The sequence below is a fragment of the Pelomonas sp. Root1444 genome, from assembly GCF_001426885.1.
Taxonomy (GTDB): domain Bacteria; phylum Pseudomonadota; class Gammaproteobacteria; order Burkholderiales; family Burkholderiaceae_C; genus Pelomonas.
In genome coordinates, this window is the sequence record NZ_LMFP01000033.1 from 263 (window position 1) to 174,752 (window position 174,490).

General features: G+C 68.8%; 148 protein-coding genes and 1 other RNA gene. 100 read left to right on the forward strand and 49 right to left on the reverse strand.

Features of this window, described 5'->3' with window-relative positions:
• Nucleotides 1-117: 117 nt before the first annotated feature.
• The 13 genes from chvE (at nucleotide 118) to ASD35_RS25605 (ending at nucleotide 14,401) form a co-directional block, all read left to right on the forward strand.
• Nucleotides 118-1,179, forward strand: coding sequence for a multiple monosaccharide ABC transporter substrate-binding protein (gene chvE / locus ASD35_RS25545; RefSeq protein ID WP_056877784.1), 1,062 nt, complete (start codon nucleotides 118-120; stop codon nucleotides 1,177-1,179).
• 219 nt (nucleotides 1,180-1,398) lie between these two features.
• Nucleotides 1,399-2,943: a multiple monosaccharide ABC transporter ATP-binding protein gene (mmsA, locus tag ASD35_RS25550; RefSeq protein ID WP_056877785.1), complete on the forward strand. Its 1,545-nt coding sequence runs from the start codon at nucleotides 1,399-1,401 to the stop codon at nucleotides 2,941-2,943.
• An 8-nt stretch (nucleotides 2,944-2,951) separates the two neighbouring features.
• Nucleotides 2,952-4,115 (forward strand): multiple monosaccharide ABC transporter permease, encoded by a 1,164-nt coding sequence (mmsB, locus tag ASD35_RS25555; RefSeq protein WP_082580462.1) that lies wholly within the window; start codon nucleotides 2,952-2,954, stop codon nucleotides 4,113-4,115.
• Between the two features lie 87 nt (nucleotides 4,116-4,202).
• Nucleotides 4,203-4,898: an ABC transporter substrate-binding protein gene (locus ASD35_RS25560; RefSeq protein WP_162254520.1), complete on the forward strand. Its 696-nt coding sequence runs from the start codon at nucleotides 4,203-4,205 to the stop codon at nucleotides 4,896-4,898.
• Nucleotides 4,899-5,050: 152 nt separating this feature from the next.
• Nucleotides 5,051-6,556: a sugar ABC transporter ATP-binding protein gene (locus ASD35_RS25565; protein WP_369819245.1), complete on the forward strand. Its 1,506-nt coding sequence runs from the start codon at nucleotides 5,051-5,053 to the stop codon at nucleotides 6,554-6,556.
• Nucleotides 6,553-7,536: an ABC transporter permease gene (locus ASD35_RS25570; RefSeq protein WP_056877789.1), complete on the forward strand. Its 984-nt coding sequence runs from the start codon at nucleotides 6,553-6,555 to the stop codon at nucleotides 7,534-7,536. Before ASD35_RS25565 ends, ASD35_RS25570 begins: the two co-directional genes overlap by 4 nt.
• A gap of 26 nt (nucleotides 7,537-7,562) precedes the next feature.
• A complete protein-coding gene (locus ASD35_RS25575; RefSeq protein ID WP_056877790.1) occupies nucleotides 7,563-8,504 on the forward strand; it encodes an ABC transporter substrate-binding protein in 942 nt (313 codons plus the stop codon).
• Nucleotides 8,505-8,524: 20 nt separating this feature from the next.
• Complete coding sequence (locus tag ASD35_RS25580) at nucleotides 8,525-9,550, forward strand: aldo/keto reductase (protein WP_056877918.1); 1,026 nt, start codon at nucleotides 8,525-8,527, stop codon at nucleotides 9,548-9,550.
• Nucleotides 9,551-10,396 (forward strand): amidohydrolase, encoded by an 846-nt coding sequence (locus tag ASD35_RS25585; protein ID WP_056877791.1) that lies wholly within the window; start codon nucleotides 9,551-9,553, stop codon nucleotides 10,394-10,396. It abuts the gene before it with no gap.
• The gene (locus ASD35_RS25590; RefSeq protein ID WP_056877792.1) at nucleotides 10,390-11,400 is read left to right on the forward strand and encodes a zinc-binding alcohol dehydrogenase family protein; all 1,011 of its coding nucleotides are present in this window, start codon (nucleotides 10,390-10,392) and stop codon (nucleotides 11,398-11,400) included. Before ASD35_RS25585 ends, ASD35_RS25590 begins: the two co-directional genes overlap by 7 nt.
• Nucleotides 11,401-11,407: 7 nt before the next feature.
• Entirely contained in the window at nucleotides 11,408-12,538 is a 1,131-nt protein-coding gene (locus ASD35_RS25595; protein WP_056877793.1) for a D-mannonate oxidoreductase, read from the forward strand.
• Between the two features lie 14 nt (nucleotides 12,539-12,552).
• The gene (locus ASD35_RS25600; RefSeq protein WP_056877794.1) at nucleotides 12,553-12,882 is read left to right on the forward strand and encodes an L-rhamnose mutarotase; all 330 of its coding nucleotides are present in this window, start codon (nucleotides 12,553-12,555) and stop codon (nucleotides 12,880-12,882) included.
• On the forward strand, nucleotides 12,872-14,401 hold the full coding sequence (locus ASD35_RS25605) for a UxaA family hydrolase (RefSeq protein ID WP_056877795.1): 1,530 nt from the start codon (nucleotides 12,872-12,874) through the stop codon (nucleotides 14,399-14,401). The genes ASD35_RS25600 and ASD35_RS25605 overlap by 11 nt, the downstream gene beginning before the upstream one ends.
• Before the next feature lie 12 nt (nucleotides 14,402-14,413).
• Here ASD35_RS25605 and ASD35_RS25610 read toward each other — a convergent pair whose 3' ends face one another.
• The 5 genes from ASD35_RS25610 to ASD35_RS25630 form a co-directional block, all read right to left on the reverse strand.
• A complete protein-coding gene (locus tag ASD35_RS25610; RefSeq protein WP_056877796.1) occupies nucleotides 14,414-15,145 on the reverse strand; it encodes a FadR/GntR family transcriptional regulator in 732 nt (243 codons plus the stop codon).
• A 200-nt stretch (nucleotides 15,146-15,345) separates the two neighbouring features.
• Nucleotides 15,346-17,166, reverse strand: coding sequence for a hypothetical protein (locus ASD35_RS25615; protein WP_056877797.1), 1,821 nt, complete (start codon nucleotides 17,164-17,166; stop codon nucleotides 15,346-15,348).
• Between the two features lie 135 nt (nucleotides 17,167-17,301).
• Nucleotides 17,302-18,774: a tryptophan halogenase family protein gene (locus tag ASD35_RS25620; RefSeq protein WP_056877798.1), complete on the reverse strand. Its 1,473-nt coding sequence runs from the start codon at nucleotides 18,772-18,774 to the stop codon at nucleotides 17,302-17,304.
• Nucleotides 18,775-18,933: 159 nt separating this feature from the next.
• On the reverse strand, nucleotides 18,934-21,978 hold the full coding sequence (locus ASD35_RS25625) for a TonB-dependent receptor (RefSeq protein ID WP_162254521.1): 3,045 nt from the start codon (nucleotides 21,976-21,978) through the stop codon (nucleotides 18,934-18,936).
• A gap of 88 nt (nucleotides 21,979-22,066) precedes the next feature.
• Nucleotides 22,067-23,686, reverse strand: coding sequence for a hypothetical protein (locus ASD35_RS25630; RefSeq protein ID WP_157275776.1), 1,620 nt, complete (start codon nucleotides 23,684-23,686; stop codon nucleotides 22,067-22,069).
• 163 nt (nucleotides 23,687-23,849) lie between these two features.
• Here ASD35_RS25630 and ASD35_RS25635 point away from each other — a divergent pair, with 163 nt between their 5' ends.
• The 17 genes from ASD35_RS25635 to ASD35_RS25715 all read left to right on the forward strand — a co-directional run bounded on the left by ASD35_RS25635 (nucleotide 23,850) and on the right by ASD35_RS25715 (nucleotide 55,478).
• Entirely contained in the window at nucleotides 23,850-25,373 is a 1,524-nt protein-coding gene (locus ASD35_RS25635; protein WP_056877801.1) for a tryptophan halogenase family protein, read from the forward strand.
• Nucleotides 25,374-25,883: 510 nt separating this feature from the next.
• The gene (locus tag ASD35_RS25640; RefSeq protein WP_235538465.1) at nucleotides 25,884-28,664 is read left to right on the forward strand and encodes a dockerin; all 2,781 of its coding nucleotides are present in this window, start codon (nucleotides 25,884-25,886) and stop codon (nucleotides 28,662-28,664) included.
• 112 nt (nucleotides 28,665-28,776) lie between these two features.
• Nucleotides 28,777-30,372, forward strand: coding sequence for a non-reducing end alpha-L-arabinofuranosidase family hydrolase (locus tag ASD35_RS26860; protein ID WP_082580465.1), 1,596 nt, complete (start codon nucleotides 28,777-28,779; stop codon nucleotides 30,370-30,372).
• A gap of 138 nt (nucleotides 30,373-30,510) precedes the next feature.
• Nucleotides 30,511-32,169, forward strand: coding sequence for a glycoside hydrolase family 5 protein (locus ASD35_RS25650; protein WP_056877802.1), 1,659 nt, complete (start codon nucleotides 30,511-30,513; stop codon nucleotides 32,167-32,169).
• An 80-nt stretch (nucleotides 32,170-32,249) separates the two neighbouring features.
• Nucleotides 32,250-34,460, forward strand: a complete 2,211-nt coding sequence (locus tag ASD35_RS25655) for a xyloglucanase (RefSeq protein ID WP_082580466.1) — start codon at nucleotides 32,250-32,252, stop codon at nucleotides 34,458-34,460.
• Nucleotides 34,461-34,503: 43 nt separating this feature from the next.
• Nucleotides 34,504-36,141, forward strand: a complete 1,638-nt coding sequence (locus ASD35_RS25660; RefSeq protein WP_056877803.1) for an alpha-L-fucosidase — start codon at nucleotides 34,504-34,506, stop codon at nucleotides 36,139-36,141.
• Entirely contained in the window at nucleotides 36,138-37,727 is a 1,590-nt protein-coding gene (locus tag ASD35_RS25665) for a glycoside hydrolase family 28 protein (RefSeq protein ID WP_056877804.1), read from the forward strand. The genes ASD35_RS25660 and ASD35_RS25665 overlap by 4 nt, the downstream gene beginning before the upstream one ends.
• 12 nt (nucleotides 37,728-37,739) lie before the next feature.
• The gene (locus tag ASD35_RS25670; protein WP_056877805.1) at nucleotides 37,740-37,919 is read left to right on the forward strand and encodes a hypothetical protein; all 180 of its coding nucleotides are present in this window, start codon (nucleotides 37,740-37,742) and stop codon (nucleotides 37,917-37,919) included.
• A gap of 155 nt (nucleotides 37,920-38,074) precedes the next feature.
• A complete protein-coding gene (locus ASD35_RS25675) occupies nucleotides 38,075-40,696 on the forward strand; it encodes a TIM-barrel domain-containing protein (RefSeq protein ID WP_056877806.1) in 2,622 nt (873 codons plus the stop codon).
• Nucleotides 40,697-40,730: 34 nt separating this feature from the next.
• On the forward strand, nucleotides 40,731-42,644 hold the full coding sequence (locus ASD35_RS25680; RefSeq protein WP_056877807.1) for a glycoside hydrolase family 97 protein: 1,914 nt from the start codon (nucleotides 40,731-40,733) through the stop codon (nucleotides 42,642-42,644).
• Between the two features lie 33 nt (nucleotides 42,645-42,677).
• The gene (locus ASD35_RS25685) at nucleotides 42,678-43,835 is read left to right on the forward strand and encodes a non-reducing end alpha-L-arabinofuranosidase family hydrolase (RefSeq protein ID WP_200956110.1); all 1,158 of its coding nucleotides are present in this window, start codon (nucleotides 42,678-42,680) and stop codon (nucleotides 43,833-43,835) included.
• A 292-nt stretch (nucleotides 43,836-44,127) separates the two neighbouring features.
• Nucleotides 44,128-46,308, forward strand: coding sequence for a hypothetical protein (locus tag ASD35_RS25690; protein ID WP_056877808.1), 2,181 nt, complete (start codon nucleotides 44,128-44,130; stop codon nucleotides 46,306-46,308).
• A 36-nt stretch (nucleotides 46,309-46,344) separates the two neighbouring features.
• On the forward strand, nucleotides 46,345-47,757 hold the full coding sequence (locus ASD35_RS25695) for a glycoside hydrolase family 27 protein (RefSeq protein WP_200956112.1): 1,413 nt from the start codon (nucleotides 46,345-46,347) through the stop codon (nucleotides 47,755-47,757).
• A gap of 109 nt (nucleotides 47,758-47,866) precedes the next feature.
• On the forward strand, nucleotides 47,867-49,927 hold the full coding sequence (locus ASD35_RS25700; protein WP_056877809.1) for a beta-galactosidase: 2,061 nt from the start codon (nucleotides 47,867-47,869) through the stop codon (nucleotides 49,925-49,927).
• A gap of 31 nt (nucleotides 49,928-49,958) precedes the next feature.
• Nucleotides 49,959-51,914 carry a sialate O-acetylesterase gene (locus ASD35_RS25705; protein ID WP_056877810.1) on the forward strand — a complete coding sequence of 652 codons (1,956 nt, stop codon included), beginning with the start codon at nucleotides 49,959-49,961 and terminating at the stop codon, nucleotides 51,912-51,914.
• A gap of 34 nt (nucleotides 51,915-51,948) precedes the next feature.
• Entirely contained in the window at nucleotides 51,949-53,160 is a 1,212-nt protein-coding gene (locus tag ASD35_RS25710) for a glycoside hydrolase family 27 protein (protein WP_056877811.1), read from the forward strand.
• Nucleotides 53,160-55,478: a PDZ domain-containing protein gene (locus tag ASD35_RS25715; RefSeq protein ID WP_056877812.1), complete on the forward strand. Its 2,319-nt coding sequence runs from the start codon at nucleotides 53,160-53,162 to the stop codon at nucleotides 55,476-55,478. The genes ASD35_RS25710 and ASD35_RS25715 overlap by 1 nt, the downstream gene beginning before the upstream one ends.
• 174 nt (nucleotides 55,479-55,652) lie before the next feature.
• On the opposite strand, the gene ssrA is transcribed toward ASD35_RS25715, so the two are convergent.
• From ssrA to ompA, 4 genes are all read right to left on the reverse strand, one after another.
• Nucleotides 55,653-56,025, reverse strand: a transfer-messenger RNA (tmRNA) gene (ssrA, locus tag ASD35_RS26870).
• 13 nt (nucleotides 56,026-56,038) lie between these two features.
• A complete protein-coding gene (locus ASD35_RS25720; protein ID WP_056877813.1) occupies nucleotides 56,039-56,677 on the reverse strand; it encodes an HAD-IA family hydrolase in 639 nt (212 codons plus the stop codon).
• Nucleotides 56,678-56,712: 35 nt separating this feature from the next.
• Nucleotides 56,713-57,417: a bifunctional 2-polyprenyl-6-hydroxyphenol methylase/3-demethylubiquinol 3-O-methyltransferase UbiG gene (gene ubiG, locus ASD35_RS25725; RefSeq protein WP_056877814.1), complete on the reverse strand. Its 705-nt coding sequence runs from the start codon at nucleotides 57,415-57,417 to the stop codon at nucleotides 56,713-56,715.
• 77 nt (nucleotides 57,418-57,494) lie between these two features.
• Nucleotides 57,495-58,154 carry an outer membrane protein OmpA gene (gene ompA / locus ASD35_RS25730; protein WP_056877815.1) on the reverse strand — a complete coding sequence of 220 codons (660 nt, stop codon included), beginning with the start codon at nucleotides 58,152-58,154 and terminating at the stop codon, nucleotides 57,495-57,497.
• A gap of 266 nt (nucleotides 58,155-58,420) precedes the next feature.
• Here ompA and gyrA point away from each other — a divergent pair, with 266 nt between their 5' ends.
• The 18 genes from gyrA to ASD35_RS25820 all read left to right on the forward strand — a co-directional run bounded on the left by gyrA (nucleotide 58,421) and on the right by ASD35_RS25820 (nucleotide 76,720).
• Nucleotides 58,421-61,075 (forward strand): DNA gyrase subunit A, encoded by a 2,655-nt coding sequence (gene gyrA / locus ASD35_RS25735; RefSeq protein ID WP_056877816.1) that lies wholly within the window; start codon nucleotides 58,421-58,423, stop codon nucleotides 61,073-61,075.
• A gap of 1 nt (nucleotide 61,076) precedes the next feature.
• On the forward strand, nucleotides 61,077-61,661 hold the full coding sequence (locus tag ASD35_RS25740) for a DUF2059 domain-containing protein (protein ID WP_056877817.1): 585 nt from the start codon (nucleotides 61,077-61,079) through the stop codon (nucleotides 61,659-61,661).
• A gap of 12 nt (nucleotides 61,662-61,673) precedes the next feature.
• Nucleotides 61,674-62,762 (forward strand): 3-phosphoserine/phosphohydroxythreonine transaminase, encoded by a 1,089-nt coding sequence (gene serC, locus ASD35_RS25745; RefSeq protein WP_056877818.1) that lies wholly within the window; start codon nucleotides 61,674-61,676, stop codon nucleotides 62,760-62,762.
• Complete coding sequence (pheA, locus tag ASD35_RS25750; protein ID WP_056877819.1) at nucleotides 62,755-63,852, forward strand: prephenate dehydratase; 1,098 nt, start codon at nucleotides 62,755-62,757, stop codon at nucleotides 63,850-63,852. The genes serC and pheA overlap by 8 nt, the downstream gene beginning before the upstream one ends.
• Before the next feature lie 4 nt (nucleotides 63,853-63,856).
• Nucleotides 63,857-64,753, forward strand: a complete 897-nt coding sequence (locus ASD35_RS25755) for a prephenate dehydrogenase/arogenate dehydrogenase family protein (protein WP_056877820.1) — start codon at nucleotides 63,857-63,859, stop codon at nucleotides 64,751-64,753.
• Nucleotides 64,753-66,753 (forward strand): bifunctional 3-phosphoshikimate 1-carboxyvinyltransferase/cytidylate kinase, encoded by a 2,001-nt coding sequence (locus ASD35_RS25760; protein WP_056877821.1) that lies wholly within the window; start codon nucleotides 64,753-64,755, stop codon nucleotides 66,751-66,753. The genes ASD35_RS25755 and ASD35_RS25760 overlap by 1 nt, the downstream gene beginning before the upstream one ends.
• 168 nt (nucleotides 66,754-66,921) lie before the next feature.
• Nucleotides 66,922-68,637 (forward strand): 30S ribosomal protein S1, encoded by a 1,716-nt coding sequence (gene rpsA, locus ASD35_RS25765; RefSeq protein ID WP_082567935.1) that lies wholly within the window; start codon nucleotides 66,922-66,924, stop codon nucleotides 68,635-68,637.
• A 110-nt stretch (nucleotides 68,638-68,747) separates the two neighbouring features.
• Nucleotides 68,748-69,041 (forward strand): integration host factor subunit beta, encoded by a 294-nt coding sequence (locus ASD35_RS25770; protein WP_056877823.1) that lies wholly within the window; start codon nucleotides 68,748-68,750, stop codon nucleotides 69,039-69,041.
• A gap of 155 nt (nucleotides 69,042-69,196) precedes the next feature.
• On the forward strand, nucleotides 69,197-69,496 hold the full coding sequence (locus tag ASD35_RS25775) for a lipopolysaccharide assembly LapA domain-containing protein (RefSeq protein WP_056877824.1): 300 nt from the start codon (nucleotides 69,197-69,199) through the stop codon (nucleotides 69,494-69,496).
• Nucleotides 69,486-70,628 (forward strand): lipopolysaccharide assembly protein LapB, encoded by a 1,143-nt coding sequence (lapB, locus tag ASD35_RS25780; RefSeq protein WP_056877825.1) that lies wholly within the window; start codon nucleotides 69,486-69,488, stop codon nucleotides 70,626-70,628. Before ASD35_RS25775 ends, lapB begins: the two co-directional genes overlap by 11 nt.
• 4 nt (nucleotides 70,629-70,632) lie before the next feature.
• Nucleotides 70,633-71,364: a hypothetical protein gene (locus tag ASD35_RS25785; protein ID WP_056877826.1), complete on the forward strand. Its 732-nt coding sequence runs from the start codon at nucleotides 70,633-70,635 to the stop codon at nucleotides 71,362-71,364.
• The gene (locus ASD35_RS25790; protein ID WP_056877827.1) at nucleotides 71,361-72,317 is read left to right on the forward strand and encodes a glycosyltransferase family 32 protein; all 957 of its coding nucleotides are present in this window, start codon (nucleotides 71,361-71,363) and stop codon (nucleotides 72,315-72,317) included. Before ASD35_RS25785 ends, ASD35_RS25790 begins: the two co-directional genes overlap by 4 nt.
• A gap of 87 nt (nucleotides 72,318-72,404) precedes the next feature.
• Nucleotides 72,405-72,977, forward strand: coding sequence for an SIS domain-containing protein (locus ASD35_RS25795; protein WP_056877828.1), 573 nt, complete (start codon nucleotides 72,405-72,407; stop codon nucleotides 72,975-72,977).
• Nucleotides 72,974-73,909: a D-glycero-beta-D-manno-heptose-7-phosphate kinase gene (gene rfaE1 / locus ASD35_RS25800; protein WP_056877829.1), complete on the forward strand. Its 936-nt coding sequence runs from the start codon at nucleotides 72,974-72,976 to the stop codon at nucleotides 73,907-73,909. The genes ASD35_RS25795 and rfaE1 overlap by 4 nt, the downstream gene beginning before the upstream one ends.
• Complete coding sequence (locus ASD35_RS25805; protein WP_056877830.1) at nucleotides 73,906-74,403, forward strand: adenylyltransferase/cytidyltransferase family protein; 498 nt, start codon at nucleotides 73,906-73,908, stop codon at nucleotides 74,401-74,403. The genes rfaE1 and ASD35_RS25805 overlap by 4 nt, the downstream gene beginning before the upstream one ends.
• Nucleotides 74,400-74,948, forward strand: a complete 549-nt coding sequence (gene gmhB, locus ASD35_RS25810) for a D-glycero-beta-D-manno-heptose 1,7-bisphosphate 7-phosphatase (protein ID WP_056877831.1) — start codon at nucleotides 74,400-74,402, stop codon at nucleotides 74,946-74,948. The genes ASD35_RS25805 and gmhB overlap by 4 nt, the downstream gene beginning before the upstream one ends.
• Entirely contained in the window at nucleotides 74,941-75,762 is an 822-nt protein-coding gene (locus ASD35_RS25815; protein WP_157275777.1) for a DUF5672 family protein, read from the forward strand. Before gmhB ends, ASD35_RS25815 begins: the two co-directional genes overlap by 8 nt.
• Nucleotides 75,763-75,922: 160 nt before the next feature.
• On the forward strand, nucleotides 75,923-76,720 hold the full coding sequence (locus ASD35_RS25820; protein WP_157275778.1) for a hypothetical protein: 798 nt from the start codon (nucleotides 75,923-75,925) through the stop codon (nucleotides 76,718-76,720).
• Between the two features lie 86 nt (nucleotides 76,721-76,806).
• Here the strand turns inward: ASD35_RS25820 and ASD35_RS25825 are convergent, their stop codons facing one another.
• Together ASD35_RS25825 and ASD35_RS25830 are read right to left on the reverse strand one after the other, a co-directional pair.
• Nucleotides 76,807-77,820, reverse strand: a complete 1,014-nt coding sequence (locus tag ASD35_RS25825) for a glycosyltransferase family 9 protein (RefSeq protein WP_056877834.1) — start codon at nucleotides 77,818-77,820, stop codon at nucleotides 76,807-76,809.
• Nucleotides 77,817-78,791, reverse strand: a complete 975-nt coding sequence (locus ASD35_RS25830; RefSeq protein WP_056877835.1) for a glycosyltransferase family 9 protein — start codon at nucleotides 78,789-78,791, stop codon at nucleotides 77,817-77,819. Before ASD35_RS25830 ends, ASD35_RS25825 begins: the two co-directional genes overlap by 4 nt.
• Before the next feature lie 146 nt (nucleotides 78,792-78,937).
• Here ASD35_RS25830 and ASD35_RS25835 point away from each other — a divergent pair, with 146 nt between their 5' ends.
• Nucleotides 78,938-80,674, forward strand: a complete 1,737-nt coding sequence (locus ASD35_RS25835; protein WP_056877836.1) for an ABC transporter transmembrane domain-containing protein — start codon at nucleotides 78,938-78,940, stop codon at nucleotides 80,672-80,674.
• Nucleotides 80,671-80,946 (forward strand): helix-hairpin-helix domain-containing protein, encoded by a 276-nt coding sequence (locus ASD35_RS25840; protein WP_056877837.1) that lies wholly within the window; start codon nucleotides 80,671-80,673, stop codon nucleotides 80,944-80,946. The genes ASD35_RS25835 and ASD35_RS25840 overlap by 4 nt, the downstream gene beginning before the upstream one ends.
• On the opposite strand, the gene ASD35_RS25845 is transcribed toward ASD35_RS25840, so the two are convergent.
• The 3 genes from ASD35_RS25845 to ASD35_RS25855 form a co-directional block, all read right to left on the reverse strand.
• Nucleotides 80,923-82,236: a patatin-like phospholipase family protein gene (locus ASD35_RS25845; protein ID WP_082580469.1), complete on the reverse strand. Its 1,314-nt coding sequence runs from the start codon at nucleotides 82,234-82,236 to the stop codon at nucleotides 80,923-80,925. The genes ASD35_RS25840 and ASD35_RS25845 overlap by 24 nt on opposite strands.
• An 82-nt stretch (nucleotides 82,237-82,318) precedes the next feature.
• Entirely contained in the window at nucleotides 82,319-85,876 is a 3,558-nt protein-coding gene (dnaE, locus tag ASD35_RS25850; RefSeq protein ID WP_056877838.1) for a DNA polymerase III subunit alpha, read from the reverse strand.
• Between the two features lie 49 nt (nucleotides 85,877-85,925).
• A complete protein-coding gene (locus tag ASD35_RS25855; protein WP_157275779.1) occupies nucleotides 85,926-86,456 on the reverse strand; it encodes a hypothetical protein in 531 nt (176 codons plus the stop codon).
• A gap of 272 nt (nucleotides 86,457-86,728) precedes the next feature.
• Between ASD35_RS25855 and ASD35_RS25860 the strand changes: the two genes are divergently transcribed.
• The 3 genes from ASD35_RS25860 to ASD35_RS25870 are packed head-to-tail and all read left to right on the forward strand — an operon-like array spanning nucleotide 86,729 to nucleotide 89,593.
• The gene (locus ASD35_RS25860; RefSeq protein WP_056877840.1) at nucleotides 86,729-87,706 is read left to right on the forward strand and encodes a glycoside hydrolase family 43 protein; all 978 of its coding nucleotides are present in this window, start codon (nucleotides 86,729-86,731) and stop codon (nucleotides 87,704-87,706) included.
• Nucleotides 87,685-88,599, forward strand: coding sequence for a hypothetical protein (locus ASD35_RS25865; protein ID WP_056877841.1), 915 nt, complete (start codon nucleotides 87,685-87,687; stop codon nucleotides 88,597-88,599). The genes ASD35_RS25860 and ASD35_RS25865 overlap by 22 nt, the downstream gene beginning before the upstream one ends.
• A gap of 49 nt (nucleotides 88,600-88,648) precedes the next feature.
• The gene (locus tag ASD35_RS25870; protein WP_056877842.1) at nucleotides 88,649-89,593 is read left to right on the forward strand and encodes a peptidylprolyl isomerase; all 945 of its coding nucleotides are present in this window, start codon (nucleotides 88,649-88,651) and stop codon (nucleotides 89,591-89,593) included.
• On the opposite strand, the gene ASD35_RS25875 is transcribed toward ASD35_RS25870, so the two are convergent.
• The 5 genes from ASD35_RS25875 to ASD35_RS27480 form a co-directional block, all read right to left on the reverse strand.
• A complete protein-coding gene (locus ASD35_RS25875; RefSeq protein WP_056877843.1) occupies nucleotides 89,578-91,449 on the reverse strand; it encodes a ferrous iron transporter B in 1,872 nt (623 codons plus the stop codon). The genes ASD35_RS25870 and ASD35_RS25875 overlap by 16 nt on opposite strands.
• The gene (locus ASD35_RS25880) at nucleotides 91,442-91,705 is read right to left on the reverse strand and encodes a FeoA family protein (protein ID WP_082580477.1); all 264 of its coding nucleotides are present in this window, start codon (nucleotides 91,703-91,705) and stop codon (nucleotides 91,442-91,444) included. Before ASD35_RS25880 ends, ASD35_RS25875 begins: the two co-directional genes overlap by 8 nt.
• Before the next feature lie 80 nt (nucleotides 91,706-91,785).
• Nucleotides 91,786-95,580: a response regulator gene (locus ASD35_RS25885; RefSeq protein WP_056877844.1), complete on the reverse strand. Its 3,795-nt coding sequence runs from the start codon at nucleotides 95,578-95,580 to the stop codon at nucleotides 91,786-91,788.
• Nucleotides 95,577-96,809 carry an urea ABC transporter substrate-binding protein gene (locus ASD35_RS25890; RefSeq protein WP_056877845.1) on the reverse strand — a complete coding sequence of 411 codons (1,233 nt, stop codon included), beginning with the start codon at nucleotides 96,807-96,809 and terminating at the stop codon, nucleotides 95,577-95,579. Before ASD35_RS25890 ends, ASD35_RS25885 begins: the two co-directional genes overlap by 4 nt.
• 11 nt (nucleotides 96,810-96,820) lie before the next feature.
• Nucleotides 96,821-97,987, reverse strand: coding sequence for a hybrid sensor histidine kinase/response regulator (locus ASD35_RS27480; protein ID WP_056877846.1), 1,167 nt, complete (start codon nucleotides 97,985-97,987; stop codon nucleotides 96,821-96,823).
• A 139-nt stretch (nucleotides 97,988-98,126) separates the two neighbouring features.
• On the opposite strand from ASD35_RS27480, the gene ASD35_RS25900 reads away from it, so the two are divergent.
• From ASD35_RS25900 to ASD35_RS25955, 12 genes are all read left to right on the forward strand, one after another.
• Complete coding sequence (locus ASD35_RS25900; RefSeq protein ID WP_056877847.1) at nucleotides 98,127-100,430, forward strand: hybrid sensor histidine kinase/response regulator; 2,304 nt, start codon at nucleotides 98,127-98,129, stop codon at nucleotides 100,428-100,430.
• Nucleotides 100,430-102,445 (forward strand): ATP-binding protein, encoded by a 2,016-nt coding sequence (locus ASD35_RS25905; RefSeq protein ID WP_056877848.1) that lies wholly within the window; start codon nucleotides 100,430-100,432, stop codon nucleotides 102,443-102,445. The genes ASD35_RS25900 and ASD35_RS25905 overlap by 1 nt, the downstream gene beginning before the upstream one ends.
• Nucleotides 102,442-103,548 carry an HD-GYP domain-containing protein gene (locus ASD35_RS25910; RefSeq protein ID WP_056877849.1) on the forward strand — a complete coding sequence of 369 codons (1,107 nt, stop codon included), beginning with the start codon at nucleotides 102,442-102,444 and terminating at the stop codon, nucleotides 103,546-103,548. Before ASD35_RS25905 ends, ASD35_RS25910 begins: the two co-directional genes overlap by 4 nt.
• 23 nt (nucleotides 103,549-103,571) lie before the next feature.
• Entirely contained in the window at nucleotides 103,572-104,312 is a 741-nt protein-coding gene (locus ASD35_RS25915) for a sulfurtransferase (protein ID WP_056877850.1), read from the forward strand.
• Nucleotides 104,309-105,262, forward strand: coding sequence for an alpha/beta fold hydrolase (locus tag ASD35_RS25920; protein ID WP_056877851.1), 954 nt, complete (start codon nucleotides 104,309-104,311; stop codon nucleotides 105,260-105,262). The genes ASD35_RS25915 and ASD35_RS25920 overlap by 4 nt, the downstream gene beginning before the upstream one ends.
• 26 nt (nucleotides 105,263-105,288) lie before the next feature.
• On the forward strand, nucleotides 105,289-106,068 hold the full coding sequence (locus tag ASD35_RS25925; protein WP_056877852.1) for an ABC transporter substrate-binding protein: 780 nt from the start codon (nucleotides 105,289-105,291) through the stop codon (nucleotides 106,066-106,068).
• Nucleotides 106,068-106,847, forward strand: coding sequence for a transporter substrate-binding domain-containing protein (locus tag ASD35_RS25930; protein WP_056877853.1), 780 nt, complete (start codon nucleotides 106,068-106,070; stop codon nucleotides 106,845-106,847). Before ASD35_RS25925 ends, ASD35_RS25930 begins: the two co-directional genes overlap by 1 nt.
• Nucleotides 106,848-107,010: 163 nt before the next feature.
• Nucleotides 107,011-107,700: an ABC transporter permease gene (locus tag ASD35_RS25935; RefSeq protein ID WP_056877854.1), complete on the forward strand. Its 690-nt coding sequence runs from the start codon at nucleotides 107,011-107,013 to the stop codon at nucleotides 107,698-107,700.
• Nucleotides 107,697-108,383, forward strand: coding sequence for an ABC transporter permease (locus ASD35_RS25940; RefSeq protein WP_235538467.1), 687 nt, complete (start codon nucleotides 107,697-107,699; stop codon nucleotides 108,381-108,383). Before ASD35_RS25935 ends, ASD35_RS25940 begins: the two co-directional genes overlap by 4 nt.
• Nucleotides 108,384-108,396: 13 nt before the next feature.
• Entirely contained in the window at nucleotides 108,397-109,533 is a 1,137-nt protein-coding gene (locus ASD35_RS25945; protein ID WP_056877855.1) for a succinylglutamate desuccinylase/aspartoacylase family protein, read from the forward strand.
• A 7-nt stretch (nucleotides 109,534-109,540) separates the two neighbouring features.
• A complete protein-coding gene (locus ASD35_RS25950; protein WP_056877925.1) occupies nucleotides 109,541-110,311 on the forward strand; it encodes an ABC transporter ATP-binding protein in 771 nt (256 codons plus the stop codon).
• Nucleotides 110,312-110,372: 61 nt separating this feature from the next.
• The gene (locus ASD35_RS25955) at nucleotides 110,373-110,741 is read left to right on the forward strand and encodes a YbaN family protein (RefSeq protein ID WP_056877856.1); all 369 of its coding nucleotides are present in this window, start codon (nucleotides 110,373-110,375) and stop codon (nucleotides 110,739-110,741) included.
• Here ASD35_RS25955 and ASD35_RS25960 read toward each other — a convergent pair.
• Together ASD35_RS25960 and ASD35_RS25965 are read right to left on the reverse strand one after the other, a co-directional pair.
• Nucleotides 110,738-112,789, reverse strand: a complete 2,052-nt coding sequence (locus tag ASD35_RS25960; RefSeq protein WP_056877857.1) for a M3 family metallopeptidase — start codon at nucleotides 112,787-112,789, stop codon at nucleotides 110,738-110,740. The two genes, ASD35_RS25955 and ASD35_RS25960, sit on opposite strands and share 4 nt — an antisense overlap.
• Nucleotides 112,790-112,874: 85 nt before the next feature.
• Nucleotides 112,875-113,537 carry a hypothetical protein gene (locus ASD35_RS25965; protein WP_157275782.1) on the reverse strand — a complete coding sequence of 221 codons (663 nt, stop codon included), beginning with the start codon at nucleotides 113,535-113,537 and terminating at the stop codon, nucleotides 112,875-112,877.
• Nucleotides 113,538-113,656: 119 nt separating this feature from the next.
• On the opposite strand from ASD35_RS25965, the gene ASD35_RS25970 reads away from it, so the two are divergent.
• The 3 genes from ASD35_RS25970 to argG are packed head-to-tail and all read left to right on the forward strand — an operon-like array spanning nucleotide 113,657 to nucleotide 115,816.
• Nucleotides 113,657-114,217 carry a YaeQ family protein gene (locus ASD35_RS25970; RefSeq protein ID WP_056877859.1) on the forward strand — a complete coding sequence of 187 codons (561 nt, stop codon included), beginning with the start codon at nucleotides 113,657-113,659 and terminating at the stop codon, nucleotides 114,215-114,217.
• Entirely contained in the window at nucleotides 114,214-114,480 is a 267-nt protein-coding gene (locus ASD35_RS25975) for a GNAT family N-acetyltransferase (protein WP_056877860.1), read from the forward strand. The genes ASD35_RS25970 and ASD35_RS25975 overlap by 4 nt, the downstream gene beginning before the upstream one ends.
• Before the next feature lie 16 nt (nucleotides 114,481-114,496).
• Nucleotides 114,497-115,816, forward strand: a complete 1,320-nt coding sequence (gene argG / locus ASD35_RS25980; RefSeq protein WP_056877861.1) for an argininosuccinate synthase — start codon at nucleotides 114,497-114,499, stop codon at nucleotides 115,814-115,816.
• Here the strand turns inward: argG and ASD35_RS25985 are convergent.
• Together ASD35_RS25985 and murB are read right to left on the reverse strand one after the other, a co-directional pair.
• On the reverse strand, nucleotides 115,813-116,085 hold the full coding sequence (locus tag ASD35_RS25985) for a hypothetical protein (protein ID WP_157275783.1): 273 nt from the start codon (nucleotides 116,083-116,085) through the stop codon (nucleotides 115,813-115,815). The two genes, argG and ASD35_RS25985, sit on opposite strands and share 4 nt — an antisense overlap.
• Nucleotides 116,086-116,134: 49 nt before the next feature.
• Nucleotides 116,135-117,220 (reverse strand): UDP-N-acetylmuramate dehydrogenase, encoded by a 1,086-nt coding sequence (murB, locus tag ASD35_RS25990; RefSeq protein WP_369819246.1) that lies wholly within the window; start codon nucleotides 117,218-117,220, stop codon nucleotides 116,135-116,137.
• A 74-nt stretch (nucleotides 117,221-117,294) separates the two neighbouring features.
• Between murB and ASD35_RS25995 the strand changes: the two genes are divergently transcribed.
• The 9 genes from ASD35_RS25995 to ileS all read left to right on the forward strand — a co-directional run bounded on the left by ASD35_RS25995 (nucleotide 117,295) and on the right by ileS (nucleotide 129,587).
• A complete protein-coding gene (locus tag ASD35_RS25995) occupies nucleotides 117,295-117,783 on the forward strand; it encodes a YajQ family cyclic di-GMP-binding protein (protein ID WP_056877863.1) in 489 nt (162 codons plus the stop codon).
• Between the two features lie 5 nt (nucleotides 117,784-117,788).
• A complete protein-coding gene (locus ASD35_RS26000; RefSeq protein WP_056877864.1) occupies nucleotides 117,789-118,442 on the forward strand; it encodes a TIGR02281 family clan AA aspartic protease in 654 nt (217 codons plus the stop codon).
• Nucleotides 118,443-118,520: 78 nt separating this feature from the next.
• Nucleotides 118,521-121,328 carry an XrtA/PEP-CTERM system TPR-repeat protein PrsT gene (gene prsT / locus ASD35_RS26005; RefSeq protein ID WP_056877865.1) on the forward strand — a complete coding sequence of 936 codons (2,808 nt, stop codon included), beginning with the start codon at nucleotides 118,521-118,523 and terminating at the stop codon, nucleotides 121,326-121,328.
• Between the two features lie 167 nt (nucleotides 121,329-121,495).
• Entirely contained in the window at nucleotides 121,496-122,407 is a 912-nt protein-coding gene (locus tag ASD35_RS26010) for a PEP-CTERM sorting domain-containing protein (RefSeq protein WP_082580473.1), read from the forward strand.
• Nucleotides 122,408-122,551: 144 nt separating this feature from the next.
• Nucleotides 122,552-123,751, forward strand: a complete 1,200-nt coding sequence (locus tag ASD35_RS26015) for an acyl-CoA dehydrogenase family protein (RefSeq protein ID WP_056877867.1) — start codon at nucleotides 122,552-122,554, stop codon at nucleotides 123,749-123,751.
• A gap of 15 nt (nucleotides 123,752-123,766) precedes the next feature.
• On the forward strand, nucleotides 123,767-124,894 hold the full coding sequence (locus ASD35_RS26020) for an acyl-CoA dehydrogenase family protein (RefSeq protein WP_056877868.1): 1,128 nt from the start codon (nucleotides 123,767-123,769) through the stop codon (nucleotides 124,892-124,894).
• Nucleotides 124,895-124,923: 29 nt separating this feature from the next.
• The gene (locus ASD35_RS26025) at nucleotides 124,924-125,667 is read left to right on the forward strand and encodes a pseudouridine synthase (protein WP_056877869.1); all 744 of its coding nucleotides are present in this window, start codon (nucleotides 124,924-124,926) and stop codon (nucleotides 125,665-125,667) included.
• A gap of 5 nt (nucleotides 125,668-125,672) precedes the next feature.
• Nucleotides 125,673-126,689: a bifunctional riboflavin kinase/FAD synthetase gene (locus ASD35_RS26030; protein ID WP_056877870.1), complete on the forward strand. Its 1,017-nt coding sequence runs from the start codon at nucleotides 125,673-125,675 to the stop codon at nucleotides 126,687-126,689.
• A 75-nt stretch (nucleotides 126,690-126,764) separates the two neighbouring features.
• Nucleotides 126,765-129,587: an isoleucine--tRNA ligase gene (ileS, locus tag ASD35_RS26035; protein ID WP_056877871.1), complete on the forward strand. Its 2,823-nt coding sequence runs from the start codon at nucleotides 126,765-126,767 to the stop codon at nucleotides 129,585-129,587.
• 149 nt (nucleotides 129,588-129,736) lie between these two features.
• Here the strand turns inward: ileS and ASD35_RS26040 are convergent, their stop codons facing one another.
• On the reverse strand, nucleotides 129,737-130,243 hold the full coding sequence (locus ASD35_RS26040; RefSeq protein ID WP_056877927.1) for a hypothetical protein: 507 nt from the start codon (nucleotides 130,241-130,243) through the stop codon (nucleotides 129,737-129,739).
• Nucleotides 130,244-130,357: 114 nt separating this feature from the next.
• On the opposite strand from ASD35_RS26040, the gene lspA reads away from it, so the two are divergent.
• Nucleotides 130,358-130,849, forward strand: coding sequence for a signal peptidase II (gene lspA / locus ASD35_RS26045; RefSeq protein ID WP_056877872.1), 492 nt, complete (start codon nucleotides 130,358-130,360; stop codon nucleotides 130,847-130,849).
• Between the two features lie 94 nt (nucleotides 130,850-130,943).
• Nucleotides 130,944-132,449: an ATP-binding protein gene (locus ASD35_RS26050; RefSeq protein ID WP_056877873.1), complete on the forward strand. Its 1,506-nt coding sequence runs from the start codon at nucleotides 130,944-130,946 to the stop codon at nucleotides 132,447-132,449.
• Nucleotides 132,450-132,503: 54 nt separating this feature from the next.
• Here ASD35_RS26050 and ASD35_RS26055 read toward each other — a convergent pair whose 3' ends face one another.
• The gene (locus tag ASD35_RS26055; protein WP_056877874.1) at nucleotides 132,504-133,493 is read right to left on the reverse strand and encodes a quinone oxidoreductase; all 990 of its coding nucleotides are present in this window, start codon (nucleotides 133,491-133,493) and stop codon (nucleotides 132,504-132,506) included.
• A gap of 62 nt (nucleotides 133,494-133,555) precedes the next feature.
• Here ASD35_RS26055 and ASD35_RS26060 point away from each other — a divergent pair, with 62 nt between their 5' ends.
• The 7 genes from ASD35_RS26060 to ASD35_RS26090 all read left to right on the forward strand — a co-directional run bounded on the left by ASD35_RS26060 (nucleotide 133,556) and on the right by ASD35_RS26090 (nucleotide 141,164).
• Nucleotides 133,556-134,458 (forward strand): DMT family transporter, encoded by a 903-nt coding sequence (locus ASD35_RS26060; RefSeq protein ID WP_056877875.1) that lies wholly within the window; start codon nucleotides 133,556-133,558, stop codon nucleotides 134,456-134,458.
• Nucleotides 134,458-135,048 carry an RluA family pseudouridine synthase gene (locus ASD35_RS26065; RefSeq protein WP_056877876.1) on the forward strand — a complete coding sequence of 197 codons (591 nt, stop codon included), beginning with the start codon at nucleotides 134,458-134,460 and terminating at the stop codon, nucleotides 135,046-135,048. The genes ASD35_RS26060 and ASD35_RS26065 overlap by 1 nt, the downstream gene beginning before the upstream one ends.
• Before the next feature lie 126 nt (nucleotides 135,049-135,174).
• Entirely contained in the window at nucleotides 135,175-136,701 is a 1,527-nt protein-coding gene (locus tag ASD35_RS26070) for a hypothetical protein (RefSeq protein WP_157275784.1), read from the forward strand.
• Nucleotides 136,702-136,751: 50 nt separating this feature from the next.
• Nucleotides 136,752-137,423: a hypothetical protein gene (locus ASD35_RS26075; protein ID WP_056877878.1), complete on the forward strand. Its 672-nt coding sequence runs from the start codon at nucleotides 136,752-136,754 to the stop codon at nucleotides 137,421-137,423.
• A 32-nt stretch (nucleotides 137,424-137,455) separates the two neighbouring features.
• Nucleotides 137,456-138,160 (forward strand): SDR family NAD(P)-dependent oxidoreductase, encoded by a 705-nt coding sequence (locus tag ASD35_RS26080; protein ID WP_056877879.1) that lies wholly within the window; start codon nucleotides 137,456-137,458, stop codon nucleotides 138,158-138,160.
• A 56-nt stretch (nucleotides 138,161-138,216) separates the two neighbouring features.
• Nucleotides 138,217-139,077, forward strand: a complete 861-nt coding sequence (locus ASD35_RS26085; protein WP_056877880.1) for a Tim44 domain-containing protein — start codon at nucleotides 138,217-138,219, stop codon at nucleotides 139,075-139,077.
• Nucleotides 139,078-139,160: 83 nt separating this feature from the next.
• Entirely contained in the window at nucleotides 139,161-141,164 is a 2,004-nt protein-coding gene (locus ASD35_RS26090; protein WP_056877881.1) for a prolyl oligopeptidase family serine peptidase, read from the forward strand.
• Here the strand turns inward: ASD35_RS26090 and ASD35_RS26095 are convergent.
• The 9 genes from ASD35_RS26095 to rpsP form a co-directional block, all read right to left on the reverse strand.
• Nucleotides 141,136-141,678, reverse strand: a complete 543-nt coding sequence (locus tag ASD35_RS26095) for a histidine phosphatase family protein (protein ID WP_056877882.1) — start codon at nucleotides 141,676-141,678, stop codon at nucleotides 141,136-141,138. The genes ASD35_RS26090 and ASD35_RS26095 overlap by 29 nt on opposite strands.
• A complete protein-coding gene (gene cobS / locus ASD35_RS26100) occupies nucleotides 141,678-142,439 on the reverse strand; it encodes an adenosylcobinamide-GDP ribazoletransferase (protein ID WP_056877883.1) in 762 nt (253 codons plus the stop codon). Before cobS ends, ASD35_RS26095 begins: the two co-directional genes overlap by 1 nt.
• Entirely contained in the window at nucleotides 142,436-143,467 is a 1,032-nt protein-coding gene (gene cobT, locus ASD35_RS26105; protein WP_056877884.1) for a nicotinate-nucleotide--dimethylbenzimidazole phosphoribosyltransferase, read from the reverse strand. The genes cobS and cobT overlap by 4 nt, the downstream gene beginning before the upstream one ends.
• A 16-nt stretch (nucleotides 143,468-143,483) precedes the next feature.
• A complete protein-coding gene (locus ASD35_RS26110; protein WP_056877885.1) occupies nucleotides 143,484-144,473 on the reverse strand; it encodes a CobD/CbiB family protein in 990 nt (329 codons plus the stop codon).
• 23 nt (nucleotides 144,474-144,496) lie between these two features.
• Complete coding sequence (locus tag ASD35_RS26115; RefSeq protein WP_056877886.1) at nucleotides 144,497-145,180, reverse strand: CoA pyrophosphatase; 684 nt, start codon at nucleotides 145,178-145,180, stop codon at nucleotides 144,497-144,499.
• Between the two features lie 67 nt (nucleotides 145,181-145,247).
• Entirely contained in the window at nucleotides 145,248-145,601 is a 354-nt protein-coding gene (gene rplS, locus ASD35_RS26120) for a 50S ribosomal protein L19 (RefSeq protein WP_056877887.1), read from the reverse strand.
• 125 nt (nucleotides 145,602-145,726) lie between these two features.
• Complete coding sequence (gene trmD / locus ASD35_RS26125; protein ID WP_056877888.1) at nucleotides 145,727-146,467, reverse strand: tRNA (guanosine(37)-N1)-methyltransferase TrmD; 741 nt, start codon at nucleotides 146,465-146,467, stop codon at nucleotides 145,727-145,729.
• 6 nt (nucleotides 146,468-146,473) lie between these two features.
• Entirely contained in the window at nucleotides 146,474-147,076 is a 603-nt protein-coding gene (gene rimM, locus ASD35_RS26130) for a ribosome maturation factor RimM (protein ID WP_056877889.1), read from the reverse strand.
• Complete coding sequence (gene rpsP, locus ASD35_RS26135; protein WP_056877890.1) at nucleotides 147,076-147,333, reverse strand: 30S ribosomal protein S16; 258 nt, start codon at nucleotides 147,331-147,333, stop codon at nucleotides 147,076-147,078. Before rpsP ends, rimM begins: the two co-directional genes overlap by 1 nt.
• Before the next feature lie 179 nt (nucleotides 147,334-147,512).
• Here rpsP and ASD35_RS26140 point away from each other — a divergent pair, with 179 nt between their 5' ends.
• Complete coding sequence (locus tag ASD35_RS26140; protein WP_056877891.1) at nucleotides 147,513-148,061, forward strand: GNAT family N-acetyltransferase; 549 nt, start codon at nucleotides 147,513-147,515, stop codon at nucleotides 148,059-148,061.
• A complete protein-coding gene (locus ASD35_RS26145) occupies nucleotides 148,058-148,486 on the forward strand; it encodes a TM2 domain-containing protein (RefSeq protein WP_056877892.1) in 429 nt (142 codons plus the stop codon). Before ASD35_RS26140 ends, ASD35_RS26145 begins: the two co-directional genes overlap by 4 nt.
• Here ASD35_RS26145 and ASD35_RS26150 read toward each other — a convergent pair.
• The 9 genes from ASD35_RS26150 to murJ all read right to left on the reverse strand — a co-directional run bounded on the left by ASD35_RS26150 (nucleotide 148,480) and on the right by murJ (nucleotide 156,481).
• Entirely contained in the window at nucleotides 148,480-149,490 is a 1,011-nt protein-coding gene (locus ASD35_RS26150) for an inorganic phosphate transporter (protein ID WP_056877893.1), read from the reverse strand. The two genes, ASD35_RS26145 and ASD35_RS26150, sit on opposite strands and share 7 nt — an antisense overlap.
• 11 nt (nucleotides 149,491-149,501) lie before the next feature.
• Nucleotides 149,502-150,149: a DUF47 domain-containing protein gene (locus ASD35_RS26155; RefSeq protein WP_056877928.1), complete on the reverse strand. Its 648-nt coding sequence runs from the start codon at nucleotides 150,147-150,149 to the stop codon at nucleotides 149,502-149,504.
• A 59-nt stretch (nucleotides 150,150-150,208) separates the two neighbouring features.
• Nucleotides 150,209-150,565: a DMT family protein gene (locus tag ASD35_RS26160; protein ID WP_056877894.1), complete on the reverse strand. Its 357-nt coding sequence runs from the start codon at nucleotides 150,563-150,565 to the stop codon at nucleotides 150,209-150,211.
• A 13-nt stretch (nucleotides 150,566-150,578) separates the two neighbouring features.
• Complete coding sequence (gene folK / locus ASD35_RS26165) at nucleotides 150,579-151,055, reverse strand: 2-amino-4-hydroxy-6-hydroxymethyldihydropteridine diphosphokinase (protein ID WP_056877895.1); 477 nt, start codon at nucleotides 151,053-151,055, stop codon at nucleotides 150,579-150,581.
• The gene (gene pcnB / locus ASD35_RS26170; protein WP_056877896.1) at nucleotides 151,052-152,599 is read right to left on the reverse strand and encodes a polynucleotide adenylyltransferase PcnB; all 1,548 of its coding nucleotides are present in this window, start codon (nucleotides 152,597-152,599) and stop codon (nucleotides 151,052-151,054) included. The genes folK and pcnB overlap by 4 nt, the downstream gene beginning before the upstream one ends.
• Nucleotides 152,596-153,264: an HAD family phosphatase gene (locus tag ASD35_RS26175; RefSeq protein ID WP_056877897.1), complete on the reverse strand. Its 669-nt coding sequence runs from the start codon at nucleotides 153,262-153,264 to the stop codon at nucleotides 152,596-152,598. Before ASD35_RS26175 ends, pcnB begins: the two co-directional genes overlap by 4 nt.
• Nucleotides 153,261-153,947: a DnaA regulatory inactivator Hda gene (gene hda / locus ASD35_RS26180; RefSeq protein WP_056877898.1), complete on the reverse strand. Its 687-nt coding sequence runs from the start codon at nucleotides 153,945-153,947 to the stop codon at nucleotides 153,261-153,263. The genes ASD35_RS26175 and hda overlap by 4 nt, the downstream gene beginning before the upstream one ends.
• A gap of 108 nt (nucleotides 153,948-154,055) precedes the next feature.
• On the reverse strand, nucleotides 154,056-154,913 hold the full coding sequence (locus ASD35_RS26185) for a SirB1 family protein (RefSeq protein WP_056877899.1): 858 nt from the start codon (nucleotides 154,911-154,913) through the stop codon (nucleotides 154,056-154,058).
• A 5-nt stretch (nucleotides 154,914-154,918) separates the two neighbouring features.
• Nucleotides 154,919-156,481 carry a murein biosynthesis integral membrane protein MurJ gene (murJ, locus tag ASD35_RS26190; protein ID WP_056877900.1) on the reverse strand — a complete coding sequence of 521 codons (1,563 nt, stop codon included), beginning with the start codon at nucleotides 156,479-156,481 and terminating at the stop codon, nucleotides 154,919-154,921.
• Nucleotides 156,482-156,601: 120 nt separating this feature from the next.
• On the opposite strand from murJ, the gene rpsT reads away from it, so the two are divergent.
• Complete coding sequence (rpsT, locus tag ASD35_RS26195; protein WP_056877901.1) at nucleotides 156,602-156,898, forward strand: 30S ribosomal protein S20; 297 nt, start codon at nucleotides 156,602-156,604, stop codon at nucleotides 156,896-156,898.
• A 141-nt stretch (nucleotides 156,899-157,039) separates the two neighbouring features.
• Here rpsT and ASD35_RS26200 read toward each other — a convergent pair whose 3' ends face one another.
• Together ASD35_RS26200 and ASD35_RS26205 are read right to left on the reverse strand one after the other, a co-directional pair.
• Nucleotides 157,040-157,918, reverse strand: coding sequence for an alpha/beta fold hydrolase (locus ASD35_RS26200; RefSeq protein WP_056877902.1), 879 nt, complete (start codon nucleotides 157,916-157,918; stop codon nucleotides 157,040-157,042).
• Nucleotides 157,919-158,000: 82 nt separating this feature from the next.
• Nucleotides 158,001-158,339 carry a DUF3579 domain-containing protein gene (locus ASD35_RS26205; protein ID WP_056877903.1) on the reverse strand — a complete coding sequence of 113 codons (339 nt, stop codon included), beginning with the start codon at nucleotides 158,337-158,339 and terminating at the stop codon, nucleotides 158,001-158,003.
• A 151-nt stretch (nucleotides 158,340-158,490) separates the two neighbouring features.
• Between ASD35_RS26205 and ASD35_RS26210 the strand changes: the two genes are divergently transcribed.
• The 8 genes from ASD35_RS26210 (at nucleotide 158,491) to ASD35_RS26245 (ending at nucleotide 164,749) form a co-directional block, all read left to right on the forward strand.
• Nucleotides 158,491-159,696, forward strand: a complete 1,206-nt coding sequence (locus ASD35_RS26210; RefSeq protein WP_056877904.1) for an aspartate aminotransferase family protein — start codon at nucleotides 158,491-158,493, stop codon at nucleotides 159,694-159,696.
• A complete protein-coding gene (argF, locus tag ASD35_RS26215) occupies nucleotides 159,693-160,655 on the forward strand; it encodes an ornithine carbamoyltransferase (RefSeq protein WP_056877905.1) in 963 nt (320 codons plus the stop codon). Before ASD35_RS26210 ends, argF begins: the two co-directional genes overlap by 4 nt.
• Nucleotides 160,656-160,831: 176 nt before the next feature.
• Nucleotides 160,832-161,608 (forward strand): metallophosphoesterase, encoded by a 777-nt coding sequence (locus tag ASD35_RS26220; RefSeq protein WP_056877906.1) that lies wholly within the window; start codon nucleotides 160,832-160,834, stop codon nucleotides 161,606-161,608.
• The gene (locus ASD35_RS26225) at nucleotides 161,605-163,053 is read left to right on the forward strand and encodes a bifunctional serine/threonine-protein kinase/universal stress protein (RefSeq protein ID WP_056877907.1); all 1,449 of its coding nucleotides are present in this window, start codon (nucleotides 161,605-161,607) and stop codon (nucleotides 163,051-163,053) included. The genes ASD35_RS26220 and ASD35_RS26225 overlap by 4 nt, the downstream gene beginning before the upstream one ends.
• A 100-nt stretch (nucleotides 163,054-163,153) precedes the next feature.
• Nucleotides 163,154-163,600 carry an Hsp20/alpha crystallin family protein gene (locus tag ASD35_RS26230; RefSeq protein ID WP_056877908.1) on the forward strand — a complete coding sequence of 149 codons (447 nt, stop codon included), beginning with the start codon at nucleotides 163,154-163,156 and terminating at the stop codon, nucleotides 163,598-163,600.
• A gap of 21 nt (nucleotides 163,601-163,621) precedes the next feature.
• Entirely contained in the window at nucleotides 163,622-164,047 is a 426-nt protein-coding gene (locus ASD35_RS26235; RefSeq protein ID WP_082580474.1) for an Hsp20/alpha crystallin family protein, read from the forward strand.
• 92 nt (nucleotides 164,048-164,139) lie between these two features.
• Nucleotides 164,140-164,379 (forward strand): F0F1 ATP synthase subunit C, encoded by a 240-nt coding sequence (atpE, locus tag ASD35_RS26240; RefSeq protein ID WP_056877910.1) that lies wholly within the window; start codon nucleotides 164,140-164,142, stop codon nucleotides 164,377-164,379.
• A gap of 43 nt (nucleotides 164,380-164,422) precedes the next feature.
• On the forward strand, nucleotides 164,423-164,749 hold the full coding sequence (locus ASD35_RS26245) for a YkgJ family cysteine cluster protein (protein ID WP_056877911.1): 327 nt from the start codon (nucleotides 164,423-164,425) through the stop codon (nucleotides 164,747-164,749).
• A 15-nt stretch (nucleotides 164,750-164,764) separates the two neighbouring features.
• On the opposite strand, the gene ASD35_RS26250 is transcribed toward ASD35_RS26245, so the two are convergent.
• Nucleotides 164,765-165,982 carry a transglutaminase domain-containing protein gene (locus ASD35_RS26250; protein WP_056877912.1) on the reverse strand — a complete coding sequence of 406 codons (1,218 nt, stop codon included), beginning with the start codon at nucleotides 165,980-165,982 and terminating at the stop codon, nucleotides 164,765-164,767.
• A gap of 183 nt (nucleotides 165,983-166,165) precedes the next feature.
• On the opposite strand from ASD35_RS26250, the gene ASD35_RS26255 reads away from it, so the two are divergent.
• Nucleotides 166,166-166,936, forward strand: coding sequence for an ABC transporter substrate-binding protein (locus ASD35_RS26255; RefSeq protein WP_056877913.1), 771 nt, complete (start codon nucleotides 166,166-166,168; stop codon nucleotides 166,934-166,936).
• Here ASD35_RS26255 and pulA read toward each other — a convergent pair.
• Nucleotides 166,933-169,629, reverse strand: coding sequence for a pullulanase-type alpha-1,6-glucosidase (pulA, locus tag ASD35_RS26260; RefSeq protein ID WP_056877914.1), 2,697 nt, complete (start codon nucleotides 169,627-169,629; stop codon nucleotides 166,933-166,935). The genes ASD35_RS26255 and pulA overlap by 4 nt on opposite strands.
• A gap of 115 nt (nucleotides 169,630-169,744) precedes the next feature.
• Here pulA and ASD35_RS26265 point away from each other — a divergent pair, with 115 nt between their 5' ends.
• Nucleotides 169,745-171,364, forward strand: a complete 1,620-nt coding sequence (locus ASD35_RS26265) for an alpha-amylase family glycosyl hydrolase (RefSeq protein ID WP_056877915.1) — start codon at nucleotides 169,745-169,747, stop codon at nucleotides 171,362-171,364.
• A gap of 32 nt (nucleotides 171,365-171,396) precedes the next feature.
• A complete protein-coding gene (locus ASD35_RS26270) occupies nucleotides 171,397-173,193 on the forward strand; it encodes a glycoside hydrolase family 13 protein (RefSeq protein ID WP_235538469.1) in 1,797 nt (598 codons plus the stop codon).
• 106 nt (nucleotides 173,194-173,299) lie between these two features.
• Here the strand turns inward: ASD35_RS26270 and ASD35_RS26275 are convergent, their stop codons facing one another.
• Both ASD35_RS26275 and ASD35_RS27485 read right to left on the reverse strand, forming a co-directional pair.
• A complete protein-coding gene (locus ASD35_RS26275; protein WP_056877917.1) occupies nucleotides 173,300-173,701 on the reverse strand; it encodes a hypothetical protein in 402 nt (133 codons plus the stop codon).
• A 57-nt stretch (nucleotides 173,702-173,758) separates the two neighbouring features.
• Nucleotides 173,759-174,172 carry a hypothetical protein gene (locus ASD35_RS27485; protein ID WP_157275785.1) on the reverse strand — a complete coding sequence of 138 codons (414 nt, stop codon included), beginning with the start codon at nucleotides 174,170-174,172 and terminating at the stop codon, nucleotides 173,759-173,761.
• Between the last annotated feature and the right edge of the window lie 318 nt (nucleotides 174,173-174,490).

Sequence of the window (174,490 nt, forward strand, 5' to 3'; positions counted from 1 at the left end):
CATCGGCGGGTGATCCCCTGAGCTCGCGATAACCTCTGCCTCTCGAACGTCCTTTATCGTCCGCGCGGCGCTCCAGGAGGAGAGCCGCCCTCACCACATCCATTTGACGGAGACAACATGCGTCGCAACCGCTTTATCGGACTCAGCCTTCTTCTTGCACTGGCACCTGCTGCGTCCGTGTGGGCGCAAGCCAAGGGCACGGTTGGCATCGCCATGCCCACCAAGAGTTCCCAGCGCTGGATCGCCGACGGGGACAACATGGTCAAGGCCTTCAAGGCCCTGGGGTACAACACCGACCTGCAGTACGCCGACGACGAAATCCCCGTCCAGCTGTCCCAGGTCGAGAACATGGTGACCAAGGGCGTGAAGGCGCTGGTCATCGCCTCCATCGACGGCAGCACGCTGTCGAACACGCTGAAGAAGGCCGCCGAGAAGGGCGTCAAGGTCGTCGCCTACGACCGCCTCATTCGCGGCTCCGCCAACGTCGACTACTACGCCACCTTCGACAACTTCCAGGTCGGCGTGCTGCAGGGCCAGTCCATCGTCGACAAGCTTGGCCTCAAGCAGGGCAAGGGCCCGTTCAACATCGAGGTCTTCGCCGGCTCGCCCGACGACAACAACTCCGGCTTCTTCTACGACGGCGCCATGAGCGTGCTCAAGCCCTACCTGGACAGCGGCAAGCTCGTCATCCGCAGCAAGCAGACCGGCGCGATGAAGGTTGGCATCCTGCGCTGGGACGGCTCCGCCGCCCAGGCCCGCATGGACAACCTGATGTCGGCCTTCTACGGCAAGGAGAAGCTGCATGCCGTGCTGGCGCCGGCCGACATCCTGTCGATCGGCATCATCTCGTCGCTGAAGGGTGTCGGCTACGGCACGGCCGGCCAGCCCATGCCGGTCATCACCGGCCAGGACGCCGACCTGTCCTCGGTCAAGGCCATCCTGCGTGGCGACCAGACCTCCACCGTGTTCAAGGACACGCGCCAGCTCGCCAAGGTGACTGCCGAACTCGTCGACGCCGCGCTCTCGGGCAAAACGCCGCAAGTCAACGATACCAAGACCTACAACAACGGCGTCAAGGTCGTGCCGTCCTACCTGCTCAAACCCGTGGCAGTCGACGCGACCAACGTGAAGTCCGTCCTGATCGACAGTGGCTACTACAAGGAAAGCCAGCTCAAATGAGTGAACCCCTCGCCCAGCCCTGCGTCGCTGAACGCGAGCAAGTCTGGTCGGTCTTGCAGACCCCGCAGCCGACGGAGCGGCTGCTCTTCGGTAGGCACGACCGAGGCCCCCGAGGGGACGGCGATGCTTGCGGCATTGCGCCGCAAGCACATCGCCAGCGCGGGACCGCTTGGGGTCGCCCCGGCGCTCGGCCCGCTCAGCGACCAATGGACAACTGACATGAGATCCGAAGGCAATCAACCGGGGGCGCTGCTGGAGATGCGCGCCATCGGCAAGAAGTTCCATGGCGTGGTGGCACTGCGCCACGTCGACCTCGCGGTGCAGCGTGGCGAGATCCATGCCGTCATCGGCGAGAACGGCGCCGGCAAGTCGACGCTGATGAAGGTGCTGTCGGGCGTCTATCCGCACCCCGACTACGAAGGTGAGATCTGGTTCGACGGCGAGCTCCAACGCTTCGCCGGCATTCGCGACAGCGAGGCCCGGGGCATCGTCATCATCCACCAGGAGCTGGCGCTGATCCCGCAGCTGTCCATCGCCGAGAACCTCTTCCTCGGCCATGAACAGGCCCGCGGCGGCATCATCGACTGGGACAAGACCCACAGTCGCGCGGTCGAGCTGCTCAAGCAGGTCGGCCTGTCCGAATCACCGCACACGCTGGTGGACGACATCGGCGTCGGCAAGCAGCAGTTGGTGGAAATCGCCAAGGCGCTGGCCAAGGACGTGCGCCTGCTCATCCTCGACGAACCCACGGCCAGCCTCAACGAGGACGACAGCGCCGCCCTGCTGGAACTGCTCAAGAAGCTGCGCAGCCGTGGCGTGTCCTGCGTGCTGATCTCGCACAAGCTCAACGAGATTGCCGCCGTGGCAGACGCCATCACGGTGCTGCGCGACGGCTCGACCGTCGCGGACATGGACTGCCGCGACGCCCCTCCAGCCGAGTCCGAGATCGTGCGCGCCATGGTCGGGCGCGAGATGCAGGACCGCTATCCCAGGCGCCAGCCCAATCCCGGCGAGGTGCTGTTCGAGCTGAAGGACTGGTGGGTCGAGCACCCGCTGCACGTCGGCCGCGAAGCCGTGAAGGGCGTGAACCTGAATGTGCGCCGCGGCGAGATCGTCGGCGTCGCGGGCCTGATGGGCGCTGGCCGCACCGAGCTGGCGATGAGCGTCTTCGGTCGCTCCTGGGGCCGGCGCATCCGCGGCTCGGCATGGATGAAAGGCCAGCAGATCGACGTCTCGACCGTCAGGCGCGCCATCCAGGCGGGGCTGGCCTATGTGACCGAGGACCGCAAGGGCCTGGGCCTGGTGCTGCAGGACACCATCGCCCGCAACACGACCTTGAGCCGGCTGGAGGGCGTCTCGCGCCTGGGCATCATCGACGACGCCAGCGAGCATGCCGTGGCCGACGACTTTCGCCGCAGGCTGGCCACGCGCTGCGCCAGCGTCGAGCAGGCCGTGGGCGACCTGTCGGGCGGCAACCAGCAGAAGGTCGTGCTGGCCAAATGGCTGTTCACCGAACCCGAGCTGCTGATCCTCGACGAGCCGACGCGCGGCATCGACGTCGGCGCCAAGTTCGAGATCTACAGCCTGATCGCCGAACTGGCCGCCCAGGGCCGGGCCATCCTGATGATCTCCTCCGAACTGCCGGAACTGCTCGGCATGTGCGACCGCCTCTACCTGATGAACGAAGGTGAATTCGTCGGCGAGATGCCGGCCGCCGGCGCGACCCAGGAAACCGTCATGCACGCCCTGCTGGGCACCCATTGAACCGAATCATGGCCTCCTCTTCTTTGCGCAATTTCATGAAACTGCACCTGCGCGACTACGGCATGCTGCTGTCGCTGGTCGCCATCATGGGCTTCTTCCAGGTACTGACCGACGGCACGCTGATGCAGCCGCTCAACCTGACCAACATCTTCCTGCAGAACAGCTACATCGTCGTCATGGCGCTGGGCATGCTGCTGGTCATCGTGGCCGGCCACATCGACCTGTCGGTCGGCTCGGTCTGCGGCTTCATCGGCGCGCTCGCCGCCGTGCTGATGGTGGAGATGGAGTGGCCGGTGCTGCCGGCCATGCTGGCCTGCCTTGCCGCGGGCGCCGTCATCGGCGCCGTGCAGGGCGCCTTCGTCGCCTGGCTCAAGATCCCGTCCTTCATCGTCACGCTGGCCGGCATGCTGGTGTTCAAGGGCCTGGCCCTGGCGCTGTTGAGCGGCCAGTCCATCGGCCCCTTCCCCGACAGTTTCCAGGCGCTGAGCAGCGGCTTCCTGCCCGAGCTGGGCAGCGGCGAGGGCCACCTCACCTCGCTGGCCCTGGGCCTGGGCGCTGTCGCGCTGCTGGCATTGCGCGAGCTGCTGGCGCGCCGCAAGGCCACGGCCCTGGGCGCGACGGCCGAACCCCTGCCCGTGTTCCTGCTGCGCGTCATCGCGCAGAGCGCCGCACTGGGCGCCCTGGTGTGGCTGCTGGCCTCCTACAAGGGCCTGCCCAATGTGCTGCTGCTGATGGCGGTGCTGATCGGCGTCTTCGTCTTCGTCACCCGGCGCACGACGCTGGGCCGGCGCATCTATGCGCTGGGCGGCAATGAGCGCGCCGCACGGCTGTCGGGCATCCCGACGGAGAGGCTGACGCTGCTGTGCTTCATCAACATGGGCGTGCTGGCGGCGCTGGCAGGCCTGGTGTTCGCGGCGCGGCTGAACACCGCCACGCCCAAGGCCGGTCTGGGCTTCGAGCTGGATGTCATTGCGGCCTGCTTCATCGGCGGCGCGTCCGCCTCCGGCGGCGTCGGCAAGGTCATCGGTGCGGTCATCGGCGCCTTCATCATGGGTGTCATGAACAACGGCATGTCCATCCTGGGCATCGGCATCGAATGGCAGCAGGTCATCAAGGGCGTCGTGCTGCTCGCCGCCGTCGTGTTCGATGTCTACAACCGCCGCAAGGGCTGAGCGGCCCTGCTGAAGGCCATGACCGACGGATTTCCGAATGGCCGGCGGACGGCCCGCCAGCGATGGGTTCGGCTGGTCTTGACTGCGGTGCTGGCCTCATGGGTGGGTGCCGCATCGGCAGAGCCGCCGGTCCTGCGCATCGTCGCGCCGGCCAACCAGTCGATGCCGATGCTTCGGCTGGACGGCCACCGCCCCGTCGACGGCGTGCTCAAGGATCTCGGCGAACTGCTCGCCCAGCGGCTGGGGCTGAGCCCGGTCTTCATCGCACTGCCCAGCAAGCGTGCTGGCCCGGCGGTGGCATCCGGCGCGGCGGACCTGCTGTGCTACGTCAAGCCCGAATGGCTGGACGTCCAGGTGCTGTGGACGCAGTCCTTCCTGTCGGGCACCGGCATCATCGCCGCCGGCCCCAACGCGCCGCCGGTGTCGCGGCTTCACGACCTGCGCGACGAGCCGCTGGGCACCGTGCTGGGCTACCGCTACCCGGTGATCGACCAGGCCTTCAACCAGGCCATCCGCCGCGAAGACGTTGCCGACGCGGAGACGAACCTGCGCCGCCTGGCCCTCGGCCGGCTGCATTTCGTCGTCACCGACCGCGCCGCCCTGGCCTACTACCTGAAGGCCAATCCGACGGCGGCGCTCCGCGAAGTCCTCGAGGTCGAGCACTACCAGCTCGGCTGCGCGCTCTCACCCGGCAAAGCCGATCTGCTGCAGCCGCTCAACAAGGCCATCGACCGCATTCAACTCGACGGCAGCGTTGCCAAGCTGCTCGCTCGCTACCGTTGAGCGCGCGAAAATCTATTTGAAACGCGATTCCGGGTATCCACTGGTAAGACCAATCGCGTCTCGTGGCAAACTGGCATGACCGAATGCCTTCCCTTCCCGTTTCCTCGATGCGCTCGCCGCCCGCCGCTCCGCGCCCCGCCCCTTTATTGAGCATGCAAGGCGTCTGCAAGCGCTTCGACAACGTCGTCGCGCTGGCAGGCGTGGCCGTGGATGTCGACCGGGGCGAGGTTCACGCCATCTGCGGCGAGAACGGTGCCGGCAAGTCGACGTTGATGAAGATCCTCAGCGGCGTCTACACGCCCGACGAGGGCGAGATCCGCATCGACGGCGAGCCGCTGCGCATCCAGGGCCTGCATCACGCGCAGGCGCTGGGCATCGTCATGATCCACCAGGAGCTGAACCTGGTGCCGCACCTGACGGTGGCCGAGAACATCTGGCTGGGCCGCGAGCCGCGGCGTGGCTGGTTCGTCGACCAGACCCGGCAGCGCGAAGGTGCCCGCGCCTGCCTGCAGCGCCTGGCCGTGGACGTGGACCCGGACGCCCAGGTCTCCACCCTGTCGCTCGCGCAGCAACAGATGGTCGAGATCGCCAAGGCCTTGTCCATGGACGCGCGGCTGCTGATCATGGACGAGCCCACCTCCTCCCTCGGCGAAACCGACAGCGCACAGCTGCTGCGTGTGGTCAAGGACCTCAAGCGCGCCGGTGTCGGCATCGTCTACATCTCGCACCGCCTGGATGAACTCGACGAGATCGTCGACCGCGTGACCATCCTGCGCGACGGCCACTACATCGCCACGCGCCGCTGGGCGGAGACGTCCATCGACGAGATCGTCGGGCTGATGGTGGGCCGCGAGCTGAACCAGCAGTTCCCGCCGCCGACACGTCAGCCTTGCGCCGACGTGCTGCTGCGCGTGCGCGGGCTGCGACGCGACGGCGCCTTCGGCCCGCTCGACTTCGAGCTGCGGCGCGGCGAGATCCTCGGCTTCGCCGGCCTGGTCGGTGCCGGCCGCACGGAAGTCGCGCGCGCCATCTTCGGCGCCGATGCCGTCAGCGGCGGCGACATCGAACTGCATGGCCAGCCAGTGCATATCCGCTCGCCGCGGGACGCCATCCGCGCCGGCATCGCCTACGTCTCGGAGGACCGCAAGGCCCACGGCCTGGCGGTGAAGATGAGCGTCGCGCACAACATCTCGCTGGCCAACCTGGGCGCGCTGGCCGACAGGCTCGGCTTCATCGACGCGGCGCGCGAACGTCAGACCGCCGAACGCTTCATCGGGCAGCTCGGCATCCGCACGCCCTCGCCCGACCAGGTCGCCCGCCTGCTGTCGGGCGGCAACCAGCAGAAGGTCGTCATCGCCAAATGGCTGTTCCGCCAGGCGCGCGTGATCCTCTTCGACGAACCGACGCGCGGCATCGACGTGGGCGCCAAATACGCGATCTACGAGCTGATGGACCAGCTTGCCGCCCAGGGCGTCGGCATCGTGCTGATCAGCTCCGACCTGCCGGAGGTGCTCGGCATGAGCGACCGCGTGGCCGTCTTCCGCCAGGGCCAGCTGGCCCAGGTGCTGGACGCACGCCACTGCAGCCAGCACGACGTCATGCACCACGCCTCGGTCGGCCCGACCGAAACCCGCGCCCTCGAACCGTCTCACTCATGACCGACCGCCAGAAAGACCTGATCCAGAAGTTCGCTGCGCTTGGCGGCCTGTTGCTGCTCGTGCTGGTGTTCTCGCTGACGAGCAACGCCTTCTTCACCGTGGGCAATGCGATGACCGTGTCGTTGCAGGTGACGACCATCGTCTACCTGGGTATCGGCGCGACCCTCGTCATCCTGACCGGCGGCATCGACCTCTCCGTGGGCTCGGTGCTGGCACTCTCGGGCGTGGTCGCCGGCATGCTGGTCAAGAGCGGCATGCCGGTGCCGCCGGCCATGGCCATCGGCGTCGTCGTCGGCGCGCTGTGCGGCGCCGTCAACGGCCTGTGCGTCACGCGGCTGAAACTGCCGCCTTTCATCGCGACGCTGGGCATGATGCTGGTGGCCCGCGGCGTCGCGCTGCAGCTCACCGACGCGCGCGCGATCTCGGGCCTGGGTGAAGCCTTCGGCGTGCTGGGCAATGGCGCGCTGTGGCGCATCGAGGAGATCGACGAACAGGGCTTCCCCAACGTCGTCTTCCCCGGCATCCCCTACCCCGTGCTGCTGATGGTGCTGCTGGCTGTCGTGGCCGGCATCCTGCTGCGCCGAACGACGCTGGGCCGGCACCTGCATGCGGTGGGCTCCAACGGCGAGGCCGCGCGGCTGTCGGGCGTGAACGTGGCGGGCGTGGCGATGTTCGCCTACATCGCGTCCGGCGCGCTGGCCGGCCTGGCCGGCTGCGTGCTCATGTCGCGCCTGGTGACCGCCCAGCCCAACGAGGGCGTGATGTACGAACTCGACGCCATCGCGGCGGCCGTCATCGGCGGCACCTCGCTGATCGGCGGGGTCGGCACGATCTCCGGCACGGTCATCGGCGCCTTCGTCATCGGCATCCTGCGCAACGGCCTGAACATGAACGGCGTGTCAGCCTTCTCGCAGCAAATCATCATCGGCCTGGTCATCCTCGTGACCGTCTGGATCGATCAACTTCGCAACCGGCGCTGAAGACCGGTTCAAACAGGAGACATCCCATGCCCCATCCCCTGCGCCACGCGCTGCTCAGCGCCTGCCTGGCCCTGCTCGGCAGCGCCGCCCATGCCGGCGAGATTGCCGTCATCGTCAAGACCACCAACTCGACCTTCTGGCAGAACGTCAACAAGGGGGCCGAGGCCGGTATCAAGGACGCCCCCGGCCACACGATGACCTTCGCCGGGCCGGCCAGCGAATCGGCCATCGCCGACCAGGTCAACCTGGTGGAGAACGCGGTGAACCGGCGCGTCGCCGGCATCGTGCTGGCCCCGTCCGACCCGGACGCCCTGGTGCCCGCGATCAAGAAGGCCTGGGAGGCGCGCATCCCGGTCGTGCTGATCGACTCCAGCGTGTCCGACGCCGGCAAGGCCTACTACCAGTCCTTCCTGACGACGGACAACCGCGCCGCCGGCGAACTGTGCGCCAAGGAGCTGATCGCCAAGATCGGCACCACGGGCAAGGTGGCCATCATGTCGTACGTGGCCGGTGCCGGCTCGGAGGTCGGCCGCGTCGGCGCCTTCAAGAGCTATCTGCAGGCCCACTCCAAGCTGGAGATCGTCGGCCCGTTCTATTCGCAGTCGCAGATGGCCACCGCGATGAACCAGACCACCGACGTGCTGGCCGCCCACCGCGACCTCAAGGCCATCTTCGGCGCCAACGAGCCGACGGCCGTCGGCATGGGCCGCGCCATCGTGCAGAGCGGCCGCGCCGGCAAGGTGGTCGCCATCGGCTTCGACGGCAACCAGGACCTGCAGAAGTTCGTGCAGGACGGCGTGCTCGCCGGCATCGCCGTGCAGGGCTCCTTCCAGATGGGCCAGCTGGGCGTGAAGACCATCCACGACGTGCTGCAGAAGAAGCCGGTGCCCAAGTTCCGCGACACCGGCGTGGTCTGGGTGCACAAGGGCAACCTGCAGTCGCCCGAAGCCAAAGCCGTGCTGTATTGATCGCCGATCGCATCAGCTCCATGGCCCCGGAACGCTTCCCCAGCCGCCGTCTCGCCAGCATCGACCTGCGCCTGAGCACCCTCGGGCTCGGCGCCGCAGCACTGGCCGGCCTCTATGAGGCCGTCGACGACGCCACCGCAACCGCCACGCTGCAAGCCGCGTGGGACCGGGGCCTGCGCTACATCGACACCGCGCCCTTCTACGGCTACACGCTCAGCGAACGCCGAGTGGGCGCTTTCCTGGCTGGCCGGCCGCGCGACAGCTTCGTGGTGTCGACCAAGGTCGGCCGCCTGATGCAGCCGGACGCGACCGTGGCACCGGGCAGCGACGGCTGGGCGGCGCCATTGCCGTTCCGCCCGGTCTTCGACTACAGCCATGCCGGCGTGATGCGCTCCTTCGAGGACAGCCTCGCGCGCCTGGGCCTCTCGCGCATCGACATCCTGCTGGTGCACGACATCGGCCGGATGACGCATGGCGACCGACACGAATTGCACTGGCGCGCCCTGACCGAAGGCGGTGGCTTCCGCGCGCTGGAGGAGTTGCGCAGCCAGGGCCTGGTGCAGGCCATCGGCCTGGGCGTGAACGAATGGGAAATCGCGCGCGACGCGCTCGCGGCCGCGCCCATCGACTGCGTGCTGCTGGCCGGCCGCTACACGCTGCTGGAGCAAGGCAGCCTCGGCTTCCTCGACCAATGCGCCGACGCGGGCGTGAGCGTGTTGGTCGGTGGCCCCTTCAACTCCGGCCTGCTCGCCGGCCAGGCGAAGTACAACTACGGCGACGTGCCGCCCGACGTGATGCGCCGTGCCGAAGCGCTCAGCGCTGCCTGCGCGGCGTTCGACGTGCCGCTGCAGGCTGCCGCGCTGCGGTTCCCGCTGGCGCACCGCGCCGTGGCCAGCGTGCTGGCCGGCATGCGTTCGCCCGAGCAAGTGGCCAGCAATGCCGCCTGGCTGCAGCAACGGGTGCCCGACGAGCTCTGGCTGGCGCTGCGTGAGCGCGGCCTGGTCGACGCCGCCGCGCCGCTGCCGACCAGTTCCAAGGAAAGCTGAATGAAGGTCGACGCGCACCAGCATTTCTGGCGCCTCGCGGACCGCGAGGGTCAATGGCCGCCTCCTGCCCTCGAAGCCATCTACCGCGACTTCGGCCCACAGGACCTGGCGCCGCATCTTCAGGCGGCCGGCATCGATGCCACCGTGCTCGTGCAGTCCATGCCCAGCGTTGCCGACACGCACTGGATGCTGTCGGTCGCCGCCGCGACGCCCTGGGTGCGCGGCGTCGTCGGCTGGGTGGACTTCAAGGCGGCGGATGCGCCCGCGCAGATCGACGCGCTGGCACGCGACCCACTGCTCAAGGGCCTGCGGCCGATGCTGCAGGACCTGCCGGACGACGACTGGATCGCCGATCCTGCCTGTGCCCCGGCCGCCGAAGCCATGCAGCGCCATGGGCTGGTGTTCGACGCCCTGGTGCTGCCCCGCCAACTGCCGGCACTGCGCCGCTTTGCCGAGCGCCACCCGGGGCTGAGCATCGTCATCGACCACGCCGCCAAGCCCGCCATCGCACGCGGCGAGATGGCGCCCTGGCGTGCCGACATCGCCACGCTGGCGGCCCTGCCGCAGGTGCATTGCAAGCTCTCCGGGCTGTTGACCGAAGCCGGCGACCGCCGCGACGCCGCCGCGCTGCAACCTTACGCGCAGGCGCTCTGGGAACTGTTCGGCCCCGGCCGCCTGCTGTGGGGCAGCGACTGGCCCGTGCTGCGCCTGGCCGCCGACTACGCGGACTGGTGGCAGCTCGCCCACGCGCTCGGCGCTCAATTCAAACCGATTCCCCAACCCGACGACCTGCGCGCGCTCTTCGGGGGCAACGCCACCCGCCTTTACCGCCTTCACCCATGCTGACCGTCATCTGCGAATCCCCCGGCTCCCTCGTCGCCCACGACCGCCCTCGCCCGGTGCGCAACCCGGGTGACGTGCTGCTGCGCGTCAAGCGCGTGGGCGTCTGCGGCACCGACCTGCACATCTTCACCGGCCACCAGCCCTATCTCGAGTACCCGCGCGTGATGGGTCATGAGATCTCCGGCGTGGTCGAAGAGGCCGACAGCGACAGCGGCCTGCTGCGCGGCGACCCGGTCTACGTGATGCCCTACCTGTCGTGCGGCGATTGCATCGCCTGCCGCCAGGGCAAGACGAACTGCTGCGTGCGCATCCAGGTGCTGGGCGTGCACCGCGACGGCGCCTTCACCGAATTCGTCAGCGTGCCGCGTCGCTTCATCGGCAAGGCCGACGGCATCACGCTGGACCAGGCCGCGATGCTGGAGTTCCTCGCCATCGGCGCGCATGCGGTGCGGCGCGGCGAGGTGGCCGCCGGCCAGCGCGTGCTGGTGGTCGGCGCCGGCCCGATCGGCCTGGGGGTGATGATCTTCGCCAAGCTGCGCGGCGCCGTCGTCACCGCGCTGGACGGCCGCCGCGACCGGCTCGATTTCGCGCTCAACCAGGTGGGTGTGGGCGCCGCGGTGAACGTCGGCGAAGGCGACGAGGCCGAGCTGTCGCGCCTCACCGAGGGCGAGTTCTTCGACGTGGTGTTCGACGCCACCGGCAACCCGAAGGCGATGGAACGGGGCTTCCGCTTCCTTGCACACGGCGGGCGCTACGTGCTGGTGTCCATCGTCCAGGGCGATATCCGCTTCTCCGACCCGGAGTTCCACAAGCGCGAGGCCACGCTGCTCAGCAGCCGCAACGCGACGATCGAGGACTTCGAAGTCGTCATGAAGGCCATCCGCGAAGGCCTGGTGCCCGACGCGGCGCTGGCCACGCACCGGCTGACGCTGGCCGAAGTCCCGGCCGGTTTCCAGCGCCTGCTGGACCCGGCCGAAGGCGTCATCAAGGCCATCGTCGAATGCTGACGCTGCGATGAGCGCTGGCCAGCCCATCCTGCAGTTCGGCACCAGCCGCTTCCTGCAGGCGCATGTCGACCTCTTCGTCAGCGAGGCCGCCGAACGCGGCGAGGCGCTCGGCGGCATCACGGTCGTGCAGACCACCGGCAACCCGGCCAGCACGCGGCGGCTGCAGGCGCTGGCGAGTGCGGAAGGTTTCGAGGTGCGGGTGCGCGGCCTGGTTGCCGGGCAGCCGGTGGAATTGCGCAAGACCTGCCGTTCGATCCGCGAAGCCTTTCATGCCGGCACCGACTGGCGCGCCGTGCGCGACCGCGCATGCGGCCCGGTGCGCGTCATCGTCTCCAACACCGGCGACAGCGGCTGGGCGCTGGCGCCCGAGGATGGCGCGGGCCTGCTGTCCGCGGCGGCCGCGGCGCCGGCCTCGTTCCCGGCCAAGCTGCTGGTGCTGCTGCACGACCGCTGGCAGGCGCAGCCCGACGCCGAACTGACGCTGCTGCCGTGCGAGCTGGTGTCGCGCAACGGCGAGCGGCTGCGCGAGATCGTCCTCACCCTGGCGCGTGAATGGCAGTGCGCGCCGGCCTTCACCAACTGGCTGCAAGCCCGGCCGGTGTGGGCGAATTCGCTGGTGGACCGCATCGTCTCGCAGCCGCTGGAACCGGCCGGCGCGGTGGCCGAGCCCTATGCGCTGTGGGCCGTCGAGGCGCAGCCCCGGCTGCAGCTGCCGTGCCGGCATGCGGCCATCGTGCTCACCAACGACCTCACGCGGCATGAGCGGCTCAAGCTCTTTCTGCTCAACCTCGGCCACACGCTTCTGGCTGACTTGTGGATGCACGGCGGGCTGCCGGCCGACATGACGGTGCTGCAGGCCATGCAGGCCCCGGCGCTGCGCGAGCCGCTGGAGCAGGCCTGGCTGCAGGAAGTGGTGCCGGTGTTCGACGCGCTCGGGCAAGGCGACGACGCGCGCCGCTACCTGGTCGACCTGCGCGACCGGCTGCTGAACCCCTTCCTCGACCATCGCCTGGCCGACATCGCGCAGAACCACGCACAGAAGAAGGCGCGGCGCCTGCAGCCGGTGGTCGACCTGGCCCAGGTGCATGTGCCGGGCCTGCCCCAGCCCCGGCTGGCAGCCGCGCTGGCGGCACACTGAACAAGGAACACGCAATGCAACGCATGGGCATGGTGATCGGCATCGCGCCGGAACACATCGCGGAATACAAGCGCCTGCACGCGGCCGTCTGGCCGGCGGTGCTGGCGCGGCTGTCCGCTTCCAACATCCGCAACTACAGCATCTTCCTGCGCGAGCCGGAGAACCTCTTGTTCGGCTACTGGGAATACCACGGCAGCGATTTCGACGCCGACATGGCGGCTATCGCCGCCGACGTCGAAACCCGCCGCTGGTGGACCTTCTGCAGCCCCTGCCAGCGCCCGCTGGACAGCCGCGCGCCCGGCGAGCACTGGGCGTCGATGGAGTGCGTCTTCCATGTCGACTGAGCACACGCAGGCCCACGCGCTGATCGTGCTGCACGCGAGCGACAACGTCGCCGTGGCGCGCGTGGCGCTGGCCGAGAACGACCGGATCGCCCGCCCGGACGCGACGCTGATCGTGCGCGATGCGATCGCCGCCGGCCACAAGATCGCGTTGCGCCCTATCGGCCCGGGCGAGCTGGTGCTGAAGTACGGCCAGCCGATCGGGGTGGCGAGTGCGCCCATCGCACCGGGCGAGCACGTGCACGGGCACAACGTCGAGATGCGCGCGGCGCTGCCGCCACAGGCGGCAGGCAGCGAAGCCGCTGCGCCGGTCGGCGTCGGCGAGCCCGCCACGTTCGAAGGTTATGTGCGCGCCGACGGCCGCGTGGGCACGCGCAACTACATCGGCGTCATCTCCTCGGTGAACTGCTCGGCCACCGTCTGCAAGGCGATCGCCCAGGGCGCGGAACGCGCGGGCTTGCCCGGCATCGACGGCGTGGTAGCGATAACACACGGCAGCGGCTGTGGCATGAGCGGGGACGGCGAAGGCCTGGAACTGCTGCGCCGCACGCTGCGCGGCTACGCGACGCATCCCAACTTCGCCGCGGTGCTGGTGGTCGGCCTGGGCTGCGAGGTGAACCAGGTCGAACCGCTGGTAGGCGCGCTGGCACCCGCGGCGCGCCAACGCGTGCGGACGTTGACCATCCAGGAGGCCGGCGGCACTCGCGAAGCCATCGCGCAGGGCGCGGCGCTGGTGGCGGAACTCGCCGCGCAAGCCGCCACCGCGCAGCGCAGCACGGTGCCGGTATCGCACCTCGTGGTCGGCCTGCAGTGCGGCGGCTCGGACGGCTACTCAGGCATCAGCGCCAACCCTGCGCTCGGCGCTGCAGTGGACCTGCTGGTGCGCCATGGCGGCACGGCCATCCTGTCCGAAACCCCCGAGATCTACGGTGCCGAACACCTGCTGCTCGCGCGCGCGGCCTCGCCCGCGGTGGCCGAGCGGCTGCTGGCGCGGCTGCGCTGGTGGGAAGACTACGCCGCCCGCAATGGCGCGGAGCTGAACAACAACCCCTCGCCGGGCAACAAGGCCGGCGGCATCACGACCATCCTGGAAAAGTCCCTGGGCGCGGTCGCAAAGGGCGGCGGCAGCACGCTGACCGACGTGGTGGAGTACGCCCAGCCGGCGAGCGGCCCAGGGCTCGTGTTCATGGACACGCCCGGCTACGACCCGGTCTCGGCCACCGGCCAGGTCGCGGGCGGCGCCAACCTGATCTGCTTCACGACCGGGCGCGGCTCGACCTACGGCTGCAAGCCCACACCCTCGCTGAAGCTGGCGACGAACACGCCCATGTTCGAGCGCATGCGCATGGACATGGACTTCAATGCCGGCGGCATCGTCGACGGCACGCTGACCGTGGCGCAAGCCGGCGAGGCGCTGTTCCGGCTGATGCTGGAGACGGCCTCCGGCCGCCGCACGCTCAGCGAGGAGCACGACCTCGGCGACAACGAGTTCGTGCCCTGGCAGCTTGGCGCCGTGATGTAGGCGCTGCGCGGCTCAGCTGAGCAGCGCAGCGTGCTGGGACGGCGAGGCCTCGGTGGGCTCGCTGATCCAGCGGCCATGCGATGCGACCAGGTGGCTGCACATGGCCGCAGCGGCGGCTTGCGGGTTGCGAGCTTCCAACGCGCGCAAGATGGCCTCGTGTTCCGCCAGCGCCGCCTGCCAGGTGTGGTCGGATTCCGCCCGCCGGCTCATGCCGGACGAGATCGGGCTGTGGCGGCCGTCGAAAAGCGTTCCCACCATGCCGGCCAGCACCGAGTTGCCGGCCATGTCCGCAATGGCGAGGTGAAAGCGCCGGTCCGCATCGACCGGTTTGCGCCCGTTGACGAACTCGCTGCGCATGGCGTCCAGCGCCTCTTCGACACGCTGCAGGCCCGGCTTGGTGACCCGGGCCGCGGCCAGCGTGATGACCGCGCTTTCCAGCACCACGCGCGCATTCATCAGCTCCGCCGGACTCTCGCCCAGCGCCGGCGTATGCTGGTCGCTCTGTTCAGGCGCCGCACAGACATAGACCCCAGACCCACCGCGGATCTCGACGCGCCCGTCGATCTCCAACGCGATGAGGGCCTCACGCAGCGAGGGCCTCGACACCCCCAGTTGCAATGCCAGCTCGCGTTCTGCGGGCAAACGGGCACCAGGTGCAATGCCGTCCGATTCGATCAGGGCGCGAATGCGGTCAGCAACCAGTTGGTATTGGCGGCGCGCTTCACCGCGAGTGTGATTGGCCATGGCTCCCTCGAATATTGGACTGACCAATCTTATCGCTACCAACCGCGTGTCTCCTGTTGGTAGCGGGAAAGCCCTGCCCCATTTCCTCAACAATTTGAGCGGTCTCGCTGACGGGAGTTCAGCGCGCAGCTGTCGTTGAAGTCCAGCCGCGGCTTCCGCGGCGGTCGACGGTACGGCAGCGACGGCCGGGTCGGGGCCGCCTACCTTTTCTGGGCGCCCGCCGCGGGATCACTGGGCTGCTGTCCAGCCTTGTTCTGTTGCCGTTGGTATTCCTTGATAAAGGCGTCCGCAGCCTCCAGACCGTAGCTTCGCTCGACCTGACGCATCACGCTTTCCTTGTCGACGGTCCACACTTTGAACGGCTTGTCGGGCGCGGGATCGCGGCGCATTTCGGCAAGGATGTCGCCACGCGTCACACCCGTCTGCAGACGCCCTTGCCACTGCCTGGCCCACTGGCCCATGGGCTCGTCGTTCACGTTCTGCACCAGCGAGCCCAGGGTTTGGTAGGCCTCGTCTGCCTTGCCGGCGTAGGCATAGGCCAGCGCCGCGGATCCGGTCAGCGCGTCGATGTCGCGCGCGGTTTGCCACACCGAGATGACGCTCTGCAGCGTCGAGTCATCCGGCGGCGCGTCCGTCACGGCCACCTCGGCCTTGAAGGCCGCGAAGGCGGCTTCCGGCGATCGGGGGTTCAAGCCGCGCGCGCGTTGAAGGTGTTGCCGCGCCGCCTGCAAATGCGCGCGACTTGCCTCGCCCTCGCTGCGCCCGGCAAGGCGCAGGTTCGCGACGCCCGCCAGATATCGGGCTTCGAAGTTGGCGTCGTCATCCCGCAGGATGACATTCAGCCGCGACAAGGCTTCCTGCGGATCGCCCCAGTCGATCTGCGCCCGGCTCAAGGTGAGGCGGGCCAGCGTGTCGTCCGGGAAGCGGGCCGCGAGCGCGGCGACCTTTTTCAGCAGCGCCTCACCGGCCCGCGGTGACGGACAGGTTTTCAATGCAGCATCCGCCAACACGAATTCGCCCGCCGCCAGCGGCAGGGTGCGGAAACTGACCCGTGCGGCGGGAAGGGACTGGGGTGCCACCCGCAAGGCCTCCATGCCACGCAGGCTGTAGCGCCACAGCACGCGGCTCAAGTCGGCGGTCTTCATGCCGAAGGCACGTTCGAACGCCGCCGTTGGCGCTGCCCCTCCGGCCACGAGCGCGAGATACCGGCTCAGGCGCTTGCGGTTGGCATCCGACGACAGCATGTAGTGCGTCAGCAGCCAGGATTTCGTCTCGAACTCCAGTTGCACGCCGGCAGCGCCGCCGTAGTTGCGCGCGTCGGCCAGGTTGTTCTGCAGCACGTCCTCGTACTCCAGGCTGTACCTCCGGCCGTCGCCGAGGAAGCGCAGGTAGCTGGCGACGGCCTTTGGCGCCCGCCCGACGACCATCTGTTGGTCCGAGAACCGCACGCTGGAAAAGTACTGTGCAAAGCCGTCGATGAACGACGCCGGGGCGCGGATGTCGGTGTGGCGAAAAAGGAAGTGGCGCGCATACGCCTCGAAGACATGCGACAGGCTGTCATTCAGCGGCGCCTTGTCGAGCTGCTGGTCGGCCAGGCTGGGGATGCGCTCGCCATGCACGCCGAACCCCTGCACGCCGGACGCGCAGCTGCTGTACATGGCGACGGCATCCACCGGCACGCTGGCGTCGACCTCGCGCAGGCCGGAGGCCCCACCGTGGTAGTAGAGGGTCAGTTTCGGCGCCTGCAGCTCCACCTGACGGACAGCCTGCGTATAGATGCGCAGCAGGTGGTCCAGCTTTTCCAGGTTGTCCAGCAGCTGGCTGACGTCTTCTTCCCTGGCGTCCGAGTACACGACGAAGCGCCGGCTCTCGGCACGGAACCACTTCGACACCTCGGTCTTCTTGCCGGCCACCTCCACGCGCTCCAGGTTCGCCGGGTCGGGTTGCTGGGCGCCGGCGGCGCCAGCCGAAAGCAGGCACAGGGCGGTTGCGAGTGCGCGAGTCCAGGGACGTGGGTGCATGGGATTCTTCGGAAGCAGGGAATGCGGTGGAGTTTGCTCGCGAGCGGCTCGGCACGCCGCGGCGATGCGACCGGCCAACCGCCGCCGCGACGAGCCACGGCCAGTGGCGATCAACGCCACCCTCAAGGGTAGCGCCTACCGCAGCACCTGGCCCAGCATCTGGTGATGCAACGGCATGCGCGCCACGGACGCAGCAATGGCATTGCGACGGCCCTGCAAGGCCTGCAGTGCCCGCTCCGGCGGGATCTCGGCGAAGACCGGATCGTCCCGCTCGGGCCAGTGCTCCATGCCGGCGTGTATGGCCAGCCAGCTGGTGGCATCGAAGCCCTCTTCGTCGTACTCGTGCAGCACGCCGTAACGCCGCCACAACTCCATCCGGAAGGCGAGCGTCTCGGGCAGTTCCATCGTCGCGACATGGCGCCAAAGCTCGCTGTCGCGGCGACGGGTCAGACAATAGTGAAGGATGATGAAGTCGCGGATGCGCGCGAAGCGCCGCACGGAGCCATCGTTGAACAGCGCGCGGTCGTTCTCGTCCAGCGGCCGTCCGGCGGTCAGCATCGTCATCAGGCGACTGATGCCGTCCTGGATCAGGTAGATGCTGGTGGACTCCAGCGGCTCAAGGAAACCCGAGGACAAGCCGATGGCGATGACGTTGTTGACCCAGAAGCGCTGACGGTGCCCGGTGGTGAAGCGCAGCAGGCGCGGCTCGGCCACGGGTTTGCCGTCGAGCCGCGCCAGCAGTTGCTCGCGTGCGCGCTCGGGGTCGATGAAGCGGCTTGCGAAGACATGGCCATGCCCCGTGCGGTTCTGCAGCGGGATGCGCCACGCCCAGCCGCCTTCAAGCGCGGTGGCCTGCGTGTAGGGAGCGAGCTCTTCACCGACGCGCTCGGTCGGGCAGGCCCACGCGCCATCGACCGGCAGCCAATGGCTGAAGTCGACGAAGGGCTCCTGCAGGGCGCCGCCCAGCAGCAGCGAACGGAAGCCCGAGCAGTCCACGAAGATGTCGCCCTCGACGCGCCGGCCATCGTCGAGCTGCACGGCCGCCACGCCGCCGTCGGCGCGGCGAACCACGTCGACGATGCGCCCCTGAGTGTGGCGGGCGCCACGCTGCATCGCCAGCTGGCGCAGAAAGGCCGCGTACCGCACGGCGTCGAAGTGATAGGCATATTTGAACTGGTCCTGCTCGCTGGGCAGCGCGAAGCGGCCCTGCATCGCCATCACCGTCGGCACGCATTGCAGGCCCAGAGGTTCCGCGAGGCGCATGCGCCGATACTGGGCCCACAACGTCTGCGAGCCGAACAGGTTGCCGAAGTGGCCGAAGGTGTGGAAGTAGTCCCTGCCGACTTCGAGCCAGTCGCAGAAGCGGATGCCGAGCTTGTAGGTGCCGTTGGTGGCACGCAGGAATTCGGTCTCGTCGATGCCGACGAGCTGGTTGTAATGGCGAATGGACGGAAAGGTGGCTTCACCGACACCGACGATGCCGATTTCCTCGGACTCGACCACCTCGACATTGACGCGACCCTTCAGGCCCGTGACCAGGGCCATGGCCGTCATCCAACCCGCGCTGCCACCACCCACGACGACGATGCGGTCAAACTTCTGTGTCATACGGACTCTGCCAGGCTCGTCGGCGCAAACGACTGCGCCAACATCAATCACTTCTTTTCGGCCCGTCAGGCCGCCAGCGGTTCTGGCCTCTGAATGGACATGCCGCCCGGACAGAGTCCGGGCGGCATGCAGTCAGTCCAGCAGCGTCAGGAGACCGCGTCAGAACTCGTAGCGTGCACTCATCGAGTAGCTGCGGCCCGGGTAGAACCACGCACGCCCCATCGTGCCGATGTGCTGTTGCTGCGTCTGCCGGACGATGACGTTGTTCAGGTTCGTCACGTTGAGCGACACACCGAGCTTGTCGCTGATCTTGTAGTTGACGCCCGCGTCCCATTGACCGAACGCCTCCTGCCAGGTCGGCAGGCCCCAGCCCACGTCCTGGGCACCCGCACGCGCCGGGTCCGCGCTCGTCGCATCTTCGCCACGCGTGCCATTGGCATCTATCGCCTGCAGGATCCGGCTGTGCCAGTTGTAGGCCAGCCGCGCCGACAGCGGGCCGCGGTCATACATAAACACCAAGTTGTACGCGTTCTTTGCCATGTAGGGCAGCGGCAGATCATTGAACGGCAGGCCGTTGGTATCGCAGCCGAACAGGTGCAGGGTGCCATTCGTCAACGCCTTGCCCGCATCGCAGTAGGGGTTGTAGATCTGCTTGTACAGGGTTTGCTTGGCATTGATGTAGGTGTAGTTGGCCGACACGCCGATGCCCTTGGCCCACTCCGGCAGCACGCCATCCAGGAACGGAAGCTTGTCCAGGTAGGTCATGCCCGCAACCTCGATGCCGCTGACCTTGGCCTTTGCCACGTTGTCGGGACCGGTGATGGGGAAAATCTGCGGATTGCCAGCCTCACTGTTGTAGGTACGGCTGTAGGCGACGTTCATGATGACGTCCTTGACATCTTTGTGGAACGCCGTGGCCGTGAGGGACTGTCCGTCACGCGGGTACCACTCCAGCGCCAGGTCATAGCTGTTGGCCGTGATCGGCTTGAGCTTGACGTTGCCGGAGTTCTCGCCACGGTACGAAACCGTCTGCTTTTCGGTGTTGTAGTCCTGCCAGAGCTTGATGTACTCGCCCAGCTGGTTGAAGCCGGGCCGGTTCATGCTCTGGGCCATTGCCAAGCGGGCCTGCAACCTGTCGGTGAAGTTCATCTTCAGGTTGAGCGACGGCAGCACCTTGACGAATTGGTTCCGCACGTCGAGTGGTTCGGTGAGGTCGAAGCGCGGCAGATGGGCAGGCGTCGTCGGGCTGTATTCCGTCTGGAAAACCGAGTAGCCGTGCGAGACGTCGCTGGTCAGCACAGCGCGCACGCCGACGTTGCCTTCGATCGGGAACTTCAGGTCGTCGAAGCCGAAGCGCAGCGTGGCGTAGACCGCATTGGTCTGTTCGCTGTGCGTGCTGGTCTTGGACGGGTCATTGTTGTAAACCAGCTCCTGGAATTTATTCTCGTAGTCTGACAACTTGCACGGCGACTTGTTGACCTTGTACAGCGCATAGCCGTCCAGGCATTGCTGGTAGCGGTAGTCGTTGTACAGCGTCTTGTACGCGTTCGGGTAGTCGCGCACGGCGCCAATCGTCGGCATGACGATGTTCGGCATCTTGCCGACTTTGCCCCCATAGAAGTTGCCGAAGTTGAACGTTTCAACCGGCACACCTTGGTAGCGCGGGTCGTTCATGTAGGCGAAGCTTCCGCGCGACTGCCATGAGCCATCGTCCGGAGGCATCACGCCAGGCGTGATGTTCGGCCTGACACTCCACGGTTCAGCAATGGACGTCCAGCCGTTGCCCGTCGCCTCGTAGTGGCGTGCCACGCGGTAGGTGGTTCTCACGCCTACACGGATGTCACGCAGGATGGGGTGATCCTCGAACCGGTAACGTGCGTCAACCTTCCAGGCGTAGAGGTCGGCATCGGCCTTGCTGGCGCCCGGCATGACCAGGTTCCAGTAATAATTCTTCGAGTCGGCCAGGTGATCCGCGCTGGTCTGGTCAAACCCGATGCGCACCGGGCTCTTTCCCTGTACGTCGATGCTCATGCTCGGCACGAAGGTGCCGAGCTGCATGTTGCGGCCGACGGAATCGTTCTTCGCATGAACCCATTGGAGGTCGTTCTGCAGCAGCCACCTGTCGTTGACGGCCCACTTGAAGTTCCACGCCAGTTCATTGGTCTGCGACTTGCTCTGATTCCAGCCGCGCGTGATTTGCAGGCCCAGGCCACCAAGAGCGGAGGTGTTTGCCCCGGCGCCGGTCAGATATTTGTAGGTGCCAGAGGTCAGTACGTTGTTGGCGTCATACGTCGCATTCTCGATCGTCGACTTGTATGCATTCTCCGTACCGGTGTAGAAGCCCTGCTCGCTGCCCGTCTCACGTGCGCCCGACATGAAATAGGTCAGCGACGAGTCCATGCCGTCCTTCTTCCACTGCAGCGCGCCGTAGAAGCCGGCGCGTTCGTTGTCGCCGGTGTTGTTGCGGAATGAAGCCGATTTCGGCGCCCACGCCGTCTTGCCAGGGATCAGGTTAGTGCGTGGGTAATAGGCATCTAGCTGGATGCTCTCGTTCTGGAAGCTGGAGTGGTTGTAGGACAGGTCGACGAGTACGCCGACGCGCCCGATGTCCGTGTTCCATTGGGTGGTGTACAGCCCCGACACGTTGGGCGAATGCTTGCCCGAGCGCTGCGTGTAGTTGTTGCCCACCGACAGATAGGCCTTGGTGCCCTTGAAATCAAAGGGCATGGCAGTACGCAGGTTCACCGTCCCGCTGACGCCGCCTTCGATGATCTCGCTGGAGGGGTTCTTGTAGACATCCACGCCGGCCATCAGTTCTGGCGGCACGTCGCCCCAGCTCAGCTCGCGGCCCGGCCAACCGGCCGAGAACGACTCGCGGCCATTCAGCAGCGACGAACCCCAACTGAGGCCGCGCACGCTGATGCCCGAGCCTTCGACGGAGAAGTGCTCCGGGTCGCCACGCGACTTGTTGCGGTCGATGATGACGCCGACGACGCGCTGCAGCACTTCCGTGATGGACTTGTCCGGCAGCTTGCCGGCCTCTTCCGCGACGACCGAGTCAACGATCTCCTCGGCGTTCTGCTTGATCTTCTGTGCCGACTGCAGCGCCGCACGCTGTCCGGTGACCACGACGGTCTCCAGGCTGGCCGGCTTGTCCGCCGCGGTCTGCGCGAAGGCAGCGCCGCCCATGGTGAGCAGCATCATGTGGACCATTCCGCGATGGATGGCGGTCGTTCTGAATTTTCTCATCGACTTGTCTCTCTCAATTGTTTGAAGTGAAGTCACGGCGTGTTCACTGCACGGTGATCTGGCCAAAGACGGTGATCTCGGTGCTGAGCGTGTAGTCGTCGTCCGTCGACTTCGGAGTCGTACCGTCTGCCCTCGGCGTTGGCTTGGTGGAGTTGATCTTGCCGGGCTCAAACACCACCGAGCGGATGCCGTGCTCCCGGATCTCGGCAAGCGCGGCCGCCTTCGATTCGGCAGACAAGCCCCAGTCGAACCTCCACCCTTCAGTCTCGGGAAGACCGGCGATCTCGCACCTGTCAGTCACCACGAAGTCCTTGAACGGAATCACATAGCTGTTAAAGCCGGCAAATTTGGGAAGCACGTGCGCCGAGGCAGTCACATAGCAGTTGTCGCCGTTGGCCTTCTTGTTGAAGTGATTGGTCTTGATACGCACGTACAAGCCACGTGAAGGTTGATCAGGACCATCGGCCTCAGTGACGAGCGCAGTGGCGTTGATGCCCACCGACACCATGATCGATTCCTCGGTCTTCACGTCGAAAGGAAGCCATTCGTAGTTGGTGTCGACCTTCTTTGTTGGGGCACCGATCTCGGCCCTGAGGAAACCCCACCAGTTGTTGGAAGTGCCGTCCCAGTCCGGATTCAGCTTCTTGTTGGCCTCCAGAGTGAAAGTCGCGCCAAACCCGGAAGCGAACGTAGTCAACTTGCAATTCGCCCCGCCCGGTCCATCAGCACACCAGGCGCGTGGAAAGCCCGCTGAGTATTTGATTTCACCGAACTGCGAAGTGCGCTTCGCTCCTGTGTCAAAGCCGCTTGCGTACGTACGCGGATCAACGATGACTTGGTAGTTCTCGGAAGTGCCTGCTGCGCTGGACAGGGTCACCGCGCAGATGCCCTTGGCGGTCAGGCGAAGCTCATTGCCTGCCACCGCACAAACCGCGGGAGTGGTGCTTGCATACGTCAGGGCGTTGCCAGCAGCGTCGGCCGACCCCAGCGCGACCGTCCGAGTCATACCCTCCAACTGAGCCACCATCGGGAAGTCTGGGGTGATTCCAACAAAGACCATCGGCGCGTCCAGGGCGGCGTATGAGTCGTTGGCAGGCGCCGTCACCCCAAGCTGGCAAAGGCCCACGCTTTTCAAAGCGGTCAGCGTCGTGCCGCTGACGGTGCAGACCTCTGGCGTTGACGACACATAGGTCGCCGGAATACCCGCGCTGGTCTTGTCTGGCAGCGTGAAGCTTGCTGTAGCAGCGCGCAGAACAATACTCAGCGGCGTCATCGGGCGTTGTGGCGCTTTCAAAACCACGAACAGCTGGCTCGAATCGTCCGCGGCGGCCCATACAGTGCCGTCCGGGCCAGTCCCACCGGGCTGGCTGGCGATGACTTGGCACTCGCCTGCGGCCACCAGCGTCACCTCCTTGTCCGCCACTGTGCAGGTAGCGGGCGTGCCGGAGCGGAAGCTGACCGGCAACCCCGACGTAGCGGCGGCGGACAACGCTGTCGGGCCGTTGAACAACGTGTTGCCGCCCGGATACTTGAAGTTGATGACCTGGAAGCGCCCGGTTGAGCCACCGCCATCACCACCGCCTCCACCGCCGCAGGCGGCGAGAAAAGCGCAAGCCGCTATGACAGTCAACTTTCCGGCGCTCGCAACCAACTTTGTCTTCACGTTTTGTCTCCTAGTTCTGCATAAAAGATGGCGAGGCACTTCCCCTTGGAGCTGGGACAGCGTTGTCGCCAACCGCTGATGCGATCGTATATTTGGTCTGACCAGCCGCGACTAGGGGCAAACTCTTGGTCTTACCAATCTGGTTGACCAGACAATTCTTCCCATGCGAAGCCAAGCTCTCAAAAAAGTCGTCATCGTTGGAGGTGGCAGCGCCGGGTGGATCACCGCAGCGCCCCTTGCGCGCCTGCTGTGCAGGCCTGGCCAGCCGGACCACTGCGAGGTGACGCTGGTTGAATCCGCGGAGATCGGCACCATCGGCGTCGGCGAAGCCACGCTGCCCACCATCAGCTTCTACAACCAGCTGCTGGGCATCGACGAAGCCGAGTTCGTCCGCAAGACGCAGGCGAGCTTCAAGCTCGGCATCGAGTTCAGTGACTGGGGGCGCGTGGGCCACCGCTTTTTCCACGGCTTTGGCGGGTTCGGTCCAGGCATCCACAACCGGCCGCTATGGGCTTACTGGCTGCGGCTGCGCGAACAGGATCCCCAGCTGCCGTCCTACGAGGAATGGTCGACCGCAACGGTGATGGCCCGCAATTTGCGCTTTACGCGACCGCAACCCGACACGCCCTCGCCCGCAGGGGCCTTCAACTACGCCTACCACTTCGACGCCACGCTCTACGGCAACTACCTGCGTGAACATGCGCAACGCCATGGCGCCCAGCGCATCGAGGGCACGATCGTCCGCGTGGAGACATCAGAGGAAAACGGACAGGTCACGACGCTGCACCTCAGTGACGGGCGCCGCGTCGACGGCGACCTCTTCATCGACTGTTCAGGGTTTCGGGCACTGCTCATCGACGGGGCGATGAAATCGCCGTACGAAGACTGGAGCAGTTGGCTGCCCTGCGACCGCGCGATGGCCGTACCCTGCCAACGCACCGACCCGATGACGCCCTACACGACGTCCACCGCGCGCAGCGCGGGTTGGCAATGGCGCATCCCGCTGCAGCACCGCACCGGCAACGGCTTGGTGTACTGCAGCAGCCACCTCAGTGACGACGAGGCTGCGGGCCTTCTTCTCGGCAACCTGGACGGCGCGGCGCTGGATAAACCGCGGCAACAACGCTTTGTCACGGGGCGGCGCAAGCAGGCGTGGGTGAAGAACGTGGTGGCCATCGGGCTGTCCTCGGGTTTCCTGGAGCCGCTGGAGTCCACCAGCATTCACCTCATCATGGAGGCGGTCGGCCGCCTCACGGCGCTGCTGCCTGACCGCAGCTTCCAGCCGACGCTGGCCGACGAGTTCAACCGCCAGATGGCCCGTCGCTACGAGTCGGTGCGCGATTTCATCATCCTGCACTACAAGCTGACCGAGCGGCGCGACAGCGAGTTCTGGCGCCATTGCGCTGACATGCCCATCCCGGACGACCTGGCCCACCAGATCACGCTGTTCCGCGAAACCGGACGCGTCGCCATCTTGGAGCCCGAGGGCTTCGGCGAGGCCTCATGGGCGTCCATCCTGCTCGGGCTGGGCGTCGTGCCGCGCCGCCACGATCCCTATGTGGACCAGGTCGACATCGATATCGTGCGCCGGCACCTGGCAAGCGTGCACAGCGCCATTCGCAATGCGGTCCGGACGATGCCGTCCCACGCGGATTTCCTCGCCAGCGCGAACGGTTCCGGACCCTGAGCCTCATCGACAACGCCGCATCAGGGTTTGGTTCATTGAGCCGTGAAAAGCGGACTGACCAAATGGTGGCGCTATCAGCAAATGATGGTCACTTGCGTTGCGTTACATCCGACTGGGGTATCCACTGGTCAGACCAAGTTTCGAAACGTGGCAAAGTGGTTTGACCGTATTGGCCTGACCAATGATGTTGATCGACGGTGGATCCAAATTGACAGCGTTGCCAGCGACGCGTGTTACGCCTGCGTCGGCCCGTGAGCACAAGTCGCGTCCCCAAGATTGTGAGAGCGCCCAACTTGCGTTGGCCGGACCAAGCCGTCCGATGTTCAGCGCAGTCTGGTGTCGCTACCAAATGCACCCTGTTAATTGATGAAGGCCACCTTTATTACCACCGTTCGCCATGCCTGGCGTCTCGTTGTCGTCGGCACGTAGCCCTTGCAGTGAGCTACGTCTTCATAACGCTCGTGTCCGGAGGAGACAACCGGCCGAGCACCTTCAACTGAAAGGTAGAACATGAGAATCTTGATACCCGGACTGCTGCTTGCCTTCGGGGCGAGCACCGCCCCGCTGGCGTTGGCGCAAAGCTGCGGCAGCGGCGGCGGTGCCACGGTGTGCCTGACGGCCACCGGCACGGCCACCAACGTCCAGCTCGGCTGGACGGTCAGCGGCAACGTCACGTCGCTGGAGATCTACCGCGACACCGACGCGGACCCCAGCGGCCGCACCCGCATCGCCGTCCCCGGCAGCACCGCCAGGAGCTACACCGACGCCGCGGGCAGCATCGGCACGCGCTACTGGTACTGGGTCAAGTTCACGACGAACGCCGGCAGCTACAACTCCGGCTCGGCCAACGCCACGCTTGGCGCCAACTGCACGCCGACCGCCATCACGCCCTACATCAACGCCAACGGCGCGTGGACGCAAACGGCCTCGGCCACCATCAAGACCGGCGCCTCGGCCATCCTCGGCCCGCAGCCGTCGTCCGGCGGCATGTGGAGCTGGAGTGGCTGCGGCACCGCCGGTGCGGCGCGCGAGCAGACCATCCAACCGCCTGCGGCCTGCACTGCCACCGCCACCTACACCAACAGCTGTGGCGCCAAGACCCAGCAGGCGTTCTCCATCAAGGTGGGCAACTGGACAAGCGCGAAATGGGGCGGCGGCGGCTACGTCACCGGCATCATCGTCCACCCGACCACCCCCAACCTGATGTACGTGCGCACCGACGTCGGCGGCGCCTACCGCTGGCACCAAGCCACGTCGACCTGGGTGCCCATCACCGACGGCGCGGGCTTCGGTGCGGCCGAGGCCACTTTCCACGGCGTGGAAAGCATCGCCGTCGATCCGAACAACGACCAGCGCGTCTACATGGGCGCCGGCATGTACACGTCCGCTGGCAACGGCCGCCTGTACATCTCCAGCAACCGGGGTGACAGCTGGACCTACGTCGGCCTGCCCTTCCCGCTGGGCGGCAACAACCCCGGCCGGGCCATTGGTGAGCGCCTGATGGTCGACCCCAACAAGCCCTCGACACTGTTCTACGGCTCGCGCACGGCCGGCCTGTGGAAGAGCGCCGACTCCGGCCTCACCTGGGCGCAAGTCACGTCGCTGTCCAGCGCCAAGCTGACCCAAGACCAGGTCAATGCCTTGGGCGGCACCAGCGCGATAGGCGTCGAGACGATCGTCTACGACACCGGCACCAAGGGCAGCGGCACGGCCACGCAGACGATCTACGCGCCCATCGCGCCGGACTATGTGCAGACGGCGGGCCTGGGCTCGAACTTGTACAAGTCGACCAATGGCGGCACGTCGTGGACCGCGATCTCGACCCCCATCTCCGGCTACCACATCCCGCACATGGTGCGCGCCGCTGACGGCATGTTCTATGTGGTCTTCACCAGGGACGCCGGTCCCGGCTCCGCCGGTCCCGCCCGTCTGTACAAGTTCGACGGCAGCAACTGGACCTTGCTCAGGAGCGACGACTCGGTCGGCTACGGCGGCGTGTCCGTCTACGGCACGGGTGCTACCACGCGCATTGCGCTGGGGGTGACCAACACCTGGGGCAACTTCCCCGGCCAGCGAATCCTCCAGCTGTCCGACGATGCCGGCCGGAACTGGCGCGAGATCGAAGCGATGACGCCGGGCGATGTCTCCTGGGGCTGGATCGACGATGTGGAGATCGATCCCTTCAACCGCGATCACATCATGCACGTCTCCGGCGGCGTCATGCAGACAAGCAACGCCTCCTCGGCCACGCCAACCTGGGCCCTGACGGTCAACGGCATCGAGGAGACCGCCGTGCTGGGCGTCGCCACGCCGCCGGCCGGCGCCACCTACACCGTGATCAACAGTTCGGGCGACGTCGGCACCTGGGTGCACACCGATCTCACGACCAAGCCGACGCTGACGCCGGGCACCGACTGGAGCAACGGCTTTGCCGCCGACATGGCGTGGTCCGATCCGCAGTACATGGCCACTATCGGCGTGTACCTGGGCAACAACACTGGCTTCGGCATGTGGTCCGGCGACGGCGGCAAGACCTGGGCGAAGTTCGCCACCTACCCGGCGGGCGTCGCGGGGAACACGGGCACGGAAGCGAGCATCGCCATCACCGGGCGCAACAAGGCGATCTGGGCGCCTGGCAACTCGGTGCCGTCCTACACCCTGGACAACGGCGCCACCTGGGTGCCGACCAACCTGCCGGCGATCAACAGCGTCTTCCCCCGCGCCTACCACCTGGTCGCGGATCGCAAGAACCCGAACAAGGTCTATGCCTATGATTCCGGTGGCCACTGGTGGGGCACGCCGGGCAAGGTCTACGTCTCCACGGACGGCGGCCGCACGTTCACGCTGAGCCAGGGTTCGGTGAACGCGGGGCTGGCGCCGAACTACTTCGGCAACACCTCGCTGGCGGTCAACCCCAACGTTGAGGGCGAGCTCTGGCTGGCCGACGGCAACGCCGTGTACCGCTCGACCGATTCCGGCGCGAGCTGGACCAAGCTCAGCCACTTCGCGTCGATCTTCACCGGCAACCCCTGGCCCCAGGTGCAGGGTGCAAGCGCCATCGCGCTGGGCAAGGCCAAGGCCGGCGCGCCGTACTCGGCGGCCGTCTACGTCGTGGGTGTGATCAGCGGCGTGTGGGGCGTGCATCGCTCCGACGACGGCGGCGCCACCTGGACGCGCTTCAACGACGACGCCCACCAGTTCGGCGGCATCGGCGTGATGGCGGCCGACCAAAGCATCTACGGCCGGATCTACATCAGCGGCACCGGCCGAGGAATGCTGTACAGCAATTGAACGAGGGCTCGGCAGGCCGGCGTCCAAAGCGTGGCGCTGGGCCTGCCTCCCCACAACGCTCGTGTCCGGAGGAGACAACCGGCCGAGCGCTTTCATCTTTGAAAGACAGAACATGAGAACTTCGATACCCGCACTGCTGCTCGCCTTCGGCGCGAGCGCGGCGCCACTCGCGCAGGCCCAAAGCTGCGGCAGTGGCGGCGGCGCCACCGTCTGCCTCACGGCCGGCGGCACGGCCAACAACGTCCAGCTCAGCTGGACAGCCACCGGCACGATCAGATCGCTGGAGATCTACCGCGACACCGATGCCAATCCGGTCGGTCGCACCCGCATCGCTGTCCCCGCGGCCAGCGCAACCAGTCATGTCGATGCCACGGCCGCCAATGGCACGCCCTACTGGTACTGGGTCAAGTTCACGACCAACGCCGGCAGCTACAACTCCGGCGCCGCCAGCGCCACGCGCGGCACCACCTGCACGCCGACGGCCATCACACCCTACATCAGCGTCAACGGCTCTTGGACGCAGACGTCTTCGGCGACAGTCACCGCTGGCAACTCGGCCATCCTCGGCCCGCAGCCGGTGACCGGCGGCTCGTGGGCCTGGAGCGGCTGCGGCACGTCGGGCTCGGCACGCGAACAGCTGATCACGCCCGCGACCAGCTGCACGGCCACCGCCACCTACACCAACGCCTGCGCCGCCAAGACGACCCAGGCGTTCGCGATCACTGTGCCGGGTTCCACGCAACCCTTTCAATGGAAAGCCAGCGAGCCGCTGATCAAGCCGCCGGCCGACCGGGCTGACATCTTTGGCGTCAAGGACCCGAGCATCGTCCATCACGACGGCCGCTACCACGTCTTCATGACCACGGCCGGGAAGAACGGCTGGGGCCTGGCCTACACGAGCTTCGCGAACTGGGCCGACGCCCCGACGGCCCCTCAGTTCATGCTCGACAAGTCCCCCATGGGGCCCGGCTACCGCGCAGCACCCCAGGTCTTCTACTTCGCGCCGCACAAGCTCTGGTACCTGATCTACCAGGGCGGCGACCCGCTGTACTCCACCAGCAGCAACATCGCCGATCCGCTCTCGTGGACGGCGCCGAAGCCCTTCTACGCAACGGTGCCGGCGAGCGTCAAGAACGCCGAGGGCAATGCGACCTGGCTGGACTTCTGGAACATCTGTGACGACAGGAAGTGCCATCTCTTCTTCACCGGCGACAACGGCAAGTTCTACCGCGGCGAGACGACCCTCGAGCGCTTCCCTCAGGGCTTCTCCGAGCCCGTCGTCGTCATGTCAGAAGCGCGCGATGACATGTTCGAGGCGAGCAACACCTACAAGATCTCCGGTACCAACCAGTACTTGACGCTGATCGAGGCACAAGGCCCCAAAGGCCGGTACTTCCGCGCCTGGACCGCGGATCGGCTGGACGGTGCCTGGCAACCCGTTGCCGGCGCCCCGATGAACCTGTTCGCGGGCACGGACAACGTCAAGTACGACGGCCGGATCTGGTCCGAAGGCGTGTCCCATGGCGAAATGATCCGCGACGGCATCGACCAGACGCTGAGCATCGACCCCTGCCAGCCGCTGCGGTTCCTGTTCCAGGGCCTGGATCTGGAACCGGGCAAGCAGTACCCATACATCGAGCTGCCCTATCGCCTGGGCCTGATCACCGCCACCGCGCCCAACGCCATCAGCGTGTTGTGCAAGAAATGAATGCCCGCTTTGCCGGGCGTGCCGCCAAGTCCATCGTTGGTCTCGGGATGCAAGCCCATTCACTGAGCTGCGTCCTTCCATAACGCTCCATCCGGCGGAGACAACCGGCCGAGCACTTTCAACCTTGAAAGGTAGAACATGAGAACCTTGATACCCGCCCTGCTGCTCGCCTTCGGCGCGAGCGCAGGTAGCCTCGCGCAGGCACAAAGCTGCGGCAGCGGCGGCGGCGCCACCGTCTGCCTGACGGCCACTGGCACCGCCAACAACAACCAGCTCAACTGGACCGTCAGCGGGAACGTCTCCCGTCTGGAGGTCTACCGCGACACGGACAGCGACCCCAACGGCCGCAGCCGCATCGCCGTGCCTGGCAGTAGCGCCAGGAGCTACGCGGACTCGACGGCCGCGGTCGGCACGCCCTACTGGTACTGGGTCAAGTTCACGACCAACGCCGGCAGCTACAACTCCGGCTCGGCCTCCGCCACGCGCGGCAGCAGCTGCGCGCCGACGGCCATCACGCCCTACATCAGCGCCAACGGGTCCTGGACGCAGACCTCGTCGGCCACGGTCACTGCCGGCAACTCGGCCATCCTCGGCCCGCAGCCGATGACTGGCGGTTCGTGGGGCTGGAGCGGCTGCGGCACGTCGGGCTCGGCCCGCGAGCAGACCATCACGCCCGCTGCCAGCTGCACCGCCACCGCCACCTACACCAACAGCTGCGGCGCCAAGACCACTCAGGCCTTTGTGATCACCGTGCCGGGTTCCATGCGCGACCTGACGAGCGTTCAACTGTCGCAGCTGATGTCGCCCGCCTGGAACGTGGGCAACTCGCTGGACGCCTCGCCTAACGAGACCAACTGGGGCAACCCGCTGATCAACCAGCAGCTGATCAACGCGGTGAAGGCCGCCGGCTTCAAGACCATCCGCCTTCCGGTCAGTTGGAACCAGTACGCCGACGCCAACGGCAACATCAACCCGACCTTCATGGCGCGCGTCACCGAAGTCGTCGGCTATGCCCGCAACGCCGGCCTGTACGTCGTGCTGAACACGCACCACGAAGGCAGCTGGCTGATCCCGACCTACGCCTACCAGGCAAGCGCCAACGCCCGCCTGGCCAAGCTGTGGACGCAGATCGCCAACAACTTCAGGAACTACGACGACTTCCTGCTGTTCGCCGGCACCAACGAGGTGATGGTCGCTGGCGACTACGGCCCGCCGACGGCCGAGTACCAGGCCGTCCAGAACGGGTTCAACCAGGTCTTCGTCGACACGGTGCGGGCCACCGGCGGCAATAACGCCAAGCGCCATCTCGTCGTGCAGGGCTTCAACACCAACATCGACTCGACCTACAACGGCTTCATCAAGCCCAACGACTCCGCCATCAACCGGATGTTCCTGGAGGTGCACTTCTACGACCCATACCACTTCGCCCTCGATGGCGGCAGCAACATCTGGCAGTGGGGCGCGACCGCGACCAACCCGGCCGTGACCGAGACCTGGGCCAACGAAGCCCACGTCGACGCGCAGTTCCAGAAGCTGAAGACCCGCTTCGTCGACGCCGGCTTGCCCGTGCTGATGGGTGAATACGGCGCGATCCTGAAGTCCGAGTACGACCCGGCCGGCGCCTACCGCACCGCCTGGACCAAGTACGTGACCAAGTCGGCCTTCCAGCACGGCCTCGTGCCGACGTGGTGGGACAACGGCTATGACGCCAACCACCAGTTCGGGCTGTTCAACCGCTACACCGGTGCGCAGTACTTCCCTGAACTGATCAAGGCCATCGTCGACAACGCCAAGTGATGTGACGACGCAGGCCGGGTCGTGATTTCACGACCCGGTCTTTCCTGTTTGAAGGCGCGCGCGTGATGGCGTCGGTCCAAATGAAACTGATACGAACCAAGACTTTCTGGCGCCCGCTGCTGGCAACAGCGCTGGCGCTTTTGGCCTCTCTGAGCCAGGCCGAGCCCTACCGCTGGGACAGCCTGGCCATCGGCGGCGGCGGCTACGTGGCGGCCATCGTGCCCAGCCAGACCGAGCGCGGCCTCATCTACGCCCGCACCGACGTGGGCGGTGCCTACCGCTGGGACGCCGCGAAGGCGAGTTGGACCTCGCTGCTCGACGGCGTGTCCGAGGCCGACGTCGGCCTGCTGAGCGTGGACGCCCTGGCGCTGGACCCCAAGGACAGCGCCGTCGTCTACCTGCTGGCCGGGGTGCCCTATTTCAGCGGCGGCAAGACCGCCGTCATGCGCTCCACCGACCGCGGCGCCACCTTCAGCCGCATCACCGACGTGAGCCACCTCTTCCGCGCCAACGGCAACAGCCTGGGCCGCAGCAACGGCGAGAAGATGCAGGTCGACCCGGGTGACAGCAAGGTGCTCTACGTCGGCTCGCGCGCCAACGGCCTGTTCAAGAGCCTTGACGCCGGCGCCAGCTTCAAGCGGGTCGACTCGCTACCCGTGACCACCACGCCCAATGAGACCGGCATCAGCTTCGTGCTGCTGGATCCGACCAGCGTGGTCAATGGCGTGGCGCAGCGCGTCTTTGTGGGCGTGTCCCGCTTTGGCTCGGTCGGCCCCAACCTCTACCGCAGCGACGACGCCGGCGCCAGCTTCAAGCCGGTGGCCCAGGCGCCGTCGGCCTACATCCCGCAGCGTGCGACGCTCGCCGCGGACGGCCATCTCTACATCGCCTATGGCGACGGGTCGGGCCCGCATGGCGACTGGAAGAAGCTGAACCCACCGGAGCCGCTGACGGCCGGCCAGGTCTGGAAGTACCAAGTCGCCAGCGGCGGTTGGACCAATGTCACGCCCAAGGGCATCAACCGGGCGTTCTCGGGCGTGTCGGTCGACCCGCGCAACGCCAAGCGGCTGGTCATCTCGACGATCAACACCTGGATGCCGCAAGGCGGCAAGAACGCCGGCGACCGCTTCTACGTGACCCACGATGGGGGCCGCAGCTGGACCGACGTGGTGGAGCGCGGATTCGCCATGGACACCAGCGGTGTCAGCTGGATTTCGGCCTACGCCATCCACTGGACGGGCTCCATTGAATTCGACCCCTTCGACACCCGCGCCGTCTGGGTCACCTCCGGCAACGGCGTGTTTCGCACCGCCGACATCGATGCCAAGCCGGCCACCTGGACTTTCACCGTCAAGGGCCTGGAGGAGACCGTGCCCAACGTGGCCGTCAGCGTGCCCGGCGGCCCGCTGCTGTCGGTGATCGCCGACTACGACGGCTTTCGCCATCAAAAGCTGGACGCCTTTGCGCCTATCCACGAACCCCGCCTGGGCTCGACCACCGGCCTTGCGGTCGCGGGCAGCAACAGCGCGGTCGTCGTGCGCGTGGGCGGCAAGAAGATGTACCGCTCCGCCGACACCGGTGCCACCTGGACCGAAGTGGCCGGCATGCAGGGCGACTACGGCACGCTGGCGCTGTCGGCTGACGGAGCCGTGCTGCTGCACAGCTTCCGCCAGGCCGACGGCAGCAACCGCACTGTCCGCGCCGCCAACTTCACCGAGGCCAAGCCCGTCTGGACCGCCGTGCGCGGCCTGGAAGGCGCGCCGATGCGGCCGGTGGGCGACCCAGTGAACCCCGCCAAGTTCTACGCCTACGACCGCGGCACCGTGCGCGTCAGCACCGATGGCGGCGCAAGCTTCGCCGCTACCGCCAAGCTGGCCGCTGAGGGCTCATCGCTGGTGCGCGTTGCGCCGGGGCGCGAAGGTGATGTCTGGGTGGCGCTCAAGGCCGGCGGGCTGGCGCGTTCGACCGACTCCGGCCGTGCGTTCACGACCTTCGCCAACATCGCCCACTGCGGCGCCGTGGGCTTCGGCAAGGCCATGGCCGGTGCGCCCTACCCCACCGTCTTCATCTGGGGCGCGCCCCAGGGCAAGCCGCTAGGCGTGTATCGCTCCACCGATGCAGGCGCCAACTGGCTGCGCATCAACGACGACGCCCACCAGTTCGGTGGCCCCGGCAACGGCGAGTTCGTCATGGGCGACATGAACGTCGAAGGCTTGGTCTACATGAGCACGGTGGGTCGCGGCATCGTCTACGGCATGCCGTCCGGCGACGCGAAACCACGCACGCCGTGACCCCGGCGGTTCACGACGGCAATCCCTTCACCGCAAGCAAGCCATGACCCAGCAACTCTCCCGCCGCTCGGTGCTTCAGGCGACGGCCGCCACCATGGGCGCCGCCGGCCTGCCCGCCTCCCACGCAGCGCCCACCCCCTTCAAGCCGACCTGGGATTCCCTCGTCGGCGGCTACCGCACGCCCGACTGGTTCCGCGATGCCAAGTTCGGCATCTGGGCGCACTGGAGCGCGCAATGCGTGCCCGAGATGGGCGACTGGTATGCCCGCAACATGTACCTGCAGGGCCATTGGCAGTACGACCACCACGTCAAGACCTACGGCCACCCGACCCAGGTCGGCTTCATGGAGATGCAGAACCGCTGGAAGGGGGAGAACTGGGATCCCGAGGCGCTGATGGACCTTTACGTGAAGGCGGGCGCGAAGTACTTCGTCTCGCTGGCCAACCACCACGACAACTTCGACGCCTACGACTCGAAGTACCACCCCTGGAACTCGGTGCGCGTCGGTCCCAAGAAGGACATCGTCGGCACCTGGGCCAAGCTGGCTCGCGCCAAGGGGCTGCGCTTCGGCGTCAGCAACCACTCGTCGCGTGCCTGGCACTGGCTGGCGCCTGCCTATGGCTACGACCCCGAAGGCCCGCTGGCCGGCCAGCGCTACGACGCCTTCAACCTGACCAAGGCCGACGGCAAGGGCAAATGGTGGGAAGGCCTGGACCCGCAGGACCTCTACACGGGGCCCAACAGAGTGATGCCCGACGGCATCAGCACCGTGGCCGCCGTCACCGAATGGCATAAGCGCAGTTACTACACCTGGAAAGACGCGGAGCCACCGAACAACCCGGCGTTCATTCGCCAGTGGTTCCTGCGCTGCCGCGACCTGATCGACAGCTACCGGCCTGACCTCGTCTACTTCGACAACGCTCACCTGCCGCTCGGCCAGGCCGGCCTGGACATCGCGGCGCACTACTACAACGCCAGCATGGCCTGGCACGGCAAGGTGGAGGCAGTCATCAACGCCAAGGAGCTCTCACCCGAAATGCGTGGCGGCGTGGTGGAGGACCTCGAGCGGGGCCAGCGCGCCGGCATCGAGCCGCTGCCCTGGCAGACCTGCACCTGCATCGGCGACTGGCACTACAACCGCGGCATCTTCGACAGCCACGGCTACAAGTCGGCCGCCAGCGTGATCCACCGCCTGGCGGACATCGTCTCCAAGAATGGCAACCTGTTGCTGTCCATCCCGCTGCGCGGCGACGGCAGCATCGACGCCGACGAACGCAAGATCCTGGAAGACATCGCCGCCTGGATGGGCCGCAACGGCGAGGCCATCCACGGCACACGGCCGTGGCGCATCTTCGGCGAAGGGCCGACGCAGGTCGGGGGTGGCATGTTCAGTGAAGGCCAGCTCAAGAACTTCACCACCCAGGACATCCGCTTCACGACCAAGGCCGGCGCGCTCTACGCCATTGGGCTGGCTTGGCCGACGGACGGCGTCATGCGCATCGCCGCGCTGGCGCAGGACTCGGGGCTGGCGCCCGGCGTGATCGAGCGCGTCGAAGCGGTGGGCTCTACCGACAGCCTGCCCTTCAAGCGCACGCCGCAAGGGCTGGAGGTGCGGCTACCTGAAGGCCTGGCTGGTTCGCCGGCCGTGGCGTTGAAAGTTTCAGGCGGTGGACTCGCATGACACTACCTATCCGCAGACATTTCCTGGCACGGGCCGTTGCGCTCGTTGCTGCGGTGCCGGCTTACTCGCTGGCGGCGCCGCCCATACCCACGAGTTCGCTGTTCGACGTCAGGCGTTTCGGTGCCAAGGGCGATGGCCGCACGCTCGACTCGCCGGCGATCAACGCGGCCATTGCTGCCGCGGCGACAGCGGGCGGGGGTACTGTCTATTTCCCGCCGGGGCGCTACTTGTCCGCGTCGATCAGGCTCAAGAGCAATATCACGCTCTACCTGGAAGCGGGCGCGGTGATCGAAGCCGTTGAGGCAAGCGTGGCGCGCTACGACCTGCCGGAGCCGAACGAGGCCGGCGGCAACTATCAGGACTACGGCCACAGCCACTGGCAAAACAGCCTGATCTGGGGTATTGGCCTCCACAACGTGGCCATCGTGGGCGGCGGCTTGATTCACGGCAAAGGCTTGATCAGCGGCCACGACAAATACACCGGCTACTACACCGACAAACCAGACCAGCCCGGCGAAGCCGACAAGGCGATTGCGCTGCGCGAATGCAGCAACGTGACCTTGCAGGATTTCTCGATCCTGCATGGCGGCCATTTCGGCATCTTGGCAACCGGCTGCGGCAATGTGCTGATCGACCACCTGACTATCGACACCAATCGCGACGGCATGGATATCGACGGGTGCAACAACGTGCGCGTCACGAATTGCAGCCTGAACACGCCCTGGGACGATGCGATCTGCCTCAAGGCCAGCTACGGCCTGGGCCGCATCCAGCACTGCGAAAACATCACAATTTCCGATTGCCTGGTATCGGGTAATTTCGACGAGGGCAGTGTCATTGACGGCACCTTCAAGCGCAGTGCGCCGGAATACCGGTCGGGGCGATACGGCCGCATCAAGATGGGCACCGAATCGAATGGCGACTTCAAGAACATCGCCATCACGAACTGCATTTTTGACGAGTGCCGCGGCTTGGCGATCGAGAGCGTGGACGGTTCGCACATCGAGGACCTGACGATTTCCAACATCACCATGCGCAACGTGGTGAACGATCCGATCTTCATACGCTTGGGCGCGCGCCTGCGCGGACCGAATCAGCCGCCGATAGGCACCATCAAGCGCATCAATATCAGCAACATTGTGGTGTCCGGTGCGCACGTCAATCACGCCAGCACCATCGCCGGGCTGGAAGGGCATCTGATCGAGGATATTCGTATCAGCAATGTGCGGATAGAGACGCAGGGCGGCGGCGACGCGGCGTGGAGCAAGGTGGTTCCGCCCGAAAACGCAAACGGCTATCCGGAGCCCGGCATGTTCGGCAAGGCGCCGGCGTATGCGTTCTACATGCGCCATGTGAAGGCCATCGAGGTTCATCACGTCAAGGTTGGCTACGTCAAGCCGGAGGGGCGACCTGCGGTCATGCTGGACGATGTCAGCGACGCCAGCTTCCATGCCGTCAATCTGCGGCGCGGGCACGGCGGGGCGGCGCTGTTCGGGTTGCGCGGGGTCAGCGATTTCTCGGCCAAGGATGTGCGCGGCATGCCGGACCGCGAGATCCCGGGGCGTGTGGATGCGCTGAGCTTGTAGACACGCAAAGCCATGGCCAACGCGCCCTATCCCACCTTCATCTGGAGCTCGCCCCAGGGCAAGCCGCTGGACATGTACCGCTCCACCGATGCCTTCAAGCGCACGCCGCAAGGGCTGGATGTGCGGCTGCCCGAGGGCCTGGCCGGCACCCCCGCCGTGGCGCTGAAGATCCGCGGGAGCGGCCTGACTTAAACCACGATTGCGCGGCACCGACTCGCGCGGCCTGCCCCTCATAACCAGAGCGATGCATGAAATACATCAAACACAGCCTCTCCCGGCGTGAGGCATTGCAGGCCGCCCTCGCCGCTGCCGCCACACCACTGGGCGCTGCGACAGCAACGACCGCGATGGCTTCCTCCAGTGTGGCGAACGCCGCCACCGGCAACCTGGCGCCTGAGGGCGCCGCGGCCCGCCGCGCGCAGCCATCGCTAGCCCCGGAATGGGTGCTGACGACGCCCCAGGGCACGCTGCGGATCAGCGCGCTCTGCGACCGGGCGCTGCGCGTGCGCTTCCTGCCGCCTCAGGCCGCAACGCAGGCGCCGCCGCCAAGCCTCGCGCTGCTGCCCGGCCGTGCCAAGCCCCTCATGAAGCAGACGTCGAGCGCGGACGCGAACCGCCTGGAACTGCCGGGCATCCGCTGCGAAGTGGACAACGGCACCGGCGCGCTGCGCTTTTTCGACCGCAAAGGCGCCTTGCTGCTCAGTGAAGCGCCCGGCACCCGGCGGCTGACGCCGTCGCGGCTGGGTGACGAGCCCGTGTTCATCGCCGAGCAGGTGTTCGAGTCACCCGCCGGAGAGCGGCTCTACGGCACCGGCTGCTTCCAGGACGGGGCCATGGACCTGCGCGGCCACCCGCGCCGCCTGACGCAGGTGAACACGCAGATCAGCCTGCCGTTCATGCTGTCCAGCCGCGGCTATGGCCTGCTCTGGCACAACAACGGCATGGCCGAGCTGAACACGCCCGAGCAGTCGGTGGTGCTGAGTCGTGCCAAATCGGAGAGCAAGGCCGAAGTCGTGGATGTGACGACGACCACGGGCAATGCGCAGGTCGTGCGAAACCTGACGCGCTTTGAAGGCACGTTCAAGACGGAGGCGGCCGGCCGTTTCGCCTTCCTCCTCGACGTCGGCCGCGCGATGGGTTCGCGCCACTCGGTGGAGATCGACGGCAAGTCCTGCGTCGAGATCGCGAACCACTGGCTGCCGCCGACGGTCGGCTTTGTCGTCGAACTGCCGGCGGGCGAGCATCAGGTGCGCGTCAACGCCGACAAGGACGACTCTCCCTCACTGCGCTTTGGCGCCGTGCGCGCCAGCACGACATGGCGCTCACCGGTGGCCGACGCCATCGACTACGTCGTCATCGCCGGCCCCAGCGCGGACGAGGTGTTCGAGGGCTACCGCGAGATCTCCGGCGCCACGCCCGTGATGCCGCGCTGGGCCTATGGCTACATCCACTGCCGCGAGCGCTTCCATTCGTCGGCGGAGATCGTCGACACGCTGCGCGAATTCCGCCGCCGCAAGCTGCCCGTCGACGTGATGGTGCAGGACTGGCAATACTGGGGCCGCCACGGCTGGAACGCGATGCGCTTCGACGAGGCCCACTACCCCGACCCCGCCGCGCTGGTGCGCGAGGTGCACGGCCTGAACGGGCGGCTCATGCTGTCGGTGTGGGCCAAGATCGCGCGCGACACCGAGCTCGGCCGCGCCACCGCAGCCGCCGGCCACTACATCGACCAGACCGACTGGGTCGACTTCTTCGACCCCAAGGCCGCCGCCTTCTACTGGAACAACCAGCGCGAACGCCTGCTCAAGCTCGGCATCGACGCCTGGTGGCAGGACGCGACGGAGCCCGAGAACGACGACCTGGTGGGCCGGCGTACGGCCGCGGGCCGTGGTGAGCGGGTGCGCCTGGCCTATCCGTGGTACGTCACGCGCACCGTCTACGAGGGTCAGCGCCAGGCGGCCCCTGACCGGCGCGTGATGATCATGACGCGCTCGGCCTTCCCTGGGCAGCAGCGCCATGCCGCGGCCACCTGGTCGGGCGACATCGGCAACGACTGGGACACGCTCAAGCGGCAGATTCCAGCAGGCCTGAACATGGCCGCTGCGGGCTATGCCTACTGGACGGTCGACGCCGGCGGCTTCTTCCGCCCGGGCGACGGCCAGTACACCGACAAGGCCTACCACGAGCGCCTGATCCGCTGGTTCCAGTACGCGACCTTCCTGCCGCTGCAGCGCGTGCATGGCTACATGACCAACACCGAGTTCTGGCGCTATGGCGACACGGTGGAGACGGTCTCGCGCCAGTACCTGGAGCTGCGCTATCAGCTGCTGCCCTACCTCTACAGCCTGGCCCACGAGGTACATGCCAAAGGCGCGCCGATCATGCGGCCGCTCGTGTTCGATTTCCCGCAGGACGAGCAGGCCCTCGACCAGGCGCACAGCTACATGTTCGGCCGCGCGCTGCATGTGGCGCCGGTCCTGGCGCCCGACGTGTCGAGCTGGCCGGTGTACCTGCCGCAGGCTGCCGGCGGCTGGGTCGATTTCTGGACAGGGGAACGGCGCGCGGGCGGCCGCACGCATGACGTGGCGTCGCCGCTGGAGCGCATGCCCCTGCACCTGCGCGCCGGCAGCATCCTGCCGCTCGGGCCGGTGCTGCAGTCCACCGCCGAAGCCACCGGTGAGGTGCTCGACCTCTACGTCGTGCCCGGCGCCAACGGCGCCTTCAACCTTTACGAGGACGGCGGCCTGGACTACGCCTACGAGAAGGGCGGGCTCAGCGTGATCCGCATGACCTGGGACGACAAGCGCGGCGTGCTGCGCCTGGCGGCGCGCAACGGGCGCTTCGCGGGCATGCGCACGACCAAGCGCTTGCGCATCCACCGCATCGGCAACAGCGGGCCGACGCTGCAATCCACACCGCTGCGCGAGGTGCTCTACACCGGCCGCGCCGTCGAAGTACGCCTTGGATGAACGCTCTCCAACACCAACACAGCCACACATCCCCATGAAGACCACCACCATCCACCTCGCCGTCGCCGCGCTTGCCCTGGCTGCCTCGGGCGCCCACGCGGCCGACGCCGTCATCACCTCGCCCGATGGCCGCGTCGCGCTGCGCATCGCCGACAACGGCAGCCAGTTCAGCATCAGCCGCCACGGCGAAGCCGTCATCGCGCCCTCCCCCCTAGGGCTGGAGCTCGACGGCCAAGCTCTCGGCGCGTTGACGCTGGAGTCGCGCCATGACGAGGTCGAGGACCGCGTCATCTCACTCGTCGCGACGAAGGCGGCGAGCGCGCGCGACCACTACCGCGGCGCAACGCTGGCCTTCCGCGAGGCCGGCGGCGGCCGCCGCCTCTTCGTCGACGTGCGCGCCTACGACGACGGCATCGCCTTCCGCTACCGGCTGGACGGCACCGCGCCGGTCAGCCTGCGTGGGGAGCGCACGGCCTTCGTGCCGGCCGGCGATCCGTCATGCCTGGTCACGCCGGCTGACGGTTCGCACGAGCAGGCGTTCGCGCGCCTGAAGGTCTCGCAGCTGAAGCCAGGCGTCGCCTACGACGTGCCGGTGGTCTGCGCCACGCCCTCGGGCCGCACGCACTACGCCATCACACAGGCCAACCTGAAGGGCTACACCGGTGCGTCGCTGTGGCGCGACGGCGCCGCGCTGCAAGTGCGCCTGTCTGCCGTGCCCGGCCGGCAAGGCCCCGCCTTCACCTCCACGGGCGGCCTGACGACCGCCTGGCGCGCCGTGATGATGGCCGACCAGGCCGGCAAGCTGATCGAGTCCCATCTCGTCGGCAACCTGAACCCGGCACCGACCGGCGACTTCAGCTGGGTCAAGCCCGGCAAGGCGGCGTGGGACTGGTGGTCCGGCCCGCTGGTCGGCATGAAGCCCGACATGGGCTCGTACAAGCGCTTCATCGACTTCGCCGCCGAGTCCGGCTTCCCCTACTACCTGATCGACGCCAACTGGGCCTGGGGTTCCGGCGGCTGCTGCGACGCCAGCCCCGAGACCGACATCACCCGCCCAGCCAAAGGCATCGACATGCCCGAACTCGTGCGCTACGCCGAAGCCAAGGGCGTGGGCCTGATGCTGTGGGCCCACTGGGTGCATGTGGACGCGCGCATGGACGAGGTGCTGGACACCTACGCACGCTGGGGCATCAAGGGCGTCAAGGTCGACTTCATGAACCGTGACGACCAGCAGGTGGTGGACTTCTACGAACGCATCGCCGCCGCCACCGCCAAGCGCAAGCTGCTGCTGGACCTGCACGGCGCCTACGTGCCCGCCGGCCTGCAGCGCACCTTCCCCAACTACATCACGCAGGAGGGTGTGCTGGGCGCGGAGTGGAGCAAGATGACCACGCGCACCACCCCCAGCCACAACGTGACCCTGCCGTACACGCGCATGCTGGTCGGCCCGATGGACTACACGCCCGGCGGCTTCCGCAACGCGACGCCGGCCACCTTCGAGGTGCGCGCAGAGATGCCGCTGGTGCAGAACACGCGCGGCCAGGCGCTGGCGATGTACGTCGTCTACGACAGCCCGCTGCAGATGGTGTCCGACGACCCTACCAGCTACCGCGGCGAGCCCGGCTTCGACTTCATCAAGCGCGTGCCCACGGCCTGGGACGAGACCCGCTTCATCTCCGGCGAGCCGGGGCAGGACATCGTGCTGGCGCGCCGCCAGGGCAAGACCTGGTACATCGGCGCCATGACGGGCGACCAGGCCCGCACCGAGAAGGTGTCGCTGGGCTTCCTGCCCGCTGGCAACTGGCGCGCCACGATCTGGCAGGACGGCGAGGTCGTGCGCGAGGTGCGCCGCACCGAACGCAAGGTGACCCGCAAGGACGTGTTGAGCCTGTCGCTGGCCGCGGCGGGCGGCGCCGCCGTGGTGCTGGAGCCATGGCCTGCCAAGTGATCGGTGCCGCCGCGCGCTGACATCAACGATTCCATGCTGTTTTCCTTCATGAGCAAGTGCAGTCAACGACTCATCGTCATTTCGACCTTCGCGGCCGGCCTCGCAGCCGTCCTCTTGGCAGGTTGCGGTGGCGGAGGCGGAGGCAGCAGCGCGGGCGGCGACACGACGCCCGCGCCCACCGCAGGCACTCCAGCCCCCGGCGGCACGGCGCCAGCAACGGCCCAAGCTTTTGAATGGAAATCCAGCGAGCCCCTGGTCAAGCCGCCGGCCGATCGGACGGACATCTTCGGCGTCAAGGACCCGACCGTCGTCCACCACGACGGCCGCTACCACGTCTTCATGACCACGGCCGGAAAGAACGGCTGGGGCCTGGCCTATACGAGCTTTGCCAGCTGGGCCGAGGCGCCCACGGCCCCTCAGTTCATGCTCGACAAGTCCCCCATGGGGCCCGGCTACCGCGCCGCACCCCAGGTCTTCTACTTCGCGCCGCACAAGCTCTGGTACCTGATCTACCAGGGCGGCGACCCGCTGTATTCCACCAGCAGCAACATCGCCGACCCACTGTCGTGGACGGCGCCGAAGCCCTTCTACGCAACGGTGCCGGCAAGCGTCAAGAACGCTGAGGGCAATGCGACGTGGCTGGACTTCTGGAACATCTGCGACGACAGGAAGTGCCATCTCTTCTTCACCGGCGACAACGGCAGCTTCTACCGCGGCGAGACGACGATCGAAAGCTTCCCTCGGGGCTTCGCCGAGCCGGTCGTCGTCATGAAGGAAAAGCTTGAGGACCTGTTCGAGGCGAGCAACACCTACAAGATCACCGGCACCAACCAGTACCTGACGCTGATCGAGGCGATGGGGCCCAAGGGCCGGTATTTCCGGGCGTGGACGGCCGATCGCCTGGACGGCACCTGGCAGCCCGTCGCCGGCGCCCCGATGAACCTGTTCGCCGGCACGGACAACGTCAAGTTCGACGGCCGGATCTGGTCTGAAGGCGTCTCCCACGGGGAGTTGATCCGTGACGGCGTCCACCAGACGCTGAGCATCGACCCCTGCCAGCCGCTGAAGTTCCTCTACCAAGGCCTGGATCTGGAACCTGGCAAGACGTACGAGTACATCGAGCTGCCCTATCGGTTGGGCCTGATCACCGCCACCGCCCCCAACGCCATCAGCGTGTTGTGCAAGAAATGAACGCCCGCCCTGCCTCGTGATCAGCGTCGCCGCGCCGAGCCATCAATCACCCGAACACCGTTTTCCCATGAGATACAGCAAACAACTCACCGTTCTCTCCCTCGTCACCGCGACCCTGGTGGCGGGCTGCGGCGGCGGCGGTGGCGCCGCGCCGACAGCCGCACCGGCGCCCGCGGCCACGCCGGCACCCGCTCCCGCTCCCGCTCCCGCTCCGGCTCCGGCTCCGGCTCCGGCTCCCGCTCCCGCTCCGGCTCCGGCTCCCTCACCGTCCGAGGCCACCACCTGGGCGAGCGTGAAGTGGGGCGGAGGCGGCTACGTCACCGGCCTCGTCTTCCACCCGACCACCGCCAACCTGCTGTACGCGCGCACCGACATCGGGGGCGCCTACCGCTGGAATCAGGGCACGTCGGCCTGGACGCCCATCACCGATGGCCTGGGTTTCGGTGCCGCGGAGGCCCGGTACCACGGGGTCGAAAGCATGGCCGTCGATCCGAACAACGACCAGCTCGTCTACATGGCCACCGGCATGTACGTGTCTGAAGGCAACGGCCGCCTGTACGTCTCCAGCGACCGTGGCGACCACTGGACCTACGTCGGCCTGCCTTTCCCACTGGGAGGCAACAACCCCGGCCGGGCCATCGGCGAACGCCTGATGGTGGACCCCAACAAGCCGTCGACGCTGTTCTACGGCTCGCGCACGGCCGGCCTGTGGAAGAGCACGGACTCGGGCCTCACCTGGGCCCAGGTCGCGTCGCTGTCGTCCCTCAAGATGACGCAGGACCAGATCAACGCCAACGGCGGCACGGCGATGGGCGTCGAGACGGTCGTCTACGACACCGGCACCAAGGGCACCGGCACTGCCACGCAGACGATCTATGCGCCCATCGCGCCGGACTACGTCACCGCGGCGGGGCTGGCCTCGAACCTGTACAAGTCGACGGACGGCGGCGCATCGTGGACCGCGGTGGCGACCCCGGTCTCCGGCTACCACATCCCGCACATGGTGCGCGCTGCCGACGGCGTGTTCTATGTCGTGTTCACCAAGGACCCCGGTCCAGGCGCAGGCGGGCCCGCGCGGCTCTACAAGTTCGACGGCAGCAACTGGACCCTGCTGAAGGACCCGAACAGCGGCGGCACAGGGACGGGCCTCGGGCTGGGTGGCCTGTCCGTCTCCGGCGCCGGCGCGACCACGCGCATTGCGCTGGGCGTGACCAACACCTGGGGCAACTACAGCGGTCAGCAGGCCATTCAGTGGTCAGGCGACGGCGGCAAGACCTGGCGCGAGATCGCCGCCACCATGCCGCGTACGCCGGCCGACGGCTCCTTCTGGGGCTGGCCCGACGATGTCGAGATCGATCCGGCCAACCCCGACCGCGTGCTGCACGTCCATGGCGGCGGCGTTTGGGAAACCCGCAACGCCTCCTCGGCCACGCCGAGCTGGAACGAGGCGGTCGACGGCCTGGAAGAGACCGCCGTGCTGGGCCTGGCCACGCCGCCCGCCGGCGCGACGTACACGGTGATCAACAGCTCGGGCGACGTCGGCACCTGGGTGCACACCAACCTCGCGACCAAGCCGACGCTGACGCCGGGCACCACCTGGAGCAACGGCTTCGCCGCCGACATGGCGTGGGCCGATCCGCAGTACATGGCCACCATCGGCGTCGTCCTCGGTACCAGCACCGGCTTCGGCATGTGGTCCGGCGACGGCGGCAAGACCTGGGCGAAGTTCGCCACCTACCCGACGGGCGTCGCGGACAACAAGGGTGGCGAAGCGAGCATCGCCATCACCGCGCGCAACAAGGCGGTCTGGGCCCCCGGCAATTCGGTGCCGTCGTACACCATGGACAACGGCGCCACCTGGGTGCCGACCAACCTCCCGGCGGTCAACACCGTCTTCCCCCGCGCCTATCACCTGGCCGCAGATCGGAAGAACCCGAACAAGGTCTATGCCTACGATTCCGGTGGCCACTGGTGGGGCACGCCGGGCAAGGTCTACGTGTCGACGGATGGCGGCCACACGTTCACACTGAGCGCCGGCTCGGTGGCCGCAGGGCTCGCCCCCAACTATTTCGGCAACAACTCGTTGGCGGTGAACCCCAATGCCGAAGGGGACCTCTGGCTGGCCGACGGTAACGCCGTCTACCACTCGACGGACTCGGGCGCGACCTGGACCAAGCTGAGCAACTTCGCCTCGATCTTCGCCGGCAACCAGTGGGCCCAGGTGCAGGGCGCCAGCGCCATCGCGTTGGGCAAGGCGAAAGCCGGCGCCCCGTACTCGGCTGCGGTCTACGTCGTGGGTGTGGTGGGCGGCGTGTGGGGCGTGCATCGCTCCGACGACGGCGGCGCCACCTGGACGCGCTTCAACGACGACGCCCACCAGTACGGCGGCATCGGCGTGATCGCGGCCGACCAGAACGTGTATGGCCGGATCTACTTCAGCGGCACCGGCCGCGGCCTGCTGTACAGCAACTGATCCTCATTGCCTCATCCCCTCGTTTCCGTATCGCTGATGACCAAGACAACATCGACGGGCGCCCTGCCCGATGAACCCGCCCGCCGCAGCTTCGTGCGCACCGTCGCCGGCGCCGGGTTGGCTGCCGTGGCCGGTGGGTCGGCGGCTGCTGCCGCCGCCCCTGCCGCCAACACCGCCGTCGCCAGCACCCCCGAGCCCGGCCTGCCCTTCCACGCCTGGGCCCCCACGCCGCCCATGGGCTGGAACAGCTGGGACGCCTTCGGCGCGAGCGTCACCGAAGCCGAGTACCTCGACAACGCGCGCATCCTGGCCGAGCGCTTCCTGCCCTTCGGCTACGACACCGCCACCGTCGACATCCAGTGGTACGAGCCGGGCGCTACGTCGGGGTGGTACCGGAACTTCGCGCCGCTGGTGCTGGACGGCAACGGCCGCCCGCAGCCGGCGCCCAACCGCTTCCCCAGCGCGGCCGGCGGCCGCGGCTTCGCACCGCTCGCCGCCCAGGTGCACGCCATGGGGCTGCGCTTCGGCGTGCACATCATGCGCGGCATCCCGCGCCAGGCGGTCGGCTTGGAGCTGCCCATCGCCGGCAGCAAGTACCGCTGCAACGAGGTGGCCAACGCCAGCTCCACCTGTTCATGGAACACCGACATGTGCGGCGTCAACCCTGAGCATGCCGGCGCCTTCGACTGGTACCGCGCCTGGTTCGCCCAGCTGGCCGAATGGGGCGTGGACTTCGTCAAGGTCGACGACATCGCCGCCCCCAACTACCACGCAAAGGAAGTGGAGCTCATCCGCCGCGCCATCGACGCCACCGGCCGGCGCATGGTGCTGAGCCTGTCGCCGGGCCCGTCTTATCTGGAGCAGGCGGCTCACCTGCAGTCCCACGCCAACCAATGGCGGGTCTGCAATGACTTCTGGGACACCTGGCCCCAACTGCGCGACAACCTGGTGAACCTCGTGAAGTGGGCGCCCCACGCCCGCTCGGGCGCCTGGCCCGATGCCGACATGCTGCCCGTCGGCAAGATCGGCCTGCGCAACTACGACGAGAAAGGCCGTGGCGAGCGCGATAGCGGCTTCACGCGTGACGAGCAGCTGATGCTGCTCACCGCCTGGACCTGCGCACGCAGCCCGCTGATCCTCGGCAACGACCTCCGCAAGCTCGACGACTGGACGCTGCGCCTGGTCACCAACCCCGAGGTGCTGGCGCTGCTGCGCGTGCCCGGTGCGCGTGAATGGCACAGCGTTGCGCAAGGCCACCGCTTCGTCTGCAACGGCCCGCAAGGCACCTGGGCTGCGTGGCTGAACACCGGCGACGCGCCGTGGCAGGTCTCGCTGCCCGCCTGGCTGCCCGACGCCAAGCGCGACTGCTGGGCGCGTGCCGACTTGCCCGCGCGCACCCGCATGCTGACCGTGCCGCCACACGGTGCGCGCCTGGTGCGTTGCGCCTGATGGATATCGCTGAGGCGGCCACGCTGCGCGTGATCGCAATCACGCGCACCGGAAGCCCTCGTCCTCCAATATCAACGTCTCTCTCGCCAGCAGGCCCGACACCCCGACCATGAAACTGAAAAAGACCCTGCTGGCCTGCGCCCTCGCGCTGGCCACCCTCCAACCCACCCTGGCCCAGGACGCCAAGAGCCCGCAAGGCCGCCCAGACTGGCCCGGGGCCGGCCAGCTGTTCGCGGGCGTGAACTACCAGCCCGTGGACCGCACGCTGGCGCAGGTGAAGTACGACGTTGCGCTGATGAAGCAATCCGGCTTCAAGGTCGTCCGCATGGGCGACCTGGCCTGGGACTATTTCGAGCCCGAGGACGGCAGGTTCGACTTCAAGCATTTCGACGCCGTGATGGCCGAGGTGCACGCCGCCGGCATCAAGGTCATCCTCGACATCCCCGGTGCGCCGGCGCCGATGTGGCTGCACCACAAGTACCCCGGTGTGGACATCGTCAACCAGGCCGGCACGCGCCTGGCGCCGGCCGAGCGCTACATGGACAACACCGCCGACCCGGACTACCGGCGCCTGGCCACCCGCATGGCCGACACGCTGGTCAAGCGCTATGCCAAGCACCCCGCCGTGCTCGCCCTGGGCTATGACAACGAGATCGGCAACGGCTTCATGTCCTATTCCGAGGCTGACCGCAAGCGCTTCGTCGAATGGCTGAAGAAGCGCTACGGCAGCATCGAGACGCTGAACAAGGCCTGGGCCACACAGCGTTGGTCGCGCCGCATCGGCCGGTGGGACGAGGTGCGCCTGCCCCTGGCCGACGGCCCCGGGCCCGCCGAGCGCTACCTGGACCTGCGGCGCTTCTGGTCCGACATGACCCTCGCCACGCTGGCCGACCGGGAGGCGGTGCGACGCAAGCACACGCCGGACAAGCCGGTGCTGTCCAACTACTGGGACTGGTCCGGCCGCAAGGGCTTCGATTACCTGGGCAGCTACCGCGATCACACCACCTTCGGCGCGATGGGCTATTACGCCGGCGACGCCGTCAGCGGCGGCTGGCAGGCGGCGCTGATCAAGGGCGGCATGACGGTGCCCACCTGGTTCAACGAGTTCACGGCGGGCGGCCCCGGCTCCTACGGCAGCAAGGGCTGGTCACGCATGTGGTCGCACTTCGTGCTCCTGATGGGCGGCCAGGCCGCGCTCGCCTGGACCTTCAACAGCCACCTCGGCGGCGAGGAGCAGGCGCTGTGGGGCCTGATCGACCATGACGACCGACCCTCGTGGCGGCTCGCCGAATGGGCCCGCATTGCCGGCGACTACGCCAAGCTGGAGAAGCTCGGCTTCCCGCGCAAGGTCGAGCCGAAGGTGGCCATCGCCTATTCCTTCGACAACGTGCATGCCACGAGCCCCAACGGCCCGAGCAACACGGTGCGCCAGTACATCAAGGCGCCCTACATCAATCAGGCGCACGGCGCCTTCGAGCCGCTGCTGAAGGACAACATCGACGTAGCCGTCATCAAGCTCACGTACGAGGACCTGAGCCGCTATCGGCTGATCATCCTGCCGGGCATGTACCTGCTGGACAAGGCCGCCACCGAGGCGGTGCGCAAGTTCGTCGCCGAAGGCGGCACGGTCGTCATGACGGCGCAGTCGGCCAAGGTGGACGACAACAACCAGTGGCACGCCACGCCCAAACCCGCCGGCCTGACCGACGTCTTCGGCCTGCGCACCAACGAGTTCTACGACTGGATCGGCACGGTCAAGCTGGGCGACGAGGAGATCAAGAGCACGGTCAACCACTTCGAGGTGCTCGAGCCTTCCACCGCCCAGGTGCTGGCGCGCTTCAGCAACTTCGACCGCCAGCCTCCGGCGATCACCGTCAACAGCTTCGGCAAGGGCCGGGCCATCTACGTCGCCACCACGGCGCAGGCGCCGATCATGAAGCCGCTGCTGCGCCAGCTCTACGCCGAGCTGGGCATAGCGCCCGGCCCCAAGACGCCCGACGGCGTGTATGCCCGCGCCGTCGACGGCCGCGTGCTCTACGTCAACACCAACTGGACGCCGGTGGACGTGCCGATCAGCGGCGCGATGCAGGGCGTGCTGGGCGGCCAGCGTTGGGACAAGACGCTGAAGCTGGAGGCGCTGGGCGTGGAACTGCTGGAACCCCTGAATTGAAGATGGCCCCCGAGAGACGAGGACGAACCCGATGAAGAAGAAGACCTCCCTGCCTCTGCTGCTGGCCCTGCTGGCCGCCACCGCCCAAGCCGAAGTGCGCCTGGCCGAGGTGTTCGGCGAGCACATGGTCCTGCAGCGCGACCGACCGCTGCGCGTGTGGGGCCAGGCCACGCCTGGCAAGACCCTGACCGTCGATCTCGGCGGTCACACCGGCACGGCGCGTGTCGGTGCGGACGGCCGCTGGCGCGTTCAGCTGGCCCCGCTGCCGGCGGGTGGCCCGCACCGCCTCGTCGTCACGGGCGACAAGACCGCCGTACTGAACGACGTGCTGATCGGTGACGTCTGGCTGCTCGGCGGCCAATCCAACATGGAGTGGCCACTCGCGCAGACCGACACCGGCCCGCAGGAAGTCGCCTCGCCGCAGAACGCGCAGCTGCGCCATCTGCGCGTGCCGCTGCGTGCCAGCGTGCAACCCGAAGCCGACATCGCGCCCGCGCCGTGGGTCGTTGCGGAGCCTGGCCGCGTGGCCGAGTTCAGCGCCGTCGGCTACCACTTCGCACGCCAGATGCAGGCCGCGCAGGGCGTGCCCATCGGCCTGATCAACACCGCCTGGGGCGGCTCCATGCTGGAGACCTGGATGAGCCGCGATGCGGCGCTGCGCGACCCCGACCTCGCACCCGCGGTGCGCGCCCTGCCGGCCGACAACGCGGCCTTCACCGCGGCACTGGGCCAACGCATGCTGCCCCGCATCGCCGCCTGGCAGAAGGGCCTGCCGCTGGAAGCCGTGGACGCCTCGGGCTGGTCTGCCGCTGCCGACATCGACGCCGACTGGCCCGCGCTGCAGGTACCCGGCAACTGGGAAGGCCAGGGCCTGGCCGATGTTGACGGCGTCGTCTGGATGCGCAAGCGCATTGAGCTGAAGCCTGCCCAGGCCGCAGGAGCCGCGGAGCTGCATCTGGCCAAGGTGGACGACTGCGACGAGGTCTGGGTCAACGGCCAGAAGGTCGGCGGCCAGTGCGGCTGGGAGCAGGCGCGCCGCTACGCACTGCCGGCCGGCCTGCTGCGCCCGGGCGCCAACTGGATCGCCGTGCGGGTGACCGACACCGGCGGCGGCGGCGGCATCAGCGGCGAGGCCTCCGACTTGCGCCTGGACACGGCGGCCGGCACCGTGTCGCTCGTCGGCCCCTGGCGGGCACGCGTCGAGAAGCTCGTGGCGGCCGGCGGCCCGGTGGCGAACAACGCCCCGGCCCTGGGCCACAACGGCCTCGTCGCACCGCTGCAAGGCCTGTCCGTACGCGGCGTGCTCTGGTACCAAGGCGAGGAAAACTCCGGGCGCGCGGCGGCCTATGCCGACGGCTTCAAGCGCCTCATCCAGGACTGGCGTGCCCAGTTCGCCGACCCCGCCCTGCCCTTCTTCTTCGTGCAACTGGCCTCGTGGCGGCCCATGGCCGAGAACCGGCCCGACGGCAACGGCTGGGCCGAACTGCGCGCCAGCCAGGCGGCAGCCCTGGCCTTGCCTCACACCGGCATGGCCACGGCCATCGACGTGGGCGATGCGGTCGACATCCACCCCCGCAACAAGCGCACCGTGGGCCAGCGCCTGGCCGCGCTGGCGATGCACGAGCTGGGCCTGCGCGCAGCAGCAGCCACGGGCCCGCGCCTGACCGGCCATCAGCCCAAAGGCGGCGAATTCGAGCTTCGCTTCGACACCACCGCCGGCGGCCTGCGCACTGCACGCGCCGGTGAGCCACTGCGCGGCTTCTTCCTGGCTGGCGCCGACCACCGCTGGGAGCCTGCCGAAGCCCGCATCGACGGCGACCGCATCGTGCTGCGCAGCGCTGTTGTGCCGTCGCCTGTGGCCGCGCGCTATGCCTGGGTCAACAACGCCAGCGAAGCCAATGTGGTCGGCGGCGACGGCCTGCCTCTGCCGCCGCTGCGCACAGACGACTGGCCGCTGGCATCGGCCAGCCGCCGCTACGGCCAATGAGTTTTCCTCCTCCCATCACTTTGAAAGAGTCCCCATGCATCTCCTGATCCAACGCGTCGCACACACGCTGGCCCTGCTCGGCGCCCTGGCCGCCCTGCCGGCTCACGCGCACGACACCCTCAAGCTCGAGGCTCCCAAGCCCAATCTCGCGCCCACGCCTCCCATGGGTTGGAGCTCCTGGAACAAGTACGGCTGCAACGTCAACGAAAAGATGATCCGCGACCAGGCCGACGCGATGGCGGCCTCCGGCATGAAGGACGCCGGCTACCAGTACATCAACGTCGACGACTGCTGGCAGGCGAAGAGCCGTGATGCCGACGGCAACATCCAGGCAGACCCCGAGCACTTCCCGTCGGGCATCAAGGCGCTGGCCGACTATGTGCACAGCAAGGGCCTGAAGTTCGGCCTCTACTCCGATGCCGGCGCCTTGACCTGCTGGGGCCGCCCGGGCAGCGCGGGCCGTGAGTTCCAGGACGCGCTCCAGTACGCCAAATGGGGGGTCGACTATTTCAAGTACGACTGGTGCTACACCGGCACCCGCAACGCCGAGGCGGCCTACACCATCATGGCCAAGGCCCTGCGCGAAACGGGCCGCGACATCGTGTTTTCCCTCTGCGATTGGGGCGGCAGCAAGCCTGGCCGCTGGGCCAAACCCGTCGGTCATCTGTGGCGCACCACGGGCGACATCTACGACGCCTGGGAGGGCAAGAAGGGCTGGTCGCATGGCATGACCAACATCCTCGACATGAACGCCGAGCTGTCGGGCGAGTCCGGCCCCAACGGCTGGAACGACCCCGACATGCTGGAAGTGGGCAACGGCGGCATGACGACGACCGAATATGAGTCGCACTTCTCACTGTGGGCCATGCTGGCCGCGCCGCTGATCGCCGGCAACGACCTGTCCAAGATGGACGCCGACACGCTGCGCATCCTCACCAACAAGGACGTCATCGCCGTCGACCAGGATCCGCTGGGCAGGCAGGGCAGCCGCGCCTTGAGGGAAGGCGACCTCGAGGTCTGGGTGCGTCCGCTCGCAGGCGGTGAACACGCGGTGGTGCTGTTCAACCGTGGCAAGACGCCGGCCAACATGAAGGCGACTTGGGACCTGCTCGGGTTGCCCAACGACCAGAAGGCCGACGTGAAGGACCTGTGGAGCAAGAAGGTCGCGAAGGGCGTGAGCGGCAGCTACGGCGCCAAGGTCGCGCCGCATGGCGTGGTCATGGTTCGCATCAAGCCCGCGACGTGATGGGCAAGGCTGTGCTGGTCGCGATGGCGGTGCTGGTCGGCGGCGCGCAGGCCGAGACACTGACCGTCACGGACGCCAGGTCGCTCGAGGCCGCCCTGCAGCGGGCACGTGCCGACAAGCGCATCACGCGCGTGGAACTGGCCACCGGCCGCTACGAGCTTGCGGCGCCCATCGTCATCGACGAGGCGTTGTCGGGCACAGCAGACGAGCCCTTCGTGCTGGCTGCGGCGCCAGGCGCGCAGCCGGTGCTGAGCGGCGCAACCTCGTTGCCCGCACTGCGCTGGGAGCGTTGGAAGGACGGCCTCTGGCGGGCCCGGTTCGCCGGCGCGTCGTTCCAGCGTCTGTGGCTCGGACAGCAGTTGCTCGTGCGCGCTCGATACCCCAACTTCGACCCCGCCCAGCCGGGCTTCGGCGGCGCGGCGGATGCCACGTCACCCGAGCGCGTCGCGCGCTGGCGTGACCCGCAGGGCGCCGTGCTCCACGCGCTGCACGGTTACGGTTGGGGCGGCCTGCAGGTCGCGATCCTTGGCAAGAAACCCGATGGCAGCCTGGACTACGGTCCGCAACTGGCCAACAACCGCGTGATGCCGCCGAGCGACAAGGACCGCTACGTCGAGAACGTACTGGAGGAACTGGACGCGCCTGGCGAATGGTTCCACGACCGCAAGCAGGGCTGGCTCTACGTCAAGCCGCTGGCCGGCGAACGGCCGCCGGCACGCGGCTTTCGCGGCACCGCGCAGGAAGCCCTGATCCGTATCGAAGGCCGCCGGGCGCAGGTGCAGCATGTACAAGTTCGCAACCTCGTGCTTCGGGAGACCGAGCCCACCTTCCTGAAGGCCACCGAGCCGCTGCTGCGCTCGGACTGGAAGTTCCATCGCGTCGGCGCCGTGACCATCGAGAACGCAGGCGACGTGCGCGTCGAGGGCTCCGAGTTCGTCGACCTCGGCGGCCATGCCGTCGTCGTCAGCGGCCGCGCGCAGCGGGTGGCCGTCTCGGGCAATCACATCCATGACATCGGCGGCACGGCGGTGGCCTTCGTCGGCCGCCCGGAGGCCGTGCGCTCGCCGCTGTTCGAGTACCACGAGCGGCTGGAGGTGGCGGCCATAGACCGCACGCCAGGCCCGAAGTCCGACGCCTATCCCAGGAACTCCGAGGCCAGCGACAACCTCATCCACGACATCGGCCAGATCGACCGGCAAGCCACCGGCGTGCAGATCGCGATGGCCGCGCGCATCACGGTCGACCACAACAGCATCTACCGCATGCCGCGCGCCGGCATCAACATCGGCGACGGCAACTGGGGCGGCCATCGCATCACCCACAACGACGTCTTCGACACCGTGCGCCTGACCGGCGACCACGGCTCCTTCAACAGCTGGGGCCGCGACCGCTTCTGGCACCCCGACCGCGCCGAGATGGACCGCCGCGCTGCGGCTCACCCCGAGCTGGCGCTGCTGGACGCCGTCGAGCCCATCGTCATGCGACGCAACCGCTGGCGCTGCGACCACGGCTGGGACGTGGACCTGGACGACGGCGCCTCCAACTACGTCATCGAAGAGAACCTGATGCTGGCCGGCGGGCTGAAGCTGCGCGAGGGCTTCCAGCGCATCGTGCGCAACAACATACTCGTCAACGGCAGCTTCCATCCGCATGTGTGGTTCGACAACGGCGGCGACGTCTTCGACTCCAACCTCGTCATGGGCGCGCACCAGCCGGTTGAGATCAGGCGCTGGGGGCGCAGCGTCAACCGCAATTTCTTCGTGGCGGAGGCCGACCTGCAAGCCGCCCAGGCACGTGGGACCGACGCCGACTCCGTGGCCGGAGACCCGCGCTTTGCCGCGCCGGCCCGGGGCGACTACACGGTCACGAACGCCGCGCTGGCCGAGCGCATCGGTTTCGTCAACTTCCCCATGGACGATTTCGGCGTGCGCCCGGCGCGGTTGAAGGCGATGGCCCTGCAGCCTGCATTCCCGGTACCCAAGCGAGAGGTCAACCAAGCCGTGCCGCCGCAGGCCGCACAACAGCTGCATGGGCTGACCCTCAAACCAGTCGAAACCCTGGGAGAGCAGTCCGCCGCGGGGCTGGGCGACAAGACCGGCCTCATCGTGCTGGCCATCGAAGCCGGTAGCCCGGGTGCTGCCGCCGGACTACAGGCCCGCGACGTCATCGTCGGCGCGGCGCAGCGATTGATCAACGACGTGGCGACCTTGCAGTCGATGCTGGCCACGGGCCCGAGCGTCGAACTCACCGTCGTGCGTAATCAGGCACGCCTGTCCCTGCAATGGCCACGCGCTGCGGCCTCCGATGCAAACCATTGACTTCAAGGAATGGAGCATCGACCCGGTGTCACTCGGATCAGCCGAATTACCCGGGACCATCAGGGCAAATGTCGGAAAGTCACCCACATACCGAGGCCCGCATAAATAAAAAGGCCTAAGTCATTGATTGACTTAGGCCTTTCGGACTTCGGCGAACTGTGCCGAACTATGAGATGGTGGAGCCGGGGGGAATTGAACCCCCGTCCGCAAGCCATCACCGGGCAGATCTACATGTTTAGCCGGCTGATTTGAATCTCACGGTCAACTCGCGCAGTGGCACGCTAGTTTTCCCGCCAGTCACTTGATCTCGCGCCGTACCGAGTGACCCGGTGCGACGCCAGCCGATGTGAGTGACTTCTCAGCCTTGCCCCTTGCGGAACTCAGCCCGGCCCATCGGCCTGCCGTTGAGAAGCTCATCCGCAATTAAGCGGCGAGTGCGAACGTAGAGTCGTTTGCAGTTACTTTGTTTCCAGTGGTTTTACGAGCGGACTGGTGCTCGACATGCCCTACTCCGGATCCGCACCCACGTCGAAACCAGGTCGGCCCCAGAGCTTGCTATTTTAGGCCAGCCCCAGCACTTTCAAGAGTTCGCCCGGCGAGATCAGTTCAATATCTGCGCCCCACTGGCGGTGGTCCGCCTGCGGGCCGAGGTAGCCCCAAGCCGCCACGGCCGTCGCCATGCCGGCCGCGCGCCCGGCGATGACATCGCGCTCGTCGTCGCCCACGTAGAGGCAGGCTTGCGGTGGGACGCCGAGGCGACGCGCAGCTTCGAGCAAGGGCGCGGGATGGGGCTTGGCATGGCCGGTGGTGTCGCCGCCAATGACGGTGCTTGCGCCCAGTCGCAAAGCCGCCGTCAACGGCAGGGCGAAGCGCTCGGCCTTGTTCGTGACGATGCCCCAGACCAGACCGGCTGCGGTGAGCCCGGCCAGCTCCGCCACGATGCCGGCAAATGGTTGCGTGCTGTCGTACATCAGGCCTTCGTAGCGGTCGAGGAATTCGCGCTTCAGTTCTTCATAGTCGGCATGCCCCGGGGCAACGGCGAAGGCTTGGCCCAGCATGCCGCGCGCGCCGGAGCCGCCATGCGGTCGGTACTGGCCATGTGGCAGCGGCGGCAGCCCTCGGGCCGTTCGCATCGCGTTGGCAGCTCGCGCCAAGTCCCGGGCACTGTCGATAAGCGTGCCATCCAGGTCGAACAGCACCGCCCGCAGATGCGCCCAGCGCGCCGGGGTTGGCCTCACAGCGGCCGCCGGCAAGCCATCAGGTAGTTGACGTCGGTGTCAGTGCCAAGGCTGTAGCGCTGCGTCAACGGGTTGTAGGTCAGCCCCCGGCTGGCTTGTGTTTCAAGGCCGGCGTCGCGGCAGAACTGGGCCAGCTCTGAGGGTCGCAGGAAACGCGCGTACTCATGGGTGCCCTTGGGCAGCATGTTCAACACGTACTCCGCGCCAACGATCGCCAGCAGAAACGCCTTGGCATTGCGATTCAGCGTCGATAGGAACACCCAGCCGCCGGGCCTCACCAGGGTCGCGCAGGCCTGCACGACCGAAGCCGGATCAGGAACATGCTCGAGCATTTCCATGCAGGTCACGACGTCGAAACCCGCCGGCTGCTCGAGCGCCAGCGCCTCGACGGCGACTTCCCGGTACTCCACGCCCTCGGTCCCAGCTTCCATCGCATGCAGTTCGGCCACGCGCAAGGGTTTCGTCGACAGGTCGATGCCCAGCACGTTGGCACCAACGCGCGCCATGGAGTCGCTCAATATGCCGCCACCGCAGCCGACATCCAGCACGCGTTTGCCGGCCAGGGGACAGAGCTGTTGAATCCAGCCCAGTCGCAGCGGATTGATCTGGTGAAGCGGTTTGAAATCGCTCTCAGGGTCCCACCAGTGGTGGGCCAACTCGCCGAATTTGGCGAGCTCTTGAGGATCGGCATTGATGGTCATGGCGTATTGAAAAAGAAAAGCCCCGACGGACGGGCCGTTCGGGGCTTTTTGCATCAAGCGCCCGAGGGCGCCAGAGCTTACTTGTTGCGCGTACCGACGACTTCGATCTCGGTGCGGCGGTTCTTGGCGCGGCCTTCGGCGGTCTTGTTGTCGGCGACAGGCTGCTTCTCGCCCTTGCCTTCGGTGTAGACGCGGTTCGGCTCGACGCCCTTGCTCACCAGGTAGGCCTTGACGGCTTCCGAGCGGCGGATCGACAGCTTCTGGTTGTACGCATCGCTGCCCACCGAGTCGGTGTGGCCGACGGCGATGATGACTTCCAGGTTGATGCCCTTGGTCTTGCTGACCAGGTCATCCAGCTTGGCCTTGGCTTCGGGCTTCAGCGTCGACTTGTCGAAGTCGAAGAACGCGTCGGCGGCGAAGGTGACCTTCTCGCTGACCGGAGCGGGCGGCGGCGTGACGGGCTTGGGCGGCACCGGAGCGGGAGCCGGAGGTGGCGGAGCGACCGGAGCAGGCGCCTCGACCTTGGGCGCCGGCTTGATTTCGCCGTCGCAACCCTTGGCGGCCGTGGCCGGCGTCCAGAAGTTGTTGCGCCAGCAGTATTCGTTGGTGCCGTTCTTCCAAACGGTGCCGTCAGTTGCGCGCCAGTTGTCGATGGTTTGCGCAGACGCGCCAGACGATGCCGCAACGGCGACCGCAGCCACCGCAAACAGCGACGCCACGCGATTCAATTTCTTCATGATTCTCCTCTCAAGGAATGCCGCAGTTGCCCTGCGAGAGTCAGTACTCGAACCTCTAACCTTAGGAGACTTTAGGGTTTCTCCTAGGGACTCGACGATTGTGCCATGGGGCCAACGAGACGGACGCATTGTGGCGGCCTACGTTCATAGGCATGGTGACGATGTTGCGCTGCTGCTACATGGGGCGCGCCGCGTAGAATTTGCGCCTTTCACCTACATCCTGACGACGCCGCGCCCGTGTAGTGCGCCAGCGAGATCGAGCCCGCATGACCCAGTTCGCCAAGGAAACCCTGCCGATCAGCCTCGAGGAGGAGATGCGCCGCTCCTACCTCGATTACGCGATGAGCGTGATCGTCGGACGTGCGCTGCCCGATGCGCGCGACGGCCTCAAGCCGGTGCACCGCCGCGTGCTCTTCGCGATGCACGAACTCAACAACGATTGGAACCGGCCGTACAAGAAATCGGCCCGTATCGTCGGCGACGTCATCGGTAAATACCACCCGCACGGCGATACCGCCGTCTACGACACCATCGTGCGCATGGCCCAGGATTTCTCCCTGCGCCACATGCTGGTGGACGGTCAGGGCAATTTTGGTTCCGTCGACGGCGACAACGCCGCGGCGATGCGATACACCGAAATTCGCCTGGACAAGATCGCCCACGAAATGCTGGCGGATATCGACAAGGAAACCGTCGATTTCGGACCGAATTACGACGGCAGCGAAAAAGAACCGCTGGTTTTGCCGACCCGGCTGCCGAATCTGCTGGTCAATGGCGCCTCCGGTATCGCGGTCGGCATGGCCACCAACATCCCGCCGCACAACCTGAACGAGGTGGTTGATGCCTGCCTGTTCGCGCTGAAGAACCCGGCGTGCACGGTCGACGAGCTGATGGAGATCATTCCGGCGCCGGACTTCCCGACCGCCGGCATCATCTACGGCCTGGCCGGCGTGCGCGACGGCTATCGCACCGGCCGCGGCCGCGTGGTGATGCGCGCCAAGGTGCACTTCGAGGACATCGACAAGGGCTCGCGCCAGTCGATCATCGTTGACGAGATCCCCTACCAGGTCAACAAGAAGACGCTGCTCGAACGCATCGCCGAGCTGGTGCACGAGAAGAAGATCGAGGGCATCAGCCACATTCAGGACGAATCCGACAAATCGGGCATGCGCGTCGTCATCGAGCTCAAGCGCGGTGAAGTGCCCGAGGTCGTCCTGAACAACCTCTACAAGCAGACGCAGCTGCAGGACAGCTTCGGCATGAACATGGTGGCCCTCATCGACGGCCAGCCCAAGCTCTGCAATCTGCGCGACATGGTGATCGTGTTCCTGGAGCACCGCCGCGAGGTGGTGACCCGCCGCACGATCTATGAACTGCGCAAGGCCCGCGAGCGCGGCCACGTGCTGGAAGGCCTGGCGGTGGCGTTGGCCAACATCGACGAGTTCATCGAGACCATCAAGACCTCGCCGACGCCGCCGGTCGCGAAGGCGGCGCTGATGGCCAAGAGCTGGGATTCGTCGCTGGTGCGCGAGATGCTGACCCGCGCCGAAGGCCAGACACCCGGCGGCCGCGCCGCCTTCCGCCCGGAAGGCCTGGAGCCCGAGTACGGCATGCAGGAAGACGGCCTCTACCGCCTGTCCGACTCGCAGGCCAGCGAAATCCTGCAGATGCGCCTGCAACGCCTGACCGGGCTGGAGCAGGACAAGATCGTCGGCGAGTACAAGGACGTGATGTCGCAGATCGCCGACCTGCTCGACATCCTGGCGACGCCGGCACGTGTGACGACCATCATCAGCGACGAACTGGTCCAGCTGAAGACCGAGTTCGGCCAGACCAAGATTGGCGCTCGCCGCAGCGTCATCGAGCACAACGCTCAGGAGCTGGGCACCGAAGACCTGATCACGCCGACCGATATGGTCGTGACGCTCTCGCACACCGGCTACATCAAGAGCCAGGCGCTGAGCGAATACCGTGCCCAGCGCCGCGGCGGCCGGGGCAAGCAGGCCACGGCGACGAAGGAAGACGACTGGATCGACCAGCTCTTCATCGCCAACACGCACGACTGGATCCTGTGCTTCTCCGACCGCGGCCGCGTCTACTGGCTCAAGGTCTGGGAGGTGCCTCAGGGTTCGCGCAACTCGCGCGGCAAGCCCATCGTCAACATGTTCCCGCTGCAGGCTGGTGAGAAGATCACCGTCGTGCTGGCACTGACCGGCGAATTCCGCAGCTTCCCTGAAGATCACTTCATCTTCATGGCCACCGCGATGGGCACGGTCAAGAAGACGTCGCTGAAGGACTTCAGCAACCCGCGCAAGGCCGGCATCATCGCCGTCGACCTTGACGAAGGCGATCACCTGATCGGCGCCGCGCTGACCGACGGCCACCACGACGTGATGCTGTTCAGCGATGGCGGCAAGGCCGTGCGCTTCGACGAGGACGACGTGCGCCCGATGGGCCGCACCGCCCGCGGCGTGCGCGGCATGATGCTCGAGCCGGACCAGCGTCTGATCGCGATGCTGGTGGCCGAGGACGAGACGCAGAGCGTGCTGACCGCGACCGCCAACGGCTACGGCAAGCGCACCAGCATCATCGAGTACACCCGCCACGGGCGGGGAACGAAGGGCATGATCGCCATCCAGCAGAGCGAGCGCAACGGCCGTGTCGTCGCCGCGACGCTGGTGCGTCCGGAGGACGAGATCATGCTGATCACCGACAAGGGCGTGCTCGTTCGCACCCGCGTCAGCGAGATCCGCGAGCTCGGCCGCGCGACGCAAGGCGTCACGCTGATCGCGCTGGACGACGGCAGCAAGCTGTCCGGCCTGCAGCGTATCGTCGAGAACGACGCCAACGAGGCGGACGCCTCCGCCGACCCCGGTGAAGCCGCCCCGACCAACGACACCCCCGAAGCCCCCAAGGATTGACATGACTTCTCGCAAGCTGGGCCTGGCCCTCGCACTGGCCTTCGCGGCCGGCACCGCCCTGGCCCAACCGTCGCCCGCCAAGAAGGCGCTGATCGACAAGATCGTGGCGCTCCAACAGCAGGCTCTGGCCGAAAACCTCGCCGCCAACATCGTCCAAGGCCCGCTGCCCCAACTGATGCAGGCTGGCCGCGGTGCGTTGCAACAGGTGCCCGCCGAGAAGCGCGAAGCCACCGCCAAGGCGATGGACGCCGACCTGAAGAAGTTCGTCGAGGAAAACGTGCCCTACCTGAAGGACAAGATCTCCAAGGCCGTGCCGGCGACGGCTTCGGCGCTGCTGGACGAACGCTTCAGCGAGGACGAACTGAAGCAGATCGTGGCCTGGGCAGAATCGCCGGTCAGCCAGAAGTTCGGCCTGGCCAGCGTCGAACTGCAAAAAGCCGTCGCGCAGAAGGTCATGGCCGAGGTCGGCCCGACGCTCGAAGGCCGCCTCAAGACGCTGCAGGCCTCGCTGGCCAAGCAGCTTGGCATCCAGCCCCCGCCCGCCGCTGCATCCAAGGCCGCAGCGCCCGCCGCACCGAAGAAATAGCCTCCGATCTCAATGACCTCAGCCCGCCCGTTCAACTTCTCCGCCGGCCCGGCCACCCTGCCCGAACCTGTACTGTGCCAGGTGGCCGCCGAGATGCTGGACTGGGGCGGCAGCGGGATGAGCGTCATGGAAATGAGCCACCGCGGCAAGGAGTTCGGGGCCATCCTGGAGCGCGCCGAAGCCGACCTTCGCGAGTTGCTGGCCGTGCCGGCCAACTTCCGCATCCTGTTCATGCAGGGCGGCGGCCTGGGCGAGAACGCCATCGTGCCGTTGAACCTGAGCCGCGGCGGCAAGGTCGACGTCGTCGTCACCGGCTCCTGGTCGCGCAAGAGCGCGGCCGAGGCGCGCCGCTATGCCGACGTGCATGTCGCCGCCGAGGGCAACGGTCGCGAGATCCCGGTCGGCTGGACGCTGCGCGATGACGCCAGCTATGTGCACGTCTGCACCAACGAGACCATCGACGGCGTCGAGTTCCACGACCTGCCCCGGCTGACCAACGGCGTGCCGCTGGTCATCGACTGCTCGTCCCACCTGCTGTCCCGCCCCATCGACTGGCAACGCGTCGGCCTGGCCTTTGGCGGCGCGCAGAAGAACATCGGCCCGGCCGGCTTGACGCTGGTCTTCGTGCGCGAGGACCTGCTCGGCCATGCGATGGACATCTGCCCCACGGCCTTCAACTACGAGACGGTGGCAGCCAACCATTCCATGTACAACACGCCGCCGACGTTCGCGATCTACGTCGCGGGCCTGGTGTTCCAGTGGGTCAAACAGCTGGACTACGCCGGCAAGCGGGGCCTGGCCGCCATCGAGCAGCGCAACATCGACAAGGCCGCGCTGCTCTACACGGCGCTGGACGCATCGGCCTTCTACGAGAACCGCGTCGCCGCCAACTGCCGTTCGCGCATGAACGTGCCCTTCTTCTTGAAGGACGAGCAGCTCAACGAAACCTTCCTGGCCGAAGCCAAGGCGGCCGGCCTGCTGCAGCTCAAGGGCCACAAGTCGGTCGGCGGCATGCGCGCTTCCATCTACAACGCGATGCCGCTGGAAGGCGTGCAGGCGCTGGTGTCCTTCCTGCAGGACTTCGAGGCCCGCCATGGCTGAACCCGTCGCCTCCCAGGCGCTGTTGGCGCTGCGCGACCAGATCGACGGCCTGGATAAGCAGCTGCTGGAGCTGCTGAACCAGCGCGCCCGCGTGGCCGAGCAGGTCGGCGAGATCAAGCGCGCCGAGGGCACGCCCTTCTTCCGCCCCGACCGCGTCGCGCAGGTCATCGACAAGATCCGCGCCGCTAACCCCGGCCCGCTGAAGGCCGAACACGTGGCCGCCATCTGGCGCGAGATCATGTCCGCCTGCCTGGCGCTGGAGTCGCCGCAGCGCGTCGCCGTGCTGGGGCCGGTGGGCACCTTCTGCGAGCAGGCCGCCATCGAGTACTTCGGCGGCGCCGCCGACCTCGTCTATTGCGCCAACTTCGACGAGGTCTTCCACGCCACTGCCAGCGGCAGCGCGCAGTTCGGCGTCGTCGGTGTGGAAAACATGACCGAGGGCGTCGTCACGCGCTCGCTGGACCTGTTCCTGCACACGCCCTGCCATGTGGTCGGCGAGGTCAGCCTGCTGATCCGCCACAACCTGATGCGCAAGGAGCCGTCCATGAACGGCATCGAGGCCGTGTTGGCGCATCCGCAGGCGCTGGCCCAGTGCCAGAACTGGTTGAACAAGCACCTGCCCGATGTCGAGCGCCGCGCGGTGTCCAGCAATGCTGAAGGCTCGCGCTTCGCCGCCGAGAACCCGGCGCTGGCGGCGCTAGGCAGCGAGCGCGCCTCCACGCTGTTCGGCCTGCACATCACCGCCCACGCCATACAGGACGAGGCCTACAACCGCACCCGCTTCGCCGTCATCTGTCTGCCGCAGACGATGGCCACGCCGCCAGCCACTGGCCGGGACTGCACCAGCCTGGTCGTCTCCGTGCCCAACCGCCCGGGCGCTATGCACGACCTGCTGGTGCCGCTGAAGACCCACGGCGTGTCCATGACCCGCCTGGAGTCCCGCCCGGCCCGCACCGGCCAGTGGGACTACCACTTCTACATCGACCTCGACGGCCACCCCAGCCAGCCGCACGTCGCGGCGGCGCTGGTGGAATTGCGCGAGCTGTGCGCCTTCTTCAAGATCCTGGGCGCCTACCCGGTGAAGGCCTGAGCCGATGTTCAACCAACTCGGCGTGATCGGGTGCGGCCTGATGGGTGGCAGTTTCGCGCTGGCGATGAAGCGCGCCGGCCTCGTGCGTCGCGTCATCGGCTACAGCAAGTCGCCGTCGACGACCGAGCAGGCCAAGAAGCTGGGTGTCATCGACGTCGCCGCCGAATCGGCCCTGCTCGCGGTCTCGGGCTCAGACATCGTGCTGATCGCCGTGCCGGTGTCCGCCACCGAAAGCACGCTCAAGGCGATCCGCCACCTGGTCAACCCGGGCGTGCTCTTCATGGACGTCGGCTCGACCAAGTGCGACGTCATCGAAGCCGCGCGCCGCGCGCTGGGCGAGCGGGCTGCCAGCTTCGTGCCCTGCCACCCGATCGCCGGCAAGGAGTCGGGCGGCGTCCAGCATGCCGAGGCGACGCTCTACGAAGGCCGCCAGGTCATCCTGACGCCGCAGCCTTTCACGAACCCGCAGCTCGTGCAGCGCGCCACCGACGTCTGGTCCGCGCTCGGCGCCACGGTGCTGAAGATGCGGCCGCACAACCACGACGCCGCGTTCGCCGCAGTCAGCCACCTGCCGCATCTGCTGGCCTTCGCGTTTTTCCAGGCGATTGCCGAACAGCCGGCCGCGCGGGACTACCTCAGCCTCGCCGGTCCGGGCTTCCGCGATTTCACGCGCATCGCCGCCGGCGAGCCGGCCGTCTGGCGCGACATCCTGCTGACCAACAAGCGCGATGTGCTGGCCCAGTCCAAGCGATTCCGGGCGGCGCTCGACGCGCTGGAGGCGTTGATCGAGTCCGGCGACGCCGCCGCCCTCGAGGCCGCACTGCGCCCCATCTCCGAAGGCCGTGCGGCCTGGAGCTTGTCCACCCCTGCTGTCCCTCCCGGCCGCCCTACGGCTAAGTGATGTTCAAGATTCCCTTCCTCGACCTGCCGCCGCTGCGCGGCGCTGCAGGCACCGTGCGCCTGCCCGGCTCCAAGAGCATTTCCAACCGCGTGCTGCTGCTGGCCGCGCTGAGCGAAGGGCGCACCGTCGTGCGCGACCTGCTCGCCTCCGACGACACGGCTGTCATGCTCGATGCGCTGCGCGCCTTGGGCTGCGGCGTGGCGCAGGATGGCGACACGGTCAGCATCGTGGGCCTGGGCGGGAAGCTGCTCGCCAAGCAGGCCAAGCTCTTCCTGGGCAATGCGGGCACGGCCATGCGTCCGCTGACCGCAGCACTCGCGCTGCTGGCGGCAACGCAAGGCGGCGACTTCGAGGTCTCCGGCGTCGCACGCATGCACGAGCGCCCGATCGGCGACCTGGTCGATGCGCTGCGCGGCCTGGGCTGCGCCATCGACGACCTCGGCAACCCCGGCTATCCGCCCCTGCGCCTGCGTGGACCGTCGACGCTGGCACTCGACGCGCCGGTGCGCGTCCGCGGCGACGTGTCCAGCCAGTTCCTGACCGCCCTGCTGCTGGCGCTGCCGCTCGTGGCCGAGCGCGACATCCGTATCGAGGTCATCGGCGAGCTCATCTCCAAGCCTTACATCGAGATCACGCTGGCGCTGCTGGCGCGTTTCGGCATCGATGTGCAGCGCGACGGCTGGGAGGCCTTCACCATCCCGGCCGGCAGCCGCTACCGCTCGCCCGGCGAGGTCTTCGTCGAAGGCGATGCGTCGTCGGCGTCCTATTTCGTCGCGCTGGGCGCCATCGCGGCGACCGACGCACCCGTGCGCATCGAGGGCGTCGGCAACGAGTCGCTGCAGGGCGACGTGCGCTTCATCGAGGCTGCGGCCGCCATGGGCGCGAATGTCCAGGCCGGGCCGAACTGGCTGGAGGTGCGTCGCGCCGCCTGGCCGCTCAAGGGCCTCAGCCTTGACTGCAACCACATCCCCGACGCGGCGATGACCCTGGCCGTCATGGCGCTCTATGCCGACGGGCCGACCACACTGAGCAACATCGCCAGCTGGCGCGTCAAGGAGACCGACCGCATCGCCGCCATGGCGACCGAACTGCGCAAGCTGGGCGCCGCAGTCGAGGAAGGCCCCGACTGGATCCGGGTGCATCCGCTGCACGACTGGAAGGCGGCCGCCATTCACACGTATGACGACCACCGCGTGGCGATGTGTTTCTCGTTGGCGGCTTTCAACGGCCTGGTCACCGACAAACCTGTGCCGGTGCGCATCCTGGAGCCGCACTGCGTCGCCAAGACCTTCCCGGACTATTTCGAGACGCTGTTCGGCGTCGTCAGCGTCAATGCCGCCGACGTGCCGGTCATCACCATCGACGGCCCGACCGCCTCCGGCAAGGGCACGCTGGCCGACGAGGTCGGCAAGGCGCTGGGTTTCGGCGTGCTGGATTCCGGCGCGCTCTACCGTGTCACCGGGCTGGCCGCGCGCCGCGCCGGCCTGGACCTGGACGACGGCGAAGCCGTCGCCGCGATCGTGCCCACATTGGCGCTGCGCTTCAGCGACGGCCATGTCTTCCTCGGCGACGAGGATGTGAGCGCCCGGCTGCGCGCGGAGGCGACCGGCCTGCTGGCCTCGCAGGTGGCGGTCCACCCGGCCGTGCGGCAGGCACTGCACCAGCTGCAGCTCGGCTTCCGGCGCCTGCCTGGCCTTGTCGCTGACGGACGCGACATGGGCACGGCCATCTTCCCTGACGCCGACCTCAAGGTTTTCCTGACCGCCAGCGCCGCCACGCGCGCCGAGCGGCGGTATAAGCAATTGATTTCCAAAGGGATTTCGGCTAATATCAAAGGCTTGCGCGAAGATTTGGAGGCGCGGGACGAACGGGACAAGAACCGCTCGGCCTCACCTCTGGCCCCCGCGCAGGACGCGCAGCTGCTCGACAACTCGGCGCTGACCATCGAAGCCTCGGTGGATCAGGTATTGAGCTGGTGGCAGCAGCGCCGGCCCTTCTGACGCGCCTTGTTACTCACGGGGCGCCCAAAAGAGTCCAGGCTTGAGAAGCCACGGCCCGCGGCCCTTCCCTCCGAACGTCTGTTCACTGAGGGCTGCGATGTCAACAACTTAACCCGCAGCTCGTCTGCACGCCGCGTCGGGGCTCCTCGACGCATCAAGGTCCAACACATGTCCCAAACCCAAACCGCCCAAGCCTCCGGCATGGAATCCTTTGCCGCCATGTTCGAGGAGTCGCTGCAGCGCTCCGACATGCGCGCTGGCGAAGTGATCTCGGCCGAAGTCGTTCGTGTCGAACACAACTTCGTCGTCGTCAACGCAGGCCTCAAGTCCGAAGCCTACGTGCCCATCGAGGAGTTCAAGAACGACCAGGGCGAACTGGAAGTCCAGGTCGGCGACTTCGTCTCCGTCGCCATCGACGCCATCGAAAACGGCTACGGCGACACCATCCTGTCGCGCGACAAGGCCAAGCGCCTGGCCTCGTGGCTGAGCCTGGAAACGGCCCTGGAGTCCGGCGACTTCGTGACCGGCACCGTCTCCGGCAAGGTCAAGGGCGGCCTGACCGTCCTGGTCAACGGCATCCGCGCCTTCCTGCCCGGGTCGCTGCTGGACACCCGCCCGGTGAAGGACATGAGCCCCTACGAGGGCAAGACCATGGAATTCAAGGTCATCAAGCTCGACCGCAAGCGCAACAACGTGGTGCTGTCGCGTCGTGCCGTGGTCGAAGCCTCCATGGGTGAAGAGCGCGCCAAGCTGCTCGAGACGCTGTCCGAAGGCGCCATCGTCAACGGCGTGGTCAAGAACATCACCGAATACGGTGCGTTCGTGGACCTCGGCGGCATCGACGGCCTGCTGCACATCACCGACATGGCCTGGCGCCGTGTCCGTCACCCGAGCGAAGTGGTGACGGTCGGCCAGGAACTGACCGCCAAGGTCCTGAAGTTCGACGCCGAGAAGAACCGCGTCTCGCTGGGCATCAAGCAACTGGGCGACGACCCGTGGTTCGGCGTGGCCCGCCGCTACCCGACCGGCACCCGCCTGTTCGGCAAGGTCACGAACATCGCCGACTACGGCGCGTTCGTCGAGATCGAGCCGGGCATCGAAGGCCTGGTGCACGTCTCCGAAATGGACTGGACCAACAAGAACATCGCCCCCAGCAAGCTGGTCTCGCTGGGCGACGAAGTCGAAGTCATGGTCCTGGAGATCGACGAAGACAAGCGCCGCATCAGCCTGGGCATGAAGCAGTGCAAGGCCAACCCGTGGGAAGAGTTCGCCGAGAACGTCAAGCGCGGCGACAAGGTCAAGGGCCCGGTCAAGTCGATCACCGACTTCGGCGTGTTCGTGGGCCTGGCGCAAGGCATCGACGGCCTGGTGCACCTGTCCGACCTTTCTTGGGACGAGACCGGCGAGACCGCCGTTCGCAACTTCAAGAAGGGCCAGGAAGTCGAAGCCGTGGTTCTGGCCGTGGACGTCGAGCGCGAGCGCATCTCGCTGGGCATCAAGCAACTGGACAGCGACCCGTTCACCGCCTACACCACGATCAATGACCGTGGCGCCTCGGTGACCGGCAAGGTCAAGACCGTCGACCCGCGCGGCGCCGAGATCGAGCTGGCTGACGGCGTGATGGCCTACCTGCGCGCTTCGGAAATCTCCCGCGACCGCGTGGAAGACGCCCGCAACGTGCTGAAGGAAGGCGACGAAGTCACCGCCGTGGTCGTCAACATCGACCGCAAGACCCGCAACATCCAGCTGTCCATCAAGGCCAAGGACAACGCCGACAACCAGGAAGCCATGCAGCGCCTGAGCCAGTCGAGCGAGCGTGAGAACGCTGGCACCACCAGCCTGGGCGCCCTGCTGCGCGCCAAGCTGGACAACCAGGGCAACTAAGCCCTCGGTTGACTGCCCGGTCTCCACGGAGGCCGGGTATGCTCCCCACAGGCTCGCCGGCCTCGCCAGCGGGCCTGTTTCAATTTGACGACTGACAAAGCCGCTTTGCCATGACCCGCTCCGACCTCGTCGCCGTGCTCGCCGAACGATTTGGCCAACTGACCCAGCGCGACACCGAGTTCGCGGTCAAGACCATCCTCGACGCGATGAGCGACGCACTCGCCCGCGGCCACCGCATCGAGATCCGCGGCTTCGGCAGCTTCTCCATCAGCCGGCGCCCGCCCCGCGTGGGCCGCAACCCGCGCAGCGGCGAGCAGGTCATGATCCCGGAGAAGCTGGCCCCTCATTTCAAGCCCGGCAAGGCGCTGCGCGAAGCCGTGGACAAGCATCTCCCCGTGGAATGATGCCCCTCGTCCAAGGAGTACCTTGGCCGGTCCCCCGGGGGGACGGCGATGCTTGCCGGATTGACCGACAAGCACATCGCCATGGCGGGCCGGCTCGGGAGCGGCCCAGCGCTCGGCCCGGAAAACAGAACGCCGCCTGAGCCAAAATCCCGCGCATGCGCACCCTCGTCTGGCTCCTGCGGGCCCTGCTCTTCTTCACGCTGTTCGCCTTCGCCTTGAACAACAGCCACGACGCGGTCGTGCGCTGGTTCTTCGGCCACGAATGGCGCGCGCCGCAGGTCATCATCGTGCTGCTGGCCTTCGGCCTGGGCGCCGCCTTTGGCGTGCTCGCCATGGTGCCGGCCTGGTGGCGCCACCGCCGCGCCGCCCAGCGCGCCGAGCCGCTGCCCGGCACGCCCATCCCCGCGCCTGACGCGCCCGCCGTTCCCTACGCCGCCCACCAAGATGGAGTTTGATCCGCGCTGGCTGCTCTTCGTCCTGCCCGTCGTCTTCGTCCTCGGCTGGCTGGCCTCCAAACTCGATTCCAAGCAGTGGAAGCTCGAACAGCGTGAATCGCCCAAGGCCTATTTCAAAGGCCTGAACCTGCTGCTGAACGAGCAGCAGGACAAGGCCATCGACGCCTTCATCGAAGCCGTCCAGAACGACCCCGACACGTCCGAGCTGCATTTCGCACTGGGCAGCCTGTTCCGCCGCCGCGGCGAGACCGAGCGCGCCGTGCGCGTGCACGAGCACCTGCTGCGCCGCGGCGACTTGGCGCAGGCCGACCGCGACCGCGCGCAGCACGAACTGGCGCAGGACTTCTTCAAGGCCGGCCTGTTCGACCGCGCCGAGGCCGCCTACGCCGAGTTGCGCGGCACCGCCTTCGAGCGTGAGGCGCGGCTGGCCCTGCTGTCGCTGTACGAGCGCTCGCGCGACTGGAGCAAGGCCGCGGAAGTCGCCGCCGAGCTGGAGGCCGCTGGCAGCGGTTCGTTCTCCGGCCGCATCGCGCACTACCTTTGCGAGCAGGCGCTGGTCGCGCAGTCGCAAGGCCATGCGGATCTCGCACAGGAGCTGATCGGCCAGGCCCAGCGCCGCGAACCCGAAGCCGCGCGTGCCTACGTGCTGCAGGGCCAGTTGCTGCTGAAGGCCGGCCAGGCCGAGGCTGCGTTCACGGCCTTCACCAAACTGCTGGCCGCCAACCCGCCGGCATTCAACCTGGTCGCCGCCGACTGTGCGGCAGCAGCCCAAAGCCTGGGCCAGCCCGAGCGCGCCATCGCGATGCTGGCCGAGCAATACCAGCGCGCACCCAGCATGCATTTGCTGCGCGCGCTCGCCACGCTGCAGCCCGCTCCGCAGCGCGAGCGTCTTGCGGCACACCTGCGCGAGCAACCGGCGCTGTCCGCGGCGACCGAACTGCTCAAGCTCAACGCCGCCGCGCTGCCCGCCAACGAAGCCGCGCCCATGGTGCAAGCGCTGGAGAAGGCCACCAAGCCGCTGCTGCGCTACCGCTGCGCCGCCTGCGGCTTCGAAGCCGCGCACTACTTCTGGCAGTGCCCCGGTTGTCTGAACTGGGACACCTACCCCCCACGCCACGTGGAAGAGCTGTAAGCCGATGCGCCACATCATCTGCATGAAGTGGGGCAGCAAATACGGCCCCGAGTACGTCAACCGCCTCTATGCGATGGTGCGTCGGCATCTGAAGGGCGACTTCAGCTTCGTCTGCCTGACCGACCGCACCGAGGGCATTCGCGCCGAGGTGCGGTGCTTTCCCATTCCCGAGCTCACGCTCCCTAACGGCGAACCCGAGCGGGGCTGGAAGAAGCTGACCACCTTCAGCCCGGTGCTCGTCAACGAGTACGGCCTCAGCGGCACCGCGCTCTTCCTCGACCTCGACGTCGTCATCGTCGACGGCATCACGCCCTTCTTCGAGGTGCCGGGCGAGTTCCTCGTCATCCACGACTGGAAGCGGCCGTGGCGCATCACCGGCAACTCCTCCGTCTACCGCTGGGAGCTGGGGGCCCATCAGGACGTGCTCACCGAGTTCGTCGCCGACCAGGCCAAGGCCAAGGCCGAGTTCCGCAACGAGCAGGCCTTCCTGTCCGCCGTGCTGCACCGCCAGGGCAAGCTCAAGTACTGGGATGACGCCTGGTGCGCCAGCTACAAGTACCACTGCATCCCGGCCTGGCCGACGAGCTACTGGCGCGACCCCTTCATTCCCGAGGGTGCGCGCATCCTCATCTTCCACGGCGTCATGAACCCGCCCGACGCGTTGGCCGGCCGCAGCAACGGCAACTGGCGGCATGCGCGGCCGGCGCGCTGGATCGCCGACCACTGGCGCGAATGAGCGTCGCCCAGCTCTGCCTGCTCGGCCTGCTGGTCATCGTCGCGGGCCTGCTGCTGCGTGAACTGGCCACGGTGCTGCGCGCCAAGGTGCCGGCGCAGACGCGCGTCGTCGTGGTGGGCGAGGACGGGCCGCTCTGCCACGACGAGATTCCCAAGGTCATCTGGACCTATTGGCAGGCCACGCCGCCGCCCGCCTTCATCGCGGCCTGCCTGGCCAACTGGCGCCGCTTCGCGCCCGACCACGAGTTGCGCGTGCTGGGCCGCAACAACATCGTCGAATGGCTGCCCGAACTTCGCGCCGACTTCGACGCCCTGCCCGCCCACCGTCAGGCCGACTGGCTGCGAGTGCAGTTGCTGGCGCGGCATGGCGGCGTGTGGATGGACACGTCCACGCTGCTGAGCCGCGACCTCGGCTGGCTGCACGAGACGCGCCGCCGCCGCGGTGCCGACCATGTCGGCTTCTACATCGACCGCGACACGACACGGCCCGAGCTGCCCGTCATCGAACCCTGCCTGATGGCCTCGGTGCCAGGCGGTCGCTTCGCCGTCGCGCTGGCCGACGCCTTCGACCGCGCGCTGGCCGAAGGCGCCGCGACGCTGCTGCAGCGGCTGCGCGACGAGGGACGGCATCTGCGCGTGATGCAGGCATTGCCCGAGGATCTGGAGCGCTTTGCGCTGCTGCAGGCCGCCGCCAGCGAGCTGCTGGACCGAGCCCCCCAGGCCGCGCGCGTCGTGCTGCTGCGCGCCGAGGACGGCCCGCTCGCCTGGCTCGCGGCCGTGGGCTGGCGCCAGCGCCCCTTCTACGTGCGCCTGGCGCTGACAAGCTGCCCGCGCGTGCTGCCCGCGGTGCTGAAGCTGCGCGCCGCCGAGCGTGCCGTGGTGGAGCGCCACTGGCTGCGCGGTCGCTTCCTGAAGATCAGCGCCCTCGCGCAGCTGATCGACCGTGCGCCGTGACACGTCGGCCCGTCCCGGGGCCCGACCATCCCATCGCCGATACTTGAAACGTCAGTCTGCAGAGGGGTGAAAGCCCCGGTCATCTCCATGAATTCCCTGTTCCTGCGCAACCTCGACGAACACCTGCAGCTCATGCAGGTCCTGGACGCCCTCGACCCGCAGGTGTCGGCCGCGGGCAAGCGCCTGGCCGCCGTGCTGACCGCCGGCGGCAAGCTGATGTTCTGCGGCAACGGCGGCTCCGCGGCCGACTGCCAGCACCTGGCTTCCGAGCTGACCGGCCGCTTCATCAAGGACCGCCGCCCGCTGGCCGGCCTGGCGCTGACCACCGACAGCTCGGCGCTGACCTGCATCGCCAACGACTACAGCTTCGAGGACGTCTTCACGCGCCAGGTGCAAGGCCTGGGCCGTGCCGGTGACGGCCTGGTCGCCATCTCCACGTCGGGCAATTCCGGCAACGTGCTGAAGGCCGTCGAGACCGCCAAGGCCATGGGCATCTACACGCTGGGCCTGCTGGGCCGCGACGGCGGCAAGCTGGGCGCGCTGTGCGACGACAGCATCGTCGTGCCGCACGCCATCACCGCGCGCATCCAGGAGGCGCACCTGCTGATCGGCCACACGCTGTGCGGGCTGATCGAGGCGGAAATGGGCCTCGGCCAATGAGCGCACTCCCCGCCCGCGAACTGCTCGCTGCACGGCGCGTGCTCGTCGTCGGCGACGTGATGCTGGACCGCTACTGGCACGGCGCCGTCGAGCGCATTTCGCCCGAGGCGCCGGTGCCGGTCGTGCGCATCGAGCGCGAGGAAGAGCGCCTTGGTGGCGCGGCCAACGTGGCACTCAACATCCGCACCCTCGGCGCGCGGGCCACGCTGCTGACCGTCGTGGGCCAGGACGAGCCGGCCCGGCGCCTGCGCGAGCTGCTGCACGAACGCGACATCCAGACCGTGCTGCGCGAGGACAAGCAGCTCTACACCATCGTCAAGCTGCGCATCATCGGCCGCGCCCAGCAGCTGCTGCGCGTGGACTTCGAGAATGAGCCCGACCACGAGGCGCTGGGCGAAATGCTGGAGGCCTTCGCCGAGCAGCTGCCCCAGCACGATGTCGTGCTGTTCTCCGACTACGGCAAGGGCGGCCTCACGCACATCCCGCGCATGATCGACATGGCCCGCGCCGCGGGCAAGCCCGTGCTGGTCGACCCCAAGGGCAGCGACTACCGGCGCTATGCCGGCGCCAGCGTCATCACGCCCAACCGCGGCGAGCTGGCCCAGGTGGCCGGCGCGTGGAAGGGCGAAGCAGAGCTGCGTGCCAAGGTCGACGCGCTGCGCGCCGACATTGACGTCGGCGCGGTGCTGCTGACGCGCTCCGAGGACGGCATGACGCTGTTCGACGACAGCGGCGTCACGCACGAACCCGCACGGGCGCGCGAGGTCTTCGACGTGACCGGCGCGGGCGACACCGTTATCGCCACGCTGGCCGTGCTCATCGGCGCCGGCGTGCCGCTGCCCGACGCCATGCGCCTGGCCAACAAGGCCGGCGGCATCGTCGTCGGCAAGTTCGGCACGGCGACGGTGAACTACGACGAGCTGGCCGCATGAGCACGCTGGAGGACAAACTCATCGACGCCGCGGCGCTGGACGACGCGGCCCTTGCCGCGCGGCTGGCCCCGCTCGGGCGCCCCATGGTGTTCACCAACGGCGTGTTCGACGTGCTGCACCGCGGCCACGTCGGCTACCTGCACGCGGCGCGCGAGCAAGGCGCGAGCCTCGTCGTCGCCGTCAACTCCGACGCCTCCGCGCGCGGCCTCGGCAAGGGGCCGGACCGGCCGCTGAACCGCGACGTCGACCGCGCGCTCGTGCTGGCCGGCCTGGCGGCGGTCGACGCCGTGCTGTTCTTCGACGAGCCCACGCCCTGCGAGCTGCTCCAGCGCGTGAAGCCGCAGCTGTACGTGAAGGGCGGCGACTACGACATGGAGGCGCTGGAAGAAACGCGCCTGGTGCGGTCCTGGGGCGGCGACGCGCTCGCCATCCCCTTCGTCGACGGCTATTCGACGACCGCCCTCGTCAACCGCATCCGCGCCCAGGGCCGATGACCCGCCCTGCCGCCTTCCTCGACCGCGACGGCGTCATCAACATCGACCACGGCTATGTCTCCCGTTGGGAGGACTTCGAGTACGTCCCCGGCGCGGTCGATGCGCTGCGGCGCCTGCAGGCCGCCGGGTATGCCCTCGTCATCGTGACCAACCAGTCGGGTGTCGCGCGCGGCTACTACGACGAGCCGGCGGTGCACGCGCTGCACGACGCGCTGCGCCAGGACCTGGCCGAGCAGGGCGTGACGCTGGCCGCCATCGAGCACTGTCCCCACCTGCCGGATGCGCTGGTGGCCCGCTATGCATGCGACTGCGACTGCCGCAAGCCGGCGCCCGGCATGATCCTGCGCAGCGCGCAGGCCCTGGGCATCGACCTCGCCGGCTCGCTGATGTTCGGCGACAAGGCCTCGGACGTCGAAGCCGGCTGCGCGGCCGGCGTCGGCCGCTCGGTGCTGCTGGCCACCAATGCAGACCCCGCCACCGCCAAGGGCGAGGCCCCCGAGTTCACCAGCCTGGCCGATGCCGTCGGCGCCCTGCTCGATGTCTAAGCCCCTCATCGCAGACCTGCGTGGCCGCGTCGCCCTCGTCTGCCTGGAGACCCGCCATCTCGGGTTGGCCTTGAACGCCATCCACCGCAGCACCGCGCAGCTGCGCTTCGACGAGATCCTGCTGTTCACCGATCAGGACTGGGTCGTGGACGGCGTGACAGTCGTGCGCTGCGAGTCCATTCGCTCCGCCGAGGAATACTCGAAGTTCATGTTGGGCGACTTCCACCGGCACATCCGCGCGCCGCATTTCCTGGTCGTGCAGTGGGACGGCTTCGTCATGCATCCCGAGAAGTGGCGCGACGACTTCCTCGACTGGGACTACATCGGCGCCCCATGGCCGCACCGGGACTATGCGGTCGGCAATGGCGGCTTCTCGCTGCGGTCGGTGCGACTGCACCAGGCCGTGGACACGCTGCCCAAGCCCGAATGCCACCCCGAGGATTCCTTCATCTGCCTATGGAACCGCCCGCAGTTGGAGGCGCTGGGCATGCGCTTCGCGCCCCTGGCAGTGGCACGTGAGTTCTCGGCAGAGACCGACGGCTACGAACACCAGCCCCTGGGCTTCCATCGCTTCGGCAACTTCAACGAGGCCTATGAAGAAGCCGCCCTCGTGGACTTCCTGCGCGCCGCGCCGGACGAGGTGGTTCGCTCCACGGAGGGCCGCGTGCTGCTGAAGAACTCGCTGCTGCTGGGCCGCAAGGCCGTCACGCGGGAACTCATCTCGCGCCGACTGTGCGGGCCGCTGCGCATGCGCATCGACACGCTGTCGATCGTGCTGCGCTACAGCCTGCGCCGAGGCGTCAGGCCAGCGTGAAATGCAGGCCACCGCCGAGCCATTGCAGTCCCTCACGCCGCCGTCCGGGGCTAGCTTGACCGCCATGCCGCCACCGAACGAGCCCGCGTCGTCCCCCGCCATTGCTGGCCTGGTTCGCAACTGGCCCTTTCAGCCGTCGCCCGTGCGCTTGACGGGCCGCTTGCGCACGATCAACCGGGTGCTGCGGTACGCAAGGCCCGCGCCGGCGTCGGCCGTGCTGAAGCCCGCGTCACGCCAGCCGCGCTGGGTGGCCTACTTCGTCTACGCGCCCCACGGCCATCTGTCACCCAGCCAGCGCTTCACGCTGGACCGCCTGAAGGCATCGGTGCTGCCGCTGCTGGTCGTGTGCGCCTGCCCACGCGGTGCCGCCGTGCTCCAGGCGCTGGGTGGATGTTGCGACGCGCTGTTGTGGAAAGACCCTCCAGGCTACGACTTCTCGGCCTATCGGCTCGTGCTGTCGCATCTGGCTGACTGTTCACCGGGTGCGGACGTGCTGGTCATGAACGACTCGGTCTACGGCCCGTTCGCCGACCTTCGCGAGGTGTTCGACACCGCCCCATGGGCGCTGACCGGCTTCACTGCGTCCAACCTGCGCGAGGCTCACATCCAGTCCTATGCCTTCCTGCTGCGCAACCTGCGGCCATCGACGCTGGTGCGGCTCGCGCCGGTGCTGCCACCCGGCATTGCGTTCAACCAGTTCCGGCACATCGTCGACCTGCAGGAAACCCGCTTCGCTCGCGTTGCCGCGCGGTCGATGTCGGTCGGGGCGCTGTGGTTCGGCAACGTGCGCGACGTGAGCGACGCCACGCTTGTTCGTCCGATGGAACTGCTCGACAACGGCTTTCCCTTCCTCAAGCGCTCGTTGCTCGGCAAGCATGAAGGCGTCATTGAGCGCGATGCGGTCCTCGCCCGCCTGCAGGCCCTCGGACATCCGGTACCGTTTGGCATCGGCACTTGACCGAAACGTCCCGGCGGCAGCGCTACAAACGCCAACCACTCCACGCGTGCCGCTGCTGACACTGGCGACTTGCCCATCCAGCACGTTCAGTGCAGTGATGCCAGCACGCGGGCCTCGACATCCGCGGCGCTGATGTCGGCCAGCTGCGCGGCTTGCAGCATGTGCACATGCTCGGGGTCGTGCTCCAACGGCGGCCGGGGCCCCAGCACGACGAAGGCATGCGTGCCCACCGCCGCGGCGAACTGGACGGCACCGGTGTCGTTGCCGATGCAGGCCTGCACCAGCGACAAGGCCGCCACGCTCTCGGCGACGCTGCTGTCGGTCATCGTCGTGACCCGATGGCGCAACGCCGGCTCGACGCGTGCCTGAATGGCCTCGGCCAGCGCTGCTTCCGCCGGCCCGCCCACCAGCAGCACGCCATGGCCGCGCGCGGCCAGCCGGTTGGCCAGGTCGACGAAATTGTCCTCGCCCCATTGCTTGTACGGTTCCGACGCGCCGATGGCCAGCGCATGCAGCGGGCGCGGCAGCCCGGCCAGGCGTTCGCGCATGCGCGCCAGTGCATCGGGCCGCACGCTGATGCGCGGCACGATGGGCGCGCTGCAGAAGCCCTGGGCGATGGAGAAAGCCGTTGCGTCCTTGTAGCCGGCCACGGCCGGGCCCCGATAGCGACTGATCCACGGAGACTTGGTCAACAGCAGCCGTTGCAGCCAGGTCTCGCCGAAGCCGAGGATGGTGCGGATGCCGGCCCGCCAGCAGACCATGATGGCGCGACCGGGATGGTCGGAGAACAGCACCATGCGGTCGAAGCGCTTGGGCGCCAGCTCCGCGCCGAAGCGCCACAACCCGTCCAGGCCGCTGTGCCGGCCGCGGCGGCGCTCGCTCTTGCGCGGGCGGCGGTCGAAGTCGATGACCTCACGCACCCAGGGCTCATGGCCGATCAGCTCGCGCGCCATGGTCGTCGGCGCCGCGATGACGGAGACCTGGCCGCCCTGGCTCTGCTCGGCCACGCAGCGGAAGTACTGCGCATGCCAGACCAGGTCGCCCATGCCGTTGAGCTGCAGCTGCACGGCCGTGCGTGGGCGGGTGTCTGCCTGGGTCATGCCGTCAGCGCGATGCGGGCGACATCACCCGGCTTGATGTCGGCCAGGCTCGCGGCCGTCAGGTTGTGCAGCGTCTCGGGGTCGTGCGCCAGCAGCGGGCGCGGGCCCAGCATGACCCAGGTCGGCGTGCCCACGGCCGCGGCGATCTGCACGCCACCAGTGTCGTTACCCAGGCAGGTGCGCACCAGCGACATCGCGGCCACGGTGTCCGCCACCGAGCCGTCGGTGGCGTCGAGGACGCGCGCGCGCAGTGTTGGCTCGACGCGCTGCAGGATGGCCTGCGCCATCTCGTGCTCCGCGGGGCCGGCGACCAGCAGCACGCCATGGCCCGCGCGCGCCAGCTCGGTGGCCAGCGCGGCGAAGTTGTCGGTGCCCCACTGCTTGTAGGGCTCCGACGAGCCGATGCACAGCGCATGCATGGGCTGCGGCAGGCCTTGCACGCGCGCCTTCACGCGCGCCAGCGCCTCGGGGCGCACGACCAGGCTGGGCACGATGGGCGCGTCGCACCAGCCGTGCGCCATGGCGAAGCGCGTCGCGTCCTCGTAGGTGCCCACGGCCGGGCCGGTGTAGCGCTCGATCCACGGCCCATGCGACAGCAGCCGGCGCTGCAGCCAGGTCGTGCCATAGCCCAGGCGCTCGGCGATGCGCGCCGTCAGCGCAACCAGCGACCGGTTGGTGTAGTTGGTGAACAGCACGATGCGGTCGAACTGCTTCTCGCGCAGCTCCAGGCCCATGCGGAACAGGCCCAGCACGCCGCGATGGCGGCCGCGCCGGCCCTCGTGGCGGCGCGGGTGGCGGTCGAAGTCGATGATCTCCCGCACCCAGGGTTCATGGCCCACCAGCTGCGGCGCGAACACCGTCGGCGACGCGATCAGCGCCACCTGCCCGCCGTGGCTGGCGGCAGCCACACGACGGAAGTACGGCACATGCCAGACCAGGTCGCCCATGCCGACCCACTGCAGCAGCACCACGGTGCGGGGTCTTGAGTCGGGGGCGGCGGGCGATGAGGGACGCGACGGCATCAGGCAGGGGGGGCGGAAAGCGGGCGGATTCTATGAGCCTGACCACTCGCCTCGGCAGGCGGCGGCGCCAGCAAACGCCGCGACAATCCGGCCCCATGTCCGCCGCCAATGCCTCCATCGCCCGACGCCTGGGCCAATACGTCTACCCGTATCGGTGGGGCGCGCTGCTGACCATCGTGGCCTACCTGTGTCTGGCCGGTACGGAATGGCTGCTGCCCCAGTTGATCAGCTATGCCTTCGACGACAAGGGCTTCACGCAGGATGCATACCCGTTGTGGATGGTGCCGGTGGTCCTCATCGGGCTGTACATCGTGCGCGGTGCATCGAGCTTTGCCGGGCAATACCTTTTCCACTGGACACAGACGCGCAGCGTGCTGGACTTCCGCACCGCACTGGTCAACTCGCTGCTGCGGCTGGACGCCCAGGTCTACACCCGCATGCAGCCGGGCACGGCGGTCACCAAGGTCGTCAACGACCCGCAGCAGATCCTGCAGCTGACCGGTGACGTGGGCATCGCGCTGCTGCGCGACGGCCTGGCCGCCATGGGTTTCGTGGTCTTGCTGTTCTACCTGAACTGGCAGCTCACGCTGATGGCGCTGGTCATCACGCCGGTGATGGCGCTGGTGATGAAGAAGCTCAACCAGCGCATGCGGCAGATGTCCACGCGCTCCTACGACTCGCAGCTGGTGCTGGTGAACAAGGTGGACGACATCACCCGCGCTTGGCGCGCGGTGCGCCAGTTCGGCGCGGCGGACTTCGAGCGCCAGCGCTTCACGGCCGCGGCGCTGGAGGTGCGGCGCTACAACCTCAAGGCCGCCGCAGCGGGCGCGCTGGCCCAGCCCGTGTCGCAACTGGTCGCCAGCGTGGGCTTGTCTCTGATCATCTGCATGGCTTTGTGGCAGGCACGCACGGAAGGCACCGGCGTGCAGGACTTCGCCAAGTACGTGGCCGCCTTGCTGTTGCTGCTCTCCAAGCTGCGCCACCTGTCCGACTTGGCCTCGCCGCTGACGCGCGCCAGCGTCATCGCCAAGGGCTGCTTCGAGCTGATGGACGCGCCCAAGGAGGTCGACACCGGCACGCGCGAACTGTCGGGCGCCGCGCACGGCGACATCGTGATGCAGGACGTGCGCCTGACCTACCCCGGCGCCACCCAGCCGGCGCTGGACGGCCTGAGTCTGACCTTCGGCGCTGGCAAGACAACGGCCCTCGTGGGCGCCTCGGGCGCTGGCAAGAGTTCCATCATCCACCTGCTGCTGGGTTTCGGCCGGCCCGACGGCGGCCGCATCCTGCTGGACGGCGAGGACATCGAGACACTGACGCGACTGTCGCTGCGCCGCCAGTTCGCCGTCGTGTCGCAGGACATCGTGCTGTTCGACGACTCGGTGGCCAACAACATCGCCTACGCCCAGCCGCGCGACGAGGCCAGGCTCGAAGCCGCGCTGCGTGCCGCCCACCTGTGGGATTTCGTGCAGACGCTGCCCGAGGGCGTGGAAACGGCCGTGGGCGCCAACGGCAGCAAGCTGTCCGGCGGCCAGCGCCAGCGCCTGGCCATCGCGCGGGCGCTGTACAAGGACGCGCCGATCTGGATCTTCGACGAAGCCACGTCGGCGCTGGACACCGAGAGCGAGCGCGCCGTGCAGCAGGCGCTGGCCGCCTGGTCGGGCCGCAAGACGCTGATCGTCATCGCGCACCGCCTGTCCACCATCCGCGACGCCGACGCCATCCACGTGATGGGCGCCGGCAAGCTCATCGAGACCGGCACGCATGCCGAGCTGCTGGCGCGCGAAGGCGCCTATGCGGCCATGGTGCGGGCCCAGGCCGGCGAAGCGTGAAACGTCGCGGCCTGCTGCTGTGGGCGGCGCTGCCGGCATGGGCGCAGGCCGAGGTCGAAATCAACACGGCGACACGTGCCGAACTCGAATCGCTGCCCGGCCTGGGCCCCGCGCTGGCGCAGCGCCTGCTGGCAGCGCGGCCGTTCAAGGACTGGGCGGACCTCATGCAGCGGGTGCCGGGCGTCAAGCATGCCGCGGCGCGCAAGCTGTCCGCAGCAGGGTTGCGCGTGGGCGGTGCGCCCCTGCCGTCAGCGGGCGGCAGCGTCGGCTGAGTCGGCCAGCGCAGCGGCGAAGCCGGCCGAGCGGCTGCGGCGCAGCGAGGCCGGGTCGATCTGCGGCGCACGCGTGGGCCAGCCGAAGAAGCGCTGCACGTCGGCGCGCTTGGCCAGCGTGTCGCTCATGCCCAGGTTGATCAGCTCGCCGACGAAGCTGGGCTCGAACAGCAGGTAGCTGATGAGCGCCGAGCCGCTGGTCGTCTTGCCCTTGCCGCTGACGCCGAAGGCCCGCAGCATCGCGCGCACGGACTTCGGCAGGCTGGCCTGGTGCTCGCCGGCCAGGTCGTCCAGCCGCCGGCTGGGGGCGATGACCAGCAGCTCGATGGGCCGCAGTGCCGTCGCGGCGCGGGTCTCGCGCGGCAGCAAGGCCAGCGTGCGGTTGATGCGGCGCAGGCGCTCCACGTCCACCGCCAGCGCGTCCAGGAAGATGTTGGACAGCGCATGCCCGGCGATCTGCGCCATGCTGGGATGCTCGCCGCTCGCCTGGTGGCGCCGGCCCTCGGGCTCCTTCATGCGGCCCGCGCCGATGACCAGGATGCGCTCGGCGCCCAGGTGCACGGCCGGCGAGATCGGCGCGCTCTGGCGCATGCTGCCGTCGCCGAACCACTCGGGCTCGCCCTCGAAGTCCAGCGGCTCGGCCGGGAAGATGAAGGGGATGGCCGACGAGGCCATCAGGTGCGCCAGCGTCAGCCGCGCCTGCACGGCCATGCGCTGCTCGCGCAGCCAGGGCACGACATGGTGGTGGGTCTGGAAAAAGGTGACGTGCTGGCCCGAGGTGTAGCTGGAGCCGGTCAGCGCCAGCGCGCGCAAGTGGCCGCCAGCCAGCATGGCTTCGACGCGCTCCATGTCCAGGTAGCGGCCCAGCAGCTCGCGCAGCGGCTTGTTGTCCAGCAGGCTGCGCGGGCGGCTGCGCGTCCAGCGCGCGATGGCCCAGCCCAGGCTCAGCATGCTCAGCCAGCGGGCGCCGCTCTTGACGGCCTCGAAAGCGTCGGCGCGGTAGATGTGCTCGACGTGCAGGCCCTGCCACAGGTGCAGCAGGCCGTCGACCGCGCCGTCGAAGTCATCGGCATGGCAGGCCAGCGTGGACGCGTTGATGGCGCCGGCCGAGGTGCCGCTGATGATGGGAAAGGGGTTGGCCGTCACGCCCGCGTCGCGCCGCAACTGCGCGATGGCGGCCAGCACGCCCACCTGGTAGGCCGCGCGCGCGCCACCACCGGTCAGGATCAGTCCGGTGACCGAATGCGGACGGGTGAGACCCGCGAGGGGCTTTGGCACGCTTTGTTGCATCGAGGGCCCTGTTGGCGCTGCGGCATGGGTCCGTTGCCGTAGCGTCAACAGGCCCTCTGGAAATCATCGCCGATGGCAGGCCTCATCCGGCCTCGTAGATCACCTCAGCTGCCGTGCCCAATTTCGCTAAAGCTTCATCTGCGGGCCAGAAACGGCTGGCCTCACCCAGTTCCACCAGCCAGCGCGCGCCGACCTTGTCGCCGTCCGGCTCGGCCTTGACCGCCACGCGCACCGGCAGGCCGACCTTCCTCGTGCCGCCCTCCTCCGTTTCGATGTCGCGTGGCGGGAAGCGCTGAACGAGCTCATGCAGCAGGCCGGCCGCCCCCGCATTGCCCAGCAGCAGGTGGCGGCCGAAGCGCGCCCGCGCCGCGGCCAGGCTCCACACCGCCTGCACGTTCATGCGCAGGCCGCCGGAGAAGCGGTCGTTCTGCACCTTGCCCTGGGCAATGATGAGTTCGTCCTCGGCCAGCAGTTCCTTGTTGGCGTTCAGCAGCTCCTCGTTGGCGACGGCCTCGATGGCGTCGCTCTTGTCGTCGATCTTGAAAATGGCCACGCGGCCACGTTGGCCGTTGATGACGCGCATGCCGCTGACGATGCCGGCCACCAGCGTGGGCTCGCGGCTGTCCTGCAGGTCGGCGATCTGGCGCTTGACGATGCGCCGCACCTCGGCGCCGCTCTGGTCGAACAGGTGGCCCGACAGGTAGAAGCCGATGGCCGTCTTCTCCAGCGACAGGCGCTCCTTGATGCTCCACTGCGGCGCGTCGACGAGATCGGGCTCGGCGGTGCTGGAGGCGTGCGAGTCGCCGAAGTCGAACAGGCCGCCCTGGTCGGCATTGGCCTCGGTCGTCTCGGCATGCGTGTAGCCGCGCGCGACGCTGGCCAGCAGCTTGGAGCGCTCCGGGTTGATGCTGTCGAAGGCGCCGGCCTTGATGAGCGCCTCCACCACGCGCTTGTTGACCGACTTGCGGTCCACCCGCAGGCAGAAGTCGTAGAAGCTCAGGAACGGCCCGCCGGCCTCGCGCGCCGCGATGATGGCCTCGATGGCGCCGCGGCCCGTGCCCTTGATGGCGCCCAGGCCGTAGTTCACGCTGCGATTCGTCAGCGGCTCGAAACGGTAGACACCCTTGTTGACGCAGGGCGGCTGGAACTCGATGCCGAAGATCTTGGCATCGTTGAGCAACACCTTGAGCTTGTCGGTGTCGTCCATTTCGATGGTCATGTTCGCGGCGTAGAACTCGGCCGTGTAATGCGCCTTCAGCCAGGCCGTGTGGTAGCTCAGCAGCGCATACGCGGCGGCATGCGACTTGTTGAAGCCGTAGCCCGCGAACTTCTCCATCAGGTCGAAGACCTCGTCGGCCTTCGCCTGGTCGATGCCCTTCTCCGCGGCGCCCTTGCGGAAGATCTCGCGGTGCATGGCCATCTCCTCGGCCTTCTTCTTGCCCATCGCGCGGCGCAGCATGTCGGCGCCGCCCAAGCTGTAGCCGCCCAGCACCTGGGCCGCCTGCATCACCTGCTCCTGGTAGACGAAGACGCCATAGGTCTCCTCCAGCACCTGGCCCAGCAGCGGATGCGGGTACTCGATGACCTCCTTGCCGTGCTTGCGCGCCACGAATGACGGGATCAGATCCATCGGCCCCGGCCGGTACAGCGACACCAGCGCGATCAGGTCCTCGAAGCGCGAGGGCTTGGCGTCCTTCAACAGTCGCTGCATGCCGGGCGATTCGAACTGGAACACGCTCTCCGAGTAGCCGTCGCCGAAGAGCTTGAACACCTTGCGGTCGTCCAGCGGCACGTTGGCCCAGTCGAAGTCCTTGCGCTCCGGGTAGCGGGCGACGATGAAGTCCTTGGCCAGCTCCAGGATGGTCAGCGTGGCCAGGCCCAGGAAGTCGAACTTCACGAGGCCGATGGCCTCCACGTCGTCCTTGTCGAACTGGCTCACCGCCGAGGTCGAGCCGGGCTGCTGGTACTGCGGGCAGAAGTCGGTGATCTTGCCGGGCGCGATCAGCACGCCGCCGGCGTGCATGCCGATGTTGCGCACCATGCCCTCGACGCGCGCGGCCAGCTTCAGCAGCTCGGCCACCTCCTCGTCGCTCTTCTCGCGCTCCTCCAGCTCCGGCGCCTCGTGGCGGGCGTAGATGACCTTGGCCTTGTCGGGGTCGAAATTGGGCGGCAGCCTGGCCAGCGTCACCGTCTTGCCCGGCGGCGCGGGGATGAGCTTGGCGATGCTGTCCACATGGCCGAAGCCCATGCCCAGCACGCGGCCGATGTCGCGCAGCGCCGCCTTGGCGGCCATCGTGCCGAACGTCGCGATCTGGCTGACCGCCGGGCGGCCGTACTTGTCCTTGACGTAGTCGATGACGCGGTCGCGGTTGCCCTGGCAGAAGTCGATGTCGAAGTCGGGCATGGAGACCCGCTCCGGGTTCAGGAAGCGCTCGAACAGCAGGTTGTACTTGAGCGGGTCCAGGTCGGTGATGAGCAGCGCGTAGGCGACCAGCGAGCCCGCGCCCGAGCCCCGGCCCGGGCCGACCGGGCAGCCGTTCTCCTTGGCCCAGCGGATGAAGTCCGACACGATGAGGAAGTAGCCCGGGAAGCCCATCTTGATGATGGTGTTCAGCTCGAACTCCAGCCGCTCGACGTAGCGCGGGCGTTCCTTCTCTCGCTCCACCTCGTTGGGGAACAGGTGCTTCAGCCGTCCGACCAGGCCCTCGTGGCTCAGCTCGCGGAAGTACTGCTCCATCGGCATGGGCGTGCCGTCGGCCAGCAGCGGCGTCGGGAAGTTGGGCAGTTGCGGCTTGCCCAGCACCAGCGTCAGCGAGCAGCGGCGGGCGATCTCGGTGGTGTTCTGGATCGCGCTCGGGATGTCCTTGAACAGCTCCCGCATCTGCGCCTGCGTCTTGAAATACTGGCTGGGCAGGAAACGCTTGATGCGCTTGGGGTTGGCCAGCGTCTCGCCCTCGGCCACGCAGACGCGCGCCTCGTGGGCCTCGAAGTCCTCTTCGCCGAGGAACTGGATCGGATGGGTCGCGACGACCGGCAGGCCCAATTCCGCAGCCAGCGGCACGCTGGCCTGCACCAGCGCTTCCTGCCCCGGCAGGCCGGCGCGTTGCAGCTCGATGTAGAAGCGGCCGGGGAAGACGGCCGACAGGCGCTCGGCCCATTCCCTGGCGCGCACCTTGTCGCCCTGCATCAGCGCCTGCCCGAGGCCGCCGTGCTGCGCGCCCGACAGGCAGATCAAACCGCCGCCCAGTTCCTGCAGCCACTCCCACTTCAGGCAGGCCTGGTTGCGCTGCACGTTGTCGATCCAGGCACGCGACAGCAGTTCGCTCAGGTTGAGATAACCCTGCTTGTCCTGCACCAGCAGCAGCAGCCGCGTGGGCGGCTTGTCGGTGGCATCGGTCTCCAGCCAGCAGTCCGCGCCAAGGATGGGCTGCACGCCCTTCTTGCGCATCGCGCTGTAGAACTTGATGCCGCCGAACAGGTTGGCCAGGTCGGTGATGGCCGCGGCCACCTGGCCGTCGGCGGCGGCGGCGTCCGCCGCGTCATCGGTGCGCAGCGTGCCGTCGACCACCGAGAACTCGGTGTGCATGCGCAGGTGGACGAAGGGCAGGTCTGGCGAACTCGTAACAGCGGTCTCGGGCATCGCGGCATTGTAGGAAGCCGCCATGCCCGCCCGGGAGCTCAGCGCCGGTTCACAGCGACCGCAGCACGTGGCCGCCGCCCAGGGTCAGCAGGTCCTGGGTCACGTCGGCCTCGTGCGCGGAGACGGGGTGTGTGACGACCGACCACTGGCCGTGCTCGCTGGCCTCACGCACTTGGGCGGTCACACGGGCGCGGTCCGGCCGCAGCGTCAGCAGGCCGGCCGCCAGCATGCCGACGAACACGCCGTACACACCGCCCAGCGCCACCGTCGCCCGCGGCGAGGCGAGCGCCGCCGGCCATCCTGCGGCAAGTACCAGCGCCGCCAGTGCGAGGCCGCCGAGGGCGCCGGCCAGCCCCAGCCACGCATGGGAACGAAGCAGCGTGTGCCAGATGCCGTTGGACTCCGGCTCCATCTTGCGGCCCAGGCGCGGGTCGCTCGGCGTGATCAGCGCGATGCCCAGCTTGCGCGGCGAAACCGTCCGCAACGCATGGAAGGCCCGCGTGGCGCTGCCCCGGTCTGGGAAGGTGGCGGCAACGAGCGTCAGTGACCGCTCGCCAAACAGATGCAATGCGGAATTCATGATGACCTCTGCCGGCAGTTCCTGGGCTTTCATTGAATCCCGACGCGGCAAATATGGGCAGCCCTCCGGCGCCTCGACCTGCCGTCAGCACCGGCCTACGCGACCGATAACGTATGACTTTTGAGCGATACGAATTCCAGGATCGGCGTTAGCGCGGGGATACCACGCCGAAATAGTCATGTTTAATGGATTCGACCGGGGCCAACGGTGGCGCCGGTCGCGATCGACGAAGCCCGCCCGCACGAGGCGGCCCGCCACACGGAGACAAACCCATGTTCCTGCCCCTGAAGCGCCTGGCGCGCTTGATCGCCGGCTGCGCGCTCGCTGCCGCCTTGGTTCCTGCGCAAGCCGCGCCATGGACGCTGACGGGCGCCATCGGCACCCACGATCCGCACATCTACAAGACCAGTTCCACCTGGTGGCTGTTCGAGACCACCGACAACGGCGGCATCGGCGTCAAGTACTCCAGCAACGGCACGGCCTGGACGCAGGGCGGGCCGATCTTCAGCGGCGGCCTGGCCTGGTGGAAGACCTACCTGCCCACTGACAAGACCGCCATGGTCTGGGCGCCGGGCTGCGGCGAGTACAACGGCCTGGGCTACTGCTACTACGCGATCTCCAGCTTCGGCTCGCAGAAGTCGGCCATCGGCCTCACCACCTCCGCCGGCGGCATCGCGGCCGGCCAGTGGGTGGACCAGGGCGCCATCCTGACTTCCAAGTCCGGCGACGGCTACAACGCCATCGATCCGGCCTTCGTGCTCGCCGCCAACGGCGACCCCTATCTCGTGTTCGGCTCGTTCTGGAACGGCATCCACATCACCCGCGTCAGCAAGGTGAACCTCAAGCCGCCGACAGGTGGCATCGTCAACATCGCGCGCGATACGGTCAACGGCATCGAGAACGGCTTCGTCGTCAAGAAGGCCATCAACGGCACGACCTGGTACTACCTGTTCGCGTCCAAGGGCGCCTGCTGCAAGGGCGCGAACAGCACCTACCGCATCGTCGTCGGCCGCTCGACGTCCATCACGGGCCCGTACAGCGACAAGGCCAGCGTGGCCATGATGTCCGGCGGCGGCACGGTGCTCGCGTCCAGCGGCTCGCGCTTCAAGGGGCCGGGCGGGCAGTCGCTGCTGGCCGACGGCTCCGTGATGGCCTGGCACGCCTACGACGCGCAGAACAACGGCGCACCCGTCCTCTTCATCGGCAACGTGACCTGGGGCGCAGACGGATGGCCGCAAGCGGTCTGGTGATCGCACCGCCGACGGCCCTGGTGCTCGGGATCGTCGGGGTCGTCGGGGTCGCGCTGCTGGCCTGGGCTTGGTGGGGCCCGCCAGCGGGGGATGCCGTGGCGCCCCGCCGGGCCGCCGTGGTGGCGGCCGTGGTGACGGCCGCGCCGCAGCGCGTCGCGCCGGAGCCGCCGCCACGGCAGGCACCTGCCCCGCGCGTGATGCCGGCAGCCCCCTCGGCAGTCAGCCTGAACGACCTGCTCGCCGCGCCCGAGTCGCAGCTGCGCACCAGCCTGCATGCCGCGCTGGCCGCGCGCGCCCAAGGCGGGCGGCTCTATGCCCGCGCGCTGGCACGGCGCTGCGCCGACCTGGCCGGGCTGCAGATGGCCGCGCAGCCCGACGTCAACGACGCCCGCCACCAGCGCGCCGCCACCCGCCAGGCGGCGCTGGCGGCGGGCTGCGGGCAGTTCGCGAACGCCGAATGGCTGGGCTTCGTCAATGTGGCCGCGGACGAGCCCGGCGGCGACCCGCTGCTGGCGGTGCAGCAGTCGGACCTGGACGACGCCGCTCTGCTTCAGGCGGTGTTCGCACGGCCCGACGCGCTGCTGCTCGACGAACTCGGCGAGCGCCTGCTGCGCCGGCGCATCGGCGGCGAGGCCGTCCTCTACTTCGATGGCCAGCGCTTCGACAGCGAGACCGACGCCGCCCTCGCCCAGGCTGCGCTGCGCCTGCTGCCCTGCCAGTTCGGCCTCGCGTGCGACGAGCGCGACCCGGAGGTCTGGCTGGCCTGCCTGCGTGGCGATGGCTGCGCGGGCTCGCGCGCCGAGCAGCAGCCCGCCGCGGCGCAGGCGCTGGCCGCGCGCCTTGCGGCCGCCCTGCGCGGGCGCGAGCTGGGCCGCTTCCTGCCGCCATCCTGAGGGTTGTGCGGGCTTGTGGCTGCAGTGCCGGCCGGTAAGCTCGGCGCCCATGAAAACCACCCTCCTCCCGCTGGCGCTGGTCGGCGTGCTGTCCACCGCCATCGCCGCGCCGCCCAAGCCCGCCGTCAAGCCTGCGCCCGCCAAGACCGCCCAGCAGATCCTGGCCGCCTCGCCCGCCAGCGACTGGCGCGACCTCGACGCCCAGAACACGCTGCTGATGGAACTTGCTGCGGGCCAGGTCGTCATCGAGCTGGCCCCGCGCTTCGCCCCCGCCCACGCGGCCAACATCCGCGCGCTGGCCCGCGGCGGCTACTGGGACGGCCTGGCCGTCCTGCGCGTGCAGGACAACTTCGTGACGCAATGGGGCGACCCCGACAGCGAGGACGCAGCCAAGGCGCGCCCGCTGCCCGCCGGCGCGCTGCCCAAGCTGCCGGCGGAGTTCTCCGTCCCCATCGACAACATCGGCAAGGCCGCCGGCTTCAACAAGCTGCCCGACGTGGAAGGCTGGGCACCGCGCACCGGCTTCGCCCAGGGCTTCGCGGTGGCGGCCGACCCGAAGCTGGGCAAGGCCTGGCTGGCGCATTGCTACGGCACGGTGGGCGCGGGCCGCAGCGACGCGGTCGACTCCAGCAACGGCACCGAGCTCTACGTCGTCATCGGCCAGGCGCCCCGCGGGCTGGACCTGAACATCACGCCGGTCGGCCGCGTGCTCAAGGGCATGGAACTGCTGTCCGCCCTGCCCCGCGGCGCGGCGGCGATGGGCTTCTACGACAAGCCCGAGCAGCGCACCGCCATCCAGCGCGTGCGCCTGCTGGCCGACGTGCCGCCGGCCGAGCGGCCCGCGCTGCAGGTGCTGCGCACCGAGTCCAGCACCTGGAACCAACTGCTCGACGCGCGCCGCTACCGCGGCGGCTGGTTCGTGCACAGCCCCGGCTACATCGACATCTGCAGCGCGACCGTGCCGACGCGCCCCACCCCTCAAGCGCCCAAGTAGAGCGCCACGCGGTAGGTGATGAACGATGCCAGGTAGGCCAGGCCGAACAGGTAGGCCATCATGATCGCGGGCAGCTTGTAGCCGCCGGTCTCGCGCTTCACGGCGGCCAGCGTCGCGATGCACTGCGGCGCGAAGACGTACCAGGCCAGCAGCGACAGCGCGGTGGCCAGGCTCCAGGTCTGGGCGATCAGCGGCGCGAGCGCCTGGGCGGTGTCGTCGCCGGTGGCCGACAGCGCATAGACGGTGCCCAGCGCACTGACCGCGACTTCGCGCGCCGCCAGGCCCGGCACCAGCGCCAGGCTGATCTGCCAGTTGAAGCCGATGGGCTCGAAGATCTTGGCCAGGCCGGCGCCCAGGTAGCCGGCGATGCTGTACTGGATGGGCGCTCCCGTGGCGCCTGCCGGCGGCGCCGGGAAGCTGGACAGCAGCCACAACGCCAGCGTCAACAGCAGGATGATGCCGCCCACGCGCTGGATGAAGATCATGGCGCGCTGCCACAGCCCGATGGCGATGGAGCGCGGGTGCGGCCAGTGGTAGCTGGGCAGCTCCATCATCAGCGGCCGCACCAGCCTGCCGGTGCTGGTGAAGCGCTTGAGCACCCAGGCCACCGCCATCGCGCCGAGGATGCCGGCGACATACAGGCCGAACAACACCAGGCCCTGCAGTTCGAAACCGCCGATATCGCGGTTGGGAATGAAGGCGCCGATCAGCAGCGCGTACACCGGCAGCCGCGCCGAGCAGGTCATCAGCGGCGCGATCATGATGGTGACGAGCCGGTCGCGCGGGTTGGCGATGGAGCGCGTGGCCATGATGCCGGGGATGGCGCAGGCGAAGCTCGACAGCAGCGGGATGAAGCTGCGCCCCGACAGGCCCACGCTGCCCATCAGCCGGTCCAGCAGCAGCGCCGCGCGCGGCAGGTAGCCCGACTCCTCCAGCACCAGGATGAAGAAGAACAGGATCAGGATCTGCGGCAGGAACACCAGCACGCCGCCGGCACCCGCAATGACGCCGTCGACGATGAGGCTGTGGAACCAGCCTTCGGGCAGCACCTTGCCGACCTGCTGGCCCAGCCAGGCCATGCCGCCCTCAATGAGCTGCATGGGCGCCTCGGCCCACGAGAACACCGCCTGGAACAGCAGGAACAGCAGCACCGCCAGGATGACCGAACCCGCCACCGGGTGCAGCAGCACGCGGTCGACGCGGTCGCTGGGCAGCGTGGGCAGCTCCTGGTCGAGGCGCAGCGCGCGCAGCCAGGTCTTGACGGTGACGTGGTCGTCGACCTGCTGCTCCCCCGACATGGCCGGCGGCGCAGCCTCCCAGACCTCGGGCCTGTCCAGCATCGCGCGCAGTTCGTCCAGGCCTTCGCGGTGGATGGCCACGGTGCGCACGACCGGCAGGCCCAGCTGGGCGCTCAACGCCGCGGGGTCGACGACGAGGCCGCGGCGGGCGGCCAGGTCGGCCATGTTGAGCGCCACCACCACCGGCAGGCCCAGCCGGCGCACCGCCAGCAGCAGGCGCAGGTTGCGGCGCAGGTTGGTGGCGTCCAGCACGCAGACGACCAGGTCGGGCCGCTTCTCACCCTTGGCACGGCCGGCCAGCACGTCGCAGGTGACGCGCTCGTCCGGCGAGCGCGGATGCAGGCTGTAGGTGCCCGGCAGGTCCAGCAGGCGCAGTGTCTTGCCGGCGGCTGAAATGAGGCGCCCCTCCTTGCGCTCGACGGTGACGCCGGCGTAGTTGGCGACCTTCTGGTGGCTGCCCGTCAGGCCGTTGAAGAGGGCCGTCTTGCCGCAGTTGGGATTGCCGACGAGCGCAACCAGCTTGCCGCCGCGGTGGACGTGGACGACCGACTCAGCCATGGGCACGCGGCGTCACGGCGATGCATTCCGCCTCGGCATGGCGCAGCGCGAACGTCGACTGCCCGACGCGCACGACCAGGTTGCCCGTGCGCTCGGCGCCACGGCGCAGCACGCGCACCGCCTCGCCCGGCAGGAAGCCGAGGTCGGACAGCCAGGACGCCCACTCCGGCGAGTGCGCGGGCGCGCTGACCTGCTGGACGGTCAGCGCCTGCCCGGCGGGGGCGGCGGCGAGGCTGGAAGGCAGCGGCTCGGACATGGGTGCGGGCTCGGCAGGCAAGCGCATTGATGAGAATGATTCTCATTGTAAGCGAGCCCAACCCGTCGCTGCGCGAGCGGTCAGCGGGGATTGAGTGCGTCCAGCAGCTGATCGCAGGCCTTGAGCGCCTTGGCAAAGTCCAGCCGGGCGATGGCGGCCGACAACGCGGCGAAGTCGGGCCCGAGGGCGGCGCCGTGGCCGGCCAGTTGCTCGCAGGCCGCCACGGAGCGCATGTTGCGCTCCACCAGCAGTTGGCGCAGCCGCCGCAGCGCCTGCAGCGGGTCGACGTCCTCCCTGGCCGCCGCCTGCGCCGATGGCGGCACCAGTGCGGCCAGCGTGTCGTCCAGCAGCCGCTGCAGCGTATCGACTTGCGCCGCCTGCACGCCGCCCTCGCCCCGCACGGCCTGCTCCTGCGCACCGGCCAGCGCCGCCAGCGCGTCCGCGCCGACAGCTCCGGCCAGGCCGCGCAGCGTGTGCAGCACGCGCACGGCGTCCGGCACCGAGCCCTGGCGCAGGTGCCGGCGCAGCGCCAGCATCTCCGCGGGCACGTCCCGGGCGAACGACGTGATCAGCCGGTCGTACAAGGCCTGGCGGCCACCCAGCCGACCCAGCGCGGCGTCCCGGTCCAGCAGCTGCGGCGCTGCGGTCGCGGCAGGCGTGGCGGGCGCGACATCGGCCCGCCCGACATGGCGGCGCAGGCAGGCGACGAGCTGCTCCAGCTCCACCGGCTTGGCGACGTGGTCGCGCATGCCGGCGGCCAGGCAGGCCTGGCGGTCGGCGTCCATCGCGTTGGCCGTCATGGCGATGATGCGGCTGCCCGGGCGCTTCTTGAGGATGCGCTGCGTCGCCTCGAAGCCGTCGATGTCGGGCATCTGCAGGTCCATCAGGATGGCGTCGAACGGCGGCTCGGTGACGAGCGCGAGATGCACGCCCTCCACGCCGCCGCCGGCCAGCGTGACGATGGCGCCCTCGTCCTCCAGCAGCTCCTGCGCGACCTGCTGGTTGAAGCCGTTGTCCTCCACCACCAGCAGTCGCATGCCGGTCAGGCGCTGCACCCCGCCCTCGGCGCGCGCACGCGGCTCGCCCTGGGTGGCCTCGGCGACGGCGTCCTGCAGCATCGAGGCCGTCACCGGCTTGACGAGATAGCCGCCCAGGCTCTGCACCTCCTGCTCGCTGCGCTCGGCGAGCAGCTCGCGACCGTGGGCGGTCACCATGATGATGACCGGCGCGTCGGACTCGTGGCTGTCGCGGATGCGCTTCGAGGTCTCCCAGCCGTCCAGCCCCGGCATGCGCCAGTCCATCAGGATGAGGTCGTAAGTCCTCGACGGACCGCCCCGAGAGGACTGTGCCCCCTCGGGGGGTGGGTTGGGCGCAGCCCTGCCTTCGGCGGCCAGGTGCACGAGCGCCAGCGCCTGCTCGCCGCTGGAGGCCAGGTCGCAGTCCCAGCCCAGGCTCGCGGCGATGCCGTACAACACCTCGCGCGCCATCGGGTTGTCGTCGACGACCAGCACCTTCAGGCCCGGCCGTGCCGGCGTCCGGCCGCGTTCGGCCGGGGCCTCCGACAGCGTCAGCTCGAAGTGGAAGCGGCTGCCCTCGCCGACCCGGCTGTCCACGCGCAGCTCGCCGCCCATCAGTGCCACGAGGCGTCGGCTGATCGCCAGGCCCAGGCCGGTGCCGCCGTAGCGTCGCGACGTCGACTGCTCGGCCTGGCTGAAGCCGACGAAGATCTGCTCGAGCTTGTCGGGCGCGATGCCGATGCCGGTGTCGCTGACCTCGAAGCGGATGCGCGCCTGCCCGGCCGTCTCCTCCAGCAGCGTCAGCGTCAGCACCACCTCGCCGTGCTCGGTGAACTTGAGCGCGTTGCCGGCCAGGTTCAGCAGCACCTGGCGCAGCCGCGTGGTGTCGCCAACCAGCGCTGCCGGCAGCCGCGGGTCGAGGCGGAACAACAACTCAATGTCCTTGGCGCCGACATTGGCAGAGAGGATCACGGCCAGCTCGCGCATGAAGTCGCTGAGTTCGAAGTGGTGCGGGTCCAGCACCATCATGCCGGCCTCGACCTTGGAGAAGTCCAGCACGTCGTTGATGACGGCCAGCAGCGCCTGCGCCGCCGTGCGCGCCTTGCTCGCATAGTCGTGCTGGCGCGGGCTCAGCTCGGTGCGCAGCAGCAGGTTGAGCATGCCCAGGGCGCCGCTCATCGGCGTGCGGATCTCGTGGCTCATGTTGGCCAGGAAGTCGCTCTTGGCCTGGCTGGCCGCCTCGGCGGCGACACGGGCGCGCACCAGCTCGGTCTCGGCGCGGTGGCGCTCGGTCACGTCGACCAGCATCTGCACGAGGTTGACCAGCCGGCCGCGACGGTCGCGGATGGCGCTGGCGCTGCCGTCGACGAACAGCTCGCCGCCGCCGGGCAGTGCAAAGCCACGCTCGAAGCGCACGTGCGCCAGCCGCGCGGCGGCCAGGCGGTCCAGCTCGCCGCCCGGCAGGTGGTTGGCGCGGAAGTCCGGCAGGTCGGCCAGCCGGGCGCCGCGCAGCTCGTCGGCGGTGCGGCAGAGCATCGCCGTCAACGCCTGGTTCACGTCGAGGATGACGCCCTGCGCATCGCACAGCGCGATCCCTACCTGGGCGCGCTCGAACACGCCGCGAAAGCGCTGCTCGCTGTCGTTCAGCGCCCGGGTGCGCTGCTCCACGCGGGCCTCCAGCAGCTGCTTCTCGACCACCAGCTGCTCGGTCATGCGGTTGAAGTTGCGGGCCAGCTCGCGGAACTCGCTGAAGCCGCAGATGGGCGCCCGCTCCTCCAGGCTGCCGCCGGCAATGCGCGCCACGGCGCGGTTGAGCATCTGCACGGGCTCCACCAGCCGGCGACCCAGCAGCAGCGCCAGGCCGAGGGCCAGCAGCAGTGCGAGGCCAAGCGCGGCCAGCAGGCGGTTGCGCAGCGCGCGGGCCGGCGCAAAGGCCTCGTCGGCATCGATGTTGACGGCGATGCCCCAGTCCAGCGCCGGCAGGTGGCGCCAGGACGAAATGATCTCCACGCCGGCGTAGTTGCGCGTCAGCCCGCTGCCGCTTTCGCCGCGCAGGCCGCGCAGCGCGGGGATGGCGTCGGTCGCGTGCAAGTCCAGCGGCCGGCTCGCCACCTCCGGTGGCATGCGCGGCAGTTCGTTGACGAAGAGCGCCTGGTCGCCGCTGCGCTGCACCAGCACGGTCTCGCCCGTCAGCGCCAGGCCGGCGCGGTCGGTTGCCACACGCAGCAGGCGGTCGAGGTCGAGCTGCAGCACGATGCTGCCGAGCACCCGGTCGCCGTCGATGACCGGCTGGACGTGGAACAGCGTCAGCGGCCCGCCACCGCGCAGCCGCATGAGGGGCGTGAGCTGGCCGTCCAGCCGGCCGATGGCGCGGCGGTGCGCGGCGAGCAGCTCGCTGCCCTCGAACGCGCCGCCGTCCAGCCGGGCCAGCCCGGGGCTGGAGCCCGCCGGCGGCTTCATCGCGAAGCCGATGCGGCCGTCCGGTTGAACCAGCAGCAGGTTGCCGTACTTGCCGGTGTCGTCCAGCCGGGCATAGAAGGCCCGACTGGCCGCCGGCACGCGCGTGGCGGCGGCGTCGCGCCCCTGGCTGAGCAGGTCGCGCGTGTCGCTCGCCTGGGCGGCGAGCAGCGCGTCGGTCTGCACCTCGTTGAGGTACTCGTTGATCTCGGCGACCTTCTTGCGCGCGATCGCCACCAACCCCTCGGTGACGGTCTCGCGCAGGCTGCGCTCGAAGCTGGCGAGCTGCCAGAGCCCCATCAGGCCCAGCGGCAGCATGGACAGCAGCAGGAAGCCCAGCAGCAGCGCCGGGCCGATGCGCCAGGCGCGCCGCGTCGATTCGGCAGCAGGCGGCGAGATCACGGCGGGCCTCCCGGGCGCGCGACGATGGCGGCCCAGTGTGCGGTCGACCGGAACGCCGGCCAGACGGCAGGCTTGACGGGGCGCGAGGCCTGCCAGACTTCGCCAAGCTGGCCATCGGGCTTCACGTGGGCGATGCGCAGCTGGCGCCACAGGTGGCGCGTCTGCGCATCCACCGCCGCGTAGCCGTGCGGCGCGTCGACGCTCTGCTGCACGACGTTGGCGTTGACCACGTCAGTCTGCACGCTGCCCACCTCCCGCACCGCCGCCGCCCACAGCCGCACCGCCACGTAGGCCGACACGGCCGGGTCGCTGGCCTGGGCGGCCTCGCCCTGGCTGGCGCGCAGCCGCGCGAGAAAGGCCGCGTTGGCCGCGCCGGGCAGCGACTGCAGATAGCTCCAGGCCGTGAAGTGACGCCCCAGCCGGCCGCCGCCATAGGCGCGCATCTCGGGCTCGGCCGCCGTGAAGGACAGCAGCGGCAGATCGGCCAGCCCGGCGGCGACCAAGGCATCGAACAAGGCGCCGTTGCTGTCGCCGCTGACGGTGCTGAGGACGAGGTCGGGCCGCAGTGCCTGCAGGTCGGCGATGGCGGCACCCACGTCGAGCGAGTCCAGCGGCAGGTAGCGCTCGCCCAGCACACGGCCGCCGCCCAGCTGGATGAACTCTCGCAGCATGGCGTTGACGCGGCGCGGGAACGGGCCGTCCGAGCCGATGAGGTAGACATGCCGGCCGAAGCCGCTCATGGCCCAGTCGGTCGCCGGCAGCACGTGCTGGTTGGGGATGGGGCCGGTGTAGATGACGTTCGGGGAGCGCTCCATGCCCTCGTGGGCGAGCGGGTAGAACAGCAGGTGGCGCCGCGCCTCGACGACCGGCCGCACCGCCTGGCGGCAGGCCGACGTCCAGCAGCCGAACAGCGCGACGGCGCCGTGTTCGTCGATCAACCGCGCGGCCGCCGCGGCGGCCACCGCGGGGTCGGAGCGCGTGTCCTCGATGCGCAGCTCGACGCGCCGGCCCAGCAGCCCACCGGCACTGTTGATCTCCTCGACGGCCAGCTGGACGGCCGCCACCAGCGCGCGCCCGCTTGTCCCCATCGGGCCGGTCAATGCCTGCAGCTGGCCGATGACGATGGGACCATGTTCCGCGCCGGAGGCCGGCTTGCGCCACAGGTAGGCGCCCAGCGCGAGCGCGGACAGCAGGATCAGCCCACCGAGCAGCGCGAGCCGGGCACGCATCTGGGCCTGCCTCAAGCCGTCGCGCGCCGCGCCTCGGGCGAGATCAGCGGCAGCGTCAGCCGCACCGTCGTGCCCACGCCCGGCGTGGACTCGACCTGGAGCTGGCCACCGAGCGCGAACGTGACGAGGTTGCGCACGATGTAGAGACCCGGCTCGCCGCGGTTGGGGCCGAAGCGCGTCGAGAAGAACGGGTCGAAGACCCGGCCCAGCATGCCCGGCGGGATGCCGACGCCGTGGTCCTGCACGGCGATGGTGAGCTGGTCGGTGCCCAGCGGCCGCACACGGATGTGGACCTCGCCGCCGCTCTCGCGGTAGGCATGCTTGACGGCGTTCTGCATCAGGGTCGACAGCACCTTGGCGAGCGCGCCGCGGAAGCTCAGCAGGTGCAGGTCGTCGCCGGCGTCCAGCTCGCAGTGCACCTGGTGCGCCGCGAGCGCGCCTGCCAGCCCGGCCACCACCTCGTGGATCAGCTCCAGCAGCGAGAAGCTGCGGCGCTGGTCGCCGAAGTTGTCGGCCGTGGACTGCAGGAAGGAGTCGACCACCGACAGCGTGCGCTGCAGGTTGGACAGCACCAGGCCGACGCCCTCCTCGCTGACGCGCAGGTGCCGGTCCAGGTCGCTGCGCTTGAGGCTGCCGGCCTGCACCAGCGCGCGCAGCTGGGCCAGGTCGTCCTGCAGCGTGCAGGCCGAGATCAGCGCGTTGCCCAGCGGCGAGGACAGCTCCTGTGCGATGCCTGAAATGGTGCGGCCGACCGAGGCCAGCTTGTCGCGCTGGAAGAGTTCGATCTGCGAGCGCGCGAAGCTCTCGGAAGCCAGCTTGAGCGCCAGCTGCGTGCGCACCCGCGCCTTGACGACGACGTCGACGAAGGGCTTGGGGATGTAGTCCACCGCGCCATGGCCGAAGCCCTGCGCCTCGTCGGCGGCGCTGCCCTGCACGGTCACGAAGATGACGGGAATGCCGCGCGTGCGCGGATCGGCCTTGAGCCGGTCGCAGACTTCATAGCCGCTCATCTCGGGCATCAGCACGTCGAGCAGGATGAGGTCGGGCAGCTGCTGGCTGCAAAAGGCCAGCGCCTCGGCGCCGCTGGTGGCCATCGAGACTTCGCATTCGTCCACCAGCAGTTGGTAGAGCGCATGGATGTTGCTCGGCTGGTCGTCGACAACGAGGATGAGCGGCATGGCGGACCAGAATAACCCGCGGTCCCCGCTGACGCGCAGGCGCCCGGCCCGGGGCTTTCCCCAGGCCTCGAACGTGCATTCCGTCGCACATTTGATGCCTGGCGGCCACCCATAATCGGCCGGCTTCATGCGACCGCCCATGCCCCCGCGCACGCTCACGCTCGCACTCCTCTGGCTGGCCATGGCGGCGCTGTCGGCGCTGCTGGCCCTGCTCCTGAGCCTGCGCGCCGGCGCCGGCGGCGCAATCGACGCCGCGCTGGCCCTCAACCTGCTGCTGCTGCCCCTGCCGGCGCTGTGCGCGCTCGCGCTGCGCCGCCGCACGAAGTCGGCCCACCAGGCCGCCACCGAAGCCAAGACGCGCTTCCTGGCGCAGATCAGCCACGAGATCCGCACGCCCATGAACGCCATCATGGGCATGACCCAGCTGGCCCTGCAGACGCCGCTGACGACCGAGCAGCGCGACCTGCTGACCAAGGCCGACGCCGCGTCACGCACGCTGCTGGGGCTCATCGACGACGCGCTGGATGTCGCCAAGATCGAGGCCGGCCACATGCAGATGGCGTCGCAGCCGCTGCAGTTGGAGGAGGTCGTCGCGCATGCCGTCGAGCGGGTGCGGCCGCTGCATGCCAACCCGGCCGTCGCGCTGGTCTGCGACTGGGCCGACGCCAGCCTGCTCGACGGGCGCGGCAGGCTGCTGGGCGATGCGCTGCGCCTGCAGCAGGTGCTCGTCAACCTGCTGTCCAACGCCCTCAAGTTCACGCCCGCCGGCCAGGTGCTGCTGCGCCTGGCGGCCGCGCCGACCGACACGCAGGGCCGCGTGCCGCTGCTGCTCACCGTGCAGGACAGCGGCGTCGGCATGGGCGCCGAGCAACTGGCCGGGCTGTTTCGCGAGTTCACGCCGGGCGACGCCACCATCCCGCGCCGCCATGGCGACCCGGGCCTGGGGCTGGCCATCACGCGCCGCCTCGTCGAGCTGATGGGCGGCAGCCTGGAGGTGCAGAGCCAGCCCGGGCACGGCACCAGCTTCGAGATCCGGCTTGCGCTGCCCGTCGATGCCGCCGCGGCCCCGGCCCCGGCCGCGCTGAAGCCCCGGCCGCTGCTGCTCGCCGACGCCCACCCCGCCAGCCGCGAAGCGACGCTGGCGCTGCTGCGCCACCTGGGCCTGGGCGAGCACCTGGCCGCCAGCGCCGATGTCGCGAGCATGCTGGGCGCGCTGGCCACCGCGCGCGAGGCCGGCCGCCCTTTCGACTGGCTGCTGCTCGACTGGCATCTCCCCGGCCCCGGCCCGACGGGCGCGGAGCTGCTGGCCCGGCTGCGCCGCGACCACCCCGCGCTGCGCGTCGCCGTGCTGGGCCCGTCGGGGCAGGACGACGGCTCGGCCCAGGCGCGGGCCTTCGGCGCGCGCGCCGTCTGCCCCCGGCCGCCGCTGCCGGGCGAGCTGCGCCGCCTGCTCGGCGAATCGGCCGGCGGGCGGGCCGCGACCGTCGACACCCAGTCGCTGGCCGGCCTGCGCGTGCTGCTGGTGGAGGACCATCCCATCAACCAGGAGATCGCCCTGCGCCTGCTGAGCAGCCGGGGTGCCGTCGTCGACGTGGCCGGCAACGGCCAGGAAGGGCTGGACAAGCTGCTGGCCGCCGGTCCCGGCGCCTACGACCTGGTGCTGATGGACCTGCAGATGCCGGTGCTGGACGGCTTGAGTGCCACGCGGCGCCTGCGCGAGCTGCCGGGCTTCGAGACCTTGCCCGTGCTGGCCATGACGGCCCACGCGCTGGCCGAGGAGCGCGCCCAATGCCTGGCTGCGGGCATGCAGGGCCACATTCCCAAGCCTCTGGACGTCGCGCGCCTGGTGCGCGAACTGCAGCACTACCGCCCGCCACCGGCGCCCGCCCCGGCCCAACCGGTGCTGGACATCGGCGCCGGGCTGCGCCAGTTCGACGGCCAGGCGGCGCTGTACCGCCGTACGCTGCAGGGCTTCGCCGATCAGTACGCCGGCGGGCTGGCGGCCTGGCCGGGCTGGCTGGCGAACGGCGAATGGGCCGAGCTGCGCCGCGCCGCGCACACATTGCAAGGCCTGGCCGCGACGCTGGGCGCGCGGTCGCTGCACCGCATGGCGCTGGCGCTGGAGCACAGCGCCGCCGCCAGCGACGCCGCCGCGGCGGGCGGTCAGCTGGCCCGTGTCGACGCGGCGCTGGCGACGCTGCTGAGTGAGATCCGCGAGGCGCTGTCCCGGCCCGCCACCGACGAGGCGCCCACGGCGCAGGGCGCTGGCGACCTCGCCGACCTGCGCCAGCTGCTGAGCCAGAGCGACAGCCGGGCGCTGGACTGGTGGCAGGCCCATGGCCGGCACGCCGCGCTGGATGCGGCGACGCGGCAGCGCGTCGAGCAGGCGCTGGCGGCGCTGGATTTCGACGCCGCCGTCCTCGCGCTGAAGGGCGGTGACTGATGACCCGGCCCACCATCGTCATGCTCGGGCCGGTCGGCACGCGCTGGCTGTTCGCCCTCATCGTCGCGTCGGCGCTGCTCGCCTGGGGCAGCGAAACGGCGCTGGGCGTCATCGACCCCAACGACCGCGTCGCCTATCCCTGCATCGCCGTGGCCTTCTCGGTGCTGGGGGTGCTGACCTGGCGCCAGCCGCAGCGGCTGCGGCGCTGGCAGCGCTGGGGCGTCACGCTGCTGGCGTTGTATTTCAGCCTGGGCATGCTGGCCTTCACGCTGCGCCCGGACCCCGGGCCCAGCCTGTACACGCTCGGCAGCTTCGCGCCATGGACGCTGGGCGGCAGCCTGCTGCTGTTCACGACCTGGCGCGCCGGCCAGGCGCTGCAGATTTCGCTCGGCCTGCTGGCGCTGATGCTGGCGCCGCCCACGCTGCTGCGCTTTGCCGGCCAGCCGCCGGACTGGCTGGTCGGCGCCTGGCCGCTGCTGGCCAACCTGGCGCTGTGCCAGACGATGTTCTGCCTGGCGCTGTGGGGCCTGTCGCGCCAGCTCGCGCGGCTCACCCAGCTGGCGCCAACGCCCAGCGGCCTGGCCACCGCGGCCGACCTCGTCAACGCCCGCCTGGCCGAGCTGGAGCGCTCGCGCGCCGCGGCCGAGGCGGCGTCGCGCGCCAAGTCCGACTTCCTCGCCAACATCGGCCACGAGATCCGCACGCCGATGAACACCGTGCTGGGCCAGGCCCGGCTGCTGTTGACCGACCGGCTGACCGCCAGCCAGCGTGGCCAGCTGCATGAGGTGGTGCGCGCCGGCGAAGCGCTGGTCAAGCTCATCGACGGCCTGCTGGACTACGCCGACCTCGATGCCGGCCGCCTGCAGCTGGCCGCGGAACCGCTGCGCCTGGAGCTGCTGCTGGGCAGCGCCTTCGACGCCGTGCGGCCCTCCGCGCAGGCCAAGCAGCTGGAGCTGCTGTGCGACATCGCCTCGCCCGCGCTGCTCGGCCCCGCCGGCGTGCGCCGCGGCGATGCCGCCCGGCTGGCCCAGCTCATCACCGAGCTGCTCGTCAACGCCGTCAAGTTCACGCCCGCGGGGCAGGTGAAGCTGACCGCCGCGCTGGACGCGGAGGGCGCCTGGCGGCTGTGCGTGCGTGACAGCGGCCTGGGCTTGTCCGCCGAGCAGCTGTCGCGGCTGTTCACCCCTTTTGCCCAGGCCGAGGCGGGTGCCACGCGGCGCTTTGGCGGCACGGGCCTGGGCCTGGCCATCTGCCGCGCGCTGGCCGAGCGCATGGGCGGCTCGCTGACCGCCCGCAGCACGCCGGGCCGCGGCAGCGAGTTCGAGCTGGTGCTGCCGTTGCCGCCCTGCCCCGAGCTGCCGCTGCCGCCGCTGGCCCAGCCGCGCAGCGTCCTGCTGGTGCAGGCACCGCACAGCGCCGGCCATGAGGGCCTGATCGGCCTCGTCAAGGCGCTGGCGCCGACGGCCGGTGTCGAGGTGCTGACCCAGGGCAGCCAGGCGCTGGAGCGCCTGCGCCGCACGCCGGCCAGTCAACCGCACGACCTGCTCATCGTCGACTGGGTGCTGCCCGACATGGAGGGCAGCCAGCTGCTTGCCCGGCTCGTCGACGCGGGGCCGCCGCGGGCGCAGCGCATCGTGCTGCTGAGCGCCTTCGACACGCCGGTGCTGCGCGAGCGCGCGCTGCGCCAGGGCGCGCAGGCCTTGTGCGCCAAGCCGCTGCTGCCGCACACGCTACGCCGCCTGCTGGACCTGGAGCGCCCACTGCCCGCCGAGGCGCCGCCCCCCGCGCCGCTGGACACCGGCGCGCCCGCCACCGACCCGGCCGCGCTGATCACCGAGCTGGACAGCCTGCTCAGCGACGCCGACAGTGATGCGCTCTCGCTGTGGGAGCAGCACGAGTCTGCCTTCATCGACATGCTGCCGGCGCGGCGCGCCAAGGCGCTGGCCGGGGCGATGCAGCGCTTCGATTTCGACGAGGCCCAGGCCGCACTGCGCGGGGAGAGCAAGAAACCATGACGCCACCCGAAATCTTCGCCGTGTCACCCCAGGCCACCGTCCTCGTCGTCGACGACACGCCGGCCAACCTCACGCTGCTGGCCCAGGTGCTCAAGCCCCACTACCGGGTGCAGCTGGCTGTCAGCGGCGCCAAGGCGCTGGAGATCTGCCGCCGCCAGCCGCCCGACCTGATCGTGCTCGACGTGATGATGCCGGAGCTGGACGGCTACGAGGTCTGCCGCCAGCTCAAGGCCGCCCCGGCGACGCGCCGCGTGCCGGTGATTTTCCTGACCGCGCTGACGCGCACCGAGGACGAGAGCGCCGGCTTCGAGGTCGGCGGCGCCGATTTCATCCACAAGCCGTTCAACCCCGCCACCGTGCTGGCGCGCGTGCAAACCCACCTGCAGCTCAAGCTGGCCGAGGACCACCTGCTGCGCCACAACGCGCAGCTCAGCGGCGAGCTGGAGGCGCGTCGGCGCGAAGTGGAACGCCTGCGCGACACGACGCTGTTCGTGATGGTGAGCCTGGCCGAGTTCCGCGACGCCGACACCGGCAACCACATCCAGCGCACGCAGGAGTACGTGCGCACGCTGGCGCGCTGGATCGCCGCCCAGCCTGACGGCCCCGTCGAGCTGACCGAGGCGGCCATCGACGAGCTGGCCAAGGCGGCGCCGCTGCACGACATCGGCAAGGTGGCCATCCCCGACGGCATCCTGCTCAAGCCGGGCAAGCTGACGCAGGAGGAGTGGATCATCATGAAGACGCATGCCGAGCAGGGCGGCGACCTGCTGCAGCGCGCCATCGACAAGCTCGGCGACGACGCCGGCCTGATGCTGACCTACGGCAAGCAGATCGCCCGCCACCACCACGAGAAGTGGGACGGCAGCGGCTATCCCGACGGCCTGACGGGCCACGCCATCCCGCTGTCGGCCCGGCTGATGGCTGTCGCCGATGTCTATGACGCGCTGATCAGCGTGCGGCCCTACAAGACGGCCATGAGCCACGACGAGGCGCTGGCCTTCATCCGCAACGGCAGCGGCAGCCACTTCGACCCGCGCGTGGTCGAGGCGCTGGACGCCTGCCTGGACGAGGTGCGCGGCATCGCCTCCCGCTGGGCAGATTGAGGCGCCGATAATCCGCCGCTGCTATGCAGACCGGCCCCATCCTCAACATCTCCTGCTACCTGTTCGTCTCGCTGCCCGACGCGGCGGCCCTGCGTGACCGCCTGCACGCCCGTGCCGATGCGCTGGGCTTGAAAGGCACCGTGCTGATCGCCGAGGAAGGCATCAACCTCTTCCTGGCCGGCCTGCCCGAGGCGGTGCGCACCTGGGTGGACGAGCTTCGCGCCGATACGCGGCTCAAGGCGCTGACGCCCAAGGAGAGCTGGAGCGAGACCCAACCCTTCCAGCGCCTGAAGGTCAAGGTCAAGCCCGAGATCATCCGCATGAACCTTCCCACCGTCCGCCCCGACAAGGCGCCGCGCGCACCCGCGCTGGCCCCTGCGACGCTGGCGCGCTGGCTGGACCAGGGGCATGACGACGCCGGCCGCGAGATCGTCATGCTGGACACGCGCAACGGCTTCGAGGTCGACCATGGCGCGTTCGACGGCGCCGTCGACTGGCGGCTGCACAAGTTCAGTGACTTTCCCGCTGCGCTGGCCGCGCACAGGGGCGAACTGGCCGGCAAGACCGTGGTGAGCTACTGCACCGGCGGCATCCGCTGCGAGAAGGCCGCGATGGTGCTGGAGGCCCAGGGCCTGACGGCCTGGCAGCTGGATGGCGGCATCCTGAAGTACTTCGAGGACACCGGCGGCAAGCATTACCACGGCAGCTGCTTCGTCTTCGACGAGCGCGAGGCCTTGCAGGCCGACCTCAGTCCCGCGCGATGAACCGTTTCGGCGACTGGGCCCTGAAGGTCGTTGGCATCCTGCTGATGCTGGCCACGCTCGGCTTTGCGGTCAGCAAGGCGCCGGACCGCTCGCTGGAAAGCCTGGTGCCGCGCTGGGCGCCGCCGCCGTCGGACTTCGTCGAGCTGGACGGCATGCTCGTCCACGTGCGCGACCAGGGCCAGGCCAGCGACCCGCTGCCGCTGGTGCTCATCCACGGCACCAGCGCCAGCCTGCACACCTGGGAGGGCTGGGCCGCGCAGCTCGGCGCCACGCGCCGCGTCATCAGCTTCGACCTGCCGGGCTTCGGCCTGACGGGACCCAACGCGGAGGGCGACTACAGCGACGCCCGCTACGTGGCTTTCGTGCGCGCCCTGCTGGCCCGCCTGGGCGTGGGCCGCGCCATCGTGGTGGGCAATTCGCTGGGCGGCGAGATCGCCTGGCAGCTCGCACTGGCCGAGCCAGGGCGGGTGGCCGGCCTCGTCCTCGTCGATGCGGCGGGTTATGACTTCGTGCCCGAGGACCTGCCGCTGGGCTTTCGCGTCGCCCGCATCCCGATGCTGCGCGAGGGCATGCGCTGGGTGCTGCCGCGCCGCGCCATCGAGGACAGCGTCGTCAGCGTCTACGGCGACCCGGGCCGCATCACCGCCGAGGTGGTGGACCGCTACTACGAATTGACGCTGCGCGAAGGCAACCGTGTCGCGCTGATGCAGCGCATGGACCAGCTGGCACCCGGCCCGGTCGAGCGGCTGGCGGAGATCAAGGTGCCCACGCTCATCCTCTGGGGCGGCAAGGACCGGCTGATCCCGCCACGCTGGGGCGAGGCCTTCCACAAAGCCATCCCCGGCAGCCGGCTGGTGGTTTTCCCGAAGCTGGGCCATGTGCCGCAGGAGGAAGACCCGGCTGCTACCCTTGCGGCCTTGCGCGACTGGCTACCCGAGGTCGCACGCTGAATACCGTCCCACCCATGAGGTCTGACATGAAGAAAACCGCCCTGCTCACCCTCGCGCTGGCCGCGTCGCTCGCCCAGGCGCAAGCCCCCGAATGGAAGAAGCTGCGCATCGGCGTCGAAGGCGCCTATCCGCCCTTCTCCGAGATCGGCCCCGACGGCAAGTTGAAGGGATTCGAGATCGAGCTGGTGCAGGCGTACTGCGCCGAGATGAAGGCCCAGTGCACGCTGGTGCAGCAGGACTTCGACGGCCTGATCCCGGCGCTGCAGTCGCGCAAGGTGGACGCCATCTTCGCCAGCGTCTCCATCACCGAGGAGCGCCAGAAGGTGATCGCCTTCTCCAAGCCGTACTACAACACCCCGGCACGCCTGATCGCCAAGACCGGCGCGAAGCTGGAGCCGACGGCCGCGGGCCTGAAAGGCAAGAAGATCGGCGTGCAGCGCGGCACGACGCACGAGACCTATGCCGCCAAGACCTTCACGCAGAGCGAGATCGTGCGCTACGGCAGCCAGGACCAGGTCTTCCTAGACCTGAAGAGCGGCCGCATCGACGCGACGCTGATGGACTCGCCGGCCGGCGACTTCGGCTTCCTGAAGAAGCCCGAGGGCAAGGGCTTCGCCTTCTCCGGCGGCCCCATCAACGACGACAAGATCTTCGGCGTCGGCACCGGCGTCGGCATGCGCAAGGCCGACGAGGCCACACTGGGCAAGAAGTTCAACGCCGCCATCGACGCGCTGCAGGCCAACGGCACGTTCAAGAAGCTGGCGGACAGGTACTTCGACTACGACATCGCACCGCGCACGAAGTGATGCGACGCCGCACCGCCCTGGCAGCCGGCCTCGCCTGGGCGGCTGCCGCTGGCGCCCAGGCGCCACAGCGCCTGCGCATCGGCTTCGCGGTCGGCTACGCGCCCTTCAGCGAAGTCGGCAGCGACGGCCAGTTGAAGGGCTTCGAGGTCGACGTCGCCCAGGCGCTGAGCAGGCGCATGGGCCTGCCGTTCACCCAGGTCATCCTGGATTTCGACGGCCTGATCCCGGCGCTGCAGACGCGCAAGATCGACGCCATCATGGCCTCGATGTCGATCACGCCGGAGCGCCAGCAGCTCATCGCCTTCTCGGCGCCCTACTACTTCTCGCCGGCCCGCATGGTCATGCGCAGCGACGCCAAGCTCGACGTGAGCCCTGCCGGCATGAAGGGCCGGCGCATCGGCGTGGAGCGCGGGACCATCCATGAGCGCTTCCTGGCCGAGCAGTTCAAGGGCAGCCAGGTGCTGCGTTACGCGACGCAGGACCAGGCCTTCCTGGATCTCAAGTCAGGCCGCCTGGATGCGACGCTGGTGGACGCCGTCATCGCACAGTTCGGCTTCCTCAACCATGCCGACGGCCGCGGCTTCGCCTTTGCGGGCCCCGACTTCGGCCGCGATGCGCGCTACTACGGCAAGGGCATCGGCGTGGGCCTGCGCCAGGCGGATGCCGCGACGCTGGGCCGTCGCTTCGACGAGGCGCTCGCAGCACTGCGCAGCAGCGGCGACCTCAAGGCGCTGAACGACCGCTATTTCAGTTTCGACCTCGTCAGCCCGCCGCGCTGAGATGACACCACCCCTCGCCCAACCTCGCTTCGCTGAACGCGAGCGAATCCGGTCGGTCCCCCGTGGGGACGGCGATGCGCGCCGGATCGACCGGCCCGCACATCGCCTGACGGGCCGGCTTGGGAGCGGCCCGGCGCTCGGCCCGGAACCCTTGGACCACTGAATGCTGCACGGATTCCTTCCCAGCCTGCTCGAAGGCGCCGCCGTCACGCTGGGCGTGGCGCTGTCGTCGCTCGCCGTGGCCGCGACGCTCGGCCTGGCCGGCGCCCTCGCCAAGCTCTCCCGGTCGCGCATCGCGCGCGCCATCGCGGGCACCTACACGACGCTGATCCGCGGCGTGCCCGACCTGGTGCTGATGCTGCTCGTCTTCTACGGCGGCCAGGTCGCCGTCAACACCGTGGCGCCCATGCTTGGCCATGAGGACTACATCGACATCGACCCCTTCGTGGCCGGCGTGCTGACCATCGGTTTCATCTTCGGCGCCTACCTGACCGAGGCCTTCCGTGGCGCCTTCTTGGCCGTGCCGCCGGGGCAGCGCGAGGCCGGCCTGGCCTACGGCATGAGCCGGCCACAGGTGCTGTGGCGCATCACGCTGCCGCAGATGCTGCGCCATGCGCTGCCGGGGCTGTCCAACAACTGGCTGGTGCTCATCAAGAGCACGGCCATCGTGTCGGTCATCGGCCTGTCAGACCTGATGACGCGCGGCCAGCAGGCGGCGGGCAACACGCGCGAGCCGTTCAGCTTCTATCTCGCCGTGGCGCTGATCTATCTGGTCTTCACCAGCGTGTCGGAACTCGCGTTCAGCTGGGCGAACAAGCGCCTGGCCATCGGGGTCAGGGAGGGCCGGCTGTGAACTTCGAGGCTATCGTCGAGAACTTCCCGATGTACCTGTCGGGCCTGGCCGTCACGCTCAAGCTGCTGGCGTTGTCGCTGGCCTGCGGCCTGCTGGCGGCCGTGCCGCTGGCGCTGGTGCGCACCGTCTCCAGGGGCTGGCCGTCGCGCGCGGTCTGGGCCTACACCTATGTGTTCCGCGGCACGCCGATGCTGGTGCAGCTGTTCCTCTGCTACTACGGCCTGGCACAGTTCGACGCCGTGCGCGACAGCTGGGCCTGGCCGTGGCTGTCGTCGGCCACCTTCTGCGCCTGGCTGACCTTCACGCTCAACACCGCCGCCTACACGACCGAGATCATCGCGGGCAGCATCCGCGCACTGCCGGCCGGCGAGATCGAGGCCGCCAAGGCGCTGGGCATGGGCCGCGGCCTGCTGCTGCGCCGCATCGTGCTGCCGGCGGCGCTGCGCCGCGCGCTGCCGGCCTATGGCAACGAAGCCATCTTCATGTTGCACGGCACCTCGCTGGCCAGCGTCGTCACGCTGCTGGACCTCACCGGCGCCGCCCGCGCCGTCAATGCCAAGTACTACCTGCCCTTCGAAGCCTTCATCACCGCTGGCGCCTTCTACTTCGTCCTCACGCTGGGCCTCGTCGGCCTGTTCCGCTGGGCCGAGGCACGCTGGCTGAAACCCATGATGAGCCGCTAGAGCGGTCAAGACCATGCACACCGTCCGTCATCCTCTCCTCTCGCCCGCCCCCGGCACGCAGCGTGAACTGGTCTCGCTGCACTACGGCCCCGATGCCCAGTCCAGCGGCGGGCAGAAGGCCTACATCCAGGCCTCGCTGCATGCCGACGAACTGCCCGGCATGCTGGTCGCCCACCATCTGCGCCGCCTGCTCGATGAGCTGGACGCGGCGGGCCAGATCAGCGGCGAGATCATCCTCGTGCCCATGGCCAACCCCATTGGCCTGAGCCAGTTCGTCATGCACGGCCACCAGGGCCGCTTCGAGCTGACGACGGGGGAGAACTTCAACCGCCACTACCCCGACCAGATCGCCAACGTGGCGCAGGCCGTCGAGTCCGAGCTCGGACTGGATGCCGCCGCCAACGTCGCCGTGCTGCGGCGTGCGCTGAAGTCGGCGGTGCTGTCGTCGCCGGTCGAGACCGAGCTGCAATCGCAGCGCCGCACGCTGCTGGGCCTGTCCTGCGACGCCGACATCGTGCTGGACCTGCACTGCGACGCCCAGGCGCTGATGCACCTCTACACCGAGACGCCCTGCTGGCCCGACTGCGAACCGCTGGCGCGCTTCCTGCGCTCGCGCGTGGCGCTGCTGGCGCAGGACTCGGGCGACAACCCGTTCGACGAGGCCTGCTCGCAGGTCTGGTGGAAGTGGGACCGGCACTTCAACGCCCAGGGCCTGCGCTTCCCCATCCCGCAGGCCTGCCTGTCCGTGACGGTGGAGCTGCGCGGCGCGGTCGACGTGACGCACGAGCTGGCCGCGGCCGATGCGCAGCACATCGTCGACTTCCTGCGCTGGCGGGGGCTCATCGCCGGTGACAAGCCCGCGCTGCCCGACCCCGTCGGCGACGCCCGGCCGCTGGCCGGCAGCATGCCCATCAAGGCACCGGTGGCCGGCGTGCTGACGTTTTTGAAAGAGGTGGGGGCCGAGGTGCAGGCCGGTGAAGTGCTGGCGCAGGTCATCGACCCCGTCACGGCCGAGGTCACCGAGTTGAAGAGCCCCGTCGAGGGCCTGTTCTTCGCGCGCGACTTCGTGCGCTTCGCGAGCGCCGGCATGCGCATTGCCAAGGTCGCGGGGCGCGAAGCGCTGCGCACCGGCAAGCTGCTGGGGGCCTGACCCGATGATGAATGACATCCAGCTTCAAGCCACCAACATCCACAAGCGCTTCGGCGACCGCGAGGTGCTCAAGGGCATCAGCTTCGCGGCCAAGGCGGGCGACGTCGTCACGCTGATCGGCTCGTCGGGCTCGGGCAAGAGCACCTTCCTGCGCTGCCTGAACCTGCTGGAGCAGCCGCACGAGGGCGAGATGAGCCTGGGCGGCGAGGCACTCAAGCTGGTGCGCGACCGCGACGGCAGCCTGAAGGCGGCGGACACCCAGCAGCTGCAGCGCTGGCGCGCCCGGCTGGCGATGGTGTTCCAGAACTTCAACCTGTGGGCGCACATGACGGTGCTGGAGAACGTCATCGAGGCGCCCATCCACGTGCTCGGCAAGCCCAAGGCCGAGGCCGTCGAGCGCGCGCAGGCGCTGCTGGCGCGCGTCGGCGTGTCGCACCGCGCCCATGTCTACCCGGCGCAGCTGTCGGGCGGCGAGCAGCAGCGCGTGGCCATCGCCCGCGCGCTGGCCGTCGACCCCGAGGTCATGCTGTTCGACGAGCCCACCTCGGCGCTGGATCCGGAGCTGGTCGGCGAGGTGCTCAAGGTGATGCGCGACCTCGCGGGCGAGGGCCGCACGATGGTGGTCGTCACGCACGAGATGGGTTTTGCGCGCGAGGTGTCCAACCACTGCCTGTTCCTCCACCAGGGCAAGGTCGAGGAAGAGGGCAACCCCAAGGAGATGCTGCTGCGCCCGCAGTGCGAGCGGCTGCAGCAGTTCCTCAGCGGCGGATTGAAATGAAGCCCGCCGTCCGGTCTCGGCCCGCGAAATCCGGCCGGCTCCGCCGCCAGCGGAGTTAGCCATGCACCGCGCGCTGATCCAGCTGCTGTGGCGCGCTCTGGCGGTGCTGAGCCTGGTGCTGGCGGTGATCGGCGCGGTGCTGCCGGTGATGCCGACAGTGCCCTTCCTGCTCGTGGCCGCCTGGGCGGCCGGCAAGGGCTGGCCGCGGCTGGAGACCTGGCTGCTCAATCACGCGCACTTCGGCCCCCACATCCGCGCCTGGCGCGAACGCGGCGCCGTGCCGCGCCGGGCCAAGTGGATCGCCACGGTCATGATGTGCGGCAGCGCGCTGATGATGCAGTTCACGCCGCTGCCGCTATTCATCAGGATCGGCGTGCCGGCCGTGATGGCGGCCGTGGCGATCTGGCTGTGGCGGCGGCCTGAATCCTAGGCCAGCAGGCCGCGGTCCTTGAGCATCGGCTCCACGACCGGGTCGCGGCCCCGGAAGGCCCTGAACGCCTCGCCCGGCTCGCGGCTGTTGCCGCTCGAATAGATGCACTCGCGCAGCCGCGCGGCCACGCCGGCGTCGAAGACGTCGCCGGCCTCGACGAACGCGTCGAAGGCATCGCAGTCCAGCACCTCGGCCCACAGGTAGACGTAGTAGCCCGCGGCATAGCCGGCACTGCTGAACAGGTGCTGGAAGTGTGTCAGCCGGTGGTTCACGCCAACTTCGGGCGGCAGCTTCCAGCGCGCCAGCGTCTCGGCCTCGAAGGCAACGACGTCCGCCGGCGCCTCGGGCAGCGCATGCGCCGCCATGTCCACGAGGGCGCTGGCGGTGTAGCGCAGCGTCTCGTAGCCCTGTCCGAACTGGCGCGCGGCCTGCACCTTGGCCAGCAGCGCGTCGGGCAGCGGCTCGTCGGTCTGCCAGTGGCGCGCGAAGGTCTTGAGCACCTGCGGTTCGGCCATCCAGTGTTCGTAGAGTTGGGACGGCAGCTCGACGAAATCGCGCAGCACCTGCGTGCCGGACAGGCGCTCATGCTCGACGTCGCTCAGCAAGCCGTGCAGGCCATGGCCGAATTCGTGGAACAGCGTGCGCACGTCATCGAAGCTGAGCAGCGTCGGTTCGCCGGCCGCCCCGCGCGCGAAGTTGTTGTTGTTCAGGATGACGGGCGTGGTGCCGAGCGCGCGGCTCTGGTTGCGCAGCGCGTTCATCCACGCACCGCTGCGTTTGGTCGGCCGGGCGAAGTTGTCCTGCAGGAAGAGGCCGCTCAAGCGACCGGCCGCATCCAACACCTCGTAGGCGCGCACGTCGGGGTGATAGCCCGCGATGTCGGGCCGCGCCTTGAACTGCAGGCCGAACAGGCGGCTGGCGCAGTCGAACATCGCCGCCACCATGCGGTCCAGCGAGAAATAGGGTTTGACCTCAGCCTCGTCCAGCTCGAAGCGGGCGCGCTTGGCCTGCTCGGCGTAGAAGCGCCAATCCCAGGGCGCCAGCGCATGCGTGGCGCCGGCCGCGGCCATGGCGCCCTGCACGGCCTCGCGCTCGCGCGCCTGCGCAGCCAGGGCCGGTTGCCAGACGCGCTCCAGCAGGCCCATGACGGCACCCTGGCTGCGCGCCATCGTGTCTTCCAGCGCGTAGTCGGCGTAGCAGGCGTGGCCGTGCAGCCGGGCCTGCTCGGCACGAAGCGCCAGGATCTCGCGGCAGATGGCGCGGTTGTCGGTCGCGCCGGTGTCGTCACCGCGGCCCACCCAGGCGCGCCAGGCCTGCTCACGCAGGTCGCGGCGCGCGCTGAACGACAGGAAGGGCACGATCAGCGAGCGCGACAGCGTGATGACATGGACGCTCCCGCCGTCCACCTCGCCCAGCCCGCGGTCCACGGCCGCCTGGCGCGCCGCCGCTCGCAAGAAATCCGGCAGGCCGGCCAACTCGTCCTCGGTGGCCAGGCGCAGCTGGTAGCCGTTCTCCGCCGCCAGCACGTTCTGCGCGAAGCGCGTGTTCAGCTCGGCCAGGCGTGACATGACGGCGGCATAGCGCGCCTTGGCCTCGGGCGCCAGACGGGCGCCGGCGCGCAAGAAGTCCAGGTGCACGCGCTCCAGCAACCGGCGTTGCTCGGCGCCGAGGCCCAGGCGTTCACGCTGCTCGAACAGCGCCTCGATGCGCGCAAACAGGCCGGCGTGCATGTAGACGGCGCTGTTGTGGGCGGCCAGTGGCGCGGCCAGCGCGCGCTGCACGGCCTGCAGCTCGGGCGACGTGGCCGACGCCGCCAGCGTGTAGAAGAGGTGCTCCAGCCGCGTGAGCCGGCGGCCGCTGGCATCGAAGGCGGCCACGGTGTTGGCAAAGCTCGGCGCCTCGGCCTGGGCCGCGATCGCGTCAATCTCGGCGCGGTGCTCGGCGAGGGCGGTGTCGAAGGCGGGCTGGAAATGCGCCGGATGGATGTCGGCGAAGGGCGGCAGGCCGTGTGGGCCGGCCCAGTCCTGCAGCAGCGGGTTGGTGCTCATGCGAGGGCCTTTCGATGGCGGAAAAGAAAAAGGGCCGCGTCCTGCCGGAGCGGCCCGTCGTCAGCGGTTCAGCGGCTGGCGGCGATCACTTCGCGGCAGCAGCCTTTTCCTTGCGGATGGCCTTCTCGTCGTTTTCGTCGTAGGCCTTGTTCTGGCACTCGGCCTTCCACTTGTCGTTGGCGTCGAAGTGCTTCTCGGTGCGGTCCTCGATGGCCTTGAACTGGGCGTCCAGCGCGTCGACCTTGTCGCCGAAGGCCTTGCGCTTGGCGCCCTGCTCGGCGTCGGCAGCCTTCACGGCCTCGAACATCGAGTTGAAGGCGGTCGTGCGAGCCTGGTAGGCCTCGTTGCGGGCCTTGAGCTCAGCCTTCTCCAGCTTGGGCGCCTCGGCCGTCAACGCGGCGTGGGCGGCCAGGATGCCTTCCTTTTCGGCCTTCACGTCGGCAATCTGCTTGGCCAGCGCGGCTTCGCCGGCTTCGACGGTGGCTTTCTCGGCCTTGAGCTGGTCGGCGCTCGCCTTGTAGGCGGCCTGCTCGGTCTTGATGGCCGCCGCCTCCTTGCTGTTGGCCTCCTGCTGGTCGATGCAGGAGCGCAGCTGCTCGCGCGTCATCAGCTTGGGCTTGGGCTTCTCGACGACCGGATTGGCGACCTTGTTGTTCTTCGGGTCGACCTTGGCATTGGGATTGTTCGTGACCTGTGCCTGCGCGGAGAAGGAGAAGACCAAGGCCAGTGGAAGAAGAATGCGTTTCATGACGAGGGCGCAACCCGGGGTTGCGAAGGTTCGGAACGGAGGGCGGCAATGATGCCATGAGGCTTCACCGCGATAATCGCCGGCTGCTCTTCGTTACAGGGGGTCTCCGCCCTCCCCGCATGGCGCTCAAAGCCACCATCCACAAAGCCCAGCTCCAGATCGCCGACATGGACCGCCATGTCTACGGCGACCATGCCCTGACGATCGCCCGCCACCCGAGCGAGACCGACGAGCGCATGATGATCCGCGTGCTGGCCTACGCCCTCAACGTGACGGCCGACGACCACAACGGCCGGCTCGAATTCACCAAGGGGCTGTCCGACGTGGACGAGCCCGACCTCTGGCAGCTCGACCTCACGGGCGAGGTACAGCACTGGATCGACCTCGGCCAGCCCGACGAGCGCCGGCTGATGAAGGCCCATGGCCGCGCCCGCTGTGTCAGCGTCTACAGCTTCGCGTCCAGCACGCCGGTGTGGTGGGCCGGCATCGAGAACAAGCTGACCCGCGCACCGCGCCTGGCGGTCTGGCAGATCCCGGCCGAGCAGTCCCAGGCGCTGGCGGCGCTGGCCGAGCGCAGCATGCAGCTGCAGATCAGCATCCAGGACGGCAGCATCTACGTGTCGACGGCAAGCGCCTCGGTCGAGATCCATCCCGTCGCATTGAAGGCGGCCGCGGAATGACCCCTTTCCACGAACCCGAGCATCAGCGCTTCACGCTGCCCACGACGCCCGTCAGCGTGCTGGACTACGACCTGAGCGGCGATCAGGTTGTTTTCACGCACACCGGCGTGCCGCCCGCCTACCAAGGCCAGGGGCTGGCCGGGCAGCTCGTCGAGGCCGGCCTGCGGTGGGCGCAGGCTCAGGGCCTGCGGGTCGTGCCCGCCTGCACCTACGCCCAGTCTTACATCCAGCGCCACCCCGAGTGGCAACACCTCGTCGCCTGAAGAAGAGACCGTCAACATGTCCACGATCCTGCAATCCGTTCCCGTCGGCCAGAAGGTCGGCATCGCCTTCTCCGGCGGCCTCGACACCTCGGCCGCGCTGCACTGGATGAAGCTCAAGGGCGCCCTGCCCTATGCCTACACGGCCAACCTCGGCCAGCCCGACGAGCCCGACTACGACGAGATCCCGCGCAAGGCCATGCTCTACGGCGCCGAGAAGGCCGTGCTGGTGGACTGCCGCGCCCAACTCGTGGCCGAAGGCATCGCCGCCCTGCAGGCCGGCGCCTTCCACATCAGCACCGCCGGGGTCACCTACTTCAACACCACGCCCATCGGCCGCGCCGTGACCGGCACCATGCTGGTGGCCGCGATGAAGGCCGACGGCGTCAACATCTGGGGCGACGGCAGCACCTTCAAGGGCAACGACATCGAGCGCTTCTACCGCTACGGCCTGCTGACCAACCCGGCGCTGAAGATCTACAAGCCCTGGCTGGACCAGACCTTCATCGACGAACTGGGCGGCCGCGCCGAGATGTCGGCCTTCATGACCGAGAAGGGCTTCGCCTACAAGATGAGCGCCGAGAAGGCGTACTCCACCGACTCCAACATGCTGGGCGCCACGCACGAGGCCAAGGACCTGGAGCACCTGAACAGCGGCATCCGCATCGTCAACCCCATCATGGGCGTGGCGTTCTGGCGCGAGGACGTCGTGGTCAAGGCCGAGGAGGTGTCGGTGCGCTTCGAGGAAGGCGTGCCCGTGGCTCTGAACGGCGTCGAGTACCGCGATCCGGTGGCCCTGCTTGCCGAGGCCAACAAGATCGGTGGCCGCCATGGCCTGGGCATGAGCGACCAGATCGAGAACCGCATCATCGAGGCCAAGAGCCGCGGCATCTACGAGGCGCCGGGCCTGGCGCTGCTGCACATTGCCTACGAGCGCCTGGTCACCGGCATCCACAACGAAGACACCATCGAGCAGTACCGCGACAACGGCCGCAAGCTGGGCCGCCTGCTCTACCAGGGCCGCTGGTTCGACCCGCAGGCCATCATGCTGCGCGAAGCCGCGCAGCGCTGGATCGCCCGCGCCGTCACCGGCGAGGTGGCGATCGAGCTGCGCCGTGGCAACGACTACTCGCTGCTCGACACCCAGAGCCCCAACCTGACCTATGCGCCCGAGCGCCTGTCGATGGAAAAGGTCGAGGACGCGCCCTTCAGCCCCGCCGACCGCATCGGCCAGCTGACCATGCGCAACCTGGACATCACCGACACCCGCGGCAAGCTGGGCATCTACACCGACACCGGCCTGCTGGCCGGCGGCGGGCTGCCGAAGCTGGAAGGCTAGTCCAAAGTCTGCTCCGCTTCCTTGCAAAGGCCGCGGATCGTCTGGACGGCAACAAACCACATGGCCGCCGCGCTGCCGATGGCCATAACGCCCCAGAAGCCGGCCACCGCGAGGTTGATGCACAGGAAACCGCATTCCCCGTGGCGTGCTATGGGTGTGTAAGCGTCAAGCGCTTGGACTGCCGGCACCCAGGCAACGGCGACGCCGATCAGCGCCCCAATGACGTGGCGCATGGCGAACAACAGAGCCAACGCAGATTTTTGTTTCATGGCTCTCCTCGCCTGGATCCCTCGCGCGACCGATTCCGACGGACGGGGCTTAAACCACCACCGGCTCCGGCTCCAGCCGGATGCCAAAACGTCCATACACGCTCTCCTGAATCGCCCGCGCCAGCGTGACGACCTCGGCGCCACGAGCCTCGCCCTTGTTGACGAGCACCAGCGCCTGCTTCTCGTAGACCGCCGCGCCGCCCACGGCCTTCCCCTTCCAGCCGCAGGCGTCGATCATCCAGCCGGCGGCCAGCTTCACGCTGCCGTCGGGCATCGGGTAGTGCACGATGCCGGGGTCGCGGCCGATGATGTCCTTGCACTGCTCGGCCGTGACGACGGGGTTCTTGAAGAAGCTGCCGGCATTGCCGATGACGGCCGGGTCGGGCAGCTTGGCGCGGCGCACGGCGACGATCCAGTCGTAGATCTGCCGCGCATCCGGCGCCGTGATGCCGGTCTCGGCCATCTTGCGCTCGATCTCCAGGTAACCCAGCACCGGTTGCCAGGGCTTGGGCAGGCGAAAGCGCACCTTCGTGATGACGCTCTTGCCCGCCAGCCCGCCGAAGTCGCTGTGCTTGAACACGCTGTCCCGGTAGCCGAAGCGGCAGACCTCGGCCGGCAGCAGCGCCGGCCGGCCGGTGACGAGGTCCATCACCTCCACCGCCTCCAGCCGGTCCTTGACCTCGATGCCATAGGCGCCGATGTTCTGCACCGGCGCCGCGCCCACCGTGCCCGGGATCAGCGCCATGTTCTCCAGGCCTGGGAAGCCGTGGTCCAGTGTCCAGGTCACCAGCTCATGCCAGACCACGCCAGCGCCGGCCTCGACGATCCAGGCGTCGTCGCGCTCCTCCAGCAGTCGGATGCCAGCAATCTCCACCTTCAGCACGACGGCCTCGACGTCCTTGGTCAGCACCAGGTTGCTGCCGCCCCCCAGCACGAACTTGGGCGCCCGGCCCAGCTCCGGGTGGTCGACGACACGGCGCACGTCCGCCGCCTCGCGGATGCGCACCAGGCGCTTGGCCACGGCAGGCAGCGCGAAGGTGTTGTAGGGCTTGAGATTGACGTCCGTCTCGATGGAAAGGGGAATCGGCACCGCTTGGGGCACTCCGTTCGAGGGGGGCTGTGAAGGCATGGACATGGGACAATTTTTGGACGTCTTGCGCGGAGCGCAAACGGCAAAATTTTCGCAGACCCTTTACCCCCCGACTGCAAATGCCCAGCTTCGACACCGTTCTCGAGCCCGACCACGTCAAGATCCGCAACGGCGTGGACAACGCCATCAAGGAAATCGGCACCCGCTTCGACTTCAAGGGCACCAGCGCCAAGGTCGAATTGAAAGACAAGGAAATCCACGCCACCGGCGACAGCGAGTTCCAGCTGGAGCAGATCGAGGCCGTGCTGTACGGCAAGCTGACCAAGCAGGACGTCGTCATCAGCTTCCTCGACAAGGCCGAAAAGATCGAGAAGCTCGGCGGCGACAAGGTGCGCCAGGTCTACAAGATCAAGGAAGGCATCGAAGCCGCCCTCGCCAAGAAGATCGTCACGTCGCTAAAGGACAGCAAGCTCAAGGTCCAGGCCAGCATCCAGGGCGACGCCGTGCGCGTGACGGGCAAGAACCGCGACGACCTGCAGACGGCCATCGCGCATCTGAAGAAGAGCTTCAGCGACACGCCGCTGACCTACAACAACTTCCGCGACTGAACGGGATGCGCCGCTTCGCGCCCCTGCTCCTGCTGCTGGGCTTCGGCCTCGCCGGGGCGCAGCCGCTGCCCGCCGCGCCGCCCCAGGTGCAGCTCAACGGCATGCTGGGCGCGCGCGTGGCCTTGCTGGTCATCGACGGCGAGGCGCGCACCGTGGAGGTGGGCGCGTCCGTCAAGGGCGTCAGGCTGTTGGCACTGGAGGACGGCCGGGCCGTCGTCGAGGTTGGCGGCCGCCGCCAGACGCTGGCGCTGGGCGCCGCCCCCGGGCGCATCGTGGCGCCTGCCGTGGCGCCGCGCCAGATCACGCTGCCCATGGGCGCGGGTGGCCACTACACGACCATCGGCACGATCAACGGCCAGGTCACGAGCTTCCTGGTCGACACCGGCGCCACCGCCATCGCCATCAGCCAGATCGAAGCCGAGAAGCTTGGCCTGCGCTATCTCTACGGCAAGCGCATCGTCACGCACACCGCCAACGGCACCGTGCCGGCCTACCTGATCGATCTCGCGGTCGTTCAGATCGGCAACGTCCAGGTCCGCAATGTCGAGGCCATCGTCATCCCCGGCCAGATGAGCCACGTGCTGCTGGGCAACAGCTTTCTGAACCGCTTCCAGATGCGCCGCGAGAACGATGTCATGACCTTGGAGCTGCGGTACTGAGCGGAAGGGGCCTGATCGGGCGCGCTTCTGCAAGAATCCGCCGCCCCTCTCCGCCGTCCTCGTCCGCCGGCCCCTTCGATGACCCGACACCCCGCCTCGCTATCCGGCCTGCTGGCCGCCCTGCTGATTGCCGTCGCGCCGGTTGCCGAAGCCCAGGACGCTGCCAAGGCGGCGCGTTTCTACGAGGACGCGCTGCAACGCTACGAGAAGCGCGACATTCCCGGCGCCATCGTGCAGCTGAAGAATGCGTTGCAGGCCGACAAGAGCCAGTTGCCGGTGCATGTGCTGCTCGGCAAGGCCCTGCTGGCCAACAGCCAGCCGACCGCGGCCGAGTTCCAGCTCGGCGAGGCCATCCGCCTGGGCGTCAACCGCGCGGAGGTCGCCGTCGCGCTGGCCATGGCGATGAACAACCAGGGCAAGCAGCCGCAGATGCTGGAAGACCCGCGCCTGCAGCCCGCCGGCCTGCCGCCCGGCATCCAGCAACCGCTGTTGCTGGAGCGCGCGCTGGCGCAGTCCGATCTCGGCGACATCAAGTCGGCGCTCGCCACCGTCCTGCAGGCCCGCGGGCTCAACGCGGCCGAACCCAACACCTGGATCGCCGAAGTGCCGCTGCGCGTGCGCAACCGGCAGTTCACCGAGGCGCTGGCTGCTGCTGACCAGGCCCTCAAGCTCGCCCCCGACAACGCCGAAGCCCTGTACCAGAAGGGCGCCGCATTCCATGCGATGAACCAGGTGACGCAGGCGCTCTCGGCCTATGAACGTGCCATCCAGGTCCAGCCCACGCATGCCGAGACCCGCCTGGCCCGCGCCGGCCTGCTGATCGACCTCAACCGTGACGCCGAAGCGCTGGCCGAGGTCGACGAGCTGCAGCGCATCAAGCCCAACGACCCGCGCGGCACCTACCTGCGCGCCCTGCTGGCCGACCGCGCCGGCAACGCCGCGGCGGCCAAGACCGCGTTGAAGAAGATCACCGAGCTACTGGACCCCGTCCCCATCGAGTACATCCGCTACCGGCCGCAGTTGCTGATGCTCAATGGCCTGGCCCACTACAGCCTCGGCGAGCTGGAGAAGGCCAAGCCCTTCCTGGAACTCGCCACCCGGCAGCAGGCCGGCAACCCGCTGGTCAAGCTGCTGGCCCATGTGGCGATCGCCGAGTCCAACGCGAACCGCGCCGGCGAGCTGCTCGAAGGCTACGTCAAGGCGCACCCGGGCGATGGCCAGGCCCTGCTGATGCTGGCTTCGGTGCACATGAACCAGGGCAAGCATGCCCGCGCCGTCGCGCTGATGCAGGAGGCGCTCAAGGCCAAGGACTCCGCCGACTACCGCACCGCGCTGGGCCTCTCGCTGCTGCAGAGCGGCAAGGCGGCGCTGGGCGCCGATGAACTTGCCAAGGCCTACCAGGCCGATCCCAAGCAGACCTACGCGGGCCTCGCGCTGGCCACCGTGCATCTGCGCGAAGGCCGGGTCGCCAAGGCCCTCGCCGTGGCCGATGGCCTCGTCCGCGCCAATCCGGACAACGCCACCGTGCTGATGGTGCAGGCCTTTGCGAAGGCACAGGCCGATGACCCTGCCGGCGCCCGGGCCGGCTACGAGAAGGCCCTCCAGCTCGACCCCAACCTGATCGACGCCAAGCTCGGCCTCGCGCGGCTCGACGGCAAGACGGGTCATTTCGACGCCGCCAACCGCCGCCTGCGCGACCTGCTGAAGACGCAGGAACGCAACGTCAACGTGCTGTTGGAGCTGGCGCTGCTGCACGAACTCTGGGGCAAGCCCGATGAGGCGCTCAAGTGGCTGGAAAGCGCTGCCGCCGCCAGCGGCGCGCGTGAAACCCGTGCCGATTTCGCCCTCGTTGCCTGGCACCTGCGCACCCGTCAGCCGGGCCGAGCGGTCGAGGCCGCCAAGATCCTGCTGGGCAAGCTCCCGGAGGACGTCGAGGCCCTGCTGGCCTATGCCGGGGCCCAGGCCGCCAATGGCGATCCTGCCGGCGCCAAGACGACCCTGACGAACGCCGGCCGTCGCGCAGCCTTCGACGCGCCGCGCCTCGTCGAAGTGGCGCGCCAGCAGATCGCCGTGAAAGACCTCTCCGGCGCGGCCTACAACCTCGACAAGGCATTGACCGCCGCGCCCGACGCCGTCCCGGCGCTGGCCATGATGTCCAGCGTGAACCTCGCCCAGGGCGATGCAGCGGCGGCAGAACGTCGCGCCCGGCAGGTCATCCAGGCCAGCCCCAAGTCGGCCATGGGCTACAACCTGCTGGCCGAGGTCGCGCATTTCCGCGGCCAATCCGATGTCGCGCTGGAGGCCCTGCGCAAGGCGCACGAGGCGGACAAGTCGCAGGCCAGCCTGTCCAAGCTGATGCGCGCGACCTTCAACCAGCATGGCGCCAAGCCGGCGCTGGAGCTGGGCGATACCTGGCTCAAGCGCAACCCGAACGACCTGGCCGTGCGCAGCGTCATGGCCGAGATCCAATTGCGCGGCAGCGACTTTGCGTCGGCGCGCAGGCAGTACGAAGCCATCCTGAAGCAACGGCCCAACCACGCGGAAACCCTGAACAACCTGGCCAACGTGCTGATGGAGACGCGCGATCCCGGCGCGGTGGCCATGGCCGAACGGGCCCTCAAGGCCGACAGTCAGAACCCGTTGCTGATGGACACCGCGGGCTGGGCCAACCACCTGGCCGGCAACAACGACCGCGCCCTCCAACTGCTGCGCGAAGCACGCCTGCGCGCGCCGGACGTTGCAGACATCCGCTATCACCTTGGCGCGGTGCTGGCGAAGGTCGGTCGCGGTGCCGAGGCGCGCGAGGAATTGCAAGCCGCCTTGCGAGTCAATGTGAAGTTCTCGTCGGTCGAGGCGGCCCGCAAACTGCTGGCCACCCTCAACTGAGGGGGAAAAGCCGCCGCGATCCGTGTCGGTCGTTCTTACAATCCGCAACGTTTTAGATCTGTACTTTTAGTAAATCGTTGATCTGGAATGAATTTTCCTCCTGGCATCAGGTTTGCTTCAGCGTTACAGACCCTTTCAGCAACTCGAAGAACCAAAGAGGAAACCCAATGAAGACTCAACTCGCGAATTGGCTCGCATTGGCTACCCTGATGACCGGCCTGGGACTGAGCGGCAACGCCCACGCGGTCTGGACCTTCGACAATGCCGGTGCCAGCGGCATTGGCAACTACACCAACTGCAGCCGCAGCACGACGCTCAATTGCGATACGGCACTTGAGTCCGGCGCCAAGATCAACGACACCACGGTGGCGCTGAGCGGGTTCTACGCCAACAACACGAACGGCGTCGTGACGGGCACCTGGACGGCCAACGGCCTGTCCTATTTCGCCGGCAACGGCCAGGGCATGTACAGCGGCGGCGACTCCGGCTCGCCCTACCACGCGCTGGACAACAACGCCACCACGGAAGCCGTGCTGCTGAGTTTTTCCAGCGCGACCATGCTGACCAGCATCGGCCTGGGCTACACGTCGAACACGCCCGGCGCCGCCAACGTGGAGCTCGGTTGCCGCAACGCCAGCGGCGTCGTGGTCGGCACGACGACCACCGGCACTTGCGCCTCGGGAACGACTGCCGGCGCAACGGTCGACATCTCGCTGTTCCGCTGGACGGGTGCCGCAGCCCCGACGGTGGCGGGCAAAGCCGGCGCGCTGGGCGGCAGTTGGGAATTGGTCGGCAACTACGGCGACATGATCACCGACACCACCAACCCCTACAACCTGGTCAACAGTGCCGGCAAGACGTCCAGCTGGTGGCTGATTTCGGCCTACAACTCCGGCTTCACGCAGAGCGCCGGCCGCGAGACCCGCGGCACGCTGGACAACAGCAACGACTACTTCAAGCTATATGCCGTTGCCGGCACCACCGTCAAGCTGCCCGAGCCGGCCACGCTGGCCCTCACCAGCGTGGCGCTGGTCGGTGTCGCCGGCCTGCGCCGTCGTCAGTCCAAGACGGCTGCCTGAGCAGCCTCCGCTCCCCGTCGAAAGGCACTCTTCGGAGTGCCTTTCTGCTTTTGAAGTCTTGCCCCGCCGCTGTCCCAGGCCGGACAGCCAGGATGCGAACGACCGTGCTAAAAAGCCCGCCATTCACATCACAACAGGCGAGACATGGACCTCAACTTCACCGATGCGGAACTGGCCTTCCGCGCCGAGGTGCGCGAGTGGGTGCGCGCGAATCTGCCGGCCGACATCGCGCACAAGGTGCGCCATGCGCTGCGCCTGAACAAGGACGACCTCCAACGCTGGGCCAGGATCCTCGGCGCCAAGGGCTGGCACGGCTGGGCGTGGCCGAAGCAGTTCGGCGGCCCCGGATGGAACGCCGTGCAACGCCACCTGTTCGAAGAGGAATGTGCCCTCGCCTGCGCGCCTCGCATCGTGCCCTTTGGCCCGGTGATGGTCGCGCCGGTCATCATGGCCTTCGGCACGCCGGAGCAGCAGCAGCGCTTCCTGCCCGGCATCATGAGCGGCGAGGTCTGGTGGAGCCAGGGCTACAGCGAGCCGGGATCGGGTTCCGATCTCGCGTCGCTGAAGTGCCGCGCCGAGCGGCAGGGCGACAAGTACATCGTCAACGGCCAGAAAACCTGGACGACGCTGGGCCAGTACGGCGACTGGATCTTCTGCCTGGTGCGCACGTCGAGCGAAGGCAAGCCGCAGACCGGCATCAGCTTCCTGCTGATCGACATGAAGACACCCGGCGTCAGCGTCAAGCCGATCATCATGCTCGACGGCGAGCACGAGGTGAACGAGGTCTGGTTCGACAACGTCGAGGTGCCGGCGGAAAACCTCATCGGCGAGGAGAACAAGGGCTGGACCTACGCCAAGCACCTGCTCTCGCATGAGCGAACCAACATTGCCGACGTGAACCGCGCGAAGCGCGAGCTGGAACGGCTCAAGCGCATCGCCAAGGCGGAAGGCCTCATGGACGACCAGCGTTTCCGCGACCAGATCGCACTGTGCGAGGTGGACGTCGTCGCGCTGGAGATGATGGTGCTGCGCGTGCTGTCCGGCGAGCGCACCGGCAAGCAACCGCTGGACGTTGCCGGCCTGCTCAAGATCCGCGGCAGCGAGCTGCAGCAGCGCTACACCGAGCTGATGATGCTGGCCGGCGGCCCGCTCGCGCTGCCGCACATCCACGAGGCGATGGAGGCCGGCTGGCAGGGCGACCAGTGGCTCGGTGGCGCCTGGATAGCCGGCGCATCGCACGCCATCCCGCTGACCGGCAACTACCTCAACGTCCGCAAGACGACGATCTACGGCGGCTCCAACGAAGTGCAACGCAACATCGTCGCGCAGACGGTGCTTGGATAAACAGGGAGACAAGACATGGATTTCGATTTCTCTGAAGACCAGGAAGCCCTGCGCGACGCCGTGCGCCGCTTCGTTGACAAGGACTACACGTTCGACCGCAGGACGAAGATCCAACGCGCCGGCGGCTTCGACCGCGGCGTCTGGGACGGCCTCGCAGGCCTGGGGCTGACGGCGCTGGCCGTGCCGGAAGCCCATGGCGGTCTGGGCTTCGGCGCCGTCGAGGCCATGGTGGTCATGGAAGAACTGGGGCGCGGGCTGGTCATGGAGCCGCTGGCGCAGGGCGCGCTGATTGCACCGGCTGTACTCCGCCATGCACCGGATGAGCTGCAGGCGGCCTGGCTGCCGCGCATTGCCGGCGGCGAAGCGCTGGTCGCGCTGGCTCACCAGGAAGGCAGGTCGCGCTACCGCCTCAATCAGGTCGCCACGCGCGCCGTCGACGCCAAGCTGACCGGCGTGAAGAGCCTGGTGCCCGCCGGCGACATGGCCGACGCCTTCATCGTGCCCGCCCGCGTCGCGGGCACGGACGACGCGCCGCACGGTGTCGCGCTCTATCTCGTCGAACGCGAAGCCGCCGGCGTGCACACGCGGCCGTATGCGCTTTACGACGGCTCGCGCGCTGCCGAGGTCCATTTCGACAACACGCCCGCTCAGCTCATCGCCGGCCCCGACCAGGGCCTGATGCTGCTGGAGCTGGCGGCCGACATCGGCATCGCCGCGCAGGCCGCCGAGGCGGTGGGCGTCATGGAGAAGTACCTCGCGCTGACCGTCGAGTACATGAACACACGCAAGCAGTTCGGCGTGGCGATCAGCAGCTTCCAGGCGCTGCGTCACCGCGCGGCCGACGTGAAGATGCAGCTCGAACTGGCCCGCTCGATGAGCTACTACGCCACGCTGCGCCTGGGCGACGTGCCAGCCGTGCGGCGCCGGGCGCTGTCGCAGGCCAAGGTGCAGCTCGGCCAGGCGATGCGCTTCGTCGGTCAGCAATGCACCCAGCTGCACGGCGGCATCGGCGTGACCGACGAGTATGCCGGCAGCCATTACTTCAAGCGCCTGACCGTCATGGAGATGCAGTGGGGCGACACGCTGCACCACCTCGGCGAGGTCAGCCAGCGCATGCAGGACACGGCGGGCGTCTTCGCCTGAGGCCTGCGGCGAGCCGCGACAATCCGGGCATGCCCAAGCCCCAGCGACTCGACCAGATCCTCTTCTCCCAAGGTTTCGGCACCCGGCGCCTGTGCGCCGGGCTGATCGCCCATGGCGAAGTGAAGGTCGGCGGCGAGGTCGTCGACGAGCCCTGGGCCGAATTCGACACCGCGGGCCTGACCTTCGAGGTCGCCGGCCAGGTCTGGCCGTATGTCGACAAGGCGCTCGTGCTGCTGCACAAGCCGGCCGGCTACGAGTGCTCGCAGAAGCCCAAGCACCACCCCAGCGTCATGAGCCTGCTGCCGGCGCCGTTGCGCGAGCGCGGCGTGCAGCCGATCGGACGGCTGGACGAGGACACGACCGGCCTGCTGCTTATGACCGACGACGGCACGCTCATCCACCAGCTCACGTCGCCCAAGCACCATGTGCCCAAGGTCTACGAGGCGCGCTGCAAGCATCCGCTGACAGGGGCGATGGTCGAGCAATTGCTGGCCGGCGTGGAGCTGAAGGAGCCTGAAAGCAAGACGCCGGGCAAGTTCCAGCGCCCCCCCGAGGTCAGCAAGGCCGAAGGCGCCGAGATCGTCGACGAGACGCTGCTGCGCCTGACGCTGATCGAAGGCAAGTACCACCAGGTCAAACGCATGGTGGCGGCCGTCGGCAACCGGGTCGAGGCCCTGCACCGGCCGCAGTTCGGCGCGCTGACGCTGCCGGCGGACCTGGCGCCCGGGCAATGGCGCTGGGTCGCCAGCCCGGCCGACGTCTGGGGACAATGAGGGTCATGCGAGTTTTCAGAGGCTTTCACCACCCTGGCATCGCGCCGGCCTGCGCGCTGACCATCGGCAACTTCGACGGCGTGCACCGCGGCCACCAGGCCATGCTGGCGCTGCTGCAGTCCGAGGCGCGGCACAGGAACCTGCCGACCTGCGTGCTGACTTTCGAGCCGCATCCGCGCGACTTCTTTGCCGCCAGGGCCGGCAAGCCAGAACTCGCGCCGGCGCGCATCGCCACGCTGCGCGACAAGCTGGGCGAGCTGGAGCGTTGCGGCGTCGACCAGGTCGTCATCCTGCGCTTCGACGAGGCGCTGGCCTCGCTGCCGGCCCAGGACTTCATCCGCCAGGTACTCGTCGAAGGGCTGGGCGCGCGCTACGTGCTGGTCGGCGACGACTTCCGCTTCGGCGCCAAGCGCCAGGGCGACTACGCGACGCTGGACGCCGCCGGCCAGGCGCGCGGCTTCGACGTGGCCCGCATGATGAGCTACGAGGTGCACGGCCTGCGCGTCAGCAGCTCGGCTGTGCGCGAGGCATTGGCGGTGGGCGACATGGCGGCCGCGGCAGCGCTGCTGGGCCGGCCGTACGCGATCTCGGGTCATGTCACGCATGGCCGCAAGCTGGGCCGCCAGCTGGGCGAAAGCGCCCCGGGCGCGGCGGACGGCTTCCGCACGCTGAACCTGCGCTTTGGGCACGACAAACCCGCGGCTCACGGCATCTTCGCCGTCCTTGTCGATGGCCTGGCGCCGCAGCCGCTGCCCGGCGTCGCCAGCCTCGGCAACCGGCCCACCGTCGAGGACGCCGGCCGGGTGCTGCTGGAAGTCCACTGCCTGGACTGGCCCCTGGGTCTGGAGGGGGGCTACGGTAAACTCGCCCGCGTGGAACTGCTGCACAAACTTCGCGACGAAGCCAGGTACGACGGGCTCGAAGCGCTCACGGCCGCGATTGCCGCCGACACCGAGGCAGCACGCGCCTTCCTGGCCACCCACGCGGCTCAGCGTCGCCAGACCACGCGCGACCGAATTTGAAGCGGCTCCCCGCCGCTCTTCGCTGTCGCCCTCCCCGCTTTCTGACCGCCAGGCTTCGCCGCCTGGCCGCACGCCATGACCACCCCGGACTACCGCTCCACGCTCAACCTGCCCGACACGCCCTTCCCGATGCGCGGCGACCTGCCCAAGCGCGAGCCGGGCTGGGTGAAGGCCTGGGACGAGCAAGGCCTGTACAAGCGCCTGCGCGACGCCCGCTGCGGCAAGCCGAAGTTCGTGCTGCACGACGGCCCGCCCTACGCCAACGGCCAGATCCACATCGGCCACGCCGCCAACAAGATCCTGAAGGACATGATCGTCAAGGCGCGCCAGCTGGCCGGCTTTGACGCGGCCTACATCCCCGGCTGGGACTGCCACGGTCTGCCCATCGAGAACCAGATCGAGAAGACCTTCGGCCGCGGCCTGCCGCGCGACGAGGTGCAGGCCAAGAGCCGTGCCTACGCCACCGAGCAGATAGCCGGGCAGCGGGCGGACTTCAAGCGCCTGGGCGTGCTGGGCGAATGGGACCACCCGTACCAGACGATGAACTGCGCCAACGAGGCCGGCGAGATCCGCGTGCTCAAGCGCATGTTCGAGCGCGGCTTCGTCTACCGCGGCCTGAAGCCCGTGTACTGGTGCTTCGACTGCGGCTCCTCATTGGCCGAGTTCGAGATCGAGTACGCCGACAAGCAGTCGCCCGCCGTCGATGTGGCCTTCCTGTCGGCCGAACCCGAGAAGCTCGCTGCCGCCTTCGGCGTGGCACCGCTGGCCAAGGACGCCTTCACCGTCATCTGGACGACGACGCCCTGGACCATCCCCGCCAACCAGGCGCTCAACCTGAACCCCGAGCTGCCCTACGCGCTGGTCGACACGCCAAAGGGCTACTTCGTCGTCGCCGAGGCGCTGGTGGAGAAGTGCCTGGCACGCTGGCAGCTGGAGGGCAGCGTCGTCGCCGTCGTACCCGGCCGCCAACTGGAGCTGCTGAAGTTCAAGCATCCGCTGGCCCACGTGCACCCCGGCTATGACCGCGAAAGCCCGGTCTACCTGGCGGACTACGCGACCGCCGAGGACGGCACCGGCGTCGTCCACTCCGCGCCCGCGTATGGCCTGGACGACTTCAACTCCTGCGTCGCCCACGGCCTGGCCTTCGACGACATCCTGAACCCGGTGCAGGGCAACGGCGCCTACGCCGCCGACCTGCCGCTGTTCGGCGGCCAGCACATCTGGAAGGCCAACCCCGTCATCGCGCAGGCGCTGCAGGATGCCGGCCGGCTGATGGCGCAGTCCAAGCTGACCCACAGCTACCCGCACTGCTGGCGCCACAAGACGCCGGTCATCTACCGCGCAGCCGCCCAGTGGTTTGTGCGCATGGATGAAGGCGACGGCCTGTTCACGACCGACAAGGCGCCCGACAGCCTGCGCAAGACCGCGCTGGCCGCCATCGAGGCGACGAGCTTCTACCCCGAGAACGGCCGCGCCCGCCTGCACGACATGATCGCCGGCCGGCCGGACTGGTGCATCTCGCGCCAGCGCTCCTGGGGCGTGCCGCTGCCCATCTTCCTGCACAAGGACACGGGCGAGGCGCATCCCAACACGCTCGAGTTCATCGAGCGCGCCGCGCAGCTCGTCGAGCAGAACGGCATCGAGGCCTGGTCCAAGCTCGACGCCGCCGAGTGGCTGGGCGACGAAGCCGCGCAGTACACCAAGGGCAACGACATCCTGGACGTCTGGTTCGACTCCGGCTCCACCTTCGAGCACGTGCTCAAGGGCAGCCACCAGGGCGCCGCGCACGAGGCCGGCCCCGAGGCGGACCTGTACCTGGAAGGCCACGACCAGCACCGCGGCTGGTTCCACTCGTCACTGCTGATCGCCTGCGCCCTCTACGGCCGCGCGCCCTACAAAGGCCTGCTGACCCACGGCTTCGTCGTCGATGGCCAGGGGCGCAAGATGAGCAAGTCCATGGGCAACGTCGTCGCGCCGCAGGCCGTGTCGGACAAGTACGGCGCCGAGATCCTGCGCCTGTGGACGGCGGCGACCGACTACTCCGGCGATCTCGGCCTGGACGACAAGATCCTCGCACGCGTGGTCGACAGCTACCGCCGCATCCGCAACACGCTGCGCTTCCTGCTCGCCAACGTCAGCGACTTCGACCCGGCGACGGACACGGTGGCACCGGAACAGCTGCTGGAAGTCGACCGCTACGCGCTGGCCCGCGCGGCCGAGCTGCAGACGGACATCCTGGCGCACTTCGAACGCTACGAGTTCCATCCCGTCGTCTCCAAGCTGCAGGTCTACTGCTCCGAGGACCTGGGCGCCTTCTACCTGGACGTGTTGAAGGACCGTCTCTACACGACAGCACCCAAGAGCCTGGCGCGCCGCTCGGCGCAGACCGCGCTGTGGCAGATCACGCACGCCATGCTGCGCTGGATGGCGCCCTTCCTCAGCTTCACGGCCGAGGAGGCCTGGGCCATCTTCGGCAAGGGCGAGTCCATCTTCACCGAGACCTACTGGGCCTTCGGCAACACCGACACCGGGCTGCTCGCCAAATGGCAACGCATCCACGAGATCCGCGACGAGGTCAACAAGGCCATCGAGGCGGTGCGCACGACCGGTGCGGTCGGCGCGTCACTGCAGGCCGAGCTGGTGCTCAAGGTCAACGAACAGGACCAGATGCTGCTGGCCAGCCTCGGCGACGACCTGCGGTTCGTGTTCATCACGTCCGCGGTGCGTCTGGCTTCGGCGGGCGAACTGGGCGTTGTCGTCACGCCCAGCACGCATGTCAAATGCGAGCGCTGCTGGCACTACCGCGCCGACGTGGGCAGCAATGCCGAACATCCGACGCTGTGCGGGCGCTGCGACAGCAACCTGTACGGCACCGGCGAGACCCGCACCGTCGCCTGAAGGCTGTTTACGAACCGCGGCCCGTGCCGGGCCGCCCCAAGCCGGCCCGCGGGCGATGTGGTCACGGCTCGATGCCGGGAGCATCGCCGTCCCCTCGGGGACCGGCTGGCCTCACCGGCGTTCAGCCAGAGTGAGGTCAGACGAGGGGCTCACGGGAACGCTGGAACGTTCGGTTCCATGCCTTCGAAGTGCGCTTCGGGGTGGGTGCGCGTCAGCAGCCGCTCGATCTCCGTGACCCGCGTGCGCGGCACATCGACGATGAGCAGGTACTGCCCGCCCTCGATGGCCTGCTCGAAGCGTCTCAGGCGCCGGCTCGGTGTGGAGCTGCCGATCATGCTGGACGACCACGTACCCAGCATCGCACCCACCGCCGCAAGACCGATGACGACCGCTGCCGGCGACGCCGCGCTGATGGCCAGGGCCGCCGCCACGCCACCCGCCGCGCCGACGCCCGAACCGATCAACGCGCCCGACTGGGCCGCCTCGACGAGGTCCGACGTCTGCAGCACATTGGCCGCGTGCAGGCCGTCCATGGGCGAACTCTCCTTCGCCACGAAATGGATGTGATGCTCGGTGATGCGGGCGAGCAGCAACTCGTCCATCGTGCGCCGCGCGCTGTCCAGGTCGGGCAGCAGCCAGTAGATGCGTTTGCGCATGAGGTCCTCCAACGGGAAGGTAAGTTCTGCTTCTACGCCCGTTCGAGCGCATCGACAAGTCCCGGCCCGGGTACATTGGCGCCCCTGCCCGACCCCACGCTACGGCCCTAGAACATGCCCTCCCGCTCCTCTGCTGCGCCCGGTCTCACCCAGTGGCTGCTCGTCGCCGCCCTCATCATCGTTGCCGACCAGCTCACCAAGATCCTCGTCATCGGCGCCTTTCAGCTCGGTGACGTGCGCCCCATCACCAGCTTCTTCAACCTCGTGCGCGCCCACAACTACGGCGCCGCCTTCAGCTTCCTGCACGGCGCCTCGGGCTGGCAGCGCTGGTTCTTTCTCGGCCTCGGGCTCGCCGCAGCCGCCTTCATCACCTGGATGCTGCGCCGCCATGGCCACCAGAAGCTGTTCGCCTGGGCGCTGACGCTGATCCTCGGCGGCGCGCTGGGCAATGTCATCGATCGCGCCATCCACGGCTACGTGGTCGATTTCATACAGGTGCATGCCGGCGGCTGGTACTTCCCGGCCTTCAACATCGCCGACAGCGCCATCACCATCGGCGCGGTCATGTTGATCGTGGACGAGTTGCGCCGCGTTCGGCGGGGCTGACCGGCCCCGGGTTACTCCCCGGCCGCGCGTGCATTAGTTCACGCGGCGAAGGTGTGACGAAAGGTGACAATCGCGCGCCTTCCGCCACCCCCGCATGCTTCTCGACTTCGCCAGCCTGAGCCACTACGACTGGCTCGACGTCCCCCTCTGGGTCTTCGACCCCGAGCAACAGCGCAACCTCTGGGCCAATGCCGCGGCCCTGCGCTTCTGGCATGCCGACAGCGCCGAGGAATTCCTGTCGCGCGACTTCACCGAGCATGGTGACGCCGTCAGCGAGCGCCTGGCCGTCACCGCCGCCGACCACGCCCAGGGCAAGATCGTCCGCGAGCAGTGGACGCTCTACCCCAAGGGCGAGCCGACGACGGTGATGCTGGTCTCGCGCGGCATGCGCACACCGGATCGCCGCCAGGTCATGCTGTTCGCCGCCGACTCGCTCGGCGGCGGCGCCGACCTGGCCGCGCTGCGCGGCGTGGAGGCGCTGCAGCACACCTCCGTGCGCATCGCCGTCTTTGCCCTGGAGCGCGGCGAACTGCTGATGCGCAACCCGGCCGCGGCGCTGACCTTCGGCGACACGCCGCCGCCCGCCGGCGGGAACGAATTCAGCCGCCTGTTTGCCCATCGGCACGATGCCGACGGCATCCTCGGGCGCGTGCAGCGCGGCGAGACCTGCCGCCAGGACGTCGAACTGCAGACGCTGGCCGGCCCGCGCTGGCATGCACTGGACGCCCGGCCCATGCGCGACCCGGTCACCGGCGACACGGTCATGCTTTTCAATGCCCGCGACATCGCCGACCTGAAGGCCAGCCAGGCCGCGCTCGTGGCGGCACGCGAAGCCGCCGAGGCCGCCAGCCAGGCCAAGAGCTCCTTCCTGGCCAACATGAGCCACGAGATCCGCACGCCCATGAACGGCGTGCTGGGCCTGACCGAACTGGTGCTGCAGACCGACCTGGACGAACGCCAGCGCCGCTTCATCGCCATGGCCCATGACTCGGCCAAGGGCCTGATGACCATCATCAACGACCTGCTGGACGTCGCCAAGATCGAAGCCGGCCGCATCGTGATGGACGAGCAGCCCTTCAACCTGCACGACTGCCTGACCGAATCGCTGCAGCCCCTGCTGCTGCAGGCGCATGCCAAGGGCATCCAGCTGCATGCGCGGGTGCAGCCCAGCGTGCCGCAGCAGCTCGTCGGCGACGCGCTGCGGCTGCGCCAGGTGCTGATCAACCTGATCGGCAACGCGCTGAAGTTCACCGAGCGCGGCGAGGTGCGCATCGAGATCGCGCTGGCCGACACGCAGGAGGGCGACAGCCCCCACCGGCTGCGGCTGCGCATCGCCGTGACCGACACCGGCATCGGCATGACGCGCGACCAGATCGGCCAGATCTTCGACCCCTTCACGCAGGCCGACGGCAGCATCACGCGCCGCTACGGTGGCACGGGCCTGGGGCTGACCATCGTGCAGCGCCTCGTGAGCCTGATGGGCGGCGCGGTGCACGTGGAGAGCGAGCCGGGCGTCGGCTCCAGCTTCAGCTTCGAAGTGGCGCTCGGCTGGGTGGCCGAGCGGCAGCGGGCACCGCGGGCCGAGGCACGCGCCGCATAGGCCCCGCACACGGTGGCCGGGCCGCTTGGCCGCTGCCGCGCCGGCCGCGTCTTCTCAGGGCAGCAGCACGGCGCTGCCGGTCAGCACGCGTGCTTCCAGGTCGCGATGCGCCTGGGTCGCGTCGGCCAGCGCATAGCGCTTGTCGATGCGCACCTTGACCTGCCCGCTGGCCACCATGCCGAAAAGGTCGTCGCCCATCGCCTGGGTCGCCTCGCGCGTCGCGATGTGGGTGAACAGCGTCGGCCGTGTCACGTAGAGCGAGCCCTTGGCCGCCAGCGCGCCGATGTTCAACGGCGGCACGGCGCCCGACGCGGCGCCGAAGCTGACCATCAGGCCGAACGGCGCCAGGCAGTTCAACGACCCCTCCCAGGTGTCGGCGCCGACCGAGTCGTAGACCACCTTCACGCCGCGGCCGCCGGTGATGTCGCGAACCCGAGCCGCGAAGTCGGCCTCGCGGCGGTAGTTGATGGCATGGGCCGCGCCATGCGCCAGCGCGAGCGCGCATTTCTCGTCGCTGCCGGCCGTCGCGATCAACTGCAAGCCCAGCGCCCTCGCCCACTGGCAGGCGATCAGGCCGACGCCGCCGGCCGCCGCGTGGAAGACGACGAAGTCGCCCGGCTTGAGCCCCTCCTGCGGCAGCGTGCGCCGCAGCAGATACTGCACCGTCAGGCCCTTGAGCATCATGGCCGCGCCGGTCTCGAAATCGATCGAGTCGGGCAGCTTCAGCACCGCCCTGGCCGGCATCACGCGTGCCGTCGCATAGGCCCCCGGCGGCTGGCTGGCATAGGCCGCACGGTCGCCGGGCTGCAGGTGCGTGACGCCCTCGCCCACCGCCTCGACCACACCCGCGCCCTCCATGCCGAGGCGGGCCGGCAGCGGCAGTGCATAGGCGCCGTTGCGGTGGTACACGTCGATGTAGTTCAGCCCGCAGGCGTGGTGGCGGATGCGGATCTCGCCCGGGCCGGGCGACCCCACTTCCACGTCCACCAGCTTCAGTTGTTCGGCCCCGCCGGGGGTTTCGATGACCACGGCTTTTTCGTTCATGCGACGTCTCCGGTTGCGAGGTCCGGTATCGTGCCAGCCCTTTGCCCAGCCCGTCACCGCGGATGAAACTGACCCCACGCCTTGCCCTGCTGCTGACCTTGCCGCCCCTGCTGTGGGCCGGCAACGCCGTCGTCGGCCGGCTGGTGCGCCATGACATCCCCCCGATGGCGCTGAATGCGCTGCGCTGGGCGCTGGCCCTGCTGCTGCTGGCGCCGCTGGCACACCGGCTGCTGGCCCATCCACGCGAGGCGCTGGTGCGCTGGCGCAGCCTGGCCTGGCTGGGCTTCCTCGGCATGGGCTGCTACAACGCGCTGCAATACCTGGCGCTGCACACTTCGTCGCCGCTGAACGTGACGCTGATCACCGCCAGCATGCCGGTGTGGATGCTGGGCGTCGGCGCGGTGTTCTACGGCGTCAAGCCGGCGCGCCGCCAGTTGGTGGGCGCCGCACTGTCGCTGCTGGGCGTGGCCCTGGTCATTGCGCGAGGCGACCCGGCCGCACTGCTCGCCGTGCACTTCGTGCCGGGCGACCTGCTGATGCTGCTGGCCATCTTCACCTGGGCCGTCTACTCGTGGATGTTGTCGCGGCCGATGAAGGGTCTGCGGCCCGGCGAGAAGCCGGACTGGAACTGGGCCGAGTCGCTGATGTCGCAGCTGATGTTCGGCGTGGTCTTCTCGGGCATCGCAGCGGGCGCGGAGCAGGTCGTCGCACCCGCGGCCATCCACTGGAGCCCGACGCTGGTCGCCGTACTGGTCTATGTCGCCATCGGCCCTTCGCTGATCGCCTATCGCTGCTGGGGCATGGGCGTGGCCGAAGCAGGCCCGGCGCTGGCCGGCTTCTTCGTCAACCTGACGCCCGTGTTCGCCGCCATCATCTCGGCCGCGCTGCTGGGCATCGCACCGGCCTGGTACCACGGCGTGGCGTTCGCGCTGATTGCAGCGGGCATCTTCGTGTCGTCGCGCTGATGCTCGTGGTGCATGTGGACGACCGCTTGGTCGTCGTCGACAAGCCGGCCGGCATGCTCAGCGTACCGGGGCGTACCGAGCCCGACTGCGCGAGCGCCCGCGTGCAGGCGCTGTACCCGGATGCACTCGTCGTGCACCGGCTGGACCAGGCCACCTCCGGCCTGCTGATGTTCGCGCGCGGCGCCGCGGCCCAGCGCGAGCTGAGCGCGGACTTTGCCGAGCGGCGTGTCGGCAAGGTCTATGTCGCGGTGGTGGCCGGGCGGCTGGACGGCGAAGGCCTGATCGACCTGCCCTTGGGCGCCGACTGGCCCAACCGGCCGCGCAAGCAGGTGGACCTGGTTCGCGGCAAGCCGTCGCAGACGCGCTGGCGCGTCCTGGCCCACGAAGGCCCCCACACGCGTGTTCAGCTGGAGCCGCTGACCGGCCGCAGCCACCAGCTGCGCGTGCACATGGCGGCGCTGGGCCATGCCATCCTGGGCGACACGCTGTACGCGGCGCCAGACATCGCTGCCGCCAGCCCGCGCCTGCTGCTGCACGCCAGCGAACTGCGCATAAGCGGCAAATACTTCACTAGCGCTGCCGAGTTCTGAGGCGGACCGACGCGGCCCTCTTTCTAAGATACCCCCTGTTACTAACGCGTTATGTCGCACCCGGCCCCTCAGAGCCGGGGCGCACTGAGGACACGGGGCGAAGCAATGAAGAACGGTGCGAGGAGCTTGTGGGCCGCGCTTGGCATGGCGTGGTGCCTGTTGCCGCTGAGTGCCCACGCGCAGCAGGCTGACCCGGCGGTCTGGGGCGTCTATGCCCGTCTGATCGGCGCCACGATGGCCTACGAGCGGCATGCGGCGCTGACTTTCAGCTGGTACTGGAACGGCGACAAGACGGCCATCGTCGAGGACCAGGGCAAACACCTGGACACCGGCGAGATCAAGTCGCTGGGCGGCGGCAGGCTGGCCCGCTTCGTGAAGGGCGATCTGATCTGGAGCGGCACCATCCAGCCCGATGGTGCGGTCGTCTGGGATGCCGAAGGCAACTTCTTCACCAAACGCGCCGGCGGTCCCTTCCGGATCCGCCTGGATGGCGACTCGGCACTGATCGAAGAAAGTGTGGAGTTGGAGAAGGGCAAGGTCACCTGGACCTCGCCGCGCAGGCGCTGGGTCGGCAGCCTGCCCGCGCCTGCTCCGGTGGCGGCGGCGGCCTCCGCGCCCGAGGCTGCCGGCAGCGCCCCATCGGCCGTGGCTGAGGCGAAGGCCGTTGAAGAGAAGACCGGCCCTCGTGAACTGTCCGAGCAGGATCTGGCCAAGCTGCGCGCCAGCATGGCCCGTGACAAGGTGCAGCGCGCGGAGTTGCTGAAACGCCAGCAGGAAGAGGCGCGGCGCCAGGAAGAGGCCCGCCGGCAGCAGGCCGAATACGACGCACGCATGGCTGCACAGCGAGCTGCAGAGGAGCGCGCGGAGCGCGCCGAGGCGCGGGCCGCCGACGACGCGTTCGCTGGCGCGCTGATGAACGGCCTCAACGTCTTCAAGGGCGAGATGGCCAAGAACCAGGCCCAGCAGGCGCAGCAGCAAGCCTTCCTCGCCAACCTGCAGCGGCAACAGCAGCAGGCCGCGGACGCGCGCCAGCGTGAGCAGGACCGCCAACGCCAGGCAGCGGCGCAGGAGCAGCTCGCCCGTCAGCAGGCTGCAGCCGCACAGGCACAACCACAGCGGCAGGCGGGCAATGGCGGCGGCACCGCCACTCGACCCACGCAGGCCCAAGCCAACCAAACCGCCCAAACCGCCCAAACCGCGCAGGCGGCACAAGCGGCACAAGCGGCCCAGGCCGAAGCGGTCGAGCGCCAGCTGCGCGAACGCGCGGCCGCGGAGCGCCAGCGCCAGCAACAGCTGCGCGAACAGCGGCAAGCCGAGGAGCGGGTGGCCGCGGCCGCGCCAGCGCCCCGGCCGGCCGATCCGCCGCAGCGCGCCTCGACCCTGGACGACCCCAGCCGCTGCGTGTCCCAGCCCTCGCAGGTGCGCAACCCCAACTGCAAGGAGGGCACCGCCTTCACCGTCACCAACAGCTGCGCGCAGCCGGTGGACGTGAGGCTGTGCATCAAGACACGGCAAGGCGGCTGGGACTGCGGCGCAAGCTGGGGCGTCGGTCCCGGTGCGGACTGGTCCTACCCGTCCTGCCGCGGCACCTCGACGGCCTTCATGGACGTGCGCTCTGCCGGCAGCAACCGCCGCTTTGCCGACCCGCCGTGACAGCGCGACCCCGGCGCCAAGACAGTCATCTCGATCCCGACGGAGAAGCAATGAAGAACAAGCGATGGACAACCATGCTCTGCGCGCTCGGCGCCACCCTGTTGGCCGCGACCGCGCAGGCCCAGCAGGCGGCGCAGACCGCCGAAGGCGCACAGCGGTTCCTGTCCACCCTGGTGAAGAAGGGCAACGGCTACGCCTGGTTCGTCGACGCCCAGGGCCGGACGAACTACGTGCGCGGCAAGGCGACCACGACGACCACCCGCGTCGGCGTGCTGCTGGGCAACGACGAGGAGAAGTCGGAACGGCTGGTCGACAAGCAGCTGACGGCCTTCAGCCTCACCCAGATCGACACCGAAGGCGCCGACGGCAAGCCGGACGCCTGCATGACCCGCATCGCCAAGTGGGGCGTGAGGGAGCCGCTGACGGAGAACAAGACCTGGCAGACGACGGACGAAGGCATCCTCATCGACACGCCCATCGTGCATGTCGAGAACAGCATCTACGAGCTGCCGCAGGAGCTGGCATCCCCGCACTGGATCGACTGGCGCAACGTCAAGCTCAGCCGCAGCGCCAATGGCGGCCAGATGACCGCGTCGTTCAAGGAAAAGAACTACACCGCTCACCTGTCCTTCACCGGTGAATCGGAACTGGTCGACCGCATTGAGTACGCGATGAAGTTCCTGAAGCTGAGCTGCGACGACACCACCGCGACCGGCTTCTGACGCACGCAACGGCGGGCCGCTAGAGTCGGCCCATGCACCTCTACATCGTCACCGGCAGTTCCCGCGGCCTCGGCGCCGCCCTTGTCGAACAACTCGCACAGCCCGGCAACGCCGTCATCGGCATGGCCCGCCGCCTGAACCCGGCGCTGAAGGCCGAGCAATGGACGCTGGACTTGGCCGACCCGCTGCCCGCCGCCGAGCGCCTGCAGGCCTGGCTGCGGGCCAACACCGGCTGGGCCAGCGCCACGCTGGTCAACAACGCCGCGCTGCTGAGCGCGCCCGGCCCGCTGGCCGCCAGCGGGCTGGCCGAGCTGTCCGCCGCGCTGCGCGTGGGCCTGGAAGCGCCAACGCTGCTGAGCCGCGTCTTCCTGGCCGAAACCGTGGGCGTGGCGCAGCGACGCATCCTCAACATCTCGTCCGGGCTCGGTCGGCGAGCGATGGCTGGCAGCGCCGCCTACTGTGCCGTCAAGGCGGGGCTGGACCACCTCAGCCGCGCGCTGGCGCTGGAGGCGCCGGACGTCGGCGTCGTGTCGCTGGCCCCGGGCGTCATCGACACCGACATGCAGGTGCAGCTGCGCGGCGCCGACCCGGCGCGTTTCCCCGAGCAGGCGCGCTTCCAGGGCCTGAAGGAAGGCGGCCAGCTGCAGACCGCCCAGGCCACCGCCGGGGCGGTGCTGCGTTACCTGAACAAACCCGATTTCGGCCAGAACGTCGTCGCGGACATCCGCGAGGCTTGAAAATCGGCCCGGCTGCCCCCAGCTGCCCTTCGTTTCGTCCTCTCTGGAGATCCACCTTGAACCGCATCCTCGCCGTGAGCCTGGCCGCCCTGCTGGCCTTCGCCCTGCCTGCCCACGACGCCGAGGCCAAGCGCCTGGGCGGCGGTGGCATCAAGCGCAGCGTCCCCACGCAGACCACGCCGCAAACGCCGCCGGCGCAGACACCCCAACAGGCGGCGCCGGCCAAGCAGGCCGCCGCAAACCCGGCCGCGCCTGCCGCAGCGGCGCCCAAGCGCTCCTGGCTCGGCCCGATCGCCGGCCTGGCCGCCGGCCTGGGCCTGGCAGCACTGGCCAGCCACTTCGGCTTCGGCGCCGAGCTGGCCAACATCATGACCATGGTGCTGCTGGGCTTGGTGGCGGTGTTCGTCATCCGCTTCCTGATGCGCCGCTTCGCCACGCCAAAGCCGCAGCTGGCCGGTGCCCACGGCGCCAACTTCGAGGCCCAGCCCCAGCAGCCGGCGTGGGGCGCCCAGCCCGCTGCGGGCACCGCCGCAGCCAGCACGCTGGCCGCTGCACCGGCCGGTTTCGACACCGCCGGCTTCGAGAAGATCGCCAAGCAGGTCTTCATCCGCCTGCAGGCCGCCAACGACGCCGGTGACCAAACCGACCTGCGCCGCTTCACGACGCCGCAGATGTACGCCAGCATCCAGCACGACCTGCTGGAGCGCGGTGGCAAGCCGCAGCGCACCGAGGTGCTGCAGCTGGACGCCAACGTCGTCGACGTCGCCACCGAGAACGGCGAGCAGATCGTCTCCGTGCGCTTCTGGGGCCTGGTGCGCGAAACCAGCGAGCAGGCGGCCGAAGACTTCGACGAGATCTGGCACCTGGTCAAGTCCGGCGACGGCTGGCTGATCGCCGGCATCCAGCAGACCGCATGACCAACGACATGGCGGGTTAGACCCGATCCGGACTCGCATAAGAATGGGCGCTTCGAGCGCCCATTCGCTTTTTTGAGGCCCCCATGTTTCCTCTGCGTCTTTCCCTCTGCGCCCTCGGCACCGTGCTGCTGGCCGCCTGCGCCTCCACGCCAGTGCCCACCGCCGTCGTCGTGCCCAATGCCAACCTGGTCGCGCAAGGCATTCCGCCGGTGCCGCAAAGCCTGGCCGACGCCATCGGCCGCTACAACGATTTCCGCGGCCATGCCTTTGCCGACTGGCACCCCACCCAGCGCGAGATGCTGGTGCTGCACCGCAAGGCCGGCGCCAACACGGTCCAGCTCTTCCGCGTCGCATCCCCGCTGGCCGAGGGGGAGCAGTTGACCGACGGCGCCGACCCGGTCGGCCGCGCCAGCTACGAGCCGCGCAACGGCCGCTATGCCGTCTTCGAACGCGCCAGCGGCGGCAACGAGGTGGCGCAGCTCTATCGCCTGCCGCTCGGCCAGCCCGGCGCCCAACCGGTGCTGCTGACCAGCCCTGATGAGCGCCATGCGATGAACACCTGGCTGCGCAAGAGCGGCCAGCTGGTCTACACCGCTGTGCCTATCGACCGCACGGCCCAGGGCGGCACGCGCAGCAAGATCACGACGACGCTGTGGCTGATGGACCCCGAGAAGCCCGAGGGCCGCCGCAAGCTGGCTGAACTGGACGGCGGCGGCTGGACGGCCAGCCGACCGTCCCCTGACGAGCGCCTCGTCACGCTGACGCGCTACCTGTCGGCCAATGAATCGCAGATCTGGCTGCTGGACCTCGCCAGCGGCGCCACCCGGCAGCTGGCCCCCGCCGCCGGCAGCCAGGAGGCCAAGGCCACCTATGCGGCGGCGGGCTGGTCGCCCGACGGCCGCGCGTTGTGGATCACCAGCGACCGCGCGGGCGAATTCCGCGAGCTGATGAAGCTCGACCTCGCCAGCGGTCGCATCGACCGCGTCAGCAGCCACATCCCCTGGGACGTCAGCGGCGTCACGCTGACCGAGGACGGCAGCCGGCTCGCTGCCCAGTTCAACGTCGATGGCCGCGACGAGCTGCATTTCTTCGATACCGCCACCGGCAAGGAAGCACCCGCGCCGGCCGCGCTGCCCGCCGGCAACGTCGGCAGCGCCAGCTATCACCGCGCCCGCGGCGACCTGGCCTTCTCGGTCAGCAACGCCCAGGGGCCGGGCCAGATCTACTCGCTGGACAACGACGGCAAGGTGCAGCAATGGACGCGCGCGGCCGCACCCGCGGGCGTGGACACCTCCGGCTTCAGCGAGCAGAAGATCGTGCGCTGGAAGAGCTTCGACGGCACGACCATCTCCGGCCTGCTGACCCCGCCGCCGAAAAAGTTCAGCGGCAAGCGCCCGGTGCTGATCGCCATCCACGGCGGGCCGGAGAGCCAGGCCAGCGTCGGCTTCCTCGGCCGCAACGCCTACTTCGTGCAGGAACTGGGCATGGCGCTGATCCAGCCCAACGTGCGCGGCTCCAGCGGCTACGGCAAGAGCTTCCTGGCCATGGACAACGGCTTCAAGCGCGAGGACTCGGTCAAGGACATCGGCGCCCTGCTCGACTGGATCGCGACGCAGCCAGACCTGGACGCATCGCGCGTGCTGGTCACCGGCGGCAGCTACGGCGGCTACATGACGCTGGCGGTGTCAACCACCTATGCCGATCGCATCGCCGGCGCCATCGACGTGGTCGGCATCTCGCACTTCGTGACCTTCCTGAACAACACCGAGAGCTACCGCCGCGACCTGCGCCGCGTCGAGTACGGCGACGAGCGGGACGCGGCAATGAAGGCCCACCTCGACAAGATCTCGCCGCTGACCAACGCCGCGCGGATCAAGAAGCCGCTGTTCGTCATCCAGGGCAAGAACGACCCGCGCGTGCCCTACACCGAGGCCGAGCAGATCGTCGCCAAGGTCCGCGAGGGGGGCACGCCGGTCTGGTACCTGCGCGCCGAGAACGAAGGCCATGGCTTCCAGAAGAAGGAGAACCAGGACTTCCAGTTCTACGCGACGGTGCTGTTCATGCAGCAGACGGTGCTGAAGAAGTAGGCCGGCCGTAGGCCGGCGCGGCAGGCCAGGCGTCCGGTGACGGCGCCTGGCCTTTTCTTTCCAGGCACCAGCGCCGCGCGGTGATCCAGCCGCCATGGCCGACGGCCAGCGCGCACGGCGGCTGCCAGGCGGCTGCGCGCGCCATCAGCGCTTGCAAGGACTCGCCGCCGTCGAAGCCGAAGCCGTTGAAGTCCGCCATCCAGCGCTCGAACGCCGCGGGCGGGATGTCCGCCCAGGCGCGGCCGTCCCAGGCGCCGAAGTCCATCTCCGCCAGCGCGGTGTCGGTGTGCCAATGGAAGCCCCAGCGCTTCAGCCACCGCCCGACGGCAGCCGCGCGCTGCAGCGGCGAGGTGACCACCTCGCGTGGCAGGCGGTGGCGGCGCGCATGGGCGCGGATGCGGTGGGCCAGGCGCTTGGCCTTGCGCGCGTCGACGGGCAGGTCGGTGCGTCCGCCGATGCAGCGCCCCTGTGCGCCCCGCGGCTTGGGGTGTCGCCAGATGGTGAACGCCGGCATCAGACCGCGGCCGTGAAGGCCAGCAGCACGGCGATCTCGGCGAACTGCTCGGTGGCTCCCAGGCCGTCGCCGGTGTAGCCGCCGAGGCGGCGCTTCAACCATTGCCGCATCAGCAGCGCTGCCAGGCCTGCCGCCGCCATGGCCGCCAGCAGTCGCGGCAGGTGGACACCGCAGGCCACCAGCGCGAGGGCCAGCAACGCACACCAGCCCAGCGCCACGCCGAAGTTGCGCGGCGCGACGGCCAGCGCCAGCGGCTTGGCCTTGGCATGCTCCGCGTCGCCGCCGTAGGGCAGGCTCACCATCACGCCCACCGCCGCGGCGCGGGCGAACGCATGGCTGGCCAGCAGCGCCGCCGCGGCGCCCAGCATCGGCCGCGTCGCCAGCACCGCCAGCAGCGCGGCGCGCAGCAACAGGCTCAGCCCCAGCGCCAGCGCGCCGTAGCTGCCGATGCGCGAGTCCTTCATGATGGCCAGCGCCTTCTCGCGTGGCACGACGCCGCCGAGGGCGTCGAAGGTGTCGGCCAGGCCGTCCTCGTGGAAGCCGCCGGTCAGCGCGACGTTCGCCGCCAACGCCAGCAGCGCCGCGACCCAGGCCGGCCAGAACTGCACGGCCGCCGCCATCACGGCTGCCCCCACTCCCCCGACCAACGCCCCCACCAGTGGAAAGTGGCGCACGCAGTCGTTCAGCCAGCCGGGCTCGAAGCGGTCCAGGCGCACCGGCAGCCGGGTCAGGAACTGCAGCGCGACCAGGACCAGCTTCACGGCGGGTCGCGGTGGCTGACGCCGGCGCTCTCGAAGCTGGCCATGTCGGCCAGCAACGCGCAGGCCGCCGTCAGCAGCGGCCAGGCCAGCGCCGCACCGCTGCCTTCGCCGAGGCGCAGGTCCAGGTCCAGCAGCGGGCGCACGGCCAGCTGCCGCAGCCACGCCGCATGCGGCCCCTCGGCGGAGCGATGGGCGAACACGCAGGCCGCCAGCACGCCGGGCCGCAGCGCTTCGGCCAGCGCCACCGCGGCCGTGGTGATGAAGCCGTCCACGACGACGACACGGCGCTGCGCCGCAGCGGCAATGACGCTGCCTGCCATCGTGACGATCTCGAAGCCGCCCAGCGCCGCGGCGATCTCCTGCGGCATCTGCGCGCCGGTGTTCGCGGCCAGCGCTTCTTGCAGCACGGCCAGCTTGCGCGCCAGGCCGGCGTCGTCCAGGCCCGTGCCGCGGCCCACGCAGTCGCGCAGCGGCAGGCCGGTCAAGCGCTGCATCAAAAGGCTGGCCGACGAGGTGTTGCCAATGCCCATCTCGCCCAGCAGCAGCGCATTGCCCGGCAGCCGCTCGACCAGCGCCATGCCGTTGTGCAGCGCGCGTTCGGCCTGCGCCAGCGACATCGCCGGGCCGGCGCTCGCATCGGCGGTGCCCGCGGCGATGCGCAGGTCCACGGCACCCTCGGCCAGCGGGGCATCGACGCCGCAGTCCGCGATGCTCAATGCCAGCCCCTGGTGGCGTGCCAGCACCGACACGGCGGCGCCGCCGGCCAGCATGTTGGCCACCATCTGCGGCGTGACTTCGCGCGGATAGGCCGACACGCCGCGCCGCGACAGGCCATGGTCGGCGGCGTACACGACCAGTTGCGGCTGGCGCAATGCGGGCCGCTCGCTGCCCTGGATCAGCGCCAGCTGCAGCGCCAGCGCCTCAATGCGCCCGAGGGCGCCGAGCGGCTTGGTCTTGTGGTCCAGCGCATGCTGCACGCGCGCAGCAAGGCCGGGCTCGGCCAGGGCCGGCAGTTGGGGCAGATTCATTGCAGGGGGCGTCGGGTCAGCCGACGAGGTTCGCGAGAGTCAACAGGGCGAGCAAGAGCATCCACAGCACGACCGAGCGCCAGACCAGGCCGACGACGCTTTGCAGATGGCCCAGCTGCGGCAGTGCGCCGGACGTGGAGCCCGCGGCACCGGTGGCGTCGGGCTCGGAGCCGGCATCGAAAGTCTTGCTGCGGTCCGGCGTGATGCCGGGCGCCGCCGCGCCGCCGAGCTGCAGGCCCACCGCGCCGGCCGCGGACGCGAGGATGATGCCCTCGTTGGGATGCAGCCAGAGCTTGGCGTCGCGACGCCAGGCGTTCACGGCCTCCTCGAAGTTGCCGACGATGGCAAAGCCGGTGGCCGTCAGCCGCGCCGGCAGATGGTCGATGACCGTGAAGGCCTGGCGCGACAGTGCGAGCAGGCGCGTGTTGGTCGGCGCATCCAGCGTGCGGCTCTTGAAGGCCCAGTAGCGGCTCGCGAACTCGGCCATGCGGTAGAGCACCGCACCGGCCGGCCCCAGGCCGAGCGTCGAGCAGACGATGAACCAGAAGAAGACGCCGAAGACATGCCGGTGCGCCGCGAGCAGCGAATGCTCGATGACGTGACGGATCAGTTCGGTGCGCGGCAGCTCGCTCGCGTCCAGGTGGCGCCATTCGGCCAGCAGCTGGCGCGCGGTCGCATCGTCACCGCGCTCGAGCGCATCGCGGATGTCGGTGAAGTAGTGGCTGAACTGCCGGAAGCCCAGCGTCAGGTAGAGGATGAGGACGTTCAGCGCCAGCGCCAGCAGCACGCTGAAGTGATGCAGCACCCAGTACAGCAGCGCCACGGCCAGACCCGGCACAAGGACCGTGATGGCCCAGACGATGATGGCATGGTGCTCGCGGCCGGCGTCGAAGTTGCGGCCGGTCCAGCGCACCCAGCCGATCACCGACTCGTGCACGCGGTTGCCATGCCTCAGGGGCTTGAGTTGCTCACACAACAGGGCCAGCAGCACCGCGAAGAAATTCATGGGCCGGGATGATAGTGGCGCGATCAGGCGCCGCTGAGCAGTCGGTAGAGGTTGCGCAACATCGCGGCGGTCGCGCCCCAGATGAAGTACTCGCGCTCGGGACCTTGCCAGGGCATGGACAGGAAGCGCCGCTCGGCGCCGGCGAATTCGAAACGATGGTGGCGGTGGTTCGCCGGATTCATCAGAAAGGCCAGCGGCACCTCGAAGGCCTCGGCGACCTCGATGCTGTCGAGGGTCAGCGTGAAGCCCGGCTCGACCAGCGCGACGACCGGCGTCACCTGGAAGGCCGTCACGGTCGAATAGACCGGCAGCTGGCCGATGACGTCGATGTGACCGCGCGGCAGGCCGATCTCCTCTTCCGTCTCGCGCAGCGCAGTGGCGACGGGGCCGTCGTCCTCGGGCTCGACGCGGCCGCCGGGGAAGCTGATCTGCCCGGCGTGGTCGCGCAGGTGGTCGGTGCGGCGGGTCAGCAGCAACGTCAGGCCTTCGTCGCGCCGCACCAACGGCACGAGGACGGCGGCGCCTGCCGGCTCACGGTCGGCGAAGCGGCCGCCGTCGCCGGCGAACTCGGGCGTCCATGCGGACAGCGCCGCGAGCCGCGCACGGATGGCATCGGCCGTCAGCGCGGCTGCCGGCACCGGGGGCAGGTGATCGTCGACGCCGGTGACCGGAGCGAGTTGGGGTTGGGTGATGGCGGGACGGGTCATGCGAGCGGAAAAACAAAAGCCGCCGAGAGCGTATGCCCTGGCGGCTTCGGCGGTGAGAACCGGCTGATTAAGCCAGCTTCTCCTTGATGCGTGCCGACTTGCCCGAGCGCTGGCGCAGGTAGTACAGCTTGGCACGGCGGACATCGCCGCGGCGCTTGACTTCGATCGAGGCGATCAGCGGGCTGTACAGCTGGAACGTGCGCTCGACGCCTTCGCCGCTGGAGATCTTGCGGACGATGAAGCTGCTGTTCAGGCCACGGTTGCGCTTGGCGATGACGACGCCTTCGTAGGCCTGCACGCGCTTGCGGCTGCCTTCAACGACGTTGACGCTGACGATCACGGTGTCGCCAGGGGCGAAGGCCGGAATGGTCTTGTTCAGCCGAGCAATTTCTTCTTGCTCAAGGGTTTGGATCAGGTTCATCTGTACTCCTGGGATCTTGGCGGGACGCTATTTATGGGGATGTTTGCAGCCGGATGGGTTCCAGCCACTCGACCCGCCAGAGGATCGGACAGCCCGCTAGTGTAGCGGAAGTGTGCGGGTTTTGCCTAGAGCCGGGCCAGGAAGGCCTCGTCGGCCTTGCTGAGCCGCCCGGCCGCCCGGGCCGCGGCAATCAATTCGGGCCGGCGCGCCGCGGTCAGCGCGAGTGAGCGTTCACGGCGCCAGCGCTTGATGTCGGCGTGGTGGCCGGACAGCAGCACGGCCGGCACCTCGCGGCCATCCGGCAGCACCTCGGGGCGGCTGTAGTGGGGGCAGTCCAGCAGGCCGTCCGAGAAGCTGTCCTGCTGGTGGGACTGTGCGTCACCCAGCACGCCGTCCTGCAGCCGGGCCACCGCATCCAGCAGCGCCAGCGCGGGCAGCTCGCCGCCCGACAACACGAAGTCGCCCAGGCTCAGCTCCAGCGTCACATGCCGGTCCAACACGCGCTGGTCTATGCCTTCGTAGCGACCGCAGAGCAGGATGGCACCCGAGCCTGCGGCCAACGCTTGCACGCGTGCCTGGTCGATGCGGGCGCCGGTGGGCGTGAAATGGATGACGGCGGGCGCCGCCTCGCCACGGTCGGCCTGGACGGCGGCCAGCGCCCGCTCCAGCGGCTCGGCCAGCATGACCATGCCGGGGCCGCCGCCATAGGGCCGGTCGTCGACGCGGCGGTAGTTGTCCTCGGCGAAATCGCGCAGCGGCCACAGCCGCACGTCGACCTGGCCGCTCTCGAAGGCGCGCCGGGTGACGCCATGCGTCAAATGCGGCGCGAACAGCTCCGGGAAGATCGTCAGGACGTCGAAGCGCATGCCGCGTCAGTAGTCCAGGCCCCAGTCGACGCGGATCTGCCTGGCTTCCAGGCTCACGTCGTCGACGAAGGCGCCGACGAAGGGAATGAGCTTCTCCTGGTCGGGCTTGGCCGGCTCCTCGATGCCCGGCGGCAGGATGCGCAGCACCGCGTGCGGCCCGGTATCGATGAGGCCTATGACCCGGCCCAGCGCCTGGCCCTCGCGGTTGACGACGTCCAGGCCGATCAGGTCGACCCAGTAGTACTCGCCGTCGCCGGCGCGCGGGAAATCGGCGCGCGAGATCCACAGCTCGAAACCGCGCAGCGCCTCCGCGCCATTGCGGTCATCGATGCCGTCGGCGCTGGCCACGAGGCCCTCGCCGTGCTCGCGCAACGCCAGGATCTTCAGCTCGCGCTGGCCCGCCTTGGGGCCGACGCCCTTCAGGAACCAGCGCTTGGCGGAGAACAGCGCGTCGCCCTGGTTGGAGTAGGCCTGGACCTTGAACCAGCCCTTGACGCCCCAGGCGTCCAGGATGTGGCCGACCTGCACCAGGTCGTCGGGCCAGGCGCTGTCAGAAGCGAAAAACGGCGCCGAAGCGCCGTCTTGCTGAGGCTTGTTGCCGGCGGCCATCAGGCTGCGACGGCGGCCTTCTTGGCATCGCCGACCAGGCGTTCGACCGTGGGCGACAGCTGGGCGCCGACGCCGAGCCAGTAGCTCACACGGTCCTGCTCGACGCGCAGCTTCTCGGCAGCGCCCGAAGCGACGGGGTTGTAGAAGCCGACGCGCTCGATGAAGCGGCCGTCACGGCGCTGGCGGCTGTTGGCCACGACGATGTTGAAGAAGGGACGCTTCTTGGAGCCGCCGCGGGCCAGACGAATCACAACCATGATGTTTCCTAAAAATTGGGCGACCACCGCACGAGGAGACACTCAAGTAGCGAGCAAGTCGAAAGCAGGAACCCCTGCCGGGGACGACACTGTAGATACGCCGCAGCCATCTGCGACCAGCGCCAAACCCAGCATTATAAACTCGGTCGAACCGCCTTGAGTTGCTTCCGAACCGACAGATGTCACAGCCCTCCCCCACCACCCAGCCGTTGACGATCCGCCCGAGCACCGACGCCGACCTGCCCGCCATCCAGGCCATCTATGCCCATGCCGTCACGTACGGCACCGGCACGTTCGAGACCGAAGTGCCCGCCGTCGAGGAGATGGGCCGGCGGCGCCAGGAGGTGCTGGGTCGCCAGCTGCCATGGCTGGTCGCCGAGCGTGGCGGCGAGGTGCTGGGCTACGCCTATGCCAACCACTTCCGCCCCCGCCTCGCCTACCGCTTCTGTGTCGAGGATTCCATCTACCTCGCCCCTGCGGCCCAGGGCCAGGGCGTGGGCCGGCTGCTGCTGGCGGAGCTGATCGCCCGTTGCGAAGCCGCTGGCGCGCGCCAAATGTTGGCCGTCATCGGCGATGCGGCCAACGCGGGCTCGGTGGGCGTGCACACGGCGCTGGGTTTCACGCACACCGGCGTGCTGAAGAGCGCTGGCTGGAAGTTCGGGCGCTGGCTGGATGTCGTGCTGATGCAGCGCACGCTGGGGCTGGGCGACAGCGTCGGCGCGCAATGAGCGCGGGCGCCAAGCACAAGGCCGTCGCGACCTGGCTGGCGCTTCTCCTCGGCGTCTTCGGCCTGCACCGCTTCTACCTGCATGGCTTCAAGGACGGCTGGGCCTGGGCCTTCCCGCTGCCGACGCTGCTGGGCCTGCTGGGCGTGCAGCGCATGGGCCAGCTCGGCCAGGACGACCGCCTGGCCTGGGTGCTGATCCCGCTGCTGGGCATCAGCCTGGTGGCGGCGCTGCTCGGCGGCATCGTTTACGGACTGATGCCCGACGAGCGCTGGAACGACCGCTTCAACGCCGGCCGCCCTGTGTCGGCCGGCGGCTGGCTCGCGGTCATCGGTGTCGTGCTCTGCCTGTTGTTCGGCGGCACGGCGCTGATGGCGACGATCGCCTTCAGCGCGCAACGCTACTTCGAATCGCAGGCGGGTCAGTAGAGGATGAAGCTGACCCAGTAGCAGATGCCGGCCATCAGGGCGGCCGCGGGGATGGTGAAGATCCATGCCCACACGATGCTGCCGGCCACGCCCCAGCGCACGGCCGAGGCGCGCTGCACCGAGCCCACGCCGACGATGGCACCCGTGATGGTGTGCGTCGTCGAGACCGGGATGCCCAGCGCGGTGGCCAGGAAGAGCGTGATGGCGCCGCCGGTCTCGGCACAGAAGCCGCCGACGGGCTTGAGCTTGGTGATGCGCTGACCCATGGTCTGCACGATGCGCCAGCCGCCGAACATCGTGCCCAGGCCGATGGCCACATAGCAGGCGACGATGACCCAGGTAGGCGGCGCATGGTCGCCGACGCTGACCATGCCGGCGGCGATCAGCAGCATCCAGATCAGGCCGATGGTCTTCTGCGCATCGTTGCCACCATGGCCCAGGCTGTACAGCCCTGCCGAGACGAGCTGCAGCCGCCGGAACCAGCGGTCGATGCGAAGCGGCGACTTGTGCCTGCATACCCAGGACACGATGACCATCATCAGCGAGCCCAGCAGGTAGCCGAGCAGCGGCGAGATGACGATGAAGGCGACGGTCTTCCAGATGCCAGCCGCGACCAGCGCGTCAGGGCCGGCCTTGGCGACCACGGCTCCGGCGATGCCGCCGATCAGCGCATGCGAGGAGCTCGAGGGGATGCCCCACCACCAGGTGATGAAGTTCCATGTGATGGCGCCGCACAGCGCGCCGAAGACGACATGGTGGTCGACGATGCCGGGCTCGACGATGCCCTTGCCGATGGTTGCGGCCACCTTGAGCTGGAAGAACGCGATGGCCAGCACGTTGAAGAAGGCGGCGAACAGCACGGCCTGCTGGGGCTTGAGCACGCCGGTGGAGACGACGGTGGCGATGGAGTTGGCCGCGTCATGGAAGCCGTTCATGAAGTCGAACAGCAGGGCCAGCACGACGAGCAAGGCCACCACCCAGAAGGCGATCTCTGCGGTTGCCATGTCAGCGGCGATCAGGAGTTCTCGAGGACGATGCCCTCGATCAGATTGGCCACGTCCTCGCAGCGGTCGGAGATGGATTCCAGCTGTTCGTAGATCGCCTTGAGCTTGATCAGCTCGCGCACGTCCGCCTCCTCGCGGAACAGGCGCGACATCGCCGAGCGCATGACGCGGTCGGCGTCGGACTCCAGGCGGTCGATCTCCTCGCAGGTCTTGATCGCGGCCTCGGTCGTCGCGGGCTTGCTGAGGTTGGGCAGCAGCGTGACGGCATGCTGCACGCGCTCGCAGCAGCGCACCGACAGCGTGGCCAGTTGCAGCACCTGCTCGGGCACGGCGCGCACGTCGTAAAGGGACAGCGTCTCCGACGAGTCCTGCAACAGGTCGAGGATGTCGTCCATCGCGTTGATCAGGCTGTGGATCTGCTCGCGATCGATGGGCGTGATGAAGGTGCGGTGCAGCAGCCGGTTCACTTCGGCGGTGACGCGGTCGGCAGCATGCTCGGCCTTGTCCACGGCGTCGGCGTACTGTTGGCGCAGCGCCGGGTCGTTGTAGTTCTCGATCATCTTGAGGAACGCGCGCGCGCCTTCCGCGATGAAGCCCCCGTGCTCATTGAACAGCTCAAAAAAATTGCCCTCACGGGGCAGCAGCTTGCCAAACAGCATGGCCATCCTTGGATTTCTTGAAGGCGCGGAGTTTAGCGGGGGCGGTCACACGGCCATCATCAAGCCGACCTGAAGATGAAGTAGACGGCGCCCATCAGGCACAGGCCGGCCCACAGGAAATCCAGCTTCAGCGGCTCGCCCATGTAGTACAGGCTGAAGGGCACGAACACCGCCAGCGTGATGACCTCCTGCGTGATCTTGAGCTGCGCCAGCGAGAAGCCTGCCCCGTGGCCGATGCGGTTGGCCGGCACCTGCAGCAGGTACTCGAACAGCGCGATGCCCCAGCTGATGAGCGCGGCGATCCACCACGGCTTGCTCGCCAGGCCCTTGAGATGGCCGTACCAGGCGAAGGTCATGAAGACGTTGGACAGCAGCAGCAGGCCCACGGTCTGCCAACCGGCGAGGGTCGAAAACATCGTTGAAGCTCCGTTAAAGAGACAGCGGCCCGAGGCGCTCGATGCGCTGGGCCTGCCAGCCGTCGGCCGCCGCCAGATGGGACAGCTCGGGCGCGATCTCCAGCAGCGGCCGCAGCACGAAGGCGCGCTCGCCGAGCCGGGGGTGGGGCAGCGTCAGCCGCGGGGTGTCCAGCGTCAGCTCGCCGTACAGCAGCAGGTCCAGGTCCAGCGTGCGCGGCGCATGCCTGTAGGGACGCTCGCGCCCCTGCGCCAGCTCGATGGCTTGCAGCGCGTCCAGCAGGTCAAGGGGCGCGAGGGCCGTGTCCAGCGCCGCGACGGCGTTCAGGAAGTCCGGCCCGTCAGCGTCCACCGGCGCACTGCGCCAGGCGCTGGACAGCGCGGCCATGCGCGTGTCCGGCAGCGCCGCCAGGCTCAGTGCCGCCTGCGTGAGAGCGGCCCAAAGGTCAGCGCCGAGGTTGGCGCCCAGGCCGATGTAGGCGCGCGAACTCACTCGGCACTGGGTGCCGCCGGCGCGGCGCCTTCACCGCCCGCGGCGGGCTTGCGGCGCCGGCGGCGGCGCTTCTTGGCCGGCGCGTCAGCGGCGGCGGAGGCCTCGTCGGCTTCCTCGCCGGCCGGTGGCGCGTCCGGGCGGGGCGCGCGCACCACGCGCGGCTGCTTCTGCTGGCTGGCGCGGGCGTCGGCCAGCAGGGCCTGGCGGTCGTCGTCGCTGCCGAGGGCGAAGTCCTCCCACCAGTCGGCCAGCGCCGGGTCGATCTCGCCGACGTCGGCGCGCAGGCGCAGGAAGTCGAAGCCGGCGCGGTAGCGGGGCTGCTCGATGAGCGTGAAGACGCCGGAGCCGGTGCGGCGCTCGAAGCGGGTCTGCATCATCCAGATCTCGCGCATGTCGGCAGCCAGCTTGCCGCGGCCGGAGATGTCGCCGATGCGGGCGTCGAAGACGGCGTCGATGGCCTGGGCCAGCGCCGGCACGGCCGGCTCGCCGCCGTCGCGGATCTTGGTCCAGCGGTCCAGCACCTCATACCAGAGCATGCAGGCCAGCATGAAGCTGGGGCTGACGCCGCGGCCTTCCTGCACACGGCGGTCGGTGTCCTCGAAGGCCATGCGCACGAAGTTGCCGCGGACGCCTTCGTGCAGATCGCCGGTCTCGGTCAGCATCGCGTCCAGCACGGCGAACACGCCGCGGGCGAGGCCGAGCTTCTTCAACTGCGCGATGCTGGCCAGCGAATGGCCGGTCTGCAGCAGCTTGATCATCTCGTCGAACAGGCGCGAGGCCGGCACGTTGGCCAGCAGCGCCGACGAGGCCTTGACCGGGGCGAGCGTCTTGGGCTCCAGCTCGAAGCCGAGCTTGGCTGCGAAGCGCACGGCGCGGATGATGCGGACCGGGTCCTCGCGGTAGCGGGTCCCGGGGTCGCCGATCATGCGCAGCACCTTGGCCTTGGCGTCGGCCAGGCCGCCGTGATAGTCGACGACGAGGCGGCGCACCGGGTCGTAGTACATCGCGTTGACCGTGAAGTCGCGGCGCGCGGCATCCTCGATCTGCGGGCCCCAGACGTTGTCGCGCAGCACGCGGCCGCTGGCGTCCACGGCGTGCGACTTGCCTTCCAGTTCGCTCTTGGCCGTCTTCTCGTTGCCACCGACGGCTTCCGATTCGGTCGGCAGCGCGCGGAAGGTCGAGACCTCGATGACCTCGTGCTCCCGGCCGCGGCCGTAGACGACGTGGACGATGCGAAAGCGCCGGCCGATGATGAAGGCGCGGCGGAACAGGCCCTTGACCTGCTCGGGCGTCGCGTTGGTGGCGACGTCGAAGTCCTTGGGCCGCATGCCCAGCAGCAGGTCGCGCACCGCGCCGCCGACGATGTAGGCCTCGAAACCGGCGTCGGTCAGCGTCTTGACGACCTTGACGGCTCGCTCATCGAGCAGGTCGGGGTTGATACCGTGGACCTCCGCCGGCACCTCCACGCGCTTGCCCAACGGCGTCGTCTTGGGCGCCGCAGGCGTGGACTTGCTGAACAGTTTGTCGATGAACTTCTTGATCATGCGAAGAGTTGGAGCTGGGGCCAGCCGCGTTCGGCGGCGATCAGCGCGAGCGACGGGCTGGGATTCGTCGCCACCGGATGGCTGACGCGTTCGAGCAGGGGCAAATCGTTGGTCGAGTCGCTGTAGAAGGTCACGCGCCCGAAATCGCGCCATTGTGCCCCCAGGCCCTGCAGCCAGCCCTCGACGCGCGCGATCTTGCCATCACGGAAGCTCGGCACGCCATGGATGGCGCCGGTGTATCGGCCCTGCGCATCGCGCGCCAGTTGCACGGCAATGAGGTGCTCGATGCCGAAGGCCGTGGCGATGGGCGCGGTGACGAATTCGTTGGTGGCGGTGACGAGCGCGATCAGGTCGCCCGCCGCGCGGTGCTGCTCGACCAAGGCGACCGCCTCGGGCCGCAGCGCGGGTTTCATGACCTCGGCCATGAAGCGCTCGCGCATCGCCAGCGCCTCGGCCAGCGGCCGGCTGCGCCAGGCCGACGTGGCGAACTCGACATAGGCCGGCAGGTCCAGGGTGCCGGCGTTGTACTGGGCGAAGAATTCGTCATTCCTCGCCCCCCAGACCGCGCCGTCGACCCATCCGACGTCGACCATGAAGCTGCCGAAGGCGTGATCCGAATCCACCGGGATCAGCGTCCCGTCCAAGTCAAACAGCGTCAGATTCATAAAGTGGGGTTAGAGTCGATTTTCTCGTCGGCCAACATGGCCTTGAGCAGCGGCAGCGTCAGCGCCCGTTTGCTGGCCAGCGCGAATTCATCCAGGCGTTCGAGCAGCGCCATCAAGCCCTTGAGATTGCGCTCGAAGCGCGTCAGCAGGTAGCCCAGCACCTCGTCCCCCAGCAGCAGGCCACGGCGGTCGGCCTCGCGGCGCAGCACCGCGCGCATCTCGGCCTCGCGCAGCGGCGCCAGCGCGAAGCTCGGCCCCCAGCCCAGGCGCGTGCGCAGGTCCTCGCGCACGGGCAGATCGACGGCGGGCATATCGGCCGTCGCGACGACGGTGTAACCCTGCCCTGCCGATGCGACGAAAAGCGCGAAGGCGGCGTGCTGCTGGCCGGCGTCGAAACGCTGGCAGTCGTCCAGCAGCAGCAGGCTCTCGTGTGCCGGGAGCTCCCACGGCAAGGCGGTGTCGGCGTCGTACCAGGCGACGCGCTGGCCGGCCGCCTGCCAGCGCTCGGCGAGCGCCTGCAGCAGATGGGTCTTGCCCGAGCCGGTCGGCCCCCACAGCAGCACCGGCGGGTCGCCAGGCATCAGGCCAGACAGGTAGGCCAGCGCCTCGGCGTTGTCGCCGGGCAGGAAGTTGTCGAAGCTGCGCGCCGGCGGCGCCAGCAGGGCAAGCGGGATCTGCCTCATCAACGGAACGGCGAACCAGCGCGGCGGGCACGGCGCAGGACGCTGGCGATGCGTGGGTGCGGCGTGGCGGGGTTCATCATGAGTGGGCGGGCGCGAGGGCGCGGATTGTCACTGAAGCGGCGGCGAGCGCTGCCCCAGCAGCACGGAGAGGCGGGCACGCAGTTCAGCGGCGTCCGGCGCGTTGCCGCACTCGGCAAGGTAGAAGGCCAGATCCTCGGCCGCTGCTGCGCCAGCACCGAGCGCGTCCAGCACCAGGCCGCGGTCGCGCCGCTCGACGGCATCGCCGGGCAGCAGCACGACCAGGCGCTGCTGCACGGCCAGCAGGCGCGGCCAGTCGCGCGCGGCGCGGTGCACTTCCTTCAGGTTGCGCAGCATGCGGGCCAGGATCTGGCGCTTCGTGGCGGCGCGCAGGAAAAACTCCAGCGGCAGCTCCAGGTCGGCGGGCAGTTCGCTGCCATGGCGGTAGACAGACAGGCGCTCGTCGAGCCGCGCGGCGGACAGCGCCTCGCCGGTGAAAGGATCGATGACGACCTCACCCAGGCCAATGCGGCACTTGACGAGGAAGTGCCCCGGGAACGCCACGCCCGCGGCGCGCAGGCCGGCTTGCTCGGCCAGCTCCAGCAGCAGCACCGCCAGCGTGATGGGGATGCCGCGGCGCGTCTCCAGCACGCGGTGGACGTAGCTGTTGTCCGCGGCGTAGTAGTTGTTCAGGTTGCCGGCGAAACCCAGCTCGCCATGGAAGAAACGCGTCAGCAGGCGCAGCCGCTCGGCCGGCGCCATCTCGGGCGTGATGCGCTCGCGCAGCCGATGCGCCAGGCCATCCACCTCCGCCAGCACCGCCTGCACATCCAGCCGCGGATGTTCGTCCTGGGCGAGGCTGATGGCGGCCTCGATCAGATTGAGGCTGTCCTCCTCCGCCACCAGCGTGGCGAAGTGGTCGATCGGGGTCGGCAGCGCGTACTTCATCGACCTCAACTCGGCCGGCCCAATGCCCGTGGCCGCATGCCAACCAGCAGCAGCACGCCGAAATAGACGATCGCGCTGGCGCCCAGGCTGGCCGCCATGACCAGGGCGCGCTGGAGCTCATGCACGCCGAGGGCGATCCAGTCCAGCCGCGTCGCGAGCTGCCACTGCAGCAGCCCCATGGCGGCGCAGCCCAGTGCCACGCGCAGCCCGAAGGACAGCCAGCCCGGCTCGGCGCGGTAGCTGCCAAGCTTCTTCAGCCCCCACAGCAGCCAGCTGGCATTGACCAGCGCGCCCAGGCCGATGGACAGCGCCAAGCCGGCCACGCCGATCCACGGCACGAAGACGAGGTTGAAGCACTGCGTCAGCACCAGCACGGCGACGGCGATCTTGGCCGGCGTGCCGGTGTCCTGGCGCGCATAGAAGCCCGGCGCCAGCACCTTGATGGCGATCAGGCCCAGCAAACCGATGCCCCACCCCATCACGGACTGCGCGGTGTGGGCGACGTCGGAAGGCAGGAACTTGCCGCGGTGGTAGAGCACCGCCGTCAACGGCTCCGCGAAGACCAGCAACGCCACTGCGCACGGCAGCGCCAGCAGCGTCACCATGCGCAGGCCCCAGTCCAGCAGGCGGCTGTAGCGCTCGCTTTCTCCCGACGCCTGGGCGGCCGACAGCTGCGGCGTCAGCACAGCGGACAGCGCCACGCCGAGCAGGCCGATCGGGAATTCCATCAGCCGGTCCGCATAGTTGAGCCATGAGGTCGCGCCTTCGGCGAGGTGGCTGGAAATCTGCGTGTTGATCATCAGCGACAGCTGGGACACGCCGACGCCCAGCAGCGCCGGGCCCATCTGCGTCAGCACGCGGCCGACGCCGGGGTGAGCCTGGGATTCGCGCAAGCCGCGCCAGCTCAGGCGCATGCGCGGCACCGCGCCGATGGCCCGCAACGCCGGCCACTGCACCAGCAGCTGCAGCACGCCACCCAGCATGACGCCGAAGGCCATCGCGTAAATGCCGGGATAGCCGGCGCGTTCCAGCGGGCCGGCCAGCGCCCAGCCGACGGCGATGACGCTCAGATTCAGCAGCACCGGCGTGGCCGCCGGCACGACGAAGCGCCGCCAGGTGTTCAGGATGCCGGCGGACAGCGCCACCAGCGACATGCAGCCGATGTAGGGGAACATGTAGCGCGTCATGACGACCGAGGCGTCGAAGGCCTCATCCGGCAGGCCGGAGCCCAGCAGCCAGACCAGCAGCGGTGCCGCGACGATGCCGATCAGCGAGGTCGCGACCAATGCCCACAGCAGCACGGTGGCAACGGCGTCGATGAGGCGCCGCGTAGCCGCCTCGCCCTCGGTGGCCCGGGTGGCCGCCAGCAGCGGCACGAAGGCCTGGGAAAACGCGCCCTCGGCAAACAGCCGGCGCAACAGGTTCGGTATCCGGAAAGCGACCAGGAAGGCATCCGTCATCGCCGTGGCACCGAAAAGCCCGGCCACCATGGTTTCGCGGACGAGGCCGGTGATGCGCGAGGTCAGGGTCAGCAGGGATATGGTCGACGCAGCGCGCAGCAGATTCATGGGGGCGGATTATCTGTGTCGCGCGCAGCAGCTCCTGGATATTGAATGTCAAGCGCTTGGCTTTGACCTGGTTTTCGGGCTATACTCGCTGTCTTTGCACCAACTGGGTATAGATACAGCATGGCAACCAGCTCCAAAGCCAAGAAGAAGACGGTTCGCCTGGCATCGGGCCGCAAACGCGCCCGCCAGGACGTCAAGCTCAACGCCGCCAACACGGCACTGCGCTCCAAATTCCGTACGGTCATCAAGAACGTGCAAAAGGCCGTGGTCGCGGGCGACAAGTCCAAGGCTGCCGACCTGTTCAAGACGGCCCAGGCTGTCATCGACTCGGTCGCTGACAAGGGCATCTTCCACAAGAACAAGGCCGCTCGCCACAAGAGCCGCCTGTCCGCCAAGATCAAGGCGCTCGCCGCCTGATTAAGAACCCAGCTCTGGTGCAAGGCAGAAGGCCCGCGAAAGCGGGCCTTCTGCTTTTCGGCGGCGCATTGCGCGCCGAGCGTCGGGCCGCCCCACTCGGCCGCCGCGTTCAGCGCCGCGGGCACGAGCGGGCGGCAACGCTCAATGCCACTCCCCCGGCTCCACACCCTGGATGCTGCGGTCCCGCAACCACTCCGCCACGGCGCGCGCCACCCATTGCGGATCATCCAGCGGCAGGTCGTGCCCCGCCTTGGTATGCAGGCGCAGCGGCGCGCCCCAGGCGCGGCTGATGGCCTGCGAACAGCGCCAGTCGACGAGGCCGTCAGCCTTGCTGCACAGCAGCAGCATCGGCGCGGCCGGGCGGGTGCGACTGGCGCGGTAGCGCACGCTGGCCAGCAGCTGGCGCGCGGTGTTGCGCACGCCCAGCGGGTGCTGGCGCTGCAGTTCCACCCAACGATCGATGACGGCCTGGGGTGGCGTCAGACGGGTCGTCAGGCTCAGCACACGCTCCTCGCGCATGCGGGCACTGAAGCGACTCAGCGACAACAGCAGCAAGCCCAGGTAATTCAGCGGCCGCGGCTTGCGAAAGAGCTCGCTGAAGGGGCGCAGGCTGGGATTGATCAGCACGCCCGCCTCGACTTCGTTGGGATGCCGGTTGGCCCAGTCGGCCAGCACCGCGGCGCCCAGCGACATGCCTACCAGCGACACGGCGCCTGTGACGCCGCGGCGCCGCAATTCGGCGCGACAAGCGTCGACGATGGCCGACACCTGGGTCGGGCTCGATTCGCGGCGCAACGCGCCAGTGCCCGGCAGGTCCAGCAGCAGCAGTTGTGAGCCTGGCTGCTGCAGCCGCAACTCGCGCAACAGATGCTCGGGAAAGACGCCCCAATGGCCGCTTTCGCGCGACAGGCCGCGCAGCAGCACCCACACCGACCCATGGCCGGCCGGGCGCTCCGCCTGCCCCACGGCAGACGCAGCGCGGAACGGATCGGCGGCGGTTGAAGCGGCGCTGAGGCTCATCGGCATTGTTTCCAAACGTTGCCGCGAGGATAACGGTGCCCCGTCAGGGCGTCGCTCGGGAATGTCGCTAAGACGGCGGACGTCAAGCGCCCGGTTTGGCACCGGGGTCGTCGGGCAGCAAGCACGCTTCCGCGACCTGCAGGTTGTTGTCACGCGCGAAATTCATGACGAAGTCCCAGGCCATCGGCTCGAGGCGCCTGAGCTCCTCGTTGACGACCACGCACTTCACCCCGTTGATGACGGTGGGCACGCAAAGCGGTGAATAGCCGATGTAGGCGCCGATGCCGCCACGCGCGCCGCCGGGGCGAAAGCAGGACATCGCACCGGCCAGCCGCTCGGCCCAATCGCTCGGCCGGAAGGTTTTGCCATCCAGGGTGAGACCTTGGATGAAGACTTCGCGCGGCGGAGGGGCAACGGTCATGGACTAACGGGCTTCGCGGGTACAGCGGGGCGCCGCTGTCAAAGACCGCTATTGTGCCTCGGCGACCGCGCATCTGCTGCGCCGCAGCAAACGTCTTGCCGTGGACTCTAGAATCAAAAGTCCACTTTTCCTCCATCCAATCGGAGACCCGATGAACGCTGATCCGCTCCCGTCCGACGCCCATGTGATGCCGACCTACGGCCGCCTGCCCGTTGCGCTTTCGCACGGCCAGGGCTGCTGGGTCTGGGACACGCAGGGCCGACGACTGCTGGACGGGCTGGGCGGCATCGCGGTCAACACGCTGGGGCACAACCATCCGCGCCTGGTGCCGGCGCTGCAGGAGCAGATCGCCAAGCTGATCCACACGAGCAACTACTACCAGTCGCCGCTGCAGGCGCAACTGGCCACCAAGCTCTGTGAGATTTCGGGCTTGGCGAATGTCTTCTTCTGCAACAGCGGACTCGAGGCCAACGAGGCGGCGCTGAAGATCGCCCGCAAGTTCGGCCATGACCGCGGCAACACCGCGCCGGAGATCCTGGTCTTCGAGGGCGCCTTCCACGGCCGCTCCATCGCCACGCTGTCGGCCACGGCCAACCCCAAGATCCAGGCCGGCTTCGGACCGCTGGTGCCCGGCTTCGTGCGCGTGCCACTGAACGACATCGCCGCCGTTGAGGCCGCCGTGGCCGCCCATCCCAACCTCACGGCCATCTTCCTGGAGACCATCCAGGGCGAAGGCGGCATCAACCCGACGCGCATCGAGTTCCTGCAGGCGCTGCGCCGCATCTGCGACGAACGCGACCTGCTGCTGATGCTGGACGAAGTGCAGTGCGGCGTCGGCCGCACTGGCAAATGGTTCGCGCACCAGTGGGCCGGCATCAAGCCCGACGTCATGCCGCTGGCCAAGGGCCTGGGCTCCGGCGTGCCCATCGGCGCCGTCGTCTGCGGCCCGCGCGCGGCCGGCGTGCTGAAGGCCGGCAACCACGGCACCACCTTCGGCGGCAACCCGCTGGCGATGCGCGCCGGCATCGAGACGCTCACCATCATGGAAGAGGATGGCCTGCTGGCCAATGCCGAGGCGGTCGGCGCAACGCTGCGCGGCGCGCTGGCCGACGGCCTGGCCGGCGAGCAAGGCGTCGTCGAGATCCGCGGCCAGGGCCTGATGCTGGGCATCGAACTCGATCGCCCCGCCGGCGTGCTGCTGACGCAGAGCCTGGATGCCGGCCTCTTGATCAGCGTGACGGCAGACCGCGTCGTGCGCCTGCTGCCGCCGCTGATCCTCACGCACGACGAGGCGCGCGAGATCGCGGCGCGCCTCGTGCCGCTGATCAAGGCGCTGCTCGCGCAGCCCAAGCCATGAAGCCGGGGAACGGACTGATGCGCCACTATCTCCAGTTCAAAGACCTGCGCGCCGAGGAATACGCCCACCTGTTCGACCGCGCCGCCACCATCAAGCGCCGCTTCAAGAACTACGAGAAATACCAGCCGCTGCAGGACCGCACGCTGGCCATGATCTTCGAGAAGGCCAGCACGCGCACGCGTGTCAGCTTCGAGGCGGGCATGTACCAGATGGGCGGGTCGGTCGTGCACCTGACCACCGGCGACAGCCAACTGGGCCGCGCCGAACCGGTCGAGGACTCCGCGCGCGTCATCAGCCGCATGGTCGACATCGTCATGATCCGCACCTACGAGCAGAGCAAGCTCGAGCGCTTCGCGGCGCATTCGCGCGTGCCGGTGATCAACGGCCTGACCAACGAGTACCACCCCTGCCAGATCCTGGCCGACCTGTTCACCTTCATCGAGAACCGCGGCATGGACCGCCGTGGCGCCATCGACATGGACTGCCTCAAGGGCCGTGTGGTGGCCTGGGTCGGTGACGGCAACAACATGGCCAACACCTGGCTGCAGGCGGCGGAGATCCTCGGCTTCACGGTGCACGTCAGCACGCCCAGCGGATACGAGGTGGACCCCGTCGTGGCCGGCGTGAAGAACGCCGGCTGCTACAAGGTCTTCAAGGACCCGCGGGAGGCCTGCGTCGCCGCCGACCTCGTCACCACCGACGTCTGGACCAGCATGGGCTATGAGGCCGAGAACGAGGCCCGCAAGGCGGCGTTCACGGACTGGTGCGTGGACCGCGACATGATGGCCCGCGCCAAGCCCGACGCGCTGTTCATGCACTGCCTGCCCGCGCACCGCGGCGAGGAGGTAGCGGCGGACGTCATCGACGGGCCGCAGTCGGTGGTCTGGGACGAGGCTGAAAACAGAATGCACGTGCAGAAGGCACTCATGGAGTACCTTCTGCTCGGCCGGATCGGCTGAAAGCCGGCACCGGTGGCCCGTGAGGGCCAGCATGCGATCGCGGGAGAGCCGCACGGCTGACGCTTCACTTCACCAGCACGGGCCGGCCGCTTGCAGCCGGCCTTTTTCTTGGCGCCATGCGATGGACCGAGCGTCGTGTCGGCCCGGCGTCAGCGCTTCATGGCAAGCTGCGACCCATGCGCTGGGCCTTCATCACCGACATTCATGCCAACCGACAGGCCTTCGAGGCCGTGCTGGCCCACGCCCGCGCCCAGGGCGCCACGCGCTTTGCGCTGCTGGGTGACTTCGTCGGCTACGGCGCCGACCCCGCTTGGGTGGCCGAGCAAGTCATGGCCCTCGTGGCTGACGGTGCCATCGCCGTGCAGGGCAACCATGACGAGGCCGTGGCCCAAGGCAGCATGCCGGGCATGCACCCGGACGCGCGCGCCGTGGTCGACTGGACGCGTTCGCGGCTGAACGAGGACCAGCTGCGCTTCCTGGCCCGGCTGCCGCTGCAGGCCCATGGCGAGCCGGGCCATGTGCTCTTCGTGCATGCCAATGCCTACGAACCCAACGGCTGGGAGTACGTGCAAGGGCGAGCCGAGGCAGTGAAAAGCCTGCACGCCAGCCACGCGCGCATCCAGGTCTGCGGGCACATGCACGAACCCATGCTCTACCACCTGTCGGGCACCGGCAAGGCGGGCGACTTCCGGCCCGTGGCCGGCGTGCCCATGCCCTTGCCGGGCCACCGCCAGTGGCTGGCCATCCCGGGCTCCTGCGGCCAGCCGCGCGACGGCAACCCGGCCGCCTGCTATGCGCTGCTGGACCCGGCCAAGTCCGACCTGGACGACGCCCGCATCACCTTCCAGCGCGTGGCCTACGATGTCGACGCCGCCTGCGCGGAACTGCGCGCCACCGAGCTGCCGCCCGCCATCGTCGAGCGCCTGACGCGCCGCCTGACGCTGGGCGAATGATGACCACCAACCCACCCACGCCCTCCACGCCGCCGGCGCCGCTGGAGGCCGGCCAGGTGCTGGACGGCTTCCGGCTGGAGGAGCGGCTGCACCAGGGCGGCATGGCCAACCTGTGGCGCGTCAGCCGCGTGGATGGCACCGATGACGGCATCGAGCTGCTGATGAAGGTGCCGCGCATCAAGGGCGGCGAAGACCCGGCCACCATCGTCGGCTTCGAGGTCGAGCAGATGCTGATGCCGCAACTGAGCGGCCCCCACGTGCCGCGCTTCATCGCACGCGGCGACTGGACGCGCCAGGCCTTCATCGTCATGGAGCGCATCCCCGGGGACACGCTGCGCCCGCGCCTGGACGACGCGCCGCTGCCGCCCGAGGAGGTGGCCGACATCGGCGCCCGCGTCGCCACCGCGCTGGCGGCCCTGCACCGCCAGCACGTCGTGCACCTGGACATCAAGCCCAGCAACATCATGTTCCGGCCCGACGGCACCGCCGTGCTGGTCGACTTCGGCCTCAGCCGCCACGAGCATCTGCCCGACCTGCTGGAGGAGGAGTTCACGCTGCCCATGGGCACGGGGCCCTACATGAGCCCGGAGCAGGTGCAGTTCGTGCGCAACGACCCGCGCAGCGACCTGTTCGCGCTCGGCGTCATGCTCTACCACCTGGCCACCGGCGAGCGCCCCTTCGGCCAGCCGAACTCGGTGCGCGGCCTGCGCCGGCGCCTGTTCGTCGAGCCGGTGCCGCCGCGCGCCATCCGGCCGGAGCTGCCGGGCTGGCTGCAGGAGGTCATCCTGCACTGCCTGGAGGTCAAGCCCGAGCGCCGCTACCAGAGCGCGGCGCAGCTGGCGCTGGACCTGCGCGAGCCCAGCGGCGTCGCGCTGACCGCGCGGGCCGAGAAGCTGCGGGTCAGCGGCGCGGTCATGCGCCTGAAGCGCTGGTTCTTCGCGCTGGGCGCCGAGGCGCCGCCCGCACCGCAGGCCGGCGAGCAGCTGGCGCGCAGTCCCATCGTCATGGCGGCAGTGGACGTCGACCATGCGACGCCCGAGCTGCTGGCCCAGCTGCGCGAGACGGTGCGCCGCATCGTGCAGACCGAGGCCGGCGCGCGGCTGGCCTGCGTCAGCGTCATGCGCGTCAACCGCATCGGCATCGACGAGCTGACCGACCAGCACGGCCAGAGCCTGCACGTGAAGCAGCTGATCGCGCTGAAGCACTGGGCCCGCCCGATCAGCAAGGCGCTGAACCTGGCGGATGGCCGGCTGACCTTCCATGTGCTGGAAGCCCCCGACCCGGCCGACGCCATCATCGACTTCGCCCACCGCAACGGCGTGGACCACATCGTCATGGGCGCCCGCGGCGCGTCGGCACTGCGCCGCTACCTGGGCAGCGTGTCCGGCCAGGTGGTGGCCGAATCGGATTGCACGGTCACCGTCGTGCGCGAGCCGGCAAGCTGAAACGGGTCGTTTCAGCCCCCTCTTGAAACTCTGCAGGCCGCTCCTAATTCGCCGTTGATGCCCGGGCAACCCGGCATCGCGAAATTGAAAGGAGGCTTGCATGTACTCGTCACTCTGGACCCTACCTTCCAGCTTCTTCCCGGACTTCGACCGCCTGCACCGCGAGTTCGATGAGCATTTCGGCGCCGTCGGCGCGCCGTCCAGCATCCGCTCGACGGCACCCGGCACCTTCCCGGCCATCAACGTCGGCAACACGCCGACCAGCGTGGAGATCTATGCCTTCGCGCCCGGCCTGGACGCCGCCAAGCTCGACGTGACCGTGGACCGCGGCGTGCTGAGCATCTCCGGCGAACGCGCCGCAGCAGCACAGGCCGAGGGCGCCCGCAGCTACAGCCGCGAGCGCTTCAGCGGCAGCTTCCGGCGCGCCATCAGCCTGCCCGACGACGCCGACGCGTCGCAGGTGCAGGCGAGCTACCGCGACGGCATCCTGCGCATCAGCGTGGCCCGCCAGGCCAGCGCCCAGCCGCGCCGCATCACCATCCAGTGATCCAAACAGGAGGGACCCACCATGAGCACCCATGCAGTTCAAACCGACAACGGCCGTGGCCGCTCGCCGGCACGCACCGGCGCTGATGGCCGTGATGACCGTGATGGCGATCACCAGCGCGCGATGACGCCGCGCGTGGACGTCAGCGAGGACGACACCGGCATCACGCTGCTGGCCGACCTGCCCGGCGTGGCCCGCGAGCAGCTGGAGCTGCGCGTCGAGGGCGACACGCTGCACATCGAGGGCGCCGTCGACGCGGCCACCCCCGGTGGCATGGAGGCCGTCTACGCCGAAGTGCGCCTGCCGCGCTACCGCCGCGCCTTCACATTGAGCCGCGAGCTCGACGCCTCGCGCATCGAGGCCCAGCTCAGGGACGGCGTGCTGAACCTGCGCATTCCCAAGCAGGCGCATGCGCAGCCGCGGCGCATCGAAGTCTCGGCAGGCTGAAACCGCATGGCGTCGATGACCTGCGAGGTCATCGACGCGCGGCGGGCAGCGCTGCAGACTGCCTGGCATCAACACGTCAAGGAGTCCACACCATGCCCGCCTTCGATTCGCTGCCCCTCGCCGTCGCCCTGCTGATCGGCATCCCCGCGTTCGGCTCCTGCCTCGGCATCGGCCTGGCCAGCATGAAGCTGCTGGAAGGCATCGCGCGCCAGCCGGAGATCGCGCCGGACCTGCAGACCAAGTACTTCCTGGCCGTCGGCGTGACGGACGGTGCCTTCATCATCGCGACCGGCATCGGCCTGTGGTTCGCAACGGCCAACCCCTTCAAGTGACGCTGACGGGCTTGCTGCCTCGGCTGCTGCCTACACTGGCGCGATGAGTGACAACCCCTGCCTGAGCTGCGGCGCCTGCTGCGCGAGCTTTCGCGTCGATTTCGACCGCAGCGAGCTGGAAAGCGAAGGCGGCCGCGTGCCCGACGGGCTGGCCGTCGAGCTGACCGGGCGGCTGATGCGGCTGCGCGGCACCGACCATGCGCAGCCACGCTGCGCCGCATTCAGCAGCACGGTGGGTGTGCGCGCGAGCTGCGGCATCCACGAGTGGCGGCCGTCGCCGTGCCGCGAGTTCGGCGAGCGCGCGCCGATGGGCATCGGGGACGACGCCTGCACCCGGGCCCGGGCGCGACACGGGCTCGCGCCGATCTAGCTGGCTAGCGCCGCTTCACGATCCCGCCGGGCCGCGCAGCGGCTCCCGGCGCCGCTGCTGCTCGCGCACCTCGTTGAGCCAGGCCAGCTTGGCGCCGTACATCTCGCGGTCGCGGCTGGTGGCGCTGTTCTCCAGCGCCTTGGTGATCTCGCCGCGCGCGCCCGACACGTCGCCCAGGCCGTAGTTGGCCAGCGCCAGCCAGAAGTGGAACTCGGGCACGTAGGCCGCACGCGCCAGCTCCTTGCGGAAGAACTGGCGTGCCGCCGCGAACTCGCCGGCCTTCATCGCCGCCACGCCCTCGTCGAAGAACTTGTAGGGCGGCACGGGCTGGATCTGCGCCAGCTGGTTGGCGTACAGCTGCGCCTCCTCGCGGCGGCCGGTGTCGCTGAGCACGAGGACGAGGTTGGACATGGCCTGCACATTGAGCGGCTCGCGCTCCAGCACCAGGCGCAGCGTCGACTCGGAGTTGCCGTACAGGCCCTTGCGGCGGTACAGCACGGCCAGCGTGTTGTAGGCGGCCAGCCAGCGCGAGTCCGCGTTGATGGCGGCGCGCGCCCACCAGTAGGCGTCGTCCACCTGGCCCAGCGTCAGCGCCTCGGCGGCGCGGTTGTTCAGGAACATCGCGAGGATGGTGGACTCGTCGACGGGCCGGCTGCGGTGGCCGCGCACCTGGTCGGGCGGCAGGAAATCGATGGTCAGCAGCTCGGGGTCGCCGAAGACCGTCGTGCGCGAGCTGGTGCTCAGCGGGCGCGCCAGGCTGATGTTGACGTGGCCGGCGACGAAGAAGATGCCGTTGGAGCGCGTCCAGCTCTCCTCCAGGTAGACGCTGTTGAAGCGCACCGGCAGGTTGAGGTGGCGCGCGAAGGCCGCCGTCATCAGCACCAGCGACATGCAGTTGCCGCGCTTGGCGTCGAAGGCCTCGGCCGCTGTGCGCGTGATCTCGCTGTCGTAGTCCAGCTGCAGCCGGCCTTTGGTGTAGAGCGCGTCGATGAGGCCATCGCGCAGGCCCTTGAGGCGGATCTCGCTGGCCATCTCGTTCTCGGCGAAGCGCCGCATCGCGGGGCTGAGCGCCAGCGCCTCCTGCGGGTCGATGCGCACGCGGGGCGGCTTGAACGCGGCATCGACGAACACGTCGGCGCGCGGCGGCGCCACGGGCTCGACGGCACAGCCGGTCAGGCCGGCTGCCGCACCGGCAAGAGCAAGGGCGGCGATGAGGGCGCGCAGGTCGTTCATGTCTGTCTCCTGTCACAAAGCTTAGTCCTGCGCTTCCCTCCTGTCTTGAGTCATCTCGCACGCTTTCGCCGGCTGGCAAGGGTGCCAAGCCGATGCCGGCGGTCCGCCTGGGCGGGCGACGCCTTGCGCGCCGTCCCCAGCATCGAACTTGCGGCATTGGAGCGACGCTGAGAGGATGCCTGGGTGCATCCCAACCGCCGAGCCGCCCTCCTCACCCTGCCCTCACTGGTCTCACCGGGCACCTCGCTGTCAGCGCAGCCGGCGGCACCGCTGGCACTGGTCACCAGCGACCTGCCGCCGATGGCCATGCAAGGCGATCCCGGCCAGCGCGGCGTGCTGCTGGACCTGGTGGAAGCCATGCTCAGGCTGGCAGCCTTGCCCGCGGAGCCCGAATTCTTCCCCTGGGCCCGCGCGATGCTGGTGGCCGCGGCCAGGCCGCGCACCCTCATCGTGCCGCTCAACCGCAGTGCCGACCGCGAGGCCAGGTTCCAGTGGCTGGTCAAGCTCTACACGCAGCGCTTCGCCTTCGTCACGCTGGCCGGCCAGCCTCGGGTGGAAACGGTCGAGCAGGCGCGCCGCCTGCGCATCGGCGGCCTGCGCGGCTCGGCCAACCTGGACAAGCTCCGGCAGGAAGGCGTCCAGCCGGGCCGCATCTACGAGGCCGCCAGCGTCGGCGACATGCAGCGCGCCCTGGAACGCGGCCTCGTCGACGCCCTCTACGGCAGCGAATTGACGCACGCCGACGTGTGGCGGCGCAGCGGGCGCAACCCCGCCCTGCTGCAAACCGGGCTGACGTTGGAGGCCGCCGACATCTGGCTGGCCGCGCAAAGCGGCATCACCGAGGCGGAGCAGGCCCGGCTGCAACACGCGCACGAGACGCTGCTGGCAGACGGCAGCGTGGAGCGCCTTTTTAAGCGCTACGGTTTGAAGTTCCGCGCGGAAGATTCGCGTTAATCCAGCACGAAGACGGCGGCGCTGCGGGCCGGCACCTCGAACCGGCCGGCCTGGAAGCGCGCCTCGCGCTTCACCCGCGCATCGGCGCCCCGGCGCTGCACCGGGTGCAGGCGCCAGTTGCCTGTTGCTTCCTGCGGCAGCGCCAACACCTGGGCCGTCGCCGCCACGTTGATCAACGTCATCAGCGCCCGATGGCCGCCCAGCCCGCGGCCGTCGATGCGCGTGGCGACCAGCACCGGGTTCTGCCCCGCGCCGCTGTCGGGGAAGCTCACGCGCTTGCGGATCTCGGCCGCGCTGGCCAGGCGCAGCAGCGGCGTGCTGGCGCGGATCTTCAGCAGGTTGCGGAACACGTCGCGCGCCCAGGCGATCTCGGCCGGGCCGGGGGCGATGGCGCCGTCCGCCAGGCGCTCGCGGGCCAGCGCCCAGTCGCGGCCGTCCTTGCCGAAGTTGTCCTGCTTGGGCGGCAGGCCGGTGCCGAAGTGGTTGGTCTGGTAAGTCCAGTCCAGCCGGTTGAACCAGTCGCCCGAGTCGTAGCTGTTGCGGTCCATGCTCTTGCTGCGCAGGATGTCCTGGCCGGCATGGAAGTAGGCGATGCCCTGGCTGAAGGCGACCAGCGCCGCGCCCAGCATCTGCACCCGCGCGCGGTCCTCGCGGCTGGTGGCCAGCGGCAGCTTCAGCGCGTTGACGTCGAACAGCGTCTGGTTGTCGTGGTTCTCGACGTAGTTGACCACCTCGCCGGGCTCGCTGGCGAAACCGGCCGGCTGGTCGCCGTAGGCGATCTGCTCCAGGCGCTGCTTCTCGCCGCGCCAGGTCGTCAGCTCGTAAGCGCGCAGTGAGCCGGCCAGGCCGACGCGGATCATGTCGGCCGCCGCCAGCAGCGCCTCGGGCTGGGCATCCGCCAAGGCGTTGGGCGCATAGGCCAGCCCATTGAGCCAACCCTGCCGGCGCACGCTGTCGTCGCCGCCCTCGCCGGCGCTGCCGCCACGCGCCGCGTCGCGGCCCCGGTCGCTGAAGGCACCGATGCCGCTGCCGTTGAGCGACAGCTGCGAGGCCTGCACGAAGCGCGCGCCGTCGGCCACCTCGCCGAAGTTCCAGCCCTCGCCCAGCAGCTGCACTGGGCGGCCGGCCGCGGCGTTCACGCGCGCCTGCAGCCGCTCCATCGCCTCGCGCGGCTGGTGGCCCATCAGGTCGAAGCGCATCGAGTCGATCCGGTACTCGCGCACCCACAGCGCCGCCGAGTCGATCATCAGCTTGGCCATCATGCGGTGCTCGGTGGCCGTGTTGTCGCAGCAGGTGGAGCGCTCGATCTCGCCCTTTGCGTCCAGCCGGTGGTAGTAGCCGGGCACCAGGCGGTCCAGCACCGACTTCGGATGCTGGCCGGCGGCGGCCATGTGGTTGTAGACCATGTCCATGCCCACGCGCAGGCCGGCCGCATGCAGGGCCATGACCATGCGGCGGAACTCGACGATGCGCGCCCGCGGGACGTCGGCGTCGCTGGCGTAGCTGCCCTCCGGCACATTGAAGTGCCAGGGGTCGTAGCCCCAGTTGAAGCAGTCCTGCGCCGCGACGGCCATGACGGCGGCCTGCTGGGCGTCGCTGTCGGCCGCCGCGCTCGGCACCGCGGGCGTCTTGCAGCCACGCTCCGGCACGCTGGCGAGGTCGAAGACCGGCAGCAGGTGCACGTCGGTCAGCCCCGCCCTGGCCAGCGCCTTCAGGTGCTTCATGCCATTGGAGGCGCCCTCGGTGAAGGCCAGGTACTTGCCCCGCCAGGCGGGCCGCACGGTGGTGTCGCCGATGGAGAAATCGCGCACGTGCAGCTCGTAGATCACCTGGTCCGTCGCGGCCTTCACGCGGCGCGCGCGGGGTGCCGTGTCCCAGCCGCTCGGCTTCAGGGCCGGCGACGTCAGGTCGGCCACCACGCTGCGCTGCGAGTCGGCCGTCAGCGCGACCGAGTACGGGTCGGTGACGAGGTTGCGGACGCGGCCGTGCGTGGGCGCGACCACGTCGACAAGGTAGCGGTAGGACTGCCCGCTCAGGTCGCCCGGCAGCTCGGCGCGCCAGACGCCCGTGGCGGCGTCGAGGCGCATCGCGTCCGCGATGGCGGGCGAGGTGGCATCGGCGTGCCGACACAGCACCACCCGCTGCGCCGTCGGCGCCCAGACGGCGAAGCGCGTCTGCTTGCGCGAGGGGTGCGCGCCGAGGTCGTCGACTCGCTCGGCCGCGGCATAGAGATCGTCCAGCGCGCCGGGCAGCTGCAAGCCGGTCGACGCGATGACGCGGCCGTCCGCCGCCTCGTGCACCAGCAGCAGTTGCTCGCGCAGCAGCGCAGCGACGTCCACGCCCGCAACCGCGAAGCGTGGCCCGTCGCCAATGAAGCGCCAACGGGCCGGCAACGCCGCTTCGCTCGGCACGAGCGCCACCGCGCCCTCACCGCCGGCCACCGCCTCGCCCGGCACGGCACGCAGCCCCGCCCCCTTGGCGTGGTGCAGCCACACGCGTTCGCCGGCCTGCAGCTTCAGCCCTGGCCATTGCACCGTCCGCGCATCGAGCCAATAAGCCTCCGACGGCACCTTCGCCGCTGGGCCGGGCGGCGGCACGTCGGCGTCGCATCCGTCGACCCCGGCACGCGCGGCCCCCGCCAGCACCAACAGGCCAAGCAGCAGCGCAAAGGCAGGCGCCACACGGTAGGTCATCGATGTCTCCTTCGTTGTGCAGAAATAGTAGCAAAACTACATCCACACAAACCACAGTGGCAATCACCTACGCGTATTGGCTATCCTCTTCGGCGGAGACAGGTAGTTTGAATACATGAACGCTAAAAAACTTCTGACAGGCCTCGCCTGGCTTGCCTCGCTGGGCGCGCAGGCGCAGATCGACACCCAGCCGGTACCTGCAGAGCCGCGCAGCAGCGGCCTGCCCGCGCACTGGCAGCAAGGGGTGTTCATGGAAGTCTTCGTGCGCGGCTACCAGGACAGCGACGGCGACGGCATCGGCGACCTGCGCGGGCTCATCCGACGGTTGGATTACCTGAAGAAGCTCGGCATCGGCGGCCTGTGGCTGATGCCCGTCACGGCCAGCTCCGACCACGACCACGGCTACGCCACCACCGACTACCGCAACATCGAGCCGCAGTACGGCACGCTGGCGGATTTCGACGAACTGATCCGCGAGGCCCACAAGCGCGGCATCGGCATCGTCATGGACTACGTCATCAACCACGCGTCCTGGCAGTTCCCGCCCTTCCAGCAGGCCGTGGCGGACCGCAGCAGCCCGTGGCGCAGCTGGTTCGTCTGGAACACCCACCCCGGCCCCGGCTGGGACATCTGGGGCAAGTACCCCTGGTACGACGCCGCCGCGAAGCCGTGGGACTGGACCGGCGAATGGAAGGACCTGCCGCCCATCCAGCCCGGCTCGCCGGACATCTTCTTCGGCACCTTCGGGCCACACATGCCCGACTTCAACCTGCGCAACCCCGACGTCGTGCGCTATCACGAGGACTCGCTGCGCTTCTGGCTCAACCGCGGCCTGGACGGCTACCGGCTGGACGCCGTGCCCCACCTCATCGAGAACAACGCCAGGGACTGGAACGACCAGCCCGAAAGCCGCGTGCTGACCAAGCGCTTCCAGGACCTGATCAAAAGCTACCCCGGCCGCTACGTCGTCTGCGAGGCCACCGCCGAGCCCATCGCCTACGGCGAGCCGGGCCTGTGCAGCGGCGCCTTCGCCTTCAACCTGAACTACGACATCGTCAAGGCCGCCAAGGGCGACGCCGAGGCGCTGCAGCGCGTGGCCGCCTACTACCGCAGCATGTCGCCGACGATGGCGACCTTCCTGCACAACCACGACATCTTCACCGGCCAGCGGCTGTGGGACCAGCTGCACGGCGACGAGGCCCGCTACCGGCTGGCGGCTGCCAGCTACCTGCTGCTGCCGGGCACGCCGTTCGTCTACTACGGCGAGGAGATCGGCCTGGCCGGTATCGACGGCAAGGACGCCCAGGACGACGCGCCGCTGCGCGCGCCGATGAGCTGGACGCCCAGCAACCGAGGCCCGGATGGCTTCACGACGAGCGCCAAGCCCTTCCGCCCGCTGTCGCTGAACCGCAGCCGGCACAACGCCCAGACCCAAGCGCGTGATACCGGTTCGCTGTTCAACTTCTACCGCGAGCTGATCGCGCTGCGCCGTGCCTCGCCGGCCCTGACGCTGGGCCGCTACGACGCCGACCGCGTCGACGGCCAGGTCTGGACCTTCCAGCGCGTGCACGGCCGCGAGCGTGTGCTGGTCGCCATCAACCATGGCGACACCCCGGCCACCATCGACCTTCCGGCGGCCGCGCGAACGCTGCACCCGAAGAACGCAGTCGCGCCCCGCGCCCGCGCGACGCTGCCGCCGCTGTCCCTGCGCGTCTACCGGCTGGAGCCGCGATGAGAGCCCTGTTCACCCTTGCCACCGTCCTTCTGATGAGCCTGCCCACCCTGGCCGCCGAGCCCACCCACCGCGTCGAACCGCCCAACTGGTGGGCCGGCATGCGCGACACCTCGCTCCAGCTGATGCTGCACGCCCCCGGCATCGCCGATGCCAAGCCGACGCTGGCGCCCTACCCCGGCGTGACGCTCAAGGGCAGCCACCGCGCGGCCAGCGCCAACTACCTGTTCGTCGATCTCGTCGTCGGGCCCGGCGCCCAGCCCGGCGAACTGCAGCTGCAGGTGGGCGGCACGACGCTGCGCTACCCGTTGCTGGCCCGCACGCCCGGCTCCGCCGAGCGCCAAGGCTTCGGGCCGAAGGACGCGATCTACCTGCTGGTGCCCGACCGCTTTGCCAAGGGCGCCGACCTCGGCCAGGCCGGCATGAAGGAAGGCACCCACCGCGCCGACCCCAACGGCCGCCACGGCGGCGACCTGGCCGGCATGCGCCAGCACCTGGGCCACATCGCCGGCCTGGGCTTCACGCAGGTGTGGCCCACGCCGCTGGTCGAGAACAACAGCGAGCAGTACAGCTACCACGGCTATGCGGCGACCGATTTCTATCGCATCGACCCGCGCTTCGGCACGAACGACGACTTCGGCGCCTTCGTCGCCGAGGCCCGCACCAAAGGCTTGGGCGTCATCCAGGACATCGTGCTCAACCACATCGGCGCCGGCCATTGGTGGATGGCCGACCTGCCCGCGCCCGACTGGGTCAACCAATCGCCGAGGGGCTACACCGAGACGCATCACGCGCGCATGACGCTGCAGGACCCGTATGCCTCGCCCAGCGACCGGCAGCGCTTCACCGACGGCTGGTTCGTGCCCGGCATGCCCGACCTCAACCAGCGCCGGCCCGAGCTGGCCACCTACCTCACGCAGATGACGCTGTGGTGGATCGAGCGCTACGGCCTGTCGGGCATCCGCACCGACACCTACTCGTACTCCGACCGCGATTTCCTCACGCGCTGGTCCGCCCGCGTCATGCAGGAGTACCCGCGGCTCAACATCGTCGGCGAGGAATGGAGCCCGCACCCGGCCGTCGTGGCCTACTGGCAGCGCGGCAAGAAGAACCACGACGGCTATGTGTCGCACACGCCCAGCATGATGGACTTCCCCATGAACTCCGCCCTGCTGGCCGCGCTGACCGAGAACGACGGCGCCTTCACCGGGCTGAACCGCCTCTACGAGGGCCTGGCGCACGACTTCGTCTACCCAGCCCCGGCCAACCTCGTGCTGTTCGACGGCAACCACGACACGCCGCGGCTGTTCTCGCTGCTCCAACGCGACGTGGGCCTGACCAAGATGGCCCTGGCCTACATCGCCACCACGCGCCGCATCCCACAGGTCTTCTACGGCACCGAGCTGCTGATGGAAAGCCCCGTGGAACGCGACGACGGCCGGGTGCGCGCCGACATGCCGGGCGGCTGGCCGGGCGACAAGGCCAACGCCTTCACCGGCGCCGGCCTCAGCCCCGAGCAGCGCGACATGCTGGACTGGACGCGACGGTTGTTCAACTGGCGCAAGGGCGCGGGCGTCATCCACGACGGCGCGCTGATGCAGTACGCGCCGCTGGACGGTGTCTATGTGTTCTTCCGCTTTGACGCCGGGCGCACCGTCATGGGGGTGTTGAACAAGAACCCCCAGACGGTCGTGCTGCCATTGGCACGCTTTGCTGAACGCGTGTCAGCCGGACAGCGCGCCCGCGATGTATTGAATGGCAAGACGCAGACGCTCGGTGATCAACTCACCGTGCCTGGAAAGGAACCGCTGATTCTGGAATTCGAGCGCTGACTGCAGCGACGGCGTCTTGACGCCGCCGCTCAGCCGACGCCGAAGGCGATCGGTTGCAGCGGCCTGTTAACGCGCACGCGGCCACTGTAAAACTCCTCCCTATGGCTCACGGTCGTCCCTTCATGAACGACCTCTCGCCCCACATGGCGACGTACAGCCCGCGCAAGTTATGGGGCACTAGCCGCCAACCTTCCGCCTTGCGCTTCTCATCTCGGATATCCCACATCAAAGACTCGACGTAAGCCACATCGATGCAACGAGCGATCTCTTCATTGCCACCCGCCAAAATCGCGGAGACCTCGCGCAAGTGCTTTTCCGCCGTGACAAAGTCTTTGCCCTTGATCGCGTCCGTGGTGAACTGCGAAAAGTGCTCTACCCAAGAATACGGGGCATCACCTGCATCGAAACCCTGGTCGGCGACGCGCCTGTCCGCGCGAGCTGCGTCCTCTGGGAACGCCGCGCGGAGCCGTTCAACGACGCGGTGCGCAGCCTCGGTCGCAGCGTCCATAGTGAGCTTTAACGTCGGAGTTCAGCGGGCGGCGAAGCCGTCCGCTGCAGCGAAAGGTTAGGCATCTTCGCGTCCGTACACATGGGAAACAAGATATCCGATAAGCAACCCCAGGCACGGGCCGCCGGCCCAAATGCCCGCCACTAGCGGTGACCACGGTCGAGGGAACTGCTCGAATGCCGTGGCGAGCAAGCTGAGGACTGCAAGAAGGATCGGTACGACCATGGAACGGCGCGGCGAAAGATAGCCGGCAAGCATGCCGGCAAGTATTGAACCGAGAAATACCGACCCTTGGATGACATACCAAGCCCAATGACTGGTGTTATCTGGATGCTCGACCCACTCAACCTTGTCGCCACTAGAAAGCGACAAAAATCGCATTGCAACAAGCACGACTACAGGAAGAAAAGTCTTCAGCCCAAGTTGCACCAGCCAGCCAACTACAACCCCGAGCCAAGCCGAACGCTTCATAGAATTTTGCCTATTCGTGGTCCGCCCATGAAATGCCTAAACGTGCGCGCTCAGCGGGCGGCAAAGCCGTCCGCTGCAGCAAAAGGTTGAAGCTCATCGCCGAGCCCCAGGCACCCTCGGCGGTCCGCCACGGGCAGCCACGTACGCGGCATAGCTTGTGAAGTGCCTGCTGCGCCCAAGAAAGTGGGAATAGTGGTCGAAATGCCATCGGCACGCTTCTATGAATTCGGTCTGTGGCCGCCCCAACTCGGCGCACTGAACCGCCCCGGATTTCGCAGAGGCTCCAACTCTAGAGAATGGAGCCATGAGAAAGTCCCC

Excerpts from the sequence above, each read along its gene's own strand:
- chvE (WP_056877784.1), top strand. The coding sequence starts at position 118 with ATGCGTCGCAACCGCTTTATCGGACTCAGCCTTCTTCTTGCACTGGCA.
- mmsA (WP_056877785.1), top strand. The coding sequence starts at position 1,399 with ATGAGATCCGAAGGCAATCAACCGGGGGCGCTGCTGGAGATGCGCGCC.
- mmsB (WP_082580462.1), top strand. The coding sequence starts at position 2,952 with ATGGCCTCCTCTTCTTTGCGCAATTTCATGAAACTGCACCTGCGCGAC.
- ASD35_RS25565 (WP_369819245.1), top strand. The coding sequence starts at position 5,051 with ATGCAAGGCGTCTGCAAGCGCTTCGACAACGTCGTCGCGCTGGCAGGC.
- ASD35_RS25570 (WP_056877789.1), top strand. The coding sequence starts at position 6,553 with ATGACCGACCGCCAGAAAGACCTGATCCAGAAGTTCGCTGCGCTTGGC.
- ASD35_RS25575 (WP_056877790.1), top strand. The coding sequence starts at position 7,563 with ATGCCCCATCCCCTGCGCCACGCGCTGCTCAGCGCCTGCCTGGCCCTG.
- ASD35_RS25580 (WP_056877918.1), top strand. The coding sequence starts at position 8,525 with ATGGCCCCGGAACGCTTCCCCAGCCGCCGTCTCGCCAGCATCGACCTG.
- ASD35_RS25585 (WP_056877791.1), top strand. The coding sequence starts at position 9,551 with ATGAAGGTCGACGCGCACCAGCATTTCTGGCGCCTCGCGGACCGCGAG.
- ASD35_RS25590 (WP_056877792.1), top strand. The coding sequence starts at position 10,390 with ATGCTGACCGTCATCTGCGAATCCCCCGGCTCCCTCGTCGCCCACGAC.
- ASD35_RS25595 (WP_056877793.1), top strand. The coding sequence starts at position 11,408 with ATGAGCGCTGGCCAGCCCATCCTGCAGTTCGGCACCAGCCGCTTCCTG.
- ASD35_RS25600 (WP_056877794.1), top strand. The coding sequence starts at position 12,553 with ATGCAACGCATGGGCATGGTGATCGGCATCGCGCCGGAACACATCGCG.
- ASD35_RS25605 (WP_056877795.1), top strand. The coding sequence starts at position 12,872 with ATGTCGACTGAGCACACGCAGGCCCACGCGCTGATCGTGCTGCACGCG.
- ASD35_RS25610 (WP_056877796.1), bottom strand. The coding sequence starts at position 15,145 with ATGGCCAATCACACTCGCGGTGAAGCGCGCCGCCAATACCAACTGGTT.
- ASD35_RS25615 (WP_056877797.1), bottom strand. The coding sequence starts at position 17,166 with ATGCACCCACGTCCCTGGACTCGCGCACTCGCAACCGCCCTGTGCCTG.
- ASD35_RS25620 (WP_056877798.1), bottom strand. The coding sequence starts at position 18,774 with ATGACACAGAAGTTTGACCGCATCGTCGTCGTGGGTGGTGGCAGCGCG.
- ASD35_RS25625 (WP_162254521.1), bottom strand. The coding sequence starts at position 21,978 with ATGATGCTGCTCACCATGGGCGGCGCTGCCTTCGCGCAGACCGCGGCG.
- ASD35_RS25635 (WP_056877801.1), top strand. The coding sequence starts at position 23,850 with ATGCGAAGCCAAGCTCTCAAAAAAGTCGTCATCGTTGGAGGTGGCAGC.
- ASD35_RS25640 (WP_235538465.1), top strand. The coding sequence starts at position 25,884 with ATGAGAATCTTGATACCCGGACTGCTGCTTGCCTTCGGGGCGAGCACC.
- ASD35_RS26860 (WP_082580465.1), top strand. The coding sequence starts at position 28,777 with ATGAGAACTTCGATACCCGCACTGCTGCTCGCCTTCGGCGCGAGCGCG.
- ASD35_RS25650 (WP_056877802.1), top strand. The coding sequence starts at position 30,511 with ATGAGAACCTTGATACCCGCCCTGCTGCTCGCCTTCGGCGCGAGCGCA.
- ASD35_RS25655 (WP_082580466.1), top strand. The coding sequence starts at position 32,250 with ATGAAACTGATACGAACCAAGACTTTCTGGCGCCCGCTGCTGGCAACA.
- ASD35_RS25660 (WP_056877803.1), top strand. The coding sequence starts at position 34,504 with ATGACCCAGCAACTCTCCCGCCGCTCGGTGCTTCAGGCGACGGCCGCC.
- ASD35_RS25665 (WP_056877804.1), top strand. The coding sequence starts at position 36,138 with ATGACACTACCTATCCGCAGACATTTCCTGGCACGGGCCGTTGCGCTC.
- ASD35_RS25670 (WP_056877805.1), top strand. The coding sequence starts at position 37,740 with ATGGCCAACGCGCCCTATCCCACCTTCATCTGGAGCTCGCCCCAGGGC.
- ASD35_RS25675 (WP_056877806.1), top strand. The coding sequence starts at position 38,075 with ATGGCTTCCTCCAGTGTGGCGAACGCCGCCACCGGCAACCTGGCGCCT.
- ASD35_RS25680 (WP_056877807.1), top strand. The coding sequence starts at position 40,731 with ATGAAGACCACCACCATCCACCTCGCCGTCGCCGCGCTTGCCCTGGCT.
- ASD35_RS25685 (WP_200956110.1), top strand. The coding sequence starts at position 42,678 with ATGCTGTTTTCCTTCATGAGCAAGTGCAGTCAACGACTCATCGTCATT.
- ASD35_RS25695 (WP_200956112.1), top strand. The coding sequence starts at position 46,345 with ATGACCAAGACAACATCGACGGGCGCCCTGCCCGATGAACCCGCCCGC.
- ASD35_RS25700 (WP_056877809.1), top strand. The coding sequence starts at position 47,867 with ATGAAACTGAAAAAGACCCTGCTGGCCTGCGCCCTCGCGCTGGCCACC.
- ASD35_RS25705 (WP_056877810.1), top strand. The coding sequence starts at position 49,959 with ATGAAGAAGAAGACCTCCCTGCCTCTGCTGCTGGCCCTGCTGGCCGCC.
- ASD35_RS25710 (WP_056877811.1), top strand. The coding sequence starts at position 51,949 with ATGCATCTCCTGATCCAACGCGTCGCACACACGCTGGCCCTGCTCGGC.
- ASD35_RS25715 (WP_056877812.1), top strand. The coding sequence starts at position 53,160 with ATGGGCAAGGCTGTGCTGGTCGCGATGGCGGTGCTGGTCGGCGGCGCG.
- ubiG (WP_056877814.1), bottom strand. The coding sequence starts at position 57,417 with ATGACCATCAATGCCGATCCTCAAGAGCTCGCCAAATTCGGCGAGTTG.
- ompA (WP_056877815.1), bottom strand. The coding sequence starts at position 58,154 with ATGAAGAAATTGAATCGCGTGGCGTCGCTGTTTGCGGTGGCTGCGGTC.
- gyrA (WP_056877816.1), top strand. The coding sequence starts at position 58,421 with ATGACCCAGTTCGCCAAGGAAACCCTGCCGATCAGCCTCGAGGAGGAG.
- ASD35_RS25740 (WP_056877817.1), top strand. The coding sequence starts at position 61,077 with ATGACTTCTCGCAAGCTGGGCCTGGCCCTCGCACTGGCCTTCGCGGCC.
- serC (WP_056877818.1), top strand. The coding sequence starts at position 61,674 with ATGACCTCAGCCCGCCCGTTCAACTTCTCCGCCGGCCCGGCCACCCTG.
- pheA (WP_056877819.1), top strand. The coding sequence starts at position 62,755 with ATGGCTGAACCCGTCGCCTCCCAGGCGCTGTTGGCGCTGCGCGACCAG.
- ASD35_RS25755 (WP_056877820.1), top strand. The coding sequence starts at position 63,857 with ATGTTCAACCAACTCGGCGTGATCGGGTGCGGCCTGATGGGTGGCAGT.
- ASD35_RS25760 (WP_056877821.1), top strand. The coding sequence starts at position 64,753 with ATGTTCAAGATTCCCTTCCTCGACCTGCCGCCGCTGCGCGGCGCTGCA.
- rpsA (WP_082567935.1), top strand. The coding sequence starts at position 66,922 with ATGTCCCAAACCCAAACCGCCCAAGCCTCCGGCATGGAATCCTTTGCC.
- ASD35_RS25770 (WP_056877823.1), top strand. The coding sequence starts at position 68,748 with ATGACCCGCTCCGACCTCGTCGCCGTGCTCGCCGAACGATTTGGCCAA.
- ASD35_RS25775 (WP_056877824.1), top strand. The coding sequence starts at position 69,197 with ATGCGCACCCTCGTCTGGCTCCTGCGGGCCCTGCTCTTCTTCACGCTG.
- lapB (WP_056877825.1), top strand. The coding sequence starts at position 69,486 with ATGGAGTTTGATCCGCGCTGGCTGCTCTTCGTCCTGCCCGTCGTCTTC.
- ASD35_RS25785 (WP_056877826.1), top strand. The coding sequence starts at position 70,633 with ATGCGCCACATCATCTGCATGAAGTGGGGCAGCAAATACGGCCCCGAG.
- ASD35_RS25790 (WP_056877827.1), top strand. The coding sequence starts at position 71,361 with ATGAGCGTCGCCCAGCTCTGCCTGCTCGGCCTGCTGGTCATCGTCGCG.
- ASD35_RS25795 (WP_056877828.1), top strand. The coding sequence starts at position 72,405 with ATGAATTCCCTGTTCCTGCGCAACCTCGACGAACACCTGCAGCTCATG.
- rfaE1 (WP_056877829.1), top strand. The coding sequence starts at position 72,974 with ATGAGCGCACTCCCCGCCCGCGAACTGCTCGCTGCACGGCGCGTGCTC.
- ASD35_RS25805 (WP_056877830.1), top strand. The coding sequence starts at position 73,906 with ATGAGCACGCTGGAGGACAAACTCATCGACGCCGCGGCGCTGGACGAC.
- gmhB (WP_056877831.1), top strand. The coding sequence starts at position 74,400 with ATGACCCGCCCTGCCGCCTTCCTCGACCGCGACGGCGTCATCAACATC.
- ASD35_RS25815 (WP_157275777.1), top strand. The coding sequence starts at position 74,941 with ATGTCTAAGCCCCTCATCGCAGACCTGCGTGGCCGCGTCGCCCTCGTC.
- ASD35_RS25825 (WP_056877834.1), bottom strand. The coding sequence starts at position 77,820 with ATGACCCAGGCAGACACCCGCCCACGCACGGCCGTGCAGCTGCAGCTC.
- ASD35_RS25835 (WP_056877836.1), top strand. The coding sequence starts at position 78,938 with ATGTCCGCCGCCAATGCCTCCATCGCCCGACGCCTGGGCCAATACGTC.
- ASD35_RS25845 (WP_082580469.1), bottom strand. The coding sequence starts at position 82,236 with ATGCAACAAAGCGTGCCAAAGCCCCTCGCGGGTCTCACCCGTCCGCAT.
- dnaE (WP_056877838.1), bottom strand. The coding sequence starts at position 85,876 with ATGCCCGAGACCGCTGTTACGAGTTCGCCAGACCTGCCCTTCGTCCAC.
- ASD35_RS25855 (WP_157275779.1), bottom strand. The coding sequence starts at position 86,456 with ATGAATTCCGCATTGCATCTGTTTGGCGAGCGGTCACTGACGCTCGTT.
- ASD35_RS25860 (WP_056877840.1), top strand. The coding sequence starts at position 86,729 with ATGTTCCTGCCCCTGAAGCGCCTGGCGCGCTTGATCGCCGGCTGCGCG.
- ASD35_RS25865 (WP_056877841.1), top strand. The coding sequence starts at position 87,685 with ATGGCCGCAAGCGGTCTGGTGATCGCACCGCCGACGGCCCTGGTGCTC.
- ASD35_RS25870 (WP_056877842.1), top strand. The coding sequence starts at position 88,649 with ATGAAAACCACCCTCCTCCCGCTGGCGCTGGTCGGCGTGCTGTCCACC.
- ASD35_RS25875 (WP_056877843.1), bottom strand. The coding sequence starts at position 91,449 with ATGGCTGAGTCGGTCGTCCACGTCCACCGCGGCGGCAAGCTGGTTGCG.
- ASD35_RS25880 (WP_082580477.1), bottom strand. The coding sequence starts at position 91,705 with ATGTCCGAGCCGCTGCCTTCCAGCCTCGCCGCCGCCCCCGCCGGGCAG.
- ASD35_RS25890 (WP_056877845.1), bottom strand. The coding sequence starts at position 96,809 with ATGCGTGCCCGGCTCGCGCTGCTCGGTGGGCTGATCCTGCTGTCCGCG.
- ASD35_RS27480 (WP_056877846.1), bottom strand. The coding sequence starts at position 97,987 with ATGCCGCTCATCCTCGTTGTCGACGACCAGCCGAGCAACATCCATGCG.
- ASD35_RS25900 (WP_056877847.1), top strand. The coding sequence starts at position 98,127 with ATGCCCCCGCGCACGCTCACGCTCGCACTCCTCTGGCTGGCCATGGCG.
- ASD35_RS25905 (WP_056877848.1), top strand. The coding sequence starts at position 100,430 with ATGACCCGGCCCACCATCGTCATGCTCGGGCCGGTCGGCACGCGCTGG.
- ASD35_RS25910 (WP_056877849.1), top strand. The coding sequence starts at position 102,442 with ATGACGCCACCCGAAATCTTCGCCGTGTCACCCCAGGCCACCGTCCTC.
- ASD35_RS25915 (WP_056877850.1), top strand. The coding sequence starts at position 103,572 with ATGCAGACCGGCCCCATCCTCAACATCTCCTGCTACCTGTTCGTCTCG.
- ASD35_RS25920 (WP_056877851.1), top strand. The coding sequence starts at position 104,309 with ATGAACCGTTTCGGCGACTGGGCCCTGAAGGTCGTTGGCATCCTGCTG.
- ASD35_RS25925 (WP_056877852.1), top strand. The coding sequence starts at position 105,289 with ATGAAGAAAACCGCCCTGCTCACCCTCGCGCTGGCCGCGTCGCTCGCC.
- ASD35_RS25930 (WP_056877853.1), top strand. The coding sequence starts at position 106,068 with ATGCGACGCCGCACCGCCCTGGCAGCCGGCCTCGCCTGGGCGGCTGCC.
- ASD35_RS25935 (WP_056877854.1), top strand. The coding sequence starts at position 107,011 with ATGCTGCACGGATTCCTTCCCAGCCTGCTCGAAGGCGCCGCCGTCACG.
- ASD35_RS25945 (WP_056877855.1), top strand. The coding sequence starts at position 108,397 with ATGCACACCGTCCGTCATCCTCTCCTCTCGCCCGCCCCCGGCACGCAG.
- ASD35_RS25950 (WP_056877925.1), top strand. The coding sequence starts at position 109,541 with ATGAATGACATCCAGCTTCAAGCCACCAACATCCACAAGCGCTTCGGC.
- ASD35_RS25955 (WP_056877856.1), top strand. The coding sequence starts at position 110,373 with ATGCACCGCGCGCTGATCCAGCTGCTGTGGCGCGCTCTGGCGGTGCTG.
- ASD35_RS25960 (WP_056877857.1), bottom strand. The coding sequence starts at position 112,789 with ATGAGCACCAACCCGCTGCTGCAGGACTGGGCCGGCCCACACGGCCTG.
- ASD35_RS25965 (WP_157275782.1), bottom strand. The coding sequence starts at position 113,537 with ATGAAACGCATTCTTCTTCCACTGGCCTTGGTCTTCTCCTTCTCCGCG.
- ASD35_RS25970 (WP_056877859.1), top strand. The coding sequence starts at position 113,657 with ATGGCGCTCAAAGCCACCATCCACAAAGCCCAGCTCCAGATCGCCGAC.
- ASD35_RS25975 (WP_056877860.1), top strand. The coding sequence starts at position 114,214 with ATGACCCCTTTCCACGAACCCGAGCATCAGCGCTTCACGCTGCCCACG.
- argG (WP_056877861.1), top strand. The coding sequence starts at position 114,497 with ATGTCCACGATCCTGCAATCCGTTCCCGTCGGCCAGAAGGTCGGCATC.
- ASD35_RS25985 (WP_157275783.1), bottom strand. The coding sequence starts at position 116,085 with ATGAAACAAAAATCTGCGTTGGCTCTGTTGTTCGCCATGCGCCACGTC.
- murB (WP_369819246.1), bottom strand. The coding sequence starts at position 117,220 with ATGTCCATGCCTTCACAGCCCCCCTCGAACGGAGTGCCCCAAGCGGTG.
- ASD35_RS25995 (WP_056877863.1), top strand. The coding sequence starts at position 117,295 with ATGCCCAGCTTCGACACCGTTCTCGAGCCCGACCACGTCAAGATCCGC.
- ASD35_RS26000 (WP_056877864.1), top strand. The coding sequence starts at position 117,789 with ATGCGCCGCTTCGCGCCCCTGCTCCTGCTGCTGGGCTTCGGCCTCGCC.
- prsT (WP_056877865.1), top strand. The coding sequence starts at position 118,521 with ATGACCCGACACCCCGCCTCGCTATCCGGCCTGCTGGCCGCCCTGCTG.
- ASD35_RS26010 (WP_082580473.1), top strand. The coding sequence starts at position 121,496 with ATGAAGACTCAACTCGCGAATTGGCTCGCATTGGCTACCCTGATGACC.
- ASD35_RS26015 (WP_056877867.1), top strand. The coding sequence starts at position 122,552 with ATGGACCTCAACTTCACCGATGCGGAACTGGCCTTCCGCGCCGAGGTG.
- ASD35_RS26020 (WP_056877868.1), top strand. The coding sequence starts at position 123,767 with ATGGATTTCGATTTCTCTGAAGACCAGGAAGCCCTGCGCGACGCCGTG.
- ASD35_RS26025 (WP_056877869.1), top strand. The coding sequence starts at position 124,924 with ATGCCCAAGCCCCAGCGACTCGACCAGATCCTCTTCTCCCAAGGTTTC.
- ASD35_RS26030 (WP_056877870.1), top strand. The coding sequence starts at position 125,673 with ATGCGAGTTTTCAGAGGCTTTCACCACCCTGGCATCGCGCCGGCCTGC.
- ileS (WP_056877871.1), top strand. The coding sequence starts at position 126,765 with ATGACCACCCCGGACTACCGCTCCACGCTCAACCTGCCCGACACGCCC.
- ASD35_RS26040 (WP_056877927.1), bottom strand. The coding sequence starts at position 130,243 with ATGCGCAAACGCATCTACTGGCTGCTGCCCGACCTGGACAGCGCGCGG.
- lspA (WP_056877872.1), top strand. The coding sequence starts at position 130,358 with ATGCCCTCCCGCTCCTCTGCTGCGCCCGGTCTCACCCAGTGGCTGCTC.
- ASD35_RS26050 (WP_056877873.1), top strand. The coding sequence starts at position 130,944 with ATGCTTCTCGACTTCGCCAGCCTGAGCCACTACGACTGGCTCGACGTC.
- ASD35_RS26055 (WP_056877874.1), bottom strand. The coding sequence starts at position 133,493 with ATGAACGAAAAAGCCGTGGTCATCGAAACCCCCGGCGGGGCCGAACAA.
- ASD35_RS26060 (WP_056877875.1), top strand. The coding sequence starts at position 133,556 with ATGAAACTGACCCCACGCCTTGCCCTGCTGCTGACCTTGCCGCCCCTG.
- ASD35_RS26065 (WP_056877876.1), top strand. The coding sequence starts at position 134,458 with ATGCTCGTGGTGCATGTGGACGACCGCTTGGTCGTCGTCGACAAGCCG.
- ASD35_RS26075 (WP_056877878.1), top strand. The coding sequence starts at position 136,752 with ATGAAGAACAAGCGATGGACAACCATGCTCTGCGCGCTCGGCGCCACC.
- ASD35_RS26080 (WP_056877879.1), top strand. The coding sequence starts at position 137,456 with ATGCACCTCTACATCGTCACCGGCAGTTCCCGCGGCCTCGGCGCCGCC.
- ASD35_RS26090 (WP_056877881.1), top strand. The coding sequence starts at position 139,161 with ATGTTTCCTCTGCGTCTTTCCCTCTGCGCCCTCGGCACCGTGCTGCTG.
- ASD35_RS26095 (WP_056877882.1), bottom strand. The coding sequence starts at position 141,678 with ATGCCGGCGTTCACCATCTGGCGACACCCCAAGCCGCGGGGCGCACAG.
- cobT (WP_056877884.1), bottom strand. The coding sequence starts at position 143,467 with ATGAATCTGCCCCAACTGCCGGCCCTGGCCGAGCCCGGCCTTGCTGCG.
- ASD35_RS26110 (WP_056877885.1), bottom strand. The coding sequence starts at position 144,473 with ATGAATTTCTTCGCGGTGCTGCTGGCCCTGTTGTGTGAGCAACTCAAG.
- ASD35_RS26115 (WP_056877886.1), bottom strand. The coding sequence starts at position 145,180 with ATGACCCGTCCCGCCATCACCCAACCCCAACTCGCTCCGGTCACCGGC.
- rplS (WP_056877887.1), bottom strand. The coding sequence starts at position 145,601 with ATGAACCTGATCCAAACCCTTGAGCAAGAAGAAATTGCTCGGCTGAAC.
- trmD (WP_056877888.1), bottom strand. The coding sequence starts at position 146,467 with ATGCGCTTCGACGTCCTGACGATCTTCCCGGAGCTGTTCGCGCCGCAT.
- rimM (WP_056877889.1), bottom strand. The coding sequence starts at position 147,076 with ATGGCCGCCGGCAACAAGCCTCAGCAAGACGGCGCTTCGGCGCCGTTT.
- rpsP (WP_056877890.1), bottom strand. The coding sequence starts at position 147,333 with ATGGTTGTGATTCGTCTGGCCCGCGGCGGCTCCAAGAAGCGTCCCTTC.
- ASD35_RS26140 (WP_056877891.1), top strand. The coding sequence starts at position 147,513 with ATGTCACAGCCCTCCCCCACCACCCAGCCGTTGACGATCCGCCCGAGC.
- ASD35_RS26145 (WP_056877892.1), top strand. The coding sequence starts at position 148,058 with ATGAGCGCGGGCGCCAAGCACAAGGCCGTCGCGACCTGGCTGGCGCTT.
- ASD35_RS26150 (WP_056877893.1), bottom strand. The coding sequence starts at position 149,490 with ATGGCAACCGCAGAGATCGCCTTCTGGGTGGTGGCCTTGCTCGTCGTG.
- ASD35_RS26155 (WP_056877928.1), bottom strand. The coding sequence starts at position 150,149 with ATGCTGTTTGGCAAGCTGCTGCCCCGTGAGGGCAATTTTTTTGAGCTG.
- ASD35_RS26160 (WP_056877894.1), bottom strand. The coding sequence starts at position 150,565 with ATGTTTTCGACCCTCGCCGGTTGGCAGACCGTGGGCCTGCTGCTGCTG.
- pcnB (WP_056877896.1), bottom strand. The coding sequence starts at position 152,599 with ATGATCAAGAAGTTCATCGACAAACTGTTCAGCAAGTCCACGCCTGCG.
- ASD35_RS26175 (WP_056877897.1), bottom strand. The coding sequence starts at position 153,264 with ATGAATCTGACGCTGTTTGACTTGGACGGGACGCTGATCCCGGTGGAT.
- hda (WP_056877898.1), bottom strand. The coding sequence starts at position 153,947 with ATGAGGCAGATCCCGCTTGCCCTGCTGGCGCCGCCGGCGCGCAGCTTC.
- ASD35_RS26185 (WP_056877899.1), bottom strand. The coding sequence starts at position 154,913 with ATGAAGTACGCGCTGCCGACCCCGATCGACCACTTCGCCACGCTGGTG.
- murJ (WP_056877900.1), bottom strand. The coding sequence starts at position 156,481 with ATGAATCTGCTGCGCGCTGCGTCGACCATATCCCTGCTGACCCTGACC.
- rpsT (WP_056877901.1), top strand. The coding sequence starts at position 156,602 with ATGGCAACCAGCTCCAAAGCCAAGAAGAAGACGGTTCGCCTGGCATCG.
- ASD35_RS26200 (WP_056877902.1), bottom strand. The coding sequence starts at position 157,918 with ATGAGCCTCAGCGCCGCTTCAACCGCCGCCGATCCGTTCCGCGCTGCG.
- ASD35_RS26205 (WP_056877903.1), bottom strand. The coding sequence starts at position 158,339 with ATGACCGTTGCCCCTCCGCCGCGCGAAGTCTTCATCCAAGGTCTCACC.
- ASD35_RS26210 (WP_056877904.1), top strand. The coding sequence starts at position 158,491 with ATGAACGCTGATCCGCTCCCGTCCGACGCCCATGTGATGCCGACCTAC.
- argF (WP_056877905.1), top strand. The coding sequence starts at position 159,693 with ATGAAGCCGGGGAACGGACTGATGCGCCACTATCTCCAGTTCAAAGAC.
- ASD35_RS26220 (WP_056877906.1), top strand. The coding sequence starts at position 160,832 with ATGCGCTGGGCCTTCATCACCGACATTCATGCCAACCGACAGGCCTTC.
- ASD35_RS26225 (WP_056877907.1), top strand. The coding sequence starts at position 161,605 with ATGATGACCACCAACCCACCCACGCCCTCCACGCCGCCGGCGCCGCTG.
- ASD35_RS26230 (WP_056877908.1), top strand. The coding sequence starts at position 163,154 with ATGTACTCGTCACTCTGGACCCTACCTTCCAGCTTCTTCCCGGACTTC.
- ASD35_RS26235 (WP_082580474.1), top strand. The coding sequence starts at position 163,622 with ATGAGCACCCATGCAGTTCAAACCGACAACGGCCGTGGCCGCTCGCCG.
- atpE (WP_056877910.1), top strand. The coding sequence starts at position 164,140 with ATGCCCGCCTTCGATTCGCTGCCCCTCGCCGTCGCCCTGCTGATCGGC.
- ASD35_RS26245 (WP_056877911.1), top strand. The coding sequence starts at position 164,423 with ATGAGTGACAACCCCTGCCTGAGCTGCGGCGCCTGCTGCGCGAGCTTT.
- ASD35_RS26250 (WP_056877912.1), bottom strand. The coding sequence starts at position 165,982 with ATGAACGACCTGCGCGCCCTCATCGCCGCCCTTGCTCTTGCCGGTGCG.
- pulA (WP_056877914.1), bottom strand. The coding sequence starts at position 169,629 with ATGACCTACCGTGTGGCGCCTGCCTTTGCGCTGCTGCTTGGCCTGTTG.
- ASD35_RS26265 (WP_056877915.1), top strand. The coding sequence starts at position 169,745 with ATGAACGCTAAAAAACTTCTGACAGGCCTCGCCTGGCTTGCCTCGCTG.
- ASD35_RS26270 (WP_235538469.1), top strand. The coding sequence starts at position 171,397 with ATGAGCCTGCCCACCCTGGCCGCCGAGCCCACCCACCGCGTCGAACCG.
- ASD35_RS26275 (WP_056877917.1), bottom strand. The coding sequence starts at position 173,701 with ATGGACGCTGCGACCGAGGCTGCGCACCGCGTCGTTGAACGGCTCCGC.
- ASD35_RS27485 (WP_157275785.1), bottom strand. The coding sequence starts at position 174,172 with ATGAAGCGTTCGGCTTGGCTCGGGGTTGTAGTTGGCTGGCTGGTGCAA.